Genomic DNA, 223608 nt, shown 5'->3' on the forward strand with positions numbered 1-223608 from the left:
GGCCTACATGACCCAGCTCGCCGCCCCCAAACCGACCGACGTGACGCTGGAGATCGGCACCGGTTCGGGCTTCCAGTCGTCGCTGCTCAGCCGCATCGTCCGCGACGCCTACACCATCGAGATCATCCAGCCGATCGGCGAGGCGGTCGGCAAGATCTGGGCGCCGCTGGGCTACGACAACGTCCATGGCCGGGTCGGCGACGGCTATTTCGGCTGGCCCGAAGTGACCGAGGGCTTCGACACCATCATGCTGACCTGCGTGGCTCAGTACGCCCCGCCCGAGCTGTTCCGTCAGCTCAAGCCCGGCGGCAAGCTGATCATCCCGATCGGCCAGCCCTTCCGCCGCGGCCAGGTCCTCTATGTGTACACCAAGGACGCCGACGGCCGGGTCCACAGCCGCCGCGACGTGGGAGTCTTCTTCATCCCCATGACCGGGGCGATGCAGACGCAGGCGCGGCCGGCCGCCTGATGAATCCAAATCCGGGCTGATGCGTTGAACGGGCTCGGACAGCATTTTGAGGACGCCCAGATGGCCGAGGCCGCCCGCTACGTCGCCCACACGGATTCGGGACACTGCCACATTCTCGAGGCCACGAGCTTCGAGGACGCCGCCCTGACCTTCGCAGAAAGCCATGCGCCTTGGGCCGAGGACGACGCCTTGCGCGTCATCGTCCAATCCGAGGAGGGCGGACCCGAACATTGCTTCGTGGTCCATCTGCACGGCGAGACGGTCGAGGCCTGCGCTTAGGAGTCTGTCATTTCGCCCGTCCCCTCGAAAGCGGGGATGAGCGGGGGGATTTTGCACTCCAAGGCGACCGCGCCTCGACCGAGCTGATCCATCCTCTAAGAATATAATCCTTAGACCTCAGCGGACTTCTCCGGTCTCTTGCGATCGGATCTCAGGACTTGGACTCCTTGGACTCGGCGCCCCGAGACTCCAATCAGGCCGCCTCCGCCCGCACCTCGGCCAAGGCATCCAGCGCCTGAACCAGATCGGCGATCAGGTCGTCCTCGTGCTCCAGCCCGACCGACAGCCGCACCAGCCCCTCGGTGATCCCGGCCACGACGCGGGCTTCGGGCGTCATGGCGGCGTGGGTCATGGTCGCGGGATGGGCGATCAGGCTTTCGACCCCGCCCAGCGACTCGGCCAGGGTAAAGGTCTCCAGGGTCTCCACCAGCTGGCGCACGGCGTCCACGCCGCCCTCCAGCTCGAAGCTCAGCATGGCGCCCGGCCCCTGTTGCTGGCGCGCCGCCAGAGCATGCCCGGGGTGCGACTTCAGCCCCGGATAGTGGACCGCCTTCACCGCCGGGTGGGCGTCCAGCAGCTCGGCGACCTTGCCCGCCGTGGCCTGCTGGCGCTCGATCCGTGCAAAGAGGGTCCGCACCCCGCGCAGGGTCAGATAGGCGTCGAACGGCGAGCCGGTCACGCCCAGACAGTTGGCCCACCAGGCCAGCTCCGCGTGATCACTCGGGTCCGCTGCGATCACCGCTCCGCCGACCACGTCGGAGTGGCCGTTGATGTACTTCGTCGTCGAATGGACCACGATGTCGGCGCCCAGCTCGATCGGCCGCTGCAGGGCCGGCGACAGGAAGGTGTTGTCCGCCACCACCTTGGCCCCGACCGCATGGGCGCGGGTGCAGATATCGGCCACGTCCACGACGCGCAGCAGGGGGTTCGACGGCGTCTCGACCAGGACCAGTTTCGGCTTAAGGGCCAGGGCCTTCTCCAGCGCGACCGGATCGCCCTGGTCCACCCACAGCACCTCGAAATGCCCCTTCTTCGCTCGGGCGCACAGCAACCGGTGCGTCCCGCCGTAACAGTCGTGCGGCGCAATCAGCAGGTCGCCGGGCTCCAGCAGGCTCAGCGGCAGATCGACCGCCGCCATCCCCGTCGCCGTGACCACACAGCCGGCGCCGCCTTCCAGCTCCGCCAGGGTCTCGGCCAGCACGTCCCGCGTCGGATTGCCCGAGCGGCTGTAGTCGTACTTCCGCTTCTGCTCGAAGCCCGCGAACGAATAGTTCGAGGACAGATAGAGCGGGGGCATGACCGCGCCGTGGGCCGTATCCTGATCGACGCCGGAGCGGGCGCAGGTGGTGCGGACGTCATGGGGGCGCTTGGTCATCAGTCGATATCCTTCAGGGCGGTGCGGAGGATGGCGGCGACCACCTCGTCCTCCTTCAGAAAGGCGTCGTGGCCATACAGCGACGGGGCCTCGACCAGCCGGAACAGGGCGGGCAGGCGGGCGGCCAGCTCGCGAATGTCGTCGATCGGCACCAGCCGGTCCGAAATGAAGCCCACGAGCGTCGTTGGCGTCCTGATGGCTTCGGGCGTCACGCTGTGCCGGTCGATCGAGTCCGACAGCGACAGCCACCGCGACGGGGTCGTGTGGGTCCGGTAGGCCTTGCCCCGCGCCGTCAGGTATTCGCAGACGGGATAGGTCTGACCCGCCGACGTCGGGGCCTCCGTCTCGAACCGTTCGGCGAACTCTTCGGCCGTGCGATAGGTGGTCATGGCCAGTTCGCGGGCCAGGGCGACGCCGTCCTCGGGCCGTCCGGCCTCCTCGGCCAGCTTCAGGATCCGCCGCTGGATGCCGCGCCAGGCGGTCGCCTGCGGATGCGCCCGATGGGCGGCGGAGACCACGATCAGCTGCTCGACCCGCTCGGGAAAGAGTTCGGCGAAGGCCAGGGCGATCATCCCGCCGTAGGAACAGCCGACGAAGGCCGCGACCGTCGGATCGCCAATCTCGTCGAGGATCAACCCCAGCAGCCGGGCCTGATCCCGGCTGGTGATGGTGACGGACTGGGCGCCGTCCTCCGCCTCGGGAGCGTAGTCGAAGGCGAGAACCTGGAAGCGGCTGAGGTCTATCGGACCCCGGATCGACACCGCGCCCGACCACCAGCCTAGGCCGTTGGTTTCGGTCCGGTGCACGAACCGCCCGGCGGAGATGCCCCCGGCCACGACAACCAAAGGCGCCCCGGCCTTGCCGTGCAGGCGTCCGACGACCTGCCGCTGGCCCAGTCGCTCCCCCGAGGCAAGCCGGAAGTCCGCCGGAATGTCGACTACGACGTCCACCGCCTTGACGTCGCGACCGATCCGCGCCGGACGCGCGGAGGGGCGACAGAGGGGTTCCGCTGAAAGGGTTTGAGTGTCGAAAGCCATGGTGTCGTCTGCATCGTCCCGCCCAGCAAGGCTCCGGATGCGATGACAGATCGTGGAGACGTCGCCTCGTCGACGCTCCACTCATCTCTCGCGGACCCTTCGAAAAGGACCCTCGCAGGAGTTGGCACCGTTCGGCTGGAAACCGATGGTTGCCCCGACGTCAAAGGGCCTATCCCTCGGTCGGTCTTGATGAGTGACTTTACGTTGCGGCTGCGAAGAGCGCCGGTCAAGAGAAAAAATCTACCCCTCGATTCCCCGGCGCGGCGAGCGAAGTGGCCAAAACGCCTCGCCTCCGACGCTGCGCGCAAAAAAGATGCGCAAAGCGGGTTGACGCCGACGGATCGCGCCGACACCCTGAGATCAACGATTTTTCCTTGGGGTCAACCTGTGTCCCGTCTCGGCTGCATCGCCGTTCCGACCTCGACCGCCGCTCTCGCGGGCCGGTCTATGACGCTCGCCACCCTCATTTCGACCACCACCGGTATGACCACCACCGGCCCCTCGCGGGCGGGAACAGGTTAGCGCGGCGGTCGAAAGACAACCAACCCAACCCGAACCCGCCCGGCCCCAGGCCAGGCGGGTTTTTCATTGCTCAGAATCCATCCCACTCCCCGAACGGACCGCCCCGATGCCCTACTCCAACGCCCGTCTCGCCGTCGTCGAGAAACCGGCCGCCGAACCCAGTCCCGCCGCCGAGGTGGTGGTGCTCAAGTTCGGTTCGTCCATTCTCCAGGACCAGTCCTGCGCCCCCGCCGTCGCGTCCGAGGTCTACGGCCACGTCCGTGCGGGGCGGAAGGTGATCGCCGTGGTCTCCGCGCTGGGCGGTCACACCGACCGACTTCTGGCCGACGCCCGCGCGCTCGGGCTCGACCACGAGAACGACCTCCTCCCGGGCTATGTGGCCCTGGGCGAGGAGAAGGCGGCGGCGCTCGTGGCCATCGCTTGCGACCGGATCGGGCTGGACGCGGCGGCATTGTCCGTACGCGAACTGGGCATCGTCGCCGACGGTCCGTCGGAGCACGCCCACCCGGTCTCGCTCCGGAGCGACGCCTTGTGGAAGGCGCTGTCCGAGCATCAGGTCGTCGTCGTTCCGGGCTTCGGCGCTGTGTCGGCGAACGGCAAGGTGGTCCTGCTGGGCCGGGGCGGATCGGACCTGACGGCGGTCTTCCTCGCCGCCGAGATGGGCCAGAAGCGGGTGCGGCTGGTCAAGGACGTCGACGGTCTCTACGACCGCGATCCGGCCTCGGCCTCGGGCAAGCCGCTGCGTTATCGCCGAGCCAGCTGGGACGACGCGCGGCGACACGGCGGCGCCTTGGTCCAGCACGACGCCATCGACATGGCGCATGAGCGGTCCGTCGAGATCGAGGTGGCCGCGCTGGGGCGCGCCGACTGCACGGTTGTGGGCGACCACTCGGCCCCTCCCGGACCCTCCGTGCCCGACGCTCCGCTGAGAGTGGCCATCGCCGGCTGCGGCGTGGTCGGCGGCGGCCTGCTTCAGAGGTTGCAGAAGGACAGCCGGTTCGAAGTCGTCGGCGTTCTGGTTCGCGACCCTGCCAAGGCTCGCGACGTCGAGGCCCCTGCCGAACTGTTCACCGCCGACCGCGAGGCGCTGCTGGATCTGCAGCCCGACATCTTGCTGGAAGCCCTGTCGGAGGGCGGCGCCGGTCACGACCTGATCAAGGCGGCTCTGGAGCGGGGCATCGACGTCGCCAGCGCCAACAAGCAGGCGATCAGCCGCGATCCGGCAGGCCTGGCCGACGCCGCTCGCGCCCATGGCTCGCAGCTGGCCTATTCGGCGGCGGTGGGTGGCGGCGCGCCCATGATCGAGACCCTGCGCGCGGCCAAGGCGGCCGGGCCGGTGAAGGGGTTCGAGGCGGTGCTGAATGGCACGGTCAACTTCATGCTCACGCGGCTCCAGGCCGGCGCCGACTTCGCCGACGCCCTGGCCGACGCACGGGTCGCTGGTTTTGCCGAGGAGGATCCGTCGTCGGATCTGGAGGGCCGGGATTCGGCTGCCAAGGTCCGTCTGCTGGCCTTCGAGGCCTTCGGCCGGACGCCGGCCGAGGCGGACGTGCCGTGCGCCGTTCTGTCGGAGGCCTTCAAGCCGGCCGGGCCGGTGCGTCAGATCGGGGCCTGCGCCCGCGATGGCGAGGGGCTTAAAGCATCGGTTTCGCTTGACGTCGGGCTGGATGACCCGTTCTTCCAGAGCCTGAACGGGGAGCGGAACGGCTTGAAAGTCTATGGCGAGGATGGGCGGGTGTGGTCCTGCAAGGGGCGCGGCGCCGGGCGTTGGCCGACGACAGAGAGCGTGCTGGCGGACCTGGCCGACATCGTGCGCGCCCGCCACGCGTCGCTAGGACACCACTGACCCTTGGCCGTCTTCACGCCTGTCACCGACGACGAGGCCCAAGGCTTCCTGGCGGACTATCCGCTGGGGGCCTTCGGGTCGCTGCACCCCATCGCCGAGGGGGTGGAGAACACCAACTACCGGCTGGAGACGGAAGGTGCGCGGCACGTCCTGACCCTGTTCGAGGCGCGGACGGATGCGGCCTCGTTGCCGTTCTGCCTGGGGCTGACAGAGCATCTGGCGGCGGGCGGTTTTCCGGCGCCGCGTCCGGTGCGACGAGCGGACGGTGGATGGGTCGGGACGCTGAACGGAAGGCCGGCGGCGGTGATCGAATGGCTGCCGGGGGGCTGGCTTCGCAACCCGTCTTCGCCCGAGGTCGAGGCGGCCGGGGCCATGCTGGCGCGGCTGCATCTGGAAGCTGAGGGTTTCGCGGCTGAACGGGCCAACCCGGTCGGCCCTGTCGTCTGGCGGGCGCTGGCGGACCGGTCGGCGACGGCGGCCAAGGGCGAGGACCGGGAGATCCTGGAGGGGGTCGAGGCGACCTTAAATTGGCTCGGAAATCCGTGGGCGGACGATCTGCCGCGCGGGCCGATCCATGCGGACTATTTCCCGGACAACGTCCTGTTTGAGAACCGGAAAGTATCCGGCGTGATCGACTTCTACTTCGGTTGCTCTGACCTCCTCGCCTACGATCTGGCCATTGCGCTGAGCGCCTGGGGGTTCGACGGGACGGGCGTTCCGATTCCGGGGGCGGTCGAGGCGTTTCGGCGAGGGTATGAGGCGGTGCGGCCGCTGTCGGCGGCGGAAGCGAAGACCCTGCCCAGGTTGGGCGAGGCGGCGGCGATCCGCTTCACCCTGACCCGTCTGCACGACCGGATCTTCCACGATCCGAACAAGCTGGTGACGCCCAAAGATCCCGGCGCCTTCTTCCGCCGCGCGGCCTGGTGGCGCGAGGCCGCCTGACCTACACGTCCAGCCATTCAAGGCCTCCGGGCAGGGCGGCGTGGGCGTAGTCCACCTGAAGCACGCGGCGGCGAGAGGGTTTGGTCGCCGGCTTCGAGGCGTGGACGATAGGTGTCGAATAGACCCAGATGTCGCCGCGATCGGCGAGGCAGACGGCCGAGGGCGTCTGTTCGGCGACGATCTTCACATCGGCTTCCGAGAGACGGCCCATGCGGTGCGAACCAGGCAGGACCAGAAGCGGCGCATTGTCCTCGTCCACCGCGTCGAGGTGGAGGCGCAGCGTGATCATCCCCTGCAGCACCTCGAACGGCGGGGCGACGTGCTGGAGGCCGCCCTTGATCGACCAGGGACCGAAGCCGTCCACTTCATGGCGCGCCTTGACCGCGATGGTCCGGTCCTGATGCCAGCCGAGACCCCAGTTGTTCTCCGATCCCTTGTCGAACAGGATGGCGCGGACTGGGAAGGCCGGATGGCCCGCCGCCTCGGTCGCGAGGCGAGCCGGAACGCTAGTCCCGGACAGCAGGGCGCCGAGCGCCGCGTCGCCCGCCAGACGGATGCCGGCCTGATCGGTGCGGACGCCGGAAAGGGCGGCTTCGAAGGCCTCGACCTGATCCTGCGACAGGGCGGCGCGGACGCGGACGGCGCCGCGCGTGGCCAGGTCTTCGGGGTTCATGGCTGTGCTCAACGATCAGGCGCCGAAGCCGCGCACGGCGGCGAGGGCAGCGTCGGCCGTGGCGTCGATGATCTCGAACCGCTCGGGCTTATCACCGAGGTCGCGGATGACTTTCGGAGGTTCTGGGTCGAAGCCGACGACGGGGGCGACGTCCCTGCCGAACTTGGCGGGATGGGCGGTGGAGAGGGCGATCACGGGCCCGCGCGATCGGTCCACGCCGCGCGCGGCCGAGAGGGCGACGGCGGTATGCGGGCAGACGACCTGGCCCCAGGTCGCATGGGCGTGGGCGATCTGGTCGCGCGTCGTGGGTTCGTCCACCGAGACGGCCGAGACCTGGGCGCGGATGGCGTTGAGCAGATCGGCGGGCAGGGTCACGGTCTCTTCGCGGGCGAAGGTCTCGAACACGCCGCGGGTCAGGTCGGCGTCGCGGCCCGAAGCCTCGAAGACGAGGCGTTCGAAGTTCGAGGGGGCCTGGACATCCATGCTGACGCTGGCGGTCTCGACAGCCGCGCGGCGGGCGTAGACACCGTCGTTGATGGCGCGGGCGAGGGCGTCGTTCTGGTTCACGGCTGCGACGAAACCCGCGACCGGCAGGCCCATCTTCTGGGCGGCGACGCCGGCGAAGGCGTCGCCGAAATTGCCGGTCGGGACGATGAAGACCGGAGCGCGGGTCTCGCCCATGGTTGCAAGCTGGGAGACGGCCGAGACGTAGTAGGGGATCTGACCGGCGAGGCGGGCCCAGTTGATCGAGTTGACGCTGGAGAACCGGCTGCCGGCGGCGCGGAGGCTTTCGTCGGACAGAAGGCCCTTCACCAGACGCTGGCAGTCGTCGAAGTCGCCCCGCACGGCGAGGTTCAGGACGTTGGGTGCCTCCACCGTGGTCATCTGGCGGCGCTGGACCGGGGAGACGCGTTCGTGGGGGTGGAGGACGATCAGGCGGACGCGGTCGGTGTTGGCGAAGGCCGCGACGGCGGCGGCGCCGGTGTCGCCGCTGGTGGCCGTGACCAGGGTCAGCCGCTCGCCCGAGGCCTGAAGCGCCTCAGACGACAGGGCGGCGGCCAACTGCATCGCCAGGTCCTTGAAGGCGGCGGTGGGGCCGTGGGACAGCTCCAGCATGTAGAGGTCGTCTTCGAGCTTTCGCAGCGGGGTGACCTCGGCGGGGCCGAAGCCCGAGGTCAGGCGACCAAGGGCGCGGTCGAGGGCGCCGTCGGGCAGGGCGGCGCCGAGGAAAGGGCCCATGGCGGCCGTGGCCATGTCCGCGTAGGCGCGGCCGGGCGCCCAGGCGTCGGGCGACAGACGGGGCCAGGCCGTCGGCATATACAGGCCGCCGTCGGGCGCCATGCCGCGCAGCAAGGCCTCGGCGAAGTCGGCGTCGGGCGAGCGGCCGCGGGTCGAGATGTAGCGATCAGGGGAGGAGGTCATCGTCTTTCTGGTTAGCCAGCGGAGCCGTGGGCGTCATCTGTTTTCAGGGTGGAACGCGGCGTTCGGATAGTCTGACGAGTTCGAATAGTCCGCCTCCTTCCGGCGGCTGGATCAGGACGGACATCTTAACCCTGTCGGTGGGACTGTCGGGTGTCGAGACGAGCGTTTCTGTGGGGAGTGTGTCTTTTCTTCGCGGGGTGCGCAGCGTCACGGTTGTTGCTATCGGACGGGGGTGACCGAGCCGACGCCATCGAACCGCCTGACCCACCTCCAGTCGCTGGAGGCTGAGGCGATCCATATCCTGCGCGAGGTGGCGGCCGAGATCGAGCGGCCCGTGATGCTGTACTCGATCGGCAAGGATTCGGCCGTGATGCTGCATCTGGCGCGGAAGGCCTTCTATCCCGGACCGATTCCGTTCCCGCTGATGCATGTCGATACGACGTGGAAGTTTCGGGACATGTACGCCCTGCGCGATCAGGTGGCGGCGGCGGGCGACGTCGATCTGAAGATCTGGATCAACGAGGACGCGCGGTCGCGGGGCATCAATCCGTTCGATCATGGCTCGCTGCACACCGACCTCTGGAAGACCGAGGGGCTGAAGCAGGCGCTGGATCATCACGGGTTTCAGGCGGCGTTCGGCGGCGCCCGGCGCGACGAGGAGAAGTCGCGGGCCAAGGAGCGGATTTTCTCCTTCCGCTCGGCCGGGCATCGTTGGGATCCCAAGAACCAGAGGCCCGAGCTCTGGCGGCTCTACAATACGCGGATCGGGGCGGGGGAGAGCATCCGCATCTTCCCGATCTCGAACTGGACCGAGCTGGATGTGTGGCAATACATCGAGCAGGAAGCGATCCCCGTCGTGCCGCTGTATTTCGCCGCCGAACGGCCGGTGGTGGAGCGGGACGGGGCGCTGATCCTGGTCGACGACGAGCGGATGCGGCTAAACCCCGGGGAGACCCCGACGGTGCGGTCGGTCCGGTTCAGGACGCTTGGCTGCTATCCGCTGACCGGCGCGGTGGAGAGCGAGGCGGCGTCGGTCGTCGACATCATCGCCGAGATGAAGGCCTCCACCACCTCCGAGCGTCAGGGGCGGGTCATCGATCACGACCAGGCCGCCTCGATGGAGAAGAAGAAGGCGGAGGGGTATTTCTGATGAAATCCCTGTTGCGCTTCATCACCTGCGGGTCCGTGGACGACGGTAAGTCGACCCTGATCGGGCGGCTGCTCTACGACACCAAGACGATCCTCGACGACCAGATGTCGGCGCTGGAGGCCGACTCCCTGAAAGTGGGGACGCAGGGGGCGAACATCGACTTCGCCCTGCTGGTCGACGGGCTGGCGGCCGAGCGGGAGCAGGGGATCACCATAGACGTGGCCTACCGATTCTTCGCGACCGAGCGGCGGAAATTCATCGTCGCCGACACGCCGGGGCACGAGCAGTACACCCGCAACATGGTCACCGGGGCTTCGACCGCCGACGCGGCAGTGATCCTGATCGATGCCCGCAAGGGCGTGCTGGTCCAGACGCGGCGGCACTCGTACCTGTGCGCCCTGCTGGGCATCCGGAAGGTGGTGCTGGCGGTCAACAAGATGGATCTGGTCGGGTGGGATCCCGCCCTGTTCGCCGAGATCGTGGAGGACTATTGCGCCTTCGCCGACAGCATCGGACTGGACGATGTCACGCCCATCGCCCTGTCGGGGCTGACGGGAGAGGGGGTGGTCGCGGCCGCGCCGGTGTTCGATCAGCCGACGCTGCTGGAGTGGCTGGAAGGGGTCGAGGTCGGGGACGATGCGGCGGCCCAGCCGTTCCGGATGCCGGTGCAGTGGGTCAATCGTCCGAACCCGGAGTTTCGGGGCTATGCGGGTTTGATCGCTGCCGGGACGGTGCTGGCCGGCGATCGGGTGCGGGTGCTTCCGGCGGGCCGGGAGAGCCGGATCGCGCGGATCGTGGCCATGCCTGCGGATCTCGCCGAGGCGGCGGCCGGGCAGTCGGTCACCCTGACGCTGGAAGACGAGGTCGATATCTCGCGCGGCGACGTCATCGTGGCGGCGGACAGCCCGGTCGAGGTCGCAGACCAGTTCGAGACCACGGTGGTCTGGATGGACGAGGACGCCCTGTCGCCCGGCCGCTCCTACCTGCTCAAGGTCGGGGCGCGCACGGCGACGGCCCAGGTCACGGCGATCAAGCACCGGGTCAACGTCAACACGCTTGAGAAGCTGGCGGCCAAGCGGCTGGAGCTCAACGACATCGCGGTCTGCAACCTGTCGCTGGATCGGCCGATCGCCTTCGAGCCGTACGAAGCGAACCGCGATCTGGGCGGCTTCATCCTGATCGACCGGATATCAAACCGGACGGTGGGGGCGGGGATGATTCGCTTCGCCCTGCGCCGCGCGGACAACATCCACTGGCAGGCCATCGACGTGGACCGCGACGCCCGGGCGGCGATGAAGGGACAGAAGGGGGCGGTCGTCTGGCTGACCGGACTGTCCGGGGCGGGCAAGTCCACCATCGCCAACCTGGTGGACAAGCGGCTGCACGCCCTGGGGCGGCACACCTATCTGCTGGACGGGGACAACGTCCGTCACGGGCTGAACCGGGATCTGGGCTTCACCGAGGAGGACCGGGTCGAGAACATCCGCCGGGTCGCCGAGGTGGCGCGGCTGATGGCCGATGCGGGCCTGATCGTCATCACCGCCTTCATCTCTCCGTTCCGGGCCGAGCGGCGGATGGCGCGGGAGCTGATGGGCCCGGGAGAGTTCCTAGAGGTCTTCGTCGATGCGCCGCTGGCGGTCGCGGAGGCGAGGGACGTGAAAGGGCTGTACGCCAAGGCGCGGGCGGGGGGACTGAAGAATTTCACCGGCATCGACAGCCCATACGAGGCGCCCGAAGCCGCCGAAATCGTCATCGACACCACGGCCGTCAGCGCGGTGGAGGCCGCGGAAGCGATCGTGAAGCGGGTGCTGGAAGGCTGACTTTCGGGCCTCTTGAGGGTATTGGGTCGCCGACGATGACCTATCCCGCCCACAGACTGTCCGTCGCGCCCATGATGGACTGGACCGACCGGCATTGCCGGGCGTTCCACCGCGCCCTGTCAGCGAAGGCCCTGCTCTATACCGAAATGGTCACGGCGCCGGCGGTCATCCATGGGGATCGCGAGCGGCTGCTGGGGTTCGATGCGGTCGAGCATCCAGTGGCGCTGCAACTGGGCGGGTCCGATCCGGCGCAACTGGCGCAGGCGGCCCGGATCGGGGCGGCCATGGGGTATGACGAGGTCAATCTGAACGTCGGATGCCCGTCGGATCGGGTGCAGTCGGGGCGGTTCGGCGCCTGTCTGATGCGAGAGCCCGAGCTGGTGGGGGACTGTATGGCCGCGATCCGCGAGGCGGTGGACGTGCCCGCCACGGTCAAGTGCCGGATCGGGGTGGACGATCAGGATCCGACCGAAAGCCTGTTCGCGACGGTGGACGCCTCGGCGGCCGTGGGGGTCAAGACCTTCATCATCCATGCGCGCAAGGCCTGGCTGAAGGGCCTGTCGCCCAAGGAGAACCGGGACGTACCGCCGCTGGACTACGCCCTGGTGCGGCGGCTGAAGCGGGAGCGGCCGCATCTGACGGTCTGCATCAACGGCGGCATCGCCTCGCTGGACGAGGCGGAGGCGCATCTGGACACCGCCGATGGGGTGCAACTGGACGGGGTCATGCTGGGCCGGGCCGCCTATCACGAGCCGGCCCTGCTGGGGCAGGTCGACCGGCGGCTGTTCGGGGCGGGGGCGCCCGATGTGGAGCCGTTCGAGGCCATCGAGCGGTACAGGCCTTATCTGGCCGCGCGGCTGGAGGAGGGGACAAGTCTGCACGCCATGACCCGGCACATGCTGGGCCTGATGCATGGACGGCCGGGGGCGCGCGCGTTCCGCCGCATCCTGACGGTCGAGGCGATCAAGCCGGGCGCGGGTCTGGACGTGGTGGACCGGGCCATGGACGCCGTACGCGAGGCCGGGGCGCGGCGGGAAGCCGCTTGACCCGGTTGACGATCCTTTAAGCATAACCGGGACAAGCCTGCGGGCATGACCCGCATCACACTGATCGCCCTGACACTTCTGGCCTGCACGGCGGGCGTCGCAGAGGCGCAGAGCCGGCATCCCCGATCCCCCATCACCGCCGCCCTGAACGCCGGAACGACCGGGGTGGGCGCCGAGGTGCAGCTGAATCTCGGGCCGGTTTTTGCCGTTCGTGGCGGGATCGATACGCTGGGCTACGATTTCGATCAGTCCTACAGCGACGTGGATTATTCGGGGAGGTTCGACTTCGACACGGTGTCGGGGTTCGTCGATCTGCATCCGTTCCTGAATGGGTTCCTCATCTCCGGCGGGGTGTATGTGGGGGACCGGACAATCAATCTCAACGGACAGCCGACGGCGCCGGTGGAGATCGGCGGGGCGACGTTCACGCCCCAGCAAGTCGGGACGCTGAGCGGGCGGGTCAAGCTGTCGGACACGGCGCCCTTCGTGGGCATCGGCTATGACGACAGCTTCTATCGCGAGGGTCGCTGGGGCTTTCGAGGCATCGTCGGTGTGGCCTGGAGCCAGCAGCCGGAAGTCGGCCTGTCGTCGTCGGGCGGGAGCCTGTCGAACGATCCGGCCTTTCGGGCGCGGCTGGAGCAGGAGGCGCGCGACATCCAGGAAGACGCCGAGGACAAGGCCTTCTTCCCTGTGGTGCAGCTGGGTCTGACGGCGCGCTTCTAATCCCGCGCGGGCGGGTCTAGACCGCCGTCGTGGCTTCCATTCCCCTGAACGAACTGGCCCTGCTGGCCGCCGCGATCCTGGCGGCGGGACTGGCGGGCGGACTGATCGCCGGCCTGTTCGGTGTCGGCGGCGGGACCGTTCTGGTGCCCGCCCTCTTCTATGCCTTCTCGGTGCTGGGGCTGGGCGGGGAGAGCAATCTGCATGTGGCCATCGGCACCTCTCTTCTGACCATCGTCGCGACGTCGTGGCGGTCGCTGGGGGCGCACCGAGCGCACGGGGCGGTGGACGAGGAGATCCTGAAGACCTGGACGCCGTGGGTCGCGGGCGGAGCTCTGATCGGGGCGGCGATCGCGGGCTTCACCTCCATGGAGGGGCTAGCGGTGGTCTATGGCGTCTGCCTGATCCTGGTCGCGGCGCAGCTGGGGCTACTGCCCGAGCATGTGACCCTGAGGCGGGAGATGCCGACAGGCTGGTGGCGGCGCGGGGTCGGCGGGCTGGTCGGGCTGTTGTCCGCCATGATGGGGATCGGCGGCGGGAGCCTTGGCGGGATGGTCATGACCCTGTGTGGGCGGCCGATCCATCAGGCCGTGGCGACGGCGTCGGGGTTCGGCCTGGCCATCGGATCTGCTGCGACCCTCGGCTTCGTGGTATTCGGGTTCGGGGCGGAAGGACGGCCGCCGCTGAGCCTGGGCTACGTCAACGTCCCGGCGGCGGTAGCCATGGGTGTGCTGACCACCCTGGTGGCGCCGTACGGCGCGCGGCTGGCGCATCGGCTGGACAAGAGGGTCCTGCGCCGGGTGTTCGCCGTCTACATGCTGGCGACGGCTATCTCCGTGATGTTGAAGGCGTTTTAGTCGCGATTTGCAGTCGGCCGCAAAACGGTGAGTTCGTGGCGATTTCGGCTAGGCAGAGACTGCAGAAACCGGCGAGTTCGGTGACGGATGATATGCAATCCCAGCCAAAACCGTGCTGAAACTCTGCAGAGACTGCAATCAGGGACGCAGCGTGAGCCCGGTCGGGCGGGCCTCGAACGCCGACAGCCGGCCCAGATAGCTCATGCCCAGGAGGGAGTGGGGGAGGCCTTTCTCGACGACCAGGGCGCGGACCTTGTCGACGCGGGCGCCGGAGACGGCGACGTGGTCCAGTTCGACGGCGGCGGCTTTGGCGGGGCCGGAGGCGGTCTCGACGGTCTGGGTGAAGTCGGCGGGCGTCAGGCGAAGGCCGAGGCGCAGCGCGTCCTGACGGGTCAGGGCGACAACCGACGCGCCGGTGTCGACCAGGACGCGGATGGCGCGGCCGTCGATATCGGCCTCGGCCCAATAGTGGCCGTCGGCGGAGCGGGCGATCTGGGCGGGCTGGCCCGGGGCGGTGGGGCTGGCCGGCTGGATGTGATGCGCAGGCGCCTCCGCGGCCGCCGCCGTGCGCGGTTCCTGGTGCGTCAGCCACCAGGCGACGCTCAGCGAGGACAGGGTCGCGATGCCCATGACGATCGCGGACTGAAGATCTAGACGCAACTCGGGACACCTTCGGGACCGACCGCTTCTGCGGCTGTCATCACAGTGCACGACCGGTGTTGGGATGCGGTGAAGCGACGTGGCTGACGAAGGGTTAAGAGCTAGAGACCCAGTTTGGCGGGGTCGATGTTCGCTTCTCGCGACGGAAGTTCGGTCATGATCTCAGCGCGTTGTTCGTCGGTAAGGCGGGACCAGCCGCCGATCTCCTGAAGCGTCCGGTAGCAGCCCAGGCAGAGCCCTGAGGGCCCGTCGACAATGCAGACCTGCACACACGGGGTGGCGATGGAGCGTGGCGGCGGCGCTACAGCGGACGACATGATTGCGAAAACTACTCCGAAAACGGACTAAAAAGCTTGCGTCTCAAACTGAGTGTGACACATTGAAGACGACGCGAAACGACTGAGAGGGTGAAAACCCCTGGGAGCACGACGCGTCTCTTTTCATCGTTCAGCGAAAGGAGACGCCAAGATGAACGACAAGGAGAAGAACCTCCAGCACGCCATGATGTCCTTCGCCATTTGGGGCGGGATGCTGGTGGGCCATCGACAGCCTCGCCAGAGCGAGCGGGTGGTCAGCCACCCATCGAACTTCGTACCCTTCCGATACGGGAAGAAGGACTAGAACGCAGAAAGCCCCGGTCGCAGGACCGGGGCTTTTGTTTTGGGTGAAGTCGCGTCCCTCTCCCGCAAGGGGAGAGGGCCTTTTGTTTGTCACCCCTCGCGGGCCGGGGTCTGCATGGACCGGGTGGCGGGGACGCCGACGGTCGGGGTGCGGGTGGCGCCGGCGGCCTGGCCGGGCTTCATGAACTTCACCAGGACGCGCTGGCCGATCAGGAGCGGCGCGTCCCCGGCGGCGACGACCACTTCCACGACGCGTTCGTCGGAGCGTTGCGACGGATCGTCCGAGGCCAGTTTGCGGGCGCCGAAGACGGCGGCGCGGCGCAGGACCGTGCCAACGTAGACCTTGGACGGATCGCCCTCGGGGGTGATCTCGACCGCCTGACCGGTGGTGACGTTGGGGATGTCGGATTCAACGATCTCGGCGCGGGCGATACGGGGGGCGTTGGGCTCCAGGTCGAACATGTTGGACACGTTCAGGGTCGAGGCGCCGGCGCCCGGGTTGGCGTAGCGGCGGACGATGCGGCCGTCGGCCGGCGAGCGGATCACCGTCAGTTCGACATTGTAGGCGGCCTGGTCGCGCCGGGCGCGGGCGGTCTGGACCGCGGCCTGCTGCGAGCCGAGGCGGGCCTGGGCCTGGGCGATGGCGTCGCGGGCCTGATCGAGACGCTGGGCGGCCACGAAGTTGGTGGAGACCAGGCGCTCCAGGCGGTCGTACTCGCGCTGGGCCGTGCGGATGTCGACCTGGATCAGGTTGAGCTGGCTCTGGGCGGCGGCGAGATCGGCGGAGGCGGTCTGGAGCGACAGGCGGGCCTCGTCGTCCTCCTGACGGGCCAGGATCTGGCCGGCCGTGACCTGATCGCCTTCCTGCACCAGGACTTCGCGCACGACGCCGCCGCGACGGGCCGCGATCTGGATGATGCCGCCCTCGATGTCGACCTTGCCGTTGGCGATCGCGGCGTAGGGGCTGACCTCGCGCGTCGCCTCGGCCTTCTCGGCCTCGGCTTCCTTGGAGGCGTTGGCGCCCTGGACCATGGTGAAGCCCACCACGAGGACGATGATCAGCACGATGCCGATCCAGAGCCATTTGTTCTTCAGGAAGGCGGGCATGGAGAAGGTCCTCGGGACGAAGTCTTAGTGGTGGGACGCGAGGGTCGCGTCGGGATTGGGCGTGTGGCGCTCGTCGGAGACGATGACGCCGTCCTCGATCTTGATGACCCGGTCGGCCCAGGCCTCCAGGCGCGGGTCGTGGGTGACGCAGATGACGGCGGCGCCGTGTTCGGTGGCGGCGCGGCGGAGCAGGCGGATGACCACCTGGCCGTTCTCGCCGTCCAGCGCCGAGGTCGGTTCATCGGCGAACAGGATCTTCGGGTCCTTGGCCAGGGCGCGGGCGATGGCGACGCGCTGCTTCTCGCCGCCCGACAGGATGGCGGGGCGCTGATGCAGGCGGTGGGCCAGGCCCACCTCGGTCAGGGCTTCCGTGGCGCGCTTCTTCGCACGATCCGGGGACAGACCCTGGAATTTCAGCACGATCTCTACCTGCTGCAGGGCGGTCAGGGCGGGGAAGAGGTTGAAGCCCTGGAAGATGAAGCCGCAGTGGTCGAGGCGGAATTTGTCGATCCGGCCGAGGGACAGCTTCCACAGGTCGTCGACGTCGAGCGCATCGACCCGACCTTCCTCGGGGCGCAAGAGGCCCGACAGGGCCGCGATCAGAGTGGACTTTCCGGACCCGGACGGTCCCATGACCATGGTCAGATCGCCGTGGCGGGCGTCGAAGTCGACGCCCTTCAGCACTTCGACGAAGGATTTGCCGGACTTGAAGCGTTTGACCAGTCCTTTGGCCTCGATGGCGAAGTCCCCGTGCTTGCCGTGGACCTTTGTGTGCGTCGGGGCGCCGTGCGGGGTGAAGTCGATCATCGCAGCAGGTCCGCTGGCTGGCTGTTCTTGAGGATGCCGAGCGACAGGGCGCCTGAGACCATGGCGATCACGATCAGGCCGCCGCCGACGACGAGCAGCAGGACAGGAGGCAGGGCGATGATGACCGCGCCCATCATGGCAAGCGCCTGAAGCCCCATGGTCAGGAGGATGGCGGCGACCACGCCGACGCAGCCGACCCAGAAGCTGAGCTCCATGACGATGCGGTTCAGCGAACCCATGCCGACGCCGAGGGCGCGCAGGGAGGCGAACTCCTTGATGTTGGCCATGATGGCGCCGCGCAGGGTCTGCCAGGTGATGGCGACGCCGATGATGGTGCCCAGCACCACGCAGCCGCCAATGATGATGACCAGGATGCCTTCCTCGAACATGGCGCCGGCGTTGGCGTCGGCGAGCTCCTGACGGGTCCAGGCCTTCCACTGGCCGTCGCCTTGGGTGTTGAGCTCGGCGGCGACGCGCTGGGCCTGAGACGGGTCGCGCAGCTTGACCATCAGGGGACCGACGCGCGGGCCGGTATCGGCCTGGCCCACCATGCGAAGCGTATCGCGCGACATGATGACGGTGGCCTGCATCATGTTGGGATAGCCGCGGGTGATCCCGACGACCGTCACGGTCTGGCCGTTGTAGAGCGCCTTTTCGCCGAGCTTGACGCCGAGCTTGCCGACGGCCGTCTCGTCGATGGCGACGGTGTAGGGCTGGCGAAGGGCGTCGACGAGTTCGCGGGAATAGTCAGTCGGGATGGTGACGGAGCCTGGCGTGGTGTCGATGATCGAGGCCTGGACGAACTGCTGGCGCGGGGCGCCCATCTTCGCCCGGTCCGCCTGGGACATGGTCGGATCGACGTTCTTGATCGACTGGAAGGAGCCGCCGGCGCCGTCCAGTGGCTGGACCTCGACCACCTCGGGGTTATTGTAGACTTGGGGGATGAAGCGCCGCGGCACGCCCGATGGGCCGCCGATCAGCGACTTGGCGCCCGGCTGCATGACGATGATGTCGGCGCTCGAGCGTTCGATCGTGGCGGTGAAGCCCTTGCCGATGCCGATGAAAACGCCGGTCATCGACAGGACGAGCAGGCCGGACAGGGCCAGAGCCATGACGGCGGCCATGTAGCGGCGCCACTCGAAGAGCAGCGTGGAAAGCGCGAGCGACATTGTCTCAGAAACACCCCTGACTTGCACCGTTATGTGACGCGCGGTCGGGTTCTCTCCAAGTTAAATCGGGGTAAGGGGACATGCCTCGTTATGGCCACGCTTGCCGCGTCGTCGGCGGGAGGCCTAGCTATCGTGCAAATGCGCCGGGTCGCCGGCCCCCTCCAGGAAGACGCCATGAATCATCGCTCGCTCGTCGCCGCCGTCTCGATGTCGGTCCTCGCCTTCGCGGCCTATCCGGCCAAGGCCGAGGAGGGGATGTGGACGTTCGACAACTTCCCCATCGCGCGGGCCAATTCGACGCTGGGGACGCATATCGACCAGGCGTGGCTGGATCGTGTGCGGCTGTCGTCGGTGAAGTTCGGCGGCTGTTCGGCCGGGATGGTGTCAGGCGAGGGCCTGGTCATGACGAACAACCACTGCGTGGCCACCTGCGTGGCCAACCTGTCGACCCAGGCCGTGAACTACGCCGAGACCGGGTTCACGCCGCGCGCCCGCGAGGACGAACTGAAATGCCCGGGCGGCACGGCCGAGGTGCTGACCGACATCAGTGATGTGACCGAGCGGGTGCGGGCGGCGGGCGCGGGCCTGACGGGGCAGGCCTTCAACCGGGCGCGCGACGCCGAGATCGGCCGGATCGAGCAGGAGGCGTGCGGTGACGCGACCGACAAGCGGTGTCAGGTCGTGACCCTGTATCGCGGCGGCCAGTTCAAGCTCTACACTTACAAGAAATACACCGACGTCCGTCTGGCCTTCGCGCCGGAGGATCGGGCCGCGACGTTCGGCGGGGATCTGGACAACTTCAGCTTCCCCCGGTTCGCCATCGATGCCGCCTTCATCCGGCTGTACGAGAATGACGCCCCAGCACGGACCCCAACCCACTTCCGCTGGAACGCCGACCGGCCGGTGGAAGGGACGCCCGTCTTCGTGACCGGCAGCCCGGGCGCGACGCAGCGTCTGCTGACCCAGGACCAGCTGTTCACGGTGCGCGACGTGGTCCTGCCGATGGATCAGTTGATCGCCTCGGAACTGCGCGGGCGGCTGATCCGGTTCTCGGAAGAGAGCGAGGAGAACGCCTTCATCGCCATGGATCCGATCGTGGGTCTGGAGAACACCTACAAGCGGGGTCTGGGCCGGATGCGCGCCCTGACGGATCCGGCCTTCATGGCGACGCGGGCCGAGGGTGAAGCGGACTTCCGGCGCCGCGTTGCGGCCGACGCCGCGATCGCCCAAACCGCCGCCGATCCGTGGGGCGCGCTGACGGCGGTCCAGCCGATCGCGCGCGAGCTCTATCCCGCCTACGCCCTGCTGGAAGGCGGGACGGGGATCGGAACGACGCCGGTGGCGGGCGGATCGCAGCTGTTCCTGTGGGCGCGGACGCTCGTTCGCGGGGCGCAGGAGCGGGCCAAGCCCTCGGCCGAGCGCTTGCCGGAGTTCGGCGATGCGCGCCTGTCGGCCGTGCAGTCCGGCCTGTTCGCCGAGCGTCCGACCTATCCGGCGCTGGAGCAGGTGCGGATGGAGTGGTGGCTGTCCAAGACGCGCGAATGGCTGACGGCGGACGATGGCCGGGTCCGGACGCTCCTGGGTCGCGAAAGTCCGGAAGCCCTGTCGGCGCGACTGGTCGAGGGGACGAAGCTGGCCGATCCGGCCGTGCGGCGCGCTCTGTGGGAAGGCGGTCTGGCGGCGATCGAGGCGTCGGGCGATCCGATGATCAAATATCTCCTGTCGATCCAGGAGCCGACCCGGGCGGTGCGCGAGGACTGGGAGACGCGGGTGCAGGCCCCGACCGATCAGGCCGCCGAACGCCTGGCGGCCGCACGGTTCGCGGCCTATGGCGACACGGTCTATCCGGATGCGACGGGCACGCTGCGTCTGACCTACGGCAAGATCGAGGGTTCGGACGTGCCGGGTCAGCGCTGGGGTCCGTTCACGACCTTCGGCGGGCTGTGGGACCGGGCGACGGGGGCCGCGCCCTTCGACGTGGCGCCGAAGCTTCTGGCCGCGCGCGACGAGATCGACCCGGACACGGTGCTGAACATGACCCTGTCGTCGGACACCATCGGCGGCTCGTCGGGCTCGCCCGTGGTCAACGCCGAGGGCGAGATGCTGGGAGCCAATTTCGACTCCACCGTCCTGACCCAGCGCAACGCCTACGGCTATGACCGCAACACCAACCGCAGCGTGATCGTGACGACGGGCGCGGTGACCGTGGCCCTGCGCGACGTCTACGACATGGGCCGGCTGGTGGAGGAGCTGGGGGTCCGCTGAGGCCCTTAACGCCGGTCCTCGTCAGGCAGGTCGAGCGAGTGATCCTCGCCTGCTGGCGCCGGATCGGCGTGGATGATCCTCGGCGCACGCGGGGCCGGCTTCGGCTGAGCGGGCGTCGGGGCCGCGTCGGGCTCGGCCAGCGACTTGCGAGCGGTGTCGAAATACTGCCATCCGGTCCAGACGGTGGCGATGGCGGCGAACCAGATCAGGCTGTCGGCGAAGAGCTGGAAATACGGCAGGTAGTCGAAGTCGAGGCCGAAGCCGTCCCAGTTGCGGGCGAACAGCTGGCAGCCCAGGGCGACCAGCTGGACGGTCGTCTTCCACTTGGCCAAGAGGGTGACTTCCAGCGTCACGCGACCGGCGATGGTCTCGCGCAGGGCCGAGACCGCGAACTCGCGGAACAGGATCAGGCCGCAGGGAATGGCGATCTGGGGCACCGAGCCACTCGTCAGAACGCCCAGGATAGCGCCGGTGACAAGAACCTTGTCGGCGATGGGATCGAGGATGGCGCCCCAGCGGGTCTCGGCATGCCAGCGGCGAGCCAGATAGCCGTCCACCCAGTCCGTCGAGGCGGCGACCACGAAGATGTAGAAGGCCGCGCGGTAGAGGCCGAACTGATCCTCGGGGCTCAGATAGGCCGACAGGATCGGCACCCCGCCGGTCGCCCCCGCCAGGATCAGGAACATCACCACACCGGCGACCAGACGCAGGCCGGTCAGGATGTTTGGGATCGGGTTGGCGTGGTGGGTGGGGGACATGGCGATTCCGTTGGCGAGCTGGCGAGACCACCATAGGCGGTCATCAGCGAACGCGCGCCTAGCTTAGCGGTTCAAACCGCGGCGCGCCTGTCAACTTGCGCAGGATGCCCTCGGCGATGCCGAAATGCAGTCCGACCAGCTCCAGGGTCCCGGCGGCTTCGCGCTCGGCGATCCAGGGGAAGGTGCGCAGGTTGCGGATCGAGAGGCGGACGACCGCCTCTTCGGACGCCTGCTCGACCTCGTTGGCGGGGACGGTTTCGGCGACGTGGCGGACGACGGGAGTGCCTTGGGCGATCCAGGGGGAGACGAAGTCCTGAACGCTTTCAGGTGCGCCGTTGCGCATGGCCGCGACGCCGCCGCAATGGGCGTGGCCCATGACAACGATGCGGCTGACCTTCAGCACCTTGACGCCGAACTCCAGCGCGGCAGAGACGCCGTGGAGCTGGCCGTCCGGCTCGTAGGGCGGGACCAGGTTGGCGACGTTACGGACCACGAACAGCTGGCCGGGGGCCGCGTCGAAGATCAGCGCCGGGTCCGCGCGGCTGTCGGAACAGGCCACGATCAGCGTGTGGGGCGTCTGGCCTGCGGCCAGGGCCTCATACTCGGCGCGGGCTTCTGGCCAGTGATCGGCGCGGAAACGGCGATAGCCGGAGATCAGGGGGTCATTGGACTCGTCGGTCATGCCTGCTGAATGCCCCAACCAGGCCGCGCCGCCAAGTCGGTCGGCGCGATGTGATCAGGGCGCGAACTGCGGATGGCGGGCGACGAAGACCTCGAAATTGTCGGGAGCGTCGGCGGACAGGGCCTTGGCGCGGGCGAGGTCCTCGGATCCGGCGGCGTCGCCCAGCGCGATGCGGGCCAGGCCTCGGCCATAAAGGGAGGCGATCAGGTTGGGGCGGTCGGCAAGCGCTAGATCGTAGGCGGACTTGGCCTCGGCGTAGCGCTCCATCTGCAGGAGGACCATGGCGCGGCTGTCGATGAAGCCGGCCTCGGCGGCGCCCGCGATGGCGGCGTCGCAATCGGCCAGGGCGCGGTCGAGGTCGAAGGCGGCGAGCGCCTGGCCCCAGCACACGTTGTTGAGCAGGATGGGGTCGCCGCGAGCTTCGGCGCGCAGCCGGTCGAAGTCGGCCCGGGCGCCGGTCACGTCTCCGGCCGCGGCTCGGGCGCGACCGCGCAGGGCCAGGACGTCGACGTTGTCGGGGGCGACGGCGATGGCCGCGTCGAGGGCGGGCAGGCCGGCGGCCGGATCGCCCTCCAGCCGGGCCAGACGCATTCCGGCGTCCAAGGCCAGATAGTCGGTCGCCGACTTCTCCAGGCGTTCGGCGATCAGGGCGCGGACTTCGTCGCGGCGATCCAGACGCAGGAGGATGCGCAGTTCCCGACTCGGACCCGCAGGGAGGTCCGGGGCGGCGGTCTTCAGGGCGCGGAAATCGACGAGGGCGCGGTCGAGGCGGCCGATCTGGTAGTAGGCCGCGCCTCGGCCCCAGAGCCCGGTGACATTGCCGGGATCGAGGCGAAGGACGACCGAATAGCTGACGACGGCCTCGGCTGGGCGCCCGTCGGCGAGCTGGACCGCGCCCTGGCCCAGGACGGCGTCGATGTCGGCGGGGTCGAGGTCGGCGGCGTGGTCGTAGTCTTCCTGAGCGCCGGCGAAGTCGTTGTTGTCGAGGCGGGCCTCCCCACGGGCAAGGCGGGCCTTGGCGTTGTCCGGCTCCAGTTCGACGGCGGCGTCGAGCAGGGCCAGACCGCCCTCCATGTCCCGAGCCTCGGTCAGGCGTTTGGCGCGCTCGATCAGGTCGTCGAGGTCGCTGTCGGCCGCGTCCAGGCGGCTGCGATCGGCGTCGGTGGCGACATAGGAAGCGGGCGCGCGGATGCGGACGACCGTGCCCGAGAGGTTCTCGTTGCGGGTTCGGGCGGCGGCCATGTCGGCGGCGGAAACTTCGTCGGTCAGGCTGGTCGTGGTGACGACGATGTCGGCGACGCCGTCGACGATCCGCGCCGTCCGCTCCAGCCGGTAGCCGCCCGCCTCGACGGTCTGGTCCGGGCCCTCGATGCGGAAACCCTCGCCGCCGTGGGGCAGGATGATCCGCGACCGGGTGCGTGAGCGGGCCGGATAGGTGTTGGTGTAAGGCGCGTCCTTCCAGGCGGCGAACAGGTCGGTGCGTTCGGCCTGGGTCGGCATGCCGAGCGCCGTGTCGGACAGGGAGAGGACCCGCCCGCCCGATCCCGAAACCCAGGCCATGCGGGTCGTGCCGGTCATCAGGAGGTGGAAGGTCTGGTCCCCCTCGTCATAACGAGTGTCGACGGAGCCGACCTTGATCTGCTCGTTGTCCTTGAAGGCCGAGAGGAGGAGGGTCTGAAGCTGAGCCGCCGGGATGTTGGCGACCTGCTGGCGGAAGGCGGTGGCGGCGTCGCCGGTGTAGGCGATGTCCATGTCCAGCCGGCCTTCGGCGTCCAGGCCGGACGAGGCGTCGAAGGTGACGAGGATGTCGGTGACGGCGGTCTCGGCCGGGGGCACGATGATCTCTTCGAGGTCGGAGCCGGCCCGGACAGGCAGGGCCCAGCCGAAGGTCGGCGGCTGGATCGTCGACAGGTCCCGATCGTCGACGCGGGTCCCGTCCAGCCAGTAGATCCGGCCGCCTACCGTGGCGCGGACGATGATGTGGTCGAACCAGGCCATCAGCGGCAGGCGCTCGTCCAGACCGTCGGACAGGCGGGTGCTGACCAGGGCCGGGACGGCTTCGATACCCAGGTTGTGGAGGAGGGCGATCAGGAGGGCGGTCTTGCCCTTGCAGTCGCCGTAGCGGGCGCGCCAAACGTCGTCGGCCGAGGCGGGGACATAGCCGCCCTCGCCCATCGACAGGGCGACGTAGCGGATCTGTTCCTGGACCAGGCGCAGGGCGGCGGCGGCCTGACCGGCCTGGGTCGGGTTCTCGGCGCGGATGCGGGCGATCTCGGCGTGGAGGGGGGAGTTCTCTTCCAGCACCTCGGCGCGAGCGTAGAGGGGAACCATCATGTCCGCCGCCTGGGCCCAGTCGCGGAAATCCGTGAACTGGACCGTGCGGTTGAAGTAGTAGCGGCGGGGCAGGTTGTCGGGCAGGCGCGAGGGCTGGAGGTCGCGCTCCTCGATTTCCAGCACCCACTGGTCGCCGACACGGCGGGGCGTGGCGGAGGCCCAGTCGCCGATGCCGCGGTAGCGCATGGCGAGGCTGGAGGGCCAGGTGGTGCGGGCGCGGTAGTGGTCGATGACGACCCCGACGTTCAACCCATCCAGGAGCTCGCGGTGCGGGGAGAGGACGCCGCCGTCGTCGTGGATGGTGAAGGCGGTCTCCAGAATGTCGCCGACGCGCAGGTCGCGGGGCTGGAGGGTGGCGGTCAGGACGCCGTCCAGCATGGAGGATTCGAGATTGTTCTCGCGGCGCAGGAGCTGGAACTCCTGACCGTCGAGGGCGTCGATGACCTGATCGCCGCGCAGGATGCGGACGGAGTGGACCTGGACCGACTGGCTGGGCGGGGCCCAGGAGGCGCTGATGGTGCTGAGGGAGCCCAGGCCCTGGGTCGTCTGGATGCGTGTGCGGCGGAGCGTATAGGTGTCCACGCCCTCGGCTGTGAAGCGGGTCTGCTCGTCCTGGGTCAGGATGCGGATCGGGGCGCCGTCGGGCGTCGAAGGGGTCGCGGAATCGGCCAGCGGCTGGACCCACGACGGGGTCGGGGCGCGTTCGACGTCCTGGGCGATCGACGGATTTCCGACGAGCAACACGATGGCCGCCAACGCCCAGACACACACGCGCACCATGCAGATCCCCTGTTTCCCGTCAGGGTTTAGCATGGAAAGCCCGCCGGGCCAGCCGTGGCGGGCCGGTTGCGACGGTGCGGGCCGGCATCAGGCCTTGCGGAAGAAGCCGTGGATGCGTTCGGCCAGGGCGCGATTGATGCCCTCGACCTTTTCCAGATCGACGACGGCGGCGCGGCCCACGCCCTTGGCCGAGCCGAAGGCGTGGAGGAGGGCCTTCTTGCGGCCGGGACCCACGCCCTCGATCTCGTCGAGCGGGTTCTTCTTGATGTCCATCGAGCGGCGCGTGCGGTGGGCGCCGTTGGCGAAGCGGTGGGCCTCGTCGCGCAGTCGCTGGATGTAGTAGAGGGCCGGCGACTTCAGCGGCAGCATGAAGGGCGGCTTGCCGGGAACGAAGAACCGTTCGAGGCCGGCGTCGCGGTCCGGACCCTTGGCCACGCCGACGGCCAGGATGTCGTCGAGACCGAGATCGGCCAGCACGGCCTGGACCTCGGCGAGCTGCCCGGCGCCGCCGTCGATGAGGAGGAGGTCGGGGCGGACGACGTCCTCGGCGCCCTCCTCCTCGTCCTTCACCAGGCGGGAAAAGCGACGGCGCATGACCTCGCGCATCATGCCGTAGTCGTCGCCGGGGGTCAGGTCCGTGCCCCGGATGTTAAACTTGCGGTATTGAGACTTCTGGAATCCCTCGGGACCCGCGACGACCATGCCGCCGACAGCGTTCGTCCCCTGGATGTGAGCGTTGTCGTAGATTTCGATCCGCTCGGGGCGGCTGTCGAGACCAAAGGCCTCGCAGACCTCGTCGAGGATTTTGCCCTGCGCCGACCCCTCGGCCATTTTGCGGCCCAGCGCCTCTCGGGCGTTGGTCAGGGCGTGGTCGACGAGGGATTTCTTGTCGCCGCGCATCGGGCGTTCGATGGAGACGACGCGGCGGCCGTCCGCCTCCTTGGCCTTCATGGAGAAGGCTTCTTCCAGCAGTTCCTTCTCGAACGGGACGATGTTGGAGAGGATCAGGCGGGCGACCGGCTTGTCCTCGTAGAACTGGCCGAGGAAGGCGGACAGGATTTCGGCGTCGGTGTCGGACTTGTCCACGCGCGGGAAATAGGCGCGGCCGCCCCAGTTCTGGCCGCCACGATAGAAGAAGACCTGGACGCAGGCCTGACCGCCCTCCGAGAACAGGGCGAAGACGTCCGCTTCGGCCACGCTGTCGGCGCTGACGGAGTTCTCCATGGCGATGGCGGACAGCGCCCGGATGCGGTCGCGCACGCGGGCGGCCTGTTCAAAGTCCATGGCCTCGGCGGCGGCGGTCATCTCCTGCGATAGACGGCCGATAACGGCGCGCGACTTGCCGCGCAGGAACAGCGAGGCCTCCTCGACGAGGTCGCCGTAGTCCTCGAGGCTGATAAGGCCGGTGCAGGGCGCGGAGCAGCGCTTGATCTGGTGCAGCATGCATGGGCGTGTGCGGGTCTCGTACACGCTGTCCGAACAGGACCGCAGGAGAAAGGCCTTCTGCAGGGTGTTCAGGGTGCGGTTGACCGCCCAGGTCGAGGCGAAGGGACCGAAATATTCGCCGTCGGTAGTGTGGGAGCCTCGGTGTTTCCGGACCTGGGGGGCGCGATGATCCTTTCGAATCATCAGTTCGGCGAAGGACTTGTCGTCGCGCAGGACGACGTTGAAGCGGGGCTTCAGCTTCTTGATGAAGTTGGATTCGAGAAGGAGGGCCTCAGTCTCCGACGCGGTGACCACCAGCTCCATCGAGCGGGTCAGCGAGACCATCAGGCCGATGCGCTGGGTGTGGAAGCGGCCTTGGGCGTACTGGAGGATGCGTTTCTTGATCGACTTGGCCTTGCCGACATAGAGGCAGGTCCCGTCCTCGCCGTACATGCGATAGACGCCTGGCTTGTCGGGCGCGCGGCGCGCCTCGTCGCGGATCAGGTCGGCGGCGACGAGCGGCTTCGAATCAGGGGCGGGCGTCTCCACGGTCATCGGGGGGAATATAGGCGTCCGGCGGCGATCTGTCAGAGCGGCTTGATCGGTTCCGGAGAATGACGGAGGTTCGCCGCGACCGGCGGGGCGCGCCGGGAACGAGGGACTACATCATGCGTCGCATCGTCATGGTTCTCGCAGCGGGAGGCCTGCTGGCCGCCTGTGGGCAGGAGGCGCAGCCGGTCGGGCCGGACGGCGCGCCGGCCCAGACACTCGACTACATCGACGCCGTGCCGATCGATAAGGACGCGCCCCCGCCGGTGGTTCAGCCGCAGACTGCTGACAAAAAGGAGGAGCCGGAGCAGGCGCGGGAAGAGGAGAGGGCGGAAGAGACCGCGGCGCCTGCGGCGGCGACCGTCGGTCCGGCGGCGCAGGCAACGCCCACTCCGCCTCGACCGGCCGCTCCAGCGAACGACGCCGCCGCGGCGACGCGCCGGGCGAACGAGGCCGTCGCGCCCCGGTCGGAGACCGAGGTCCCCTACAGCCCGAACTAGGCGTCCAGCTTTCCCTTCGCCTGATCAGCAGCGAAGACGACGTCCTTGTCCGGCTTGGACGACTTGCCGTCGGGTCGGTCGAGGCGCTGGAGGATGTGGCGGATGATGTTGAGGCGGGCGGTCTTCTTGTCGTCTGTGGCGACGATGGTCCAGGGGGCGTCCCTGGTGTGGGTCTCGGCCAGCATGCGGTCTCGGGCCTCGGTGTAGGCGTCCCAGCGGGCCTGGGCCTCGGCGTCAAGTGACGAGACCTTGAAGCGCTTCAGCGGGTCGGTCATCCGGTCGGCCAGGCGTTTGGCCTGTTCCTGCTTGGAGATGTCGAGCCAGAATTTGATCAGGATGATGCCGGAAGCGGTCAGCATCTTCTCGAAGCGCGGGGCGTCGTCGAGGAACTGTTCGTGCTGTTCCGGGGTGCAGAAGCCCATGACCGGCTCGACGCCCGCGCGGTTGTACCAGGAGCGGTTGAACAGGACGAGCTCGCCCGCCGCGGGCAGGTGGGGGGCGTAGCGCTGGAAATACCACTGGCTGGTTTCGCGCTCGGTCGGCTTGGGCAGGGCGACGACGCGGGTCTGGCGCGGAGAGGCGTATTCGGTGATCCGCTTCAGCGCGCCGTCCTTGCCGGCGGTGTCGCGGCCCTCGAAGACGACGAGGACCTTCAGTCCCTTCTCGATCGCCCAGGCCTGGGTGGCGACCAGTTCGATCTGGAGCGCCTCAAGCTCGGTGTCGTAGTCGTCCTTCTTGCCCATGGGTCTCGTCTCCGTGTCCGACCACGTTGCGATTTATTCACTGGCGCGTCGAGGGACCATGAATAGGCTCGCGCCATGATCATGACCCGCCGACAGATGATGGCCGCCGCGACGGCCGCCGCCCTGACCACCGCCACCGCCGCAAAGGCGCGGGACGACAACGGTCTGGACGCCGCCCTCCAGACCGCGTTCGACGGCGGGCAGACGCCGGCGCTCGGCGGCATGGTGGTGGGGCCGGACGGCGCGAGCTGGATGGGCGCGAAGGGCGTCAGACATACGGGCGGCGCTGCCGTCGGACCCGACGACCTGTGGCATCTTGGATCGAACACCAAGGCGATGACGGCGGCGGTCTATGGTCGGCTGGTGGACAAGGGGCAGGCGTCCTGGAGCGCGACGCTCGGCGAGGCCCTGCCCGACACGGCGATGGACCCGGTCTGGAAAGTCGTGCCCGTCAAGCAGATCATGGCCCATCGCGCGGGCTTGGCCGACGCCACCGCGCTCGGACAGGCCTGGCTGATGACGGCGCGCGCCGATCCGGCATCCCTGCCAGAGCAAAGGCGAGCGCTGACGGCGACGATGCTGGCCTCGCCACCGGCTGGCGCGCCCGGCGCCTTCGGCTACGCCAACAGCAACTATATCCTGATCGGCGCCATCATCGAGCGGATCACCGGAGGGTCCTGGGAGGACGCCATGCGGGCGGAACTGTTCGAACCGCTAGGCATCACGACCGGAGGCTTCGGCGCGCCGCAGGGAGACCAGCCATGGGGGCACGGCGCCGGCGAGGGCGTCGATCCCAGCGGTCCCGTGACCGACAATCCGCCGGCGCTCGGCCCGGCCGGGACGGTCCACATGAGCTTGTCCGACTATGGACGCTTCCTGCGGGTCTTCCTGAGCGACGGCGCCGGCTGGCTGAAGCCCGAGACGCTGGCCGTGCTGATGACGCCGGTCGGCGAGGGCGCGCCGCCTTACGCAGGGGGCTGGATCGTTCCGCCGGGCCAGCCGTGGGCGCAAGGACCCTGCCTGACGCACGATGGGTCGAACACGATGTGGTACGCGTCGACCTGGATCGCACCGGGGATCGGCAAGGCTTTCGTGGCCGTCTCGAACGACGCGCAGCGCGGGAGGTCGGCGTGCCAGGCTCTGATCCCGGGCCTCATTCAGGCGATCTGACGCAAGCCGCTGGTGGATCGACTTCGGTCCGGTCATGTTGATCGGACATGAAGCGCGATTTCGCCGATTTCTGGAACCTGATGTGGGAGCTGGCGCTGGGGGTCTGCGCGGCCTTCGCCCTGCTCAACGTCTTCGCCCCGCCGCAGGACCTGCCGTGGAAGCCGCTGGACCTGAACCATCCGGTCGGTCAGGCGACGGAGGCCAAGGTCGCGGACTTCGAAGTTCCCTTCGCCGCGCCGCCGGAACAGGTCCGAGGGGCGACCGACGCCTGTCTCCAGACGCTGAGGGACGCCGGGGTCCAGGTGCGGCGGGCCGATGACCGGGATGACGGCGGATTCTGCCAGGTTCGAGGCGCGGTCACGATCACCGGTGGGGCTGTGACGCCGCTGAAACCCGGCGGTCTGACCATGCAGTGCCCATTGGCCGTGCGCTATGTGATCTGGGATCGGCAGGTGCTGCAGCCGGCCGCGCAGTCGATCTATGGCTCCAGAGCTGTCGCGGTGAACAACTTCGGGACCTATTCATGCCGCCGCATCTATGGCTCCACCGACGTTCAGGACCGGCCCAGCGAGCATGCGCGGGCCAATGCGCTGGACGTCGCCTCGGTGACGCTGGCGGACGGCCGGACAGTGTCGGTTCTGAACGACTGGAGCGGACAAGGTCCCAACGGAACAGAGGGTTCCGGCTTCCTGAGGCGCCTCCGTGACGGGGCCTGCCGGGTGTTTTCGACGGTCCTGACGCCCGACTACAATGAGGCGCATAAGGATCATCTTCACCTCGATGGAGCCCCTCGGGGGCTGTGTGTGACCGCGCCTCGTCCATAGGGATCGCCCGGCGCACGAATCGTTTCCTGTTGACCGGGCTTTGCGGGTGGGGGAAAACACCTGCGCAATCCGGATTTCGCGTGGGGTCCAAACCTGCGTTCAGCTCCTTCTATGAACGAGCCTATCCAGATGGATTGTCGGGCCCCTCTGAAAGGGCGTCCGCCTGGAAAAGCGCGTTTATGGAGACGCAACAATGGCGACCGGTACGGTCAAGTGGTTCAACCCCACGAAAGGCTTCGGCTTCATCCAGCCGGAAAGCGGCGGCGCCGATGTGTTCGTTCACATCACCGCCGTTCAGAAGGCTGGCCTGACGGGCCTCGATGAAAACGCCAAGGTGTCGTACGAGCTGGAATCCCAGCGCGGCAAGACCTCGGCTGTCGACCTGAAGCTTCTCTGATCCAGCACGGATCAGGATCGCTGAAGTGATCTAGGCGGGCGCGGTTCCTTCGGGAGCCGCGCCCGTTTTGCTTTTGGAGCGATTGCTCCATTGGGCCAGGACGATGGCGGCGAGGACCAGGACGCCGCCGAGGGCCTGAACCGGGGCCAGGGTCTCGCCGAAGATCAGCCAGCCAAGGGCGGCGGCGACGATCGGCTGGATCAGGATGGTGACGGCGGTGATGGAGGCAGGCAGCTTGCCGAGCGCCCAGGCCACGCCCCCCTGACCGGCCACATGCATGACGCCCATGCCGACACAGGCGGCCCATCCTGCGGCGGTGGCGGGGATCATGTTTTCCCCCAGCAGCAGGGCGGCCGCGCCCATGACGGGGACGCCCGCGACCGTGGCCCAGAAGGTAATGCGCAGGGCGCCGGCGGTGGTCCGGGCCTGTTTCACCGTCAGGAAATAGCCCGAGTACCAAAGGGCGACCGAGACCGAGAAGATGTCGCCCAGCACCGGGTTGGTCCCCTGACCGGGCGCGGCGCCGGCCGCCATGGCGAAGGCCCCGCCCATGGCGAGCGCAAGCGCGACGATGAAGAGACGGGCGGGCCGCTCCTTGAACACGAACCAGCCGACCAGGGTGACGACGACCGGAGTGAGGTTGCAGAGGACCGTGGCGTTGGCGACCGAGGTCATGACGATGCCGTAGTGCCAGAAGCTGAGATCCATCGCGAAGAAGAGGCCGGCGAGGAGCATCCATTTCGACGGGCGGCCGAAGCCTTCGCCGCCGGGGCGGCCGATGAGGATCAGCAGGAGGGGGAGGGCGAAGAGCAGTCGCCAGAACCCCGCCGCCGCCGGGCCGGTTTCGGTCAGGCGCACGAGAATGGGCGCGAGGCCCAGGATGCTGGCGGAGACCAGCACCACGATCAGGGGGATCAGGCGGGAGGGGGCGGCGGCAGGCATGACGTCGCATACAGCTTACCCTCCGCCAGAGGGAGAGGGCTTGAGCGCCCGTGAGCATCGCGAGCGGACTTGCGCGAAAGGGTGAGGGCCGTGCCTCACCGTGAAAATCCGCCGCTCACCCTCTCGCGTGGCCGATCGCTGCGCTCGTGGACGCTCAACCCGTCTCCCAATGAGAGAGGGAAGTCAGATCAGAAGCCCAGTTCCTCCCTCAACTCCTGCGCCGTCACCCCAGCCTCGCGCAGGGCCGCCAAGGTCACCGACCCGTCGCGCTTCGCATACCGTTTCCCATCCGGTCCCAGCAGCAGCCGGTGGTGGCGATACACCGGCGTCGGCAAACCCAGGAGGGCCTGCAGCACACGCTGGATCGAGGTGGTCTGAATCAGGTCCTCGCCCCGGATGATGTGGGTCACGTCTTGCAGGGCGTCATCGACGACAGAGGCGATGACGTAGCCGGCGCCGATGTCCTTGCGGCCCAGGACCATGTCGCCGAGCCGTTCGGGCGTCGCTGTCTTCATCCCATGATCGGCGGCCTCCTCGATCCAGGTCAGATGCTCGAACCCGCCGAGGCGGTCGCGGGCGGCCGCGAGGGACAGACGCCAGGCGAAGGGCTGGCCCGAGGCGAGCTTTTCGGCCTCTTCGTCGGGGGCGAGAGGGCCGCCGGCGAAAGCGTGGGCGTCGGCGGGATCGTCGGCGTGCGGGGCCATGCCGGCCAGCGCCATCAGTTCCTTGCGCGTCCGGAAGCAGCGGTAGAGGACGCCCATCTCGCGCAGGCGATCCAGAGCCGCATCGTAGTCGGCGCGATGTTCGGACTGGCGGCGGACCGGCTGTTCCCACTGGAGGCCCAGCCATCTGAGGTCGTCGAGGAGGGCCTCTTCATAGGCCGGACGACAGCGGGTGAAGTCGGTGTCCTCGATGCGGAGAAGGAAGCGACCGCTCGCCGCCTGCGAGGCCGTGAAGGCCGTCAGGGCGGAAAAGGCGTGGCCGCGATGCAGGAGGCCCGTCGGCGAAGGCGCGAAGCGGGTGACGAAGGTCAAAGCCGACGGATCGCCCCGGCCTGTTCGGCGCGCGCCACCCCCGCCCGGAGCGCCTCTACAGGTATGCCGTCGAACTGGGCCAGCAGATCCTCCAGGGCGAAACGCTGCTGATCGAACATCCAGTGCATGGCGATCGCCACCGGTCCGTGGAAGACGGGCGCCGCGACGGCGGTGCGCTGATACAGGGTGAGGGGTTTGCGCGCCGGCAGTTCGTAGGACGCCGGGCGGGGCGTGAGGGCGTGCTGCATCTGGGCCAGCTCGCTGACCAGGGCCGGATGTTTGCTCAAGACGGCGAGGCGGCGTCCCAGATCCTCGAGGTGATCGGCGAGGGCCCTGCCTCCGTCCTTTTCGGCGGGCGGAAAATAGGTGCGGAACGCCGGGTCCGTCATCGCCGCCCGTTCCAGGAGGGTGAAGAGGATGCGGCCGTAGAGGGGCGTGACCGAGAAGCTGATGTGGAGCGAGGCCGACGATCGGTCTCCGTCGGCGAGGGCGTCGTGATACCAGCCGCGCGGCAGGTAGAGGAGGTCGCCGGGCTTCATCCGGATTTCCTGCATCAGGGCGCCGCGCCGGGCCTCGAAGGCCGCGCGAGGATCGCCGGGCGGCATGGTGACCGGCGTGTCCTCCTGGTTCGCATAGAGACGCCAGGTCTTCTCACCCTCCATATGGATCGCGAAGACGTCGTGGGCGTCATAGTGGCTGGCGAAGGCCTGAACCCCGCCGAAGGAGCAGTAGGCGTTGGCGCCGACAGAGGCCGCGAAGGTGCGGCCCAGCATCTCTGTCACCGCCGACAGGGCAGATGTGCGCCACTGAACGTCATTGCCGACCAGGCTGGCGCCGGCGGACAGAAGGACTTCGACCCGAGCCGGCTGGGGGCGGTGCGAGGGGCCAGACTGGGTCTGAACCGTTGAACAATACTGATCCTCAGGGATCGGCTCACTGTTCATCACCAGTTTGAGGTTCTGGCTGGTCCAGCTGGAGGTCTGGTTCAGAAGGACGTTGAAGCCGGCCCAGTCGATGAGGGCGCGGCTGGCGTTGCCCGCGGCCGGCAGGTGCAGGGGTTTGCGCCCCAGGTGCTCGCTCATGAAGCGATCGACCGGGAAGGGGTGAAGCAGCTCGGCGAACGTCGGCATGGCGAAACGCTAGAATTGGCCTTGGGCCTTGTCCACCGTCGAGACCGCTTTCGAGGCCGGTGCGGATGCGCGGCTTTCGGCCGTCGTAGGCGCCGGGGAGAGGTGATCGTCGTGGCGAGATCGTCCACACTGGCGACGACCCGCCTTCGATCGACTGGACCCGGATGCCCCTCACGCCTGAAGAATTGATCGTCGCGCGCGAGCAACTGGTGCGGCTCGATCCGGCGCTGGCGCGAGCCCATGCCCAGACGCCGTTGTTCGAGTGGCGACGGGGAGATCACGGGTTCCTGGGGCTGTTCCGGATGATCGTGGATCAGCAGGTGTCGATGGCCTCGGCTGCCTCGGTCTGGGCGCGGTTGCAGGCGGGGCTGGGGGAGATCACGCCGGAGAGCCTGCTGGCGCACGACTTGGAGAGCCTGAGGGGGATGGGTTTGTCGCGGCAGAAGGCGACCTATGGTCAGGGGATCGCCCGGGCCCAGCTGGACGGGACGGTCGATCTGGAACACCTGTCGACGCTGGACGACGAGGCCGCGATCGCGGCCCTGGTGTCACTGAAGGGCGTGGGGTCGTGGACGGCCGAGGCCTACCTCCTGATCTGCGACGGGCGGACGGATGTCTTCCCGGGCGGAGATATCGCGCTGCAGGAAGCGATCAAGTGGGCGGATCGGCTGGAGCACAGGCCGGACACCAAGGCGGCCTATGCGCGCGCAGAGATATGGCGGCCGCACCGGGGCGCCGCCGCGCATCTGCTGTGGGCCTGGTACCTTGGGGTGAAGGCCGGTGAGATCGTGCTAGACCCCCCTTCGACGTAGCCCCCGCGACGCGCGGGAGGTAACAGGATGTCTTCGTGACCGGCCTTGTGCATCCCGACCTGATCAGCCCCGCCCTGACGCACCCGGAGACGGTGCTGGGCGCGCTCGACTTCGCGGGCGTGGCGGTGTTCGCCGCGACCGGGGCGCTGGCCGCCGCGCGGGAAAAGCACGACCTCGTCACCTTCGCCTTCTTCGCGGCCATCACGGGCGTGGGCGGGGGGACTCTGCGGGATCTGTTGATCGGGGCGCCGGTCTTCTGGGTGCAGGACTGGCGATACATCGCGGTCTGTCTCGGCGGGGCGCTGGCGGTCTGGCTGGTGGGCGCCGGCGAGTGGCGGTTCCGGGCCTTGCTCTGGCTCGATGCCATCGGGCTGGGAGCCTATGGCGTGCTCGGCGCGGCCAAGGCCGAGGCGTTCGGGGTGCCGCCGCTGATCTGCATCGTGATGGGCGCGCTGACGGCCTGTTTCGGCGGGATCGTGCGGGACATCCTGGCGGGGCAGCCGTCGATCCTGCTGCGGCGCGAGATCACCATCTCGGCGGCCCTGCTGGCGGCGACCCTCTATGTGGTGGCGCGTCAGTTGGGACTGGACCACTGGCCGGCGGCCTTGATCGCCGCGCCGATCGGATTCGCGCTCAGGGCCGGCGCCCTGGCCTGGGGTTGGAGCCTGCCGGCCTTCCCCGGCGGGTTCATCCGCAAGGGCTCGTCATGAAAGCTCCGCATCACCGTCGTGGCGATGCGGACGAATCGGGCGTAGGCTCCTCTCACTAGAGAGAAGGAGAGACGTCTTCAGTCCGATTTCCTCGATTTTCGGCGTGAGCGGGAGGATCTGATGCAGGTCCTTCACAAGCCGCCGTCCGGCTATCCGGCCCTAGTGCTGAACGCCGATTTCCGCCCGCTGTCCTATTACCCGCTGTCGCTCTGGCCGTGGGAGGAGGCGGTGAAGGCGGTCTATCAGGACCGCGTGGACGTCGTGTCGGTGTACGACAAGGTGGTCCGCAGCCCGTCGCTTGAGATGCAGATTCCCAGCGTCATCGCGCTGAAGTCCTATGTCGACCAGAACCGCAGCCCGGCCTTCACCCGGTTCAACGTCTTCCTGCGCGACGGCTTCACCTGCCAGTACTGCGGTGATACGGCCGAGCTGACGTTCGACCATGTGATCCCGCGCAGCCGGGGCGGGCGGACGACCTGGGAGAATATCGTCGCGGCCTGTTCGCCCTGTAACCTGAGGAAGGGCGGGCGGACGCCGCAGCAGGCGCACATGCCCATCCGCCGGGCGCCGCACCGGCCGAACGCCTTCCAGCTTCAGGACGCCGGACGCCGGTTCCCGCCGCACTATCTGCACCAGAGCTGGTTGGACTACCTCTACTGGGACATCGAGCTGGAGCCTTAGGCTGTCTCGCTTCCGCCGCGCGCACCGGTTAGAGGACGCGGCCCGATCCGGAACGGCCGCGTGTTCGCGACGTTGACGGCTCGCCCCTCACACCAGGTCGTCCATGAAAATCCGCGTCCGCGCCGAGCTCGTCTATCGTTTCGATCCGCCGACGGATGCGATCTACAAGATTCAGGTCGCGCATTGGCCGGGTCAGGACATCCTGCAAGAGCGGCTGACGGTCACTCCGCCGCAGGAACTGCATGAGGACGAGGACACGGAGTTCGGAGCCCGGACGCTGCGCGCGCGGCTGTCGGGCGAGGTCGCCGTGACCTATGAGGCGGTGGTGGACAACGGCAAGCTGATGGGCCTTCCGCCGGGGGTGACGCAGCATGACTGGAACGACTTGCCCGCGGAGGTTCTGACCTATCTGTGGCCCAGCCGCTACTGCCCGTCGGATCAGTTCGGCCGTTTCGTGGAGCGACAGTTCGGCGAGACGACCGGTGGTGAGCGGGTCCTGGCGATCCTGGGATGGATCAAGGAGAACATCGATTACGAGCGGGGCGTGTCGGACTCGGAGACCACGGCGGCGCGGACCTTCATAGATCGGGCCGGGGTGTGTCGCGACTTCACCCACATGGGCATCACCCTGTGCCGGGCCTCCGGCATTCCGGCGCGTGCGGTCAGCGCCTATGCGCACCAGCTGACGCCGCCGGATTTCCACGCCATCTTCGAGGTTTGGCTGTCGAACGGCTGGTGGCTGGTCGACCCGACCGGACTGGCGCCGATCGAAGGGCTGGTTCGGATCGCCTGCGGGCGCGACGCGGCGGACATCGCCTTTCTGTCCACGCAGGGGTCCTGCGCGATGGTGCGTCAGTCGATCACGGCGGTGGCCGCCTAGTCGCCTACTGCGTGGAGGCGCGGTCGGTGCGGCGGCGCCCCTGGTAGGTTTCGATGAAGTCGAGGCGCCGCAGGACCTTGTTCTGCGGATCGATGACAACGTGGGCCCCTGTGGGGACGCGGATCGAACCACGGCCGCCGGTCATGGGAAGCGTATGGACGCGGCCGTCGACCGAGATCTCGACCGGCATGGGAAAGTCCGCGCCGTCGCCGGTGGTCCACGACACGTCGAGCGTCTCGCCGTCGCGCGTCTCGTTCAGGACCGGCAGAGCGGCCTGGTAGAGGTAGCCGCGGAAGAACCAGCCGTAGTCCTTGCCGGTGACCGCGTTGACGATGCGTAGGAAATCCGGGGTCGAGCGATAGATCGGCTCGAAATTGCCCGGGCGCGGGTCGGGGCGGCCGTAGACCAGGGTGGTGACCGACCGGAAGAAGGCCTCGTCGCCGATCAGCATCCGCAGGGAATGGGCGATCAGCGAACCCTTTGAATAGATGTCGTTGCCCGGCCCGACCTCGCCGTCATAGACCTCGGCTTCGGTCTTGAGCTCACCAGAGACCACGGGGAAGCGGTTCATCAGGCCCTGCTGCTGCTCGGCCAGTTCGGTCTGCATGTAGCGGTCGCCGTGCAGCCAGGCGCCGTAGAGGGGCTGCATATAGGAGCCCAGACCCTCGTGCAGCCACATGTCGTCGGCATTCGCATTGGTCATCTGGTTGCCGAACCACTCGTGGGCCAGCTCGTGCTGCAGCAGCCAGTCGTAGCCTTTGCCGTCCAGCCGATAGCTGTTGCCGTAGGCGTTGATGGTCTGGTGCTCCATGCCCAGGTGCGGCGTCTCCACCACGCCCATCTTCTCGTCGGAGAAGGGGAAGGGACCGACGGTGGCTTCGTAGAAGTCCATCTGCAGCGGGAACTCTGCGAACAGGGCTGCGGCTTTCGCCGGATCGTCCGAGGTCAGATGCCAGAAGGACATGGGGAAGGTGTTGCCGAAGCGGCTGCGATATTCCGTCTTCAGCTCGGTGTAGGGACCGATGTTGAGGGCGACCGCATAGGTGTTTGGCTGGGCCGCCGACCAGTTCCAAGTGGTCCAGCCATCGCCGTGATCCTGGGTTCCGAGGAAACGACCGTTGGACGGAGCGGAGAGGCCAGTCGGAACGGTGATGTGCAGATCGACGCGGCCGGGCTCGGCCAGGGGGCTGTCGATACAGGGCCAGAACAGATCGCAACCCTCGCCCTGCACGGCCGTGGCGATCCACGGTTCGCCGCCGGGCGCCGTGGACCAAACGAAGCCGCCGTTCCACGGGGCGCGCGGGGCGACGCGGGGATGGCCGGAATAGGCGATGGTCAGGGTGGCGGACCGGCCCGCTGTCAGGGGACGCGCGAGGGGCACGGTCATCCGGCCCTCGGGATTGGTCCAGTCGGAGACGGCCTGACCGTCCACGGTGACGGCCGAGACGTCGAAGACGGTGTCCAGCTCGACCACCAGGGCGGCGACGGGCGCGGTGGCGGTCAAGGTCAGCGCGGCCGTGGCGTCGATGGCCTTGTCGTCGGGCCTGACCTTGATCGCCAGGTCGACGAGGTCGATGCGCACCGCCTCCTGTTCCGGCGTGCGCGGCTGATCCGTCATCAGGGTGAAGGCGGTCGACTCGCGCGGGGTGGCGTCCTGGGCGAGGGCGGGACTGGCCAGAAGAGCGGCGACGGCGAGGGCGGTCAGGGTCGTGCGCATGACGGGCCTCAGCTGGCGGACCGGGCGGTGCGTTCGGCGGCGGCGCGCTCGCGTTCGGCCTGGTTGTAGGCCTGCAGGTCGTCGATGACGTCGAGCTGGCGCAGCAGTTTGTTCTGCGGATCGATCAACACGGTCGCGCCGGCCGGCACGGTGAGGGTCGTGCGGCCGTCCGGCATCGGCACGGTCTGGGACCGGCCGTCGATCTCGATCTCGACCGGCATGGGGAAGTCGCCGCCGTCGCCGGTGGTCCAGGTCAGGGTCAACCGGTCGCCCGAACGGGTCTGGGCGAGCACCGGCAGGGCCGCCTGATAGAGGTAGGCGTTGAAGAACCAGTCATAGTTCCGGCCGGTCACCGAGTTGACGATTGCGTTCATCTCGCGCGTCGAGGACGTCTGCGGCACGAAGTTGCCGGGGCGGGGGTCGGGACGGCCGTACACCAACCGGCGGATGACTTCGTAGAAGTCGTCGTCGCCGATCGTCATCCTGAGGGTATGGGCGATCAGCGAGCCCTTGGAATAGATGTCGCCGCCGGGACCTTCGGAGCCGCCGTAGACCTGATTGACCGTGCGATCGTGCCGCGAAACCACCGGGAAGCGGTTCACCAACCCCTCGCGCTGATGCTGGAGTTCGGACTGCATGTAGCGTTCGCCGTGCAGGTAGCGGGCGAACAGGGGCTGCATGTAGCTGCCCAGGCCTTCGTGCAGCCACATGTCGTCGGCGTTGTGGTTGGTCAGCTGGTTGGCGAACCATTCATGGCTGAACTCGTGCTGCAGCAGGGTGTCGTAGCCGCGCGCCTCGACCTTGTACGCGTTGCCATAGGCGTTGATCGTCTGGTGCTCCATGCCGAGGTAGGGGGTCTCGACCACGCCCATTTTCGAGTCGCCGAACGGATAGGGGCCGATGGTCGCTTCGAAGAAGTCGAGCATCGGCGCGAACTCGGCGAACAGACGGGCGACCTTGGCCGGGTCGTCGGAGCGCAGATGCCAGTAGTGCATCGGGATCGTGTTGCCGAACCGGCTGGCGTAGGAGGCCGTGACCTCCTCGTAAGGGCCGACGTTGATCATCCCGGCGTAGATATTCGGATGAACGATCGACCAGTTCCAGGTCTTGGTCCCATCGGCGTTCTCGGTCATGCCCTTGAAGACGCCCGGTCCCGGGGCCGAGACATTGCCGGGCGTGGTGACGTGCATGTCCAGCTGGCCGGGCTCGGCATGGGAGTTGTCAATGCAGGGCCAGACCAGGTCGCAGCCGTTGAGCTGGACCGCCGATCCGACCCACGGCTCGCCGGTCGGGGCGGTGGCCCAGACGAAGCCGCCGTTCCATGGCGCGCGGGGGGCGACGCGGGGCGCGCCGGCGTAGGCGATGGTCAGGGTCGGGGTGGCGCCGGCGGCGAGGCCGGCCGGAACCTCGACGGTCAGGCGGCCCTCGGGATTGGACCAGCGGTCGGCGGGGACGACGGCGCCGTCCAGCCGGATCTCGGAGATGGTGAAGAGGGTGTCGAGCTCGACCGCCAGCCGCTGGATCGGGGCCGTGACCGTGAAGTCGAGGATGGCGACGCCCTCGATCGACTTCGTTTCCGGCAGGACCTTGATCGACAGATCGGCCTTGTCGAAGCTCAGCGCCTCCTGCTCCGGCGTGCGGGGGTTGTCGGTCTCGAGCGTGAAGGCGGTCGGCTGTCGGGCCCCGGCCGCGTGAGGCTGGGCGTCCTGAGCCACCGCGGGCGCAGTTGCCAGGAGGGCGAGGACGGATGCGGCGCAGGCGAACTTGATCATGACCGAGGCCCCGATGAGACAGCGGCGCCAACCTATCGAACCGGCGTCCCGGGGCAACGGCAAAGAAAAAGGCCGGTGTCGCCACCGGCCTTGTTCAAATATCTTTCGGACGCCTCAGGCCGCGGCTTGTTCGGCCAGCTTGGCCTTCACCTGACGCTTGATGCGCTGGGCGGTCGGCGACAGGTTCTCGTCGTTGGCCTTGATGATAAACGGGTCCAGGCCGCCCTTGAAGTCGAGCGTACGCAACGCGGCGTTCGAGATCCGCAGCGAGTACGACTGTCCCAGGGCTTCCGAAGCCAGCTTGACCTTCTTCAGCGACGGCAGGAAGCGGCGCTTGGTCTTGATGTTCGAGTGGCTGACCGAGTGGCCGACCATCGGGCCGACACCGGTGAGTTCGCAACGACGCGACATCGTCTGATCCTTGAGGTGGCGCCGTCCCGAACCGTGGAAGGGCGCATGAAACAAATGCGCGCGGGGGAGGTCCCCGCGCGAGAGGGGGCCGTATAGAGGAAGCGATCCCGCGCCGTCAAGGGATTGGGCTCTGAATAGACTCAAGGAACCGTTCCCGCGCCTCCATGCGTTCATGCGTCGTTCAATCGCCGCGTTTCAATGCTCAAGCTCACCGGACTGACCCGGGGATGAGATCCATGATGACCTTGCCTGCCGTTCTGATGCGCGCCGTCGCCATCACCGCACCCGCCCTGGCCGGAGCGATACTGCTGGCCGCGCCCGCCTCCTCGACCCAGGCTCAGGCCTCGGCGAGCGAGGTCCTGCCGGGCTACTGGGAATACACCACCAGCGCCGTAGGCATTCGGTCGACCGAGACCAAATGCGTGCGCCCCTCGGAGATCAATCGCTTCTTCGGCGGCCTGTCCACGCGCCGCTGGCGCTGCACCTATCCGACGCGCGTCGTCGGCGGCGGGACCGCGCGGTTCGAAGGGACCTGCACCGACCCTCGCGGCCGCCATGTCAACGTGCGCCTGGGCGGGTCCTACCAGCAGGAGAGCTTCCGCTTCACCGGCGGGGCCCAGCTGGCGCGAGGCACGCCGTATCTGCCGGCTTCGATCACCGCGCGTCGCGTGGCGGCGGTCTGCCCGGCCGGGGCGGAGTATTTCTGACGCTCCCGGCGCCGACCAGAGAAAGAAAAAGGCCCCGGAGCGATCCGGGGCCTTTTCCATATCGGCGACGTCGCCGTGATTATGCGGCTTCGGCTTCTTCTTCCGCATCGGCGGCTTCGGCGGCGGCGATGACGGCCTTCTTGGCGCTCAGCGATTTGGAGAGCAGCTGGACGGCGGCGTCCTTGTCGATGCGGTTGGCGGCGGCGACTTCGCGAGCCATGCGGTCCAGAGCCGATTCGTAGAGCTGACGCTCCGAGTAGGACTGTTCCGGCTGGGAGTCGGCGCGGTGCAGGTCGCGGACCACCTCGGCGATCGACACGAGGTCGCCCGAGTTGATCTTGGCTTCGTATTCCTGAGCGCGACGCGACCACATGGTGCGCTTGATGCGGGCGCGGCCCTTCAGCGTGGTGAGGGCCTTGGTCACGACGTCGTCGGCGGCCAGCGAGCGCAGGCCGGCCGTCTTGGCCTTCTTGGTCGGGACGCGCAGGGTCATCTTCTCGTGGTCGAAGGTCACGACATAGACTTCCAGCGACATGCCGGCGACTTCCTGGGTCTCGACCGCGGCGACCTTGCCGACGCCGTGGGCAGGATAGACGACCGCGTCGCCAACCTTGAATTCCAGACCGCTCTTGTTCGTCATGTCATTCCTTTCCCGGACGCAGGAGAAGGGCATCGAAGGCGCGAAGGACAATTGCTTCCGAACCGGCGACGGGGGTCGCCGATGGGAATGATGCAGTCGTCAGTCGTGGAAACGGATCACCCAACCTCTGGCCGACCCCGTCTTCATGGACGAGGTTCTGTCGCAAACGCGGGCGGCGCGTAGGAAACGCATACCGCCCGACCCAATGTGAAGGAACATATCACAAAACGAGGCAATTTCAAAACGTCGCGTGCGTCGGCTGCCAGACCGTCGCTATTCCTGACCCGGAGCTTGGGCGAAAAGTTAGGGCGGCCTCAGGATCCCTTGCCCGGCTTGGGCGAGAAATATTTCTCGAACTTGCCGGTCTCTCGTTCGAACTGTTCCTTGTCCGCGGGCGGCGTGCCCTTGACCGTGATGTTCGGCCAGACCTTGGCGTACTCGGCGTTGACCTGAAGCCACTTGCCGTCGGGCTCGTCCTCGGTGTCCGGGACGATGGCGTCGACGGGGCATTCGGGCTCACACACGCCACAGTCGATGCACTCGTCCGGGGCGATGACGAGGAAATTCTCGCCTTCGTAGAAGCAGTCCACCGGGCAGACCTCGACGCAGTCCATGAACTTACATTTCACGCAGGCGTCGGTGACGATGTAGGTCATGAGCGGGCGGGCTGACGTTCGGTGCGGCGAGAGAGGCCCGGCAGATGACCCCGAGAAGGTCCGGTGTCAACCGGAGGGGAAGAGCAAAGGTCGGGGTTGTCTCCAAGGCCACAGCCGCTATTTGCATCAGTGTCGATTGCAGTTATGCGGTCGCCATCCCCCAGAACGGAGCGCCTCCCCATGCTGAACCGCCGCCTTCTCGCCCGCACCGCCGTCGCCGGAGCCCTGGTGCTCAGCCTCGTCGGCGGCGTCGTCACCGCCCAGACCGCCGCGACCCGCAACCCCGCCGAGGTCCAGGCGGGGACTTACAAGCTGGATCCCGCGCATGGGAAGATCACTTGGTCGGTCGAACACCTGGGCTTCTCGACCTACTACGGCCAGTTCATAAACGTGGCCGCCGACCTGACCCTCGACCCGGCCAACCCCTCGGCCTCGACCCTGACGGCGACCGTGCCGCTGACCGACGTGGCGCCAAACAACGATGCGCTGAAGGCACACCTGCAGACGCCGGACTTCTTCGACACGGCCAGGTTCCCGACCGCAGCCTTCGTCGCCACCTCGATCGTCATCGACGAGGACGACGCCTCGGAGGCCGAGGTCACGGGCAATCTGACCCTGCACGGCGTCACCAAGCCGGTCGTGCTGGACGTCGAGTTCAACCAGGCCGGTCCCTCGATGGGCGGGGTCTACAAGGTCGGCTTCGACGGCGAGACCATCATCAAGCGCTCGGAGTTCGGCATCAACTTCGGCCTGCCGGCCATTGGCGACGAGGTGGAGCTCCACATCGAAGGCGAGTTCATCAAACAACCCTGAAGGGGCCTACCGCTCGACGCACGGCATCTCGCCGCTTTAGGCGGGTTCGTCGTCAGTGAGTGAGGAATAGAGGGCGCGGGCCTCCGGCGGAGGTCCGCGTCGTTCGCCCAAGGCCTCGACGCGGACGGCGGTGACCCGGCCGTTGATCGCGAAGGTCAGGTCGTCGCCGGGGTGGACGCAGCGACTGGGCTTGTCGAGCCGGGTCTGTTTTCCGTGATGGGTCAGCCTGACGGCGCCCTTCTCGACCAAGTCGGCGGCCAGACCGCGCGTCTTCACGAACCGCGCGCGCCACAGCCAGATATCGACGCGAATGCTGTCTTCGCTCATTGGGGAACGAACCGAACTGCGGTGTTTGCCGACCAGGCGCAACGAGAGCGATTGCCGTCATTGCCGAGGCGGCAGACGGCAAAAAATCCACGGCCGCGAACGCAATCACTGCCGAAAGACAGGCCGACCCAGCGAAGACCGCAATCCCGGAGCGAACGGCCGGGGCTCAAGGCGCCGTCTTCTTCCGCCTGGGCCGCTTGCGGCGGGCGGGCTGAGCCGGGGCGGTCAGTTCGGCGAGCCTGGCGAAGGGCGAGTCGGGGCGGGCGAGCACCGGCTTGCCTTCGCGGTCGGGCATCTGGGCGCGGACGGTCTTGAGAGCGGTCCAGATGACCTTGGCGTCGCCGGCACTCCAGCCGAGGGATTTCAGGGCGTCATCGGAGAGGTTTCCCTTGTTCTCGCGACGGAGGTCGGAGGCCCGTTCGAGATCCTCGACGGGGACAGCCCAGCGACCGGCTGCGCGCACGCCGAAGGCGGTCAGGGACCGCGTCGACGGGGCGGGGATGGGCAGGAGGGTCAGGCCCTCAGCCTTCGCGCGGAACGGATCGGCGGCCGCAAAAGCCTGGGACAGGACGCGGCCGCGTGATTTCAAGGCGCCTGGAAGCCAGACGGAGTGCTGGCCCACGCGGATGGCGAAGGTCCTGATCGTACGCCGCTCGACCTGGCTGAGGGCGGCCAGGTCGCGTTCGACGTCCCGTCGGTCGATGAGGCCGCCGGCCTCCAGCAGACGGAAGGCGATTCCGCGCGGGAGGCCTTTCAAAGCGCCGGATTCGACGGCCTGTTTCAGGCGGCGCAGATCGCGCAGGGCCCGACCGGCTTCCGCCGCAAGCCAGGCCTCGATGCGGCGCTGGGCCCGATCGCGGGCCGCCTGGGGTCCGAGGTCGCCGATCAGGCGGACGCGAGGGCTGAAGGGGTCGGTGTTCGTGATCTTCGCGGCCAGGGCGCCGGACCACAGGACGTCTCCCTCGGGCGTGACCGAGAAGGCGTCGTCGGCATCGGCGGCCAGTTTGCCGAGGCGGCGCGCGATCTCGGGACCTACGGCGCGGAGGGCGGCGGTCTTGAGGGTGCGGTCGGCCAGCGCCGAGCCCCCAGCGGCGGGGGCGAAACGGACGCCTTCGAGGCGCCCCACGGCCTCGCCGTCCACGGTGACGATCCCGTCGTCGGCGACCTCCGCCATCGTGCCCTCCCGGTCGTGCAGGGAGCGCATCAGGGCGGTGGTCTTCCTGTCCACGAAGCGGGCCGTGAGGCGTTCGTGCAGGACGTCGCTGAGCCGGTCCTCCAGGGCGCGAGTGCGGTCGCGCCAGCCCTTGTTTCCCTCCAGCCAGTCGGGCCGGTTGGCGATGTAGGACAGGGTTCGGACGCCCGCGAGCCGGGCCGAGAGCTGGTCGATCTGGCCGTCGTCGCGGTCAACCTCGGCGAAGCGGGGGGCGAACCAGTCGTCAGTCAGGCGGCCGCGCTTGCCGGTCAGGGCGTGGAAGACGTCGCGCGACAGGCGGACATGCTCCTCCAGCGTCGTCTTCTGGAAGTCGGGCAGCTGGCAGGCTTCCCACAGCCGCATGATGGTGCCGCGCGAGCGGCCGATGCGCTTGATTTCGTCGTCCTGCATGGCGCGACGCAGCAGGGTCTCGTCCAGGGCCTGACCGGTCAGTTTCAGGCCGGGCACGTTCGGCGTCTGGACCAGCGATCGCAGAAGGTCGGGCAGGGTGTCGAAGTCGAGCCGGGCGTTGCGCCACTCGATGGCCTGGATGGGGTCGAAGCGGTGTTCGACGACCTGGGAGACCAGATCCTCATCCAGCTCCTCGGCCTCGCCCGTGACCCCGAATGTGCCGTCGCGGATGTGGCGGCCGGCGCGGCCGGCGATCTGGGCGATCTCGTGGGCGTGGAGCCAGCGGGTGCGGTGGCCGTCGAACTTTCGCATACCGGCGAAGGCGACATGGTCCACATCCATGTTCAGACCCATGCCGATGGCGTCGGTGGCCACCAGAAAGTCGACCTCGCCGGACTGGAACAGGGCGACCTGGGCGTTGCGGGTGCGGGGGCTGAGCGAGCCCATGACGACGGCGGCGCCGCCGCGTTGACGCCGGATCAGCTCGGCGATGGCGTAGACCTGATCGGTCGAGAAGGCGACGATGGCGCTGCGCCGGGGCAGGCGGGTCAGCTTCTTGGATCCCGCATAGGTCAGGTTGGACAGTCGCTCGCGGGTGATGATCTCCAGGTTGGGGATCAGGCGGCGCATCAACGGGGCCATGGTCGCGGCGCCCAGGAACATGGTTTCGAACCGGCCGCGCGCGTGCAGAAGGCGCGAGGTGAAGACGTGGCCGCGTTCGGGATCGGCGGCCAGCTGGATTTCGTCGATGGCGAGGAACTCGACCTCGCGCTCCAGCGGCATGGCCTCGACGGTGCAGACCCAATAGTGGGGTCGGGGCGGGATGATTTTCTCTTCGCCGGTGATCAGGGCGACGGCGTTGGCGCCCCGCAGCTTGACGATCCGCTCGTAGATCTCGCGCGCCAGAAGCCGCAGCGGCAGGCCGATCATGCCCGAGGCGTGGCCCAGCATCCGCTCGACCGCGAGGTGGGTCTTGCCGGTGTTGGTCGGCCCCAGCACCGCGACGACGCGGGACGGGGCGAGGCCGGTGGGGCGGTCGCTCATGGTCTTGATAAGGTGGCGGTTCGACGACGGTTCCTCAAGTCGTCCTGGAAGGACGCGTGGTTCCCGGTCGCCTTGAAGATGCCGCCCAGAAGGCAGGGAATGACGTGGACCCTCACGCCGGTGCGGCCGACCAGCTCCGGCAGGTCGCGCTCGGCGAGGCAGGCGTTCAGGCTGGAGAGATCGAAGATGAAGCCGAGGGTCTGGATCATTCCGGGCCTCGTGTATCGCGACGCTTAACGAGAGGCCTGATCGGCTGGAACAGGGGCGAAACGAATCATGACCGAATCAGCGACTCCGTGCGATTCGGGATTTGTTCACCCCAAGATATTGTATCTTAAGACGGATTAACCACAAACGCGAACGGGTCTTCGCCGCGGATCGGAAACGGCCGTCTTTACGGCGGGGCGGGCGACCCGCTAGGGACAGGCCGCGTGGCCCCGTAGCTCAGCCGGATAGAGCAAGGCTTTCCTAAAGCAGAGGTCGGGGGTTCGAGTCCCTCCGGGGTCGCCAACGCCGGGTGAGCACCAGCAGGTCGTGTGCCGGTCCGCCGTCTCAGCCGGCGTGTCGGCCTTCGGCGAATTCCTCGATCATCCGCGCGCAGAAGGCGGGAAGATCGTCAGGCTTGCGCGACGTCACCAAGCCTTGGTCGACGACCACCTCTTCGTCCACCCAGTCCGCGCCGGCGTTGCGGAGGTCGGCCTCAAGCGACGGCCAGGAGGTCATGCGGCGGCCTTTGACGGCCTCGGCATTGATCAGCGTCCACGGCCCATGGCAGATCGCGGCGACCGGCTTGTTGCGGTCGGTGAAGCCGCGAATGAAGGCGATGGCCTGGTCTTCCAAGCGGAGAGCATCCGGATTGATCACGCCGCCCGGCAGGACCAGTCCGTCGTAGTCGTCGGCCGAGACGTCTCCCAAGACCTTGTCTACCGCTGTCTTGTCGGCCTTGTCGTGATGTTTGAACCCCTGGATTTCCCCGGCCTTCGGGGAGACGATCTCGACGGCGGCTCCGGCGGCCCTGAGAGCCTCGACGGGCTGCGTCAGTTCGACCTGTTCGAAACCGTCCGTGGCGAGGACAGCGATGGTCTTTCCGGCAAGGGCGGCGGCGTTCATGGGGGAGCTCCTGATCAGTGTCAGGGCTCAACCCGGCTGTGGGCGGACCGTTCCTTCGCTGCCGGAACCACCGACGCCTCGGGCTCACTCCGGACGGCGCGTCACCGCCACTTCGACCCCTCGCCATGCACGCCGATGCTCTCCCACTCGGGAGGCGCGGCCTTGTGCACATATTGCTCGGACACCAGCCAGCCCTTGAACGGTCGCAGGACCAACAGACACGCCCCCGCGATCAGGGGGAAGGTGACGGCGAAATGGACCCAGATCGGCGGGTGGACCGTGAACTCGAAGGCCATGAAGGCCATCATGCCGAGGATGCCGATCGCCGACATGGCGAAGAAGGCGGGGCCGTCGGCGGGTTCGGCGAAACCGTAATCCAGGCCGCAGGCGGGGCAGGACGGGCGGATCGTCAAATAGCCCATCAGCAACGGCCCCTGACCGCAGCGCGGGCAACGGCAACGCAGGCCGGTCGAGAGGGTCGACAGACGGGGATAGACGGGCTCTTCGGGGGTGGTCATGGGCGCTCCTGACATCGCTCAAGTCGGCGCTTTGATGCGGCGCCGCAAGGGGGCCTTCGGTCACACCCCATTAACCGCGTCTAAAGGGCGTTCGCGCGAGGGTGCGAGCGACTATGGCAGGCCCGCGCACCACGACCGCGATCGGACGGACCACGGCGACGCTCGGCGTCGTCGGGACGATCGCGCTCGCCCCCATCGCGGTGACCGTCGTGCCCGCGTTCGCCCAGGAAGCGGCCAACGCAGCGCTGGATCCCATCACGATCCGGATCGGGGCCAATGACGGCTTCACCCGGGTGGAGTTCGCCGGCGTCGTCGGGTCGCGGGCGCGGGTCCGCAAGGACGGCCAGACGGTCATCGTGCGCATCGGCTCGACCGCGGCCCCCGACGTCAGCCGGCTGAAGAACGATCCGCCGCCGGGCGTCGACAAGGTCGAGACCCGCGCGACGCTGGACGCCACCGAACTGGTCATCACCCTGAAGGCGGGCGCCGACGCCCGCACGGGCTCGGCCGACGGGGCAGTCTGGCTGAACCTCTATCCGGCCGGGCAAGTCCCCGCGGCGCCTGCCGGGGCGGCCGTCCCCGCCGACGGCAGGGTTCCGGTGGTGGCGACCAAGAGCGCCGACCAGGTCAGCCTGGCCTTCAGCTGGGGCGCGCCCGTGGGGGCCGCGGTCTTCCGGCGGGGCGACGCGGTCTGGGTGGTGTTCGATACCGCCGCCCGCATGGACATGTCCAAGGCCCGGGACCTGGGCCCCGCCGGCGAGGCGCGCTGGGCCTTGGGGCCCGACTACACCGCCGTCCGCATTCCGGCGCCCGAAGGGCTGCCGATCTCGGCGGCGGGCGAGGGGGCGACCTGGACGATCAAGATCGGCGGACCGACCACGGCGCCCGCCAGCGTGGAGATCAATCGCGACGACACTGCCGACGCCGCCCTGGTGGCGCGCATGGCCGGGGCGACCAAGGCCGTCTGGCTGACCGATCCGATGGTCGGCGACCGCTTCGCCGCCGTCACGGCCCTGGCGCCCGGCAAGGGGTTCGCCGACACCCGCCGGACGGTCGACCTGACCCTGTTGCCGACGGCCCAGGGGCTGGCGATCGAGACGCCGACCGACGATCTTCAGATCAAGGCCGAGGGCGATCTCGTCACCGTGACGCGGCCGGGCGGCCTGACGCTGTCGCCGCCGTCGATGGCGCTGGAGGCCGCCGCTCCGCCCGAGGCCCATGCGCCTCGCAAGGCCGAGTTCCCGGCCCTGATCCTGACGGAGTGGGCCGAGGTCGGCGAGGACGGGTTCAACGCCCGCTACCGCAAGCTGCAGGACGCCGCCGCGCTCGAGACCATAGCGGCCTCCGACAATCCGCGCGCGCCGATCGAGGATCGGCTGGCTCTGACCCGTTTCCTGGTCGGGTCAGGCCTGGGGTTCGAAGCCGTGGGCGTGGTCAACGCCATGTTCGCCCAGACTCCATCGCTTCAAGGCGAGCCCGAGCTGCGCGGCCTGCGCGGCGCGGCGCGGGCCTCCATCGGCCGTCTGGAAGAGGCGACGCTGGACTTTTCCTCCGGCGCCCTGGCCGGAGATCCCTCGACCAAGGTCTGGCAGGGCTGGCTGGCCGCCGAGCAGGGCGACTGGGCGGGCGCCCGTCAGGCGTTCGCCGGCGGGGCCGCCGCCATCGACGACTTCCCGCCGGTCTGGCGCGCCCGGTTCGGGGCGGCCCACGCCATGGCGGCGCTTGAGACCGGCGATCTGAACGCGGCCAAGACGCTCCTGGCCTACAGTTTCTCGCAGAACGCGCCAGCCGCCGACCAGCTGACCGCCCGCCTTGTCCAGGCGCGGGTGTTCGAACAGGAGGGCGCGACCGATCGGGCGCTGGCCGTCTATCGCGCCATCGGACGGGCGCCGCTGGACGGGATCGCCACCCCCGCCAAGCTCGGCGTGGTCCGCATCGAACTAGCCAAGGGCGCGATGACGCCGACGGCGGCGGCCGCGCAGTTGGAACAGCTGAAGTGGCGCTGGCGCGGCGACGCGACCGAACTGGCGGTGATCCGCATGCTGGGCGGCCTCTATCTGTCGCAGGGCCGTTACCGCGAGGCGCTGGATACGCTGCGCGGGGCGGGCAAACGTCTGGGCGATCTTCCGGGGGCGGTCGAGCTGCAGACCGACCTGTCGAACGCCTTCCGGGCACTGTTCCTGGACGGCGCGGCCGACGGGCTGCAGCCTGTGCAGGCCTTGGCCCTGTTCTATGATTTTCGCGACCTGACGCCGGTAGGGGCGGACGGGGACGAGATGGTGCGGCGTCTGGCCCGTCGTCTGGTCGATGTCGACCTGCTGGATCAGGCCGCCGAGTTGCTCAAATACCAGGTCGACAACCGGTTGGACGGGGTGGCCAAGGCCCAGGTGGCGACGACCCTTGCGACCGTGCTGCTGATGGACCGCCAACCCGAAGCCGCGCTGCAGGCCCTGTGGTCGTCCCGTACGACGCTTCTGCCCGCAGCCCTGAACTCGGAGCGCCGCGCACTTGAGGCGCGGGCGCTGATGGATCTGGGCCGGTTCGACCACGCTCTGGAGACGCTGGACGGGGACCGCAGCCCGGAGGCGCAACAGGTGCGCGCCGACATCTTCTGGAAACAGGAGAACTGGGCGGGGGCGGCGGCGCTGTACGAAGCGCGGCTGGGCGACCGGTTCAAGGATACCGCGAGGGCCCTGACGCCGGACGAGGAGAGCCGGGTGATCCGGGCGGGCGTGGGCTATTCGCTGGCGCGCGACGCCGGGGCCCTGGGCCGGCTGTCGCGGAACTATGCGCCGTTCGAGGAACGGGCCAAGTCGGGCGCCGCGATGCGGATCGCGCTGGACGGCCTGAACGGCATGGATGGGGGCGCCCAGAGCTTCGCCGGCCTGACCGCCGGGGCGGACACTTTCGCCGGCTGGGTCAATCAGATGAAGACCGAGCTCAGACAAGAAACGGGCGGGAATCGCGCTGCCGCGACGCCCGCCCGTCCTCAAGCTCCAGTCGCCGCGGCTCCCGCAGCGGGCTAGAAACCCTAAGGTCTTACTTGTTGACCGCGTCCTTGAGCGGCTTCGACACGCGGAAGCGCACGGCCTTGGAGGCGGCGATCTTGATGGTCGCGCCCGTGGCCGGGTTGCGGCCTTCGCGAGCGGCGCGGGCGGCGGTGTCGAAAACACCCAGGTTGGAGATGCGGACATCGCCGCCGCCGGTCAGCGAGGCGTGGATGTTCTTGACGATGGCTTCCAGCACGCGGCCGGCGTCGGCCTGCGAAACGCCCGCGTCCTTGGCGACGGCGGCGATGAGTTCAGCTTGGGTGGTCATTATGGGTACGTTTCCCGAAAAGCTCGCCCGTGATTCCGGGCGACGACGGAGGGATCAACACGCCTTTTGGCCGACTTGGCAAGCGCCAATGGCTCGCAAAGCCTTTGAGGGTGGGGATTCACCCTGCCCCGGAGGCCTGTCGGAAGCTCTCGACGAGGCTTCCCGCGACCAGTCTCCAGCCGTCCACGAGCACGAAGAAGATCAGTTTGAACGGCAGGGAAATCACCACCGGCGGCAGCATCATCATGCCCATGGACATGAGTACCGAGGCGACCACCAGATCGATCACAAGAAACGGAACGAAAAGGAGAAATCCTATTTCAAAGGCTTTCTTCAGCTCGGAGATCATGAAGCTGGGAACGATGACCCGCAGGGGCAGGTCGGCCGCCGCCGTCGGGGTCTCCAGACGGCTCAGTCGGGTGAACAGGGCGAGGTCACCCTGGTCCACCTGGGCGAGCATGAAAGTCTTCACAGGTTCCGAGGCCAGATCGAAGGCCTGGGGCAGCTCCATCTGCTGATCCATCAGGGGGCGGATGCCCGAATCATAGGCGTCCTGCCATGTCGGAGCCATGACGATGGCGCTCAGGAACAGGGCCAGGGACACCAGAACGGCGTTTGGAGGCGACTGCTGCATGCCGAGCGCCGTGCGCAGGAGCGAGAGCACCACGATGATGCGCACGAAGCTGGTGGTCATGATGACGATCGACGGGGCCAGCGACAGGACGGTCATGAGACCGACGAGCTGAACGACCCGCTCGGTCAGGCCCGCACCGGTGCCGAGATCGACGTTGATCGCCGCGCCCGCGCCGCCGGCGGCCGCCGCGTCCTGGGCGAAGGCGGCGAGCGGCCACATCAGGCAGAGCAGGGTGGTGATGGCCGAAAGCTTGAGCGCGTTGAGAAGCTCGGCCTTCGTCGGCGTGACGAAGATGCGTTCTCTCCCTCCCCCTCGGGGGAGGGTGGTCGCGGAGCGACCGGGTGGGGGCTGCAAGGCTGAATGGCGGCCGTCGCGGGTTGGCTTGCCTTGCCGCCCCCACGCGGCTTCGCTGCGCTCAGCCACCCTCCCCCGAGGGGGAGGGAGAAGGTTCAGCCCGCTCATTGCACGGGTCCGCGGGGCTCGATCAGCTCCCGGCCTTCCCCCAGCAGGATCAGCCGTTCCTCATCGTCGATCTGGACCAGGACCAGACGGCGGGCGGGGTCCAGGACCAGGGTCTCCACCACCTTCAGCCGGCGCTCGCCGCGCTCGGCGTTGAGTTTGGCCATCAGCTGGGGCGCGTAGCGACGCGCGGCCCAGGCGGCGAGGCCGATGAGGCCGAGGGTGAAGGCGAGCCCGAAGATGGCGCGCGCGAGATCGAGGAAATTCATACGGACAGGGCCCCGGCAGACGGGAGGGACCTTTAACCAACGTGGTTAACGCCTCGTTTAGATAAGGGCTCGTTAACCATGCAGGCGGCATTTTCTGCCGATGCGATCGTAATCGGTTGAGGCTCTCGAGCCGATGCCGTGAATCAGGTCGCCGCAGACATCAACGAGGACGATCCCGATGGGCGTCGCCGACATTCCGCTTCTGAGCCAGATCAAGGGCCGGCTGACCTGGCTCGACGAGCGCCAGCGGCTGGTCGCCCAGAACGTGGCGAACGCCGACACGCCGGGCTATGTCGGGCGCGATCTGAAGGCGCCGGCCGACTTCGCGGCCGCCATGAACAACGGCGGCGGCCTGCGGATGGTGCAGACTTCGGCCGGCCACATGCCGATCGGCGGACCGAACGGGGCTCCGGCGGCGCGCTTCACCTCGGAGAAGTCACCCGATTCCGAGACCACCCTCGACGGCAACGCGGTGGTGGTCGAGGAGCAGATGCTGAAGATGGCCGAGAGCCGCATGGCCTACGACGCCGCCATCGGCCTCTACACCAAGTCGATGGCCATGATCACGCTCGCGGCCAAGGTTCCGGGCCGATGAACCGTAAGGGAAGCGCCCGATGACCGACCCCATCCACGGCCGCAACGGCGGGCCGCGCAATTCGGCCATGGCCGTCGCCGCCTCCGCCCTGACCGCGCAGCAGTCCCGCATGCGGATCATTGCCGAGAACATCGCCAACGCCGAATCGACGGCCCCGACCGCCGGGGGGCAGCCCTATCGCCGCCAGATTCCGGTCTTCGAGGCCCGCGGCATCGACGGCGCGACCGGCGTGTCACTGGCCGAGGTGCGGCCGGACCAGAGCGACTTCCGCCGCGAATACGATCCTTCGCACCCGGCGGCCGATGCCGACGGCTACGTGCTGAGACCCAATGTCGACACCCTGATCGAGGCCATGGACATGCGCGAGGCGCAGCGGGCCTACGAAGCCAATCTGAACGTCATCGAGACGGCGCGGGCGATGGACGCCCGCACGCTCGATATCCTGAAGCGATAGGGCCTGATCCATGTCGATGAATCCCTTGATGGCGGCTCGCGCCTACGCCCAGGCGCAGGGAAGCGGCGGGGCTTCGGCCGGCGCGGCGGCGGCCGGCGGGACCGAGTTCTCGCAGATGCTGACCAACGTCATGGGCGACATGACGCAGCAGACCCGAACCGCCGAGACCAACATGACCCAGGCGATCCAGGGTCAGGGTTCGATGATCGACGTGGTCACCTCGATCTCCAGCGCCGAGGCCTCCCTGCAAACCGTCATCGCGGTGCGGGACCAGGTGATCTCGGCGTATCAGGAGATCATGCGGATGCCGATCTAGGGCTTGGGGCTTAGGGCATGCCCGTGGTGACACCGGCCACTGACTTCGCTTCCTAAAGCCGAAGCCCTGAGTCCTAAGCCCTCATCGGGGCTGCACGTCGAACGCGACCGTCAGACGTTCGCCACCGCCGGTGAAGGGTTCGGTGCCATGCCACATCCATGAGGGGAACAGGGCGACACGGCCGGGGCGGGGCTCAATCCAGTGTTCGGGCGGCAGGTCGAAATCCACCCCGAGGCGACAGGCCCCGAACCTCAGCCAGCCCGCCTTCGGTTGATCGGGCGAGGGCTCGGGCGTCTCGACATAGAGCGCAGAGGAGACCCAGCCTCTCGGATGAATATGGTCGCTGTGGCGGCCCCCGGCGCTCAGGCGCACCGACCAGGCGCCGATGATCTCATGGCCCGATCCGGCGCGGCGGCTCATCGGGTCGTCCCGGCCCGCCATTGCGGCGATGAAGGTCCGGATCGGGGCGTCAAGGGCCTCGAACACCGCGTCCACGGCCGGATCGCCGGCGAAGCGCGGATCCAGCGCGGCCTGAACGCCCGAGCGGATCGACTGGCCGAGCGGCTGGGCCTGGAAGGGATGCAGGGCGCGCAGCGCGGTCGCGGTCTGTTCCAGCCAGGCGGTCCGGTCGGCGCCGTCGGGCGTGGCGAGGTCGAACGGGGCGGTCAGTCGCCCGTAGTCTTCGGCGGACAGGGCGCGCGGGTCGCCGACCACCCGCCAGGCGGCGTAGCGCAGGGCCAGGGCGTACTGGTCGTCCGGCGCCGCCGCCAGAAGGGCGTCGAGGCCCGGCAAGGCCTCGCCGGATCGCCCGCAGGCCATCAGGGCCGCGAGCCGGGCGGTTCGCGCTTCGGGATCGCCGGGGGCCGCTTCTGCGGCGGCCTCGGCCAGCTTCAGGGACAGGACGGGATCGAAGCCGGCCGCGGCGGTCGAGGCGGCGAGATCGAGGAAGGCGGGGTGAGGGACGGCCAGCCAGGGCTCCAGCCCCCGCCAGGCCTCCTCGTCGCCCAGAATGTCCCGCGTGATGCGAGCGCGCAGGACCGCCAGCTGCGGCGTCGGGGCGGCCTTCAGCCGAGCTTCCAGCGGGGCGAGAGCCGCCATTGCGTCGCCGGTGGTCATCCATATGAGCTGGGCCTTGTCGCGCAGCGCATCGGCATAGTCGGGGCGGCGCGCCAGGGCCTGGTCCAGCGCCTCCCCGGCCTCCGTCAGGCGGCTGAGGGACATGAGGGCGCGGGCCAGGACCAGCCAGGTCTCGGGCGCGTCGCCGCCCTTGGCGAAGGCCCGTCGCACGGCGTTCAACGCCGCCGGCGCGTCGCCCATATCGCCCAGGGCCGCCGCCAGGTTGTGCTCGGCCACCGCGCTGGCGGGGCGGGCCGCCACCGCCTGCTCGAGGGCCCGAAGGCGCGCCGAGGCCTCGACGCCGTGAGGCGACACGACGGGTCTCAGCGCTCGCGCCGCGCCCGGACGGAGCGCGAGCCCCCGACGCTGAGCAGATAGCTGCCGACCGCCCCCTGGCGGATGCGCACGGAGACGCCCGGTCCAACGCGGGCGGTGACCCGCTCCTGGTCGATCTGGCGCCAGGTCGATCCATCGGCGAGGACGAAGGTCCATTGGCCCCGCCCGTCCTGGCGTCCGCTGGTCAGGGTGGTCTCGATCGCCTCGACCGGGTCGTCCTGCCGCAGCCGGCCGAACAGATTGGCGTTGTCCAGATCCAGGCCGAACAAGCGGGTGCGAGTCTCGCGCGCCTGGACCCGGTCGATGACCGTCACCTCGCCCTGTTGCTCGGCGGTGTCGAAGGCGGCGGCCGCTGCGTCGAAGCAGGCCAGCCGCGCCTCTGTCGCCACGACCGAGCGGCACGCCAGCAGGCCTTCGAGAAGGGCGGGGCGCGGCGGATTCGCCTGCTGCGCCGTGACCGCCGTCGGTGCAGACGCGAGGGCGGCGCTAGACAGCATCAGAAATACGTATTTCTCAATCATGAGCGGAACATCCAAGAAGAACGGCGCATGCTTCTTACGCTGTATTTCGCCGGTTTCGGCAATGGGGAGGGGGCGTGGTGTGAATGTGACATGCTTTCACGAAAGCGTCGCGTTTTGGCCATCGTTTATTGACCGGTCGCTGGCCTGCGGTAACGCTTCCGACAAGCTCCGAATTCTGCGTTCGCGCGGGGTCGGGGCGGGCGGGCCGCTCAAGGGCTCGACCTCAAAATAAAGCTCATGGAGAAGCCCCTTTGATCGACACCCAATATCGTCGCCGACTTCTCGGCACCTCGATGTTCGCCGGCGCGGCCCTGGTCGCCGCCGCCTCCCTGATGGCCGCGCCCGCCATGGCGCAGTCGCAGGACGACGACCAGGATTCGGTTGACGATATCGTCGTCACCGGTTCGCGCATCGTCCGTCAGGACTACGTCGCCAACTCGCCGATCGTCACGGTCAGCCAGGAAGACTTCCAGGCCACGGGTTCGGTCAACATCGACACCCTGATCAACGACCTGCCGCAGTTCACGCCCGCCGCGAACGCCTCGTCGAACAACCCCTCGGCCGGTGGTCAGGCCAACGTGCAGCTGCGCGGTCTGGGCACGGGCCGCACCCTGGTGCTGCTGAACGGCCGTCGCGTGATCCCGTCGAACGCCTCGTCGGTCGTCGACCTCAACATCCTGCCGACCGCCCTGATCTCGTCGATCGAAACGATCACGGGCGGCGCCTCGTCCACCTACGGCTCGGACGCCGTCGCCGGCGTGCTGAACTTCCTCCTGAACAACGACTTCGAGGGAGTCTCGCTGGACGTCCAGTACGGCGAATCGGACCGTAACGACGCCGGCACCGACTCGGTCAGCCTGACCGTCGGCGGCGACATCGCCGACGGCCGCGGTCACGCCATGCTGTCGCTGGCCTATTCGAACCGCGAACTTCTGTACAACGCCGACCGCGACTTCGCCTCGATCTCGGGCTTCTCGGGCACCTCGCCCCTGGGTTCGACCGTGTTCGAAGGCACCAACCTGCCCTCGAACGCCGTCGTCGCCAGCCTCATCCCGGGCGCGATCAACACCAACACCTTCGGCTTCAACAACAACGGCACGCTGTTCGCCTACCAGGGCGCGCGTGACTTCGTTTCGCCGGGCGGCATCGACTACGAAGGCTTCCGCACTGCGGGCCCGCTGCAGCAGACCGACTTCACCTACAACACCGGCCCGCTGAACTACATGATCCTGCCGCAAACGCGTTACAACGCGTACGGTCAGGCCAGCTACGAGATCAACCCGGCCGCCGAGGTTTACACCGAGTTCTTGTTCTCGCAGTACGAAACCGCCAACGTCCTGGCCGCCACCCCGGCCGCCACGGGCACGGGCTTCCGCGTTCCGACGACCAACCCGTTCATCACGGCCGAACTCCGCGCCGTCCTGAACAGCCGTCCGAACCCGACCGCCAACTTCCAGCTGAACAAGCGCTTCAACGCGCTGGGCCCGCGCCAGGGCTCGGAAGCCTACTCGGTCTACCAGATCACCACGGGCATCCGCGGCGACCTGGAAGGCACCCGTGACTGGACCTACGACGCCTACCTGTCTTACGGCCGCGTCGACAACGTCACGACCCAGTCGGGCAACGTCTCGCGTTCGGCCGTTCAGCGCCTGCTGGACGCATCGGACGGCGGCGCCAGCCTCTGCGCCGGCGGCTTCAACCCGTTCGGTGAATCGGCCCTGAGCGCGGCTTGCGCCAGCTACATCGGCCGCCTGTCCAAGAACACGACGGTCACCGACCAGCGCGTCTTCGAAATCAACCTGCAGGGCGGTCTCTTCGACCTGCCGGCCGGTGAAGTTCGCGTCGCCCTCGGCGGAAGCTTCCGCGAACAGGACTACCGCTTCATCGCGGACTCGGGCCTGTCCGCCATGGCCCTGCTGCCCACCGCTTCGGGCGCCCTGACCAACCAGTTCGACAACGCCGGCTTCAATGCGGGTCAGTCGCTGTTCGGTTCGGACCAGGTCTATGAAGGCTACGCCGAAATCCTGATCCCGCTGCTGTCCGACCTGCCGTTCATCCGCAGCCTGGAAACCAATCTCGGTTACCGTCTGTCGTCGTACGACACCGTCGGAAACGTCGAATCCTACAAGGCTGACCTGAACTGGGAAATCTTCGAAGGTCTGCGCGCTCGCGGCGGCATCCAGCGCGCCGTCCGCGCGCCGTCGATCGGTGAACTGTTCGGTCCGCAGAACGTCAACTTCCCGTCGATCGGCGTGCCGGTTTCGACGGCCGGCGTTCGTCAGCTGTCGGGTGACCCCTGCGACATCCGCGGCGCCTATCGCGCTCCGGGCGCCGCCGGCGCCGCTGCTGTCCGCACCCTCTGCATCGCGCAGGGCGTGCCGGTCCAGATCGTCGACACCTACACCAACCCGAACCAGCAGACCCAGGGCCTGACCGGCGGCAACCCGAACCTGTTCGAGGAAACCGCTGACTCGTTCACCTACGGCATCGTGTGGCAGTCGCCGTTCTCCAGCCCCTGGCTGTCGAACCTTTCCGGCTCGCTCGATTACTACAAGATCGAGATCGAAGACGTTGTCGGCACCGTGTCGGTGACCGAACAGCTGCGTCGTTGCTTCAACTTCGACGGCGTTTCGAACACCAGCTACTCGCCGACGAACACCTACTGCCAGCTGTTCCAGCGCGACCCGGGCACCGGCCAGCTGAACAACACGTTCGAAACCAACGCCAACCTGGGCACGCTGCGCACCTCGGGCGTGGACTTCCAGATCGACTGGCGCGCCGCGCTCGTCGACCTGGGCGCACCCGACTGGGGCCAACTGGCTCTGAACGTCACGGGCACCTGGCTCGAGAACTGGGAACGTCAGGACCTGCCGGGTTCGGACTTCACCAACCGTACGGGCACCATCTCGAACTCGTTCGGCCTGACCCTGCCGGAGTGGAAATTCCTGACCTCGGTCAACTGGAACTCCGGTCCGCTTGGTCTGGGTCTGCGCTGGCGCTACCAGGGCGAAGTTGAGAACTTCAACAACCGCGCCCAGGTCATCGACGCCATCGACTACTTCGACCTGAACGCCTCGTGGTCGGTCAACGACGCGGTCTCGCTGCGCGCCGGTGTGAACAACGTCACCGACGAACTGGCCCCGGTTTACGCCCCGGCCATCGCCTCGAACACCGACCCGTCCACGTACGATCTGCTGGGCCGTCGTTACTACGTCGGTCTGACCGCCCGCTTCTAAGGCGCGTCAAACGGCTGAAAGTTGGGGGGCGGCCGAGCGATCGGCCGCCCCTTTCCTTTGCGCGAATACCTGGGAAGGCCTCGAATCTTCCGAAGGCTGGCGTCGCTCAGGCGAGAAGGGCCAGAAGGGCGAAACTGGCCAGCCAGTGCTCGCCCATGTAGTCGCCGGTGACATGGGGCATGGAGGCGTCGAGGTGATCCCCGGCCGCCTTCAGGACGACGGGGCGACGCGGGTCGGACGCGGGTAGTGCCGAGGCGATCCCGCGCCAGCACCAGGCGCGCGACAGGTTCAGACCGTCGAGATGGGCGATCTTGCCGTCCGAGCGATCGCTGACCTTGGCGGGGAGGAACAGGGTCGCGGGCTCGCGTTGCGCGAGGCGTGGAAGATGGAGATCGAACCAGGATCCGAAGTCTTGATCCTGCATCACGCGACGCATCAGTTCGCTCATCATCAGGGTCGGGGAGAGGAACTCGTCCTGCGACGGCTCCCAGGCCTGATTGTCCCGGTCGTTCGCGTACCAGCGCAAGGCGGTGGATCGACATAGGTCGGCCAGCGCGTCGTCGCCGGCGACCTCGGCGTAGTCGAGCGCAAGCCGCAGGGCGAAGGCGGTGTTGTAGTGGGTTCCCACACGAACCGGATAGGTCGAGATCGGCAGGAAATCCTTGAACCGCTGGGCGAAGGCGACGGCGAGAGGACGCAGCGTCTCGGCCCAGCCCCTGCCGCGCAGGTCGGCGTGTTGCTCCAGCTCGGCCTGCAGCTTCAGAAGCCAGCCCCAACCGTAGGGGCGCTCGAAACCTCGGGCGTAAGGGCGGTCCAGATAGGCGACCTCGACGGCCACGTTCTCCGGCGTGAACAGGCGGTCCGCCAGATCGGCGATAAGGTGCGCCTCGGGCGCATCTGGATAAAGGCGGCGCAGGGTGAACAGGGTCCACCAGCCGTGGACGCAGGAATGCCAGTCGAAACTGCCGAAGAAGATCGGGTGGAGCGCGCGAGGGCCCTGCGCATCCTGCGGCCCGTTCAGGACATGGTCCAGCTTGTGCGGATACTCGCGGGTGACGTGACCCAGCGCCGCCTGGGCGAAACGGGCGGCGGTCTGGGCGTCGAGGGCATGAGGCATGTCAGAACCGGAAGGCGAGGGCATACATCAGGGCGATGTTGACCAATAGCAGGATCAAGGCGGTCGGGGCCTGGGCCCGGATGACGCCGTTGAAGGCGGCGTTGCGGTCGGGCAACTCCAGCAGGTTCGCCGGCACGACGTTGAAGTTGGCGGCCATCGGCGTCAGCAGGGTGCCGCAGAAGCCGGCCAGCATGCCGATGGCGCAGACGATGGCGGTGTCGCCGCCGAACTGACCCACCACGAAGGGCAGGCCGATGGCGGCGGTCATGACCGGGAAGGCGGCGAAGGCGTTGCCCATGACCACGGTGAACAGCGCCATGCCCAGGCAGTAGGCGATGACGGCGACCAGCGGCGAACTCATCGGCACGGTCTGGGTGACGACCTCTCCGACCACGCCGCCGACGTTGGAGGCGAGGAAGATGGCCCCGAGCGCGGCCAGCATCTGGGGCAGCAGGACGGCCCAGCCGATGGAATCGATCAGGCGGCGGCCCTCGTGCAGGGGCGCGGTCGCGGGCGGGCGCAGCCAGGCCACGGCCGCGACCAGGGCGATCACGCAGCCAAGCGCCAGGGCGATCAGGGTGGTCTGGGTCGAGGACAGCAGGGCCGCGCCCCACTCGGTATGTTTGGCGGCCAGGGTCCCGCCGACGGCGACGACGGGCACGATCAGGGCGGGCAGGAACAGGACGTTGCCGCGCCGGGCGGCGCTGTCGCGGCGCTGTTCGGGCGTGGTGGTGTCGGGCTTGCCGACCCCGAGCTTCGACAGGCCGCCCAGCGCGACGAGGGCGACGACGAGCAGGCCGTTGCCGAGACCGCCGAGATAAGAACCGAACAGCATGGATCCGGCCAGCAGCCCCCAGAACAGGGTGCTGCGGATGCGGGTCGGATGGGCAGCGTCGCGCAAAGTCAGGATAGCGAAGGCGGCGAACATCAGTCCGACGAGGACGTAGACCTGTTCCAGGGTGATCATCGGCCGGTCTCCGCCTCGGTGGCGGGTTCGGCCGTCATTTGGCGCACCTCGCGGTCGAACATCAGAAGGCGCGCGCCGTGGATGAGGAAGGCGGCGATGGCGGTGGGGATGGCCCAGACCGACAGCTGCAACGGCTCGACGATGATGCCGGCCTGTTCGAGGAAGCCGACCATCAGGATGATGGAACCGATGGCGATGAAGATGTCCTCGCCGAAGAACAGCCCGATGTTGTCGGTGGCGGCCGACATGCCCCGGATGCGGTGACGCGCCCGCTCGGGCAGGGCGCCGCCGGCCTCGATCTCAGCCGCGCCTTCAGCCATGGGAGCGACGAGGGGGCGGACCATCTGGGGGTGGCCGCCCAGCGAGGTCAGGCCCAGCGCAGAGGTGATCTGGCGAAGAAACAGATAGGCGAGGAGGAGGCGGCCGGCCGATGCGGCGCGGACCTTGCCGATCAGCATACGGGCGCGATCCTGAAGCCCGGCGCGTTCGAGCAGGCCGATGACGGGGAGGATCAGCCAGACGACGTGGAAATAACGGTTGTCGTTGAAGGCGTCGCCGAAGGCCGCGAGGGTGGCGACGGCGGCCTGCCACAGGGCAGGCAGGCTGGCGCCCGGAACGACGGCGGCGCAGACGCCGGTGACCAGGGCGGCGGCCAGGATGACCAGTAGCGGATTGATCCGCGCGACGAAGCCCGCGACCACGACCAGGATACCGAGCAGTACGAGCATCGACTTTTTCCTCCCTCTCCCGGTGGGAGAGGGCTTGAGCCTCGCAGAGCGAAGCGATGCGTCAAGGCGAAAGGGTGACGGTCGTGCGTTGACGGTGAGGTGCGACCCTCACCCTTTCGCGCAAGTCCGATCGCTGCGCTCTCGGGTGCTCAAGCCCTCTCCCAATGGGAGAGGGTTACTGGTTGCCGAACCCGCCGCCGCCGGGCGTCTGGATCACGAAGATGTCGCCGGGGCCCATTTGGGTCTCGGCAGTCGAGCCGAGGGACTCGACCTCTCCGTCTGCTCGCTCGATGCGGTTGGAGCCGACCTCGCCGGGTTCGCCTCCGGCCGCGCCGAAGGGCGGGACGCGGCGGTGGCCGGAGAGGATGGCCGCCGTCATGGGTTCTAGGAAGCGGACACGCCGCGTCGCCCCGTCGCCACCCCGGGCCGACCCCGCGCCGCCGGAGCCGCGACGGATGGAGAACTCTTCCAGCAGGACGGGGAAGCGGGTCTCCAGCACCTCGGGGTCGGTCAGGCGGCTGTTGGTCATGTGGCTCTGGACGGCGCTGGCGCCCGGGGCGTTCGGCCCCGCGCCCGCGCCGCCGGCGATGGTCTCGTAGTACTGGCGGGTCGCGTCGCCGAAGGTGAAGTTGTTCATCGTGCCCTGGCTGGCGGCCAGCACGCCGAGCGCGCCGTAGAGGGTGTCGACGACCGCCTGGCTGGTCTCGACGTTTCCGGCGACAACGGCGGCCGGATAGCGGGGGTTCAGCATCGACCCCTCCGGCACGATGAGGGTAATGGGCTTCATGCAGCCCTCGTTCAGCGGGATGGCGTCGTCCACCAGGGTGCGGAAGACGTAGAGGGTGGCCGCCCGCGTGATCGACAAGGGCGCGTTGAAGTTGGTGGGGCGCTGGTCGCTGGTGCCGGTGAAGTCGACGACGGCGGTGCGGGCGGCCGGGTCCACGTCGATGCGGACGCGGATGACGGCGCCGTCGTCCATCTCATAGGCGAACTGGCCGGGCTTCAGGGCGGCGATGGCGCGGCGGACGGCTTCCTCGGCGTTGGACTGGACGTGGGCCATGTAGGCGTCGACCACGGGGCGGCCGAACTCGGCGACCATGCGGTTCAGTTCGTCGGCGCCGCGCTGGCACGACGCGACCTGGGCCTTCAGGTCGGCCATGTTCTGATCGACGTTGCGCGACGGCCAGGCGCCCGAGGCGAAGAGGGCGCGGGTTTCGGCGTCGCGCAGGCGTCCTGCCTCGACCAGCAGGAAGTCGTCGATCAGCACCCCCTCCTGTTCGACCGTGGTCGAGGAGGCGGGCATGGAGCCGGGCGTGATGCCGCCGACGTCGGCATGGTGACCGCGCGCGGCGACGAAGAAGGCGGGCGTCGCCTCGGCGTCGAGAAAGACCGGCATGATGACGGTGATGTCGGGCAGGTGGGTGCCGCCGTTGTACGGGGCGTTGAGCATCACGACATCGCCGGGACGCAGCGGCTTTGCAGACTCGGGGCCCCGCGAGGCGAGGACGACGCGGATGCTCTCGCCCATGGAGCCGAGGTGGACCGGGATGTGGGGGGCGTTGGCGATCAAGGCGCCGGTCGCGTCAAAGATGGCGCAGGAGAAGTCGAGCCGCTCCTTGATGTTCACCGAATAGGCGGTGGCGCGCAGGGCCTCTCCCATCTGTTCGGCGCAGGCCATGAAGCGGCTGTTGAAGACTTCCAGTAGGATCGGGTCGGCGTGGGTTCCGATGGGCGCGCGGCCAGGCAGAGGCGTGGTGCGTTCGAGGATCAGGTTGGCGCGGGCGTCGACGCGGGCGGTCCAGCCGGGCTCGACCACGGTCGTGCCGGTGGATTCGAGGATGAGGGCGGGACCGGGGATGCGGGCCTCGGCGGGCAGGGCGTCGCGGTGGTGGACGGGGGTGGCGCGGTCGGCGCCGGCGAGGCGGACGGGGACGCCAACCTCTTCTCCCTCCCCCTCGGGGGAGGGTGGCCGAAGCGAAGCGGAGGTCGGGTAGGGACGGCCAGGCAAGGCCCCAGCGTCTGTCGCCACGTCGCCTTGTCCTCCCCACCCGGTCGCTGCGCGACCACCTCCTCGGATCGCATGCGATCCTTCGTCGACCCCCGAGGGGGAGGGAGAAGACACGGCTTCCACCTCCAGCGTGTCCACCACCAGCGCCTTGTCTTCGGCGAAGAAGCCGAAGCGCTGGCGGTGGAGGGTCTCGAAGGCTGAGGCCATGTCGGCGGCGGGGCCGAAGGGTACGGTCAGGGGCGTGTCGCTGCCGGCGAACTTGATCTCGGCGCGGGCCTCGGTGCCGATGGAGTGGGCGGGCAGGTCCTGGGCCAGGAGGTCGGCGCGGGCCTCGGCCTCGAGGGCGGCGACGCGGTCGGCGAAGGCGGCGTCCGATGCGGGCGCCAACGATGCGGCGACGGTCGTCTGGCGGATGGTGCGGATGGAGGCCAGGCCCATGCCGTAGGCGGACAGAACCCCCGCGAACGGGTGCAGCATCACTGTCGTCATGCCGAGCGCATCGGCGACGAGACAGGCGTGCTGGCCGCCTGCGCCGCCGAAACAGTTCAGGACATAGCCGGTCAGGTCGTGGCCGCGCTGGATGGAGATCGACTTGATCGCCTCAGCCATGTTCTGGACGGCGATGGCGACGAAGCCCTCGGCGAGGTCGAGCGGATCGGTCGGGCGGCCGGTGGCGGCCGTGACCTCGGCGGCGAGGGCGTCAAACTTCTGCGCCACGGCGGCGTGGTCCAGCGGCTGGTCGCCGTTCGGGCCGAAGACGGCGGGGAAGAACTCGGGTCGCAGCTTGCCGAGGAGGACATTGCAGTCGGTGACCGTCGGCGGGCCGCCGCGTCGGTAGGCGGCGGGGCCGGGAACGGCGCCGGCGCTCTCCGGGCCCACCCGAAGACGCGAGCCGTCGAAGCGGCAGATGGAACCGCCGCCAGCCGCCACCGTGTGGATCGACAGCATGGGCGCGCGCAGGCGGACCCCCGCGACCACGGCGTCGGAGGTGCGCTCGAACGCGCCGGAATACTGGGCGACGTCGGTCGAGGTGCCGCCCATGTCGAAGCCGATGACGCGGTCGAAGCCGGCGGCCTCGGCCGTCGCGGCCATGCCGACCACGCCGCCTGCTGGACCCGACAGGATGGCGTCCTTGCCCCGGAAGGCCGAGGGGCTGGCCAAGCCGCCCGACGACTGCATGAACATCAGGGGGGTGTCTGGGCCGAGCGCGCGACCGACGCGGGCGACATAGGCGTCCAGCACCGGCGACAGATAGGCGTCGGCCACGGTGGTGTCGCCGCGCCCGATCAGCTTGATCAGGGCGCCGACCTCATGGCTGACCGAGATCTGGGTGAACCCGATCTCGCGGGCGATCGCGGCGAGGCGGCTTTCGTGGTCGGTGAAGCGCCAGCCGTGGACGAGGACGATGGCCAGCGCCCGGTAGCCGTCGGCGAAGGCGGTGAGGAGGTCGGCGCGGGCGCAGGCCTCGTCCAGCGGGCGGTCTATCGCTCCGTCGGCGCGGACGCGCTCGTCGATCTCGACGACGCGGTCGTTCAGCGGCTCGGGCACGACGACGTGGCGGGCAAAGATGTCGGGGCGAGCCTGCCAGCCGATCTTCAGAGCGTCGCCGAAGCCGCGGGTGATGGCCAGGACCGTGGGCTCGCCCTTGCGTTCGAGCAGGGCATTGGTCGCGACCGTCGTGCCCATGCGGATGTCGGCGACGAGGCCGGCGGGCAGGGGACCGGGCGCGGCGTTGAGTATGCGGCGCACCCCCTCCACGGCGGCGTCCTCGTACTGGTCCGGGTTGTCGGACAGCAGCTTGGCGGTCGTCAGGGCGCCGTCGGGGGCGCGGGCGACGATGTCGGTGAAGGTGCCGCCCCGGTCGATCCAGAACCGCCAGCCGTCGCTCGAGATCGTGTCGTTCGCCATCCCCGATCCATCGCGGATCGGGGCGGCGGCGGCAAGGCTTCACACCCCGAGACGCTTCCGGTCGGCCTCTAGGAAGGCGACGATGTCGGGGATGGTGGTGCGCGGGTTGCGGGTGTGGGGATAGGCATGGGCGGTGCGGGGCTTCCGGTCGAACCAGATCTGGTCGACGACTTCCGGCGGACGGGTCGCGGCCAGCCAGTCGATGGTGTCGGCGCCCTCGTGGTCGTTGCGCAGGATGGGGGCCAGGACCTTGCGGAACTTGGGCAAGCTGGTCTTCACGCCCGCCGTGTCGGCCCATCCGGGGTGGACGGCGTAGGTCTTGATCCCGTCGGCGGCCCAGGCGGCGCGCCAGTGCTCGGCCAGGGCCAACTGGGCGCGCTTGTGGGCGGCGTAGGCGGCGAAGCCGTTGAAATGCTCCTCGGGGATGTTGAGCATCTTCTTGTTGAGGCCGAGATTGTAGAGGCCGCCCGAAACGACGTTGATCACCGCCGCGCCGGGCTTCAGTTCGCCCGCCTTGTGCAGGTCCTCGGTCAGGATCCAGTGGCCCAGAAGGTTGGTGGCGTAGGAGGTCTCCAGCCCCTCGGGCGTCGGCTGGAACGACCGCATCAGAAGGCCGACGTTGTTGACCAGGACGTCGAACGTCACGGCCGCGATCTCGGGCCGTTTGGACAGGCCGGCGACAGCGGCCATGGAGGACAGGTCGCAGGTGACGGGCACGATCTTGCCGGGCCCCTTGGCCTCGCGGACCAGGTCGCCGAGGGCGCTCACATTGCGGCCGATGGCGTAGACGGCGGCGCCCTTGGCAGTGGCGCGCAGGGCCGTGGCCTTGCCGAGGCCGCCCGTAGCGCCCGTAACCAGCCAGTTCTGGCCCGCGTAGTTCGCCCTGACCGGCTTGAACGGCAGGCCGCGCGCGACATAGCCGAGGCGCGTGAACGACGGCGCGAAGCGGGCGTAGAAATTCACCGACTTCATCAGCGCCTGCCAGAAGGGGGGCTCGGCCATGGAGGTCTCCGGGCGACCGGTCGTCGCTTGCGTAAACACACTAATCGTTCGGTGGCGCTTGGCAAGCGGCTTGCGTTTCTGGACTTATAAGGTCAGCGTTGAGGGATTGAGACGCGGCGACAGCGTCGGGAGGCGCAATGACCAGACCCATTCGGGTGATCCAGTGGGCGACCGGCTCGATGGGCAAGGCCTGTCTGAGAGCCGTGCTGGACGACGATCGGTTCCAGTTGGCCGGGCTGTTCGTCTACGGCGCCGGAAAGGCCGGGCGGGACGCCGGGGACATCGCACGGAGGCCCGAGACAGGGGTGATCGCAACCCGGTCGATCAAGGAGATCCTGGCGCTGGATGCCGATGTGGTCGTGCATGCGCCGATGCTCTCGGCGCCCTACACGGCCCACGACGCCGACGTGAAACGGCTGCTGGAGAGCGGCAAGAACGTGATCAGCATCAACAACTATTTCGAGCCCGGCGCCCTGGGTCGCGCCTATGCCGAAGGGTTGGCCGAAGGCGCGCGCAAGGGCGGGGCGACCCTGGCAGGAACCGGCATCAATCCGGGCTGGGTGGCCGAGCGGATGGCGGCCAATGCCGTCGCCCTGTGCTTGTCGCATCGCAACATCGCAAGCCGCGAGATCATTGACTGCACTACGATTCCGAACCCGGACTACGTGTTCGGCGCGCTCGGTTTCGGATCGGCGCCCGGAGCGATCGATCTAAAGAACGGGCCGCTGGCGGAGACCTTCACGGCCATGTTCTCGCAGAGCGTGGAGGGGCTGGCGATCCGCCTCGGCCTGACGCTGGACCGGTTCGAGCCGGACCACGCGGTCACCCTGGCGGAACGCGATCTGACCATCGCCGCGGGTGGGATCGCCCGGGGCACGGTCTCGGCCACGACATGGCGGGTGCACGGACTGATCGACGGCGAGAGGCGCATCACCCATGAGGTCAACTGGATCATGGACCCGACCCAGACGCCCTTCGCGGGAAAGCCGCACTGGGAGATCGAGGTCGACGGGTCGCCTGGGGTCCGTATCGCCATGGACCTGGTCGACACTGCGCCCGAGGGCGTGCGGACCAAGCCTGAGCAGCTCGCCGTGGCCGCCATGGTGCGCGAGGCCATCCCCCGCATTGTCGCCGCCTCGCCCGGCCTCATGCGGCTCTGAAACCCTCAAGCCGACTTGCCTGCTAACGCAAGTCATGTAACTTTCGTTTCAAGACTGACAAACCAGTCACGGAGGAATTCGATGGCCGACTGCGATCCTGAAATTCAGGCCCTGCTCGACAAGAAGGCGATCGAAGAGGTCCTTCTGAAGTTCCTGCGCGGCTGCGACCGGAATGATCCGGACCTGGTCGAGCGCGCCTACTGGCCCGACGGCTGGGAGGATCACGGCGGCACCTTCGACGGTCCGGCTTCGGAATGGGTCGCGGTGGTCAAGGAGAGGCTGCCGAAGGCCGGGCTGATGAATCACATGGCGATGAACATGGTCATCGATCTGACCGGACCGACCACGGCGGTCGCCGAATGCTATATCCTGACCGCCTCGCGGCTGACGGTAAAAGGGCAGGAGTTCGACACCCGCACCCTGGCCCGTTGCGTCGACCACATGGAAAAGCGCGGCGACGAGTGGCGCATCAAGCGGCGCACCATGTGCTGGGAGTGGAACGAGGAGCACGAGCTATCCGAAACCTGGGCGCGCGGGGCGATCACAAAGGATCCGTCCCTGCTGCGGCGCGGCGGCAAGAAGCCGAACGACATCCTCTATACCCCCGCCGCCTGAGGACCCGACATGGACGTTCAGGGTTCAGTCGCCATCGTGACCGGCGCCAATCGCGGCATCGGCGAAGGCTTCGTCCATGTGCTGATCGAGGAGGGGGCGGCCAAGGTCTATGCCGGCGCGCGCGACCCGGCCTCGGCCCGGCATCTGGTCGATCAGTATCCGGGCAAGGTGATCGTGGTAGCCCTCGACGTCACCAAGCCGGAGACGATCACGGCCGCCGCGGCCGCCTGTCCCGATGTATCGGTGGTGGTGAACAACGCCGGGGCCTTCCACAACAGGCTCCTGATCGGAGCCGACGACATCTCCGCCGCGCGCGACGAGATGGAGGTCAACTATTTCGGCCCGCTGCAAATGGCGCGCGCCTTCGCGCCGATCCTGAAGGCCAACGGCGGAGGAGCGATCCTGAACGTCCTGTCGGTCGGGGGCATCGTCGCCGTGCCGAACATGGGCGGGTACAGCCCGTCGAAGTTCGCCATGCGGGCGGCCGGGACCTGCATCCGCGCCGAGCTGGCCGGGCAGGGGACCAGCGTTACCTCGCTGATCGTCGGTTCGGTCGACACGCGTATGGCGGACCATGTGAAGGGCGCGAAGGAGCAGCCCGCAGACATCGCCCGGGCGGCGATGAAGGGGATCACGCGCGGCGTCGACGAGATCGACACCGACCGGTTCGCGGTCGAGAGCCGAGCCGCCCTGGCCCGCGATCCCAAGGGGATGGAGCGAGGCATGGCCAAGATGCTGCACGCCAAAGAACTGTCGACCGGCCGCTAGCCGCCGCGACGAGGGGGAGACCAGACCATGCCGCCCATCACCGAAATCATGACGATCCTCGGGATCAATTTCGCGCTCTGCGTCGCGTCCTTCGTCATTCTGTGGGGGATCGGCGTGGCCATTCGGGACGTGACCTTCGTCGATGCCTGGTGGGCGCTGGGTCTCGCCTTCATGGGCGTGACGACCTTCTTCATGGCCGACGGCTCGGATCAGAGGATGAAGCTGATCCTCGTTCTGGTCTGTGTGTGGGGTCTGCGCCTCGGCGGCTACATGCTGTGGCGCTGGCGCGATCATGGGCCAGACCGCCGCTACGTGAAGATGCTGGAACGGGCCCAGGAGAAGGGCATGAGCTATCCCAAGGCGGCCTGGGTCATGGTGTTCCAGCTGCAGTCGCCGATCCTGTTCATCTGCAGCCTGCCCGTGCAGCTGGGTCAGATGTCATCGACGCCTGTGGCCGTGGGTCTGATTGGCTGGATCGGGGCCGGTCTGACCGTTTTCGGCATCATCTTCGAGAGCCTCGGTGACTGGCAGATGGTGCGCTTCAAGAAGACGCCGGGAACGGGGGGCACGGTCATGGACAAGGGGCTGTGGCGCTACACCCAGCACCCCAACTATTTCGGCGACCTGTGCGTCTGGTTCGGGTTGTGGCTGATCGCGGCGGAGACTGGCCTGCTGGGGGCAGTGTCCATCGTGGGCCCGCTGCTGCTGATCGTGATGTTCCTGAAATACAGCGGCGGCGTCTCGTACGAGAAACGATTGAAGCACACTCGTCCGGGATATGAAGCCTACATGGCCCGGACGAGCCTGATGATTCCCTGGCCGCCCAAGCGGGCCGCCGCACCGGAGACGAAGTCCGCCGCATGATCAGACCCGCCCGGCCGCGCATCATGTCCACCCCCGGGGTCGCCATGCCGGCGCCCCAGGCGGTCGGAACCCTGTTGAACGTCCATGCGCAGAGGGATCCGGATCGTCCGGCGCTCACGTTCGAGGGGGTCACCCTGACGCGGCGCGAGCTGGCGGAGCGGGTCAACCGGCGGGCGCGAACCCTGGCCAAGGCAGGCGTGGTGGAAGGCGATTTCGTCGCCATCGCCCTGCCCAACTGTCCGGCGTTTCTGGAGCTGGCCTTCGCGGTCTGGGCGCTCGGCGCGACCCCGGCGCCCCTGTCGCACAAGCTGCCGGCGCTGGAGCTGGCGGGCATTCTGGAGCTGCTGCAGCCCCGGCTGATCGTCATCGAGGACGCGGATCGGGCGGGTGCTGTGAAGCGGCTGTCGGAGACGGAGACCTACGACGCCTCGGCCGATCCCTCGCCCCTGCCGGCGATCGTGTCGAAGCATCTGAAGGCCATCGCCAGCGGCGGCTCGACCGGGCGGCCCAAGGTCATCGTCGACATGGCGCCGGCCATGGCCGATCCCGATGTCCTGCTGCTTGGCATGATCCCGGAAGACGTGCTGCTGAACCCCGGGCCGCTCTATCATGCCGCGCCGTTCGGCATGACCTGTTTCGCCATGGGGTGGGGTCTGCACATCGTCCTGATGCCGCGCTTCGACGCCGAGGAGACGCTGAGGCTGATCAATCGATACAAGGTCAGCTGGCTGTTCCAGGTGCCGACGATGATGCACCGCATCTGGTCTCTGCCCGACGAGGTGAAGGCCAGATACGACGTGTCGTCGCTGGACGCCGTCATGCATATCGCCGCCGCCTGCCCGCCCTGGCTGAAGCGGAAATGGATCGAGTGGGTGGGGCCGGAGACGGTCTGGGAAATCTACACGGGAACCGAGGCCCTGGGCGCCACCGGCATTCGCGGGGTGGAGTGGCTGGAGCATCCGGGGTCGGTGGGCAAGGTCCTGCCCGGTTACGAGATGAAGGTGCTGGATGAGGCGGGGGAGCCGTGTGCGCCCGGCGTGGTCGGCGAGATCTATTTCATGCCGCTGCGGGGGCAGGGGACGACCTACAGATACCTGGGGGCCGAGCCGCGGGCGAACGGGACGTTCGAGACCTTGGGCGACATGGGCTATGTCGACGAGGACGGCTGGCTGTATCTGGCCGACCGGCGGGTGGACATGATCGTGTCGGGCGGCGCCAACGTCTATCCGGCCGAGGTCGAGGCGGCGATCGACAGCTTCCCCGGCGTCCAGTGCAGCGTGGTGGTGGGCCTGCCCGATCCGGACTTCGGCCAGAGGGTTCACGCCATCGTCGAGACGGCGGACGGGCGGCTGGATCAGGCGGGGCTGGTCGCCTGGCTGGCCGAGCGGATAGCCCCCTACAAACGGCCGCGTTCGATCGAGGTCACGATTGAACGGCTGCGCGACGATGCCGGCAAGGTCAGGCGGAGCGCGCTGCGGGCCGAGCGGATGCAGGGCGTCTAGAGGCGCGATCTGGACTCGCAGGGCGCCGAGTCCAGAGAGTCCAACTCTGAAGACGAGCTCGCAACTGGCGAACGAAAGTTGCTGATTTAATTCCTAAGCCTGCCGCTTGCGCCTCAAGCGGCCGCCGGGTCCTTCATCTGGAAATAGTCGCGCCAGGCGACGATCTTGCCGTCCCGAAACTCGATGATGCCCATGTAGGGATGGGAGACTTCGACGCCGTCGGCGTTGACGTAGTCCTCGATCCCCTCGGTCAGGACCTTGTCGCCGTTCTCGGCCCAGTTCACGAGCGTCCACTTCGTCGCCGAATGGTTGGCCCAGTATCGGGTGATGAACTTGTCGACCCAGTCCTTGCCGATCAGGGGCCGGGTGCCGACGTGGTAGTGGTATTCGACGTCGTCGGCGAAGAAGTCGAGGAAGGCGGGCGTGTCGCGAGCCTCCGACACCGCCATCAGCGCCCGCAGACGCTCGATCGGACTGGTCACGCCGAGGCTTTCTGCGCGTCCGGCTTGGCGGGCGCGTGGACCTGGGAGGTGTCGTAGTAGTCGCGCATCCGGTAGATCAGGCCGTCGCGGACCTGGAAGACCTGGACGAAGGGATTGTCCATCTTCACGCCCGTCGCGCGGTCGACCAGGACCTCCATGCCCTCGACGAACAGAACCTCGCCGTTCTCGGCGGAATGGGTGACGCGCCACTCCTGCTGGTCGAAGCCGGCTTCGTAGTTGGAGAGGAATTTCCGCATCTTGTCCTTGCCGACGGCCGGACGTTTGGTGGGGTGCCAGTGGTACTCGATGTCGTCGGCGAGGGTGGCGATGAAGCCTTCAACATCGCGCTTCTTCCAGGCGGCCATCATGGCCTCCACGACCTGCATGTTCTGACCCACGGCGTCTCTCCCTGTCGTTCTTTGATTGAACGCTAGGACCATAAGTCTGCTTATGCAAGCGCCCCAACGACGCTTTCACATTCGAACTGATCCTCAGCCGGCCGACTTGATCCGGCCAGCCTTCATCAGCACGTTCTCGAGGCTCAGGCGGCCCTTGCACGCGCTGCAGCAGACCTGAGCGTTCAAGGGTTCGCCGCAGACGTGCTTGATGTGGACGGGCGGTCCGGCCCGGTCCTTCAGGTGGGTGTCGGCCCAGGTCATCATGGTCAGGGCGTGGGGATAGAGGTCCCGCCCCTTGGTCGTCAGCCGATATTGGTAGCGGGGCGGCGTCATCTCGTAGAGCCGGCGCTCGAAGATGCCCGACATCTCCAGCGTCCGCAGACGGTCGGTCAGGATGTTGGAGGCGATGCCCAGAACGCCCTGGATCTCGTCGAACTTGTGCAGGCCAAAATACTGGACGGAGACCACAAGCGCGGTCCAGCGATCGCCCAGCAGATCGACCAGTTCGATGGTCGGGGCCTCGTCGTTCGGCTGGCGGCGGCGGTGCATACGCTGGACCGGGAGCTTCTCCATCCCCTGACCGGGGCCGGGCGTGAAGGAGCAGGTGTGCAGCGTCAGGGGCTCGCCGCAGCCGCCGCAGCGCAACTCAGGCAGCATGGCCTTGCCGCAGTCGGCGTGGGTGAAGACGGTCGGGGCCCGGCCGCCGGTCACGCCCCAGCGCACGCCCCAGCCCCACATCAGCATCATGGAATCGAAGAGGCCCAGACCGCGCGGCGTCAGGTGATAGGCCATGCGCGCGCCCTCGTCCCTTTGGGGCTTCTTGACCAGGATGCCGTGGCGCTCCAGCGCCGCCAGACGGCTGGACAGGGTCGACCGGGCGCCCCCCAGACGGGCGTGGAATTCCTCGAACCGGGTGGCCCCCAGGAAGGCCTCCTGCACCACAAGCAGGCTCCAGCGGTCGCCGAGCGCGTTCAGGGCGCGGTTGACCGAGCTCTTTGGAACCAGACGGATTTTCGGCGCGACGCGGGACATGACCCCTCTTAGGCGACGCCGTTAGGTCTTATCAAGCAACCGTCAATTTCTGGCGTCGGACCACCAGTCCGGCGGCCTCGCGGTCGAAGGTTTCGGACGTGACCCCTTGATCGCGGAGGCCCGTTTTCTGGATCTTGTTGGTCGGGGTCTTGGGAAGGGAGGCCTCGACCCGGACATAGCGCGGCACCATGAAATGAGTCATGCGCGGGATCAGCCATTCGACCAGTTCGCGCGGGTCGATTTCGGCGCCCTCGATCGGGGCGACGGCCACCATGACCTCCTGTTCGCCGCCCGGCAGGTCGACCCCATAGGCGGCGCATTCGCGGACGGACGGGTGGGCCGTGACCTCGATCTCGATCTCCAGCGAGGACATGTTCTCGCCGCGCCGGCGGATGGCGTCCTTCTTGCGATCGACGAAGAAGAAACAGCCCTCCGCATCGCGCCACATCAGGTCGCCGGTGTGGAACCAGCCGTTGCGCCAAGCCCTGGCCGTCGCCTCCGGATCGCCGAGATAGCCCGAGAACAGGGTCCAGGGATTGTCGGAGCGGATCACCAGTTCGCCCGGCTGGCCATGCGGGACTTCGTTGTCGTGGTCATCGACGATGCGGCACTCCATGCCGACGCGGACGCGGCCGCACGAGCGCATGACGGGGTCGTTGATCGCGCTGATCAGGGGGCCGGAAACCTCGGTCATGTTGAAGCCGGACAGGTAGTCGAACCCGAACCGTTTCCCCAGCGCGGCGGTGTCCTCGTTGATCGGCGACAGGGTGACCATGCGCAGGGGATTGTCGGCGTCGTCGGGTCTGGGCGGCTCCTTCATCAGGAAAGAGGTCAGGGCGCCAATCAGGCCGGAGCAGACCGTGGATCCGGTCTCGCGCACCGTGTCCCAGAAGCGGCGGGTGTCGAAGGCCTCGAACAGGGCGACCGAGCCGCCGCAAGCCACCGCCGCCGTGATCGCCGAGATGCCGCCGACATGGAACATCGGCAGGTTCACCAGCATCCGGTCGGACTGGGCCATGTAGCCGTAGGTGACCTTGGCCGTGGTCCACTCCTGCACATAGGAGGTGACGACGGCCTTGGACGGACCGGTCGTGCCGGAGGTGAAGATGATCACCGGCGGGTCGTGCGGATGCTGGGGTGAGATGGTGCAGGCGGCGGGATCGCCGTCGAGGGCTGAGGCCTGTTCGATCTCGACCGGCAGGTCCAGAGGGCCGGAGGGGCCGGTCAGGATCAGTCGCTCGACCGCGCCCAGCGACAGGCCTTCCAGACGTGGGGCGAGATCGGGGTGGACGATCATCGTCTTCGCGCTGGTCTTGCCGATGGCGTGTTCGAGAAGGCGGCCGCGGAAGCTTGTGTTGATAGGGGCGAGCGCCGCGCCCGCGTAGTTGGCGCCGAACCAGGCGCGGACCAGGGCCGGACCGTTGGGGGCCCAGGCCGCGACGATGTCACCGCCTGTCACCCCCCGCGCCTGAAGGGCGGCGGCGGTCGACAGGGCGCGGCTGCGGGTCTCGGCCCAGGTCCAGGTCTCGCCGGTCTCGAAGCGGATGAAGACCGTGTCGGGCGTCTCGGCCGCCCAGCGGTCGATCAGCCGGGGGATGACGCACTGTTCGGCGGTCGGCGGGGTCGGGTCGAACCAGGGGAGGCTGAGGCGGGGGTCGCTCACCGGGCGGGCTCCTGCCAGGCGCGGGCCTCCTCGACGCTGTCGCGGAAGGGCTTCAGGGCGCGACCCAGCATCAGGGCGGCGACGGCGACGGTGACGCCGCTGACGATGGCGAGAGACAGGCCGATGCTGGCGTCTCCGCCCAGCCACTGGTCGCTGATCGCTGCGACGACGGTGGGGCCGAGGCCGAGCGAGATCAGGTTGCCGATCAAGAAATAGATGGCCGTGATCTGGGCGCGCAGCTGGTTCGGAGCGACGGCCTGAAGCGCGGTGGCCGGCAGGCTGTTCATGACCCCGGCGAAGAAGCTGAAGCCCGCCAGCGCGGCGATGGCCAGTTCTTTCGACGGCATCAGCGGCATGGCGACGGCGAAGGGGATGCTGGCGACGAGGGACAGGATGGCGACGCGGACGGGGGCGTCGGTGCGGCCCTTGTTGGCGAACCAGTCGGTGATCCAGCCACCGACGAGTACGCCTGGCGTGGCGGCCAGCAGAAGCACCAGTCCGTAGGCGAAGCCGACGTCGGCCGGGGTCATCGCATGCTGGCGGATCAGCACCGCCGGCGCCCAGGCCAAGTACGAGATGCCTGCCATGCCGAAGATCGAGAAGGCGAAGATCAGCATGTAGAAGGTCGACCGGCGCGACCACATGTATTTCAGCACGCCCGACTGGGCGTCCGCCTTGGTCACGCCGTGACGGGGCGGCTCGCGCACGATCAGGAACAGGGCGGCGATCAGAAGACCCGGCGCGCCGACCAGGACGAAGGTCTGTTGCCAGGGCGCCAGCTCGCCGACGAAGGGCAGGTCCAAAGCGCCGGCCTGGGCGATCGCATCGATCACGGCGCCGCCGATCATCAGGGCCAGACCGGCGCCGAGGTAGGGCGCCATGGAGTAGACGGCCAGAGCCCGCGCCCGCTGACGGGGCGGGAAGTAGTCGGAGATCATCGAATAGGCGGCGGGCGACAGGGCGGCCTCACCGACGCCGACGCCGATGCGGGCGGCGAACAGGGCCCAGAAGCTGTTGGCCAGACCGCAGGCCACGGTCATCACGCTCCAGACCACGATGCCCCAGAAGATGATCCAGCGGCGGCTGCCCCGGTCCGCCAGCCGCGCCAGGGGCACGCCCATGACGGTGTAGAAGAGGGAGAAGGCGATCCCGGCCAGGAGGCTGAACTGGGTGTCGGTGATGGTCAGGTCGGCCCGGATCGGCTGGACCAGGAGGGTCAGGATCTGGCGGTCGATGAAACTGGAGGTATAGGCCACCATCAGGGCGGCGACGGCGAACCACGCCCATCCCGACCGGGGCCAGACACGAGGCGTCGAAGGGGTCGAAACGCCCGCCAGTCCGTCATGCGCGCTCATGCCGCGATCCTGTTCAATCTCAAGATGAAAGTCACTCTCGCAGGTGCGAGATGGTCGGCAAGGATGCCGGGCTCGCGGCTGGTTCGGCAACGAACTGCACGGCGTCGAATTCCGACTGATCGCTGGTCACTCACTCTCAACTCCCTGTTCCGGAACGTTTTAGTGTCCGAAATGCCGCCGGCTCTCTGGCCGGTCGACCGCGAAACGCCCCAAGCTGTGCCGGAACGTGTCGCCGAACTCACACTGAAGCACACAAGATGGTCTGATTACAAAAGCTATTTGACAGTCTCAATTCGCCAGTTACAAATCGGAGCCAGAAGCACCTCGGCTAACGGGGGCTCAAGGGAGGATAGGGCGTGAATATCAGAGGCACAGTCAGCGTATCCGCATTGCTCATCGCCGCGACGCTTTCGGCGTCCCCGGCCTTCGCCCAGACCGCTCCCTTGGAGCAGGAGGCGACGCGCGTCGATGAGATCATCGTCACCGCGACCCGTCGCGAACAACGACTGATCGAGGCGCCGGTGGCCGTCACCGCCGTCGGCGGCGAACAGCTGGAAAACTCCGGCGTCACCGACATCCGCGAGCTAACCAGCCTGGCCCCTAGCGTCCAGTTCCAGACGCCGGGCGGCGGCGCCGACTCCTCGATCCGCATCCGCGGCGTGGGCACGACCTCGACCAATCCCGGTCTGGAATCCTCCGTCGGCGTGATCATCGACGGCGTCATCCGGGCCCGCACCGGCGTCGCCTTGTCCGAGCTCGGCGATCTGCAGAGCATCGAGGTCCTGCGCGGTCCGCAGGGCACCCTGTTCGGTCGCAACACCTCCTCGGGCATCATCAACGTGATGACGAAACAGCCGAGCTTCGACGGCTTTAGCGGCAACATCACCGGCACCTACGGCAACTACGACGACCGCCGTCTGTCGGGCGCGATCAACATCCCGCTGGTGGACGACGAACTGGCTCTGCGGATCGAAGGGTCCTACGAACTGCGCGACGGCTTCTACAAGGACGCCAATTCCGACCAGAGACTGGACAATCTCGACCGTCAGTTCGTGCGGGCCAAACTGCTGTGGCGCCCGACGGAGAATGTCAGCTGGACCTTCTCGGCCGACTACACCAACCGTAACGAAAACTGCTGCGTTGCCGTCCTGGCCATCGCCGGACCGACCTACAATCTGGTCAATCAGCTGGCGGCGGCTCGCGGCGGCATCGGTTACACCTCGACCAATCCGTTCGATCGTCAGGCCTCCAAGAACAACGTCCGGCGGAACCAGGAAGACATCGAAGACGGCGGCGTCTCGGCTTCGGGCCAGTGGGACATGGGTTGGGCGACGCTGAACTCGGTCACCGCCTTCCGCAGCTGGGAAGCCTATCGCTCGCAGGACTTCGACCACTCGGGCGCCGATCTGGGCTTCTTCGCTCCGAACGGCCTGCACCAGAAGTTCGACGTCTTCACCCAGGAGCTCCGGCTGCAGGGTGACGCGGGCAATCTGGACTGGCTGGTCGGGCTCTTTTATTCAGACGAGACGGTCCTGAACGACAGCGCCTATCGGATCGGCGCCGACTATCCGCTGATCTACGGCGGCGCGGCGACCTTCCAGGCCTCGACCCTGGCGGCCTTCCGTCCCGGCGACGGCGCGCGCGGCATCGGCGAGCAGAGCGGACAGGACTTCTCCCTGTTCACCCACAACGTCTTCCACGTCACCGACGCGCTGAGCATCACCGCCGGGCTGCGCTACACGCAGAACGACAAGGAGATCGATTTCCGGGGCGAGAACTTCAACCCGGCCTGTGACAGCGCGGTCCGCACCAGCGACGCCGCCGGCATCACGCGCTTCTGCGCGCCCTTCTGGGATACCCGTCTGAATCCATCGGGCGATTCGGACTCGCGTACGGAAAAGGCCACGACCGGCACGGCGAACATCGCCTATCGGATCAGCCCGGAACTCAACACCTACCTGTCCTACTCGCGGGGCTACAAGTCGGGGGGCTACAACTTCGACCGTGCCGGTTTCACCACGCCGGCCACGCCGAACGCCGCCGATCTGGCCTTCGTCGAGGAGACGGTCGACGCCTATGAGTTCGGCTTGAAGGGCGAGTTCTTCGACCGGAGCCTGCGGGCCAACTTTGCGGCCTTCTACCAGACGTTCGAGGGCTTCCAGCTGATCGAGTTCACGGGCGTCAGCTTCGTGGTCCGTTCGCTGGCCGAGGTCGTCACCAAGGGCGCCGAGCTGGAGATCACCTGGGAGCCGACCGACGGCCTGACCCTGACCAACGGCCTCAGCTACACCGACGCCTACTATCCGGTGAACGTGGGCAACCGTCAGTACTCAGGTCTGGAGCTGGAGCAGTCGCCCGACTGGGTCAACGTCTCCTCGATCACCTATGAGTTCCCGATCGGCGGCAGCCTGACCGGCGTGGCCTACGCGGACGCCCGCTACTCGTCCGAGTTCTTCACCGGCGGCTTCGATCCGAACCGGATCCAGCCGTCTTTCACCACCGCCAACGTGCGCTTCTCGCTTCGCGACGCGAACGAGGCCTGGCAACTGGATCTCTACGCACGCAACGTGTTCGACCAGGACTACTATCGCCGCGTGATCCCCGCGACCTTCCAGACGGGATCCTACTCGGCCTTCCTCGGCGATCCCCGCACCTACGGGGTCACCCTGCGGCGCAACTTCTGAGCCGCATTCCTTCCGGGTTTTCCTGACCTGAGACGACTGGCCCCGCTGTGTGAGCAGCGGGGCCTATTTTTGTCTCCTCCCCATCGAAGATGGGGAGGTGGATGCGAACTCTTCGCGAGCAGACGGAGGGGGTCTTGGCGCGCGCAGAAAGAACCCCTCCGTATCTCCGCTTCGCTTCGAGCCACCTCCCCACTGCGTGCGGAGGAGACGCGGGCAGGTTCCTAGAACCCCATCTGTTTCGCCGCCAGATCGCGCAGGATCTCCTCCGACCCGCCGCCGATGACGAAGATCCGGGCCTCGCGGTAGATGCGTTCGACGCGGTTGCCGCCGGTGTAGGCGCGGCCGCCGAGGACCTGGAGGCTCTCGCGGGCGCAATGCTCCAGCGTCGTCGTCGCCTGCACCTTCAGAAGCGCGAGGTCCGCGACCGGCAGTTCGCCACGCGAGAAGCGCCAGACCAGGATGTCGAGCATGGCGTAGGCGACCTTCAGCCGTTGGACCATGTCCACGATCTTGTGGCGCATGACCTGGTGGTCGATCAGCCGCTTGCCGAAGGTCTGGCGCTCGCGGGCGAAGGCGATGGCCTCGGCGACGCAGGTGCGGGTCATGGCCAGGGTCGCGGCGATGCCGGAGAAGCGCTCGATGTTGAACTGGCTGGCGAGGCCGGCGAAGCCCCGGTTCTCGACACCGACGAGGTTGGTCACGGGGACCTCGACGTTGTCGAATTTCAGCCAGCCGTTGTTCTTGTTGTACCACTGCAGGCCGGGCAGGGGCCCGCGTGTCACACCCGGCCGGTCCGTCTCGATCAGCAGCATCGACAGTCCGCCCATTCCAGGGCCGCCGGTCCGCACCGCCGTCAGCAGAAAGTCAGCCTTCATCGCGCCCGAGATCAGGGTCTTGCCGCCGTTGACGACGAAGACGTCGCCTTTCCGTTCAGCGGTGGTGGTGAAGCCGGACACGTCCGACCCGCCGCCGGGTTCGGTCACGGCGAAGGCGATCTTCTTGTCCCCCGCCAGCACCGGTCGGGCGACGCGATCCAGCATCTCGGGCGTCCCGCCCGAGATGATCGGCGGCAGGGCGATCCAGGGCGTGGCGAGGTCGGCGAACACGACGCCGGATCCGAGGCGGAAGAACTCTTCGGCGAAGATAATGCGATGCCACAGGTCGATGGTCTCGCCCGTGCCGCCCAGATCCTCGCGGAAGCCCATGCCGCTGACGCCCTCGCGCGCGGCGTCCTTGTAGAGGCTGTCGGGGAAGTCGGAAGCTGCGTCCCACTCGTCCAGATGCGGAGCGATATAGCCCTCGACGAACCCCCGCAGCTTGGCCCGCCAGGCGTCATGCTCGGGCGTCAGAAAGGGGCTGGGCGGGCGCAGTCCGTCGAAATCGAGCGCGGGCGCGGTGTGATCGGCCATGGTCGTCTTCCTGTCGCGCCAGTGCATCCGGCGTCGCTTTCACTTTCATACTAATCCCCTCTCGCCATCCGCCGCAAGAATGGTATTCTAACGCAACCCACTGGGCGACGGCCCTGCGGATCAAGGAGCGTGCGATGGGACTGGAACAGACGGGCAAGGCCCGCACGGCCTTCAAGGGCGACGTGGCGCAGGCGCCGTTCAAGGCGACCCTGACCGAGCGCGAGCACCCCTATATGCAGGGCGCGTGGACGCCGCAGCACGAAGAACACACCGCCGACGACATGGTCGTCATCGGCACGATCCCGACCGACATTGATGGCGTCTATGTCCGCAACACCGAGAACCCGGTGCATCAGCCACTGGGCCGCTATCACCCGTTCGACGGCGACGGCATGCTGCACGCCATCAGCTTCAAGGACGGCAAGGCCAGCTACCGCAACCGCTTCGTCCGCACCAAGGGCTTCCAGGCCGAACAGGAAGCGGGCCGCGCCCTGTGGGCCGGTCTGGCCGAACATCCGTCCCTGTCGGAAGAGCCCGGCTGGGGCGCGCACGGCGGCTTGAAGGATTCGTCGTCGACCGACGTCATCATCCATGCCGGGGCGATCCTCTCGACCTTCTACCAGTGCGGCGAGGCCTATCGGATCGATCCATACACGCTGGAGCCGATGGGGACGGACGGCTGGTGCCCGCCCGAGGGCATCTCGGCCCACCCCAAGGTCGATCCGAAGACGGGCGAGCTGCTGTTCTTCAACTATTCCAAGACCGCGCCCTACATGCACTACGGCGTCGTCGGGGCGGACAATAAGCTGAAGCACCTGACGCCGGTGCCCCTGCCGGGACCGCGCCTGCCGCACGACATGGCCTTCACGACGAACTGGTCGATCCTGAACGACTTCCCTCTGTTCTGGGAGCAGGATCTGCTGCCCAAGGGCTTTCACGTCGCTCGATTCCACGCCGACATGAAGTCCCGCTTCGGCTTGATCCCGCGCTTCGGCGGCCAAGACGACGTGCGCTGGTTCGAGAGCAATGCGACCTATGTTCTGCACTTCCTGAACGCCTGGGAAGACGGCGACAGCATCGTTCTGGACGGCTATTTCCAGGACAATCCGGTGCCCAAGACCAGCCCGGACGCCTGGCCGCAGTACGAGCGGATCATGACCTTCCTCGACCAGAACATGCTGGAGCCCAAGCTGCACCGCTGGCGCTTCAACCTAACGACGGGCGAGACGACGGAACAGCGGCTGGACGACCGGGTGCTGGAGTTCGGCATCATCAACAACCAGTTCGCGGGGGTGAAATACCGCTACGCCTATTCGGCGGTCTCCAAGCCCGGCTGGTTCCTGTTCACCGGTCTGGTCAAGCATGACATGGACACGCTCGAGAGCTGGGCCATCGACTTCGGGCCGGAGCGGTACGGGTCGGAACCCGGCTTCGCGCCGCGCGTGGGGGCGACGGAGGAGGACGACGGCTATCTGATCACCTATGTCACCGACATGATCGAGGACCGGTCCGAATGCGTCATCTATGATGCGAGGAAGCTGGCCGATGGGCCGGTGGCGCGGATCATCCTGCCCGGCCGGATCTCCAGCGGCACCCACGCGACCTGGGAGCAGGGCGAGACCATCCGGGCCTCCAAGGCCGCCAACGCAGCGTAAGGATATCCTGACATGACCTATATACTGGGCGGCTGGCAGTCGGACTTCGCGCGCAACTACGCCCGCGAAGGGCTGGAGATCGGCGACGGCTTTGCGGAGGCCGTCAACGGCGCGCTCCACGAGACCGGACTGGAGCCCGAGGACATCGACGTGGGTCACGTCGGCAACTTCGTCGGCGACCTCTTCACCGGTCAGGGGATGCTCGGCGGCTTCTTCGCCATGACCGACGAGCGGTTCACCGGCATGCCGGCCTCGCGCCACGAGGCGGCCTGCGCCTCGGGCAGCCTGGCGGTGCTCGCCGCCGCCGCCGACATCGAGTCCGGGCGATACGGGACCGCCATGGTCCTGGGTCTGGAGATGATGCGGAACGTGCCGGGCGTGACGGCGGCCGAGCATCTGGGCGCCGCCGCCTGGGCCGGGCACGAGTATCTGGACGCCACCTATCCTTGGCCGCGCGCCTTCTCGGACCTGACCGAGGAGTACGACCGTCGCTACGGCATCGACGAGCGTCACCTGCGCCGTATCGCCCAGATCAATTTCGACAATGCCAAACGCAATCCGAACGCCCAGACGCGGAACTACAGCTTCTCCAACGCAAGCTTCACCGACGATGACGAGGCCAATCCGGTCATCGAGGGACGCGTTCGCAAGACCGATTGTGGCCAGGTCACGGACGGCGCCGCCGCCATCATCCTGGCCTCGCCGGAACGGGCGGCGGACTATGCGAGGAAGCGCGGCATCCCGCTGGAAAGCATCCCCCGCATTAAGGGCTGGGGCCACCGCTGCGCCCCCATCGACTATGGGCGGAAGATCAGGGCCAGCGAGGGCCAGACCTATGTCTTCCCGCAGGTGAAGCGCGCCATCGACGACGCTCGCGCCCGCGCCGGCATCGACCTGTCGGGCGTTGACGCGGTGGAGACCCACGACTGTTTCTCGATGACCGAATACATGGCCATCGACCACCTTGGCCTGACCGCGCCGGGCGAGAGCTGGAAGGCCGTCGAGGCGGGCGACATCGAGCTGGGCGGGAAGCTGCCGATCAACGCGTCGGGCGGGCTGATCGGTTGTGGTCACCCGGTGGGGGCGACCGGCGTGCGGATGGCGCTGGATGCCTTCAAGCAGACTACGGGCACGGCCGGCGACTATCAGGTCGAGGGAGCGAAGACGGTTCAGACGCTGAACATCGGCGGATCGACCACGACGACGGTCAGTCTGGTCGTCGGGGTCTAACGCGGCGCCCGGATCGCCACCCCGACCGATCCCTGAGCCACCACCACGCCCGCATCCGTGACGACCTCGACCGTCACCACGGCCTTGCGGTCGTCGCGCCAGGTCAGGATTCCGGTGGCGTCCAGCCGAGTGGCGGATCCCGGCGCGGCGTTCAGGAAGCGCATCGTCAGATCGGTGGTGGCGAGGGTCTGACCGGGCTTCAGGATCGTCATCACCGCCGAGGCGCCGGCCATGTCGACGACGGCGGCCGTGACCCCGCCGTGGACGATGCCCATGAGGTTCAGGTGGCCAGCATCCACGTCCAGGGTGAAGCGCACGAAGCCTTCGCGCGCCTCGACCGGCCGGGCCCGCAGCCGTTTCAGAAAGCCCCCAACCTCGAGCCCCGCATCCATCCAGCGCCGGACCAGCTCCAGCCCGTCGACGGTGGGATCGAGCTGGAACCGGACCGGTTCGCTCACGCCGCCCCGCGCAGGGCCGGGCGTTCTGCCGTCCTGTTCGCGAACCGCTCGACGGCGGCGAGATACTCCCGCTCCAGCTGGCCCACGACATCGGCGATCAGCTCCACGGCCTTGACCGCCTCGATGCCCTGACCGGCGGCCCAGATGTCGCGCCAGCGCTTGTTGTCGCCGCCCGAGGCGTAGTTGCGCTCGGCCGGTCCGCCCAGATTGTCCGGGTCCTGACCGGCGGCCCGCAGGGAGGGTTTCAGCCAGGACGCGTCGGTGCCCGTGACCGAGGCGGACACCACGAGATCGTCCGGACCTGAGTCGATGACCATCTGCTTGTAGGCTGGCTGGGCCATGCTCTCGGTCGTGGCGAGGAAGCGGGTGCCCATGTAGACGAAATCGGCCCCGGCCGCGACCGCGCCCGCGATCCCGGCGCCGTCCCCCACGCCCCCGCCGACTGCGATATAGCCGTCGAAGAACTCGCGCACCGCCGAGATGAAGGCGAAAGGCGACAGGTGGCCGGTGTGACCGCCGGCGCCGGCGCTGACGCAGGCCAGACCGTCGACGCCCGCTTCGGCCGCCTTCCGCGCCAGCTTCATAGACACGACGTCGGCGAAGACGAGGCCGCCATAGGATTTTACCGTCTCCATTACCGGCTTCGGCGAGCCCAAGGCCGTGATCACGACCGGCGGCTTGTATTCGGCCACCAGACGCAGGTCCTCAGGCAGGCGGGCGTTGGTGGAATGGGTGATCAGATTGGCGATCCACGGCGCGTCGCCGGGTTTCAGCGCATCGGTGATCTGGCCCATCCAGGCGTCGAGATCCTCCACCGTGCGGCAGTTGGTGGTCGGAAACGCCCCGCCGATCCCGGCCTTGCAGGCGGCGATGACCATTTCCGGTCCCGAGATCAGGAACATGGGCGCCGCGAAGACGGGCAGGCGAAGCGTGTCGAAGGCGGCGGTCATGCGGGTACGGTCTCGTTGAAGGCGGCGCGCAGGTCGCGTTTCAGCACCTTGCCCACCGGATTGCGGGGCAGGGCGTCCAGCGTCTCCAGCCGTTCGATCTGCTTGTAGACGGCGACCTGACGATCCGTCGTCAGGAAGCGGTTGATCTCTTCCATGGTCGCGGTCTGGCCGGGTCGCCAGACGACGAAGGCGGCAAGGCGTTCGCCGAGATTGGGGTCCGGCGCCCCGACCACGGCGGCCTCGGCGACGGCCGGATGGGCGACCAGGTGGTTCTCGATTTCCTCGGACGAGATGTTCATCCCGCCCCGGATGACGATGTCCTTCAGCCGGCCGACGAACTTCAGATACTGTAGCCGGTCGCCGGCCAGTTCGAACAGGTCGCCGGTGCGGAACCAGCCGTCCTTGTCGAAGGCCCGGGCGTTGATCTCCGGCGCGCGCCAGTAGCCCGAGAAGATGGTCGCGCCCTTGACCCTGAGTTCGCCGGGCTTGCCGGCCTCGGTGATGGTGTCTTCCGTCTCCGGATCGACGATCCGGGTGAAGATCCGGTCATGGAGCATGCAGTTCCACTTGAACCCGTCGCCCAGACGCGGGAACAGCGTCGCGCGCTCGGCCGGGTCGGGAATGTCCTTCAGGGCGCTGGGGAAGGACGCGCCTTCGTTGGAGCCGAAATAGTTCACGATCTGCACGCCGTGCTTCTCGTGGAAGGTCCGCACCATCCATTCCGACAGGGGCGCCGAGCCCGAACCGATCGACTTCAAGCGCTTGAAATCGATGCCTTCCAGCAGGGCCTCGTTCTGCAAAAGCAGGTTCAGGACGGCGGGCGGGGCGACGGTGTAGTCGATCTTCTCCTCGCGGATCTGCTTCAGCAGGATCGGCAGATCGAACGGCTGGTGCTGGATCAGGACCCCGCCGAGCAACAGCCAGCCGACAAAGGCGGTGGAGATGCCCGCCATGTTGACCATCGGAAAGGGGTTCAGCAGGCGCGCGCCCGGCTCCAGGTCCGCCGCGTCGATGACGCCGGCGCCCATGATGATCCATTCGTTATGGCTGCGCGACACGCCCTTGGGCTGGGCCTCGGTGCCCGAGGTCCAGCAGATGGTGACGATGTCATCGGCGGTGACGCGGGCGTCCTGCGCCGCCTTCTGGGCCGTGCGATGCTGTTTGCCTGTAACGCCATCCATGAGGGGTTCGAGATCGAGCGCGCCGGCCGGGCAGGTCTCGCCCAGCACGAAGACGGTCTTCAGCGTGGGGCAACGGCCCTTCAGCGCGACGATCATCTCGCCATGCTGCTGTTTCCCGATCCTGTCGGCCGTGATCGCGGCCACGGCGTCGGTCTTGTCGATGATGTAGGCCAGCTCGTTCTCGCGGTACTGGACCGGCGCCGGGCTGGCGATGACGCCCAGACGCACGCAGGCCAGATAGGCGATGGTCAGTTCGGCGATATTGGGCAGCTGGATGACGACGACCTGATCCTTCCGGACGCCGTGGGCCACAAGCACGGCGGCCAGACGATCGACGGCGTGGGCAGTCTCGCGCCAGGTCAGGCGGTCGGGCTGGCCGCCGACGACATCGGCCGCGTTCAGCGGATCGACCAGGGCCTCCGTGTCGGGATGGGCCGCCACATGTTTGCGGAACAGGTCGTCGAGCGTGGTGTCGCCCCACCAGCCCTTCGACTTCATCTCCTTGATGCGGTCCCTAGGGATCACGATCATCGGGCCAGCTCCAGCGGTCGGGATTGAATTGAACGACAGAGGGCGCGGACGTCGTCGCGCACCACCTTGCCGACGGGGTTGCGGGGCAGGTCGGGGAGGATGTGCAATCTCTTCGGCGTCCGCACCGGGCCGATCCGGTCCCGGACGAAGGCGATGAGAACGGCCGGGTCGGCGTCAGGCGAAGCGGCCACCGCCGCCTCCAGCCGCTCGCCCCAGACCTCGTCGGGCTCGGCGAAGGCGCAGGCCTCGCGCACCAGGGGATGCAGGTTCAGCGCCGCCTCCACCTCGCCGGGATAGACGTTGTAGCCGCCCGTGATGATCAGGTCCTTGGACCGGCCGATCAGATAGAGCAGGCCGTCGTCGCCGATCCGGCCGATGTCCCCGGTCTTCAGCCAGCCTTCGTGCCGCGACACCGCTGTCAGCTCGGGCGCGTCCAGATAGTGCGTCCGCGTCAGGTCGCCGCCGACCACGATCTCTCCCTCGCCACGCGCGACGAGGACGCCGTCGGCGGTCAGCAGCCGAACCGGAGTATGGGCGAACGGGCGGCCCACCCCGGCGCGCTTGTCGGGATCGGTCATGTCGGCGGGCGACAGGCCGGCGATGGTCATGGGGGCCTCGGTCTGGCCATACAGGGTCGAGACGACGGGGCCGAAGCGGTGGATGGCCTGGGCGATCCGATCCGGCGACATGGGCGCGGCGGAATAGGTCAGGTGGCGCAAGCGCGGGAAGTCCTCGGGGCCGAATGCGGCCTCGCCCATCAGGAGAGCGATCAGGGTCGGGGGCATGAAGACGGTGGAGACGCGGGTCTTCAGCTCCCGGAGGATGGCCGCGCGGTCGGGCTCGGGCAGGAGGGCATGGGCGCCGCCCGCCGCCAGCACCGGCAGGACATAGTGAGACGAGCCGTGGGTCAGGGGCGCGACGGCGAGGTTCACGTCTTCGGCGGTGAAGCCGTAGAATTCGGACAGCGAGCGCAGGGCCGACCGGCCGCTGGCCTGGCGCTGGACCACCCCCTTGGGTACGCCGGTCGAGCCGCCGGTGAACTTCAGGGCGAAGGGGGCGTCCGGATCGTCCGTGATCGGAGGGGGGGGCGCGGAGCCGATGCCGTCGAGCCAGGCCTCCAGAGGCAGGGGACGGGGCGACACCCCCGCAGCCTCGGTCGAGGCCGCGTCGATCAGGGTCAGGGCCGGGCCCGCGCGGCGTTGGAAATCGCTGTTGAGGCGGGCGCCGTTCCGGGGGTTCAGCGGCATCCACACCGCCCCCGCGCGCAGGATGGCGAGATAGGCCACGACGTGCCGCCAACTGTTTCGCGCGCACAGTCCGACTCGGTCGCCGGGACCGACGCCGCGCGCCGCGAGGTCTCCGGCCGCGCGCTCGACGAGGGCGATGAGTTCGCCGTGGCTCAGGGTCGTCTCACCGTCGAACAGGGCGGGGCGGGCGGCCTTGGTCGTCTGGCCTTCGTAGAGGGCGTGGATCGGGTTCATGCGGCCCGCTCCAGCACGGTGACCACGGTCGCCGCCTCCTCGACGCCGAGGAAGCCGCCGCCGTTCTCGGCCACGGCGATGCGGGCGTTCTCGACCTGCCGGCCGCCAGCCTCGCCGCGCAGCTGGGTGATCAGTTCGTAGATCTGAGCGATGCCGGTGGCGCCGACAGGGTGGCCCTTGGACACCAGTCCGCCCGACGGATTGACCGGGGTCCGGCCGCCGAGCGCGAAGTCTCCGGCGCGAAGCCGGGCGCCGACCGTGCCCGGTCCGGCGAGGCCGAGGTTCTCGATCTGCTGAACTTCCGCGTAGCTGGTGGCGTCGTGGACCTCGGCGACATCGACGGCGTCCGGGCCGAGGCCGGCCTCTTCGAAGGCCTTGGTCGCGGCGCGTTTGCCGATGTGGTTCTCGAGGTCGTTCGCCGCCCGATCGCTTGCGCTGACGAGGGCGCAACCGCGCACGCGGACAGCGCGCGACGCTCCACCCAGCCGCGCCAGACCCCGGTCCGAGACCACCACGGCCGCTGCGGCGCCGTCGCTGACGGGGGCGCACATGGCGCGGGTGAAGGGGAAGACGACGGGCTTGTCGGCCAGAACCTGATCGACCGTCATGGGCGTCCGGTACTGGGCGCGGTCGTTGGCGGCGCCGGCGGTGTGGTTCTTGGCGGCGACGCGGGCGAAGTCCTCCTGCGTCGTGCCGTGGCGGGCCATGTGGGCGCGGGCCTGGGCGGCGTAGAGGTCCATGAACAGGCTGCGATCCGGGCCGGGGGCTTCGCCGCCCATCGCCCGGATGTAGGCCACGACGCCCTCCCGGTCATGGATGTCGGTCCCCCCTGCGAAGGCGGCGGCGACGCGGTCGGGACGGTCGGGCCAGACCATCTTCTCGACCCCTACGATCAGGGCGACGTCGCCCGCGCCGGCCTTGACCCAGTGGATGGCTGAAAGCAGGGCGGTCGAGCCGGAGGCGCAGGCGTTCTCGACATTGGTCACGGGGATGCCGGTCAGGCCGAGGGGGCGCAGGGCGATCTGGCCGCGCACCGTATTCTGCCCCTCCAGCATCGGCTGGCGGGTGTTGGAGAACCAGGCGGCTTCGATGTCGTCGATAGTGGCCCCAGCGTTGGACAGGGCGGCCGTCACGGCCTCGGCGGTCAGCGACTTGACGGTGTCGTCGAGGCGCTTGCCGAAACGGGTCATGGAGATCCCGGCGATGAAGACCTCGCCGCTCACGCCGCCGGTCTGCGTCGCTGCACGATGCGGAAGCGGGACGCCACAAAGGCCAGGTCCGCCAGACAGGCGTTGCCTGCGGGGTTCAGTCCCGTGACGTGATAGTCGCTGTAGGCGGCGGCGAAGTTGATCCACATCGCGCCGGTGAGATTGATCGACAGATTGGCCCCGGCGGCCTCATAGGCGGGCGTCGCGCGGTCGATGAACGCCTCGTCGGTCGAATAGAGGTAGGATGAGATGGAGCCCCTGGTCCGGGCCAGATCGGTTGCCTCGATCACCGCCTCGCGAGGGTCCTTCTTCACCAGGAACAGGACCGGGCCAAAGCGTTCCTCCGCATACAGATCCATCTGCTGGCCCTCGTCCACGGCGATGACCAGAGGCGTCATCGTGCGGGCGTCCGGGAACTGTGGATGGGCGTAGGGGGCGGGGTCGCGGAGCGTCCGCACGCCGGGCCGGTCGGCGACGGCGGCTTGCGCCTCGGCCACGACCTTCAGCGACACCTCGCCCTGGATCGCGCCCATGATGCCCGAGGCCATGGCCGGGTCGTCGGCGATGGCGTCGATCTGGTCGACGATGGCGGCGGACAGGGGGGCGAACAAGTCGGGCGCGATGTAGATGACCTGAGGGCTGGTGCACATCTGGGCCGAGAACAGGCTGGACGAGCGGGCCACGGCGCGGCCGACCGCGTCGAGGTCGGCGACGCTCTCGACGACGACGGTGTTCACGCCCGCCGTCTCGGTGAACAGCAGCTTGCCGGTCACCGTCCGCTCCAGATGGCCGCCGTAGCGGGGGCTGCCGGTGAAATCGACGATCTGGACGCGCGGGTCGTCGACCAGATCCTGGGCGACCGGTTCGGCGAGCGTATCGACGGCCAGGCTCACGAGGTTCGGGTCGAAGCCGAACTCGGTCAGGACGGCGCGGCTTGTCTGGACCACGAGGGCCATGGGCAGGACGGCGATGGGGTGCGGCTTGACCACGACCGGGTTGCCGGTCGCGAGCGAGGCGAACATCGCCGGATAGGCGTTCCAGGTCGGGAAGGAGGCGCAGCAGATGACCAGACCGACCCCGCGCGGGACCAGCACATAGGTCTTCTCCAGCGCGACCGCTTCGCCGCCGAACTGGCGATGATAGGTCGCCGACGGCGCCACGTCCCGCATGGCCTTGGCGGCGTAGGCGAGCGCCTCGACCCCGCGATCCAACGCGTTGGGGCCGGAGCCTGAGAAGGCCTGGGTATAGCTCTGACCCGCGACGTGCATGACGGCGTGGGCCATCTCGAAATTGCGGGCGTAGAGACGGGCGGCGATCTCCAGGCAGATCGCTATGCGCAGTTCGAAATCCGCCTCGCGCCAGTCACCCATGGCCGCGACGGCCGCGCCGATCAGGGCGTCCGGATCGCTCTTCGGATAGCGGATGTTTAGCGGCTGTTGCGTGAAGGGCGAGACCTCCTCGCCGACCTCGCCGACGACGCCGGGCTGACCGAGGTCGAAGGTCGTGCCGAGCCGCGCCTCGAACGCCGCCTTGCCGGCGCCCGGCTTGTCGGGGCCGTGGATCTTGGTCGAGGGACTGTCGCTGTAAGGGCTCCAGCTCTTGCGCGTCTGCACCGCGTCGATGGCGGCCATCAGTGTCTCCGCGTGGCGCGCGAACAACGCGCGGCGGCGTTCGTCGAGCGTTGTCGCCGACCCGTCCATCAGCCCAAACGCTCCACGATCATGGCCGAACCGACACCCTGCGCGCCGTGCGCCACGACGAGACCGTAGCGGCCTTCGCAGGCGTCCAGCGCATCGAGCAGGGACGACAGCAGGATGGCGCCCGTCGCCCCCATCGGATGACCCTTGGCCATGTGGCCGCCGCCGACATTGACCTTGTCGGGGTCGACGTTCCGCTCACGCATGAATTTGACGATGGTGACGGCGAAGGCCTCCATGAACTCGATCCGGTCCATGTCGTCCAGGGTCAGGTTCGCCTTCGTCAGCGCCCGGTCCATGGCGGTGAAGCCAGCCGTCAGCGACGCCGCCGGATCGCCCCCGGCCTCGGCATAGGCGACGATCTTCGCCCGCGCGCCAGTCGCTTCTCCCGTGACGATGGCGAGGCCGGCGCCGTCGCACATGGGCGGGGCGTGCGCGACGGTGTGCCGATGGTCGATGACCCGGCCTTCCAGCGCCGCGGCGTACTGTTGGCCCAAGGCTCCGAAGGCGGCCGGCATGGCGGCCAGGCTCTCGGCGGTGGTCGAGGCGCGGGCCGGCTCTTCCTTGTCGAGACCGTTCATGGCGATGCGCGACTTCACCAGCGGCGTGCCCTCGGCCGCCGCCGTCTTCTGCTGGGAAATCAGGGCGGCGGCGTCCATCTCCTCGCGCGACACCCCGATGTCCTCGGCCAGACGGTCGGCGGCGACGACGACGGGGATGTACCGGGTGCGCGGCGGGAAGCTGGCGTCCTCGTAGTAGTCGGCCTTGTCGCCCATGAAAGGGACCCGCGACATCATCTCGACGCCGCCGGCCAGAACTGTCTTCGCCCCGCCCGCCTCGACCATCTGGGCCGCCTGCCCGATCGCGGTCAGGCCCGAGACGCAGTAGTTGTTGAGCGAGAAGGCATAGGCGTCGTCGGGCAGTCCGGCGTGCATCTTGGACACCAGGGCGACGTTGGCGCCTTGCGCCCCCACCTGTCCGACGGCGCCCAGGATCAGGGCGTCGACCTTCCGCGCGGCGCCGCCGTTGCGGTCGTCCAGGGCGTCGATCAGGCCGCCGACAAGCTCATGCGGCTTCAGCGAGGCCAGGCCGCCGTCGGGGCGGGCCTTGGCGCGCGGCGTGCGGACGGCGTCGAGGATGTAGGCGGTCATGTCGGTCTCCCCCGAAGCGTTCGATCAGGCCGCGATCTGGTCGCCGGGCGCCCAGGTGCCGTGGAAGCCGGCGGGCACGCGGGCGGGCAGGGGGATGCGGGCGATCGGTCCCTTGTCGAAGTCCTGGGCGTTCAGGACCTGGACCTCCGACGTCCCGTCCGGCGCCGTGGCGAAGACGATGACATAGCCGTCGTCCTCGGACGTCGCGCCAATGCGGGGGGCGAAGGCGGGCTCCGAGCCGCCGACGCCGTCGGCGAATTTGTACTCCTGAGCCTGACCCGTGCCGAGGTCGTATTTCAGCAGGCCGTCGAACCGCTGCAGTTCCTCCGGCGCTATCGAGACGTGGTAGGACCACTTCGATTTGGCGCCCGTGTAGTCGAGGTTGATGACCGGGAACTCGCCGATGCGGTCGTCGAGCTGGCGCTTCCTCACCTCGCCGGTGACCATGTTCATCCGCCATTCGACCGGCACGGCGTTCAGCGCCAGCACGTTCACCATCGAGGCATAGGGGCCGTATTCCGGGTTCGGAGGAAAGCCGTTCGGCGTCATCATACAGGCGGTCATGACCACCTCGTCGCCGTCCTCCCAGGCATTGGCGACGTGGTAGATGTAGCATGTCTCGGTCTCGAACCATCTGATCTGGTCGCCCGTGCCGTATTTCGGCGCGACGCCGAAGCGGGCCGGCTGATCGGCGACCTTGATCTGCCACATGTGATTGCGCAGCCCGCCCTCGGTGAAGACTACCGGCAGGTCGTGCAGGATGACGTAGTTTTCGGTCAGCCCCATGTCGTGCGGCAGGCGCGGTCCGGGAAGGTCGACGCGCTGGAAGTTGGTCAGGACGTTGTTCCGATCGACGACGCCATAGGTCATCCACGGCTCGGTCAGGGAATAGTCGAAGAAGCAGAACTCGCCCGTGCGCGGATCGACCTTGCCGTGGGCCGAGACGTGGCGGGGCAGGGCGCCGCCGAAGGTCTCGTTGCCGAGGGTTTCGAGCGTGCGCGCACCGACGCGCACCGGTTTGCCGGAGATGTACCACAGGGCCATCAGCGAGCCGTTGTGGAAGACCAGATCGGTGTTGGCCGTGTCCTTGTAGACCAGCTCGCCGCGCTTCGAATCCGGACGCGATTTCGAGGAGGGCCGCAGCACCCCGCCCGCGCCGATGTCGAGGCCGGCCTTCTCGGCGCGATAGTCGTCGGTCCCGACGTAGCGGTTGCGGTACTCTACCTTGCCGTTCTCGAAAAAGACGGCGTGGATCATGCCGTCGCCGTCGAACCAGTGGTGCATCCCCTCGGGCGCCTCATGCGGGTTCGGGCCGTTGCGGACGAAGCTGCCGTGCAGGTCCTTGGGAATTTCTCCGATGACGGGCAGTTCCAGCGCCGTCGTCTCGACGGCCACGGGTTCGTACAGACCCTGAACATAGGGGTTCAGGGTGTTGAGGCCGGTCAGTTCGCCGGTCGAGATCCTGCGGGCTACGGCGGCGTCGTCGGCCATGGCTCAAGCTCCATCCATCCAGAAACACAAGTTACGCGGCGTGGTTTCTTAACGCAAGTCAGGTCTCACGCCTTGGGAGGAGAAGCGGCCAGGAACTCTTCGAACGCGGTGTTGCCGTCATAGGGTCGGGTCCAGTTTTCGGCCGACATCAGGGTCTCTCGGACCGCGTCGAACGCTGCCAGCGGGATGTCCGTGTCGCGCCCGAAGTCGAGGCCGGGTCCTTCGACGCGGTAGGCGGGGCGGACCTTTCCGGCCCCGGCCACGATGGTCTCTCCGTTCAGCAGACAGCTCTCGCTGACAAGCCAGCTGACCACCGGGGCCACGAGTTCGGCGGGCATGGCGGCGGCCGTGGCGTCGTCCACGTATTTCTCCGTCATTCCGGTCAGGGCGTACGGGGCGACGGCGTTGGCGTGGACCCCTTTCGAGACGCCCTCCAGGGCGATGACCCGCATCAGGCCGATCACCGCCGCCTTGGACGCCGAATAGGCCGCCATCCCGTGGACGCCGTGCAGACCGGCCGCCGAGGTCGTCATGACGATCCGTCCCGACCCCTGTTCGCGCATGTGCCGATAGAGGGGCAAGGTCGCCGTCAGCGTCCCGAAGAAGTTAATGTCGAACACGCCGCGCACCTGTTCGACGCTCTGTTTGTGCAGGCTCATCGCCTCGGGCACGCCGGCGTTGTTGATCAGGCCGTCGATGCGGCCGAACGCCTCCAGCGACGCCGCCAGCAGCCGGTCGCCGGCCCCCTCCTGTTCGACGGCGAGGGCGCAGGCCACGGCCTTTCCGCCAGCGTCGCGAATCCGCTGCGCCACCGCATCGGCCGAGGCCGGCTGACCCTCGGCCTTCGGCCGGGTGTTCACCACCACGCTCGCGCCCCGCGTCGCCAGATCGAGCGCATAGGCCAGGCCCAGGCCACGCCCCGCCCCCGTGACGACGACAACACGGTTTTCCAACGATCGGTCGGCCATCGACTTCCTCCACGCTACACTTGCGTAAAAGGACTTGCAAATATGGTCTGTTGGCGCAAGCCTCTCCGGCAGAGCTTCCGGCAAACAGGAGGCCAACCCAGGGAAGGGGACTGCATCATGAAGACCATCATCGGGAAGACCGCGTCCGCCGCCGTGCTGATCCTGGCCGCCGGTCTCGCATCGCCCAGCTTCGCCCAGTCGGCGTCTCAGGACGACGCCGCCTCGCTGGACGACGTCATCGTCACCGCCCAGCGCCGCGAGCAGTCGCTGCAGGATGTGCCGATCGCCATCACCGCCTTCAACGCCGAGACGCTGGAGCGGACGGCGGCGACGGGCATTCAGGACGTGGCGGCCAAGGCGCCGGGCGTGACCCTGACCCAATTCAACATCGGCGAGCCGCAGCTCTATATCCGCGGTGTCGGCACCACGTCCGACTCGGCCGCCAGCGACCCGTCTATCGGCGTGTCGATCGACGAGGTTTCCATCGGTCGTGCGGGCGGCAGTTCTCTGGCCTTCCTCGACATCGAGCGCGTGGAGGTTCTCCGCGGACCTCAAGGCACCCTGTATGGCCGCAACGCCTCGGGCGGCGCGCTGAACATCTATACGAACAAGCCGAAGTTCGAAGACACGACCATGGCGCTGCTGCGCTACGGCAGCTTCAACGAATGGGGCGGCGAGGCGGTGATCAACCGCATGATGGGCGAGACCTCGGCTGCCCGTCTGGCCGTGCGCGTCAACTCCAACGACGGTTATGCCGAGAACGTGCCTTCGGGCCGCGGACTTGAGGGCGGCCGCCAGTATGGCGCTCGTCTGTCGCTGTCGAGCCAGAACGGCGCCTGGAGCCTGCTGGGCCAGGTCGACGTCTCGCGCGACCGCATGGACGGCCACGCCCGTATCCCCGTGACCGCCGCCGGCACCGCGCCAGCCTTCGTCACCCTGATCAACAGCCTGCGCACCGGGCTGGACGTGCGCCAGAGCTATTCTTCGCCGGACAACTATCAGGACCGCGACAACTGGGGCGCGCTGGTGCGGGTCGGCTATGAAGCCGAGGCCTTCGACGTCGTGTCGCTGACCTCTTATCGCGACAACGAGTACGGCTGGCGCGACAACCTGGGCGGCCTGCCCTTCCCGAACTTCCCGCTGATGGTCGACGACCGCGCGACCGAGGACGCCAGCCAGTTCAGCCAGGAATTCCGCCTGGTCTCGAAACCGGACTCGCCCGTCAGCTGGGTCGCCGGCCTCTACTACTTCAGCGAGGACGTGGACCGGTCGGAACGCTTCATCGTCCAGGCGGCCCTGCCGATCGCACCCCCGTCGTTCGGCGGCGACACCACCTTCAACCAGACCGCCCAGAACACCAGCTACGCCGCCTTCGGCCAAGCGACGATTCCGTTCGCCAGCATCTGGGAACTGACGCTCGGCGCTCGCTGGACGCACGACGAACGCGACATCCATCAGGTCGCCCTGGACAACGAGAACGGCGCCAATCCGCCCGTCGGCATTCCGCTGGGACCGACGGGCCAACCCTACAATGTCCGCGCCAACGCCGAGTTCGAGGAGCCGACCTGGAAGATCGCCCTGGCGGTCGAGCCGTTCGACAACGTGCGCCTCTATGCCTCCTACGACCGCGGCTACAAGGCGGGCTCCTTCGCCTCGGGCGCTCAAACCGCCGCGCAGGCGGGGACGCCGCTCCGTTCGGAACTGCTCGACAACTACGAGCTGGGCCTGAAGTCGACGATCATGGACGGCCGGCTGCGCTTCAACGCCGCCGCCTTCAAGCTCGAGTACGACGACCTGCAGGTCTATGAGCTGCTGGGCCTGAACCTGGTCACGTCCAACGCCCAGGCCGAGGTCAACGGCTATGAGATCGAGAGCGCCTTCGCCGTCTCGAACACCATCACCATCGGCGGCTCCTATACGTCGCTGGACGCCAAATACACGTCGAACGCCGTCTCGGGCGCGTCGGTCCTGCCCTACAACGGCCTGACCCTGCCGCGTTCGCCGGACAGCCAGTACACCCTCTACGCCGACGGCGAGTGGGACATGTGGGGCGGCGCCCTGGCGGCCCGCGTCGACTATCAGTGGACGGACGACATCTTCTTCGACCCGTCGAACAACCCGGAGGTCCGCTCGCCGGCGCACAGCCTGGTCAGCGCCTACGCCTCGTGGGAAGCCGCCAACGGGGTGAAGATCGCCGTCTACGGCAAGAACCTGGGCGACACCGAATACCAGCAACACATCATCAAGAACGTGGGCGTGGGCTTCAGCGTCTTCGGCCCGCCGCGCAGCTACGGCATCGCCGTCAGCCGCAGCTTCTGATCGGATCAGGCGGCGCTGGTTTCGACCGGCGTCGCCGCCTCCACCTCCCAGCGGATCGCGCGCGGATCGATCTTCTTGCCCGTCGCCAGATCGCAGACCACCGCCGAGATCGGCTCATTGGTGTCGGTCTCGACCAGCCGCAGCGGCGACCCGTCCGGGCACAGCCAGCGTTCCGACCACCCGTGCATGGCCATGATCATCGGATAGAGGTCGCGGCCGGCCTCGGTCAGCCGGTATTCGAACCGTGGCGGCGCCTTCTGGTAGAGGCGCTTCTCCAGAACTCCCTGCAGCACCATCGTCTTCAGCCGATCGGCCAGGATGTTGGTCGCCACGCCCAGCGCCTCATGGATCTCGTCGAAGCGGCGCAGGCGGAAGAAGGCGGCCGCCAGGACGGCCCAGCTCCAGTAGTCGCCCATGATGTCGGTCGAGCGGTCGATGATGGCGCGGTCGGTCTCGATCGGCTGGGTCCGGCGCCGGCGCGAGGTCGGGGGCGCGATGGGGGTCAGACCCTCGCCCGCCTCCCAGCGCACATGGTGCATCTCGATCGGCCGTCCGCCCTCGTGGTCGAAGACGGCGGGCTCGATCTTCGCGCCCGTCTCCCGGTCGTAGAAGGCCATGGCGTAGCGTTCCTGGAGCGGCGAGCGCGCCCATTTCCGCTCCCACTGGCCCTGCATGACCGCAACCCCGAACATGTCGAGCCCCATCTCGGTCAGCCGGTATTCCAGCCGCGTCGCCGACCCCTTCGCCTCGCGCTGTTCCAGCAGCCCCGCCGCCGTCAGCCGGTTCAGCCGGTCGGTCAGGACGCTGCGGGGCATGCCCAGTCGGTCGCGCCACTGCGAGAACCGGCGTGCGCCATAAAAGGCCTCGCGCAGGATCAACTGGGTCCAGGCGTCGCCGGTCACGGCGAAGGCGCGGGCCACAGGATTGCCCATGATCAGGTCGCGGGTGGAGGGAAGCGTCACGCGGAATCGTCTTTGTGCTGGCCCCGATCTGCGCCGGGTCGAGTCGATCCTAACACCAGAAATCGCCCGGCGTCCCGCAGGCGATAAATCTCGATTTGCAAGTGACTGTGGCGGGTCTAGGGTCGCGGTCATGAGCACCCCGCTTTCCGACATCGACCTGACCGCCGCCCCCTGTCGTCCGGTCCGGTTCGGAGAGGTGGGGGTGGAGATCGAACGCCGCCCCGACGGCGTGCTGATCGTGTCCGGCAAGGCGCCGCTGAAGCCCTACGATCCCAACCTCGCCGCCGCCTTCTGGCGTCATGCCAACGCGACGCCGGACAGGCTCTGGCTGGCTCGTCGCGAGGGGCCGGAACGGCGGTGGACGCGGTTGACCTATGGCGAGGGGCGGGCGCGGGTCGCCTCGGTCGCGGCCTGGCTGATGGATCGCGGCGTGACGGCGGACCGGCCGATCCTGATCCTGTCGGAGAACTCGCTGAACCACGCGGTCCTGATCTTCGCCGGGATGGTGGCGGGCGTGCCGGTCACCTCGGTCAGCACCAACTATTCGCTGATCTCGACAGACTTCGAGCGATTGAAACATGTCGTCGATCTGGTGAAGCCCGGCCTGATCTTCGCCGAACAGGGCGCGCCCTACGCCGCCGCCATCGCCGCCGTCGGGCCCGAGGACGCCGTTGTCCTGACCGCCGCGCCCGGCGTCCCCGGCGCCGTGGACTGGGCCGAGGCCGTGGGCTTCCCGGCCCCCGACCTCTCCGCCCATGTCGCGGCTCTCGATCCGACCAGACCCGCCCGCTACCTCCTGACCTCCGGCTCGACGGGGCGGCCCAAGGCGGTGATCCACACCATGGCCATGGCGACCGGCAATACCCATTCGGGGTTCCAGGCCATGGGCGACGCCTTCGCCTGGGATCGTCAGGCGCTGGACTGGTTGCCCTGGAGCCATATCGCCGGGTCGTCCCTGATGACCAACATCACCTGCCTGGGCGGCGCCCTCTACATCGACGACGGGCGGCCGATGCCGGGTCGGTTCGAGGAGACGATCCGGAACCTGAAGGAGATCCCGCTCCGCTACTACGGCACCATGCCAAACGGCTATGCCATGCTGGCCGATGCGCTGGAGGCCGACGACGACTTCGCCCGGCGTTTCTTCACCGAACTGCGCGCCATGCTGTTCGGCGGGGCGGGCCTGCCGCAGGCCCTGCACGACCGGCTGCAGCGGATCGCCGTTGGCGCGACGGGCCAGAGGTTCGTCTTCGTCTCCGGCTACGGCTCGACCGAAACGGGCTCGGCGATCAGCTACACCTGGTGGGAGGACACCCGTGTCGGCATCGGCCTGCCGGTGTCCGGCGCCTCGTTCAAACTGACGCCCTGCGACGGAGTGTACGAAGTGCGGGTCAAGGCGCCGTCCGTCACCCCCGGCTATTTCGCCGACTCGGCCCAGACCGCCGCCGCCTTCGACGAGGAAGGCTATCTGCGGATGGAGGACCTCGCCGACTTCCACGACCGCGACCGGCCCGAGGGCGGGATGGTCTTCGCGGGGCGAAGGGCCGAACAGTTCAAGCTGCTGAACGGGACCTTCGTCACGGCGGGGCGGTTGCGGGACAGCCTGCTGGGTCGGCTGGCCGGGGTGGTGCGCGAGGTCGTCATCTGCGGCGACGGCGAGGCGGAGGTCGCCGCCCTCGCCTAGGCCGACGTCGAGGGCGTCCGCCGCCTGACCGGCGCGACCGATCCCGACCATCCGGCGATCCGCGACGCCGTCGCCGGGGCGCTCGCCGCCCACAACCGCGACAACCTCGGCCAGTCCAGCCGCGTAGCAAGGCTGATGTTCCTCGCAGATGCGCCGGACCCGGAGGCGCACGAGGTCTCCGACAAGGGCTCGATCAACCGCCGCATGGTGCTGAAACGGCGGGCGGACAAGGTGGCGCGGCTGTTTGCGGGGGAGGGGATCGGGCCGGCCTAGCCCAACTCCGGCCCGCCCGTCGGGTCTCTCGGATCCAGCGGCAACCCCATCTCCTGACGCCGCTTCAGCAGCCGCAGCCACCCGTGCATGGCCTCACAGTCGAGCCCGTGCATCATCAGCCGGAACCCCGCCTGCAGCGTCGACAGGGTCACCAGCGGGTGGCCGTTCTTGACGAAATGCATGTGGTAGTCGGTCCCGAGGATCCGCCCGATATAGATTCCCACGATCTCGTCCAACTGCAGCGAATGGCTGGCCCGCATGAAGTCCGAACGCGGCAGCATCAGCGCATAGAGAGGCGTGTAGAACTCCACCGCCGTCTGGATGTCGATCCTGTTCAGCGGACCGGTCGGGAAGGCTTCGAAGTCCGGATCGATGTCGGTCAGCATCGAGAAATCGACCCGCTCCGGCGGCGTGATCTCCATTCCCGCCTGGCGCAGGGCCAGGTTCAGCTCGATGATGAAGTTGAAGATGTTCAGGTCGTGCTGGAGGAAGACATTATCCTCCAGCGACTTCAGCGTCAGGGGCCTCAGGGGCACGGTCTTCACCAGGGCCGGATCCACCCCGGCATTGGCCTTGATGAAGCCGATCAATTCGGTCCCGATGTGGAAGTGACGCAGGATCAGGGTATTGCACTCCGGGCTGCCGAACGTCCGCAGGCCCCAGTGGATGGACTTGTGCAAGAGGCCGTTCAGGTTCGGGTGGCGCGGCGAGATGGCCCGGAGCACCTTCACGACGCAGAAGAACAGGAAGACCACCGGGCGCGACACAGGGAACAGCCAGCGCCGCGACCACGACCGCGCGCCGAGCAGAAGGGCCCGCTTGGCCTGCGGATCGATCGGCAGGGAGTGGTCGAGATAGAGCGCCAGCCAGGGATCGGGATCGGCGGAATCATACAGACCCGCGTCGAACGGGTCCGGTTTCGCCGTCGTCGCGCCGTCCGACAGGCTCAAGCCGCGATCTCCTCGATCTGCAGGGCATAGAGGCGGGCGGTGACCTTGGCGGTCATCACGATGCGTCCGGCCACGGCGGTGTCCGGAAGGACCATCCGCAGCATCTCCTCGAACTCCTGCATGTGCTCGGCGTCGTTCTCGCCATGATAGAGCAGGAACCGCGCCGCCTCGTCTGGCAGGTTCAGCCGCTCCTTGACCAGCCGTCCCCAGGGCGCGGCCTTGATCGAGCCCAGTCCCTCGATGATGAACATGGCGCCCAGCAGGCCGAACGGATCGGGCTTCGACGCCTCATGGAACATCCATGCCGAGAGGGCCTCGGACCCGACGTTCTTGGGCGCCGAGCGGATCACCTCGACCTCGCCGCCGGAGCATACGAAATCGGCCTCCAGCAGGCGGAAGTCGCGGTGCTCGGTCACGGCATGCCGCATCAAGGTGGAGCGCAGTTCGAGGTGGTCCTCGCCGACGTTCGACGCCGCGCGGCTCATCCACAACGCCCCGTCCTTCACCTGCTGGCGCAGGTTGATGAGGAACGCGTGGTAATCCCCGATCTCGAACCGGCCGCGCGTCAGCTTGCGGATCAGGGGCGTGGCTTCCAGCCGCTGTTCGAAGTCGGCGAAGACCACCGCGAGCTTTCGCAGGGTGTCGGCGACCTGATCGTCCACGCGTCCACCATCCGCCATCACACCACCTCGCACATCATGAACCCGACCATCGCCCGTCCGCTCTCGGGCACGATCAGCAGAACCTTCTCGCCCCGCTTCGCCCGTCCCGACCGCATGAACGCGTCCAGCATGACCCAGATCGAGGCCGCGCCGATGTTGCCCACGGTCGGCAGGTTCGAGAACCACTTTTCCTCGGGGATCATGGCGGCGGTGCTCTTCAGGATCGACACGATCTCTTCCCGCAGCGAGCGGGCCGAATAGTGACAGAGCAGGTGGTCGACCTGATCCGGCACGATCCGCCCCTGATCGACCTTCTCCAGCCAGACCCCGATCCACGCGCGGATGACGATCTTCAGCAGCTCGAAGTCCTGCACCAGGGCGATCGAGCCGGATGCATGGGCCGCCACCGGCCCGGCATGGCTCCATGCTGACTTCATGTCCGACCGGTCGGCGAAGGTGGAGCCCGCCCACATGCAGGGATCGAACCGCCCCGCCAGCGAGGTCAGGTCGATCCATTCAACCTTCAGCGACAGGCCGTCAGGCTTGGGCTTCGGCTCCACCACCACCGCGCCCGCCCCGTCCGAGAGGGTGAAGCGCAGGAAGTCCGCCTCGACCCGCGCCCGGCCCTTGGCGTCGACCAGCGACGTGCCCTCGTAAAACTCGGGCCGAAACCAACGGGAGGAGAATTCCCCTGCGGCCGCCGCCGCGATATCCGCCTCTCCGGCCCGGACCTGCAGCCAGGCGCCCTTGGCCGCCATCAGGGCGGAAGCGCAGACCGACTGATAGCTGGCGATTTCGATCGGGGGCGCGCCGAGTTCGGCGTGAACGGCGCTGGCATGGCCGGGGACGATGAAGTCGCCCTGGGTCGTCGCCGTGGACAGGAACCCCAGGTCGACGACCGACAGGCCCGCATCCTCCAGCGCCGCCAGCGCCGCCGCGGCCGTCATCGAGGCGTTGGAGTGCAGCGGCTGTCCCTCTGGCGTCAGCGCATAGTGCCGCGTCTCCACCCCGTTCCAGCGCAGGGCGCGGCGACCGACCGCCGATGAGCGCCCTGCGATCCGGCCGATGTGGTCCTCCATCGCCTCCACCCCGATGGGCGGGCCGGGCAGGAAGCTGCCAATGCCGGTGATATAGACGTCGCGCAGCATACTCGGGGACATGACCTGTCAATGCGCACGTTTGCCCCGCGGGCCGCAAGCGGACGATCCCTGACGATGCCGTGTGGAACGGCCCCCGCGCACCGAACGCTATCAGCGTCATCCCACAGGAGACGACCATGCTGAAGGACAAGGACTCCGCCGCCATCGTCGGCGTCAAGGATTTGAGCCGAGCCAGGGCCTTCTACGGCGACACGCTCGGCTTGGAGGAGACGCCCGACTTCGGCGATCAGGTCGCGATGTACAAGACGGGCCAGACGGTGCTGTGCGTCTATCCGACTGAATTCGCCGGCACCAACAAGGCCAACGCCGTGGTCTGGGGCGTCGGCGACGAGCTGGAGGCCATCGTCGCCGATCTGGCCCAGAAGGGCGTGACGTTCGAGCACTACGACATGCCGGACACGACCTATGCGGACGGCGTCCACACCTCGGGCGACTTCAGGATGGTCTGGTTCAAGGACCCGGACGGCAACATCCTGCACCTGAACTCGGGCGATTAGCCCTCCAGCGAGACCATCGCGCCCTGTTCGACGGGGCGATGGCGGATCTTGCTGCGCGAGAGCCAGCGTTTGATCCGGCTCTGCATCGGATCGTCGATCACCGCGTGGAAGGCGAAGGCGAAGCCGATCGCCGCCAGCACCCCCGCGCACCAGATCCCCCACTGCACCCCCGTCGACAGGGCGTATTTCGCGATCAGGACGTTGGCCACGCCGAACCAGGCGATCCGCACCACCTCATTGGTGATGAACATCGAGAAAGACACGACACTGGCCCGTTCGATAAGCTTCGAGGGGTTCACCACCGGAATGGCGCCCGCCGCGATGATGATCAGACTTATGAAGGTCAGGCTGATCAGGGCGTTCTTGTCGAACCACTGCACGACGGCCAGGCCCACAGCCGCCGAAATCCCCACGATCCGGGCCAGACGCGGCGCAACGAAGACCTTCTCCGAGAACACCGCCAGCCCCATGCCCAGGATGAACAGCGGCAGGGCCCGCAGGAAGCCGAACTTCATCGGCATCTGGTAGACCGGATAGCCGAGGAAGGCGTAGGCCGCCTCGTTGGCCGCCAGATACAGCAGGATCACCCCCGCCATCGCGCCCCACAGCCCCATGCCTTGCAGCACACGCAGGATATAGGGGAACAGGACGTAGCAACCGATCAGGGCGGAGATCGACCAGCTCGGCGCGTTCCAGCCCAGGCCGCCATGGATGCCGAACGCCTGCGTCAGCGTCAGCTGGGCGCCCAGTTGGTCCCAGGCGAACCATTCCGGATTGCGTGGGGCCACGCCGAAAGCGGCGCTCAGCAGCACCAGCGAGACCAAGGCCAGTCCCATGATCAGATGCGCCGGATAGACGCGCAGGAACCGCTTGATGAAGAAGTCGCCCGGCGACATCGCCCCGCGACCCACCGCCCCGCCGTAGACCCGCATCAGCACGTAGCCGCTGTCGATCAGGAAGAAGTTGGTCAGCAGAAAGCCGCCGCGTTCGAACACTGGATGCAGGCTCTCGGCCAGCGGGATCGGGCCCGCCGCCTGGAAGTGGTGGAGGACGATCATCGTGGCCACAATGAAACGCAGGGCGTCGAGCCAGCCGCCGCGTGCAATCGGCGGTGTTTCGTTTCGGGTCGAAATTGCGGTCCAGGCCATCGGAAAACTTCCTTCTGAGGCGAATTTCGCAAGGACCGGGCCGCTTTGTCCGTGACCGAACATCGGTCTAATCTGCGGGGATTCAGGGGGACTGGATGACCGACGAAGATCCGCGCGAAGGGCGCATCCGGCTGGGCCGGCGCCGCGAAAAGGCGACAGAAAGTCTCGACGCCATCGAGATGGCCGAAAGCGCCATGGAGACGGCCGAACCGACGATGGGCCCGCCCGACCCGGCCGTTCTTCTGGTCGAGGAACAGCGCCGTCTGATCAAGGCCCAGGTCTCCAACGAACGGATGGGCTTCGTCCTGCGCGTCATGACCGCGATGGTCGGGCTGGGCTTCGTCATCGGCCTAGCGATGATGGTCTGGACCGCCGCCCACTCGCGCGCGGTGGTTGTGGACCCCTTCGACAGCCCCCTGGAACTGACCCGGCGCGGGCACACGGGTCAGGTCATCGCCCGCAGCGTGCAGGACGTGGTCACGACCATCGGCGCCGACGCCCGGAACTCGGCCGAGAACCGGGCCGTCGCCCTGAACTGGACGCGGGACGTGGCGGTGGTCGTGCCCTCGACGGGCGTCTCGGTGGGCGAGATCGACAAGCTGCTGCGCGGCTGGTTCGGAAAGGAGACCCATATCGGCGGCGCCGTCACCGTCAGCCCCGAGGGAGAGGTCTCCCTGACCATTCGCGCCGACGGGGTGCGCGGGCGAACCTTCACGGGCCCGGAATCCGAAATGCCGCAGCTCATCACAGAGGCCGCGGAATACATCTACGGCCGGTTCGAGCCGCAGCTGTTCGCCAGCTATCTGCTGCAGACCCGACGCTACGAAGACGCCGAGCGGTTCATTCCGGCCGCCTACGCCGGGCATCCCGGCTCGCGCGGCGCCCTGGCCTATGACTGGGGGCTGCTGCTGGCGACGCTGGGCCGGCCCGAGGAGGCGATCGAGAAGCTCAGGCTGTCGATCCAGGCCGAACCCCACGATCCGCGCGCCTGGGACATGCTGGTCGCCACCCTGTTCGACACCGAGGGGGAGGAGGCCGCCTTCCGCGCGGGACGCCAGATGATCGCGCTCAAGGATGCTGAAGGCGTCCCCATGGAGAGCTTCTCCTATCTGCTGCTGGTCCAGGACTGGACACGCAACGCAGAAGCCACCACCCGAGACATCGCCGACAACGACGGCGAAGGGGTCCTGGGCGCCCAGGAGGTCAGTCTGGCCGATTCCGAGGGGCGGCGGCATGACTTCGCCGGCGCGCTTCGCCATCTCGCAGCTGCGTCGCCGGACGCCCCCATGACCCTGGCCGCGCGGTCCATGGTCGAGACCTATCGCGCCCTGGCCGCCGGTGATGTCTCTGCCGCCCGCACCGCCGCCGAGGCGCTGGATGCGATCTGGTCGGCGGACGACGACGTGGCCTTCACCTTCTATGAGGGGCCTTGTTTCCTGGGCCTGGCCGAGGGGCTGGCGGGGCGATACCGCGAAGCCGAGGCCGCCTTCGTGCGCGGCGAACGCTACGTCGCCTGCGCCGCCTTCCGGGCCGACGTGCTGGAGGCGCGCGGCCTGCACGCCGAAGCGGATCGCCAGTACGGCATCGCCATCCGCCTCGCGCCCTCGCTGCCCTTCGCCTACGAGCGCCGGGGTCTGGCGCTGCTGGCGCGCGGCGACACGGCCCGGGCGCTGACCCGCTTCCAGGACGCCCACGTGCGCGGCCCCCGCTGGGCCGACCCTCTGAAGGGTTGGGGCGATGCGCTCGCCGCCCAGGGCCGCTGGGCCGAGGCGGCGGCGAAATACGCCGAGGCCGAACCCTTCGCGCCGAAATGGCGCGAACTGCATCTGGCGCATGCGGCGGCGCTGGATCGGCTGGGGCGGCGACGGGAAGCGGAGGCGCAAAGGGAGAAGGCGGCGCGCTAGGTCTGACCCGCCCTCTGCGCCACATAGGCCTTGATCTGGTCGGCGTCGGGGGCCAGCGAGGCCACGGTGATCTCGGCCAACTTGGCGTGCAGCAGCCTCTCCGCATCCGTCAGTGTCGCCATCATCGCGGCATTGACCGCGCGTTCGATCAGGCAGTTCGGATCGTCGTCGGATAGGCCAATGGCGAAGATCTTCGGCCTGCCCAGCGCCAGGTGGATGTCCAGCAGGGTGATGCGGTCGAGCGGCGTCGTCAGACTCCAGCCGCCGCCATGCCCCTTCTCGGAGGCCACATAGCCGGCCGCCTTCAGCCCGGCCATCGTCCGGCGCACCACCACCGGGTTGGTCCCGAGCATGACGGAAATCGTGTCCGAGGTCATCGGGCCCTCGTGCCGGTCCATATGGACCAGGACGTGCAGCATGCGGGACAAGCGGCTGTCGATGGGCATGCCGTGGAGCCTAAACCAGAAGTGTCACGAAACAAAACGAGTTGCGAGACTGCTTCGATGACCTTATCACGTAACTCTAAGAGATGCGTGAGGAGTGTTGATGGACTACGATGTGGTCGTTGTCGGCGGCAGTTTTGCGGGCCTGTCCGCCGCCTTGCAGTTGGCGAGAGCCCGACGCCCGGTGCTGTTGATCGATGCGGGACAGCCGAGGAACCGCTTCGCCGAGGCGTCGCACGGATTCCTTGGCCAGGACGGGGCTTCCCCGGCTGCCATCATGCGCGACGGGCTGCGCCAGCTCTCGGCCTATCCGACCGTCGATTTCGTTCACGGCAAGGCGACGCAGGCGACGGCTGAAGGCCAGGGATTCAAGATCGTCTTCGAAGGGACATGCGAGGCCCTCACACGGCGGCTGATCCTCGCGACCGGCGTTACTGACGAGCTGCCGTTGCGATCGATGATCTCGCGCTGGGGCGTCAGCGTCCTGCACTGTCCATACTGCCACGGCTACGAGGTGCGCGACCGACCGATTGCGGTGATCGCCAACCAGCCGATGGCGGCGCACCAGGGCATCCTGCTGCCCGATTGGGGGCCCACGACCTATTTCACCCAAGGCCTCTTCGAGCCGACGGCGGAGGAGACGGCCCATTTGACGGCGCGGGGGGTCCGGATCGAGCGGACGCCCGTGGTCGAACTGCTCGGCGAGGGGCAGACGACGCGGGCGTTGAAACTGGCCGATGGAAGGGAGGTGGAGGCCCAGGCTGTCTTCACCGCGCCGAAGACCCGGGTGACCAGCGCGCTGGCGGAACAACTGGGCTGCGCCTTCGTCGACGGTGTGACAGGCCCGCATATCCAGGTCGATCCGATGCAGCAGACGACGGTGACGAATGTCTTCGCCGCGGGCGATGCCGCCCAACCCATGCATAACGCCACCCTGTCCTCGACCGCGGGGGTGTTGGCGGGGATCGCGGCGCATCGCTCCCTGATCATGGAGGCCGTCTCGTAACCCCCCGTTAACCACGCTCCCGGCATTTTCTGCCCAGTAGTTTCAAGGGCTGATCAATGAGCGGCGCGGAAGTTCTGGATGTGGGCCGCGACGCCCTGTGGCTGACGATCCAGCTGTGCGCCCCCGTGCTCATCGTCGGTCTCGTCGTCGGCGTCGGCATCGGCCTGTTTCAGGCCCTGACGCAGATCCAGGAACAGACCTTGGTCTACGCCCCCAAGATCATCGCCATCTTCATCTCCCTGCTGCTCTTCCTGCCGCTGATGGGCGGGCTTCTCGGCGCCTTCATGCGGACCATCGCGGCGCGCATCTCGGGCATGTAGGCGGGCAGTGGAGCCCTACGCCACCGCCGATCAGGTCTGGGCCGGCGGGCTGATCTTCGCCCGCATCGGCGCCATCCTCCTGACCCTGCCCGGGATCGGCGAAACCTATGTGCCGCCGCGGATCCGGCTGTCGCTGGCCCTTGTGGTCACCCTGGCGCTCTGGCCCGTGATCGGCGGGACCCTGCCGGCCCTGCCCGACAGCCTGGGCGCCATGGTCGGCTGGATCCTGCGCGAGGTGATCACCGGTCTGATGATCGGCGCCATCCTGCGCGCGTTCACCTCCGCCCTGTCCACAGCCGGTGAGATCGTGTCTCTGCAGACGACGCTCAGCTTCGCCCAGACCACCAACCCGCTTCAGGCCCAGCCCGGCACGACCATCGCCGCCTTCCTGATGCTGCTGGGCACGGTGCTCGTCTTCGCCACCAACACCCACCACCTCTTCATCGCCGGACTGGTGGGATCCTACGAACTGATCGCACCGGCGCGGCCCCTGGTCGCCGCCGACTTCACCGAGCTTGCGATCCGGACGATCGCCGACAGCTTCATGCTGGGCATCCAGCTGTCAGCGCCGGTGATCGTCTTCGCCCTGATCTTCAACCTGGCCTCGGGACTGGTCGGACGGGTCATGCCCGCCTTCCAGATCTTCTTCGCCGCCGCCCCGCTCAGCGTCATCTTGGGCCTGTCGGTCTTCGCCCTTTCGCTCGGCGTTCTGGGAACGGTCTTCATCGACCGCTACCGGACCCTGGCCAACCTGTTCGTCTCCGGAGGCGCGGGTGGCTGAGGAGAACGATCCAGAGTCCAAGACAGAAGAGGCGTCTCCTCACAAGCTCGAGGAGGCGCGAAAGAAGGGCGACGTCGCGAAGTCCGCCGACGTCGCCCCGGCGCTCAGTCTCATGGGCGCGACCGCCGTCATCGTCATGGGCGGAAGCTATTTCGCCACCACGATCGGCGAGGCGCTCCTGCCCTTCATCGCTGCCCCGCACGAGATGATCGGCGGGCTGGAAGCGGGCGCCGGGGTCGAGATCGGCATGAACGCCATCTGGGCCGTCGCGCCCTTTCTGGGCGCCGTCATGCTGGCCACAGTCATCGGCGGGGTCGGCGGCAACGTCTTCCAGTCGGGGTTCCTGTTCTCCGCCGAGAAGATGAAGCCCAAATGGGACAAGGTCAGCCCCATGGCGGGCTTCAAGCGCATCTTCGGCCCCGACGGCCTGATGCAGTTCGCGCAGACCTTCGCCAAGCTGATCGCCGTCTCGGTCATCTGCTGGATGGTGCTGAAGCCCCATGCCCGCGAGTTCGAGAACATGGCGGCCATGTCGCCCCTGACCATCCTGCCCCTGGCGCGGGACCTGATGATCGCCCTGATGAGTTCGGTCCTGGTCTTCCTCGGCCTCGGCGCCGGGGCCGATTTCGTCTGGCAAAAGATGCGCTTCGCCAAACGCCAGCGGATGACCAAGGAAGAGGTCAAGGAGGAGTTCAAGAACTCCGAGGGCGACCCGCACGTCAAGGCCAAGCTGAAGCAGATCCGCATGCAGAAGAGCCGTCAGCGGATGATGGCCAACGTCCCCAAGGCCACCGTGATCGTGACCAACCCGACCCACTACTCGGTCGCGCTTCGCTACGAGCCGGACCAGGGCGACGCCGCCCCGATTTGCGTCGCTAAGGGCGTCGACGCCATCGCCCTGCGCATCCGCGAGGTCGCGCGCGAACACGACGTTCCGATCGTGGAGAACGTGCCGCTCGCCCGCGCCCTCTACGCCGCCGTGGACATCGACGAGACCATCCCGCGCGAGCATTTCGAAGCCGCCGCCAAGGTCATCGGCTTCGTCATGCAGAAGCGGAAACGCCGATAGGCTGTATGATCAGCCCACTGATTCGCGGGGCCGCCTTGCCATGACCGTCTCCAGCGCGCCGTCGGCGCCGAAGTTCGACATCACCCTCGTCCTGATGGCGGTCGGTTTCACCGTGGCCGTGGCGGCGCTAGCCTGGCCCGCCTTCCAGGCAGGCCCCCTGACAACGCCGCACATGATCCTGCTGATCACGATCGCGGCCGTGTCTCTGATGGGACTGTTCGCCTTCAACCGGATCGACACCCGCAGCTCGGACCGGCCCGCCGGCGACGTTGCGGTGGAGATGCTGGACGCCATGGCCGAGCCGGCCGCCTTGGTCTTCGCCTCGGGCGCCGTGCTCGCCTACAACGGCGCCTGGGCCTCCCAGAACGGGGCGACGGTGAACCTGCCCAAGGGCAAGTCGGCCCAGGCCCTCTACATGGCCTTCGCCCAGGCGAGGCAGGGACATCAGGGTCGCGCCATTGTCATGATCGGCGAGCGGGAGATCGAGGTTCTGATCGGTCTGGCGGGGCAGGGGCGCTACCTCGTCCGCGAGGCGCCCGAAGCGACTCTCAGCCACACCCCGACGGCCGTGGCGGCTCCCACCTATTCGGCCTCGGCCGGCGACGCTCGCGCCATGGCCGCCGGCGCTCCATTCGGCTCGGCCGTAATCGGCGGGGACGACATCTTCGCCGGTCGCGCGGAGGAGGCGAACCCGGCGCTCGCCACCCTGACCGGCCCGGCTTCCGCCCGCGACGCCGCCTTTGGCCATCTGTTCGATCCGGCTGGGGTGATAGAGGCCCGCGCGCGCATGGCGGCCGGCTCCACCGGCCCCATCGAGCTGGTCGCCCGCGCCCATCCCGACAAGATGCTGCACCTCTACGTCGCACCGGAAGGCGACAAGCGCCGCGTCTGGCTGTTCGATGTCTCGGCCCAGAAGTCGATGGAGCTGCAACTCTCGCAGGCCCAGAAGATGCAGGCCGTGGGCCAGCTGGCCGGCGGCGTGGCCCACGACTTCAATAACCTTTTGACCGCCATCCAACTTCAGCTGTCGGAACTGCTGGAGCGTCACCCGGTCGGCGATCCCTCCTACGACGGCCTGAACCAGATCCGCCAGACGGGCATCCGCGCCGCCGATCTGGTGCGGAAACTGCTGGCCTTCTCGAGGAAGTCCACCGTCCGTCGCGAGCGTCTCGACCTCGGCGAACTGGTCGGGGAGTTCGCGGTCCTGCTGCGCCGCCTGCTGCGCGAGGACGTGCGGCTGGAGACCGACTACGGCCGCGACCTGCCGGTGGTCCTGGCCGACAAGTCCCAGCTGGAGACGGCGGTGATGAACCTAGCCGTCAACGCCCGCGACGCCATGCGCGGCGTGGTCGAGCCCGGCGCCGGCGTCGTCACCATCACCACGCGTCGCCTGACGCAGGATCAGGCCCGCGCCATGGGCTGGTTGGAAGCGCCCGCCGACGACAGCGCCTTGATCGAGGTGTCCGACACCGGCCCCGGGGTCCCGCCGGAACTGCTGGACAAGATCTTCGAGCCTTTCTTCACCACCAAGGCGGTCAACGAGGGCACCGGAATGGGGCTGGCCACCGTCTACGGCATCGTCCAGCAGGCCGGCGGCCATATAGGCGTGACCAATGTCGATGGGGCCGGGGCCGCCTTCCGCATCTTCCTGCCCGCCGCCTCGGAACAGGAACTGGTTGAGGCCGGTCCGGTGGAGGCCAAGGCCAAGGCCGCGCCTCGCGACCTTTCGGGCAACGGCCGCATCCTGTTCGTCGAGGACGAGGCGGCCGTGCGCGGCATCGCGGCCCGCCTGCTGCGACAGCGCGGCTATGAGGTGATCGAGGCCGCCGACGGCGAGGAGGCCTTGGTCCTGGCCGAGGAGTGGGCCGGCCAGATCGACATGCTGATCTCGGACGTCATAATGCCGGGCCTCGACGGTCCGTCCCTGCTCAAGAAGGCCCGCCCCTACCTCGGCGACGCCCCGGTCATGTTCATCTCCGGCTATGCCGAGAGCGACTTCTCCGACCTGCTCCAGGACGAGGCGGGCGTCTCCTTCCTGCCCAAGCCGCTGGACATCAAGACCCTGGCCGAGCGGGTGAAGCAGGAGCTTCGGCCCTCTTGAACGCAAGGTAACTTGCCACCCGGCCCGGCTTGCTCCCCTATGCGCGCCGTCGTTGTTCGGGAGTTCCCATGTTCGTTCGTCGCCTGCTGACCGCCACCGCCTTCGCCGCCCTGATGACGGGCGCCGCCCAGGCCCAGGACTACACCGTCAGCTTCGACAACGCCGTCCACCACGAAGCCCGCATCAGCGTCACCTATCGCGATGTCGGAACGGCTCCGGTCCGGTTCCAGATGTCGCGGTCGTCGCCAGGACGCTATGCGATCCACGAGTTCGCCAAGAACGTCTATTCGGTCTCGGCCGTCGACGGTCAGGGGCGCGCTCTCACCATCGACCGCACCGATCCCTACGGCTGGACCGTGCCGGGCCACGACGGCGTGGTGACCCTCAGCTACACCCTGTTCGGCGACCGGTCGGACGGCACCTATTCCCAGATCGACGCGACCCACGCCCACCTGAACATGCCCGCGACCCTGGCCTGGGCGACGGGCTTCGACGACCGCCCGGTCAAGGTGACCTTCAAGCCCTTCTCGCCCGACTGGACCATCGCCACCCAGCTCCCGCCCCTGGCCGAACCCGACACCTTCGCCGCGCCCAATCTGCAATACCTGATGGATAGCCCGACCGAGCTCAGCGACCACATGGTGCGCGAGTGGACGGTCGACGATCACGGGGAGGCGCGGACCCTTCGCATCGCCGCCCACCACCCCGGCACGGCCGAGGAGATGGACCGGTTCGCCGCCATGGCGCGCCGCGTCGTCGACGCACAGATCGCCGTCTTCGGCGACGTCCCCGACTACGATTTCGGGACCTATACCTTCATCGCCGACTACATGCCTTACGTGAACGGCGACGGGATGGAGCACCGCAACTCCACCATCATCAATGACAGCCGCTCCTTCGCCCAGGCCGAGTTCGACCAGATCGGCACCCTCAGCCACGAATTCTTCCACTCGTGGAATGTGGAGCGCATCCGCCCGGCGGAGCTGGAGCCGTTCGACTTCACCCGCGCCAATCCGACCCCCAATCTGTGGTTCGCGGAAGGCTTCACGAACTACTATGGACCCCTGGCCATCCGCCGCGCGGGCGTGGCCAATGTCGACGCCTTCCTCGGCGAGATGGGCGCCCAGCTCAGCGGTGTTCAGAACGCCACGGGTCGCCGCTTCGGCTCGCCCCAGGAAATGAGTTTGCGGGCGCCGTTCGTCGATGCGGCCACGGCTATCGACCCGACCAACCCGAACATCTTCGTCTCCTACTATCCCTATGGCGCGGTCATCGCCTTCGGCCTGGACCTCACGATCCGCCAGCGCTTCCCCGGCAAGACGCTAGACGATCTGATGCGTCAGATGTGGCGGACCCACGGGGTGACCGAGAAGCCCTACACCACCGCCGACATCCAGACCGCCCTGGCCCAGGTGACGGGCGACGCCGCCTTCGCCGCCGAGGTCTTCGACCGCCAGATTCGCGGCAGCGAACTGCCCGACTTCGCGCCGCTTCTGGCCCAGGCCGGCATCGTCATTCGGCCGGCCAACCCGGACAGGGCCTGGGCCGGCGCCGTGCGGTTCGCACAGACGGGTCCATTGGCCATCCCGTTCGCCCTCCCGCCGGGCACGCCGCTGTACGAGGCGGGGCTGGACCGGGGTGATGTGATCCTGGCGCTGGGCGACATGACCCTGGCCGCGGCCGCCGACTGGACCGCCGCCCTCGCCGCAGCCAAGCCGGGCGACGAGGTCCGGATCCGCTTCCTGCAGCGCGGTGTGGAGCGATCCGCCACATTGCGCTTCGCCGCCGATCCGGCCTTCAATCTCATGCGCGTCGAGGCGGGCGGCGGCTCTGTCACCCCCGAACAGCTGGCCTTCCGTCAGGCCTGGCTCGGAGCGCCAACAGAATAAGAATTTGTTCTTTTCTCGCCTTTGCGAGCGACAGGTGCACGCCCCACCTCTGTCATCCGCGAGGGGCAGCCACCAGTTCACCCGTTTCGTCCGTTTCGTCACCCTGTTTTTGTCCGGACAATCCGAACGAGCCCGGTGTCTCCCTCGCGTCCCGAAAGTTTCGCCATGCTCGACCGTCGCAGTCTCCTCGTCTCCGCCGCCGGCGCGGGCCTCCTCGCCGCCTTGCCGATCCGCGCTGCGGCCCAATCACAGCAGGACGCCGCGCTGGACGCCTATCTGACCGAGCGGTTCTACGACAACGTCGAGCGTAACCCGACCTTCGCCACCAGCCTCGGCATCGACAAGGACGAGCGCTCGCACTTGGCGGGACGTCTCGGCGACCTCAGCCTGGAGGCCGAGGCGGCTGACAAAGCGCGCGACATCGCCCACTGGGAACGGCTCAAGGCCTGGTCGAGCGACGGCTTGTCCGACGGCATGAAGGTGACCCTCGCTGTCTCGCAGTTCCAGGCCGAGACCGCGGCCCTGCGCGCCGCCCTGCCATTCGCCGGTTCGCCCTATATCGTGGCGCAGAACGGCGGCGCCTATTTCAGCGTGCCCGACTTCATGACCAATCAGCACCGGCTGGAGACCACGGCCGACGCCGAAGCCTTCCTGTCGCGACTGAAGGCGTTCGCCATTCAGCTCGATCAGGAGAACGACCGGCTCCGGGCGGACGAGGCGGCGGGCATCACTCTGCCGGCCGTGATCATGGACAAGACCCTGACGCAGCTGAAGACCCTGCGCGACACCCCAGCCGCCGAGATGGCCATGGTCCAGGCCTTGGTCCGCAAGACGGGCGAGACGTCGATCGCCGGCGACTGGGGCGCTCGCGCCGCCGCCATCGTCGACTCAGAGATCAAGCCCGCTCTGCGACGCCAGATCGCCGCCTTCGAGGCCCAGCGCCCGACCGCCTCCGACGACGTCGGCGTCTGGCGCCTGCCGCAGGGCGAGACCCTCTACAACCTCGGCATCCGGAGCTACACGACGACCACCTACACCGGCGCCGAGATCCACGAGATCGGCTTGGGCCAGGTCGCCTCGATCCAGGCCGAGATCGACACCATCCTGAGGAGCCTCGGCCACACGGAGGGCACGGTCGGCGAGCGGGTCAACGCGCTCGGCCAGGATCCACAACACCTCTGGCCCAACGACGACGAAGGCAAGGTCGCCCTGATCGCCTCGCTGAACGAGATGGTGGCCGAAATCACCCCGCGCCTGCCGGAAGTCTTCTCGACCCTGCCCCAGGCGCCCGTCGAGATCCGCCGCGTGCCGGTGTCGATTCAGATCGGGGCGCCGGGCGGCTACTATCAGGCGGCGTCGCTGGATGGCTCGCGGCCGGGCGCTTACTACATCAACCTGCGCGACACCGCGAACCGGCCGAAATGGTCGCTGAAGACCCTGACCTATCACGAAGCGGTGCCGGGCCACCACTTCCAGATCTCTGTCGCGCGCGAGGCGGGGACCCTGCCCATATACCGCCGCGCCTCGGGCTTCTCGGCCTACAACGAGGGCTGGGCTCTGTATTCGGAGCGCGTCGCCGCCGACGATCTCAACATGTATCAAGGCGATCCGCTGGGTCGGATCGGCTACCTGCAGGCCTATCTGTTCCGCGCCGTTCGTCTGGTGGTCGACACCGGGCTGCACGACAAGCGCTGGAGCCGCCAGCAGGCCATCGACTACATGATCGCCGAGGCCGCGACCCCCGCCAACTCGGCCCAGTCGGAGGTCGACCGCTATATCGTCTGGCCGGGCCAGGCCTGCTCCTACAAGCTTGGCCAGACTGTCATCGAGGGCCTGCGTCAGGAAGCGGAGGCCAAACCCGGCTTCGACATCAAGGCCTTCCACGATCGGATGCTGCTGAACGGCTCGGTGCCGCTGGCGGTGCTCCAGTCCATCATGCGCGCCTGACCGATCCTTCACTTGCCCGCACGGGATCGGCGGGCTTAGCGTCTTCGCCTGTCCATGGAGCCCGCCATGATCGACCGCCGCCGCCTGCTCGCCTCCGCCGCCGCGGGGGCGGGGTTCGCCGCCCTGCCGCCTGTCGCCTTCGCCCGGGCGGATGAGGACGCCCGGCTGGATGCGATCTTGAGCCGTCAGTTTGAGGAAGACCTGAACGGGTCGCCGACCAGCGCGACCTCGCTGGGGCTCGATGTCGGGACGCGGGCGGGACAGCGGGCGCAACTGGACGACCGGTCGCTGGCCGCCGCTCGGCATGAGGCGGTCAGGGCGCGGGAGCGGCTGGAGGAGCTGCGGACCATCGACCCGTCGGCCCTCTCGGTCGAAGGGCGGGCGAGCTATGACGTGCTTTCCTTCCAGAAGGAGGTGGCGGCCGAGGCGGCGGCCTTCGGCTGGCATACGGCCGACAGCTGGCGGCGGACCCCCTACGTCGTCAGCCAGATCAACGGCTCCTACATCGACATCCCGAGCTTCCTCGACACCACCCATCCGGTGAAGACCCGCGAGGACGCCGACGCCTTCATCGAGCGGCTGAAGGCTTTCCCGGCCTCGCTGGACGGAGACACGGAGCGGAGCCATGCCCACTCCGGCATGGGGATGGTCGCGCCCGACTTCATCCTGGACAAGGCCATCGCCCAGCTGGCGGCCCTGCGCGACCAGCCCGGCGCCGATCAGGCCATGGTCCGCAGCCTGGCTCACAAGATGGGCGAGGCGGGGATCGAGGGGGATCACGTCGAGCAGGCGGCGATCCTGCTGGACGGGCCGGTAAAGGCGGCGCTGGAGCGGCAGATCGTGGAGCTAAGGCGGCAACGGGTCGACGCGGTCCATGACGCGGGGATCGGCGGGCGGCCCGACGGTCCGGCCTATTACGCCCTGAACCTGAAGGCTTATACGACCACCGCCTCAACGGCGGCGGAGATCCATGAGCTGGGTCTGGAGCAGGTCGCCGACATTCAGGCCCAGGCCGACGTCCTTCTGAAGAGCGAGGGCTATACCCAAGGCTCGGTCGCCGAGCGGATGGCGGCGCTTAGGACCGAGGCGCGCTTCCTATGGCCCAATACGGATGCGGGCCGGGCCGATCTGCTGACCTATGTGAACGCCGAGATGGACCGGGTCCGGGCCCGGACGCCGGAAATCTTCGCGCGCGTGCCGACCTCGGCGTTCCTGGTTCAGCGGGTGCCTGCGGCGATCGAGGCGGGGGCGCCGGGCGGATATGCCCAGGGCGGCAGCCTCGATGGGTCGCGGCCTGGGATCTACTTCATCAACCTGAAGGACACCGCCGATTGGCCGCGCTGGACGCTGAAGACCCTGACCTATCACGAGGCCGCGCCGGGGCACCTGTTCGAGGGAGCGCTGGCGCTGCAGTCGGCGAAGCTGCCGCTGTATCGCAAGACGGTCGGCTTCTCGGCCTATGGCGAAGGGTGGGGGCTGTACGCCGAGCGGCTGGCCGATGAACTCGGCCTCTACGAGGGCGATCCGTTCGGGCGGATCGGCTATCTGGAGAGCTTCCTGTTCCGCGCCTGTCGCCTGGTGGTCGACACCGGACTGCACTCCAAGGGGTGGAGCCGTGAACAGGCGATCCGCTACATGACCGAGAACGTCGGCGATCCGAACGAGCCGGAGATCGATCGCTACTGCTCCGCGCCGGGTCAGGCCTGTTCTTACAAGATGGGCGAGATCGCGATCACGGGTCTGAGGGAGGAGTTGAAACGCGCGTCGAACTTCGACCTGAAGCGGTTCCATTCGGCGGTGCTGGACGGCGGGCGGATGCCGTTGACGGTGCTGGAACAGCGGGTGCGAGCGGCCTTCGCCTGAAGTCAGGGACGCTGTCGCTCGACACGCCCCCGGTCCGCTGTCCGATCAGTCTGAGGACCGGCGCCGTCTGGAGCCTCGGCGTTTCGTCAGGTTGGTCATGACGCGAGTTGGGGTGACGAAACGTGACGAAAGGCGCCGAAACGGACGAACGAGATTCAGGTTATCAAAAACCCATGGAGGAGATGGGCGGGCAGGACACAAGGCGCAAGAGGGCGGAAGGAAATAATTCCTTTGCAAGCCTTTCTAGACCGTCTGGCCTGCCGCTCGTCTGAGGCTGTTGTGGATGTCCGTCGCCGCGACGGCGGCTTCGGCTGTGGCCACGGCGATCTGGTTAAGGCCGCGCACGACGTCGCCGGCGGCGTAGAGGCCCGGGACGCTTGTTCTTTGGTGCAGGTCGACTTCGAGACGTCCGTCTTCGGCGAGCCGGCAATCCATGGCGGCGGCGAGTTCGGCGTTGGCCGAAGTTCCGAGTGCGGAATAGACGAGGTCGAAGGCGCTGTACGCGCCGTTCCAGCACAGGGCGGTGACGCGGTCGCCTTCCAGCCGCACGCGTTCGATCGGTGTCTCGACCAGTTCGATGCCGAGGCGATCCAGAGCCTCCCGTTCGGTCAGAGCGTCCGATGGACCGATATGGATAAGAGTAACGCGCTCGGAGTAGGTGCGCAGGAAGGCGGCTTCGCGTACGCCCATATCGCTGTCCCCGATCACAGCGACCACCTTGTCGGTGGCTTCGTAGCCGTCGCAGATCGGACAGATGCGAACGATGGCGCGTTCGATGGCGCGTTCAACGCCGGGCAGGTCAGGGTGGTGGTCGACGACGCCCGTGGCCAGAAGGACTCTGTCGGCGCGGATGGTGCGACCGTTCAGATCGGCGACGAAAGATGACCCGTCGCGCCGGAGGCCTTCCACCCGGCCGGCCTCGATGACGGCGCCATATTCCAGGGTTTGATCGCGCATCCGATCGAGGATGGCGTCGCCGGTGATGCCCGCGGGAAAGCCCGGCATGTTGTGGCTGAGCGGGATCCATCCGGCGCGTGGGAAGCCGCCGTCGGCGACCAGGACTGACCGACGAAACCGGCCCAGATAGGTGGCGGCGGTCAGGCCGGCGGGGCCGGCGCCGATGACCAGGACATCGACTTCGTCCGTCATTCGCTGACCCAGGCGGCGGGCCAATATTCGCTCGGCACGCCCCAGCATTCCGACATGGCCGAGGAGGATTTCAGTTCGAACGCGCGACCCGTCCAGGTCCAGCTGTCGGCCATGCCGCAGTCGCCCAGACCCCGACCCTTGTTGAAGGCGTCGATGACGCGGGTCGCCGGGTCGTAGGCGGCGTTGACCAGAAGGTCGTGAGGCTCGGCGTCGCCGGCGCTGGGGAACAAGACCCGGCGCGGGTCCGCGCCCTGGGGCGTCGTCAGAAAGTAGGCGTTGGAGAAGTTGTAGGCGCCGGCGCCGCAGGGGACGCTCCACAGGACGGTGTTGGCGTCGAGCCGGGCGGAGGAGATCACCGCCTGAAGGTCCGGGTTGAAGGCCGTTTCGGCGCGGCACTGGACCACAGCCGGCAAGGCCTCGACGGCGGCGGGCAGGGTCTGGCCCTCCTGATCGCCGTAGGGACCCTGAGCGACGGCGGGGGCGGGGACGATATGAGGCGCGGGCGGGGCGACGGGGACGACGGAGGCGGGGCGGCTGCCCTTGCGGATCAGGGCGGTGTCGGTTTCAAGACGACCCTGATGCTCGTCGATCCACAACAGGGAAGCGGCGGCGCCGGTCAGAGAGATGGGGACGGTCTCGGAGCCGGCGTTCAGCGTCATGGCGGTCCCTTGGGCCATCGCATCGACGAGGGCGCGAGCGCGGTCGGGCGCGACGGTGGCGACGGGCGGAGCCTCGTGCCCGGTCTCGGCGCGGGCTTCGAAGGCGGCGTGATCGACCTGGGCCGTTACGGAACCGCCGAAGGCGCCGTCGTCCGGCCAGAAGCCGAAATCGACGGACGGTGCGGCGTCCGGGCCGGCGGCCATGGTGATGCGGACCCAGCCTGTCCCCTCCGACGCCGGTCCAAAGGCGTAGCAGGTTCCGATATTGTCGCAGGAGACCAGCCAGTCGCGGAATCGCGTCTGATCCGCGAGACTGTCGCGCGTGTCGGCGGCCGCGCGAACGGCGCCGGGGGCTCTGGCCTCAGCCTGCTGTCCCTGGCCGCAGGAGGCCAGCAAGGCGGCGACCGCCGTCAGCGCGATAAGACGCATCGTCATCAAGCCCCCCTTCAAGACCGCATCAGGCCTTGCGCAGCTCCGACGGCTTGTGGGCGGCTCGGGCGCCGGTCTTGCCGCTCTCGACCAGATATTCGGGGTTATCCTTCGACGCCGCAACCTTATGCGTCTTGATCGTGGTCGGTTTTGTCAGTTTGCGGACCACCTTGCCTGTCGTGGTCCCTTGGGAGTGGTCCCACTTAACCTTGTCGCCAGCCTTGAAGGTCTTCTCGGTCATGTCGTCTGATCCTGTGTCTTTCCTTCCATGTCAGCGAGCACGGCCCGCATCAGTTCCTTGTCGATCAGCGGGGGCGCCTCGCAAAAGGCGAGGATCCAGCGTTGAATCAGTGTCTCAGTCTCTGCATCCATCCCGTTGCGCCCCTTTCGAAATGGCTGCCCTTCCGCCCCACAGAACCAGCGCGGTCCCTCGGGGTTCAGCTTGGCCAGAGGCGGCTTTTTTGGGGCAGGGTTAATGTGGGCGGCCCAGCCCTTTGCCTCCGGCGTCCCGCCTCGCTATACCGCCGCCACCTCCCGCATTCGCAACACACAGGACGCAAGCCGCATGGCCAAGATCAAGGTCGCCAATCCCATCGTCGATATCGACGGCGACGAAATGACCCGCATCATCTGGCAATGGATCAAGGACAAGCTGGTCTTCCCCTTCGTGGACGTCGAACTGGACTACTACGACCTGGGCATGGAGCACCGTGACGCCACCGACGACCAGGTGACGATCGACGCCGCCCACGCCATCCAGAAGCACGGCGTCGGCGTGAAATGCGCCACCATCACCCCCGATGAGGCGCGCGTCGCCGAGTTCGGCCTGAAAAAGATGTGGAAGTCGCCGAACGGCACGATCCGCAACATCCTGGGCGGGGTGGTCTTCCGCGAGCCGATCATCTGCCAGAACGTGCCGCGCCTGGTTCCGGGCTGGACCCAGCCGATCGTCGTCGGCCGTCACGCCTTCGGCGACCAGTACAAGGCCACCGACTTCCTGATGCCGGGCAAGGGCACGCTTTCGATCAAGTTCGTCGGCGACGACGGTCAGGTGATCGAGCATGAGGTGTTCAAGTCGCCGGGCGCCGGTGTCGCCATGGGCATGTACAATCTGGATGACTCGATCCGCGACTTCGCCCACGCCTCGTTCAGCTATGGCCTCAACCGCAACTATCCGGTCTATCTGTCGACCAAGAACACGATCCTGAAAGCCTATGACGGCCGCTTCAAGGACATCTTCCAGGAAGTGTTCGACGCTGAATACGCCGACAAGTTCAAGGCCGCCGGCCTGACCTATGAGCACCGCCTGATCGACGACATGGTCGCCGCGGCGATCAAGTGGTCGGGCGGCTTCGTCTGGGCGTGCAAGAACTACGACGGCGACGTGCAGTCCGATGTCGTCGCCCAGGGCTTCGGCTCGCTGGGCCTGATGACCTCGGTCCTGATGACGCCGGACGGCAAGATCATGGAAACGGAAGCCGCGCACGGCACCGTGACCCGCCACTATCGCCAGCACCAGAAGGGCGAGGCCACCTCGACCAACTCGATCGCCTCGATCTTCGCCTGGACAGCCGGCTTCAAGCACCGCGCCAAGCTGGACGGCAACGCCGAACTGCTCGAGTTCGCAGAGACGATGGAAAAGGTCGTCATCGAGACCGTCGAAGCCGGTTTCATGACCAAGGACTTGGCCCTGCTGGTCGGCGACCAGCAGTCGTGGCTGACGACCGAAGGCTTCCTCGACAAGGTCGCCGAGAACCTGAAGACGGCCCTGCCGAACGTCGGTTAGACCTGAGCACGGTTCTGATTATTTCGACCCCGCCGGAGCTTCTCCGGCGGGGTTTCGTTTGAGCCGCGGGCTTCGACGTGCATTGATGGGCTTCGCGTCGGAGGAGGGGAGACCACCGGTGAAGAATCTATTCGGCAATCTGGTGCTCGCCGCCGTCGTCCTGACGGCGATCAGCTTCTTCGCGGCGCCGGCCGTGGCCTTCTTCGGCATCCGCTCGGCGGCTCAGTCGGACGATGTCGCGGGGCTGCAGCGGCTAGTGGATTTCGACGCTGTGCGCGCGTCGCTAAGGCCGCAGTTGTCGGGGCGGCCCGAGGCGATGACGCCGCCGCCGTCGATCCTAAGCGACCCCATTGGCGCCTTCCGGCGTCAGTTCGAGGAGGTGGCGGCGCCGCAGGGGCCGAATCCCGACGCCTATCTCACGCCCGACGCCATCGACGGCCTGACACGGGCCGAGGGCCGCTACGCCTCGGTGCGGACGGCCCAGCCGGGGACGGACGAGGCTCCGGCGCCCTGGCCCAAGCCCTACTACTGGGGGATCAATCGCGCGCGGATGGCGATCACGGACGAAGGCGGGTCGGACACGGTCTTCACCTTCGAGCGGCGCGGTCCGTTTGAGTGGAAGCTGGTCCACATCGGCCTGCCCGACGGATCGACGCCGCAGGTTCCGGCCCGCACCGCGCCCGCCGCCCAACCGGAGACGAAACGATGAAGGGTCTGATCAAGGGCGTCGTGATCCTCGGCGTCGTCGCGTTCCTGATCGCCTATTTCGGCACGCCGATCCTGACGGTGAACAACCTGGTCGCGGCGGCCAAGGCCGGGGATGAGGCTGGGCTGGAGCGGATGGTCGACTTCCCTGCCTTCCGCGACAGCGTGAAGGACGAACTGACAGCGCGGCTGATGGCCGAGGCCAACGCCGATCCCGATGTCCGTTCGAGCGGCTTGGGCGGGCTGGGCATGATGCTGGCGCCCATGCTGGTCTCGGGCGCGGTGGATGCTCTGGTCACCGCTCCGACGATCGCGGCGATGGTGCGGACGGCCGATACGCCCGATCCCGAAGACGTCGCCACGGCCCGCACGCCGGAGCCGGAGAGCGAGGACAAGGACATCCGCCAGAGCTACGGCTATCGCGACCTGAACACCTTCGTTCTGGGCCTGACCGATCCGGACCGACCGGACGAGACGCTGAAACTGCTGCTGAAGCGGCAGGGGGTGTTCGGCTGGAAGCTGTCGGGGATAGACCTGCCGGAGAAGGCCGCCTAGCGGGCGGCCTGGGCGGCGATCCAGGCGTCCATGCGGCGGTCCAGCAGGTCGAGCGGCAACGGGCCGTCAACGAGCAGGGCGTCGTGGAAGTCGCGGACGTTGAACCGCTCTCCCAACGCCTGTTCGGCGCGGGTGCGGATGGCGCGCAGGCGGATTTCGCCGATCTTGTAGGCCAGGGCCTGACCCGGCCAGCCGATATAGCGCTGCAGCTCGGTCTCGATGTTGTGCGGCGACAGGGCGGAGTTGTCGGTGAAACAGGCGCGGGCCTGTTCGATGGTCCAGCCCATCCAGTGCATGCCGGTGTCGGCGACCAGACGACAGGCGCGCCACATCTCGTAGGACAGACGCCCGAACCGCTCTTCCGGCGTGCGGTAGAAGCCCATCTCCTCGCCGAGGAACTCCGAATACAGGCCCCAGCCCTCGGTGAAGGCGGTGACGCCGGCGTTGCGACGGAAGGCGGGACCGGCGGCGGCCTCCTGCTGCAGGGCGATCTGGATGTGGTGGCCGGGGACCGCTTCGTGCAGCGTCAGGGCGGGCAGTTCGTAGAGCGGCCGCTGATCCAGCTTGCCGGTGTTGACGATATAGCCGCCGGGCACACCCTCCTCGAGCGAGCCGCCGTTGTAACGGCCGGTGGTGTAGTTGTCCTCGATGTCCAGCGGCACGGGGCGGACGTTGTAGGTCAGGCGCGGCAGGGTGCGGAACAGGGCCGGAAGGCCGCCGTCGGCGCGTTTGGCCATCTCCGAGGCCTTCTCCAGCATGTCCTCGCGCGAGGTGGCGTAGAACTGCGGATCGGTGCGCAGGTGGTTCAGGAAGCCGGCGAAGTCGCCGGTCCAGCCGGAGGCGCGCATCTCCGTGTCCATGCGGGCGCGGATGCGGGCGACCTCGTCCAGGCCGATCTGGTGGATCTGGTCGGGGGTCAGGTCGGTGGTGGTGTAGCGGCGCGCCTCGAAGGCGTAAAACTCGCGACCGCCGGGGCGTGAGCCGATGCCCACCTCGTCCGGGGCGGCGGGCAGATATTCGTTCTGGGTGAACTCGACCCAGGCGCGACGACGCGGGACGATCTGTTCGGCGACGATGGCGGCGGCGCGGGCGCGAAGATCGGCCTGATCCGCTGCCGATATGGTCGCTGGCAGGCTGGCGAACGGACGCAGAAGCGGGTCGGTCTCGGGCGTGAAGGCCGCCTCGTTGCGGAAGATGGCGAGGGCGCTTTCGACCACGGATTTCGGTTGGACGAAGCCGGTCTCCAGCCCGCGCCGGGCGTCGGCGAGGCCTTCGTCATACCAGGTGTGGAGGAGGCCGAGACGGGCCAGCCAGGCGTCGGCGTCGGCGCGGCTGGTGATCCGGGTTCCGGCGGCAAGGAAGCCCGCGCTCTGGCCCGGTCCGCCCTCGGAGTTGAAGGCCAGGCGGCCGCCGTCCAGGCCGATGGACTCGATCGAGCGATCGACGATGATGGCCAGGAAATCGCGGTTCAGGGCGTCGTTCGACGACAGGGTCGAGGCGTCGATGGCGGCGAGGCGACGCTTGAACTCGTGCAGGGGGGCGAGGCGAGCGAGTTCGGCGGCGCGGGAGGGATCGGAGAGACGGGACTTGGCGGACTGGTCGCCCTCCCGGGCCGCCTGCTCAGGGCTGAGGCTGAGTTGCCAGGCGTCGTAGTCGGCGATGATGGAGGCCAGCGCCGGGTTCTCGGCGGTCGTGCTGGTTGAAGCGGGCGGCGTCTGGGCGGCGGCTGTCATGGCCGCGGAGGAGAGAAGAACGCCCGCGACTGCGGTAATGACGAAGCGATTCATGAATGACCCCCGAACTGAGGGCGGCATGGGGAGGGAAGAGGGGGGCGAGGTCAATGCCTCCCTTCTCCCCTTGCGGGAGACGGCGGCAGCCGAAGGGTGGCTATGCTCACGGGCGCCACCGGCGTGACCCCTCACCCGATCGCGCAAGCAAGACGGCGACGCCGCCGTGCGCGAGCTCCCTCTCCCGCAGGGGGAGAGGGGCTTGAACTAGCCCGCCAGAGCCGCGCGCACCGCCGCCAGACCGTCTTCGGCCTTGGACCCGTCCGGCGCGCCGCCTTGCGCGAAATCAGCCTTGCCGCCGGCGCCCTGGCCGCCCATGGCGAGGACGGCAGCGCGGGCGAGGTCGGCCGAGTTGACGCGGTCGGCGACGTCACTGGTCGCAGCGACTGTGACCGCCGCCTTGCCGTCGGAAAGACCGATCAGGGCGACGACGCCCGAGCCGACCTGTTTACGGAAGTCCTCGGCGACGCCGCGCAAGCCCTTGCCGTCGACGCCGTCGAGGATGCGGGCGATCAGCTTGACGCCGTTGATCTCTTCCGGCGCGGCGGACGCGCCTGAGCCGGCGCCTAGGGCCAGCTGTTTCTTCAGGTCGGCGACCTGTTTCTCCAGCGCCTTGCGCTCGGCCGAGAGGGCCTCGACGCGGGCGGGGACGTCCAGGGGCTGGACCTTGAAGGACTGGGCCAGCGTCTTCGCCACGCCGGCCTGGGCCAGCAGGTACTGGCGCGCGGCCTCGCCGGTGACGCCCTCGACGCGGCGGATGCCCGAGGCGATGCCGGTCTCGGCCGTGATCTTGAACAGGGCGATATCGCCGGTGCGGGCGACGTGGGTGCCGCCGCACAGTTCGACGGAGTAGGGGCCGTTGTTGTCGCCGGTCAGGGCGCGGCCGAGGGTGACCACGCGGACCTCGTCGCCGTATTTCTCGCCGAACAGGGCGACGGCGCCGCCGTCGATGGCGTCCTGGGGCGTCATCAGCTGGGTCGTGACCGGGACGTTCTGTCGGATGATCGCGTTCACCTCGGTCTCGATGGCGGCGAGCTGTTCCTCGGTGACGGGTGCATTGTGACTGAAGTCGAAACGCATGCGTTCGGCATCGACCAGCTGACCCTTCTGAGCCACGTGGGGACCCAGAACATTCTTCAGCGCCGCGTGCACCAGGTGGGCGGCGGAGTGGTTGGCGCGGGTGGTCAGGCGTTGTTCGGCGCCGGCGCGCAGTTGGGCGCGGGCGCCAATGGTCAGGGTTCCGGACTCGATCTCGATCTTGTGGGCGTAGAGGTCGCCGCCGGCGTGTTTCTGGACGTCGAGGATGACGCCGAAGCCTTGCTGGCCGGAGGCGTCGGTCCATTCGACCTCGCCGCGATCGCCGGTCTGGCCGCCGCCTTCGCCATAGAAGGGGGTCTGGTCGAAGAGGACCTCAGCCGTCTGGCCCGGTTCGAGAGCGTCGATGGATTCACCGCCGCGCACGATGGCCAGGACCTCGCCCGAGCCCTCGATGGCGTCATAGCCGGTGAAGACGGTCGGGCCGAGGCGGTCGCGCAGGGACAGCCATTCGCCGGCCGAGGCCGTCTGGCCAGAGCCCTTCCAGTTCGCCTTGCCGCGCTCGCGCTGCTGGGCCATCGCGGCCTCATAGGCGTCGTTGTCGACGGTCAAGCCGCGACGACGGGCCTCGTCCTGCGTCAGGTCGAGGGGGAAGCCGTAGGTGTCGGACAGGGTGAAGGCGGTCTGGCCCGAGATGACTCCGCCTGCCGACAGGCCCGCCGTCGCCTCGTCCAGCAGGGCCATGCCGCGGCCGAGCGTGGTGCGGAAGCGGATCTCCTCCTGCTTCATCGTGTCTTCGATCGAGGCCTGGGCGCGCACCAGCTCCGGGAAGGCCTCGCCCATCTGGTCGACCAAGGTCGGGACCAGACGGTGCATCAGGGGATCGGCGGCGCCGAGCAGGTGGGCGTGGCGCATGGCGCGACGCATGATGCGGCGAAGCACATAGCCGCGACCCTCGTTAGAGGGGGTCACGCCGTCGGCGATCAGGAAGGAAGACGAACGCAGGTGGTCGGCGATGACGCGGTGGCTGGCGGCTTGCGCGCCCTCCGCCTTGGTCGAGGTGGCGTCCTCGGAAGCGGCGATCAGGGTCTGGAACAGGTCGGTGTCGAAGACCGAGTTCTTGCCCTGGAGCACGCTCGTCATCCGCTCCAGGCCCATGCCGGTATCGACCGAGGGTTTGGGCAGTTTGCGAACGATCTCGTCGTTCTCTTTCTCGAACTGCATGAAGACGTTGTTCCAGATCTCCACGTAGCGGTCGCCGTCCTCGTCAGGCGAGCCGGGAGGGCCGCCGGGGACGTGGTCGCCGTAATCCCAGAAGATTTCGGTGCAGGGACCGCAGGGGCCGCTGTCGCCCATAGCCCAGAAGTTGTCCGAGCCGGCGATGCGGATGATCTTGTCGTCCGAGAAGCCGGTGACCCTCTTCCAGATCGCGGCGGCCTCATCGTCGTCGATGTAGACGGTGACCAGCAGGCGCTTCGGATCGAGGCCGTAGTCCTTGGTGACCAGGGTCCACGCGCGGTCGATCGCGTGTTCCTTGAAATAGTCGCCGAAGGAGAAATTCCCCAGCATCTCGAAGAAGGTGAGGTGGCGGGCCGTGTAGCCGACGTTGTCCAGGTCGTTGTGCTTGCCGCCGGCGCGAACGCATTTCTGCGAGGACGTCGCGCGCGGGTAGGGCGGCGTGGCCGCGCCGGTGAAATAGTCCTTGAACGGCACCATGCCCGCGTTGACGAACATCAGCGTCGGGTCGTTCTGCGGCACCAGCGGGGCCGAGTGGACCTTGGTGTGACCGTCGGCCGCGAAGTAATCGAGGAAGGTCGAGCGGATCTGTTTCAGGCTGGCCATGGTCGGTCGTCTTGATGCGTCGAAGGGCGGGGAACCGGCGTCATATAGGGTTTCGGCGCGCGCCGCATCACCCGTCCGTGATCGGCGGTGTCAGTCGGCGTCGTCGCCTGGCTCGTCGATGGCGTCGTCCTCGTCCGACAGAAGGGCGTCGAGGGCTTCGATGATGGCGTCGATCTGTTCGGCGCTGGCGGCGACGCGGAGCACGGACCCGTCCGATCCGCCGATCTCGAGCAGGTAACCGTCGTCGCCTTCGGCCAGGTTGAACTGGGTCAGGGTCGGGATGCTGTCGGCCATGCGGGTCTCCTTGCGCGGATCAACCGCCGGCGGGGGGAAAGGTTCGCGGTTTTGCGCGTCGGCGTGACGCGGGGCAAGACGGTGTCCAAGGCGTAAGATGGCGCATGTCCACGCTGGAAGTCTGGTTCGATGGCGACTGCCCGCTTTGCCGGAGCGAGATCGCCCTGTTGCGGCGACTGGATCGGCGGGGCGCCATCGTCTTCACGGATGTAGCGACGGGGCAGGGCGGCTGTCCGATCGATCGCGCCGACCTGCTGGCCCGGTTCCATGCGTGCGAGGATGGACGGATGGTTTCGGGCGCCGAGGCTTTCGCGGCGATGTGGCGTGCGATCCCGATGCTGGCGCCCTTCGGCCGGCTGGCGCGGAACCCGCGGGTTCTGGCCGGGCTGGAGCGGCTGTATGTCGCCTTCCTGCGGGTGCGGCCGTGGATCCAGCGGCGGGTGCGGAGGCGCTCGCGGTCCAGATGAAAAATGCCCGCCCGGACGAAGCCGGGCGGGCGGCTCTCCCCGGCCCGAGCCCCGCGGGGGTCGGCGGCGGGTCGCGGGACCAGCCGGGGAGAGTGTTCGGTGTCCGGACTGGAAACACAGTCCGCAGAGTCCGTAGAGTCCGGATCAGCCCTCGAGGTCCTGACCTTCGTCGGGCTCGGGCGTGCCCAGGAGCTCGTCGGCGATCTTGTTGGTCGAGGCGCGAACGGCCTTTTCGATCGCGTCGGCCATGTCGGGGTTGGCCTTGAGGAAGTTGCGGACGTTCTCGCGGCCCTGACCAATGCGGGTCGAGTCGTAGGAGAACCAGCTGCCCGACTTCTCGATCACCCCGGCCTTGACGCCCAGGTCGATGATCTCGCCCAGCTTGGAGATGCCCTCGCCGTACATGATGTCGAAGATGACCTCGCGGAACGGCGGGGCGACCTTGTTCTTGACGACCTTGACGCGGGTGGTGTTGCCGGTGACCTCGTCCCGATCCTTGATCGCGCCGGTGCGGCGGATGTCGAGGCGGACCGAAGCATAGAACTTCAGCGCATTGCCGCCCGTCGTCGTCTCGGGCGAGCCGTACATCACGCCGATCTTGTGACGGATCTGGTTGATGAACAGGACGATACAGTTGGTCTTCGAGATCGAGCCGGTCAGCTTGCGCAGGGCCTGGGACATCAGGCGAGCCTGAAGGCCCGGCAGGCTGTCGCCCATCTCGCCCTCGATCTCCGCGCGCGGCGTCAGGGCGGCGACCGAATCGACCACCACGATGTCCACGGCGCCCGAACGCACCAGGGTGTCGACGATCTCCAGCGCCTGTTCGCCATGATCCGGCTGGGACACCAGCAAATCATCCAGGTTCACGCCCAGCTTCTGAGCGTAGGTCGGGTCCAGCGCGTGCTCGGCATCGACGAAGGCGGCTACGCCCCCGGCCTTCTGGATTTCGGCCACGGTGTGCAGGGCCAGTGTCGTCTTGCCCGAGGATTCAGGACCGAACACCTCGATCACCCGACCGCGCGGCAGGCCGCCGATCCCCAGCGCCATGTCCAGGCCCAGCGAGCCGGTGGACACCGAGGGGATCACGTCGGCGACCCCGCCCTTGCCCAGTTTCATGACCGAGCCCTTGCCGAAGGCGCGATCGATCTGTGCGATCGCCGCCTCCAGAGCGCGCTGCTTGTCGCCGTCTTCCTTGCCGACCAATTTCAATGCCGCCTGCGATGCCACCTTACCACTCTCCCTTGCCATGATTCCCAATGATGCTTCGGGGGAGAGGCCCGCCTTCGGTCCGATGACCGTGACCCGCTCCCTGTGAGCCAGACTATGTGCACGGTTTGTTCCGGTTGCCAATATGTTCTTTTTGGAACGCCTCGGAGACGCGGCCCGGCTACGTCCGATTTTGACGTGAGCGGTGAGCGATCAGGCCATCGAGGTTTGTAGCAACGCCTTAACGCCCGTCAGAACCGACCGACCAGCCTTGCCTCCAAGGCGGCCCGCCGTGCGCGCAAATCCAGGCCTCTGATCTGATCGGCGAGGACCGCGCTGGGCGGCTCTGGGGTGACGACAACCTCGAAGGGAGCGCTTGACGAGCCATCGTCAAAGCAAGTCGCCTATTCCTTCAGGTGAGCGTCCAGCAGGGTGTACCAGGTGCTGGTCAGGCGCTGGAATTCGGCGGGGCACTGTTCGGCGCGGGCCTCGGTCAGCCATTCCTCTTCGAGGAGGTTGGCGTACTTGTCGGTGTCGGAGCCGTACACCAGGCAGGTCAGGGTATAGTAGCGCTGCTGGCTGAGGGAGTGTTCGTCCTCGAAATCGCTCTCCTCGACCTCGGCGGCTTCCGACGGGTCGGTGTAGAAGCTGAGGGCGCCGGAGATGGCGGATTCCTCGCCGTCGTCGCCGTCGATCAACCACCATGCGGCCAGGCTGTCGGCGGCGTCCTCCTCGCGGCCCGTGAAGGGGATTTCGAGCACGTCGATCAGGGCGTGGCCGACCTCGTGGAAGACAGTGAAGAGGAATGAGCCGTTGACGGCGTCCTCGATCTCTTCCTCGGTGTCGTAGAAGTTGGCGAAATTCTCGCGCTCGCCCTCGAACATCTCGATACAGACCTGAATCTCGTGGTCTTCGGGGACGTAGTAGGCATTGTTCTCGCCGCACTGGGCGAAGCGCATGCCGATGTCGCGCGGCAGGTTCAGGCTCTCGTTCAGTACGTCAGCGATGTCTTCGAGCCAGCGTTCCTCGCTGAGCTGGGCGGCGAGCTCGGTGTATTCGTCGTCCTCCAGCGCGGCCGGCAGGACCTTGAAGTCGCCGCGGTCCCCGCCGGAGGAACGGGCGGCCGAGTTGGTGTGCGCCGTGGTCGTCGTGTCCTCGCAGGCGGCCAGGGACAGGGTCCCGAGCGCAACGAGCAAGGAGCGGCGCAGCAGCGCCCCGAACGATTTGGACATGACGGTCCCCCTGAACGCCCGCTGTCTAGCGGAGGCCTGGGTCGTCGCCAACGCGCGGGCAGGGCGCCGTCAGGCCGCGTCAGTGTGCCGTTGGGTCGCGCACGGCGATCAGGGACTTGGTCAGACCGGCGACGACCTCGTCGTGATGCGCCGCGTCCGGATAGAGGAAGCGGAACTGGGCCTTGTCCAGCAGGCGGGCGTGCTGGACGTCGCGCATGGCCGCGCCCATGTCGAGCGCCTTCTGCGAGAAGCCGTGGCGGCGTTTGAGCAGAGACCGGGCGCGACTCTGTTCCGAGCGCCAATGGAAGAAGGGGGCCGAAAAGTGGGGCTCAACCGGGAACCAGAAATAGGGGGTCTGGACGTAGTAGCGCGGGGCCAGACGGCGGCATTCGGCGGCGAAGGCCTCCATGCGCGTCCAGTCGCCGACATGCTCGATGACCGAGTTGGAGTGGACCAGGTCGAAGCTATGGTCGGCGTACTGCGGCAGCGCGCAGGCGTCCCCGTCGACGATGGTGAACAGGGCCGGGTCGGCGACCTCGTCGATGCCGCCCGGATTGACGAGGGTGATGCGGACCTTGGAGGCGCGCAGAAATTGGGAATCGAACAAGGTCCAGTAGTTCGCCTCGCCGCCCAGATCGATGATGTTCACCGATCCCTTCTCGGCGTGGATCCGGGTGATGAGATCGACGATCCGCTTGGCGCGGGCGCGGCGAAAGCGCGACACCAGCGAGTTGGGATCGGTGTTGTCCTGGAGGGCGTGGATCAGGTTCATGCGACCTTGATACAGGCCGGGTTTTGCCGTCCGGCTAAGGGGCAGGGTTAGCGGGCGGGTAACCTAACTGGGTCCGGTCGCCGTGTGCGGCGACTCGGGCTCGGCGAAGCGGGCCGTGAGCGACAGGCCGCAGGCGAGGATCAGGCAGGCGGCCGCCGCGGCGGCGAGCGCGCCCTTGGCCTTGGGCGCAAGGGGGGTGAGGAACAGCAGGACCAGCACCGTCATCAGGGCCAGGACGCCGGGCAGGTCCATGCCGACACCGAGGAAGACCTGATGCGACAGGTTCAGGATCCAGGCGCCCCCTACGACCGTGGCCACGACGGCCGGGATCAGAGCGCGCGCGCTCTCCAGCCGGGCGCCGACGAGGGCGCAGGCCGCCGCCGCAACGGCCGCCAGAAGGCCCGGCCAAATCAGGATCAGGGCGGCTTCGGGCGCCGCGCCCTGGGCCGCGCAGCCGAGGACGAAGATCAGGGCGATGAGGCCCAGCCAGCCGCCCCAGACGGTCTTCGGCGCGCTCTGGGACCAGACCGACAGGGCGAAGGCGACGCCACCGGCGCCCAGGACCACAGGTTCAAACCCGCCCAGGATCAGGCTGACGGCGACGGCCGCGACGACGACGCCGGACAGGAGTTTCGGCCCCAGGGCTTTGCGTCCGGCCAGGAGAGCGAGGGCGACGGCGGACATGGCGAAACCGGTTCCGGCCTCCATCCACGGCAGGCGGCGCAGAAGCGTGTAGTAGGCGTCGGCGGACTCGGCTCGCGCCGTCAGGGGCCCTGCGAGGACGCGGACGCCGTGGGCGACGACGATGCCCATGGCGAGGACCCACAGGCCCGACAGCATGCCGCGTCCGACGTCGGCGGCGGTCAAGCGGGTTGCGTGGCGCGCACCCCAGGCCGCGAAGGCTCCCAGCGCGGCGGTGATGGCCAGAAGGGTCCAGCCGAGGTCCGGCGAATGGACGATGGTGAACAGGCCCAGATAGTCGCCGTAGACGACGTTTCGGCCCGCGACCGGCAGGGCGTCGGCGCGCAGCAGGGCGTCGGTCGCCTCCAGCGCCTGCGAGCCGATGTGCTGGACCGAACCCTGGTCGAGGTTGTCAGGCGTGGAGCTCGGGGCGTGGTACTGGGACGGACGGCCGATGAAGGCGAAATTGACTCCGCCGATGCCCCGGTTCTTGGGGATGGTGAAGTCGGTGCCGTTGGGCATGTTCTCGTAGACGAAGATCGACAGGGAACTTGAGGAGGCTCCGCCGTCGGCTTTGCGCGCGGCGCGGCTGAACAGGTTGATGGTCTCGGCATTGCCGCGTCCGGTCTCGAACATGAAGGCGCGGCCGCCACCGCCTCGCGCCTCCAGATTAACCACGGCGCCCACGCGGTCGCGCAAGGGATGTTCGGAGAAGAAGATGCGGGCGCCGTCGAGGTTCAGTTCCTCGGCGTCGGTCAGGAGGACGACGAGGCTGCGGTTGGTCGGGCCGCGCGCCTTGATCGCGCGCACGGCTTCCAGAACGGACGCCACGCCCGCGCCGTCATCGGCCGCGCCGGGCGAGCTCCAGGCGCTGTCGTAGTGGGCCATCATCAGGACGGCGGCGGCGTTCGGGTCGCGGCCGGGCAGGACGCCGACGATGTTGACCGCCTGATTGCCCGTCGCCGCCGGATCGCCGCCCCAGCGGGTCAGGCGGGTGATCGCCTCGGGCGACATCGCCCCGGCCTGAAGCGTGGGGTTGAGGCCCAGCTGGGCCATGCGACCGAAGAGATATTGCTGCACGCGGGCATGGTCGGCCGATCCGACGGCGTGGGGACGGGCGCCGATGGCGCGGACGTCCGACATGGCGCGGGCGGCGGAGAAGTCAACGGCTGGGCTTCCGGTCCCCTTGGGCGCGGGGACCTGAAGCGCCCAGACGCCGATCAGGAGGGCGACGGCCAGCGATCCGAGAAACAGAGCCCAACGCATCGACATCCCCTCCGACGTTCGCCCGACCATAGGGTCGCAAGCGGGGCCGTGTCGACCGGGATCAGGCGGCGCGGCTGAGGGCCGAGGGAGCTTTCACGAACAGGCCCTTGCGACCGCCGACGGGGCGGAAGGCCACGGTGTCGCCGTCGATCCGCTCGTCGGCGCCCAGGATCAGGACGCCGTCGTCGACCAGACGCTTTTCCAGGCCGTCGATGACCTGGCCGCGCTTGGCCGGGTCCATCTCAGAGAGGACGTTGCGGCACAGGATGACGTCGAACTGGACGGCGTCGGCCGGGGCGTCCAGCAGGTTGTGGCGAGCGAAGCGGACGGCGGACTTCAGCTCGGGTTTGGCGACCCAGGCGTCCTCAGCCGGATCGAACCAGTTCAGCATGGCCTGAGCCGAGAGGCCGCGCTGGATCTCGAAAGCTGTGTAGGAGCCGGCGCGCCCGCGATCGACTGCGCGCTGGGACAGGTCGGTGGCGACGATGTCGACATTGGCCCGTGTCTCCAGGGCGCGCATGGCCAGGGAATAGGGTTCCTGACCGTGGGAGCAGCCGGCGGACCAGATGCGCACCAGACCGTCGGGTCGGGCGCGGCCGATGGCGGGCAGGAGCTCGTTGGCGAAGGTGTCGAAGATGGCGCGGTCGCGGCGGAACCAGGTCTCGGGATTCAGCAGGGCTTCGATGACCGACCAGCCCAGGCTCGCGACCGGCTTGGCCCAGAGGCTGGCCAGCATGTCGTCGACACTGTCGAAGCCCTCGCGCCGGGCCACGGGCGCCAGCCGGTGCTCGGCCAGATGAATGCGATCGCGCCCCAGGCGGAAGCCGGCGCGCGAGACCATCAGGGCCTGCAGACGTTCGAAATCGTCCTGGATCATGATCGAGCTACGGAGCGGGTCATGGCTGGCTTCAGACCGCTCCGACTTCGCTGAATTTGGAATGCAGGATTTCGGAGTCGAACGGCTTCATGACGTAGTCGTCGGCGCCGGCGGACAGGGCCTCGGCGATCCGGTCGGGCGCCGTCTCGATGGTGCAGAACAGCACCTTGGGCTTGTCGCCGCCGGGGGTTGCCCGCAGGCGGCGCAGGAAGGTCAGGCCGTCCATGACCGGCATGTTCCAGTCCAGCAGGACCACGTCGGGCATCAGGCCCGTGCAGTAGGACAGGGCTTCCACGCCGTCGGCGGCCTCGTCGACCTCGAAGCCCAGACCTTCCACGATACGGCGTGCGACCTTCCGGATGATCCGGCTGTCGTCGACGATGAGGCAGGTGCGGACGTCCAACGCGAAGTTCTCCCAGCGGCCGGAATCACCCGCCGCTTCAACCGCCAATATCGCTTCCGGGCGGTTAACGAGGCGTTGGGATTCGGGATTAAGACGGCATGCGCACGGTCATCGACACCCGGCCCTCGACAGCCTCGACGGCCAGGGATCCGCCGTGCTGATCGGCCGTCAGCCACAGCCAGTAGGGCTGGATCCACTGGCCCGCGAGGCCTTCGCTCAGGCGCCGGCCGGAAAGGCCGGTCGCGGCCTCGGCCTTCAGCCGGGCGCGGGCGCCCTCGGCGATTCCGTCGATGACGATCTGTGCGCCCTCATGCCGCACGGCGACCGTGGCGGCCCCGCCCATCGGCAGGGCGCCGACGATCAGATAGGCGAGATTGACCAGAGCGCGGGCCTGGGGCTTGCCGAAGTCTCCCGCGTCGAGCTTCCAGCCGAGCGTCGCGCGGCCTCCGGCCACGACGTTGTCGACGAGCTCGGTCAGTTCGGCGCCGGTGAATCGTTCGGCCGTGGTGGCGGCTCCGAAGGCGACGCGGCAGAACTGGACCAGGGCGACCATCTTCTTGGCGCTGTCGGCGATCAGGCTCATGGCGTCGTCGCGCATGTCCTGGGCCGTGGGATCGTTCAGCAGGTCCAGGCCCGAAATGATCGCACCCGAGGGACTGATGAAGTCGTGGCACAGCTTGGCGGCGATCAGACTGGCCAGTTCCTGGCCGTCCACGGGCAGTTCTGACGGGGCGGAGACGGCGGCGTCGGTCATGCGGGGCTCGGGCTCTGCGCGGTTCGAAAGTCGGCGGCACCCTCGCGTGATTTGCCGGATCGCGAAACCGCGCCGGATAGTCTATCCCCCGGCATTCTTGCTTCGGCGTGATCTCGTCCGAAAACCGCCCACACTTTTCGGGATCACGCCCCAATGACCGACCGACTTTCCGCCGACCTCGCCTCGGGCGTGCTCCACGACCATCTCGCCGACATCGCCGAAGAGGCGGCGCGCGTGATCCTGCCTTACTGGCGCGCGGGAGGAGAGGTGTTCGCCAAAGCCGACGACAGCCCGGTCACCCTGGCCGACCGCGAGGCCGAGGCCCTGATCCTGTCGCGCCTCGCCGCCCTCTATCCCGAGGTTCAGGCCGTGGCCGAGGAACAATCGGAGGTCGAGGGCAAGCCCGAGAGCGCGGCAGACCGCTTCTGGTTGATCGACCCCCTCGATGGCACCAAGGGCTTCGTCCAGGGCAAGGAGAGCTTCACCGTCAACATCGCCCTGATCGAGGGCGACCGTCCGACCGTGGGCGTGGTCTCGGCGCCGGCGACCTCGGTGACCTGGCGGACGGGGCCGGAAGGCGGGGCCCAGATGCGGCGCTATGGCGACGCCTGGCGGACGATCCAGGTTCGGAACCGGCCGAACGAAGGCTTCGCCCTGTTGAGCCACAGCGTCACCGACGAGGAAGCCGCGCGTCTGGCGGCCCGCCACGGCTGCACGAAATGGCAGGGCACGGACTCGTCGCTGAAATTCTGCCTGATCGCCGAGGGGCGGTTCGACGCCTATCCGCGCACCGGCCCGACCATGGAGTGGGATACGGCGGCAGGGCAGGCCGTGCTGGAGGCTGCTGGCGGACGGGTGTTGAATGCCGAAGGACAGCCTCTGACCTACGGCAAGCCCGACTTCCTCAACGGCGCCTTCGTGGCGATGGGCGGCTAGGCCCGGACGGGCAGGCCCATCATGAGGGCCTTGGCGCGATCCGCCAGCATAGGAACGCCGTGATCGCGGGCGGCCTCGGCGGCTTCGGCGAGGACAAAGGCGGCCTGACCGGCGTCGGAGCCCATCAGGTCGGCGCGGGCGATCATCAGGCGGGCCATGGCGATCTGGTCGACGGCCCAGTCCAGGGCGGACGGCGCGCCTTCGCGCTCGGCCAGACGGCGACGGACGCGGGTTTCGATCCGGGTCAGGTCGGTCAGGTCGCCCTGGGCGGCGGCCGTCTCGATCTCACGCGCGACCAGCAGGTCCAAGGCCAGGGCCCCGAGGATCGTGCCCTGGCCGGTGGTGAGGGCGACCGACTGGCGGATCGGCTCGATGGGCGCGGTCGCGTCGATGGAGCGGGCGATCTGGATGGCGACCCAGTCCAGCGGGCTGTGATCCATGAAGAACTGGTCGGCGGCGGCGTCGAACATGGCGTGGCCGGTCTGCATGGCCGCTTCGTCGCCCGCCATGGCCGCCAGCGCCGCGAGGCCGGCGCCGCAGAGGGCCAGCGCCCGGGCGCGGGTCATGGGGCGGGTGTCCGGCGACGACGCTTCCACGAGGGCGGTCAAGTCGCGTCCGGCCTGGTCCAGCAGGCGGGCGTCGCGCTGGATGATGCCGCCTTCCAGCGCCAGGGCGGCCGAGTCCAGACGAAGGTCATCGGCCTCCAGCGGATTGTGTTTCGTCAAGGCGTGCAGGGCCGCGTCCATCAGGGCGGCGGCGTCCTGGCGGTCCGACAGCTTCTCCGAGATTCTCGCCTGACGCGCCCGGATGCGCGCGTGGACGCCGGCGCAGGAGGCCAGCGTCGGCAGGCGTTTGGCGTTGACCTCACGGGCCAGTTCGGCGGCCTGTGTGACGGCGTCGCGGTCGCCGTAGAGGTCGAACTTCACGATCAGGGCCTGGGCGCCGGCCAGGAGGGCGCGGGCGCGGTCGTCGTCGGACTTCGCGGCCTTCAGGGCGTCCTCGGCGGTCGTCAGGGCGCGGGCGATGCTTTCGGGATGGCCGCTGCGACGCGCATGCTCGCGCCACAGGATGGAGGCTCGGCGCCAGGTCTGGGACGGCTGGGAGCAGGAGACCCGGCCGCCGTCGGTCGTCAGCGTCCTGGCCTCGCGCGCCAGGAGGTCGACGCCGATCAGCTCCAGCCAGCCGAGGTCGTCGCTCTCGCGCGCCTGAACGAACAGTCGCCTCAGATCCTTGCCGAACTCGAACATCGCCACGTCAAATCTCCGCGCGTCCCGCATCGGGACCGTCTCAAGCCTTCGGTCCCTTGTCTAGCAAACCCGACGCCGCCGGCTGGTTCCGCCGTTGCAGCCGAGGGGTCGGGCGCCTAACTGGTCTCGACCGCAACACCAGGTGTTCCACATGACGAAGCTTTTCGACCCCATCGATCTCGGAGCGATCCATCTGAAGAACCGGATCGCCATGGCTCCTTTGACGCGAAGCAGGGCCATCGAAGGGGAAGTTCCCAATCCGCTGGCGGTCGAATACTACGCCCAGCGCGCCTCGACCGGCCTGATCATCTCCGAGGCCACGCAGATCAGTCGCTCGGGTCAGGGCTATCCGAACACCCCCGGCATCTTCACCGCTGAACAGGTCGCCGGCTGGAAGCCGATCACCGACGCGGTCCACGCCAAGGGCGGCAAGATGGTCGCCCAGCTGTGGCACGTGGGCCGGGTGTCGCTGTCCGACTATCAGCCGGACGGACTGCCGGGCTTCGCGCCGTCCGCCATCGCCATCGCGAGCGGTCAGGGCATGCGCCCGGACTTCTCGATGACCGACTTCGAGACCCCGCGGGCCCTTACGGTCGAGCAGATCGAGGCGATCGTCGGCGACTATGTCCACGCGGCGAAGAACGCGATCGAGGCGGGGTTTGACGGCGTCGAGATCCATGCCGCCAACGGCTATCTGATCGACCAATTCCTGAAGGACGGCGCGAACAAGCGCGAGGACCAGTACGGCGGCTCGGTCGAGAACCGCGCGCGTTTCATGCTGGAAGTGACGACCGCCGTGGTGGACGCGATCGGGGCGGACCGCACCGGCATTCGCCTGTCGCCGTCGAACGGAGCGAACGGGACGCTCGACAGCGATCCGGCCTCCATCTTCCTGTATGCCGCCGCCGCCCTTAAGCCGTTCGGCTTGGCCTATCTGCACCTGATCGAGGGCGAAGAAGGTACGCCCATGTCGATCAAGAACGGCGCCCCGCAGCTGGCCAAACAGATGCGCGAGGCCTTCGGCGGGCCGGTGATGCTGAACGGCGGCCTGACGCGCGAACTGGCCGAAAAGGCGCTCGCCGAGGGCCGCGCCGATCTGGTCAGCTCCGGCGTGCCGGTCCTCTCAAATCCGGACCTGGTCGAGCGCTGGAAAAAGAACGCGCCGCTCAACGCACCCGACAAGGCGACCTTCTACGGCGGCGGCGCCAAGGGCTACACCGACTACCCGTTCCTGGAAACGGCCGAAGCCTGACTTGACGCGACAGCCGGTTCGGCGTGTTCAGACGCCGGACCGGACCGTCCGCGTTCAGGAGCCGAAACGGGCGTTCTCGGGGACGTCTTCGAGCCGGCAGAAGTTCCACAGGTCGTCTTCGGCCGTATCGACGTCGTCGCCAAGGCGGGCCTGACGCTTGATGACGTCCGTGCCGAGCACCTCATAGGTGACATTGTAGGCGCCCGCGTCACCGCCGCGCTCGGTGCGGCAGCGCTGTTCTTCCTTCCAGCTGTTCGGCCCGGTCTGGAGAAACTGGCCCGGTTCGCACCCGCCGAAGTCGATGGTGAAGCTGGTCGGGGTCAGCCAGGCCAGATCGCCCTCGCCCGGCCAGACCTGATCGCATTCCTTCTCGCCACGGACGTAGTAGCCGAGCGTCATCGGGATGGGCGGGGGCTCTGTCTCGCCGGCGGCCAGGGTCACTCCGGCGGGTTCAGCGTCTTCGGCGTCCGCGTCGTCGGCCGTGGAGGCGAGTAGATCCTCCAGGGCGCGGTCGCCGCTCGATGCCTGCGATCGCGTGGGCGCGGAAGGGCGCGCGCGCGTCGCCTGCGGTCGTTCTGCGGCGGTCAGGGGCGGCTGGGCGTTCGGCCGTGTCGACAGAGTGGACTCCGCCGGCGCGCCATTCAGCGCCCGGGTTGCGGCGGAACCGCTGGTCTGGGCCAGCGTGGCCCCCGCCGCCAGCAGGAGGCTGCCCGTCAGGGCCGTTCCGAGAATCTTCGCACGCAGGGTCATGTCGTCTTTCCAGCAGGCCGGGACGACAAAACGATGGCGGAGGCGTGAGGTTCAGCCCCGTTCCTTCGTCTTGGTGAAGGCGACCTTCGGGAAGCGCTCCATGACGTAGCCGGTCTCCCAGCTGGACTTGGCCAGGAAGACCGGGGCCTGGTCGATGTCGCGGGCCATCTGGCCGCGGTATTTGGACATGAAGTCCTCGACGTCGGCCTTCTCACCGTCGATCCAGCGCGCCTCGGCATAGGGGCTGTGTTCGAAGATGACTTCGAGGCCGTATTCTTCGCCCAGACGGTCGGCCATGACCTCGAACTGAAGCTGGCCCACGGCGCCGACGATGAAGTCCGCCCCGATTTCCGGGCGGAACAGCTGGGTGACGCCTTCCTCGGCCAGGCCGTCCAGCGCCTTCTTCAGGTGCTTGGCCTTGAGCGGATCCTTGACCCGTACGCGCTGGAGGATTTCGGGAGCGAAGTTCGGCAGGCCGGCGAAGCGGATCATCCCGCTTTCCGAGAGGCTGTCGCCGACGCGCAGGACGCCGTGGTTCGGGATGCCGATAACGTCGCCGGCGAAGGCGTCGTCCGCCAGTTCGCGGTCCGAGGCGAAGAACATGATGGGGGCGTTCACCGACAGCTGCTTGCCGGTGTTCTGGACCTTCAGCTTCATGCCGCGCTTGAAGCTGCCGGACGCCATACGGAACATGGCGATGCGGTCGCGGTGGTTGGGGTCCATGTTGGCCTGGACCTTGAAGACGAAGCCGGTGACCTCGTTGGACCCCGGCTGGACCGTCAGTTCGACGGGAGCGGGGGCGTTGCGGGTCTCGGGCGGAGCCTCCTTGCGCGCCGGCATGACCTTGGGCGGAGGGGCCCATTCGCCGATGGCGGCCAGCAGTTCGTCGATGCCGAAGTGGCGGAGCGCCGAACCCCACAGAACCGGCGTCATGTGGCCTTCGAGGAAGGACTGGCGGTCGAAGGTCGGATAGCCCGCCTCGACCAGTTCCTGAGCGTCGATCATCGCCTGATGCTCGCCCTCTTCGAAATATTCGGCGGCCTCCGACAGCGGGAGGGCGGCGGGATGGGCGACCTCGTCCTTCGAACCGGCCGGCTTCTTGGCGTAGGGCTGGAAGCGGCCGGTCCCCATCTCGACCATGCCGCGCAGACGGTTGCCGCTTTCGGCCGGCCACCAGATGGGGGCGGGGTCGAGCTGAAGCCGTGACGCGATCTCGTCCAGCAGGGCCATCGGGTCCTGGGCTTCGCGGTCCAGCTTGTTGATGAAGGTGATGATCGGGATGTCGCGCAGGCGGCAGACCTCGAACAGCTTCAGCGTCTGCGGCTCGATACCCTTGGCGGCGTCCAGCACCATGATGGCGCAGTCGGCGGCAGTGAGGGTGCGATAGGTGTCTTCCGAGAAGTCCTCGTGGCCCGGCGTATCGAGCAGGTTGAACATCTTGCCGTCGTGCTCGAACGTCATGACCGAGGCGGAGACGGAAATGCCGCGCTCCTTCTCAATCTTCATCCAGTCGGACTGGGTGCGCCGGTTCTCGCCGCGCGCCCGCACCGCGCCGGCCGCCCGGATGGCCCCGCCGGACAGCAGGATATGCTCCGTCAGCGTCGTCTTGCCGGCGTCGGGGTGGGCGATGATGGCGAAGGTCCGGCGGCGACCGGCCTCCTGTTCGAGGGTGAGTTTCGACATGCGGCGGGGGAGGTAGCGCGCGGGGCCGCCAAAGTCACGCGAGGCGGGCGCCAAGCCGTTCTCGAAGGACTGTCGAGAAAGGCCGCAAAATCCCCTCGCCAAACAGGGTCTTTAGAGTCATGCTCCCGTTGTGAGACGTTCCGGACGTGAGCCGGGGCGCCGCAGGGAAGAAGGAAACGGCCATGGCTCTGCTGGATTCGGCCCACCACATTTCAAGCGTTCGCGCGCCGTCGAAACGGTTCACGGAACGCGAGTTTCATCCCGCCGTCTGCCTGCTGACCGGCTTCGGCGTGATCTTCGGCGCCGCCGGCCTGGTGCACTTGGTCTTCAACGTCCTGATGTAACGGGCGCCGCGACGGCGAGGATCACCCGCCGCCGCCTGCGTCTTCTCCGGGCGCTTCTTCGGGCGGAGCCTCGCCGGCGGCCTCGACCGACAAGCCGGCGTCGGCGCGCGCCTGGGCTAGGAGCACCCGCGCCTGGGTCCGCGTCGCATTGGCGTGAGGGCTGTTCGCCACCGGGCTCAGCATCCGCACTGCTTCCAGATCGCGATCTCGCGCCATCAGCGCGCGGGCGTAGCGCATTCGCACATCGAAGGACTGGGGCGCCAGTTCGTTGGCGACCTGAAGCGTCGTCAGGTCGTTGGGCGAGGGATAGCCCTCGGCGTTCACGCGCGACCGGTCCAGGGCGACATAGGTCTGGAAATCCAGAGGGTCGAGATCGAGCGAACGCGCCAGATAGCCGCGCGCCTGACGGACCTGGGCGGGAGCCGCCTCGCCGTTCGACATGGACTGGTCCAGCAGGATCTCGCCCGCCAGCCTCAGCGCCCGGGCGTCGGTCGATCCATCCGAGAGCAGGGGCGCCAGGGTGGCGACGGCGGCGTCGTCGTCGCCCGACAGCCGCTGCGCGCGCGCCCTGACCTTGAGGCTGGCGGGATCGGTCGGATTGACGGCGGCGCCGGCCAGGGCGTCGCGGATCAGATCGGCGCGTTCTTCGGCGTATTCGGCGCGCGCTTCAGCGGTCCGAGCCTCGTAGGCGGCGTCGGTTTCGCCGTCGAGCCGGGTCGGGGTGATCTCGCGCTCGGTCGGATCCATGCGGTCCAGCCGCAGGTCGAGCCAGGCCAGACGGCCTTCGTCCGGCGTCATCGCCGTGACGGCGACCGCCGGGTTCGGCACATCGATCTGGGGCGTCAGATAGATCATCGTCCCCAAGACATAGCTGCGGATCTCGGCCTGAAGCTGCTCGGCCGTCATGCCCACCGTGCCGGGCAGGGCATCGACCGGATCGGCGCCCTCGGAGACCGCATTCAGATAGACGCCCAGCTTGCGACGCCGCTCGGGGTCGCTGAGGAAATAGTGGGCCATGGCCCAGGACAGGGCGTAGTAGTCCGCACCCCGGTAGCGCCCCCGGGAGTCGATGCGCCAGCGCAGCACGTCAGAAAGCGGCGGCCAGGTGTAGTAGGAGCCGTTCAGCGACCGCATGCGGCCTTCATTAATGCGACCGATCTGGAACCGGCCGTTCCGGATCTGGACGGTGGCGTAGTATTCGGCGAACCCCTCCACGAACCAGGCGGGATAGGCGTTCGACGCCATCTGGAACATGAAGTGGTGACCGTACTCGTGGAAGATCACGTCGTCCGCCATCGCGCTTTCGGTGTTGGCGACCGCATGAATGCGGCCCCCCGTCGGCGAATAGAAACCGCCGATGGTCGGGCTGATGCCCGGCGAGGCGCGGCGCATGTCGTCCTGACCGCCGGCCAGGAAGATCTCCAGCTTGGGGATCTCGTGGTCGATGCGGATCGGATAGTAGACGCGCAGCAGGGCGTCGAACCGCTCCACCTTCTGGGCGTAGCTGGTGATCGCCCCGCGCGAGGTGTCGCCGTAGATGATGAAGTGATCGGTCTCGGCCCGCAGCCATTCGGCATGAGCCGACCCCGCGCCGAGCATAAGCGCCGCGACGGCGCAGACCGTCCGCATCAGTGAAGACCGTTTCATATCGACCCCGCAAACAACCACCCGCCGAGAGGATGGGCGAAAGGAAGAGGCGGTGTAAAGCGCTGCCGTCGAAGTGCACGGAGACGCGACGATCTCTCGCGATCGGACGACCGGTGGTTGACTTGCCGCCTGTATGGCGTCTCGTGGTTTTCTGGCTTCGAAGGGAAACGGATGCTGCTCGCCGCCATGATCGCCCTCGCCCTGTCGGGGCAGGACGCGCCGCCCCCGCCCGCGCAGAACGAAGGTTCGGTCCAGCTGCCGACGGTTGAGGTGCAGGGCGCTCTTGCGGGTATGAACCTTGAGACCCGGATCGACGACTTCGTCGGGTCTGTCGCCGCGCCCATCTCCGAATACGGCTACGGCCCGGCGCGCTGGCATCGGGATGTCTGCGTCGGCGCGATCAACTTCCAGCCGGCGGCCGCCCGGGCCATCGTCGATCGGGTGTCGTCAGTGGCCGTCGATCTGGGCCTGAGGTCCGAGGACCCCGGCTGCGATCCGCAGGTGCTGATCGTAGCCACCAACGACGGGCCGGGCACGGCGACGGGGCTGGTCGAGCGCAGACGGCGGTTCTTCGTCCTGGGCGGCGAGGGCATGGACCTGGGTCGGGCGGCGCTGGCACGGTTCCAGTCGAACGACCACCCGGTGCGGTGGTGGCATGTCAGCCTGCCAGTGGACGCCGACACAGGCGGCCGCATCGTCCGTCTGCCCGGCGACAGCGATGGGGCGATCAATCCGATCGATCCGTTTTCGGCTGTCATCATAGTCGACAAGTTCATCGCCTCGCGCATCTACAGCGAGCGCAGGGACAATCTGATCCGGGCGGTGATCATCGTGGATACGACGCGTCTAGGTGAGGCGACCTTCGCCCAACTGGCGGACTACGTCGCCATGATCGCCATGGCCCAGATCGACCCCGAGGTGGACGTTCGCGGCCACGACAGCGTGTTGAATCTGTTCCGGAACCCGGCCGGCGTGCAGGGGCTGACCGACTGGGACATGGCCTATCTCAAGGGTCTGTACAAAGCCCGGCTCGACACGGTCTCGACAGTCAGCCGGATGGGCGCGGTCGAAGCCGAGATGGAGGCCATCGAGCGCCGCCGGCAGGCGGAATAGGCTTGGAGGCTCAGGCGGCCAGGCGGCCCCAGACGGCGCGGTCGGCGGCGACAGCGTCCAGCTTGCCCTTGCGGCCGCGCATCGAGAGCTGGTCCAGTACGGCGGCGGGCAGGGCGCAGAACTGGGGTTCGACCAGGGCCGGGTCGCAGTCGGTCTCGGGCGCGGCGAACAAGGCGGCGTTCACTTCAGGGCTGCGGTCGTGGATCAACCAGGCCAGACGGCGCGCGCGCTCGGGATCGTTCCGGTGCAGCATCGGGTCCTCGGCGAACAGCTCGCAGCCCAGCTCCATCAGATAGTCGAAGCCGAGCTTCTCGAACCGGCGCGCATCCGCCGACGTGACCGGAGAGGCCTCGTTCAGGTCGAAGACGACGTCGTTCATGAGAAACAGCATACGGGGCACTCGCCTGACGCCGACGCTTCTCGCCGACGTCGTGACCCTAGGCCAAGGGGTTTTCGGTTCCGTTCCCGAACGTCGTTAAGGATTTGCGACCGGGTGCAAGGGACCGCAGCAAGTCCTTAATCGGCGACCTTCTCGACGATGAAATGCCGCCCCTGACGATCCTCGACCTCCACGACCCAGAGGTCGGGATCGTAGTTCCGCTGACGCTCGATGTAGGCGTCGAGTTCGCCCTCCGTCCCGGTCGCGGGCTGGATCCAGAGACGCTCGCCGTCGGGGCCGAAGGCTTCGCTGTAGACCCGCGCCGTGCGGTCTGACGTGTTGTAGGCCTTCACGATCACGGTCCCGGCGCGCGCGTCTCCCTTGCGCACGACCGTCGCATTGGCCCCTTCGATCTGGGCGCGGCGGATCAGGGCGCCCACCCACAGGTCTGAGTTCAGAAGCAAATCGGTAACCTTGCCTGGAAACGGGACCGGAACGACACGGCGCTACGGTGGCCGCATGACCCTAGGCCTTTTCGCCCGCACCGCCAGAGTTGTCGCCGCCGCCGTCATGATCGCGGCGACGCCCATGGCCGCCTTCGCCGACGGGACGGGGACCTATTATGACCGGACCTTCGTCCTGGCCGCGCATCAGAAATGCAACCTGTTCCGCGCGCCGGTCGCCGGGGCCTTGTCAGCCGCCGCCTTGCAGTCGCGGGGCGCAGCCCTGCGCGCCGGGACGCCCGAGACGACGCTTCAGGCCACGGCCGCCCGGGCTCAGGCCCGCGCGCGCCAGATCTCCTGCGCCAATCCCGAGCTGGCGGTGGTGCGCGACCGGGTCTCCGACGCCTTCGCCGGCTGGCAGCGAATCCCGCGCATGGATTTCAACGGCGACCGTTCGAAATGGACCGCCGACCGTGTGCGCCGTGAGGCCGCGACCTGGCGTCTGGTCCAGACGTCGGTGACCGGAGCCTCGCCCGTGCGCTTCGGCCTGAGCGCCACTGCGCCGGGAACGGGCAATGTGTTCGGCGGCGAGATGCTGACCGCCGTCGTCTCCTTCGTCGGTCGCCCGCGTCCCTATGCGGCGCGGATCGTCATGCGCGACCCGGCCCTGGCCGCCCGTCCGTGGATGACCCCCTCCGGCCGCGCCGTCCTGCCGCCCGAGACCGGGCGCCAGACGGTCTGGTCGGCCGGAACCGCGCCCGCGCCGGCCAGCCTTCTGGCCACCGGCCGGACCCAGGGCGAGACCTGGACCTTCCCCACGACGGGCGGCGACCGCCTGTCGCGCCTCGACCCGCGCGAGCCCTTCCTGATCGAATTTCTGTTCCGCGACGGCAGCGTGGCGACGGCGACCTTCGAGGCGGGCGACTTCGCGGCCGGGCGGGCGTTCGTCGCCATGGGGACTGTCTGACAGGGCGTCAGCTCTACCGACGGCCCTGCGTCCCTTTCCTTTCGCTGGACTTGCGTCCGCCAACCACAATCGGTCAGTGATCTTATGCGCCGCGTCGGCGCAGATGCTGTGGGGCGATCGATTTGGCTGCCAACTATATCGTCGTGCGGCGGAGCCCTCATTGGCCGACCTTCGACCTGGCGGACAGCCGGCCATTCTGTGAAGCCAATGGCCTGCCGGCAGGCCTGATCGTCGATTTCGCTCGACGCTGGGACGCCGTCAGTCGGCTCGACTTTCTGTCCTTCCGGCAGGCGATGAAGACAATCGCCCATCAGACGCTTGTCGCGACGGGGGCGAAGATCATCGACGCCCGGGACTTGGACGCGCAAGCGCTTGCCGATGACGATGCGCTGATCCCCATCGATGACGACGACTGGCTGCATCCCGATGTCTTCGAACGGACGCGTGAAGCGCAAGCCGCCGCTTCGGATGCCGAGGGTTGCCTCTGGGGATCGATCTTCGTCGGAAAGCTGTTCGGCGACACACCGAAACAGGGTAGGCTGACACCGTTCGTCTATCGACGCGAACTCGACGACATCGCCTACACCAACAACTATATGGTAACGGGTCATGCGTGGAAGACCCGGGGCGCGGCGGTGGTGTTCGACCACGGCCATGCGGAAGACGCCCTGCGCGACGGGCGATTGCCTCTCGCTCGATCGGACACCTATTCAAGCGCGGCGAACAAGCATCTGTGCGCGACCACCTGCGTATTCTACAACACCCGCACGCCGGGCTTCGTCGAAAGTCTGCCTGAGGCCATCTCCCGGACCATCGAAGCGGCGCAGGCGGCGGAACTGACGCCTGAAACAGGCTGGACGGCGCCGATGATCGGACAACTGTCCGACGTCATGAGACAGTGTCTGCCCTAGGGGATGCGAATCCGGAGCTCGGCCATGGTCAGCCTCCTGCGTTGAAGGGGATCACCTCCGCGCCGCCCTCGGGCAGGACCGGCCGTGCCGCAACCGCCACCGGCATCCGCACCGTCACGGCCGTACCTTCACCCAGCGTCGAGTCCAGGCTCATCCTGCCGCCGTGCAGTTCGGCAAGGGCCCGCACCAGGGACAGGCCCAGACCCGTGCCCTGGACCTTCTGCTCAACCGCGCCCGCCTGTTCGAACGGGCGGCCCAGACGCTTCAGGTCGCGGGCGGCGATGCCAACGCCGGTGTCGGACACGACCAGTTCCAGATACGGGCCGATGACCTCCAGCGTCAGGGTCACCGATCCGCCTGCAGGCGTGAATTTGATGGCGTTGGACAACAGGTTCAGCGTGATCTGCTTCAGCGCCCGCTTGTCGGCGTCGACGCTCAGCGGCTGGTCCGGAACCAGACTGTTCAGGAAGACGCCCTTGTCGCTGGCCGCCACGCGGACGAGCGCGACGGCGGCGGACACCCCCTCGCGGGCGTCGAACACCTCGCGCGACAGCTCATAGCGTTCGGCCTCGATCTTGGACACGTCCAGCACGTCGTTGATCAGGTCCAGCAGGTGGCCGCCCGCCTGATGGATGCTGTCGGCGTAGTCGGCGTATTTCTGGGGCAGGGGGCCGAAGATGCGCTGGCGCATGATGTCGGAGAAGCCGAGCACGGCGTTCAGCGGCGTGCGCAGTTCGTGGCTCATATTGGCGAGGAAGCGAGTCTTGCCGCTGTCGCGGGCCTCGGCCTCGGCGCGGGCGGCTTCGAGGCCGATCTCGGTGGCGAACTGGCGAGTGGCGTCGAAGGCCTGAGCGATGACGCGCGGGGTCCCGTCTCCGTCGTCCATGCGGCGGACGATGAGATTGACGCGGCGGTCCAGCGCCACGCGAGGGGCGAACTGGACCTGCCCCTCATGGCCCGCCAGAGCCCGGTCGATGGCTGCGAGGATGGCGGGGCGATCCGGCGCATGGACGGCGGCGATCAGGCCGGACTGGAACAGGGCGTCCGGCTCCAGCGCCGGCGGGGGCGCGCCATAGGCGGCCAGCACCCGTCCCGAAGGCTCCATCACCAGGGTCAGGCCCGGCGTCGCGGCGAGGATCGTCTCGACACGATGGGCCATGGCCTCGGCTGCGACCAGCCTGTTCTCGCGCAGCCGCCAGGCCAGTCGGACGGCCAGCAAGGCCGCCCCGGTGGCCAGGACGACCGACACCGAGGCCGGGATGGGCTGGCTGGGCGGGGGGCCGATCAACAGGGCCGAGACCTGTCCGCCCAGGGCGGCAATGCCCGATCCGACCGCGCCGGCCTGGGCCAGACGCACGCCGTGGCGGGGCCCGCCCAACGCCAGGGCGGCGACGAAGGGCATGACGACGGCGCCGACCAGAGGCCCCGCCAGCCCGCCTGACAGCATGGCCGCCGCCAGCGCGGCCAGGGTCCAGCCGACCAGCAGCAACGACCGCTCGCCTGTCCCGTCGCGCCGTAGCAGGACCAGACCGGCCGCTCCGGGCAGGACCATGGCCGCCACGCCGAAGATCGAGGAGGCGCTGAGGCCGCCCAAGGTCGCCCCTGCGATCGCCGACAGGGCGGTCGCCACGGCCCAGGCGGCGTGCCACGCCGTGAGGGCGGACAGACCTTCGGCCATCGTCGCGCGCGAGGGCGGCGGTGAGGCGTCCGGGGCAGGATCGACGTCAGGGTTCAAACAGGTGTCCGCGGCCAGGGCGACGGGTCCGGGAAGGTGACGCGCCGACCGGCGAGACTAGCCTCGCGCATGAGTCGTCTAAAGCCCGCTCCCGCGTGAGGCGACTCCCGGCCGTGGAGCGGCGGCGTGCGTCTGGGGATGGTCGGAGCGGTTGTCGTTAACCGGCGCGCGGCCTATCTGGCGGGCCATGAGCGACCCGGCCGACACCATCGACGCCACCCTGGACGAACTGGCCGACGATTTCGACGTGCTGGAGGACTGGGAACAGCGGATCGCCTACGTCATCGACCTAGGCAAGGACCTGGCGCCCCTGCCGGACGCCGATCGGATCGAGGCGAACAAGGTGCCCGGCTGTGCGGCCCAGGTCTGGCTGGCCTCGGACCGCGACGGGGATCGGCTGACGTTCCGAGCCGACAGCGACAGCGCCATCTCCAAGGGCAATGTGGCCTTGTTGCTGAAACTCTACTCGGGTCGCCCGGCGGCGCAAATCCTCGCCTTCGACGCCCGCGCTGCCCTGGATCGCCTCGGTCTGCCCCAGGCCCTGACGCGTCAGCGGGCCAACGGTCTGAACGCCATGGTGGGCCGGATCCGGCAGGAGGCGATGGCGGCGGGTTGAGGGTCACGAAGACCCGGTTTCGGGCGTCTCGAGTGGCTTTTCCGACGGTTCCGCATCAGCCGATCCCATAGTGGGCCGCCAGCATCCGTAACCCTGCCTTGAGGACAGTCTTGCCTTCGCGTCGCGCCGCGCCGGTGTGGCGCTCGGCAAGCTGAAGACTGGTCTCGCGCAGACAGACCTGTTCCAGCAGGGGGCGGTGACGCGGGTCGACGGCGGCCAGGGCGCGGGCGACGCGCCGGCCGGCCGCGAGGCTGCGGTCGCCGGGCTCCATTCGGGCCGATGAGCCGCCGCCGGTGCGGGGAAGGGCGTCCCAGCGCATCGTCAGCGAAGGACCGGCGCGGGCGATTTCCGCATCCGACCGCAGACGTTCGCCCGCCGCGAGTTCGGCGGGGCTCAGAAATGGACGGCCCTCGGCGTCCTTGCGACGCGCGAGCCAGGCCAGGGGGCTCTCGCCGAGATTGGCGCGGCGCAGGGTCACGAGGCCGTCGGCGTCCATGACGGCGCGTTCGCCCTCGATGCGACCGGGCGCGCCGGGCGTCGGAGACGGGGCCTCAGCGACGCGGGGCCGCTCGATCCAGCCGCCGCCCGGGCGAGCCTTCAAACCGGGATCGGCGACCAGGGCCAGAAACTCCGCCTCGCTGAGCCTCATCGTCGTCCGCGTGCGCCGGTCGCCGCCGACGCGCAAGGGATAGGTCCCGTCCGCCGCCGCGACATCGATCCATCCAGCCCGCGCGAGCAGGCCCCGCGCGCGCGCCACGGGCCCGCTCATGCGACCTCCGGCAGGTCGGTTGCGGGCGGCGTCTCGCACAGGGTGCGTATGGTGGCGGTCAGTTCATCCAGCAAGGCGTCCAGATGCGGTTCATCGCGCGCCTCCTCGATGCGGGCGCAGGCGGTCGCGATGGTCTGGCGATTGAAGCCGAAGGCGTGGCCGACCCGCTCCAGCGACCATCCCAGGGCGACGTAGCCGAGGTAGAGAGAGACGCGCCGCACGCGCACCGCCGGCTTCGACAGTCGGCCCTTGTGCTTGAGGGTCTCCATCGGCGTGCCGAGCCGCATGGCGGTGACCTGCATGACCAGATCGGCCCGGTCTCGATCCTCGGACGGCACGATGATGCGGTAGGGTGTCTTCAAGGCGTTCCTCCCATGCCAAGACGCGGACCCGCCAGGATAGGTCGGCAGGAAGGCATGCTAGGAATATGGTCCTGCTAGACGTCAGAATCGGTCATATCCCCAGTTGTGGCGGGGCCGTGCGGTTTCTAACCAGGGCGAGTCCGGCGGGATTGCATGAAACCCGTCGAAAAATTCGAATCGTTGACTCGCGCGCACTCGACGCGATTCGCAAATCACCCCAGATTCGCCTTCATGGGGTGGCGTTAATACTTCTTAAGGGTTCGGGAGGTTAACTCCGGAACAAGGTTACCCGGTCGTTTGCGGCGGGTCATATGGTCTAGCTTTTGCCTGGAGGGGCATGAATGCGCGTTCTGCTTATCGAAGACGATCACGCGACGGCGCAGAGCATCGAGCTGATGCTGAAGTCGGAAGGCTTCAACGTCTACACGACCGACCTGGGTGAAGAGGGCATCGATCTGGGCAAGATCTATGACTACGACCTCATTCTTCTGGACCTGAACCTGCCGGACATGAGCGGCCTGGAAGTCCTGCGCCAGCTGCGCGTCGGCAAGGTCAACACGCCGGTCATGATCCTGTCGGGCTCGACCGAGATCGAGACCAAGGTCAAGACCTTCGGCGGCGGCGCCGACGACTACATGACCAAGCCCTTCCACAAGGACGAACTGATCGCGCGCACCCACGCCGTGGTCCGTCGCTCCAAGGGTCACGCCCAGGCCATCATCCACACCGGCGAGATCGCGGTGAACCTGGACGGCAAGACGGTCGAGGTGAACGGTCACCGCGTCCACCTGACGGGGAAGGAATACCAGATGCTGGAGCTGCTCTCGCTCCGCAAGGGCACGACCCTGACCAAGGAAATGTTCCTGAACCATTTGTACGGCGGCATGGACGAGCCCGAGCTGAAGATCATCGACGTCTTCATCTGCAAGCTGCGCAAGAAGCTGGCCACGGCCGCCGGCGGCAAACACTACATCGAAACCGTCTGGGGCCGCGGCTACGTCCTGCGCGACCCGTCGGAAGGCGCGCAGACCGTCGCCGCCGCCTAAGCCTTCAGGGAAGAAACGACCAGAAGATCAACGCCCGCCGGGACAACCCGGCGGGCGTTTTCGTTGGCGCGCAGGATGGTCAGAAGCGGACGCGCGGAAGGTCAGCCATGGGTGGAAAGCGGACGTTGATCGCGTATCAATGACGAGAACCCCGAGGCTGAGACCATATGATGCGGCACCTCATTCAGCAGCCAAAGAGTGTAGCTGCCGACAGTATTTGGACGGCAGTCATGATCTGGAAGCTTGCCGCCATCCCGATGGTCCTTCTCGCGGTGGCATCCACCTTCTACGCGACGAACAAGCTTGAGCCCTTCATGCTGTTCGGCGGCTTCTACATCGCCAGCGGCTTTTTGGGTGCGGCGTGTTGCTGGCTTAAATCCGTTCCCGGTTGGCTGATCTACTGGTTTAGGACCCGGAGCCAATGATCGCGACGGAAGGTCCGCATTGGGTCGTAAGCGGACCTTTGCTCCAGATCCAAAGCAGAAACGCCTGCCGGGGAGGGCCGGCGGGCGTTTGGTCATCGGACGGTGTGAGGGGATCACGCCGCCAGAAGACATCCGTTCAGGTGCTGGGTCATGACCACGCTGCGCAGCAGTGAGATGGCGTAGTCGCAGTCGGCTTCACAGCTCGAGATGGCCAGGTCGATCTGGAGCTTGAGGCTGGGAAGGACCGTGGGGGAGGCCAGGGACCAGGCTTCGAACGAGCGGAACGGCACCGGGCGGCGGGCGACGATCTGGACGTTCTCGTGCCGGGGGTCGCCCTCGATCCGGGCCAGGGCTTCGTCGATGGCCTCGCCGTCGCCTTCCAGCACCTGGAAATAGCGCGCGCCCGAGACGGCGATGGCTCCGGTCAGGCCCGCCTCGCGGTTGCGCCGCTGCGCCCCGCCGAGAATGGCCAGCAGACCGCTCAGGGCTTCGTTCGCCGTTGCGGCCTCACTGCGGAAGGCCAGTTGTTGAAGGTCCTGGGTCATGCCGGCTCCATGCGAAAATCGCACGAGCAGCGATGCGCCGGCATGCTTGGCGACACCTTAATGAGGCCGTCCGACACGCGGGTGTTGAGACAAAAGTTATAGGGTTCGCGCCACGCGCGCACAGGCGGCCGGGTGTGCCGTCGCTCGCCAGTCACCGATATGGCGACGAAAAATCCGAGATCAAGAATTGCCAGCGGGCGACTTGTGCGCAGACTGCGGGGCCTTCGAACGGCACGGGAGGCGGCGATGAATACCGATCCGACATACGGCACGGTGGCGGCCGGGGGCGTGCCCCACACCCTCTATCACGGCACCCGCGCGGACCTGGGCGTCGGCGACCTGCTGCAGCCGGGATTTCAGTCGAACTACGGCGAGGGGCTGAAACTGTCGTGGATCTATTTCTCCGGCACGCTGGAGGCGGCGACCTGGGGCGCGGAACTGGCGCGCGGCGAGGGGTGTCAGCGCATCTTCATCGTCGAGCCGACCGGTGAGATCGAGGACGATCCCAACCTGACCAACGCCAAATTTCCCGGCAATCCGACCCTGTCCTATCGCTCGCGCGCGCCGCTGCGGATCGTCGGCGAGGTGACCGAATGGCAAGGGCATCCGCCGGAGCAGGTGCAGGCGATGAAGGACAATGTCGCCCGGCTGCTGGCCGAGGGCGCGCCGATCTACGACTAGACGCCCTCGCGGATGGCGTCGGAAACGGCCTGGAACATCGGGTTGGCGCGAGCCTGGGCGTTGAACAGCAGCGGGCTGTCCTTGCCGTCGTCGCGGGCGTCGCGCCTCAGCCAGCTGTCGGTGTCGCGCATCCCCCAGACGGTGAAGGCGAACCGTTGGGCGGGCGGCAGGTCCATGAAGGCTTCGGTCAGTTCGGCGACGCGGGCGGTCTGCTGTTCGATCTTCTGGCGCTGGGAGCGGGTGTCGATCCGGCCCTCTGAGCGCAGGGAGGCGTCGAGCTCCGAGACATGGATCGGCAGGCCGAACTGAGCGGCCTCGCGGAAGAAGGCGGCGGTCTGGCCGGCGGGGATTTCGATGTCGAGGTGGGACTGGGTGCCGATGCCCCCGATGGGAACGCCCGCCTTCAGCATCCGCTCGACGAGCCGGAGGAAGGTCGCCCCCTTGGTCGGCAGGTTCTCGAGATTGTAGTCGTTGAGGAACAGGACCGCGTCCGGATCGGCCAGCTTCGCCTGTTCGAAAGCGCGAGCGATATAGCCGTCCTGGCCGAGGGCTTCCGACCACAGACAGGTGCGCAGGCCGGCGCCATTCTCGGCCACCGCCTCGTTGACGACGTCCCAGCCGGTGGCGCGGCCACGGTATCTCTGGGCGACGGTCTGGATGTAGCGGTCGTATTCGGTCCGGAACCGCTCGCCGCTGAGGGAGCGGAAATAGGCGCTGTCCTGCGAGTACCAGATCAGGGTCGTGCCAAAGAGACGCAGGCCGTGGGTGGTGCAGAAGTCGGCGATCCGGTCGGGCGCGTCCCAGCGGTACTCGCCGGTCTCCGACAGGATGTACTCCATCTTCATCTCCCACTCGGGCGTCAGCTGGGAGCAGTGGGTCAGGCACAGATCGACCCAGGCCGGGTCCTGGAACTGGCCGGTCATGGCGCAGGTCCCGATGGGGAAGGGGGCGATCGACTTCAGCGGGGTCGCCGCGATGGCCGGGGCGGCGGCGGTGTTTCCGCAGGCCGCGAGCGCGAGCGACGAGGCGAGGACGGTGCGGCGATCGATCATGCCGCGCGCCGGATCAGGCGCTGCGACGACGCAGACCCATCTCGTCGAACGCCGCCGTCTCGCGCTTGCCGGCGGCGATCAGGGCGTTCAGGCGGGTGGTTTCGGCGACGTGTTCGAACTTCTTCAGCTCGGAATAGGCGTCGGTCAGGGCGTCGCGGGCGCCGGTTTCCTCGGCGTCGAGGACGGTCAGGTCGCTTTCGGCCGCGCCCTTGCGAGCCTTCCAGCCGTTCATATAGGCCTGAAGCAGAAGCCCGGCCTCGGCGTCGGCGCGGGCGCGCTCGCGCTCGACCTCGACCTCGGCGTCCAGAACCGCCAGACGCATTTCGGCCGAAGCCCTGCGCGACGAAATCTCAGCCAGGCGCTTCTGCAGCGTCTCGACCTCGTAGTTGGAGATGCGGATCAGCGAATGGGCCCAGGCGGTCATGCGGCTATACTCCAACGGGTAGGGGTCACTGAGCGACCATGCCCTGGTTCAGAATTGCCTCCAGGCGGGTAAAGGAATCGGAAAGACGCGTGGCGTCGTCCTTGTCCTGGCCCAGGAAGGCTTCCAGTTGCGGGTTCAGGGCGATCGCCCGGTCGGTGATTGGATCGGCGCCCGCGCGATAGGCGCCGATCTTGATCAGCTCTTCCATTGAGGCGTAGGCGGAGAGGCACTGGCGGGCGCGCTTGTTCAGCTCGCGCTCGGGCGGGGTCTGGCAGCCCGGCATGGTCCGGCTGACGGATTTCAGGACGTCGATGGCGGGGAAGCGGCCGCGCTCGGCGATCTTGCGGTCCATGACGATGTGGCCGTCCAGAATACCGCGTACGGCGTCGGCGATGGGCTCGTCATGGTCGCCGCCGTCCACCAGCACGGTGAACAGGGCGGTGATGGGCCCGGCCGTCGTGCCGTCGGCCCGCACCGGGCCGGGCCCGGCGCGCTCCAGAAGCTTCGGCAGCTCGGTGAAGACGGTGGGGGTGTATCCCTTGGTCGTCGGGGGTTCGCCGGCGGCCAGGCCGATCTCGCGCTGGGCCATGGCGAAGCGGGTGACCGAGTCCATCAGGCACAGGACTTCCAGGTCCTGGTCGCGGAAATATTCGGCGATGGCCAGGGTCATGTAGGCGGACTGACGCCGCTTCAGGGCCGGCTCGTCGGAGGTGGCGACCACGACGACGGCCCGGCGCAGGCCTTCTTCGCCCAGGGTTTCCTCGATGAACTCGCGGACCTCCCGGCCCCGTTCGCCGATCAGGCCGACCACGACGACGTCGCAGGTCGCCTGTTTGGCCAGCATGGACAGCAGCACCGACTTGCCGACGCCCGAGCCGGCGAAGATGCCCAGACGCTGGCCCCGGCAGGTGGTGGTGAAGACGTCCATCGAGCGGACGCCGAGATCCAGCCGTTCTCCGACGCGGCCGCGCGAATGGGCGGGGGGCGGCGAGGCGCGCAGCGTATAGGGGGCAGGCCCCTGCGGCAGGGGACCTTTGCCGTCGATGGGATTGCCGAAGGCGTCGATGATCCGGCCGAGCCAGGCGGTCGTCGGGCGTACGCTGGCCTGTTCGCCGATGATGTGGATGTCGGCGCCGGGGGCCACGCCTTCGACCGGGCCGAAGGGCATCAGCAGCGCCTTGGAATCCCGGAAGCCGACGACCTCGGCGGGCAGGGGAATCTGCCCTCGACGACCGATCTCGGCCCGGGCGCCGACGGCGAGGCGTGACAGGCCGCCACGGGCCTCGATCAGCAGGCCGCTGACGCCCGCCACCTTGCCGGTGACGACCAACGGATCGATCGCTTCGACGGCGGCGACGAGGTTGCGCAAACGAGGGACCTGAGGGCGGAAACGGAGACGTTAACCTCTGGTCCAACGTGGTTAACGCGGGATGAAGCCGGGCCTAGTTGGCTGTGGGAACCGGGGCGGCCTCTTCCTTGCCGGTCGTCAGGATGGCGCCGACCGAGGCGGCGACGATGCAGCCGATGGCCAGCCACTGCTGGCCGGTCAGCAGCTCGTGCAGGAAGAGCATCCCGGCCACGGCGCCGATGGCGGGCTCGCCGCTGAGGAGGACGCCGAAGGTGCGCTTGGGCATGCCGCGCATGGCGACCATGTCCAGCGAATAGGGCAGGGCGCTGGAACAGATAGCCACGACCACGGCCAGGATAAGGACGGACGGGGCGAACAGGCCGGCTCCGGCGGCCCCGACGCCGAAGGGCAGGATGACAAGGGCCGCCACGCTCATCCCCATGGCGACCGAAGGCCCTGACGGGATGTGCGACAGCCGCTTGCCGAACACGATGTAAAGGGCCCAGCAGACCGCCGCGACCAAGGCGAAGCCGACGCCGACGGGATCCAGAGATCCGGCGCCGCCGCTCAGCGGCAAGAGCAGCAACAGACCCACGGCCGCGCATCCGATCCAGACGAAATGGATCAACCGCCGCGCATGGATCAGGGCCAGGGTCAGGGGCCCGGTGAACTCGATGGCCAGGGCCAGACCCAGCGGAACGGTCCGCAGCGACATGTAGAAGCTCAGGTTCATCAGCCCGAGCACCAGACCAAAGGCGAGCACCCGCTTGATGTCTTCACGCCCCAGCCGCAGCCGCCAGGGCCGGAAGACGGCCAGAAGCATCAGGGCGGCGAGACCCACCCGAAGGGCGGCGGTCCCTTCGGCGCCGACCATGGGAAACATCTGCTTGGCGAACGAGGTGCCGAAGGCGAGCGACAGCATGGCGCCAAGAAGCGCCGCATAGGGCGCGGCGGACGCGAGGCGCGGGGAGTTTAGGGTTTGGCGGAGGGCGATCATCGACATGCCGCAACGATAGACGGAACGCGATTGCGCTTCCCGGCGATTTCAGGCTCCAGTGCACCTGAAATCGTCTTTCAAGGCTTCGATATGACGGAATTCGCCACCCTTGATGCCTTCGACCATAAGCTTCTCGACCGCGTCCGCCGCAACAACCTCGAACCTGCGCGGGTCACGGCCGAGGCGGTCGGCCTGTCGGAGTCCGCCGTGCTGCGCCGGCTCCGTCGTCTGCGCGCCGAAAGGGTCATCGTCGCCGATGTCGCCGTGGTCGATCCGGCCAGGGTGGAGCCGCGCATCGTCCTGCATGTGCTGGTCGAAATGAACACTCAGGACCGAAAGGTCATGACGGCGTTTCAAGCCGCTATGTGCGCCAGCCCCGAGGTGCAGGGCTGCTGGGATGTCACCGGAGAGACCGACTATCTGCTGACCGTCGCGGTGCGCTCGATGGCGGAATACGAGACTTTTGGCATCCGCGAACTGGTCCCTGAGCGCGGCGTGCGCGCCTTCAAGAGCATGATCGTGATCCGCGAGGTCGTGGGCGTCGATCCCGCGCGGGCGATGATCCGTCTTTAGGCCTCGATCATGTCGTGGACCTTTGCGGCCAGGTCGCCCATGACGAAGGGCTTGGTCAGCACCTCCATGCCAGGGGCGAGAAGGCCATTGCCGACCGCCGCGTTCTCCGCGTAGCCGGTGATGAACAGCACCTTCAGGTCTGGCCGGGACAGGCGCGCCGCGTCCGCCACCTGGCGCCCGTTCATTCCGCCCGGCAGGCCCACGTCCGAGATCAACAGGTCGATGCGCCGATCCGTACGCAGGATTTCAAGCCCCGACGGCCCGTCCGGCGCCTCGATCACCGTGTAGCCGGCGTCGCCCAGAACCTCGGCGACCAGCATCCGCACGGTCTCCTCGTCGTCGATGATCAGGACGGTCTCTCCGTGTCCACCCTCGGCGACCGGGGTCATCCCGGCCATCTCGTCGCCATCGACGTCGCCCTGATAGCGGGGCAGGTACAGGCACATGGTCGTGCCCTTGCCCATCTCCGAATAGATCCGCACCTGACCGCCTGATTGCCGCACGAAGCCATGGATCATCGACAGGCCCAGCCCCGTCCCCTGGCCCAGCGGCTTGGTGGTGAAGAAGGGGTCGAAGGCCTGGGCCTGGACCTCGGGCGGCATGCCCGTGCCCGTGTCGGTGACGCAGAGCGAGACATACTGACCCGGCGGCAGGTCGCGGGCCTTGGCCGCGCGGTCGTCCAGCCATTTGTTGCAGGTCTCGATCGTCAACCGTCCGCCGCCGGGGGCCATGGCGTCGCGGGCGTTGATACAGAGGTTGAGGAGGGCGTTCTCCAGCTGTGACTGGTCGATGCGGGTCGCCCACAGGCCGCCCGCGCCGACGACCTCCAGTTCGATGTCCGGCCCGATGCTGCGCCGGATCAAGTCGTCCATGCCGGTGATCAGGCGGTTGACGTCGGTTGGCTTGGGATCCAGCGTCTGGCGGCGCGAGAAGGCCAGCAGCCGCTGTGTCAGAGAGGCGGCGCGCTGGGCGGACCCTTGCGCGGCGTCGATGTAACGCTCCATGCCGTTGAGGCGGCCTTCCGAGAGGCGCTTGCCGAGCAGTTCGAGCGAACCGGAGATGCCGGCCAGCAGGTTGTTGAAGTCGTGTGCAATGCCCCCGGTCAGCTGCCCCACCGCCTCCATCTTCTGCGACTGTCGCAGGGCCTCGTGGGCGCGGGTCAGCTCTTCGGTCCGCTCCGCCACCCGATCCTCCAGGGTGGCGTTCAGGGTGTGCAGTTCGATCTCGGCCCGCTTCTTCTCCGTCAGATCCTTGAACAGGACGGCGACCTGTTTGTCCGACACCGCCCCTACGCGGAAGGCGGCGAGTTCCAACCAGCGCCCGGTCTGCTCCAGCTCCTTTTCAAAGCGGATCGATTGCCCTGTTTCGAGAACGCCCTTGTAGAGTGACAGCCAGCTGTCGGCCTCATCGCCGACGATCTCGCGCAGGCGCTTGCCGACGATGTCGGGAATGCCGGTATTGGCGCTATAGGCGGGGTTGGCCTCGACGTGGATGTAGTCGCTCAGCGGACCGTCCGGACCGTCGATGAACTCGATGACGCAGAAGCCCTCGTCGATGCTCTCGAACAGGGTGCGATAGCGCTTTTCGCTTTCGAGCCGTTCGGCCTCGGCATGAACGCGTTCGATATGGGCCCAGGACCGGGTCACCACCTCACGGATGATCGCCAGCTCCTCATCGGTCCAGACATGCGGCGCGCTGTGATGAACGGCCATCAGTCCGACCAGCCTCCGCTCCTTGACCAGGGGCATGCAGACCGTGGCCGCGATGCCGATGCTCTGGAAGGTCGCCGCCTCCTCCGGCGCAAGTTCTTTGAGATTGTCGGCGACGATCAGCGGGCGGCCTGCGCCCAGCTCCTCGACGGCCAATCGACCGAAGTCGGCCAGCTGGTACCGGCCGACGATGCTGGTCGCCCCCGGCGCCGTCCAATCCCCCCGGATGGTGAAGCCGTCTTCATCGGGGTCCATGTCGGCATAGGCCACCACGGACGCGCCCAGATGCTCTCCGGTCAGACGCGTGATGATGGCCAGGATTTCCTCGGCGTCGATCGTCACCTGGGCGGCGGTCGTGAGTTCGTCGAGGAAGCGCAGTCGCCGCTCGCTGGCTTCGAGCGAAGCGGTGACCCGCGCTCTCTCGCTGGCGGTCCGAACGCGCTCGGCGACCTCCCGCACAAGAGCCACGTCCTCGTCAGACCATTCGCGCGGCGTGGCGTTGTTGACGAACAACAGGGCGACGACCTTGCCCTGCTCGATCAGCGGCATGTTGATGAGTGAGGTCGCGCGAATATCGGCCAGGGCGGCGCCGCCGTCCGCGACCCTCGGATCGTTGGCGGCGTCGGCGAAGATGACCGTCTCGCCTCTTGCGAGGTCCTCGATGTAGTTTCCGAAGTCCCGGAAGTGGATAACGCCCGCGATGCTCTGGACGCCTGGGGCGTTGTAATCGCGTGCGATGGTGACGGTCTCCGCCTCGGTGTCCATCACGCCGTAACCGACGCGACTGACGCCGAGGGTCTCCGCCAGGATGCGCGATGACGCATGGGCGATCTCGGCCGGATCGGTCAGATCACGGATCGCGTCATTGAGGTCGATCAGCGCCTTCTGGCGGGCCTCCGTCAGCTTGCGCTCGGTGATGTCGGTGAACAGGATGGCGACGCGATGCTGTTCGGGGTCGCCGATGCGCAAGGCTTCGACATCATACCATCGGCCGAAGATGTCGGCCGGGTTCTGGAATCGGGCGGTCTCGCCGGTCAGGGCGACGTGGCCATAAAGTTCGAACCAGTGCCGCTCCAGCCCCGGCGCGATCTCCGACACCCATTTTCCGTTGGCGTCGCGAAGGCCGGTCATGTCCTCGAACGCAGGATTGCCCTCGACGATTCTGTAGTCGACCGGCCGCATGTCGGCGTCGAACTTCATCTGTATGATGCAGAAGCCGGTGCCTGTGGCGTTGAAGAGAGCCTCGTAACGCGTCTCGGTTTCGGCCAGGGCGGCGTCGGTCTCCCGGCGATCCGTGATGTCGAACGTTACGCCCGGGAACCGTCGCGCCCCGTCGGCGTCGGTCACGATGCGTCCTTCGGCGGCGACCCAGCGAACCCTCCCGTCCGACTGGATCAGCCGATATTCCGACCGGAAAGGCGTCAGGGTGCGAACCGTCGTCTGAACCTCCTCGGCGACGCGGTCGGCGTCTTGAGGGTGAATGGACCGGAAGAAGTCCGCGATCGGCGCTCCAACCCTCGCCATGGCCGGATCGACGCCGTACATCTCAGCGAACCGGGCATCAGCGACGACGCGATCGGCGGCGATGTCCCAATCCCAGGTGCCGACGCCGCGGCCGGCGGACAAGGCCAGCTCAAGCCGTTCATTGGTGTCGGACCTCTGACGGTCGGCTTCCACGCGCGCGGTGGTCTCGATGACAGTGGCGATCACCCCACCGGGCCGGCCGCTCTCGTCGGGCACTGGCCAGTAGTCGAGATCCATCCAGACCTGCTCTGGCTCGCCGCTGCGGTTCAGTGTCAGTTCCTGGTCCTTGTAGGCCAGCGTGCCGCCCGCCAGACCGACCTTCATGACGTGGTCGTTGAACGCGGCGACCTCCGGCCAGCCGTCGAGAACATTGGAGCCCAACAGCTGCGGGTGACGACCGCCAGCGAAGATCGAATAGGCGTCGTTGTAGATCATCACCCCATGCTCTCCCCACAGAAGGACAATGGGCACCGGCGAGGCGATCAGAAGCGACACCGTCGTCCGCAGGGACTGGGGCCAGGCCTCGATGGCGCCGAGAGGCGTAGAGGCCCAGTCGTGGGACTGAACCCGCTTCGCCATCTCCCCATGGCCGCCAGGAAAGGACTGAGTGATGGCGGCTTTTGCAGACAACGATCGTCCCCCGTAGGCGTCCGTTGGGTCGCCGCGAACTCTCGTGAACGCGGTAAAGCTTGAATGGGTCCACGCCAGACGCTTGCCTGTGGGAGCGGCGGCCCTATGTCTTTCAGAGGCCCTGCGATCGGGTCCGAATCCGACTTAACGGACTATCCCGACTCTCGTCGGAGCCGCACGACCAGACTTAACGGACTATCCCGACTCTCATTTCAACGCGACCAGCCGGAGCTCCCCATGTCCGACACCGCCCCCAATGCCCGCGCCACCCAGGGCCGAGGCAAGATCTACCACTCGATCGTCGACACCATCGGCGACACCCCGCTGGTCGGCTTGCCGCGCCTGTCGGAAGATTACGCGCCAAAGGCCCGGGTGCTGGCCAAGCTGGAGTTCTTCAACCCCATCGCCTCGGTGAAGGACCGGATCGGGGTGGCGATGATCGAGGCGCTGGAAGCGGCTGGGAAGATTTCGTCGGGCTCCGTCCTGATCGAACCGACGTCGGGCAACACGGGCATCGCCCTGGCCTTCGTGGCGGCGGCCAAGGGGTATCGCCTGATCCTGGTCATGCCGGAATCGATGTCGATCGAGCGCAGGAAGATGCTGGCCCTGCTGGGCGCCGAGCTGGTCCTCACACCGGCCGAGAAAGGCATGAAGGGCGCCATCGCCATGGCCGCGGAACTGCTCGAGCGCACGCCGGGCGCCGTCAGCCCGTCGCAGTTCGAAAATCCGGCCAACCCCGCCATCCACCGCTCCACTACGGCCGAGGAAATCTGGAACGATACGGCTGGTGCGGTGGACATCGTCGTCGCCGGCGTCGGCACGGGCGGCACCATCACTGGCGTCGGTCAGGCGCTGAAGGCCAGAAAGGCATCGGTGCGCATGGTGGCGGTCGAGCCGACGGCGTCGCCCGTCCTGTCGGGTGGCGAACCGGGCCCGCACAAGATCCAGGGCATCGGCGCGGGCTTCATCCCCGCGATCGTCGACCGATCTGTCATCGACGGCGTCGAACAGGTCTCCAACGAGGACAGCTTCGAAATGGCCCGCAAGGTCGCCAGGGTCGAAGGCATTCCGGTCGGCATTTCCTCCGGCGCCGCCCTGACCGCCGCCTTCCGTCTGGCCGCGCTGGACGAGAACGCGGGCAAGACCATCGTGGTCATCATCCCGTCCTTCGCCGAGCGCTATCTGTCGACCGCGCTGTTCGAGGGTCTGTAGGCCGTCACCGCCGGTTAACCGGCCTTGGCCTAATCTGCCTCCGTCATGTCCGATCCGGCGCCCGTTTCCCCGCAAGAGGCCCCGCAGCCCGCGTTCCGCGCGCGCCACGCGCTGCTGAAGCGACTGGCCGACGTGGTGTCGCTGCCTGGCAGCCGGGTCAACGCCTTCGAACGCGCGGTGACCGGCGACCTGCTGGTCGAGATGCTACGGCTGGCCGCACCGCGGGAGCGCCAGCGCGTCGCCCAGCGACTGGCTCCTCTCGCGGAGCTGCCCAACAGCCTGGCGCGAATGCTGCTGCGGGACGAGCCGCCGATCGCCGGCCTGTTGCTGGAGCAGTGCGCGTCCCTGAGCGACGCCGACCTGGTCGCCTGCGCCCGCGACACGGGGCCGGAGCACCGCTTCCTGATGGCCAGCCGGCGCGGTCTGACGGAGGTCGTGACGGAGACCCTGATCGGCTTTGGAGAGCAGGGGGTCATCGAAGCCCTGTTGCGCAACACCTCGGCCCGCCTGTCTCAGAGCGGCGTCGAAGCGATCGTGGCGCTGAGCCGTTCGATGCCGGTCCTGTGCGGCCACTTGCTCCGACGCCCCGAACTGAGGCCGTCGGGCGCCTATGTGATGTTCTGGTGGGCGCCGGCGGAGGATCGCAAGACGGTGCTTCAGCGCTTCGCCGTGTCCCGCGAGGTCATGCAGGAGGTGGTCGAGGACGTCTTCGCCATGGCCGCAGAGGAGGGCTGGCAGGATCCGGTCTCGCGCAAGGCCCTGCAGTTCATCGAGCGCCGCCAGCGCAACCGCGCCGCCATCGACAAGAGCCCCTACGACAGTCTGGAGCACGCCGTGACCGTCGCCGCGCGCGACGGCCTGAGCCGCGAGGTGGCCGCCGAAATCGCCTACCTTGCAGGCATCAAACCTCTGACCGGCGCCAAGATCATGGGCGACATCGGCGGCGAGCCCCTGGCCATCCTGTGCAAGGCGACCGGGATGTCGCGGATCGATCTCCAGAATCTGTGGCGTTCCGTTAGACGTCCGGAGACCACGGCGGACGGTCGGGTTCACCCGGACTGGGACCGCGTTCAGGTCACCTATGAGATGCTGGCCGTCGATCGCGCCCAGACGGTGTTGCGTTACTGGAATTGGTCCTTGTCCTCGGCTCTTTCGCCGGATCTGATCAAGGCCATCCGTAACGGGGACGATCAGTCGCTGGATGATTATTCGACACCTGAGCGCGCCGCGATGATGGCCCTGGCGGAGAACTTCGGCCGTTGATTCATTCGCGGTTACCACTCTGACTATAGTGCGTCGGACTGCTCGACGACATTATTGCGAACCTTGTCTGGCGCCGCATTGCTTTCGCCGCCGAACATCCGTATTTGCCGGAATCTCAATCGCCACTGTGCGGCAAGATTAAGCAAGGACAAGCTCGTGGACGCTGCAAGACTGGACGACCGCTCCGAACTTCTGGAAATGACCGCCGACATCGTTTCGGCCTATGTGGGCAACAACAGCGTTTCGGCCAACGATCTGCCGTCGCTGATCGCCAACATCCATGCCGCCCTGTCGCAGGTTTCGACCGGCGTCGTCGAAGTCGAACCCGAGGTCAAGGAACCGGCCGTGCCGATCCGCAAGTCGATCAGCCCCGATTTCCTCATCTGCCTGGAAGACGGACGCAAGTTCAAGTCGCTGAAGCGGCATCTGCGCACCAAGTACGACATGAGCCCGGAAGAATATCGCGCCAAGTGGAACCTGCCCAAGGACTACCCGATGGTCGCCCCGAACTACGCCAAGGCCCGCTCGGATCTGGCCAAGCAGATGGGCCTGGGGCAGGGCGGCCGTAAGCCGGCCCGCGCGACGCGCGCCAAGAAGTAGTCTTCGGCTTCTCGAAGATCGGATGCCCGCTTCCGCAAGGAGGCGGGCGTTCTGCCGTCAGGCCGCCGCCGAACTCCGGCGCATACGCCAGAAGCGCAGGGTCCGCAGCGCCGCGTCACGCTGCAGTTCGGCATAGAGTTTGGCGTAGCTGCCGGCCTTGCCCATGGCGTTCTCCTCTCCGCCGATGATGACCACGGCGAAGGTCAGGAAAAGGGAGCGGTCGAGGTCGGCGGCCTTACAGATGACCGCCAAGGCGTCGAGCTCCTTCTTCTCCACGATCTGGCTGGCGGTATGGAAGTCTACATCGGCCAGTTGAGCGAGGGCGATCAGGAAGGAGGTCCGGCTGCCTGAGCGCAGGAAGCGGGCCAGCATGGTCGGGGTCAGCTGATTGGCGGCGCGGAGCTCGTCAACATAGGCCAGGCATTCCGAATAGTCGGCGGGCAGAGCGCCGTCCTCGGTGGCGACGCGGGCGCGACCGGCGGCGAGTGCGCTTTCCAGAAGGGCCGGGTCCATGGCGGCGTTCTGTTCAAGAATCTGCTGGCGCAGCCGGGCCTCGACGACGAAATACATGTCGTTCAGGAGGTCCGCGGGCAAGCCCTTGCGCTGGACCGTCGCGTCGTGGAGCGCCGGGTTGACCTTGGCGCGTTCGACGGCGGTTTCGGTCGCGGCGCGCGACAGTCGGGCGCCGTCGTTACGCAGAAGCGTCCCCAGGGTCTCGTCGTCGCCGCGCTCGACGATGACATCGGAGACGGCCTCGGACACAGTCGCGCGTTCGGACACGGCGCGCAGATGAGCCTGGCCCTTGGAGCGGACCACGCCCAGAAGATCGTCGTCGGTCAGGATCGTGGAGGCGCGCAGCACGGCGTCGGCGACGGCCGCCTCGTCGTTAGCCAATCGGCGGATCAGACCCCTTGGCGCATCCGGCGACAGAGCGAACCGTGCCGAAAGCTCGGCGCGGACGGCGGTCTCCATCTCGGCGGTCAGGTCGGTCAGGACGGAATCGTAGAGGGCGTCCTCGGCGGCGCTGCGCTGAACCGTGCCGAAGAAATGCTCGGTCAGTTCCCGCAGCAGGGCGCGGCGTTTCTCGCTGGACGGTTCCTGGGCGAGGACGATCAGGTCCGGCAGGCGCGAGCCGGTCTCGATCGGTGCTAAGGCGGCGTCGCTCATGGCAGGCTCGGGTCTTCGTTGGCGACCACGCGCCGACGGCCGCGCGCGTCCCTCGCCGGAACCTCGTCGTCTGCGGGCTGCTGCTGGGCGGCCAGATCAACGGAGACGCTGTCGAAATAGACGGGCTCGGGAAGGGTCGTGGGGTCCGGGCGATGTCCGGCGTCGCGGTGCACCGAATAATAGCGGGCGCCGGGCTGGCCAGACTGCACAGGGGCTTGGTTGGGGGCTCCCTGGGTCGGAGCAGAGAGAGCGGCTTGTTGCTGGGCCTGGGCTCCGGTCTGACCCTGCTGCACCTGGAAGATGAGGGCGTCGCGGCGAGGGGCGTTGGGGTCCCCAGGATCGGCGGCCACGGGTTGCGAGGCCTGGGGCTGAACCGTCGGGGCCTGGACGGACTGCGGGACGCTGAAGACTGGCGCGTCGCGGCGTGGGGCCATGGGATCGACGGCGGCGCCGGTGACCGGCGGAGGCGCGGCGGGCGCTGGCGCGACGAGCGCCGCTGGCGGGGAATAGACGGGGGCCGGCGCGGCCACTTCGGTCGTCGCATAGGCAATGGGATCGGGGGACCCAGGGGCATAGGACGGGGCGACGCGCGGGCCGATCCACGCGCTGGCCGGGGTCAGGCCACGCGACACCGCGATGGCGGAGACCGGGGCCTGCATGGCGGGACGGTTGTAGCCTTGCGACGGAGCCATGCGGCGCGGGATCATGCCGTTGCGGACGCGGGCCTGAGCGGCGACGACATCGGCAGGGGTGGTGTCAGCCGGGCGGTTGGCCCAGGTCAGGTAGCGGCCTGCGGCGGGGGCTGCCCCGGTCGTATTCTGGGCGGTCGCTCCCGTGGCCAGTAGGCATGCGCCCGCTGTCGCCGTCAGCAAGGTCAGGATGCGAGGGGCGCGGTGCGGCAAAGGCGGGCTCCCGTTCGGAGAGGAACGTACGGCACAGCCTAGAGCGCTGCGGCTTAACCCCACGCTAACAGACGTAAAGGCCTAGGCACGATCCCGCAGCAGGCGGCGCTCGATCAGGCGAGTGGTTGCGTTAAGCGCCAGACCAAGGGCTGCGAGACAGGCGAGGGCGGCCAGAAGATCGGCCGTGCGCAGACGATTGCCGGCCTCCAGAAGACGCCAGGCCAGACCCTGCGCCGCGCCGGAGCCGGAGACGAACTCCGCCACCACCGCGCCGACCACCGCCTGACCAGCCGCGACCCGCAGGCCTTCCAGGGCGAAGGGCAGGGCGGAGGGGAGACGCAGACGCCAGAGGCGTTGCAGGGGTGTCGCGGCGTGGAGGTCAAATAACCGTTCCAGATCCGGGTCGGCGGACTTCAGCCCCGTCAGGACGCCCGAGAAAATCGGGAAGAAGGCGATGGCGGCGGCGAGGGCCGTCACCGCCCGATCGGCGTGGTCGAGGCCGAACCAGATGAGGACCAGAGGCGCGATGGCGACCACGGGGGTGACCTGAAGCGTTACGGCCAGGGGGGCCACGGCGCGTTCGGCCGGGCGGCTGAGCGACACGCTGACGGCCAAGCCGCCGCCGACGAGGGTCGCGACGATCAGGGCCTTCAGGGCCATCCAGAAGGTCTGGAGCGCCGAACCGGCGAGTACCGGGCCGTTGTCGAGCAGGGCGCGAACGACGTCGGAGGGCGGGGGCAGGAAGTAGACCGGGACGTCCAGCAGTAGGACCGAGATCTCCCAGATCGCCAGCAGGGCGGCGGTCAGAGCGAGGGCGGGGAGGGCGTCGAAGAGGCGTTTCATTCTGAGCGCCCCATGGAAAGGTCGAGCGCATCGGCCACGGTCTCGACGGCCTCGCGGTAGGCGGGGGCGCGGCGCCAGTCGACCGGACGGGGCAGGGGGCCGGGCATGGGGATGTCGGCGACGGTGCGGCCGTCGGCGGCGGACAGGACGGCGACGCGGCCTGCGAGATAGGCGGCCTCCTCAACGTCGTGGGTGACGAACACCACGGCCATCGGGCGGGCAATCCAAAGCGTGTGCAGGTCCTCGATCAGGCGTCGGCGGGTAATGGAATCGAGGGCGGCGAAGGGCTCGTCCAGCAGAAGGAGGTCGGGCTGGATCGACAGGGCGCGGGCCAGCGAGACGCGCATCGCCATGCCGCCGGAGAGCTGGCGAGGGCGGGCGGTGGTGCGATCGCCGAGGCCTACGGCGGCGAGGGCTTCATCGGCGCGGCGGCGGGCTTCGACGGCGGGGACGCCGGACAGTTCGAGAGGCAGGGCGACGTTGGTGCGGGCGTCGGCCCAGTGCATCAGGGTGGGGCTCTGGAAGACGAAGCCGGTGCGGCCAGTCGGACGGACGACAGTTCCGGAGGCGGGCTGTTCCAGACCGGCGAGCAGGCGCAGAGCAGTGGACTTGCCGGCGCCGGAAGCGCCGACGACCGCGACGATCTCGCCGGGTGCGATGCTCAGGTCGAGCGGGCCGAGGGCGGGGCGGCCGGAGTAGGCGACCGTGACGCCGGAAAGGCCGGCGACCGCCCCGTCGGCTTCAGCCACGGCCGGGCAGGAAGTCGTCGGTGAAGGCGCTGCGCCAGCGCAGGTCGGTGGGGTAGACGCCAGCTTGCGAGGTCACCTCGAAGAAGGCCTGCCACCGGTCGGCGGTCATGGCGCCGAGGCCGTAGAGGGCGGCGTCGCCGGAATCCACGATGCCGTTCTCGCTGAGCTTGGTGCGAGCCTGATCGAGGATGTCCTGGGTCATCTCCGGATTGGCCTGCCGGATCAGGGCGTCCGCGGCAGCCGGGTCGCCCCGGATGTAGTCGCGCCAACCCTCGGCGGAGGCGGCGATGAAGCTGCGCAGGGCGGCCGAGTTGTCGCGTGCGAACCCGTCCGGCGACAGGACCATGGTGGCGTAGGACGGGTAGCCTTCGTCCGCGAGGAGGAAGACGCGCGGCTCGAAGCCGGCCTCCTTCTCGATCGTGTAGGGCTCGGAGGTCAGGTAGCCCTGTTGAACCGCGCGGTCGTCGGCGAGGAAGGGCGCGGGGTTGAAGTTGTATTTGCGGACCTGATCGTCGGTGAAGCCGTATTTGGCCTTAAGCCAGACCCAGAACGCCGTGATAGAGGCGTCGGCCAGCAGGAAGGGGCGGCCGGCGAGATCGGCGATGCCGGTTAGGTCGGGATCGGGGTGGGCGATCAGGACCTGGGGGTCCTTCTGGAAGAAGGCGGCTACGGCTTTCACCGGGGCGCCTTCGGCGACGAGATTCAGGGGGATGAAGCTGTTGGAGCCCATACCCAGTTCGACCGCGCCGGAGGCCAGAAGCTGGGGCACGTTCACGCCGGGGCCGCCTTGCATGATCTGGACGTTCAGGCCGCGTCGTTCGTAGGCGCCCGAGGCGAGGGCCTGGTAGAAGCCGCCGTGCTCGGCCTGGGCGCGCCAGTCGGTGGCGAAGCGGATGCGGACGCGGCCCTGGTCGTCGACGGGCGCTTCGGCGTTGTCGCAGGAGGCCAAACCCATGGCGGTCACGGCGACCCCGCCCGCGAGAACGAGCCGGCGGTTGACGACGGATTGGGTCGAGCGGCGCTGCATCGCCGCAAACTAGGGCGGCTGGCGACGCAAGGGAAGTGAAGCTGGGCCGGAGCCCCGGACCGGTCGAACTCACCGACTCCAAAAATGGAGTCGGGATATTCCGTTAAGTCGGGTTCGAGCCGGCGATGTCAAAGACCCGGCTGTATAACTGGCATAGACCTGCGCCAGATTCGGTCGCGAGGCGACGAAGTCGGCGCCGGAATTGAGCGAGGGGACGACAAGCTCCGGCGAACCGAAACTCCTCGTCCCCTCGCCAAGTCCGGGTTGGGACTTGGCCATTGAGGTTCAGGGCCTTGGCGTCAGCACCTGCGGGCGAACCCGGAGGCGGTCGGCTGTATCCTGGCGGCTCCTGTCCGATGCCGGTCCGTCGAGGATTGCGTCCCCGCCGTCGTTCATCGATCCCGATCCGGTTCCCTATCCCCGCGCCGAAGCGCAAATGGTCTGGGGCCTTGATCCTGCCCGGTCTTTCCGCCGTCGCCCGAAAGCGCCTTTGGACCCCTTGGTCAGAGAGCCGGACCGACCCGCTTGAAGTTCCGGCTCTCACCGGATTTCCGCGCCGCCGTGTCCCTCGGCCTGTTGACGTTCGCTCCGAATGCGTTAGACGGCAAGCGCCTGAAATCGCGGGGGTGTGCAGCATCCGGCGAACGCTGGTGGACAACCCTGTTAACTTCTGTGGACGGACGAGATTCGCTGTGGCGGATCAGCGATTTGGATTGTCCACAGATTCCCGTTTCTTCGCCGCGTTCAGGTGATCCACGAAGGCCTTGAGACCCGTAGAGGGCGCGCGCTGCTTTGGATAGTAGAGACACAGGCCCTCGAACGGCGGTGTCCAGTCGGCGAGCACCTGCGTCAGGCGGCCGTCGGCGAGATGCGACGCGGCGGACCAGGCGGTGACCCAGGCCAGACCGGCGCCGGCGAGCGCGGCCTGCAGAGTCAATTGATCGCCGCCCAGCGTCAGTCGGCCCTGCGGTTCAATACGTTGAACCTTGCCGTGGCGTTCGAACTCCCAGCGCATGGGCAGGCCCGACGGGAAACGGGCGCGGATGCAGTCATGCGCGTGGAGATCGGCAGGGGTCTCAGGCGCGCCGCGCTTCTGGATATAGCAGGGACTTGCGACCACGATCATGGCCTCGTCCTGGCCCAGGGAGACCGCGACCATGTCCTGGGGTACGCACTCGGCCAGGCGGACGCCGGCGTCGAAACCCTCGGCGACGATGTCGACGATGCGACCCTCGACGACGGCCTCGACGCGCATGTCGGGATAGGCCTCGGTGAAGGAGACGATCGTCGGCATCAATCGCTCGAACCCGCCTTCGGAGCCATTGAGGCGCAGGCATCCGGTCGGGGTGGCGCGGAAGCGGTTGACCGTCTCGACCGCCGCCTCGATTTCGGCCAGGGCGGGCGCGACGCGAGCCAGGAAGTCGCGGCCCGCGTCGGTCAGGGAGACGCTGCGGGTCGTGCGGTTGAACAGGCGGATGCCTAGACGGCGCTCCAGCCCCGCCACGGCGTGGCTGAGCGCCGAGGGAGAGGTCGAGACCTCCGCGGCCGCCGCGCGGAAATTGCGACGGGCGGCGACGGCGGCCAAGGCCCTGAGCTCGCTGAGCGTTGGCTCGCTCATTGTTCGGATTTTCTCATCGTCTCATGTCGGACTGGGCGGCTTATCTCAGCAATGTGGGCGCCGATATAGCGCTCTCCAAGACAAGGAGAGTTCAAATGACCAAGACAGTCCTGATCACCGGCTGTTCCTCCGGCTTCGGTCTCGCCGCAGTGGGGCTTTTCGCCGATGAAGGCTGGAACGTGGTGGCGACTGTCCGCCGCCTGGAAGACGGAGCGCCGTTCGCGGGCCGAGACAATGTGCTGGTCGCCCGGCTGGACGTGCAGGATCCGGCGACCATCGAGGCCGCGATCCAGGCAGGCATCGACCGCTTCGGTGGGATCGACGCCCTGATCAACAATGCCGGCTTCGGCTTGTTCGGCGTGTTCGAGGGGACGTCGCCGGAGAAGGTGCGCGAGCAGTTCGACGTGAACGTGTTCGGCCTGATGGAGACGACGCGAGCGATCCTGCCGCATTTCCGGGCGAACCGGTCGGGGGTGGTGGTCAACATCACATCGGGGGCGGGCGTCTTCGGCCTGCCGATGAGCTCGCTCTACAACGCCTCGAAGTTCGCGGTGGAGGGATTCTCGGAAGCGCTCTCCTATGAGCTGGAGCCGCTGGGCGTCCGGGTCAAGCTGGTCGAGCCGGGCGGGGTTCTGGCGACGAAGTTCGGTCAGAGGGTCGGTGCGGAGGCGGCCCAGACGACGGCCCCGGAAGACTATGCACCCATCATCGCGGCGGGCGAGACCCTGTTCGAGGGCTTGCGCGCCGTCCGCAGAGGCGCGACGCCGGCCGATGTGGCGCGGGTCATGCTCGAGGCTTGCATGGACCGCACCGACCGCCTTCGCTGGGTGGCGACGGACGATATCAAGCCCCTGGTCGCCCTGCGTCGGGAGGCGGGCGAGGACGTCTACTGGGCGGAGATGCGAAAGGCCTTCGCCCTGAAGGGCTAGCCGGCGAGGGCCTCGCGCTTCTCCTCCAGTTCCAGCCATTCCATCTCGGCGGCTTCGAGCTTTTCCTGGGCGGCTTCGAGGGCCTTCATGGTGGAGGCGAAGCCGGAGGGGTCGCGGGAGTAGAAGTTGACGTCATCGAGCCGCTTCTGGTGGGCGGCGATGTCTCCAGGCAGGGCGGCGATCAGGGCGTCCAGTTCCTTCAACCGGTGCTGGTCCTTAAAGGACAGCTTGCCCTTGGCGGCCGGCGGGGGCGGCGACGGCGGAGCGACGACGGCGGGCTTGGACGGGGTGGGCGCAGCCTCTTTCGGTTTCAGGAAGCCGGGGTTCTGGCCGATGAAGTCGGTCCAGCCGCCGGGGGTCTCGACGATGTCGCCGCGCCCGTTCATGCCGATGGTCGAGGTGGCCAGCCGGTCGACGAAATCGCGGTCGTGGGAGACCAGGATCAGGGTGCCGTCATACTGCTCCAGCAGCTCTTCGAGCTTGTCGAGCGTGTCCATGTCGAGGTCGTTCGTCGGTTCGTCGAGGACCAGCATGTTGGCGGGCTTGGCCAGGGCGAGGGCCAACAGCAGGCGGTTGCGCTCCCCGCCCGACAGGGTCGAGATCGGCTGGCGCAGCTGGGCCTCGGTGAACAGGAAGTCCTTGGCGTAGGCGGCGACGTGTTTCGAATGGCCGCGCACGATGATGGAGTCGCCGCCGCCGGGCGTCAGGGCGTCCCACAGGGTCATGTCCGAGCGCAGGCCCTCGCGCGACTGATCGAGGTAGACGGTCTCCAGCGCTGCGCCGAGTTTGACGGTTCCGGTCGTGGGTTCGAGCTCGCCCAGCATCATCTTGACCAGGGTGGTCTTGCCGGCGCCATTCGGGCCGACGATGGCCAGGCGGTCGCCGCGGAGGATGCGGCTGGTGAAAGGCTTGATCACCATGCGGTCGCCGAAGGATTTGCTGATCCCCTTCAGGTCGGCGACCAGCTTGCCGGACGTGCCGCCGGAATCGACGCCGAGCTGCATCTCGCGCGGTCGGTCGCGGGCGGCGTCCGCGCGTTCGGCGCGAAGCGCCTCAAGGGAACGGGCGCGGCCCTCGTTCCGGCTACGACGGGCGGTGATGGAGGAATAGAAGGTCGCGGTCTCGCGCTCGATGGTCTTGGTCAGCTTCTGGAAGGCGATCGCCTCCTCTTCCATCGTCTTGGCGGCCCATTCGTCGAAGGCGTCGAAGCCCTTGTTCAGGGTGCGGACGCGGCGACCCTCGAGCCAGTGGCAGGACTGGGTCACGCGGTTCAGGAAAGCGCGGTCGTGGGAGACGATCAGGGCGGCGCATCGGGCGCTGATGATCTCGTTCTCGAGAAGCTCGATCGCCAGGATGTCCATATGGTTGGTCGGCTCGTCGAGCAGGAGCAGGTCGGGCTCCTCGGCGAAGGCCTTGGCCAGGGCGGCGCGGCGGATCTCGCCCCCCGAGAGGCCCTGGGTGGACTTGGCGGCGTCCATGCCGAAGGTCTGGAGCCAGGCCTCGGCGGTCCAGTGTTCGGCGCCGTTGGAGGTGGCGTAGTCCAGCAGGGTGTCGCCAGCGATCAGCGGCTCCTGCGGCACATAGGCGAACTTGACCGCGCCGTTGATGGTGCGGGCGCCGCTGTCGGGCTCGATCAGGCCCATGACGACCTTCATCAGGGTCGACTTGCCGGCGCCGTTGCGACCGACGAGGCAGGAGCGGGTGCGGGGCTCGATGGCCAGGTCGACGCCATCGAACAGCGGGCGCTGGCCGTCCTGGAGGCGGACGTCCTTGAGGGCGACGAGAGGGGGGCGAGGAGCCATGGGTGCTTTCGGGCGCGGGGAGGCGTATGGGAGGGCGTGGATGTAGAGCGTACGACCCCCGAACCCAAGCCCTTCTGGCAGACGAAGCGGCTGGATCAGATGACCCGCGAGGAGTGGGAGAGCCTGTGCGACGGGTGCGGGCTGTGCTGCCTGATCAGGTTCGAGGACGAGGATACGGGCGAGGTGTTCCCGACGCGGGTCCACTGCAAGCTCTTCGACGGGCAGCTGTGCGCCTGCACCGACTATGCGAATCGGAAGGAGCATGTGCCGGACTGCATCAAGCTGACGCCCTGGAACATCCAGGCGCTGGCATGGATGCCGAAGTCCTGCGGTTATCGGCGCATCCACGAAGGGCGGGGCCTGGCGGACTGGCATCCACTGGTGTCCGGCGATCCGGAGACGGTGCATACGGCGGGGGTGTCGATCCGCGGACAGACGATCTCGGAAGAAGACTTGGCCTTGCCCGAAGATGCGATCGACCACGATGCGTCCGACTGGATCGAGGAGCGGGGCGTAACGCCGGCGAACGACCCAGCGCGCTAACTAAAACTTTGGACCTCAACGGCATTCTCCGCGTCAGGACGGAGATCCGCACATGACCGCGTCGAACGCGATTGTGAAAGATACGGCAGAGGGAGGAGATCAGGCGGCGTTCGACCGGCTGGTCAAACTCGCCTGTACGATCTTCGACACCCCGATCATCATGCTGTCGGTGCTGGACGGAGAGCGGGCGATTTTTCGCTCCAATGTGCCGATCACAATGGGATGGATGCCGCGCGAGAAAAGCGTCTCGCATGTTGTAGCCGCCCTGGGACAGAACGGCGTGCTGGTCATCGAAGACGCCACTGCCGTCGCGCCCTTCAACGAACATCCGCTTGTCACGGGGCCAGACGGCATTCGGTTCTATGCCGGGGCGGCGGTCTCGACTGCGGACGGCCGTGTCGTCGGGGCCTTCTCGGTGCTGGATGTCAAGCCACGTGCGAGACCCAGCGACAGCATGCTCGACAAGCTGACGCTGATGGCCGGGATGGCAGGCGACATCCTGGATCAGTCGGCGGCGACGCGGGTCATCGCCGAGCAGCTGGGCGTGCTCAGCATGGCCGAACAGATGTCAGGCGTCGGTCACTGGCGGCTGGAGCTGGCGACGAACAAGGTCGCCTGGTCGGACGAGGTCTATCGAATCCATGGCGTGCGCCGCGACACGTTCGATCCCGGCTACGACGACGCCGTGGAATTCTACCATCCTGAGGACCGGGCCGAGGTGCGAGGCTGCATCCAGCGGACCATCGAGACGGGCGCGCCCTACGAGTTCCGGCTGAGGATCATCCGGGGCGACGGCGAAGCGCGGATCGTGGTGTCGCGCGGCATGGCCGAGACCGACGCCGACGGGCATGTTTCAGCCCTGTACGGCGTGTTCCAGGACGTCACGGAGGCGGAGACGGCGCGGCGGCGGATCGTCGACAGCGAGGCGCGCTACCGGATGCTGGCCGACGGGGCCACGGACATCATCATCACCTATGGGGTCGACGGGATCGTCACCTACGTCTCGCCTTCGATCGAGGCGTCGAGCGGCAAGACCCCGGGCGAGGTGATCGGGCGGCCGGTCACGGACATGATCCTGCCCGAAGACGTGCCTCAACTGGCCGAGAGCTTCCGCGCGCTGGTGAAGCTTCCGATCGGACAGTCATCCCGAGGCGTCCGCTATCGCGGCGTGCACCGCGACGGATCGGTGCGCTGGTTCGAGACGCGGACCAGCGTGATCCGCAACGCCGAAGGGCAGGCGGTCGGCTTCCACGATGTCGTGCGAGACATCACGGAAACGAAGCGGCTGGAGGCCGAACTCATTGCGGCGCGCGATGTGGCGGAGGCTGCCGCGCGTGTGAAGTCCGAGTTCCTGGCCAACATGTCCCACGAGCTGAGGACGCCGCTGACGGCCGTGATCGGCTTCTCGGGCCTGCTGCAGGAGAGCGTCGATCTGCCCGAAACGGAGCGGCGCTATGCCGATCGGATCGCGACGGCGAGCGAAGCTTTGCTCAGCGTCATCAACGATATTCTGGACTACTCCAAGCTGGAGGCGGAGGCGGTCGGTCTGGACGAAGCGGCGTTCGATCCCGAGGCGATGGCCAAGGGCGCGGCAGCGATCGTGGAGACCCAGTGCTTGGCCAAGGGCATCGGGCTTGCGGTGGCGGTCTCCGATGATCTGCCCAGGGCCTTGCTCGGAGACGAGGGGCGGCTGCGTCAGGTGACGCTGAACTTCCTGTCCAATGCCGTGAAATTCACGGTGTCGGGGAACATCCGGATGGAGGTGGGCCGGGTCGGCGACCGGATGAGGGTCGCGGTGAGCGACAGCGGCATCGGCGTCGCCCCCGAGAAGATCGACGGTCTGTTCGAGCGGTTCACCCAGGCGGACGCGTCGACGACGCGGGTCTATGGCGGGACGGGGCTGGGTCTGGCGATCTCTCGGCGGCTGATAGAACTGATGGGCGGAGACATCGGGGCGGCCAGCCGCCCGGGCGAAGGTTCGACCTTCTGGTTCGAAGTTCCTCTGAGAGAGGCCGAACATGCCGAGGCGGCCGAGGCGGACGACGTGGTCGGGCTGGCGCCGGGAACGCGCATCCTGCTGGCCGACGACGCGCCCGCGAACCGGGAGCTGGTGCGGATCGTCCTGGCGGGATGGGGCGTCGAGCTGAGAGCCGTGTGCGAAGGGGCCGAGGCGGTGCAGGCGGCGGCGACCGAGGACTTCGACCTGATCCTGATGGACGTGCACATGCCGGTGATGGACGGGATGGATGCGACGCGGGCGATCCGTGCGCTGGAAGGGCCGAGGGCAGGCGTGCCGATCCTGGCCCTGACGGCCAATGTCCAGCCCGAGCAGATCGCGGCCTGCGCGGAGGCGGGGATGGACGGTCATGTCGGCAAGCCGATCCAGATCGGCGAACTGATCGCTGCCATCGCGGGCGCCCTGAAATCCGTCAAAGACGGGCGGGCTGCAAGGGCCGCATAGTTGTCGAAGGTTCGGCCAAAGCCATCAACGGCTTGCCGAATTCGACCTTTTGAATCAATGGTCGGCTTTATTTAGAGCCCTTATCCGCGCCTTGTGACGCTGATCCCATATAGTTTGGGCATGAGGGGAAATGGGGACGAGACGGGGCCGACCCGGCGGTCGCCGCTCCCGACTCACACCGCGAGAGCCGATGCCGAACCGGGCCGATGAGCCTGGCGTCGGAGCGATTCGGTCATCCAATCAAAGGAGAGCGACATGCCCGCCATGCCCGAACGGGACGGCTTCGCCTATCATGCCCGGACGCCGGGAGACCCCGCGCGGCGCTGTGCGGCGGTGACGCCGGACGATAGCGCCGACCTGACGACCTATGCCAAGGGGCTCTACGTGGGACAGGCGGGGGACGTTCGCCTGATCCCCACCGGCGGCGGCGACAGCGAGGCGGTGACGTTCAAGGCGCATCCGATCGGTTATCTGCCGGTTCAGGCACGCCGGATTTTGTCGACGGGCACCACGGCCGCCTATCTGCTGGCCCTGTTCGATTGATGCCCGTCCTGAGCCATGTGAGCCTTGCGCCGCCGGGGCTGATCGCATCGGTTCCGTGGACCCCGGCGGTGCTCGGCGGCTCGGTGGTCGGTTGGTGGGACGCGCTTGACGCCGCCACGTTCACGCTGAACGGCGAGAATGTGGCGGCCTGGGCGAATAAGGGGGCGGCCGGTGGCGCAGCAGTGCAAACCACGGGCGCGAACCAGCCCGCCTACAGCGCGTCTGCACGAAACGGGCGGCCTGGCGTCGTCGCCGGATCCGGCGGCAAGAAGCTGAGCTTCACCACCGTCGTCCCGGGCCTGCCCACGGGAAACGCCGCCTCGACGCTGGCGGTGGTGGGCGTGGATACGAGCGGTGGAGGCAATGCCTACCTTTTCGGCTATGGAACCGCCGCGACGGGCCAGATGAGAACGCTGGTCACCGCGCCACCCAATGTCGTACTCGCGCATTTCGGAGCGGCGAACGACACGTCTTCGGTTCTGTCGTGGACCCATCTCGATCGTATCGTGGTCGCGGACGTCGGGGCGGGCGTCAACCCTACGTCGAACTTGGTCGTCGATGGGGGAGGGCCCCAGAGCAAGACCATCACGACGTTGAACACGACGACGGCGGGAGGTTTCATCTTCGCCCGTCCCAGCGGTTCGGGCGGCGAATGGCTGGGGGTCGTGCAGGAGATCCTAGTCTTCAACCGCGTGCTGACGACGACAGAGCGCCGCAAGCTGGAGGGCTATCTGGCGTGGCGCTGGAGCGTGGTCGCCAACCTGCCGTCCGGTCATCCCTACAAGTCGAGCGCGCCCTATGTCTGAGTGGATTTTCGAGAGCCTCGAGAGAGCACAGGCAGCGGCGGATGCGTGTGCCACCGCGCTGCCGGACGATGTCCTGCTGATGGGCGGCGCTGCGCCGATGCAGGTCACGGAGTGCTGGGCCGAACCCCTTGCGATCGGAGATGGGCGCTGGATGTTCCTGGCGATGCCGGGCCAGGCCACGCCAGCCGACGCGATCGAGGTCGCGGACGATTTGGGGAGAGCCCTTCGATCCTCGGCAAACCCAGATTGACGAATTGAGATCGACCTAACCTGTGATTGCGTCGGTGTCTGACCCCCCGCGCGGCGCCGCCGGAGGCTCTTCGAGACACCGATCGCTGCCCGCCGTACCCGGCCGCCGGACGGGCGGACGACCCTTGCCGGCCGACAGGCCGGCGATTTCCCTGGAGTCCGATATGGAATTTTGGCCCATGCGGCGACGGGCGCGCCGAGCCGATGCGCTGCCCGAAACCAAGTCCAGTCGCGCGGGGCCGCTGATCGCCCTGACTGGTTCGGGACGGGCCCGCTGGACGCCGCGCGACTACGCCAGTTTGGCGATCGAGGGGTTCGGCAAAAACGCCGTGGCCTATCGCTGCGTGCGGATGATCGCCGAGGCCGCCGCATCGGCGCCGCTGATCGTGTTCGTCGAGCAGATGCGAGACGACGAGCATCCGGCTGCGCGACTGCTGAGAAAGCCGAACCCGGAACAGTCGGGGTCGGAGTGGTTGGAGGGCCTCTACGGCGCCTTGCAGACGTCGGGCAACGCCTATGTCGAGGCGGTCGGCGAAGAGACGCCGGGCGAGTTGTGGAGCCTGAGACCGGATCGGGTGCGGATCGTGCCGGGGGCGGCTGGCTGGCCCGAGGCGTATGAATATGCGGTCGGCGGACGGTCGGTGCGCATCGCGCGGGAGGCGGACGGCTGGATGCCGGTGATGCAGCTGAAGTTGTTTCATCCTACGGACGATCACTATGGGTTCTCGCCTCTGGAGGCGGCCGCCTTCGCGATCGATGTGCACAACAGTTCCGGGGCATGGAACAAGGCGCTGCTGGATAATGCGGCCCGGCCGTCCGGGGCGCTGGTCTATTCGTCGAAGGATGGGGAGCGGCTGAGCGACGCACAGTTCGCGGTGCTGAAGGCGGAACTGGGCGAGGCGCACCAGGGGGCGGCGAACGCCGGGCGGCCGCTGGTGCTGGAGGGCGGGCTGGATTGGAAGCCGATGTCGATGACGCCGGCGGACATGGACTTCATCGCCGGCAAGCACGCAGCGGCGCGGGAAATCGCCCTGGCGTTCGGGGTTCCGCCCCAGCTGCTGGGCATTCCGGGGGACGCGACCTACGCCAACTACCGCGAGGCCAATGCGGCTTTCTGGCGGGGAACGGTGATCCCGTTGGCGCGAAAGACGGCGGGCGCCCTGACCGGATGGCTGGGCGGGCGGTTCGAGGGCATTCGGGTCGAGCCTGATCTCGACGCCGTTCCGGCGCTGCAGCCCGAGCGAGACGCGCTGTGGGCGAGACTGTCGGCGGCGAACTTCCTGACCGACGAGGAGCGGCGGCGGATGGCAGGGGTCGGCGCGTGATGGATGATGTGAAGAAGACGGCGACGGCGCTGGGGGTGGCGCTTCTGCTCCAAACTGTCGGCGGTCTGGTCTGGGCCGGCGGCGCGGCGGCGCGGATCGCGACGCTGGAGGAACGGGTCGGCGAGCAGAGACTGGTGGCCGAACGGCTGGCGCGGTTGGAGGAGCAGGGCGTGGCGACGCGGGCGGCGTTGGCCCGGGTCGAGAACCGTCTGGAGGAGATGCGATGAGGGGCGAGGGTCAAGAGCCGAGGGTCGAGGAAGGCAGTGGGGTGGAGGTTTCGACCCTCGACCCTCGGCCATCGACCCTATCCATCCACGGCTATGCCTCACTTTGGGGCGTGGCGGACCTGAACGGCGATGTGCTCTCCAGGGGCGCGTTCGCCGACAGTCTGAAGCAAAGGGGGGCGAGCGGCGTGCGAATGCTGCACCAGCATGAGAGCCGCGCTGTCGTCGGGGTCTGGGACGAGATCGTCGAGGACGACCAGGGCCTGTTCGTGCGCGGCCGGATCGCCGACTGGTCTGCGGAGGCGCGCTATGCCCAAGCGCTGAGCCGAGCGGGGGCGCTGGACGGCCTTTCGATCGGCTTTCGCGCCGCGAAGGCGAGGCGGGAAGGGCGGCTGAGGGTGCTGAGCGGCGTGGAACTCTGGGAGGTGTCGTTGGTGACATTCCCGATGTTGCCGGGGGCGCGGTTCAGAACGACCTGATCAAGACCTGACAAAGACTTCCCGGTCGCCCATCGCGGCGCCGGAGGGCGGAGGAGTGCGGCCTCCGGCCCGCTCCATTTTCAACTGGAGACATGATGAAAGAGACCAAACAGGCTTCCGCCTCGCCGGAAGCGCGCGCCGCCATGCACGAGATGATGGCGGCGTTCGAGGCGTTCAAAGGGGCCAACGACGCCCGGCTGAGCGAGATCGAGAAGAAGGCCTCGGCTGACACGTTGCTGGAGGAGAAGGTGGCGCGCATCGACCAGGCGGTCGGCGCGGCCCAAGCCCGGCTGGATCGGGCCATGTCGGAGGCGCGCCGTCCGATCATAGGCGGTGAGCCCACCATCGCGGCATCGGCGCCCGAGGCCAAGGCGGCGTTTGAAGGTTACGTGCGGACCGGACGCGAGCTGGGGCTGGAGATCAAGGCCGGGCTGTCGTCGGCGTCGAGTTCGGGCGGCTATGTCGTGCCGCCGGAGACCGAGCGGGCCATCGAGCGACGCCTGATGGCGACCAGTCCGATGCGCGAGATCGCCACGGTCCGGACGGTGGCGTCGGGTGTCTTCAGGAAACCCGTATCGACGGCGGGCATCGCTTCTGGCTGGGTGGCCGAGACGGCCGCGCGTCCGGAGACGGATCCGGCGACCCTGGCCCTGCTGGAGTTTCCGGCGGCCGATCTCTACGCCAATCCGGCGGCGACGCAGACCCTGCTGGACGACGCCCTGGTCGATCTGGACGAGTGGCTGGCGAGCGAGGTCGAGGATGCTTTCGCCGCGCAGGAGACGACGGCCTTCGTCACCGGCGACGGCGTCAATAAGCCCAAGGGCTTCCTCGGCTATTCGATCGTGGCGGATGCGAGCCATGCCTGGGGCGACATCGGCTACGTGTCGTCGGGAGCGGCGGGCGCGTTCGCGGCGTCCAGCCCGGCCGACAAGCTCATCGATTTGATCTATGCGCCCAAGGCCCAGTTCCGGCCGAACGGACGGTTCGTAATGAACCGAAAGACGGTCTCGGCCGTACGCAAGTTCAAGGATTCGGACGGCAACTACATCTGGACGCCGGCGACGCGGCCGGGCGAGACGGCAAGCCTGCTGGGCTATCCGGTGACCGAGATCGAGACGATGCCGGACATCGCCGCGAACAGTCACGCCATCGCGTTCGGCGACTTCCAGCGGGGCTATCTGATCGTAGATCGCGCGGGCGTGCGGGTGCTGAGGGACCCGTATTCGGCCAAGCCCTATGTGCTGTTCTACACGACCAAGCGGGTGGGCGGCGGCATCCAGAATTTCGACGCCATCAAGGTGATGAAGTTCAGCGCGAGCTGACGACGATGGGTTTCCCGCGTATCGGCGCGGGAAACCCTCGGACGGCGCCGCGCCTGAAGCGCCCCGTCCGAACATCTGGGCGCCCGCGATGTCGGCCGGGGCAGCCGATCGCTGTCGCTTGCTTCAGCGCCGCGACGCACGGCGCTACCGACTGACGTCATGGGCCTGGCGGCGAATGCAGGACCGCTGCCCATGTGGTCGCGCTCCTCCGGAGCCTGCGCACCCGAGAAGTCCATGTTCGAGAGGCTCGCCTCGTCTCCAGCGACCTCGTCCATGGTTGTTCCGCGAGAGGCCTGAGGCGGCGGGAGGGCGCGTGCCGGCGTGATCTGCGGGGCGGCGCCGAAGGCGGCGGCGATCAAAAACGCGAGCATCCGACAATCGCCTTCGACGGACGATTGGACCTCAAACGATGGAGAATTTGAAATGACCGCACCCGTGAGCCTCACGGAGGCGAAGCTGTTCCTGCGCGTTGAACACGAGGCGGAGGACGCGCTGATCCAGACGCTGATCGACGCCGCCAAGGCGCGGGTCGAGGGAGAGGCGGGCCTGAGCCTGACCTCGACGTCGCCCGCGCCGCTGCGGTTGGCGGTGCTCATGCTGGCGCTGCGTGCCTATGAGCGAGGCGAGGTCGAGATGCCGATCCGGCCGATCGAGGCTTGGATCGCACCGTATCGGGTGGTGCGCCTGTGAGGATGCTCGCTGAACTGCTCGAGCCCGTCGAGGCGGAGACTCCCTATGGCGGGCGGGTCGTCAGCTACGAGTCTTTGGGGATCGTGTGGTTAAGGATCGACGCACAGCGACGGCGTGAGCGCACCGAGGCCGGGATCACGTCGGCAGTCGATGTGACGACGGCCGAAACGCGGGCCGATCCCCGCCTGAGCGAGGGCCGAATGGTCCGGTTCGGCGGCGGAGACTGGGTGATCGCGAGCTTGAACGGCGATCCGGATCGGCCCGGACGCATCTTTCTGAATATCGAGAGGACGCGATGAGCGGACATGACACGGCGCTCCAGAAGGCGCTGATCGCGCATCTGCGAGCGGACACGGCGCTGCAGGCGCTGCTGGGCGATCCGGCGCGGATTTGGGACCAGGCCCCGCGGGGGGCGGGCTATCCGCATCTCCTGATCGGGCGGTCGGAGACCAAACCGGTCGAGGCGGACGGATGCGGGGTCGAGCATGCGCTGACCCTCCGCTGTTCTTCCCGGTTCGAGGGGACGCAAGAGGCCAAGGCGATCTGCGCGGCCGTACGGACAGCGGTTCACGAGGCGGTGCTGGAGGCGGACGGGGTCCGCACCGTGTCGCTGCGGGCGACCTACACCGACGTGTTCCGCTCCAGCGATCACAGACGGGTCTGGGGCGTGATCCGCGTCCGGGCCGTCACCGAAGACTTCTGAGGGGAGACAGGACATGGCCGCACAGCGCGGGAAGGACATTCTGCTGAAGATCGAGAGTGGGCCCGGCGTGTTCACGACGGTCGCCGGCCTGAGGGCGCGAACGATCTCGCTGAACGCGAAGACGGTCGAAGCGACGGACGCCGACAGCGCCGGGCGCTGGCGGGAGTTGCTGGGCGGGGCGGGGGTGAAGTCGGCGGCGGTGTCAGGTCAGGGCATCTTTCGCGACGCGGCGTCGGACGCCGTGATCCGCGAGGCCTTTTTCGACCAGGCGCTGAAGACCTGGCGATTGATCGTGCCTGACTTCGGGGTGCTGGAAGGTCCTTTCCTGGTCTCGGCTCTGGAGTACGCCGGCGACCACGAAGGCGAGGCGACGTTCGCGATCAGCCTGGCCAGCGGAGGCGCGGTGGCGTTCAGCGCAGTATGACCGGCGCCAACGGCGTCCGTGGCGAGGCCGTGATCGTGCTGGCCGGGGCGGAACGGAGGTTGTGTCTGACTCTGGGCGCGCTGGCGGAGATCGAAACGGCTCTGGGCGTGTCCGGCGTCGATGCCTTGGCTGAGCGGATGCGGGCCTTATCGGCGCAAGACCTGATGGCGGTGCTGGCGGCGCTGCTGCGGGGCGGAGGCGAGCCAGCGCTGGCGGGCGGACTGACCGAAGCGGCGATCAACCCGATCGAAGCCGCCGACGCGGTGGCCATCGCGTTCAGGGCTGCCGGTGGGTGAGGCGACGCCTTGGGCGGCGATGCTCCGGCTGGGCGCGTCCTTGGGCCTGACGCCGAACGCGTTCTGGCGGCTGTCCTTGTCGGAATGGCGGATGCTGACGGAAGTCACACCGGCAGGCGTGCCTTTGGCGCGCGGTGAGTTCGAGCACTTGATGGCGACATGGCCGGATGGAGAGATGCGATGAGCGATGATTATCGGCCGGACGCGCTGGATGCAGTGCCCGCACGGGCTGCCGAAGCGGCGGCGGCGATGGAGGCGCTGAGGGATCCGGCGGAACGCGCGGCGGCCTCCATCGAGGAGGCGTTCGGGCGGGCGGGAGCCAGTCTGACACGCTCATTGGCTCGGGCTGCAGCGGACGGCGAAGTCAGCCTAGCCGAGCTGGCGCGGGCTGTCCTGGGCGCAGTCGGTGCGGGGCTGGGCGGATCGGGCGGCGGTCTGGGAGCGGCGATCGCGCAGGCGGTCGCCGGCGTCGTCGGTTTCGGAGGCGCGCGCGCCGACGGCGGCGCCGTCCTGGGCGGCGGGGCTTATCTGGTCGGAGAACGGGGGCCGGAGATGTTTCGACCGCATGGCTCCGGCGTGATCGAGAGCGCGGGAGGCCCCGGCGTGACCGTGAATGTCACCGTCGACGGCGGGGCGCCGGCGCTGCTGAGGTCCGAGGCGCAGATCGCCCAGTTGCTGGCCCGGGCCGCCGCGCTGGGGGCGCGACGGCTGTAGGTCGAATGGCTTATTCGCCCTTGGGATTGGCGCCGAAGCGGTTGTCGCCACGCTGGCTTTCGGAGATGCCGATCCAGAGAAGGAAACCGAGTTGCAGCAGGCAGATGATGCCCAGGATGCCGAGCGAAGGGCCGATCAGGGCCATGATGGCCGCCGGGTCCTCGTTTTCGATGGCGGTGTAGTTGGTCATGAGGGCCGCCCCGACGGACACGAATATCGCGACCAGAGCGACCATCCCCGCGACAAATGGGATGGCGGCGAGCCAGCCTGTCTGACCCATGTCGTGCAGGCGCTTCACCGTGATGGCGAGATTGGGCCAGATCAACGCGAGCGACACTAGAGGGCCCAGAAACGGAATCCAGCCCGCGACGACGCCGATGCCAAGGCAGATCAGCCAGCCAATCCAGAAGTGCGACCGGCGCATCCGGCCCTGGAAAGAAAAAAGAGCGGTCTTGAAGTCGAAACCGTCGACGGGGACGCCGGGGGTCGGCGACGGTGCGGGGGGAGCGGGGGCCGCGGCCAGCAGCATGATGTTTGTGGCCTCTCCGGCGACTGGCACGAAATCGACGCGCAGGCCCGCCGAGACAGCGGCGGGCGGAGACACCGCTTCGCGGCCAAAGGTATAGCGGATGCCGTCGTCGCCGGAGATGAGACCGGCGCCGGAGGCGTCGTCGAAGCTGAGAATCTGACCGCGCATTGAGACTGGGGCTCCCCGTGTCGACGACCAGGGAGCGGCCGCCTTCGGCGCGAGACTGGACGAGCGGTGCTCGCCCGACAAGTGAAACAGGAGTGACGGCATGGCCTTTCACGAGGTGCGCCTGCCTGCGCGGCTGGCGTTCGGATCGACGGGCGGGGTGGAGCGACGTACCGATGTCGTCACCCTCGCATCCGGATATGAGCGGCGATCAACGCCTTGGGCGATGGGGCGCAGGCGCTATCTGATCGGGTCAAACCTGAGATCGCTCGCTGATATGGCGGAACTGACCGCATTTTTTGAGGCGCGGCGTGGGCGGCTATATGGGTTCCGTTTCAAGGACTTCGCCGATTTCGCGTCCTGCGAACCGGGCGGGACGCCCACGGCTGCGGATCAGATTCTCGGTGTCGGCGGCGGGGGACGGACCACATTTCCACTGACGAAGGCCTATGGCGATCTCAAGCGGCCGATTCGAAAGCCCGTCGAGGGGTCGGTGTCCGTGGCCATCGGGGGCGTGGAACTGGCCGCCGAAGCTTACTCGGTTGATGTGACGATGGGACTGGTGGTTCTGGATTCGGCGCCAGGCGCCGGCGTGACCGTGACGGCCGGCTTTCAGTTCGACACACCGGTCCGGTTCGACGCGGACCGACTGGAGGTGACCCTGGAAACCTTCGGCGCGGGCCGGATGGCGGCGATCCCGCTGATCGAGGTCCGGGTCTGAGATGCGTGACATTCCAGAGGAAATGGCCGCCCGCATCGAGAGCGGGGCGGCGATGCTCAGCCACGTGTGGATCGTGGACCGTGAGGAGGGCGACCCGCTCGGCTTCACCGATCACGATCGGGACCTGAGCATCGACGGCGTCTCGTGCCGGGCTGCGAGCGGGTGGACGCAGGGCGTGGCTGACGCGGCCGAGGGACTGGCCCCGGGAAGTCTGGCGATCACCGGGGTGCTGGATGACGAGCGGATCGTCGAGACCGATATGACGGCAGGCTTGTGGGACGAGGCGAAGGTCTCCCTATGGCGTGTGGACTGGGAGCGGCCTGACCTGAAGGTCCTTCTGTACCGCGGGACGCTGAGCCGGATTCGCCGCGAGGGTAATAGCTTCACCGCCGAGATCGAAGGGCCGCTAGCGGCGCTGGAGCGGATCGTTGGGCGGACGTTCGGGCGTAGCTGCGACGCGGTGCTGGGCGATGCGCGCTGCGGCGTGGATCCGGCCGGGCGCAGTTGCGACAAGCGTTGGGAGACCTGTGTCGGGACCTTTCTGAACGGTATAAACTTCCAGGGATTTCCGGACATCCCGGGAGATGACTTCCTGACCGCCTATCCGGCGACAGGGGGCCTGCATGATGGCGGGAGCCGCCGGTGAGCGCGGTCGTGGTCGCGGCGCGCGCCTGGCTGGGTACGCCCTACCAGCATCAGGCCAGTGTGAAAGGCCAAGGCGCGGATTGTCTTGGCCTGGTGCGCGGGGTCTGGCGAGAGACGGTGGGTGGCGAGCCGGAGCAGACGCCGGCCTATCAGCCTGACTGGGCCGAGGTGGGTGGTGACGAAGCCCTGCTCGAGGCTGCGCAGCGGTGGCTGATCGAGAAGCCGGTCGCGGAAATGGCGCCCGGCGACGTGCTTCTGTTTCGGATGGTCCAGGGGGCTCCGGTGAAACACTGCGCGATCCTGAGCGACGTGGGCGGTCCGGAGACGAGGATGATCCACGCCTACTGGGGCCGGGCGGTGGTCGAGAGCTGGATGGGACCCTGGTGGCAACGGCGGCTGGCGGCGGTCTTCGCCTGGCCGGCGCCAGGCTTGGCTGAGGAGGGGAATTGATGGCGCAGGTGGTTCTGGGCGGTGTCGGGGGCTTGATCGGCGGCGGTGCGGGTCGCGCCGTCGGCGCGGCTCTGGGCGGCTTGGCGGATCGGGGTCTGATCGACGCTCTGTCGCCGGCGCGGCAACGAGGCCCTCGCCTCGAGACCTTGAAGGTCCAGTCGACGGCGGAAGGTGCGCCGATGTCCTGCGTGTTCGGCCGGGCGCGCCTGGCCGGGCAAATGATCTGGGCGGCGCGATTCCTGGAGCGGCGCAACGAAAGCGGAGGCGGCAAGGGCGGCCCACGCAGCGTGGACTATGCCTATTCCCTGAGCTTCGCGGTCGCCCTCTGCGAGGGGCCGATCGACGGGATCGGTCGCATCTGGGCCGACGGGCGGCTGATGGACCAGACGGGTGTGGCGATGCGCGTCTATCGCGGCACGGCGGATCAGACGCCTGACCCCCTGATCGAGGCCGTGGAAGGGGCAGCTCCAGCCTATCGTGGGACGGCCTATGTCGTCCTCGAGGATCTGCCGCTTGATGCGTTCGGGGATCGGGCGCCGCAGCTGAGTTTCGAGGTGTTCCGCCGGCCGCCTGGCCATGGGCTGGAGGAGATGCTGGAGGGCGTCTGTCTCATTCCGGGCGCGGGCGAGTTCGTGCTGGCGACAGAGCCAGTGATGCGCCGCGACGGTCTCACGAGGACGACGGTCGAGAATGGACGTCTAGGCAATGGTCGGACCGATCTGACCGTCTCGCTGGATCAACTCGAAGCGCATTGTCCGAACCTGAAACGGGTCAGTCTGGTGGTCGGCTGGTTCGGCGATGACTTGCGAGCCGGCCATTGTCACGTGAAGCCTGGCGTCGAACGACAGGACAAGTTGACCGAGCCACTCGTGTGGTCCGTCGCGGGCCTCTCTCGGGACGACGCCCATTTGATCTCAGAGGTCGATGGACGCCCCGCTTATGGGGGCACGCCCTCCGACGACAGCGTGAGACAGGCCGTGGCGGCCTTGAGGGCACGGGGCTGGGCCGTAACTCTCTATCCCTTCGTGTTCATGGACATCGCGGCCGACAACGACCTGCCCGATCCGTATGGCGGTGAGCGGCAGGCGGCCTATCCGTGGCGCGGGCGCATCAAGGGTGAGGACGGGCCGGATGCGACGGAGGAAGTCGCGGCGATGTTCGGAGGCGCGGAGGAATGGGGGCTGCGTCGGCTGGCGCTGCACTATGCGGCGCTGGCGGTCGAGACAGGCTGCGACGGGTTGCTGATCGGGTCCGAGATGCGGGGACTGACCTGGACCAGGGACGAGGCCGGCGGCTATCCGGCGGTCGATCAGTATCAGACGCTGGCTGCAGAGTGCCGCTTGGTCGTCGGTCCGGACGTGGCCCTGTCCTACGCGGCGGACTGGTCGGAATACGCGAACCATCGGCCCGGCGATGGGGCAGGCGATGTGGTCTTCCATCTGGATCCGCTGTGGGCGCACGAGGCGATCACCTATGTCGGGATCGACTGGTACCCGCCCTTGGGCGATTGGCGAGGCGGCGAAGGCGGGATCGACGCCGCCCTTTTCGCCGGGCCTGACGATCCTGCCTATCTGGTCGCTCAGATCGCCGGCGGCGAGTGCTTCGATTGGTACTATGCGAGTGACGCGGATCGGGAGACGCAGACGCGCACGCCGATCATCGACACCGCGCATGGAGAGGATTGGATCTTTCGAGCCAAGGACCTGAAGGCATGGTGGTCCAGCGCGCACCACAATCGACGGGGCGGGGTTCGCGACACGGCGCCGACCGCGTGGATCCCCGAGATGAAGCCGATGCGGCTCACCGAGTTCGGCTGCGCGGCGGTGGATCGGGGCGGCAATGCACCGAACCTGTTCCCGGATCCCAAGTCGTCCGAGAGCCACCTGCCGCCATTTTCAACCGGCAGCCGTGACGATCGGATGCAAAGACGAGCGCTGGAAGCGGTGCTGGGCCATTTCGCCGAGCCCGCCAACAATCCCGTATCGACGGTCTACGGTCTGCCGATGATCACTGGCGCTGATGTCTGGTGCTGGGATGCTAGGCCTTATCCGGCCTTTCCCGCACTCAAAACGGTCTGGGCCGATGCCGGAGCCTGGCGCACAGGTCATTGGCTAAACGGGCGAGTCGGCGGCGGAACCAGGCGCATGCTCGCCGCCATTCTGAGGCGCGGAGGACTGAGCGAAGCCGACTTCCTGGTCGCCGAGCCATCGGGTGCGGTGGAAGGCTATGTCATCGATCGGCCGATGCGTACGCGTGACGCATTGGAACCGTTGTTGCAGGTCTTTGGCATGACGGCGGCGGAACGCGGCGGGATCGTGAATCTTCTCGGCGCGGAGGCCGAAGCGCACTCCCTGGCGATAGACGCGCTCGCGGTCAGGAATGACGGACCTGGCCTGACGCAGACGCGCACGCTGTCCGAAGGGTTGAGCGCCGTGAGGGTCCGCCATATCGACGAGGGTGCGGACTATCAGACCGGCGCCGTGGTGGTCCGCAGCCAAACCATTGGGAATGGAGGCAGCCTCGACTTCGACCTGCCTGCGGTTTGCGGCGGGGACTTAGCGAAGGCTCTAGGGGCGCGGCTTCTGAGCGGCGAAGGCGCGGCTCGGCTGAGCGTGGCCCTGGGACCGCTGGCGACTCTTTCGTTCGAGCCGGGAGACGCAGTGGTGGTCGAGGGCCAACCGGGCGCGTGGCGCGTCGAGCGGTTGAGCGTGGACGAGCATCCGACGGCCTGGCTGGCTCCCCGGGTCGGCCCGATGTTTGTGTCCGAATCCGTGGTGTGGCGTCTGGGAGACTCCGTCGAGAGGCCCGGGACCCCGTTTGTAGAAATCCTTGATCTGCCGCCGCTTCCCGGCACGGAAAGCGACGACCGTCCGATCGCTGCAGCGGCGGTCGAGCCATGGCGTTCGATGAGCATTCATATCGGCGAGACAAGCGACACTTTGACCCTGCGCGGTGTGGTCGCCGTTCCGGCGACGGTGGGAGAGTTGACGGCTCCTTTGCCGCCCGGGGTCCTGCATCGATGGGACGAAAGCAACTCCGTCCTGGTTCGGCTGGAGGGGCGTGTTCCGACATCGGCGAACGAGATGGCCGTACTGAGCGGTGCGAACCTGGCGGCGGTGCGGACGACGCTCGGATGGGAGATTCTGCAGTATCGGCATGCCGACCTGATCGGTGACGCGCTATGGCGATTGAGCGGACTTCTTAGGGGCCAGCAGGGAACCGAGACCGAAATGGCTCCGGGAGCGGCGACGGGGGCATTCGTCGTGCTGCTCGATGCCCGAATGGGTCGGTTCAAGACGGGGGTGCAGGAGCGCGGTCTGGAGCGAACGGTCAGGGTCGGTCCCGAAGGCCTGGCCCCGGGCGGATCCGGCTTCGCTCGGAAGACCTGGACCCCGCGAGGTTTGCATGGTCGTCCCTGGAGCCCGACGGGCTTGCACGCATCCTCCAAGGAGGGGGGCGTGGGCGTCAGCTGGACGCCACGGGTACGGGTCGGCGGCGACGTCTGGGACATGGAGCCCGTCGCGGTCGATCCGTCGCGCTTCCGCGTCCGCGTGACCGATGGCGGGGTCGAGCGCAGGGTGTTCGAAGTGGAGGATGCCACGCTTCTCTACAGCGCTGACGATATGGCGGTCGACTTTCCGTCGGGCATGCACGCTGCCGAGATCCATGTGGCGCAGTTCGGGGCGGCCTTTGGCTGGGGCGTGGAAGCCTCGACGCGGTTGATCGCCTGAAAAACATTGCGCCGCACACCGCATGCCTTAACTGACGGAACGCAGGCCGGTCGCGTGTGTGCGCCGGATTCGAAGGAGCAGCGACGGCGTGGCGGGTGATCCCTACAAGGAACTGGGCGTATCCAGGGGAGCGAGCGCCGCCGACATCAAGGCCGCGTTCCGCAAGCTGGCCAAGGAACTGCACCCCGACAAGAATCGGGGCGACACCGCGACCGAAGAGCGGTTCAAGCGGGTGTCGGCAGCCTTCGACCTCCTGAACGATCCCGACAAGAAGTCGAAATACGACAGCGGCCAGATCGACGCGGACGGCCAGCCTCAGTATCGCGGCTTCGGCGGCCAATCGGCTGGCGCCGCGGGCATGGGAACAGGCGGCTTTGGCGGCTTCGGTGCAGGCGGGCCGGGGGGACCAGGCGGACGTGCGGCCTTCGAGGATCTGGATCTCGATGACATCTTCGGCCGGTTCGGCGGCGGCGGGAGGGGACGCGCGGCGGGCTTCGGGCGAGGCCAGGATGTCCGCGCCACGCTTGAAATCAGCCTCGAGGACTCCATCGGCGGAGCGACCCGGCGCATCCAGTTTTCCGACGGACGGACGCTGGACGTCGCCATTCCCAAGGGGGCGACCAACGGCCAGACCATCCGCCTGCGCGGGCAGGGAACGGCGGGGCGAACCGAGCCGGGCGACGCCCTGATCGAACTGCGGATCGCACCGCATCCCGTGTTCAAGGTCGACGGCGCGGACCTGACCATGGACTTGGCCATCTCCATTCCCGATGCGATCCTGGGCGGCAAGGTCGAGTGCCCGACGCCGGACGGCACGGTGTCCGTGACCGTGCCCAAGGGGTCGAACTCCGGCCAGACGCTTCGTCTCAAAGGGCGGGGTGCGTTCGCCGGGGGCGCGCGGGGCGACCTGAAGGCGCGCCTGATCCTGACGCTGCCCGACACGATCGATCCGATCCTGGAGCGCGTCGCCGAAGACTGGCGCGCGAACCGCCCCTACAAGCCGGGCAAGGGCTGATGGTCGCCAGGCCGAACGTGAAACCGGTCCGGCCCTGGTTCGCGGCGGGGCCGACGGCCAAGCGGCCTGGGTGGTCGTCGCAGGCCTTGCCGCACGACCTGCTGGGGCGCGGCATCCGCGCTCCTGAGGTCGTCGAGCGTTTTGCGTACGGGCTTCGTTTGACCAAGGACGTTCTCCAGGTCCCCGGCGACTGGGTGCTGACCTATCTGCCGGGATCCGACACAGGCGCGGTCGAGGCGGCGCTGTGGAACATGCTGGGTGAACGGCCCGTGCAGGTCATGGCGTTCGAGAATTTCGGCAAGCAATGGGCCATCGACGCCAAGGATCACCTGAAGCTCGACGATCTGGACATTCTGGAAGCCCCGTGGGGTCGGTTCCCGGACGTGTCGAAGGTCGATCCGAAGAAGGACCTTGTCTTCCCGTGGAATGGCACAACTTCCGGCGTGAAGACGCCGGGCGTGGACTGGATCGCGGAGGATCGCGAGGGGATCGTGATCTGCGATGCGACCTCGGCGGCCTTCGCCATGCCGATGGATTTCGCCAAGCTCGATGTCGTGACCTTCTCCTTTCAGAAGGCGCTGGGCGGAGAGGCCGGCATAGGGGTGGCGGCGTTGTCGCCGCGCGCGGTGGCCCGGCTGGACGGTTACGAGCCGCCCCGCGCCGTGCCCAAGGTCCTGCGTCTGCGCGACGCCAAGGGATTTGACCGGGCCTTGGCCACAGGGTCGATGATCAACACCTTCTCGCTGTGGACGCTGGAAGACTGGATCGACGCCCTCGAGTGGGCGAAGGGCGCGGGCGGGCTGGACGAACTGATCCGACGCACGAATGCGAATGCGGCGGCGCTGGATGAATGGGTGCTGCGGACGGCCTGGGTCGATTACCTGGCCGAGGATCAGGCGATCCGATCGACGACCTCGGTTTGCCTCAAGATCGTCGATCCGCGTGTCACGGCATTGGACGACAGCGAACGCCAGGCCTTCGTGAAGCGGATGAAGGCGCTGCTTGAGGCCGAAGGCGCGGCGTTCGACGTGGAGAGCCATCGCAATGCGCCCGCGGGTCTGCGTGTCTGGTGCGGCTGCACCGTCGAAACCGACGACATCGTCGCCGGTGCGCCGTGGCTGGACTGGGCGTTCCAGACCGCCGCCGGCGAACTTCGGCCCTAAATCGTCTCGCTCAGGACGACATCACGCGATTCCCCCGCTATAGGCTGCGCCCGCATTCTAGCGGAGACGTGCCTTGGCGAACGTAGCGGTGGTCGGAGCCCAGTGGGGCGACGAGGGCAAGGGCAAGATCGTGGACTGGCTGTCCAACCGCGCCGACATCATCGTGCGGTTCCAAGGCGGCCACAACGCCGGCCATACGCTGGTCGTGGACGGCAAAGTCTACAAGCTGGCCCTGCTCCCTTCGGGCGTGGTGCAGGGGAAGCCCTCGATCATCGGCAATGGGGTCGTCGTCGATCCCTGGCACCTGATCGGCGAAATCGAGAAGATCGAGGCCCAGGGCGTCGCCATCAATCCCGACATTCTAACGATCGCCGACAACGCCTGCCTGATCCTGCCGATCCATCCGGCGCTGGACGTGGCGCGAGAAGCCGCCGCGAGCGCCCCGGGCGCCAAGATCGGTACGACGGGACGCGGCATCGGCCCGGCCTATGAGGACAAGGTCGGGCGTCGCGCCATCCGCGTCTGCGACCTCGCCAACGCCGACGACCTGAAGGTCAAGATCGAGCGACTGCGTTCGCACCACGATCCGCTGCGCGCCGGCCTGGGCATGGACCCGATCGATCCGGAAGCGCTGCTGGCGCAGCTGCTGGAGATCGCGCCGAAGATTCTGCCCTATGTGAAGCCGGCTTGGCGCGTGCTGGATCAGGCTCAGAAGGCGGGCAAACGCGTGCTGTTCGAGGGTGCGCAGGGGGCCTTTCTTGACGTCGATCACGGCACCTACCCCTATGTGACCTCGTCCAACACCGTGGCCGGACAGGCGGCGGCGGGATCGGGCATCGGCCCGCGCGGCGTGGGCTATGTGCTGGGGATCGTGAAGGCCTACACCACGCGGGTCGGCGAGGGGCCGTTCGCTTGCGAGCTCAACGACACGGTCGGCCAGCATCTGGCGACCGTGGGTCGCGAGGTCGGGGTCAACACTGGCCGGGCGCGTCGGTGCGGCTGGTTCGACGCCGTGCTGGTGCGGCAATCCGTGGCGATCAACGGCATCGACGGCATCGCCCTGACCAAGCTGGACGTGCTTGACGGGCTGGAGACGCTGAAGATCTGCATCGGCTATCGCGTCAACGGCGAGGTGCTGGACTATCTCCCTTCCAGCCTGATGGATCAGGCGGCGGCGGAGCCGGTGTTCGAGGAACTGCCGGGCTGGACAGAGAGCACGGCCGGCAGCCGCAGTTTCAAGGACATCAACGCCAATGCCATCAAATACGTACGGCGCATCGAGGAACTGATCGGCGCTCCCGTGGCCCTGTTGTCCACCAGCCCCGAACGGGACGACACCATCCTGATGCGAGATCCTTTCCAAGGCTAAGAAAGCCGTTCCGGCTCAACGGGACCTTAACCGGAGCCCGGTTAGGGATAATGCTCGTCTCGCCGGAGTACCCGCTTGTTCGCAGCCGACGCCAAGACCCTGAACCGCATCCAGCCGGTCGTGCGACGCGTCCTGATCGCCGACCCGAACATGGCGTCTGCGCGGCTGCTGTTGGACATCATGAAGAGCCTAGGCGCGCGCGAGGTCGTGACCGAGTCCGACGAAAGCCGAGTATTGGACCATGCGCGCGAGATGGAGCCGGGTCTGATCTTCACCGAGAGATCGGGCGCGCGACTGGACGGCGAGCGGTTGGCCAGGAACATCCGCCGCTCGAACCTGGCGTGCCGCCGCGCCCCCATCATCATGATGACTGCCGATGCGACCGCGTCCTCGATCAAGGGCGCGCGCGATGCGGGCATCCACGAGTTCCTGAGAAAACCCTTCACGTCGGCCGACCTGTTCCGGCGGGTCGAGAACGTGGCGCTGAAGCCGCGCGACTGGATCGAGGCCGTCGGCTACGTCGGTCCCGATCGCCGCCGGTTCAACTCGGGCGAATACGCCGGTCCGCAGAAGCGTAAGGCGGACAAGCCCTCGACGCCGGCGGCCGCCGCTCTGGCCGTCAAGGATCAGGCGCTGCGAATCCTGGCGGCCTCCCTCGCCCAGTTCGACAACGATCCGATGCAGGCCGTCCGGGCGGTCAAGCAGCAGGCGGAAACCCTGAAGGCGCTCGCCATCAAGACGTCCGACGCCCGGCTGGCGGTGGCCGCCGCTGGCCTGGAAGGGGTCATGTCGCTGGGCGCCCCGACCAAGGCGACCTTGGCGGGTCCGATCGGCGCTATTCTGGCTCTGGCCGAGCCGGGCGCGGAACTGACTCGAGCCGGCTGACGATTGCGACTACCGACTAGCAGAACAGGCGCGCGGTGTGCCGCGCGCCTGTCTTCGCATGACCGCACTAGATCCGTCGATTATGCGTCGACGAGGTTCCGCTCCTCGGCGGCCGCGCGCATGGCCTTCTGCAGCTTCTCGAACGCGCGAACCTCGATCTGCCGCACACGCTCGCGCGACACGCCGTATTGGCCGGCCAGCTCTTCCAGAGTCACCGGATCGTCCTTCAGGCGACGCTCGGTCAGGATGTGCTTCTCACGGTCCGTCAGCTCGCCCATGGCCTCTTCCAGCAGGCTCATGCGGATCGACTTCTCTTCGTCGTCGGCCAGCTGGGTCTCCTGCGAGACGGCATTGTCGTCCGACAGCCAGTCCTGCCACTCCGACTCGCCATCCACGCGCAGGGGCGCGTTCAGAGAGGCGTCGCCGCCGAGACGGCGGTTCATGTTGGTGACCTCTTCCTCCGACACGCCCAGCTTTGTGGCGATGGCCGAGAGATGTTCCGGATGCAGGTCGCCTTCCTCGAAGGCCGAGATCTGGCTTTTGGCCTTGCGCAGGTTGAAGAACAGCTTCTTCTGCGCCGCCGTGGTGCCCATCTTCACGAGGGACCAGCTGCGCAGGATATATTCCTGGATCGAGGCGCGGATCCACCACATGGCGTAGGTCGCCAGGCGGAAGCCCTTGTCCGGGTCGAACTTCTTCACGGCCTGCATCAGGCCGACGTTGCCTTCCGAGATCACCTCGCCGATCGGCAGGCCGTAGCCGCGATAACCCATGGCGATCTTGGCCACGAGGCGAAGGTGGGACGTCACGAGACGGTGCGCGCTCTCGGAGTCCTGATGCTCGGTCCAACGCTTGGCGAGCATGAACTCTTCGTCCTTGCTCAGCATCGGGAATTTGCGGATTTCGGTCAGGTATCGCGACAGTCCCTGTTCAGGCGACATCACCGCGAGTGATTTCATGGCAGTCATTTGGTCCCTCCGAACCTAGATCAGAGCAGGCTCTGCGGCTCCGGCCACCGAATGTGCGCCGGGGTCCTCACCCCTCAACCGGACAAGTAGCTATGGGTTGCCGTCTTTGTCAGAGGCGGATCGTCACACCGAAGCGTGACCGTGTCCCAGGCGCCACTTGCGCCGATGAAGGGCTGTATAGCGGATAGTCAGTCCTTAATCAAGACTTACATGTCCGCTTGGCGTGATTAACCCGGACGCGACCGGCTCCAGGCTCGACCATGAGGTTGAAACGGCCACCGTCGAGCTCAGATCCCGAGAATGTCGCGGTATCTCGGATGCACCGCCTCGGCATGTTCCGGGTGCTTCTGCAAATAGGCCGAGAAGAACGGACAGACCGGCAGGATCAGCAGACCGCGTTCCTTGGCGTCCGCCAGGACGTGCTTGGCGAGACGGCTGGCAATGCCCTGACCCTCCAGCGCCTCGGGCACCAAGGTCTCGGTGATCATCAGATTGGGTTCGGACAGGTTGTAGGTGACCACGGCCACCTGATCGCCGACCGGCAGCTCGTAGCGGTGCAGTTCGGTGTTGTCGCGGATCGTGGCGTCGGTCATGGCGGGGGCTCTCAGAGGGCGGCGAGGAGGGTCTCGAGCGTCTGCATATCAGGTGGGAGCGCCGTCTCGAACCGCAACGCGTCGCCGGTCACCGGATGGACGAAGCCCAGCACCGCCGCATGCAGGGCCTGCCTCGTCAGCCCCGCCTCCGCGATCGAGGCCTTCACCGCGCCAGCGGGACTGCCCGAGCCATAGACGGCGTCCCCGAGGATCGGGGACCCCTTCGACGCCAGATGCACTCGGATCTGGTGCGTCCGCCCCGTATGCAGGGTGCAGGCGACCCGTGCGGCGAGCGGCGCGGTGCCGGCCTTGGCAGGCACGCCGTAGCGAGCCTGCACTATATAGTCGGTGACGGCGTTGCGACCTCCCGCCTTCAGCACCGCCATCTTCTTCCGGTCCGATGACGAGCGCCCGATCTGAGTCTCGATCCGGCCACGCTCGGGCGAGGGGGCGCCGCGCGTCAGGGCGATATAGGTCCGCTCGATGTCGTGCGCCGCGAACAGTTTCGACAGGCCCGCATGCGCCCGGTCGGACTTGGCCGCGACCATGACCCCCGAGGTGTCCTTGTCCAGCCGGTGCACGATCCCCGGCCGCGCTACTCCGCCAATCCCCGACAGCGATGCGCCGCAATGATACAGCAGGGCGTTGACCAGCGTTCCGTCCGCCGTCCCCGGCGCCGGGTGCGCCGCCATGCCTGGCGGCTTTTCGATGACGATCAGGTCAGCGTCCTCGAACAGCACCGTCAGCGGTATCGCCTGGGGCAGGGGCGTCGCCGAGGCCACCGGCGGCAAGGCGATGGCATAGGTCCCGACCGCCGCCTTGGAGGAGCCGTTGGTCAGCACCGCCCCGTCCCGGCTCACCGCGCCCTCGGCGATCAGGGTCTGGATCCGCGCCCGCGACAGGTCGGGAACGACATCGGCCAGCGCCTTGTCCAGGCGCTGGCCGGCGACCGTCACCTGGACGGTCAGAAGCTCGCCGTCGGACGCGTCGTCCGGATCGGCGTCGTCGTGGATGTCGTTCAGGACGCGGCCTTCATCTCGCGGCCGTAGACCGGATCGAGGTCGCCCTTGGCGTAGCGCTTGGCCATCTGAGCCGTCGACATGGGCCTGATGTTCGAGGCCATGCCCTCGCAGCCGAACTCCTGGAAGCGCTGGATGCAGACCTTGCGCATCGCCTCCTTGGCCGGCTTCAGATAGGCGCGCGGGTCGAACTCGCCGGGCTTTTCGGCCAGCACCTTCCGGATGGCGCCGGTGATCGCCATGCGGTTGTCGGTGTCGATGTTGATCTTGCGCACGCCGTGCTTGATCCCGCGCTGGATCTCCTCGACCGGCACGCCCCAGGTCTGGGGCATTTCGCCGCCGTACTGGTTGATGATGTCCTGCAGGTCCTGCGGCACCGAGGACGAGCCGTGCATGACCAGATGGGTGTCCGGCAAGCGGCGGTGGATTTCCTCGATCACGTTCATGGCCAGGACGTCGCCGTCGGGCTTGCGCGTGAATTTGTAGGCGCCGTGCGAGGTGCCCATGGCGATGGCGAGCGCGTCCACCTTGGTGCGGCTGACGAAATCCACCGCCTGATCCGGATCGGTCAGCAGTTGCGAGTGATCCAGCTTGCCCTCGAAGCCGTGACCGTCCTCGGCCTCGCCCATGCCGGTCTCCAGCGAGCCCAGCACGCCCAGCTCGCCCTCGACCGAAACGCCGCAGCTGTGGGCCATCTCGACCACCCGGCGGGTGACGTCGACGTTGTAGTCGTAGTCGGCGGGCGTCTTGCCGTCTTCCATCAGCGATCCGTCCATCATCACCGAGGTGAAGCCATACTGGATGGCGGTGGCGCAGGTCGCCGGGCCGTTGCCGTGGTCTTGGTGCATGCAGACCGGGATGTGCGGATAGAGTTCGGTCAGGGCGTCTATCAGGCGCGCCAGAACGATGTCGTTGGCGTAGCTGCGGGCGCCGCGGCTGGCCTGGATGATGACCGGCGCGTTGACGGCCTCGGCCGCCTCCATGATCGCCAGACCCTGTTCCATGTTGTTGATGTTGTAGGCCGGCAGGCCGTAGTCGTTCTCGGCGGCGTGGTCGAGAAGCTGTCGCAGCGTGATGCGCGCCATGAGAGGAAACTCCTGAGATCTTGTTTTTTGCCGGTGTAGCCGCCGGCCGGCCTCAAGTCACGCAGTGTTACAGCCAATCAGGCGCGCAGCGCCTCGACGCCGGGCAGGGCCTTGCCCTCCATCCATTCCAGGAAGGCGCCGCCCGCGGTGGAGACGAAGGTCATGTCGTCCACGACCCCTGCGTGGTTCAGGGCCGAGACGGTGTCGCCGCCGCCGCCGACCGCGATCAGGGTTCCAGCCTTGGCCAGGGCCGCCGCATGCTGGGCGACTGCGACCGTAGCTGCGTCGAAAGGCTGCACCTCGAACACGCCGAGCGGCCCGTTCCAGATCAGGGTCTTGGACGCCGTGATGGCCTCGACCAGCCGCGCCACCGTGGCCGGACCGGCGTCCAGGATCTTGTCGTCGGCGGACAAGCTATCGCCGGCCGTAACAGGGCGGCTCTGTGCGCCCGGCTTGACCTCCGTCGCCACGACGAAATCGACGGGCAGCAGGAGCTCGCAGCCCTTCACCTTCGCCTCGTTCATGATCTCGCGGGCGGTGTCGGCCATGTCGCGTTCGGCCAGCGAGCCGCCGATGTCGACGCCTTGCGCGAACAGGAAGGTGTTGGCCATGCCGCCGCCGATGGCGAGGCGATCGAGCTTGCCGACGAGGTTCTTGAGCAGGTCGAGCTTGGTCGAGACCTTGGCCCCGCCGACGATGCCGATGACGGGCGTCTTCGGATTGCCGAGCGCCGCGTCCAGGGCCTCCAGCTCGCGCCGCATCGATTCACCGGCATAGGCGGGCAGGTGATGCGCCACGCCCTCGGTCGAGGCGTGGGCCCGGTGGGCGGCCGAGAAGGCGTCGTTGACGTAGAGGTCCGCCAGTTCCGCCAGGCTGGTCGCGAACTCGGCGTCGTTGGCTTCCTCGGCCGCGTGGAAGCGGACGTTTTCCAGCAGGACCACGCCGCCCGCGTCCAGATCGGCGATGGCCGCATGGGCCGGGCCGCCGACGCAATCCTCGGCGAACCGCACCGGCGCGCCCAGCAGTTCGGACAGGGGCTGGACCAGGGGCTTCAGGCTCATCGACGGCACGACCTGACCCTTGGGCCGGTCGAAGTGGGCGAGAAGGGCGACCTTGGCCCCCGCCTGGCGCAGTTTTTCGATCGTCGGCAGGGCGACCCGCAGCCGGGTGTCGTCGGTGACCTTGCCGCCCTCCATCGGCACGTTGAAGTCCACGCGGACCAGTGCGGTCTTGCCGGCGAGAGAACCGGCGTCGTCGAGGGTGCGGAAGGTCATTGTGGGATTAGTTGTCCGTTGGAGATCGTGAAATGTGTCAGTCGGCTCTTATCAGCCCATCGAAGCTCGACGCGAGCCGGATCGAAACTCTTGATCCAGTCGATATCCGCAAGTTTCTCGGCTTGGTCTTCGTTGATCTCTATTATTTTTGAGCCGCACCATCGGTCGTCGGCGAAGTAGACCGCAAGAGCGAAGCGCCCGGCTAGCCAGTCGTCGGCCAAGGCGATCCCTTGTGAGGCGATCACGGCTGGATCATCGGTCGGCGGCAGGGTCCAATCTGGAAAGTGGGTGTCCCAGAGACGGAGCTCGACTGTCAGTTCTTCGTCCCAAGTGTGGAGGACTACGGGCTCGATTTCACGATCGCCGAATTGGTCTACAGTCAGAACCAGATATCCCGGCTCCCACCACATCCACTTACCTTGATGCTCGTCAGCCCAAGGCTTGATGGCGGCATAGATGTCTGCAGACCACGCGCTGACCGGCTGGTCAGGCGTGGCCGCATACGGAATCCCGATGGTCTCGGGATCAGGCACTTTTACAGGAACTTCGCCATCACCAGCGCGGTGTCGCTCATCCGCGTCGCGAAGCCCCACTCGTTGTCGTACCAGCTCAGCACGCGGGCCAGCTTGCCGTCGACGACCTGGGTCTGGGGCAAGGCGGCGGTCGATGAGGCGGCTATGTGGTTCAGGTCGTGCGAGACCAGAGGGTCGTTGGTCGTGAACAGCACCCCCTTCATCGGACCGTCGGCGGCGGCCTGCAGGGCGGCGTTGATCTCTTCGACCGTGACCTCGCGGCCGGCCACCACCTTCAGATCGACGACCGAGACGTTCGGCGTGGGGACCCGGATCGACGATCCGTCCAGCTTGCCCTTCAGTTCCGGCAGAACCAGGCCCAAGGCCTTTGCAGCGCCGGTCGAGGTCGGGATCATCGACAGGGCGGCGGCCCTGGCGCGGTACAGGTCCTTGTGCATCGTATCCAGCGTCGGCTGGTCGCCGGTGTAGGAATGGATGGTGGTCATATAGCCGCGCTCGATGCCGAATAGGTCGTTCAGCACCTTGGCCACGGGAGCCAGGGCGTTGGTGGTGCACGAGCCGTTGGAGACGACGATGTCGTCGGCCGTCAGGGTCTCGTGGTTGACCTTGTAGACGATGGTCTTGTCGGCGTTGTCGCCGGGCGCCGAGATCAGGACGCGCTTGGCGCCGGCCTTCAGGTGGGCCTCGGCCTTGTCACGGGCGGTGAAGATGCCGGTGCACTCGAACGCGATGTCCACGTTCAGGTCCTTGTGCGGCAGGTTGGCCGGGTCGCGCTCGGCGGTGACCTTGATCTTGCCCAGACCCACGTCGATCCAGTCGTCGCCATGCTCAACCGTGCCGGGGAAGCGGCCGTGGACTGAGTCGTATTTCAGCAGGTGGGCGTTGGTGGCCACCGGGCCCAGGTCGTTGATCGCCACGACCTCGATGTCGCGACGGCCATGCTCGACGATCGAACGGAGGACGAGGCGGCCGATGCGGCCAAAGCCGTTGATGGCGACGCGAACGGTCATGGGCAGGTCTCCTGAAGCGGTGTTTCTCGTTGGGCGCTTCAATGGGACCGCCCGCGCCAGGGATCAACCCCGGACCCGTAACAAGGCGTGATGAACTGTAACGCTCAGGTCGCCAGAGGCATCCACAGCCGCGCTTCCAGCCCGCCTTCGGTCCGGTTGGCCAGGGTCGCATCCCCGCCCGCCGCCCGCGCCGCCTGACGCGCGACTGCGAGGCCCAGCCCCGCACCCCCGGTCTGACGATTGCGGGACCGTTCGCCGCGCTGGAAGGGCTCGAACACTGTCTCCAGCTCGTCCTCGGGCAGGCCGGGGCCGTCGTCGGCGATGGTCAGGACGGCGCTGTTGTCCGACCGCACCATCTCGACCGAGGCGGCGTCGCCGTACTTCAGCGCATTGTCGATCAGGTTGGCCACGGCCCGCCTCAGCGCCGCCGGGTCCCCCTCGACGATCAGTCCCGGATCGCCGGAGAAGGTCACGGCCGCCCCGGTCTCCGCGAACCCCGCCGCGCAGTCGGCGGCAAGCTGCGACAGGTCCAGCCGCTCGCGCCGTTCCGCCTGGACCTCGCCGCGCACGAAGGCCATGGCCTGGCCGATCAACCCGTCCATCTCTTCGACATCGGCCGCCATTTTGTCGCGCAGGGCCGCCGGGACCTGTTCGGCCCGGAACCGGAGCCGAGTCAGCGGTGTCCTCAGATCATGGGCGATGGCGGCGATGGTCTGGGTCCGCTGGCGCATATGGCCCCGGATCGAGGCCTGCATGTCGTTGAACGCCCCGATGGCGGTCCGCACCTCCGACGGCCCCGACGGGACCAGCGGCGGCGCGTCTGGATCGGCCCCCAACCGCTCGGCGGCCGCGGCGAACTGGCGGATCGGCCGGGTCAGTCTGCGCGCCATCAACCAGACCAGCGGCGCCAGGATCAGGGCGGTGATGCCCAGGGCGATGAGCAGCCGCATCTGCCACGGATCGATCAGGCCGCGCGGCGGCTCCACCGTCGCCCAGCGCCCGTCGTCGAGCCGCACCGCCGCCGAGAAGGGCGCGAAGGTCAGCCGGTCGGCTGTTACCGTGAACCGCGTCTGTCGGTCGCCCGAGGTGATGACCCGGACGCTGTCGGTCTCGGGCGGCGCGGAGCCGCCCGGCGCGGGCGCTCGCTGGGCCAGCAGCGCCCCAACCTGATCCATGATGGCCGCGCGGTCCGCGTCCGACGCCTCGCCGACGGTCCGGCGGGAGAAGACGACGCTGCGGTCGGTCTGGGCGATCACGGCGGGACCGGCCGCTCCAGGCCTCTCGGGCGGTCCCTCTCTGTTGAGGGCGAAGCCCGCCGGCCCCCGTTCCGGCAACCACACCCGCACGTCCTGCGGCCGGCGCCCCATACGCTGGGACAGGCCGCCCGCGATGGCGCGCTCGATCGGTCCCGGCGGCCGATCCTGCTGGGGCGGTTCGTTCGACAGTCGGCGCTTCAGCGCTCGACCGTCCGCCGTCTGCGCGGACCTGCCATACAGGGCGTCGGCGGCGGCGGCAATGCTGAAACCCGCCGGGCGCGGCGGCGGCGCCGTCAGGACGACGGCGAAGACCACGAGCTGTGACGCGACGACCGCGAACACGGCCAGGAGGGCGACCTGCACCAGCACCGACATGGAGCCGAGGGGAGAAAAGGCGCGGCGGCTCACGACCTCGCGCCCGCCCGATCGGCGCGCCGCACCCGGGCGTCGAAGCGATAGCCCTCGCCCCGCACGGTGGTGATCAGTTCGCGGCCCGAGCCGTCGTCGAGCTTCTTCCTCAACCGGCTGATCTGCACGTCCATGGCCCGATCGAACACATCGGTTTCCGACCCCCGCGCGGCTTCCAACAGCTGGTCGCGGGTCAGGACCCGGCCCGGCCGTTCGGCGAAGGCGCGCAGCAGGCCGAACTCGCCGGCGGACAGGGACACCACCTCTCCGCCCGGCTGCGACAGCTCGCGCCGCACCAGGTCCAGCCGCCAGCCGTCGAACATCAGGGCCGCGCCCGACGGCGCTTCCTCTTCGCGCGGACGACGCAGCACCGCCCGGATGCGCGCCAGCAGCTCCCTCGGATTGCACGGTTTGGCCAGATAGTCGTCGGCGCCCAGCTCAAGCCCGACGATCCGGTCTGTATCCTCGCCCATGGCTGACAGCATGACGACCGGCGGCGTCCCCGACAGGCGGCGCACGACCGACAGCCCGTCCTCGCCCGGCATCATCAGGTCCAGCACGATCAGGTCCGTAGGCCCTTCGGCCAGCGCCCGGTCCATCTCGGCCGCCGATGCCGCGCCGCGCGCCACATAGCCGTGCTGGCCCAGATAGTCGCACAGGACTTCGCGGATGCCGGGGTCGTCGTCGACGACGAGGATGCGAGGGGAGGGATCGCTCATGGCCGCCTACATGCCTTCTGAACCCGGCGGCGTCATTTCACCGCTGAAACAATTGATCCGGCGCCTGAAATACCCCTGCAAGCGGGTGATGGTCCAAGGACCGCATCAGAAATCGAGAGGAAGCCTCTTCATGTCCATCATCGCCGCCGCCCTGCTGGCCGCCCTGACCGGCGCCCCGGCCCAGGATGAGGCCCCCCGCGTCGAGACGCGCTCCGAAATCCGCATCGTCACCGCGGACGGCGAGGGCCCCGGCCGGCTCGACGCGGACGGCGACGGCGTGGTCACGCGCGAAGAGTTCGCCGCCCCCATGGGGACCGCCTTCGACCGCCTGGACGCCAACCACGACGGCCGCCTTTCGACCGAGGAACTGGCCGCCGGCCCGGGGCCGGGCGGTCCCGGTCGCAGCGTCATGATAACGGGCGGACCCGGCGGTCCGGGCGGTCCCGGCGGCCCGGGCGCGCACGATGTGCGCATCATCACCCGCGACGGCCCCGGCGGCCCCGGCATGCCGATGGGTTTCCATGGCGGTGGTCCGCGCGGCCCGGTCCAGATCTTCACCACCCGCATCGACCGCAACGGCGAGGGCGCCTCCGACGGCCCGCGCGAGCGGCAGGTCTTCGTGCGCCGCTTCGGGGGCCCGGAGGGCGACGGCCAGATGGACACGAACGGCGACGGCAAGGTCTCCGAGGACGAATTCCTGGCCCCGATGCGAGAGGCGTTCGGCCGAATGGACGCCGACCACGACGGTTTCCTGGACGAGGGCGAGGGCCATCGCGCGCCGCCGCCTCCGCCGCCTCCCGCCCGCTGAGAGACGCTTTCGTGACTTGAGGCGCGGCGGGACGCCGGTCTAGGCTGGTCGGGATGGTTCTCCCCGCCCGCCGCGCGTTCCTTTCGATAATCGCCGGCGCCGTCCTCCTTACGGGGACGGCGTTCGCGTCTGCGCCGGCCGTCGCCCAGACGGTTCAGGCCGCCGCGCCCGCGCCGTCCCGCGACCGGGCCCGGATGAACGCCCGGGTGTTCGACACGGTCTGGAGCCTGGTCCGCCGCCAGTATTACGACCCCGCGCTGCATGGGCTCGACTGGAACGCCGCCCGTCAAACCTATCGCCCCCAGGCCTTGGCCGCCCTCGACGACCGCGCGCTCTACCGCACTCTCAGCACCATGCTGGATCAGCTGGACGACGAACATGCCGGCGCCATCTCCCCGGCCATGGCGCGTCGCCAGGACGAGCTGCGCACCCGCCGCGCCGTCATGGGCGTCTCCCTGGCCCGTCAGGACGGCGACGTCTGGCGCATCGAGTCCGTCCGCTCAGGCTCTCCCGCCGAGGAAGCGGGCCTGCAGCCGGGCTGGCTTTTGCAGACCGTGGACGGCCAGTCCTGGGGCGTCGACTTCGATGTCCGCGAAGGTCACCCGATCCAGCTCGACCTGACCGACGAGGCCGGCTCCGCCCACAGGGTCATGGTCACCCCACGCCTCATGGATCCCATCCCGGCCTTCAGCGCCGACCGCTCGCGCCCCGGCGTCTTGGTGCTCCGGGTCGAAGCCTTCGAATCCGGCCTCGGCCGCTGGCTGGGCCAGAGCCTCGCCGACCTGCCGCCCGAAACCGACGTGATCCTCGATCTGCGCGGCAATCCCGGCGGCCTGTTGATGGAGGCGGACGCGGCCTTGTCGTGCTTCCTGCCCGGCGACCGGCAATGGGCCACGCGGGTCTCGCGCAACGGCCGCCCGGCCGCACTGACGATCCTGGCCGGTTGCGGAGCGCTGGGCGGGCCTGTCACCAACGACGTGGCCCTGCTGGTCGACGGCTCCAGCCGCAGCGCCGCCGAACTGACCCCTGCCGCCCTGCAGGAAGCGGGTCGCGCGCTTGTGATCGGCGAGCACACCGCCGGCGCCGTCCTGATCTCTCAGGACACCCCCCTGCCGGACGGCGGTCGCATCACCCTGAGCCGCGCCGACTATCTGACGGCCGGCGGCGTGCGGCTCGAAAAGCGCGGGGTGGAGCCGGACATCGTCGTCACCCGGACGGCCGAGGATCGCCGCGCGGGCCGTGACCCGGCGCTGGACGCCGCCATCGCCGTCCTGGCTCTGGATCCGGAGGCACAGCGCGCGGCGGCCCGAGGGTCTGCGTTCTAACCTTCCTTTTCCCTTGCGGGACAAGGGAAGTTATCCGCGAACCACCCGCACCTTGCCGGCCGCTTCGGCCGCCCGCTCCCGCGCCTGATCCGTCGTCTCGCCGCGCGCCAGGGCCACGCCCATACGACGCCGCTCGAACGCCTCGGGCTTTCCGAACAGCCGGAGGTCCGCCGTCGGCACGCTCAGCGCATCGGCTACGCCGTCGAACGCGACGCCTTCCGCTTCCATCCCGCCATAAATCACCGCGCTGGCTCCGACCTCGCGCTGGCTCACATCGACCGGCAGGCCCAGGATCGCCCGCGCATGCAGCGCGAACTCGCTCAGCGTCTGGGTCGCCAGGGTCACCAGTCCCGTGTCATGCGGACGGGGCGACACCTCCGAGAACCAGACCGCGTCGCCCTTCACGAACAGCTCGACGCCGAACACGCCCAGGCCCCCCAGCGCCTCCGTCACCTTGCCCGCGATCTCCTGCGACCGCGCCAGCGCCGCCGCAGTCATCGCCTGCGGCTGCCAGCTCTCGACATAGTCGCCCTTGACCTGACGGTGGCCGATCGGCGCGCAGAAGTCGGTGACCACCGCCCCGTCCCGCATCGACCTCACGGTCAGCAGGGTGATCTCGAAATCGAAGTCGATCCGCCCCTCGACGATGACCCGCGCCGTCTCGACCCGCGCCCCGGACTGGGCGTAGGCCCAGGCGTTGGCCGCGTCCTCCAGTGCGTCGATGAAGGACTGCCCCTTGCCCGAGGACGACATGACCGGCTTCACGAAGACCGGCAGGCCGATCTCGTGCGCCGCCGCCGCCAGTTCTTGCGCCGATCCGGCGAAGGCATAGGGGCTGGTCGGCAGGCCCAGCTCCTCGGCCGCCAGCCGCCGGATGCCCTCGCGGTTCATGGTCAGCTGGGTCGCGCGCGCGGTCGGGATGACCCGCGCCATTCCCGCCGCCTCGATATCGGCCAGCACCTCGGTGGCGATGGCCTCAATCTCCGGCACGATGATGTGCGGCGCCTCGGCCATGATCACGCCGTTCAGAACCTGCGGGTCCGTCATCGGGATGACGTGCGACCGGTGCGCGACCTGCATGGCCGGCGCGTTAGGATAGCGGTCCACGACCACCACCTCGCACCCCAGCCGCTGCAGCTCGATCGCCACCTCCTTGCCCAGTTCGCCTCCGCCCAGAAGCATGACGCGGACAGCGGTCGCGGAGAGAGGGGTGCCGAGTTTCATCGTGTCGTCCTTACGCCGCCGGTTCGGCGGCTTCCTCTTCCTTGGGCGCCCAGTTGCCGGCCGCCTTGGCGGCCGTCAGGGCGTCGATCAGAGCTTGGGGCGCGCCCGCCGCCCGCAGCTCATCCGCCGTCAGATAGACCGTCCCTGCACAGGCCTGGACGACGTGCGCATAGTCCGCGTCGATCGCCACGCCGCCGTGTTCCGCATCGGCCCAGATTTTGAATCCCTGCCCCAATTCATCGGCAGGCTTCGGCTTCCAGACCTCCAGGCAGCCGCGACCTTCGGCGTCGCCGGGGGGCTCGTCCGCGATCATCTTGCGCTCGTACAGCGCTTCCAGCTGGGCCGAGCGGACATTGTAGACGTAGTCCGCAGGCATCCCCTGCTCAGCCGCGTCCTGCACCAGGCCCAGGCCGGGCAGCAGGGCTGGCCAGTTGACGCGCGCGCCCGTCGACAGATCATAGGTAATGGCCGTCTGCGACGTCGACGGAGAGGCGCCGCCACAATAGGTATCGAGGTGCTCGCGCAGCGTCACGTAAGCCGGGCCGATCATTGGCCGCGTGATCCAGCGCGACCAGCCGCCGCCCTGGCCGGCTTCATTGCCCATGCGGGCGCACTCGGCCGCATCGGCGGACGCTGCGGCATCCAGTCGATCCAGCTCGGCGTTGATGCGAACAATGGCGGGGCTGTCTCCGGCCAGGCGTGGCAGGGCCTCGACCTCCTCGGACAGTTTCGGCTTTTCAATCAGGGCGACGGCTGCCGCGGCGGGCGCGGCCGCCGCCTTCGTGTCCGCAGCCGGCTTGCAGGCCGCCAGCCCCAGCATAAGGGCCGCGATGGCCACGCTCGTGATCGTCTTCATGGTCAGCCGCCCCTCAGTGTGCCGGTTCGATCAGATCCCAGCCGTTGCCGTACAGATCTTCAAAGACCACCACTCTGCCATAGGATTCGTGCCGTGGCGTCTCCCGGAACCTGACCCCCGCCGCCAGCCATGCGGCATGGTCGCGCATCAGGTCGTCTGTCTCCAGGAAGAGCCAGACCCGACCGCCCGCCTGATCGCCCAGCCGGGCCCTTTGCGCGTCCGTGGTAGCGCGGGCCAGCAGAATGGAGGTCTCGCCGCCTTTCGGCGTGACCCGCACCCACCGCTTGCCGCCGCCCATGTCTGTGTCCTCGCTCAGGTCGAACCCCAGCACGCCGACATAGAAGGCGATGGCCTCGTCATAGTCGCGGACCAGCAGGCTGACCGCGCTTAATCGCATCAGAGCCGGGCCTTGGCCGCCGCCACGATTGCATCGGCGGTGATGCCGAACTCGCGGTACAGCACGTCCGCCGGGGCCGAGGCGCCGAAGCCGGTCATGCCGATGAAGGCGCCGTCCTCGCCGATGAACCGCTCCCAGCCCTGTTTGATCGCGGCCTCGCAGGCGACGCGCACCGTGCCCCGGCCGATGACCTGGGCCTGATAGGCGGCGTCCTGCTGTTCGAACAGTTCGAAGCAGGGGACCGAGACGACCCGCGTCGGCGTGCCTTCGCCTTCCAGCGTCTCGGCCGCCTTCAGCGCCAGCGGCATTTCGGTGCCGGTGGCGAACAGGGTGACTTTGGCCTCGCCGTTGGCGGCGCGCAGCTCGTAGGCGCCCCTGGCCGACAGGTTCTCGTCCGAGGCCGTCACCCGCACCGCCGCCGTCTTCTGACGCGACAGGGCCATGGCCGACGGCGTCGCCTTGTGCTGCAGGGCCAGTTGCCAGCATTCGAAGGCCTCGACCGTATCGGCCGGCCGGAAAACCAGCAGGTTCGGGATCGCCCGCAGCGAGGCGAGATGCTCGACCGGCTGGTGCGTCGGGCCGTCCTCGCCCAGGCCGATGGAGTCGTGGGTCAGGACGTGGATCACGCGAATGCCCATCAGGGCCGCCATGCGGATGGCGTTGCGGCTATAGTCCGAGAACACCATGAAGGTGCCGCCGTAGGGGATGATGCCGCCGTGCAGCGCCATCCCGGTCATGGCCGCCGCCATGCCGAACTCGCGGATGCCCCAGTTGACGTAGCGCCCCTCATAGGTCGGAGCGTCGAAGATCGGCGTGCCCTTGACGAAGGTATTGTTCGATCCGGTCAAGTCCGCCGAGCCGCCCACCATCTCCGGCACGGCGCCGAACAGGGTCTCCAGCGCGGCGCCCGAAGCCTGACGCGTCGCCTGCGCCGGCTTGTCGACCACCAGCTGGGCGATCCCGGCGTTCAGGGCGTCGAAGGCGCCTTCCGGCAGGTCGCCCTTCATGGCGCGGGTGAAGTCGGCGGCCTGGGACGAGGCGGCCAGACGGGCCTCCCACGCCTTGCGGTCCTTGGACCCGCGCTTGCCGACCTTCTTCCAGGCTTTGTCGATGGCCTCGGGGATCACGAACGGCTCGTGGTTCCAGGCCAGGCCCAGACGCGTCGCGGCAATCTCGGCGGCGCCCAGGGCCGCGCCGTGGGTCTTGTGGCTGCCTTCCATCGTCGCCGCGCCGCGACCGATCTTCGTCTTGCAGGCGATCAGGGTCGGCTTGTCCTGACGGGTCGCCCACTGCAGGGCCGACTTGATCGCCTTCATGTCATGGCCGTCGACGGCCTTCACAGCCCAGCCCGAGGCCTTGAAGCGCGCCTTCTGATCGACCGCGTCCGACAGGCTGACCTTGCCGTCGATGGTGATCTCGTTGTCGTCCCACAGGACCGTCAGCTTGTTCAGCTTGTAGCGGCCGGCCAGGGCGATCGCCTCCTGCGACACGCCCTCCATCAGGCAGCCGTCGCCCGCGATGACCCAGGTCCGGTGGTCGACCAGGTCGTCACCATACTTGGCGGCCAGATGCCGCTCGGCCATGGCGAAGCCGATGGAGTTGGCCAGGCCCTGACCCAGCGGACCCGTCGTCGTCTCCACGCCCGGCATGTGGCCGTACTCGGGGTGGCCCGCCGTCTTGGACCCCCACTGGCGGAAGTTCGAAAGCTGCTCCGCCGTCGCGGCCTTGTAGCCCGTCAGGTGCAGCAGGGCGTAGATCAGCATCGAGCCGTGGCCCGCCGACAGGATGAAGCGGTCGCGGTCGGCCCAGTCAGGACGGCTCGCGTCGAACTTCAGAAATTTGGAGAACAGCACCGTCGCCACGTCCGCCATGCCCATCGGCATCCCGGGGTGGCCGCTGGCGGCCTTCTCCACCCCGTCCATCGCCAGGACGCGGATGGCGTCCGCCATCATCTTCGGGGTCGCTTTTTCGGGTGCGCCAGAGGGTGTGTCTGAAGGCTTGGCCACGGGCGGACCTTTCGTTGGGAGACGGAAAAGGGAGGCGCGCCGCTTTACCCCGGCGTCACGGCGGGTTCTATACGAAATCTGGAGGAAACGATGGCCGACGCCACGACAGCCGCGCGCGACAGGATCGACCGGGCCCTGGCCTTGCTGGAACGCAAGGTGCTGGACCTGAAGGCGCGCCCGGCCAGCGCTCCGGGGATCGCCGACGACGACCTGTTCGCCATTCCCACGCCGGCGACTCCTGACCAGCAGCGTCGCATCGCCGAACTGGAAGCCGCCGGTCGCGAAGCCTCGGCCGCCCTCGCCGCCGCCGCCATGGCCGTGCGCGATATTCTCAGCCGGGATGACGACTGATGGCGACGGTCACGGTCGAGATCAACGGACGCCCCTACGCCGTGGGCTGCGCCGACGGCCAGGAGGAAAGGGTTCGCATCCTCGCCAAACAGTTCGACGTCCATGTGCGTCAGGTCGCCGGCGACGTCGGCCACGTCGGCGACATCCGCCTCTTCCTCATGGCCGCCCTCGTCCTCGCCGACGAACTCCACGAGGTTCGAATGGGCGCAGGGACGGCCGCCCCCGCCGCGACCGCCGCCGCCCCGACCTCCGACACCGGCGTCGCCGAGGCCCTCAACGCCGTCGCCGCCCGCATCGAGAAGATCGCGCAGTCTCTTTAGGGTGGCCATTGTTCCGCCCCCGGTGAAGGACTATCTTGATCGACGGCGGGTCATGCTGTGGCTCTCGTCGAAGGCAACATATCCTCGCGGCCTTAATTCACTCGAAGGGATCTGCCCCTGTCCGACCTCGTGGGGTTGGGTATGCGGAGCCCACCTGGCTACCCAGGCTCGAGAGGATTCAAACCGTCCTTCACGGCTCTTACGGCGCCGCCACCCCACTTTCTTTGTGCGCTACCGTTCGCCGCATGGCGGCTCACTGCTTGAGCGCGGATTCGCTTGCGCGCTAATATTCGTGTGGTCGCCGCGCGATTGGCGGCCCGTCTGGTTCGGGAGATCGGCATGGTCGTCAAACGCGGCTGGTTTGGACCCAAGCGGTTCGGTTGGGGCGCGTCGCCCGCCAGCTGGCAGGGCTGGGCCGCGACCGGCGTCTTCATTCTGGCCATGCTCCTGACCGGCAACCTGTTGCGGGACGTAGCCTGGGTCTGGGCCCTGATGCTGGCCGAGGTTGCGATCTTCCTGGCCGTGGTCATCCTGACCTTCGACAAGAACGCCCGGACGCACGTCTGACCCTCCCGGACAAGGCCACCCTTCGCGCCGAAGCCCGCGTCGCCCGCCGCAAGCTGGCGACGCTGGAACCGCTCGCCGCCGAGCGCGCCGCCGCCCACGCCGAACAACTGCCCGCCGCCCGCTTCGTCGCCGTCTATCGGGCCATGGGTTCAGAGCTCGACCCCGAACCCCTGGCCCGCATCCTGATCGCCGCCGGGGCCTCGGTCTGCCTTCCGGTGGTCCATGAGCGCGACGCCCCGATGATCTTCCGCCGCTGGTCGCCCGGCGAACCGCTGGAGCTGGACGCCGCCGGCTGTCCCGCGCCCCTGCCGCTGGCCGAGACCGTCGATCCCGACCTGATCGTGACCCCGCTCCTCGCCTTCGACGACCACGGCGGTCGGCTGGGGCAGGGGGGCGGCTTCTACGACCGCACCTTCGCCGCGCGCCCCGAGGCCATGCGCATCGGCTTCGCCTTTTCCGGCCAGCGCGTCGATCGCCTGCCGATGGACCGGCACGATGTCGCCTTGCATGGCGTTCTGACCGAGACGGGCTATACCGCCGCCCGAAAGGTCTAACTCCCCATGCGTCTTGCCTTCTTCGGCGATGTGATCGGCAAGTCCGGTCGCGACGGTATCAGCGACCATCTGCCCGGCCTGAAGCGGGTGCTCAAACTCGATTTCGTGGTCGTGAATGCGGAGAACGCCGCCGGCGGTTTCGGCATCACCGAGAACACGGCGAAAGAGCTGTTCATGGCCGGCGCCGACTGCCTGACGCTGGGCAACCACTCGTGGGACCAGCGCGAGGCCCTGACCTATATCGTGCGCGAACCGCGCCTGATCCGCCCGGCCAACTATCCCCGGCTGATGGACGCACCCGGGGCCGGCGCCAATCTGTTCGAGACCCATTCGGGCCGTACCGTCCTCGTCATGAACGTGCTGGGCCGCGTCCACATGGACCCCCAGGACGACCCCTTCGGCGCCGTGGATCGCGAGCTCAACGCCGCCCCGCTGGGCCACGTCGCCGACGCCGTCATCGTCGACATGCACGCCGAGGCCACTTCCGAAAAGATGGCCATGGGCCATTTCTGCGACGGCCGCGCCTCCCTCGTCGTCGGCACCCATACCCACGTCCCGACCGCCGACTGCCAGATCCTGCCCGGCGGCACGGCCTACCAGACCGACGCCGGCGGCTGCTGCGACTATGACTCGGTCATCGGCAACGAGAAGGAAGAGCCCCTGCGCCGCTTCACGACCCGCGTCTCGGGCGGCCGCTACAACCCGGCCTCGGGTCCGGCCACCGTCTGCGGCGTCTATGTCGAGACCGACGACAAGACCGGCCTCGCCCTTCGCGTCGAACCCATCCGCGTCGGCGGCCGCCTCAGCCAGCACATCCCGCAAGTCTGAAGCGGCGCTGTTGACATCAAACGCCACGGCCCGCTCTCCTTCTCCTCCCTGATCGAGGCGGCGAAGGCCGACAACGCCTGGGGCGACGCCACCATCAAGACCCTGCTGGGCCGCCTGATGCGAAAGGGCCCCGTCCGCTCCGAACGCGACGACGGCCATCAACGGTATCACGCCGTCCCCAACCGGCCCGACTATCTTGCCGGAGAGGTGGACCCTCTGGTCGCCCGCCTCTTCCACGGCAGCCGCGACTCCCTCAAGGCCTTCCTCGAAGAGGCCTGAGCCTCAGGAGGTGGGCCGCCACGCCCGCATCTCGGCGATCTCGCGCGTCTGGGCAGCGATGACGGCCTGGGCCATCCGTCGCACCTCGGGATCCCGGCTCTCGCGCAGGGCGACCTCGGCCATCGCCACCGCGCCCTGATGGTGGGCGATCATCTTGGCGATATAGGCCTGATCCACCGTCTCGCCGGACGCCGCCGCCATCAGCCGGTGCATCTCGGCCTCCGATGCCGCGAAGGCCCGGTTCCCCGCGCCCGGATCGGCCGGCGCTCGATGCGCCGAATGATCCTCCGGCCTCGACACCGTCCCCTCGACCACGGTCGCCGCCTGGTTCTTGGTCGAGGCCTCCCGCATCGCCTGCTCCACGGGATCTCCGCCGCCGTCGCAGGCGGCGAGCAACAGGGGCAGGGCGGTCAGCAGGATGAGGCGGCGGACGGTCATGAAATCAGATCTTTCAGCGGCTGATCGGACGATCCAAGCCTTTTCCGCGCTCGACGCACCGTCGCACAATGTCGCGGTCTTGGCATGATCTCGAATTAGTTCATTCAGGCCGCTTGCGCTGTCGCCATCCGCCCATTTCGCGGGCGGATATTCAAAACTGTGTACCAGCCTCGCCGGCGACGACTTCGAACGAACTCGTCGAATTGGTCAGCGGGCCTCTAGGATGGCGTTGATGTCCCTCCAGGCGATCCGGACTCGGCGGACTGTGTTTTCGAGTCCGGGTCACGGCCTTCGTCAGGCGTCCTGAAGCCGCGGGCTCCCCGCCTCGACCACCATCGACTTGCGGGTCGTCAGCGTCCCTCGGCGATCCTGGACCTGATCCAGCACCTTGAAGTCCGTCTTCCACCGCTCAGGCGTCACTTCGCAGACCAGATATCCGCGCTGGGCGTTGTGGAATTTCAGCTGCGGGTTCGTCTCCTGGATCCGGATCGTATCGGCCCGCTGGTCGACCCCGTCGCCACCCGAACTGATCGAGGTGCCGACGAACTCCGCCGCGATCGGCTCGCCTTCGGGATTGCGGCCGTCGATGTACAGCTCCCCGGCATAGTTCTGGTGCTCGTCCCCGGTCAGGACCACGACGTTGTCGATCCGCCGCTGCTTGATGTGGTTCAGCACCCGCGCGCGCGGCACGCGGTATCCGGCCCAGCTGTCGGGGTTCACGCCGTAGTCGTCGCCCGTGTTCCGATCCAGGTCCATCACCATGATCTGCTGCGCCAGCGTCTGCCATCTGGCGTTCGACCGATTCAGCCCGTCGAACAGCCAGGCCTCCTGCGCCTGGCCCAGGACCTCGGCCTCCCGCCTGTCCAGATCGGAACAGCCCGCGTTCCACTGGTCGTTACAGGGTTGGTCCGAGCGATACTGGCGCGTGTCCAAGAGATGCATGTCCAGCAGGTCGCCATAGGTCGCCTTGCGGTACAGCTGCATCTGCGAGCCGCGCGGGAAGGCGGACCGGCGCAGCGGCATATGCTCGTAGAACGCCTGCATCGCCGCCGCCCGCCGCAGCAGGAAGACCTCGGCGGGCGAGCCCTCCTGATCGATGTCCGACACCCAGTTGTTGTCGACCTCATGGTCGTCCCAGACGCAGAACCAGGCCGCCGACTGGCGCGCCGACTGCAGGTCGGCATCCATCGTGTACTGGGCGTACCGACGGCGATAGTCGTCCAACGAATAGACCTCGCCCCCGTCGTGGACGCGCAGGTTCTCCTGCGTCGAGGTTCCGCCATAGATGCGGTTGCCGCGTCCCTCGTAGATGTAGTCCCCGTAGAAGAAGACGAAATCCAGGTCCTCGCCGGCCATCTTGCGGTGGGCGGTGTAGTAGCCGCTCTCGAACGCCTGGCAGCCCGCCACCCCGAACTTCACCTGGGCCAGGGCAGCGCCCGCGACCGGCGCCGTCTTGGCCCGACCCACGCCGGATCGTTCCGAGCCCACGCGGAAGCGATAGAAATACGGCCGCCCGGCCTCCAGCCCTTCGACCTCGACATGCACGGAGTGCCCCAGCTCCGGCCGCGCGATGGCCTCGCCCGACCGCACGATCGTTCCGAAGCCGGCGTCGGCGGCCACCTCCCACTGCACCGCCATCGCCTGACGCGGCATGCCGTAGCCGGGCTCCATCGGGCGGGGCGCCAGCCGGGTCCAGATGACGAAGCCGTCAGGCAGGGGATCGCCCGCCGCCACGCCCAGCTGGAACGGGTTCACGTCGAACGCGGCCTGCGCCAGCGCCTCCCGCGACAGGCTCACGACCGCCGAACCGGCCCCCAGACCGGTCAGAAGCAAGCGGCGCGACAGGAACAGGGACATGGGCGACCTCCGGCTGATCCCCCTGGATACGCCGCCTCTGTGACAGGACGCGAGGGTCGGCGTCAGAAATAAGAGGGTTGTAAGGTCAAGGTCGGCGGAGTCATGTTACGCGACGGCAGCGGGGGGCTGTCTCAACAGGGCGGGGATCAGGAACTCAATCGGTTTCGCGGCATCGGCCGGTGCTTCATCCGGACGGGTGACGACGGCGAAAAACCTAGCGCCTCAGACTTCACCGACGCCACGCCGCCTCCGCCGACATCGATCTTAAAAACCAGAGGAAATCAGCTCAATGCGCACCGTACTTCTCACGACCGCGATCGCCGCCGCCATGATGGCCGTGGCCGCCACTTCCGCCGCCGCTCAAGATCCGTCCGCCGCCGCCTCCTCTGGCGGCATGCGCGCCCGCGCCGGCTTCACCCCGGATCCGATCCGCGTGAATATCTATTCGGGCGGCTCGATCGACGCCTCGCGCCTCGGCGGCGCCTGCACCGGCATGATCGCCAGCGCGCCGGACTATGAGTTCACCTACACCGCCGGCTCGTTCCCGCTCAGCTTCGGCGTCGTTTCCAGCGGCGACACCAGCCTGGTCATCAATGGCCCGGACGGCCGCTGGTACTGCAACGACGACGCCGAAGGCCTGAACCCCATCCTGACCTGGGGCCGTCCGCCGAGCGGTTCCTACGACATCTGGGTGGGCGCCGTCGGTTCGGCCGCCTCGGCCACCCTGCTGATCTCTGAGTCGAACTGACCTTCGCTCAAAGCCATAGGATCGACCGGGCTGTCCTCAAGGCGGCCCGGTTTCGTTTCAGCCCTCGAGCCAGGCCGGCATCCAGCTTTCGTGCATCTCGCGCAGATGGGCCATCGGGATGCTGAACAGGTTCGTCGAGGCGAAGGCGTCGCCCCTGGCGTGCCCCACGACCGAGGCGTGCAGCCCCGCTTCGCGCGCCGCCGTGAGCACCTCGTCCGGGTTCGGCACGGCCACCAGATAGCGGGCCTGATCCTCGGCGAAGAGCAGGACATGGGCGTGTGTCGCGCTCGATGCATCCAGCACCACGCCGCAATCCGACGCCAGCGCCATGTCCGCCGCGGCCCCGATCAGGCCGCCGTCCGAAAGGTCATGCACACAGGTCAGGCGACCCGCCTCGATCTCGCCGCGCACGAAGTCGCCGGTCTTGCGCTCCAGCGCCAGATCGACCGGCGGCGGCGCCCCGTCCTCGCGGCCCACGACCTCACGCAGATAGATCGACGCGCCCAGTTCCCCGTGCGTCTCGCCGATCAGGATCAGGCTGTCGCCATCTTCCATGGTCGAGAAGCCGGTCACCACGTCGTAGTTCTTCAACAGGCCCACGGCGCCCACGGTCGGGGTCGGCGGAATGGCGACGCCATTGGTCTCATTGTAGAGGCTGACGTTCCCGCTCACGACCGGGAAGTCCAGCGCACCGCACGCCTCGGCCATGCCGTCGATGGCGCGGACGATCTGGCCCATGATCTCGGGCCGCTGCGGATTGCCGAAGTTCAGGTTGTCGGTGATGGCGATAGGCAGCGACCCGACGGCCGTCAGGTTGCGCCAGGCCTCGGCCACGGCCTGCTTGCCGCCCTCGTAGGGGTCGTTCTGGACATAGCGCGGCGTGCAGTCCGAGGTGACGGCCAGACCCTTGTCCGTCCCGTGCACCCTCACCACGCCCGCGTCTGCGCCGGTGGCCGAATCCTGCAGGGTGTCGGCCATGACGTGACGGTCGTACTGTTCCCAGATCCAGCGCTTGGACGCCATGTCGGGGCAGGTCAGCACCTTCAGCACCGCGTCTTCCCAGACGGTCGGCGCCGGAACCTCGCCCGGGTTCAGGCGCGGATGCAGCTCGGGCTGCACCCACGGACGATCATACAGCGGCGCATCGTCGAACAGCGGGGCCAGCGGCACGTCGCAGACGACCTCGCCATGGTGGTTCAGGATCAGACGGCCGGTCTCGGTGGTCTTGCCGATGACCGCGGCGTCCAGACCCCATTTCTCGAAGATGCGATAACCGTCGGCCTCGCGGCCCGGCTTCAGCACAGCCAGCATCCGCTCCTGCGATTCCGATAGCATCATCTCGTAGGCGGACATGCCGATTTCCCGCTGGGGAACGTCGTCCATGTTGAGTTCGATGCCCACGCCGCCCTTGCCGGCCATCTCGACCGACGACGACGTCAGGCCCGCCGCCCCCATGTCCTGGATCGCCGCCACGGCGCCGGATGCCATCAGCTCCAGCGTCGCCTCGATCAGCAGCTTCTCGGCGAACGGATCGCCGACCTGGACCGTGGGGCGTTTCGATTCCGATTCGTCGTCGAACTCGGTCGAGGACATGGTCGCCCCGTGGATGCCGTCGCGGCCGGTCTTGGATCCGAAATAGACCACCGACATGCCCGCGCCCGGCGCCGCCGAATAGAAGATGGCGTCCGACTTCGCCAGGCCCACGCACATGGCGTTGACCAGGATGTTGCCGTTGTAGCCGGCGTGGAAGTTGGTCTCGCCCGCCACCGTCGGCACGCCGACGCAGTTGCCGTAACCGCCGATGCCCGAGACCACGCCCTTCACCAGACGCTTCGTCTTCTCATGGCCCACGTCGCCGAATCGCAGGGCGTTCAGCAGGGCCACCGGGCGCGCGCCCATGGTGAAGACGTCCCGCATGATGCCGCCCACGCCCGTCGCCGCGCCCTGATAGGGTTCGATGAAGCTGGGGTGATTGTGGCTCTCCATCTTGAAGATGCAGGCGTCGCCGTCGTCGATATCGATCACGCCGGCGTTCTCGCCCGGCCCGCAGATGACGCGCGGCCCCTTGGTCGGGAACTTGCCCAGGTGGATCTTGGAGGACTTGTAGGAGCAGTGCTCGGACCACATCACCGAGAAGACGCCCAGCTCCAGCTGGTTCGGCTCGCGTCCCAGCCGGTCGAGGACGACCTGATACTCGGCGGGATTCAGGCCGTATTCGGCGGCCAGTTCGGCCATGGTCTTTTCGGGAGCGCTCATGGCCGCGCCTCATAGCGGTGATCGGTTCGACTGTCAGCCCGCCCCGACCCTCAGACCGCTGGAACGGTTAGGCTTGCTGATCGCTGTTCTGAGGCAACGCTTCACAGGAGCCCCACGATGACCGATCTCCCCATCGATCCAGCCGCCACGCCCGAAGACGCCGACACCCCGGAAATTGCGGCCGACGACGCCGGCGCCTCCGGTTTGGCGGAACGCATCGGCCGCCACGCCGAGAACCACCTCGAAACAGCCGAGGTCATCGAGGACGAGGAAGAGGAGGGCGTGGACGGCGAGGGGGTCTGACCCCCTCTAGCGCCTGGGCCTCAGCCCGAAGGTGATCGTCAGGGCGCCGCCCAGCACCACGAGCGAAGCAGCCAGCGCGCCGAAGGCCAGCACGGCATTGCCCTTCTCCTGCTCGGCGACGAAGACGCCCAACAGGCCCCAGGCGATCGGCAGCGGATACGCCAGCACGCGCGTCCGCCACGTGACCAGCAGACCCATGCCCGCCGCCGCGACCACGGCGATCAGCGCCCAGCCCGTCGGCGGCAGGGCGGCGGGCAGGTCGCCATTGCCAGTGGCTACCGTCAGCAGGTTCACCGGCGCCGCCACTGTCAGCCAGCCCGCGAGAGCCGCCAGCGGCCACACCGTCATCCAGCGATCCCTGTCCTTGTTGGAGAGGTCGCGGATCGCATCCGCCTTCCTCAGCAAGGGGATCAGCAGCACGATCAGCGATCCGAAGATCAGCACGATGGTTGCGACTTCCAGATCCCAGGCCGCGGCCAGGATCCACCAGCCGATGCCCAGCAGGGCCAGCACCGACGGCCACCCGAACGCCTTCAGGATTTCCGTCTCATGCGTCCTCGGCAACAGCTGCCGGATCGCGTAGACGATCAGTCCCAGATAGATCGGTCCCCAGATCGCGAAGGCCCAACCGACGACCTTCAGGGTCGCATCGCTGTCGGCGGAGAACTCGGCCGGGGACTGGCCCAGGTTCACCAGTTGCTGCAGCTGGCCGATGACGACCGCGAAAATCATGCAGGCGAAGACGGCGAGGCGGCGCGTCGAACGCATGCCGTCCGGGTTTCCGACGGCCTGACCGCCATTCAGTGAGGTTGTCATGACGACATTACGCGTACGGCCGCGCTTGGTTCATCGGAACCGGCTGGCGTCCCGCCCGCTACCTGTCCGACGCAAGCCCAAGGAGCCGTTCATGACCGACCCGACCAAGACCCCGGAAGAAACGCCCCACTTCGAAACCGATGAGGTCGACGCCAACCTGGCCATCGAACAGGGTCTGGGCGTCGGCGCTCGCGAACTGGCCGCTCAGCGCGATCCGGGCGGCGTCGTCACCGAGGACGTCGAGCCCGGCGAGGAGGAAGATGACGTCGATGGCGTCATCGAACGCGACACCTCGGTTCTGGGATCGCCTGACGCGACCTGATGCGGAAGGGCGCCGGGTGGCCGACAGCCATCCCGCCCGGCGGCGCATCCGCGTGACAATGGCCCCAGCCCCGATCAGGGGGCCGTCGCCCATGGTGACGCGCGGGAGGACGACGGCTGGCCGCCGATCAGACGTCCTTGCCGATCGCGCCGCCCGTGCCGCTCGAGCGGAAGGTCGGCGGCCAGCGTCTTTCGCGTTTCGGAGCGCAGACTTACGCCGCCGCGTAGATCGACCGGAACAGGGTGGCGCCGTCCGCCGAGCCCAACTCGGCCTCGAAGGCGCGGTCCGGGTGGGGCATCATCCCCAGCACATTGCCGCGCGCGTTCTGGATGCCGGCGATGTTGGCGATCGAGCCGTTCGGATTGTCGACATAGCGAAACACCACCTGGCCCTCGCCCTCGATCCGCTTCAGTGTTTCCTCGTCGGCGAAATAGTTTCCGTCGCCGTTGCCTTGGGTCATGACGACCTCGCGCTGGCCCTGATAGCCGGCGGTGAACCGGGTCTGGCCGTTCGTCACTTCCAGCGAGATCGGCTTGCAGACGTACTTCAGGCCTGAGTTCCGCAGCAGGGCGCCCGGCAGCATGCCGGCCTCGCAGAGGACCTGGAACCCGTTGCAGATGCCGACCACGGTCACGCCGTCGTCCGCCGCCTTCTTGACCGCCTGCATGACCGGCGATTGCGCCGCCATGGCTCCGCAGCGCAGGTAGTCGCCGTAGGAAAACCCGCCCGGCAGCACGATCAGATCGAGGCCCGAGGGCAGCGCGGTCTCCTGATGCCAGACCATCTCGACGCGCTCGTTGGTCGATCGTTCGATGGCGACCTTGCAGTCCCGATCACAATTGGACCCGGGGAAGACGATGACGGCTGCGCTCATGGGCGGGGCGTCTAGCAGGGTTCGGATCGAATGTCAGGCGGCTGCGTCCAGGCTCAGCCCTTGTTCTCGTAAGTCGCCGTGATCGATGCCTTCGCCAGGGTGTGGAAATGCAGATTGAAGCCGTATTTCGCCCCGGAGTCCTCAGGCGTCACGTCCAGCTTCTCGGTATCGACCGCAAAGACGGTGAAGATGTAGCGGTGCGGACCGTGTCCCGGCGGCGGGGCGGCCCCGCCGAAGCCTGGCGCGCCGTAGTCCGTCCGCCCCTCGACCGCACCGGAGGGCACGGGACCGCCGGCCGGGATCTCGCTGACATCGGCCGGAATATTTGCCACCGTCCAGTGCCAGAAGCCCGATCCTGTCGGCGCGTCCGGATCATAGACGGTGATGGCGAAGGATTTCGTCCCCGCAGGCGCACCCGACCAAGCGAGGTCTGGCGAGGTGTTGCCCTTATCCTGCACTTGGGCGTCGGGCAGGACCTCGCCGTCTTTGAAGTCGTTGGAAGTCAGGGTGAAGGTCATTGGTCGCTCCTCTGGAACTCGCGAAACGCTCGGAGACTAGGGTTGCTCCGCCAAGGCGGCGCGAACTTCAGCCGCCACCGCATCCATCTGGTCTCGGGGCGCATGCACGGACTCGTCCAGCCGCAGCATCTCCCCGGCGTAGCGCGGAATCAGGTGGAAATGAACGTGAAACACGGTCTGTCCCGCTTCAGCCCCATTGTTCTGACGCACATTGAAGCCCACGGGGTCAAAGGCGCGCCGTTCGGCGGCCATCAGCCGCTGCAGCGTCGTCATCACCGCCGTCAGCCGTTCGGGCGGGACCTCCGCCAGTGTCCGGCACTCGCATTTGGGGATGACCAGCACATGCCCCCGCGACGCCTGGCTTAGGGGAACGATGACGAGGACGTCGTCGGTCTCGAGAATTCTCGAACTCGGCAGTTCGCCTCTGATGATCCGCGCGAACGGGTTTGCCGGATCATAAACGCCGTCCAGCCCCCACAAAGGCTGCATTTGGCCGGGCGCAACGGCGGGCCCTCCAGCGCTAGTCAGCGCCATCGCCAGAAGGGCGACAGCGCTTCCCATCAGGCGACTTCGACCCGGTAGCTCTCGATGACCGTATTGGCCAGCAGGGTCTCGCACATCTTCTTGGCTTCACCCGCCGGGTCCTCGCCGTCGAAGTCGAACTCGATCAGCTTGCCGACGCGGGCGTCCGACACGCCCCAGCCCAGACCCTTCAGCGCGCCTTCGACGGCCTTGCCCTGAACGTCCAGCACGCCGGGCTTCAGGAACACATGCACCTTCACCTTGGCCATCAGTGCAGTCCCCCCTGAATCACGGTCGGCATGTCCTTCATGATGCCGAGGCGTTTGGCGACCTCGGTATAGCTTTCGATCACGTCGCCCAGGTCGCGGCGGAAGCGGTCCTTGTCCAGCTTCTCGCCGGTGTTGGTATCCCACAGGCGGCACGAATCGGGGCTGATCTCGTCGGCCAGGATCACGCGGGCGAAGTCGTTCTCCCACACCCGGCCGAACTCGATCTTGAAGTCCACCAGGGTGATGCCGACCGCGCCGAACATGCCCGACAGATAGTCGTTCACGCGCAGCGTCATGGCCAGGATGTCGTCGATCTCCTGGGTCGAGGCCCAGTTGAAGGCGGTGATGTGCTCCTCGGTGACCATCGGGTCGTTGAGCTCATCC

216 protein-coding genes, 1 tRNA gene, 1 pseudogene and 1 riboswitch (2 of these 219 cut by a window edge) are annotated in these 223608 nt (G+C 67.9%); of the genes and pseudogenes, 102 read left to right on the forward strand and 116 right to left on the reverse strand.

Annotated features, from left to right (window positions below):
• Both O5O43_RS01540 and O5O43_RS01545 read left to right on the forward strand, forming a co-directional pair.
• A protein-coding gene (locus O5O43_RS01540) for a protein-L-isoaspartate O-methyltransferase (RefSeq protein WP_271085173.1) crosses the window boundary here: on the forward strand, window positions 1-469 show its 3' portion. 518 nt of this gene lie to the left of the window's left edge; only the last 469 of its 987 coding nucleotides appear in the window; the start codon falls outside the window, past its left edge; the stop codon is at window positions 467-469.
• A 60-nt stretch (window positions 470-529) separates the two neighbouring features.
• Window positions 530-748, forward strand: a complete 219-nt coding sequence (locus tag O5O43_RS01545; RefSeq protein WP_271085174.1) for a DUF5961 family protein — start codon at window positions 530-532, stop codon at window positions 746-748.
• A 193-nt stretch (window positions 749-941) separates the two neighbouring features.
• Here the strand turns inward: O5O43_RS01545 and metB are convergent, their stop codons facing one another.
• Complete coding sequence (gene metB, locus O5O43_RS01550; protein WP_271085175.1) at window positions 942-2123, reverse strand: cystathionine gamma-synthase; 1182 nt, start codon at window positions 2121-2123, stop codon at window positions 942-944.
• Entirely contained in the window at window positions 2123-3160 is a 1038-nt protein-coding gene (locus O5O43_RS01555; RefSeq protein WP_271085176.1) for a homoserine O-succinyltransferase, read from the reverse strand. Before O5O43_RS01555 ends, metB begins: the two co-directional genes overlap by 1 nt.
• Window positions 3161-3238: 78 nt before the next feature.
• Window positions 3239-3356: riboswitch (SAM riboswitch) on the reverse strand.
• A 432-nt stretch (window positions 3357-3788) separates the two neighbouring features.
• Here O5O43_RS01555 and O5O43_RS01560 point away from each other — a divergent pair.
• Window positions 3789-5528: a Gfo/Idh/MocA family oxidoreductase gene (locus O5O43_RS01560; RefSeq protein WP_271085177.1), complete on the forward strand. Its 1740-nt coding sequence runs from the start codon at window positions 3789-3791 to the stop codon at window positions 5526-5528.
• Window positions 5529-5531: 3 nt separating this feature from the next.
• Complete coding sequence (gene thrB, locus O5O43_RS01565; protein ID WP_271085178.1) at window positions 5532-6470, forward strand: homoserine kinase; 939 nt, start codon at window positions 5532-5534, stop codon at window positions 6468-6470.
• Between the two features lies 1 nt (window position 6471).
• Here the strand turns inward: thrB and O5O43_RS01570 are convergent, their stop codons facing one another.
• Window positions 6472-7143, reverse strand: coding sequence for a phytanoyl-CoA dioxygenase family protein (locus tag O5O43_RS01570; RefSeq protein ID WP_271085179.1), 672 nt, complete (start codon window positions 7141-7143; stop codon window positions 6472-6474).
• 15 nt (window positions 7144-7158) lie between these two features.
• Complete coding sequence (gene thrC / locus O5O43_RS01575; RefSeq protein WP_271085180.1) at window positions 7159-8565, reverse strand: threonine synthase; 1407 nt, start codon at window positions 8563-8565, stop codon at window positions 7159-7161.
• Between the two features lie 232 nt (window positions 8566-8797).
• On the opposite strand from thrC, the gene cysD reads away from it, so the two are divergent.
• From cysD to O5O43_RS01600, 5 genes are read left to right on the forward strand one after another with little or no spacing between them, the layout of a single operon-like run.
• Window positions 8798-9715, forward strand: a complete 918-nt coding sequence (gene cysD / locus O5O43_RS01580; RefSeq protein ID WP_271085181.1) for a sulfate adenylyltransferase subunit CysD — start codon at window positions 8798-8800, stop codon at window positions 9713-9715.
• Window positions 9715-11535 (forward strand): sulfate adenylyltransferase subunit CysN, encoded by a 1821-nt coding sequence (gene cysN, locus O5O43_RS01585; protein WP_348637148.1) that lies wholly within the window; start codon window positions 9715-9717, stop codon window positions 11533-11535. The genes cysD and cysN overlap by 1 nt, the downstream gene beginning before the upstream one ends.
• Window positions 11536-11570: 35 nt before the next feature.
• Window positions 11571-12581 carry a tRNA dihydrouridine(20/20a) synthase DusA gene (gene dusA / locus O5O43_RS01590; protein WP_271085182.1) on the forward strand — a complete coding sequence of 337 codons (1011 nt, stop codon included), beginning with the start codon at window positions 11571-11573 and terminating at the stop codon, window positions 12579-12581.
• A gap of 45 nt (window positions 12582-12626) precedes the next feature.
• Complete coding sequence (locus O5O43_RS01595) at window positions 12627-13304, forward strand: hypothetical protein (RefSeq protein WP_271085183.1); 678 nt, start codon at window positions 12627-12629, stop codon at window positions 13302-13304.
• Window positions 13305-13333: 29 nt separating this feature from the next.
• Window positions 13334-14158: a sulfite exporter TauE/SafE family protein gene (locus O5O43_RS01600; protein WP_271085184.1), complete on the forward strand. Its 825-nt coding sequence runs from the start codon at window positions 13334-13336 to the stop codon at window positions 14156-14158.
• 138 nt (window positions 14159-14296) lie between these two features.
• Here the strand turns inward: O5O43_RS01600 and O5O43_RS01605 are convergent, their stop codons facing one another.
• Window positions 14297-14818: a TIGR02281 family clan AA aspartic protease gene (locus O5O43_RS01605; protein ID WP_271085185.1), complete on the reverse strand. Its 522-nt coding sequence runs from the start codon at window positions 14816-14818 to the stop codon at window positions 14297-14299.
• Between the two features lie 101 nt (window positions 14819-14919).
• Entirely contained in the window at window positions 14920-15135 is a 216-nt protein-coding gene (locus O5O43_RS01610) for a DUF1289 domain-containing protein (protein ID WP_271085186.1), read from the reverse strand.
• Between the two features lie 151 nt (window positions 15136-15286).
• On the opposite strand from O5O43_RS01610, the gene O5O43_RS01615 reads away from it, so the two are divergent.
• Entirely contained in the window at window positions 15287-15439 is a 153-nt protein-coding gene (locus tag O5O43_RS01615) for a hypothetical protein (protein WP_271085187.1), read from the forward strand.
• A gap of 89 nt (window positions 15440-15528) precedes the next feature.
• On the opposite strand, the gene O5O43_RS01620 is transcribed toward O5O43_RS01615, so the two are convergent.
• Genes O5O43_RS01620 through O5O43_RS01630 form a run of 3 tightly spaced genes read right to left on the reverse strand, consistent with a single transcriptional unit; the run spans window position 15529 to window position 18521 of the window.
• Window positions 15529-16545 carry an efflux RND transporter periplasmic adaptor subunit gene (locus O5O43_RS01620; RefSeq protein WP_271085188.1) on the reverse strand — a complete coding sequence of 339 codons (1017 nt, stop codon included), beginning with the start codon at window positions 16543-16545 and terminating at the stop codon, window positions 15529-15531.
• A 24-nt stretch (window positions 16546-16569) separates the two neighbouring features.
• Window positions 16570-17352, reverse strand: a complete 783-nt coding sequence (locus O5O43_RS01625) for an ABC transporter ATP-binding protein (protein ID WP_271085189.1) — start codon at window positions 17350-17352, stop codon at window positions 16570-16572.
• A complete protein-coding gene (locus tag O5O43_RS01630; RefSeq protein WP_271085190.1) occupies window positions 17349-18521 on the reverse strand; it encodes an ABC transporter permease in 1173 nt (390 codons plus the stop codon). The genes O5O43_RS01625 and O5O43_RS01630 overlap by 4 nt, the downstream gene beginning before the upstream one ends.
• Before the next feature lie 255 nt (window positions 18522-18776).
• Between O5O43_RS01630 and O5O43_RS01635 the strand changes: the two genes are divergently transcribed.
• Window positions 18777-20786 (forward strand): S46 family peptidase, encoded by a 2010-nt coding sequence (locus tag O5O43_RS01635; protein WP_348637154.1) that lies wholly within the window; start codon window positions 18777-18779, stop codon window positions 20784-20786.
• 137 nt (window positions 20787-20923) lie between these two features.
• On the opposite strand, the pseudogene pgsA reads toward O5O43_RS01635, so the two are convergent.
• The 4 genes and pseudogenes from pgsA to uvrC form a co-directional block, all read right to left on the reverse strand.
• Window positions 20924-21544: pseudogene (gene pgsA / locus O5O43_RS01640) on the reverse strand (CDP-diacylglycerol--glycerol-3-phosphate 3-phosphatidyltransferase); the annotation flags it as partial.
• 58 nt (window positions 21545-21602) lie between these two features.
• Window positions 21603-22226: a carbonic anhydrase gene (locus O5O43_RS01645; protein WP_271085191.1), complete on the reverse strand. Its 624-nt coding sequence runs from the start codon at window positions 22224-22226 to the stop codon at window positions 21603-21605.
• Window positions 22227-22280: 54 nt separating this feature from the next.
• Window positions 22281-25340: a DUF3857 domain-containing protein gene (locus O5O43_RS01650; RefSeq protein WP_271085192.1), complete on the reverse strand. Its 3060-nt coding sequence runs from the start codon at window positions 25338-25340 to the stop codon at window positions 22281-22283.
• A gap of 87 nt (window positions 25341-25427) precedes the next feature.
• Window positions 25428-27320: an excinuclease ABC subunit UvrC gene (uvrC, locus tag O5O43_RS01655; protein ID WP_271085193.1), complete on the reverse strand. Its 1893-nt coding sequence runs from the start codon at window positions 27318-27320 to the stop codon at window positions 25428-25430.
• Between the two features lie 113 nt (window positions 27321-27433).
• Between uvrC and O5O43_RS01660 the strand changes: the two genes are divergently transcribed.
• Entirely contained in the window at window positions 27434-27814 is a 381-nt protein-coding gene (locus tag O5O43_RS01660) for a hypothetical protein (RefSeq protein WP_271085194.1), read from the forward strand.
• On the opposite strand, the gene ppk2 is transcribed toward O5O43_RS01660, so the two are convergent.
• Window positions 27811-28557 (reverse strand): polyphosphate kinase 2, encoded by a 747-nt coding sequence (gene ppk2 / locus O5O43_RS01665; RefSeq protein ID WP_271085195.1) that lies wholly within the window; start codon window positions 28555-28557, stop codon window positions 27811-27813. The genes O5O43_RS01660 and ppk2 overlap by 4 nt on opposite strands.
• A gap of 75 nt (window positions 28558-28632) precedes the next feature.
• Between ppk2 and O5O43_RS01670 the strand changes: the two genes are divergently transcribed.
• From O5O43_RS01670 to O5O43_RS01680, 3 genes are all read left to right on the forward strand, one after another.
• The gene (locus tag O5O43_RS01670; protein WP_271085196.1) at window positions 28633-29727 is read left to right on the forward strand and encodes a serine hydrolase domain-containing protein; all 1095 of its coding nucleotides are present in this window, start codon (window positions 28633-28635) and stop codon (window positions 29725-29727) included.
• Window positions 29728-29774: 47 nt separating this feature from the next.
• Window positions 29775-30551, forward strand: a complete 777-nt coding sequence (locus O5O43_RS01675) for an extensin family protein (protein ID WP_271085197.1) — start codon at window positions 29775-29777, stop codon at window positions 30549-30551.
• A gap of 193 nt (window positions 30552-30744) precedes the next feature.
• Window positions 30745-30948, forward strand: coding sequence for a cold-shock protein (locus O5O43_RS01680; protein WP_077356590.1), 204 nt, complete (start codon window positions 30745-30747; stop codon window positions 30946-30948).
• A 30-nt stretch (window positions 30949-30978) separates the two neighbouring features.
• On the opposite strand, the gene O5O43_RS01685 is transcribed toward O5O43_RS01680, so the two are convergent.
• The 3 genes from O5O43_RS01685 to O5O43_RS01695 form a co-directional block, all read right to left on the reverse strand.
• Window positions 30979-31890 (reverse strand): DMT family transporter, encoded by a 912-nt coding sequence (locus O5O43_RS01685; RefSeq protein WP_271085198.1) that lies wholly within the window; start codon window positions 31888-31890, stop codon window positions 30979-30981.
• 188 nt (window positions 31891-32078) lie between these two features.
• Window positions 32079-32924: a tRNA glutamyl-Q(34) synthetase GluQRS gene (gene gluQRS, locus O5O43_RS01690; protein ID WP_271085199.1), complete on the reverse strand. Its 846-nt coding sequence runs from the start codon at window positions 32922-32924 to the stop codon at window positions 32079-32081.
• Complete coding sequence (locus tag O5O43_RS01695; RefSeq protein ID WP_271085200.1) at window positions 32921-34054, reverse strand: cupin domain-containing protein; 1134 nt, start codon at window positions 34052-34054, stop codon at window positions 32921-32923. Before O5O43_RS01695 ends, gluQRS begins: the two co-directional genes overlap by 4 nt.
• Window positions 34055-34218: 164 nt before the next feature.
• Between O5O43_RS01695 and O5O43_RS01700 the strand changes: the two genes are divergently transcribed.
• The 4 genes from O5O43_RS01700 to O5O43_RS01715 all read left to right on the forward strand — a co-directional run bounded on the left by O5O43_RS01700 (window position 34219) and on the right by O5O43_RS01715 (window position 37137).
• A complete protein-coding gene (locus O5O43_RS01700; protein WP_271085201.1) occupies window positions 34219-34866 on the forward strand; it encodes a DNA-3-methyladenine glycosylase 2 family protein in 648 nt (215 codons plus the stop codon).
• A 62-nt stretch (window positions 34867-34928) separates the two neighbouring features.
• Window positions 34929-35576: a trimeric intracellular cation channel family protein gene (locus O5O43_RS01705; RefSeq protein ID WP_271086360.1), complete on the forward strand. Its 648-nt coding sequence runs from the start codon at window positions 34929-34931 to the stop codon at window positions 35574-35576.
• A 120-nt stretch (window positions 35577-35696) separates the two neighbouring features.
• The gene (locus O5O43_RS01710) at window positions 35697-36257 is read left to right on the forward strand and encodes an HNH endonuclease (protein WP_271085202.1); all 561 of its coding nucleotides are present in this window, start codon (window positions 35697-35699) and stop codon (window positions 36255-36257) included.
• A 103-nt stretch (window positions 36258-36360) separates the two neighbouring features.
• Window positions 36361-37137 carry a transglutaminase family protein gene (locus O5O43_RS01715; RefSeq protein WP_271085203.1) on the forward strand — a complete coding sequence of 259 codons (777 nt, stop codon included), beginning with the start codon at window positions 36361-36363 and terminating at the stop codon, window positions 37135-37137.
• Window positions 37138-37141: 4 nt separating this feature from the next.
• Here O5O43_RS01715 and O5O43_RS01720 read toward each other — a convergent pair whose 3' ends face one another.
• From O5O43_RS01720 to rpmB, 3 genes are all read right to left on the reverse strand, one after another.
• A complete protein-coding gene (locus tag O5O43_RS01720) occupies window positions 37142-38854 on the reverse strand; it encodes a M1 family metallopeptidase (RefSeq protein ID WP_271085204.1) in 1713 nt (570 codons plus the stop codon).
• Between the two features lie 8 nt (window positions 38855-38862).
• Window positions 38863-40626 carry a M1 family metallopeptidase gene (locus O5O43_RS01725; protein ID WP_271085205.1) on the reverse strand — a complete coding sequence of 588 codons (1764 nt, stop codon included), beginning with the start codon at window positions 40624-40626 and terminating at the stop codon, window positions 38863-38865.
• Between the two features lie 114 nt (window positions 40627-40740).
• A complete protein-coding gene (gene rpmB, locus O5O43_RS01730) occupies window positions 40741-41037 on the reverse strand; it encodes a 50S ribosomal protein L28 (protein ID WP_271085206.1) in 297 nt (98 codons plus the stop codon).
• A 236-nt stretch (window positions 41038-41273) separates the two neighbouring features.
• On the opposite strand from rpmB, the gene O5O43_RS01735 reads away from it, so the two are divergent.
• Entirely contained in the window at window positions 41274-41744 is a 471-nt protein-coding gene (locus O5O43_RS01735; RefSeq protein WP_271085207.1) for a DUF3617 family protein, read from the forward strand.
• Window positions 41745-41823: 79 nt separating this feature from the next.
• Here O5O43_RS01735 and O5O43_RS01740 read toward each other — a convergent pair whose 3' ends face one another.
• Together O5O43_RS01740 and fdxA are read right to left on the reverse strand one after the other, a co-directional pair.
• Window positions 41824-42384 carry a CarD family transcriptional regulator gene (locus O5O43_RS01740; protein WP_271085208.1) on the reverse strand — a complete coding sequence of 187 codons (561 nt, stop codon included), beginning with the start codon at window positions 42382-42384 and terminating at the stop codon, window positions 41824-41826.
• Window positions 42385-42698: 314 nt separating this feature from the next.
• Window positions 42699-43040 carry a ferredoxin FdxA gene (gene fdxA, locus O5O43_RS01745; RefSeq protein WP_271085209.1) on the reverse strand — a complete coding sequence of 114 codons (342 nt, stop codon included), beginning with the start codon at window positions 43038-43040 and terminating at the stop codon, window positions 42699-42701.
• Between the two features lie 180 nt (window positions 43041-43220).
• Between fdxA and O5O43_RS01750 the strand changes: the two genes are divergently transcribed.
• Window positions 43221-43853, forward strand: coding sequence for a YceI family protein (locus tag O5O43_RS01750; protein WP_271085210.1), 633 nt, complete (start codon window positions 43221-43223; stop codon window positions 43851-43853).
• Window positions 43854-43889: 36 nt separating this feature from the next.
• On the opposite strand, the gene O5O43_RS01755 is transcribed toward O5O43_RS01750, so the two are convergent.
• The 3 genes from O5O43_RS01755 to O5O43_RS01765 all read right to left on the reverse strand — a co-directional run bounded on the left by O5O43_RS01755 (window position 43890) and on the right by O5O43_RS01765 (window position 47036).
• Window positions 43890-44180: an RNA-binding S4 domain-containing protein gene (locus O5O43_RS01755; protein ID WP_271085211.1), complete on the reverse strand. Its 291-nt coding sequence runs from the start codon at window positions 44178-44180 to the stop codon at window positions 43890-43892.
• A 166-nt stretch (window positions 44181-44346) separates the two neighbouring features.
• The gene (locus O5O43_RS01760) at window positions 44347-46827 is read right to left on the reverse strand and encodes a helicase-related protein (protein WP_271085212.1); all 2481 of its coding nucleotides are present in this window, start codon (window positions 46825-46827) and stop codon (window positions 44347-44349) included.
• The gene (locus tag O5O43_RS01765) at window positions 46824-47036 is read right to left on the reverse strand and encodes a hypothetical protein (protein ID WP_271085213.1); all 213 of its coding nucleotides are present in this window, start codon (window positions 47034-47036) and stop codon (window positions 46824-46826) included. The genes O5O43_RS01760 and O5O43_RS01765 overlap by 4 nt, the downstream gene beginning before the upstream one ends.
• A gap of 224 nt (window positions 47037-47260) precedes the next feature.
• Between O5O43_RS01765 and O5O43_RS01770 the strand changes: the two genes are divergently transcribed.
• A tRNA-Arg gene (locus O5O43_RS01770) sits at window positions 47261-47337 on the forward strand.
• 42 nt (window positions 47338-47379) lie between these two features.
• Here O5O43_RS01770 and O5O43_RS01775 read toward each other — a convergent pair.
• Window positions 47380-47937 carry a type 1 glutamine amidotransferase domain-containing protein gene (locus tag O5O43_RS01775; protein ID WP_271085214.1) on the reverse strand — a complete coding sequence of 186 codons (558 nt, stop codon included), beginning with the start codon at window positions 47935-47937 and terminating at the stop codon, window positions 47380-47382.
• A 101-nt stretch (window positions 47938-48038) separates the two neighbouring features.
• Window positions 48039-48455, reverse strand: a complete 417-nt coding sequence (locus tag O5O43_RS01780; RefSeq protein ID WP_271085215.1) for a DUF983 domain-containing protein — start codon at window positions 48453-48455, stop codon at window positions 48039-48041.
• 113 nt (window positions 48456-48568) lie between these two features.
• Between O5O43_RS01780 and O5O43_RS01785 the strand changes: the two genes are divergently transcribed.
• Window positions 48569-51481, forward strand: a complete 2913-nt coding sequence (locus O5O43_RS01785) for a hypothetical protein (RefSeq protein WP_271085216.1) — start codon at window positions 48569-48571, stop codon at window positions 51479-51481.
• 13 nt (window positions 51482-51494) lie between these two features.
• Here the strand turns inward: O5O43_RS01785 and O5O43_RS01790 are convergent, their stop codons facing one another.
• From O5O43_RS01790 to O5O43_RS01800, 3 genes are all read right to left on the reverse strand, one after another.
• Entirely contained in the window at window positions 51495-51773 is a 279-nt protein-coding gene (locus O5O43_RS01790) for an HU family DNA-binding protein (RefSeq protein WP_271085217.1), read from the reverse strand.
• A 118-nt stretch (window positions 51774-51891) separates the two neighbouring features.
• Window positions 51892-52761, reverse strand: a complete 870-nt coding sequence (gene fliP / locus O5O43_RS01795; protein WP_271085218.1) for a flagellar type III secretion system pore protein FliP — start codon at window positions 52759-52761, stop codon at window positions 51892-51894.
• A 104-nt stretch (window positions 52762-52865) separates the two neighbouring features.
• Window positions 52866-53135, reverse strand: coding sequence for a flagellar biosynthetic protein FliO (locus O5O43_RS01800; protein ID WP_271085219.1), 270 nt, complete (start codon window positions 53133-53135; stop codon window positions 52866-52868).
• 178 nt (window positions 53136-53313) lie between these two features.
• Here O5O43_RS01800 and O5O43_RS01805 point away from each other — a divergent pair, with 178 nt between their 5' ends.
• The 3 genes from O5O43_RS01805 to fliE are packed head-to-tail and all read left to right on the forward strand — an operon-like array spanning window position 53314 to window position 54500.
• Window positions 53314-53730, forward strand: a complete 417-nt coding sequence (locus tag O5O43_RS01805) for a flagellar biosynthesis protein FlgB (RefSeq protein WP_271085220.1) — start codon at window positions 53314-53316, stop codon at window positions 53728-53730.
• A gap of 19 nt (window positions 53731-53749) precedes the next feature.
• Window positions 53750-54184, forward strand: coding sequence for a flagellar basal body rod protein FlgC (gene flgC, locus O5O43_RS01810; protein ID WP_271085221.1), 435 nt, complete (start codon window positions 53750-53752; stop codon window positions 54182-54184).
• Window positions 54185-54200: 16 nt separating this feature from the next.
• The gene (fliE, locus tag O5O43_RS01815; protein ID WP_271086361.1) at window positions 54201-54500 is read left to right on the forward strand and encodes a flagellar hook-basal body complex protein FliE; all 300 of its coding nucleotides are present in this window, start codon (window positions 54201-54203) and stop codon (window positions 54498-54500) included.
• An 81-nt stretch (window positions 54501-54581) separates the two neighbouring features.
• On the opposite strand, the gene O5O43_RS01820 is transcribed toward fliE, so the two are convergent.
• Both O5O43_RS01820 and O5O43_RS01825 read right to left on the reverse strand, forming a co-directional pair.
• A complete protein-coding gene (locus O5O43_RS01820) occupies window positions 54582-55931 on the reverse strand; it encodes a putative 2OG-Fe(II) oxygenase (protein ID WP_271085222.1) in 1350 nt (449 codons plus the stop codon).
• A gap of 8 nt (window positions 55932-55939) precedes the next feature.
• Window positions 55940-56473, reverse strand: a complete 534-nt coding sequence (locus tag O5O43_RS01825; protein ID WP_271085223.1) for a hypothetical protein — start codon at window positions 56471-56473, stop codon at window positions 55940-55942.
• A 251-nt stretch (window positions 56474-56724) separates the two neighbouring features.
• Here O5O43_RS01825 and O5O43_RS01830 point away from each other — a divergent pair, with 251 nt between their 5' ends.
• A complete protein-coding gene (locus O5O43_RS01830) occupies window positions 56725-59709 on the forward strand; it encodes a TonB-dependent receptor (RefSeq protein WP_271085224.1) in 2985 nt (994 codons plus the stop codon).
• Window positions 59710-59815: 106 nt separating this feature from the next.
• Here O5O43_RS01830 and O5O43_RS01835 read toward each other — a convergent pair whose 3' ends face one another.
• The 5 genes from O5O43_RS01835 to O5O43_RS01855 form a co-directional block, all read right to left on the reverse strand.
• Entirely contained in the window at window positions 59816-60826 is a 1011-nt protein-coding gene (locus O5O43_RS01835; RefSeq protein WP_271085225.1) for a DUF2891 domain-containing protein, read from the reverse strand.
• A 1-nt stretch (window position 60827) separates the two neighbouring features.
• A complete protein-coding gene (locus O5O43_RS01840; RefSeq protein ID WP_271085226.1) occupies window positions 60828-61793 on the reverse strand; it encodes a DUF979 domain-containing protein in 966 nt (321 codons plus the stop codon).
• The gene (locus O5O43_RS01845) at window positions 61790-62521 is read right to left on the reverse strand and encodes a DUF969 domain-containing protein (RefSeq protein ID WP_271085227.1); all 732 of its coding nucleotides are present in this window, start codon (window positions 62519-62521) and stop codon (window positions 61790-61792) included. Before O5O43_RS01845 ends, O5O43_RS01840 begins: the two co-directional genes overlap by 4 nt.
• Window positions 62522-62696: 175 nt before the next feature.
• Window positions 62697-66437 carry a hydantoinase B/oxoprolinase family protein gene (locus O5O43_RS01850; RefSeq protein WP_271085228.1) on the reverse strand — a complete coding sequence of 1247 codons (3741 nt, stop codon included), beginning with the start codon at window positions 66435-66437 and terminating at the stop codon, window positions 62697-62699.
• A gap of 39 nt (window positions 66438-66476) precedes the next feature.
• A complete protein-coding gene (locus tag O5O43_RS01855; RefSeq protein ID WP_271085229.1) occupies window positions 66477-67439 on the reverse strand; it encodes an SDR family NAD(P)-dependent oxidoreductase in 963 nt (320 codons plus the stop codon).
• A 137-nt stretch (window positions 67440-67576) separates the two neighbouring features.
• On the opposite strand from O5O43_RS01855, the gene O5O43_RS01860 reads away from it, so the two are divergent.
• The 5 genes from O5O43_RS01860 to O5O43_RS01880 all read left to right on the forward strand — a co-directional run bounded on the left by O5O43_RS01860 (window position 67577) and on the right by O5O43_RS01880 (window position 72348).
• Entirely contained in the window at window positions 67577-68599 is a 1023-nt protein-coding gene (locus O5O43_RS01860) for a hypothetical protein (RefSeq protein ID WP_271085230.1), read from the forward strand.
• A gap of 81 nt (window positions 68600-68680) precedes the next feature.
• A complete protein-coding gene (locus O5O43_RS01865; protein ID WP_271085231.1) occupies window positions 68681-69214 on the forward strand; it encodes a nuclear transport factor 2 family protein in 534 nt (177 codons plus the stop codon).
• Between the two features lie 9 nt (window positions 69215-69223).
• Window positions 69224-69982 carry an SDR family oxidoreductase gene (locus tag O5O43_RS01870; RefSeq protein WP_271085233.1) on the forward strand — a complete coding sequence of 253 codons (759 nt, stop codon included), beginning with the start codon at window positions 69224-69226 and terminating at the stop codon, window positions 69980-69982.
• A gap of 27 nt (window positions 69983-70009) precedes the next feature.
• Entirely contained in the window at window positions 70010-70846 is an 837-nt protein-coding gene (locus O5O43_RS01875) for a DUF1295 domain-containing protein (RefSeq protein ID WP_271085234.1), read from the forward strand.
• Window positions 70843-72348: an AMP-binding protein gene (locus O5O43_RS01880; protein WP_271085235.1), complete on the forward strand. Its 1506-nt coding sequence runs from the start codon at window positions 70843-70845 to the stop codon at window positions 72346-72348. Before O5O43_RS01875 ends, O5O43_RS01880 begins: the two co-directional genes overlap by 4 nt.
• A 113-nt stretch (window positions 72349-72461) precedes the next feature.
• Here the strand turns inward: O5O43_RS01880 and O5O43_RS01885 are convergent, their stop codons facing one another.
• The 5 genes from O5O43_RS01885 to O5O43_RS01905 form a co-directional block, all read right to left on the reverse strand.
• Window positions 72462-72830, reverse strand: coding sequence for a nuclear transport factor 2 family protein (locus O5O43_RS01885; protein ID WP_271085236.1), 369 nt, complete (start codon window positions 72828-72830; stop codon window positions 72462-72464).
• Window positions 72827-73228 (reverse strand): nuclear transport factor 2 family protein, encoded by a 402-nt coding sequence (locus O5O43_RS01890; protein WP_271085237.1) that lies wholly within the window; start codon window positions 73226-73228, stop codon window positions 72827-72829. The genes O5O43_RS01885 and O5O43_RS01890 overlap by 4 nt, the downstream gene beginning before the upstream one ends.
• Before the next feature lie 93 nt (window positions 73229-73321).
• Entirely contained in the window at window positions 73322-74260 is a 939-nt protein-coding gene (locus O5O43_RS01895; protein ID WP_271085238.1) for a helix-turn-helix domain-containing protein, read from the reverse strand.
• A gap of 31 nt (window positions 74261-74291) precedes the next feature.
• Complete coding sequence (locus O5O43_RS01900) at window positions 74292-75923, reverse strand: AMP-binding protein (RefSeq protein ID WP_271085239.1); 1632 nt, start codon at window positions 75921-75923, stop codon at window positions 74292-74294.
• Window positions 75920-77278: an MFS transporter gene (locus tag O5O43_RS01905; RefSeq protein WP_271085240.1), complete on the reverse strand. Its 1359-nt coding sequence runs from the start codon at window positions 77276-77278 to the stop codon at window positions 75920-75922. Before O5O43_RS01905 ends, O5O43_RS01900 begins: the two co-directional genes overlap by 4 nt.
• 356 nt (window positions 77279-77634) lie before the next feature.
• Between O5O43_RS01905 and O5O43_RS01910 the strand changes: the two genes are divergently transcribed.
• Window positions 77635-79962 (forward strand): TonB-dependent receptor, encoded by a 2328-nt coding sequence (locus O5O43_RS01910; protein WP_271085241.1) that lies wholly within the window; start codon window positions 77635-77637, stop codon window positions 79960-79962.
• Between the two features lie 221 nt (window positions 79963-80183).
• Here the strand turns inward: O5O43_RS01910 and O5O43_RS01915 are convergent, their stop codons facing one another.
• Window positions 80184-81371, reverse strand: coding sequence for an acyl-CoA dehydrogenase family protein (locus O5O43_RS01915; RefSeq protein WP_271085242.1), 1188 nt, complete (start codon window positions 81369-81371; stop codon window positions 80184-80186).
• A gap of 134 nt (window positions 81372-81505) precedes the next feature.
• Here O5O43_RS01915 and O5O43_RS01920 point away from each other — a divergent pair, with 134 nt between their 5' ends.
• A complete protein-coding gene (locus O5O43_RS01920; RefSeq protein ID WP_271085243.1) occupies window positions 81506-83026 on the forward strand; it encodes a carotenoid oxygenase family protein in 1521 nt (506 codons plus the stop codon).
• A 12-nt stretch (window positions 83027-83038) separates the two neighbouring features.
• Window positions 83039-84256: an acetyl-CoA acetyltransferase gene (locus tag O5O43_RS01925; RefSeq protein WP_271085244.1), complete on the forward strand. Its 1218-nt coding sequence runs from the start codon at window positions 83039-83041 to the stop codon at window positions 84254-84256.
• Here the strand turns inward: O5O43_RS01925 and O5O43_RS01930 are convergent.
• The 9 genes from O5O43_RS01930 to O5O43_RS01970 form a co-directional block, all read right to left on the reverse strand.
• On the reverse strand, window positions 84253-84714 hold the full coding sequence (locus O5O43_RS01930; protein WP_271085245.1) for a PaaI family thioesterase: 462 nt from the start codon (window positions 84712-84714) through the stop codon (window positions 84253-84255). The two genes, O5O43_RS01925 and O5O43_RS01930, sit on opposite strands and share 4 nt — an antisense overlap.
• Entirely contained in the window at window positions 84711-85664 is a 954-nt protein-coding gene (locus tag O5O43_RS01935; RefSeq protein ID WP_271085246.1) for a nitronate monooxygenase, read from the reverse strand. The genes O5O43_RS01930 and O5O43_RS01935 overlap by 4 nt, the downstream gene beginning before the upstream one ends.
• A complete protein-coding gene (locus O5O43_RS01940) occupies window positions 85661-87376 on the reverse strand; it encodes a class I adenylate-forming enzyme family protein (protein ID WP_271085247.1) in 1716 nt (571 codons plus the stop codon). Before O5O43_RS01940 ends, O5O43_RS01935 begins: the two co-directional genes overlap by 4 nt.
• A complete protein-coding gene (locus tag O5O43_RS01945; protein ID WP_271085248.1) occupies window positions 87373-88857 on the reverse strand; it encodes an AMP-binding protein in 1485 nt (494 codons plus the stop codon). The genes O5O43_RS01940 and O5O43_RS01945 overlap by 4 nt, the downstream gene beginning before the upstream one ends.
• Window positions 88854-90080: a thiolase family protein gene (locus tag O5O43_RS01950; protein ID WP_271085249.1), complete on the reverse strand. Its 1227-nt coding sequence runs from the start codon at window positions 90078-90080 to the stop codon at window positions 88854-88856. Before O5O43_RS01950 ends, O5O43_RS01945 begins: the two co-directional genes overlap by 4 nt.
• Entirely contained in the window at window positions 90077-91696 is a 1620-nt protein-coding gene (locus tag O5O43_RS01955; protein ID WP_271085250.1) for an aldehyde dehydrogenase family protein, read from the reverse strand. Before O5O43_RS01955 ends, O5O43_RS01950 begins: the two co-directional genes overlap by 4 nt.
• A 68-nt stretch (window positions 91697-91764) precedes the next feature.
• Window positions 91765-92913, reverse strand: a complete 1149-nt coding sequence (locus tag O5O43_RS01960) for an acetyl-CoA C-acyltransferase (RefSeq protein WP_271085251.1) — start codon at window positions 92911-92913, stop codon at window positions 91765-91767.
• A gap of 24 nt (window positions 92914-92937) precedes the next feature.
• On the reverse strand, window positions 92938-94404 hold the full coding sequence (locus tag O5O43_RS01965; RefSeq protein WP_271085252.1) for a carotenoid oxygenase family protein: 1467 nt from the start codon (window positions 94402-94404) through the stop codon (window positions 92938-92940).
• Window positions 94405-94469: 65 nt separating this feature from the next.
• On the reverse strand, window positions 94470-95372 hold the full coding sequence (locus O5O43_RS01970; RefSeq protein ID WP_271085253.1) for an SDR family NAD(P)-dependent oxidoreductase: 903 nt from the start codon (window positions 95370-95372) through the stop codon (window positions 94470-94472).
• Window positions 95373-95489: 117 nt separating this feature from the next.
• On the opposite strand from O5O43_RS01970, the gene O5O43_RS01975 reads away from it, so the two are divergent.
• Entirely contained in the window at window positions 95490-97691 is a 2202-nt protein-coding gene (locus tag O5O43_RS01975; protein ID WP_271085254.1) for a TonB-dependent receptor, read from the forward strand.
• 5 nt (window positions 97692-97696) lie between these two features.
• On the opposite strand, the gene O5O43_RS01980 is transcribed toward O5O43_RS01975, so the two are convergent.
• Window positions 97697-98653, reverse strand: a complete 957-nt coding sequence (locus tag O5O43_RS01980) for a helix-turn-helix domain-containing protein (RefSeq protein ID WP_271085255.1) — start codon at window positions 98651-98653, stop codon at window positions 97697-97699.
• 130 nt (window positions 98654-98783) lie between these two features.
• Here O5O43_RS01980 and O5O43_RS01985 point away from each other — a divergent pair, with 130 nt between their 5' ends.
• Together O5O43_RS01985 and O5O43_RS01990 are read left to right on the forward strand one after the other, a co-directional pair.
• Window positions 98784-100337, forward strand: coding sequence for an AMP-binding protein (locus tag O5O43_RS01985; protein WP_271085256.1), 1554 nt, complete (start codon window positions 98784-98786; stop codon window positions 100335-100337).
• A gap of 135 nt (window positions 100338-100472) precedes the next feature.
• Window positions 100473-100610 (forward strand): hypothetical protein, encoded by a 138-nt coding sequence (locus tag O5O43_RS01990; protein ID WP_271085257.1) that lies wholly within the window; start codon window positions 100473-100475, stop codon window positions 100608-100610.
• On the opposite strand, the gene O5O43_RS01995 is transcribed toward O5O43_RS01990, so the two are convergent.
• The 3 genes from O5O43_RS01995 to O5O43_RS02005 are packed head-to-tail and all read right to left on the reverse strand — an operon-like array spanning window position 100607 to window position 103382.
• Window positions 100607-101560 (reverse strand): hypothetical protein, encoded by a 954-nt coding sequence (locus O5O43_RS01995; protein ID WP_271085258.1) that lies wholly within the window; start codon window positions 101558-101560, stop codon window positions 100607-100609. The genes O5O43_RS01990 and O5O43_RS01995 overlap by 4 nt on opposite strands.
• Window positions 101557-102240 carry an iron-containing redox enzyme family protein gene (locus O5O43_RS02000; protein WP_271085259.1) on the reverse strand — a complete coding sequence of 228 codons (684 nt, stop codon included), beginning with the start codon at window positions 102238-102240 and terminating at the stop codon, window positions 101557-101559. The genes O5O43_RS01995 and O5O43_RS02000 overlap by 4 nt, the downstream gene beginning before the upstream one ends.
• A complete protein-coding gene (locus O5O43_RS02005) occupies window positions 102240-103382 on the reverse strand; it encodes a beta-ketoacyl-ACP synthase III (protein ID WP_271085260.1) in 1143 nt (380 codons plus the stop codon). The genes O5O43_RS02000 and O5O43_RS02005 overlap by 1 nt, the downstream gene beginning before the upstream one ends.
• A gap of 116 nt (window positions 103383-103498) precedes the next feature.
• Here O5O43_RS02005 and O5O43_RS02010 point away from each other — a divergent pair, with 116 nt between their 5' ends.
• Window positions 103499-103879: a VOC family protein gene (locus tag O5O43_RS02010; protein WP_271085261.1), complete on the forward strand. Its 381-nt coding sequence runs from the start codon at window positions 103499-103501 to the stop codon at window positions 103877-103879.
• Here O5O43_RS02010 and O5O43_RS02015 read toward each other — a convergent pair.
• Window positions 103876-105027 carry an acyltransferase gene (locus tag O5O43_RS02015; RefSeq protein WP_271085262.1) on the reverse strand — a complete coding sequence of 384 codons (1152 nt, stop codon included), beginning with the start codon at window positions 105025-105027 and terminating at the stop codon, window positions 103876-103878. The two genes, O5O43_RS02010 and O5O43_RS02015, sit on opposite strands and share 4 nt — an antisense overlap.
• 95 nt (window positions 105028-105122) lie before the next feature.
• Here O5O43_RS02015 and O5O43_RS02020 point away from each other — a divergent pair, with 95 nt between their 5' ends.
• Window positions 105123-106931 carry a hypothetical protein gene (locus O5O43_RS02020; protein WP_271085263.1) on the forward strand — a complete coding sequence of 603 codons (1809 nt, stop codon included), beginning with the start codon at window positions 105123-105125 and terminating at the stop codon, window positions 106929-106931.
• On the opposite strand, the gene O5O43_RS02025 is transcribed toward O5O43_RS02020, so the two are convergent.
• A complete protein-coding gene (locus O5O43_RS02025) occupies window positions 106928-107377 on the reverse strand; it encodes an Rrf2 family transcriptional regulator (protein WP_271085264.1) in 450 nt (149 codons plus the stop codon). The two genes, O5O43_RS02020 and O5O43_RS02025, sit on opposite strands and share 4 nt — an antisense overlap.
• A gap of 100 nt (window positions 107378-107477) precedes the next feature.
• Between O5O43_RS02025 and O5O43_RS02030 the strand changes: the two genes are divergently transcribed.
• The 8 genes from O5O43_RS02030 (at window position 107478) to O5O43_RS02065 (ending at window position 118350) form a co-directional block, all read left to right on the forward strand.
• A complete protein-coding gene (locus O5O43_RS02030; RefSeq protein WP_271085265.1) occupies window positions 107478-108380 on the forward strand; it encodes an NAD(P)/FAD-dependent oxidoreductase in 903 nt (300 codons plus the stop codon).
• Window positions 108381-108436: 56 nt separating this feature from the next.
• Complete coding sequence (gene fliQ, locus O5O43_RS02035; protein WP_271085266.1) at window positions 108437-108700, forward strand: flagellar biosynthesis protein FliQ; 264 nt, start codon at window positions 108437-108439, stop codon at window positions 108698-108700.
• Between the two features lie 7 nt (window positions 108701-108707).
• Window positions 108708-109481 carry a flagellar biosynthetic protein FliR gene (gene fliR, locus O5O43_RS02040; RefSeq protein WP_271085267.1) on the forward strand — a complete coding sequence of 258 codons (774 nt, stop codon included), beginning with the start codon at window positions 108708-108710 and terminating at the stop codon, window positions 109479-109481.
• On the forward strand, window positions 109474-110550 hold the full coding sequence (gene flhB, locus O5O43_RS02045; protein ID WP_271085268.1) for a flagellar biosynthesis protein FlhB: 1077 nt from the start codon (window positions 109474-109476) through the stop codon (window positions 110548-110550). Before fliR ends, flhB begins: the two co-directional genes overlap by 8 nt.
• A gap of 40 nt (window positions 110551-110590) precedes the next feature.
• Window positions 110591-112651 carry an ATP-binding protein gene (locus O5O43_RS02050; protein WP_271085269.1) on the forward strand — a complete coding sequence of 687 codons (2061 nt, stop codon included), beginning with the start codon at window positions 110591-110593 and terminating at the stop codon, window positions 112649-112651.
• 68 nt (window positions 112652-112719) lie between these two features.
• A complete protein-coding gene (locus O5O43_RS02055; RefSeq protein ID WP_271085270.1) occupies window positions 112720-114540 on the forward strand; it encodes a PDZ domain-containing protein in 1821 nt (606 codons plus the stop codon).
• 165 nt (window positions 114541-114705) lie between these two features.
• Window positions 114706-116487, forward strand: coding sequence for a DUF885 domain-containing protein (locus O5O43_RS02060; protein ID WP_271085271.1), 1782 nt, complete (start codon window positions 114706-114708; stop codon window positions 116485-116487).
• A gap of 66 nt (window positions 116488-116553) precedes the next feature.
• The gene (locus O5O43_RS02065; RefSeq protein WP_271085272.1) at window positions 116554-118350 is read left to right on the forward strand and encodes a DUF885 family protein; all 1797 of its coding nucleotides are present in this window, start codon (window positions 116554-116556) and stop codon (window positions 118348-118350) included.
• Window positions 118351-118593: 243 nt separating this feature from the next.
• On the opposite strand, the gene O5O43_RS02070 is transcribed toward O5O43_RS02065, so the two are convergent.
• The 3 genes from O5O43_RS02070 to O5O43_RS02080 are packed head-to-tail and all read right to left on the reverse strand — an operon-like array spanning window position 118594 to window position 120828.
• Complete coding sequence (locus O5O43_RS02070; RefSeq protein ID WP_271085273.1) at window positions 118594-119499, reverse strand: NAD(P)/FAD-dependent oxidoreductase; 906 nt, start codon at window positions 119497-119499, stop codon at window positions 118594-118596.
• Window positions 119496-120593 (reverse strand): DUF1176 domain-containing protein, encoded by a 1098-nt coding sequence (locus O5O43_RS02075; protein ID WP_271085274.1) that lies wholly within the window; start codon window positions 120591-120593, stop codon window positions 119496-119498. The genes O5O43_RS02070 and O5O43_RS02075 overlap by 4 nt, the downstream gene beginning before the upstream one ends.
• Before the next feature lie 22 nt (window positions 120594-120615).
• Entirely contained in the window at window positions 120616-120828 is a 213-nt protein-coding gene (locus O5O43_RS02080) for a DUF2945 domain-containing protein (protein WP_271085275.1), read from the reverse strand.
• A gap of 324 nt (window positions 120829-121152) precedes the next feature.
• Between O5O43_RS02080 and O5O43_RS02085 the strand changes: the two genes are divergently transcribed.
• The 3 genes from O5O43_RS02085 to O5O43_RS02095 all read left to right on the forward strand — a co-directional run bounded on the left by O5O43_RS02085 (window position 121153) and on the right by O5O43_RS02095 (window position 123633).
• Complete coding sequence (locus O5O43_RS02085) at window positions 121153-122373, forward strand: NADP-dependent isocitrate dehydrogenase (RefSeq protein WP_271085276.1); 1221 nt, start codon at window positions 121153-121155, stop codon at window positions 122371-122373.
• 118 nt (window positions 122374-122491) lie between these two features.
• Complete coding sequence (locus O5O43_RS02090; protein ID WP_271085277.1) at window positions 122492-123082, forward strand: DUF2939 domain-containing protein; 591 nt, start codon at window positions 122492-122494, stop codon at window positions 123080-123082.
• Window positions 123079-123633 (forward strand): DUF2939 domain-containing protein, encoded by a 555-nt coding sequence (locus tag O5O43_RS02095; protein WP_271085278.1) that lies wholly within the window; start codon window positions 123079-123081, stop codon window positions 123631-123633. The genes O5O43_RS02090 and O5O43_RS02095 overlap by 4 nt, the downstream gene beginning before the upstream one ends.
• On the opposite strand, the gene O5O43_RS02100 is transcribed toward O5O43_RS02095, so the two are convergent.
• The 3 genes from O5O43_RS02100 to O5O43_RS02110 form a co-directional block, all read right to left on the reverse strand.
• On the reverse strand, window positions 123630-125420 hold the full coding sequence (locus tag O5O43_RS02100) for a DUF885 family protein (RefSeq protein ID WP_271085279.1): 1791 nt from the start codon (window positions 125418-125420) through the stop codon (window positions 123630-123632). The two genes, O5O43_RS02095 and O5O43_RS02100, sit on opposite strands and share 4 nt — an antisense overlap.
• Window positions 125421-125627: 207 nt before the next feature.
• Window positions 125628-128297: an alanine--tRNA ligase gene (gene alaS, locus O5O43_RS02105; RefSeq protein ID WP_271085280.1), complete on the reverse strand. Its 2670-nt coding sequence runs from the start codon at window positions 128295-128297 to the stop codon at window positions 125628-125630.
• Window positions 128298-128387: 90 nt separating this feature from the next.
• Window positions 128388-128591 carry a hypothetical protein gene (locus O5O43_RS02110; protein WP_271085281.1) on the reverse strand — a complete coding sequence of 68 codons (204 nt, stop codon included), beginning with the start codon at window positions 128589-128591 and terminating at the stop codon, window positions 128388-128390.
• A 104-nt stretch (window positions 128592-128695) separates the two neighbouring features.
• Here O5O43_RS02110 and O5O43_RS02115 point away from each other — a divergent pair, with 104 nt between their 5' ends.
• A complete protein-coding gene (locus O5O43_RS02115) occupies window positions 128696-129058 on the forward strand; it encodes a DUF393 domain-containing protein (RefSeq protein WP_271085282.1) in 363 nt (120 codons plus the stop codon).
• Between the two features lie 144 nt (window positions 129059-129202).
• Here the strand turns inward: O5O43_RS02115 and recA are convergent, their stop codons facing one another.
• The 7 genes from recA to O5O43_RS02150 form a co-directional block, all read right to left on the reverse strand.
• The gene (gene recA / locus O5O43_RS02120; RefSeq protein WP_271085283.1) at window positions 129203-130285 is read right to left on the reverse strand and encodes a recombinase RecA; all 1083 of its coding nucleotides are present in this window, start codon (window positions 130283-130285) and stop codon (window positions 129203-129205) included.
• 383 nt (window positions 130286-130668) lie between these two features.
• A complete protein-coding gene (locus tag O5O43_RS02125) occupies window positions 130669-131496 on the reverse strand; it encodes a DUF4344 domain-containing metallopeptidase (protein ID WP_271085284.1) in 828 nt (275 codons plus the stop codon).
• A 79-nt stretch (window positions 131497-131575) separates the two neighbouring features.
• Window positions 131576-132268: a methyltransferase domain-containing protein gene (locus O5O43_RS02130; RefSeq protein ID WP_271085285.1), complete on the reverse strand. Its 693-nt coding sequence runs from the start codon at window positions 132266-132268 to the stop codon at window positions 131576-131578.
• Between the two features lie 63 nt (window positions 132269-132331).
• Complete coding sequence (locus tag O5O43_RS02135; RefSeq protein WP_271085286.1) at window positions 132332-134215, reverse strand: M20/M25/M40 family metallo-hydrolase; 1884 nt, start codon at window positions 134213-134215, stop codon at window positions 132332-132334.
• Window positions 134216-134276: 61 nt separating this feature from the next.
• Entirely contained in the window at window positions 134277-135092 is an 816-nt protein-coding gene (locus O5O43_RS02140; protein WP_271085287.1) for a protein-glutamate O-methyltransferase CheR, read from the reverse strand.
• A 31-nt stretch (window positions 135093-135123) separates the two neighbouring features.
• Window positions 135124-135495 carry a response regulator gene (locus O5O43_RS02145; RefSeq protein WP_271086362.1) on the reverse strand — a complete coding sequence of 124 codons (372 nt, stop codon included), beginning with the start codon at window positions 135493-135495 and terminating at the stop codon, window positions 135124-135126.
• 88 nt (window positions 135496-135583) lie between these two features.
• Window positions 135584-136249, reverse strand: a complete 666-nt coding sequence (locus O5O43_RS02150) for a histidine phosphotransferase family protein (RefSeq protein ID WP_271085288.1) — start codon at window positions 136247-136249, stop codon at window positions 135584-135586.
• 153 nt (window positions 136250-136402) lie between these two features.
• Between O5O43_RS02150 and cysQ the strand changes: the two genes are divergently transcribed.
• Window positions 136403-137185 (forward strand): 3'(2'),5'-bisphosphate nucleotidase CysQ, encoded by a 783-nt coding sequence (gene cysQ, locus O5O43_RS02155; protein WP_271085289.1) that lies wholly within the window; start codon window positions 136403-136405, stop codon window positions 137183-137185.
• On the opposite strand, the gene O5O43_RS02160 is transcribed toward cysQ, so the two are convergent.
• Window positions 137182-138432: a hypothetical protein gene (locus tag O5O43_RS02160; RefSeq protein WP_271086363.1), complete on the reverse strand. Its 1251-nt coding sequence runs from the start codon at window positions 138430-138432 to the stop codon at window positions 137182-137184. The two genes, cysQ and O5O43_RS02160, sit on opposite strands and share 4 nt — an antisense overlap.
• 151 nt (window positions 138433-138583) lie before the next feature.
• Between O5O43_RS02160 and O5O43_RS02165 the strand changes: the two genes are divergently transcribed.
• Window positions 138584-139684: an alkene reductase gene (locus O5O43_RS02165; RefSeq protein WP_271085290.1), complete on the forward strand. Its 1101-nt coding sequence runs from the start codon at window positions 138584-138586 to the stop codon at window positions 139682-139684.
• Between the two features lie 54 nt (window positions 139685-139738).
• Here O5O43_RS02165 and O5O43_RS02170 read toward each other — a convergent pair whose 3' ends face one another.
• On the reverse strand, window positions 139739-140434 hold the full coding sequence (locus O5O43_RS02170; RefSeq protein ID WP_271085291.1) for a hypothetical protein: 696 nt from the start codon (window positions 140432-140434) through the stop codon (window positions 139739-139741).
• A 51-nt stretch (window positions 140435-140485) separates the two neighbouring features.
• The gene (locus tag O5O43_RS02175; protein ID WP_271085292.1) at window positions 140486-142117 is read right to left on the reverse strand and encodes a peptide chain release factor 3; all 1632 of its coding nucleotides are present in this window, start codon (window positions 142115-142117) and stop codon (window positions 140486-140488) included.
• Window positions 142118-142299: 182 nt separating this feature from the next.
• Here O5O43_RS02175 and O5O43_RS02180 point away from each other — a divergent pair, with 182 nt between their 5' ends.
• The gene (locus O5O43_RS02180; protein ID WP_271085293.1) at window positions 142300-142461 is read left to right on the forward strand and encodes a hypothetical protein; all 162 of its coding nucleotides are present in this window, start codon (window positions 142300-142302) and stop codon (window positions 142459-142461) included.
• A 21-nt stretch (window positions 142462-142482) separates the two neighbouring features.
• Here the strand turns inward: O5O43_RS02180 and O5O43_RS02185 are convergent, their stop codons facing one another.
• Window positions 142483-144108, reverse strand: a complete 1626-nt coding sequence (locus O5O43_RS02185; RefSeq protein WP_271085294.1) for a DUF1570 domain-containing protein — start codon at window positions 144106-144108, stop codon at window positions 142483-142485.
• Between the two features lie 171 nt (window positions 144109-144279).
• On the opposite strand from O5O43_RS02185, the gene O5O43_RS02190 reads away from it, so the two are divergent.
• On the forward strand, window positions 144280-145221 hold the full coding sequence (locus O5O43_RS02190) for a hypothetical protein (protein WP_271085295.1): 942 nt from the start codon (window positions 144280-144282) through the stop codon (window positions 145219-145221).
• A gap of 10 nt (window positions 145222-145231) precedes the next feature.
• Here the strand turns inward: O5O43_RS02190 and O5O43_RS02195 are convergent, their stop codons facing one another.
• Together O5O43_RS02195 and O5O43_RS02200 are read right to left on the reverse strand one after the other, a co-directional pair.
• Window positions 145232-145612: a hypothetical protein gene (locus O5O43_RS02195; protein ID WP_271085296.1), complete on the reverse strand. Its 381-nt coding sequence runs from the start codon at window positions 145610-145612 to the stop codon at window positions 145232-145234.
• A gap of 125 nt (window positions 145613-145737) precedes the next feature.
• Entirely contained in the window at window positions 145738-146064 is a 327-nt protein-coding gene (locus tag O5O43_RS02200) for a DUF1491 family protein (protein WP_271085297.1), read from the reverse strand.
• A 55-nt stretch (window positions 146065-146119) separates the two neighbouring features.
• Here O5O43_RS02200 and O5O43_RS02205 point away from each other — a divergent pair, with 55 nt between their 5' ends.
• Complete coding sequence (locus O5O43_RS02205) at window positions 146120-147010, forward strand: hypothetical protein (protein ID WP_271085298.1); 891 nt, start codon at window positions 146120-146122, stop codon at window positions 147008-147010.
• 122 nt (window positions 147011-147132) lie between these two features.
• Complete coding sequence (locus tag O5O43_RS02210; protein WP_271085299.1) at window positions 147133-147921, forward strand: hypothetical protein; 789 nt, start codon at window positions 147133-147135, stop codon at window positions 147919-147921.
• A 28-nt stretch (window positions 147922-147949) separates the two neighbouring features.
• On the opposite strand, the gene O5O43_RS02215 is transcribed toward O5O43_RS02210, so the two are convergent.
• Window positions 147950-149599, reverse strand: coding sequence for a HAMP domain-containing sensor histidine kinase (locus tag O5O43_RS02215; RefSeq protein WP_271085300.1), 1650 nt, complete (start codon window positions 149597-149599; stop codon window positions 147950-147952).
• A 244-nt stretch (window positions 149600-149843) separates the two neighbouring features.
• Between O5O43_RS02215 and O5O43_RS02220 the strand changes: the two genes are divergently transcribed.
• On the forward strand, window positions 149844-150272 hold the full coding sequence (locus O5O43_RS02220; RefSeq protein WP_271085301.1) for a SufE family protein: 429 nt from the start codon (window positions 149844-149846) through the stop codon (window positions 150270-150272).
• A 55-nt stretch (window positions 150273-150327) separates the two neighbouring features.
• Here the strand turns inward: O5O43_RS02220 and O5O43_RS02225 are convergent, their stop codons facing one another.
• Together O5O43_RS02225 and O5O43_RS02230 are read right to left on the reverse strand one after the other, a co-directional pair.
• Complete coding sequence (locus O5O43_RS02225) at window positions 150328-151041, reverse strand: DUF6456 domain-containing protein (protein ID WP_271085302.1); 714 nt, start codon at window positions 151039-151041, stop codon at window positions 150328-150330.
• Window positions 151038-151403, reverse strand: a complete 366-nt coding sequence (locus tag O5O43_RS02230) for a chromosomal replication initiator DnaA (protein WP_271085303.1) — start codon at window positions 151401-151403, stop codon at window positions 151038-151040. The genes O5O43_RS02225 and O5O43_RS02230 overlap by 4 nt, the downstream gene beginning before the upstream one ends.
• Before the next feature lie 341 nt (window positions 151404-151744).
• Here O5O43_RS02230 and O5O43_RS02235 point away from each other — a divergent pair, with 341 nt between their 5' ends.
• Both O5O43_RS02235 and O5O43_RS02240 read left to right on the forward strand, forming a co-directional pair.
• A complete protein-coding gene (locus tag O5O43_RS02235) occupies window positions 151745-152449 on the forward strand; it encodes a response regulator transcription factor CtrA (RefSeq protein WP_271085304.1) in 705 nt (234 codons plus the stop codon).
• A 230-nt stretch (window positions 152450-152679) separates the two neighbouring features.
• Window positions 152680-152874 (forward strand): hypothetical protein, encoded by a 195-nt coding sequence (locus O5O43_RS02240; RefSeq protein WP_271085305.1) that lies wholly within the window; start codon window positions 152680-152682, stop codon window positions 152872-152874.
• Window positions 152875-152987: 113 nt separating this feature from the next.
• On the opposite strand, the gene O5O43_RS02245 is transcribed toward O5O43_RS02240, so the two are convergent.
• Entirely contained in the window at window positions 152988-153419 is a 432-nt protein-coding gene (locus O5O43_RS02245) for a BLUF domain-containing protein (RefSeq protein ID WP_271085306.1), read from the reverse strand.
• Between the two features lie 246 nt (window positions 153420-153665).
• Here O5O43_RS02245 and arr point away from each other — a divergent pair, with 246 nt between their 5' ends.
• Window positions 153666-154100 carry an NAD(+)--rifampin ADP-ribosyltransferase gene (arr, locus tag O5O43_RS02250; protein WP_271085307.1) on the forward strand — a complete coding sequence of 145 codons (435 nt, stop codon included), beginning with the start codon at window positions 153666-153668 and terminating at the stop codon, window positions 154098-154100.
• Here the strand turns inward: arr and O5O43_RS02255 are convergent.
• The 4 genes from O5O43_RS02255 to O5O43_RS02270 form a co-directional block, all read right to left on the reverse strand.
• Window positions 154097-155152, reverse strand: coding sequence for an endo-1,4-beta-xylanase (locus O5O43_RS02255; RefSeq protein WP_271085308.1), 1056 nt, complete (start codon window positions 155150-155152; stop codon window positions 154097-154099). The genes arr and O5O43_RS02255 overlap by 4 nt on opposite strands.
• Before the next feature lie 13 nt (window positions 155153-155165).
• Window positions 155166-155576, reverse strand: coding sequence for a flagellar FliJ family protein (locus O5O43_RS02260; protein WP_271085309.1), 411 nt, complete (start codon window positions 155574-155576; stop codon window positions 155166-155168).
• 25 nt (window positions 155577-155601) lie between these two features.
• Entirely contained in the window at window positions 155602-156945 is a 1344-nt protein-coding gene (gene fliI, locus O5O43_RS02265) for a flagellar protein export ATPase FliI (protein ID WP_271085310.1), read from the reverse strand.
• Between the two features lie 73 nt (window positions 156946-157018).
• Complete coding sequence (locus tag O5O43_RS02270; RefSeq protein ID WP_271085311.1) at window positions 157019-157927, reverse strand: DMT family transporter; 909 nt, start codon at window positions 157925-157927, stop codon at window positions 157019-157021.
• On the opposite strand from O5O43_RS02270, the gene O5O43_RS02275 reads away from it, so the two are divergent.
• Window positions 157904-158494, forward strand: a complete 591-nt coding sequence (locus O5O43_RS02275; RefSeq protein ID WP_271085312.1) for an Lrp/AsnC ligand binding domain-containing protein — start codon at window positions 157904-157906, stop codon at window positions 158492-158494. The genes O5O43_RS02270 and O5O43_RS02275 overlap by 24 nt on opposite strands.
• On the opposite strand, the gene O5O43_RS15960 is transcribed toward O5O43_RS02275, so the two are convergent.
• Window positions 158491-162306: a GAF domain-containing protein gene (locus tag O5O43_RS15960; protein WP_348637149.1), complete on the reverse strand. Its 3816-nt coding sequence runs from the start codon at window positions 162304-162306 to the stop codon at window positions 158491-158493. The genes O5O43_RS02275 and O5O43_RS15960 overlap by 4 nt on opposite strands.
• A gap of 288 nt (window positions 162307-162594) precedes the next feature.
• Between O5O43_RS15960 and cysK the strand changes: the two genes are divergently transcribed.
• The 3 genes from cysK (at window position 162595) to O5O43_RS02300 (ending at window position 165432) form a co-directional block, all read left to right on the forward strand.
• Window positions 162595-163569: a cysteine synthase A gene (cysK, locus tag O5O43_RS02290; RefSeq protein WP_271085313.1), complete on the forward strand. Its 975-nt coding sequence runs from the start codon at window positions 162595-162597 to the stop codon at window positions 163567-163569.
• A gap of 45 nt (window positions 163570-163614) precedes the next feature.
• The gene (locus O5O43_RS02295; RefSeq protein WP_271085314.1) at window positions 163615-164832 is read left to right on the forward strand and encodes a DUF2336 domain-containing protein; all 1218 of its coding nucleotides are present in this window, start codon (window positions 163615-163617) and stop codon (window positions 164830-164832) included.
• 171 nt (window positions 164833-165003) lie between these two features.
• Entirely contained in the window at window positions 165004-165432 is a 429-nt protein-coding gene (locus O5O43_RS02300; protein ID WP_271086365.1) for a MucR family transcriptional regulator, read from the forward strand.
• Window positions 165433-165489: 57 nt separating this feature from the next.
• On the opposite strand, the gene O5O43_RS02305 is transcribed toward O5O43_RS02300, so the two are convergent.
• From O5O43_RS02305 to O5O43_RS02330, 6 genes are all read right to left on the reverse strand, one after another.
• A complete protein-coding gene (locus tag O5O43_RS02305) occupies window positions 165490-166599 on the reverse strand; it encodes a DUF2336 domain-containing protein (protein WP_271085315.1) in 1110 nt (369 codons plus the stop codon).
• Window positions 166596-167501 (reverse strand): hypothetical protein, encoded by a 906-nt coding sequence (locus O5O43_RS02310; protein WP_271085316.1) that lies wholly within the window; start codon window positions 167499-167501, stop codon window positions 166596-166598. Before O5O43_RS02310 ends, O5O43_RS02305 begins: the two co-directional genes overlap by 4 nt.
• A gap of 81 nt (window positions 167502-167582) precedes the next feature.
• Window positions 167583-168344, reverse strand: coding sequence for an ABC transporter permease subunit (locus O5O43_RS02315; RefSeq protein WP_271085317.1), 762 nt, complete (start codon window positions 168342-168344; stop codon window positions 167583-167585).
• The gene (locus O5O43_RS02320; protein ID WP_271085318.1) at window positions 168341-169093 is read right to left on the reverse strand and encodes an ABC transporter ATP-binding protein; all 753 of its coding nucleotides are present in this window, start codon (window positions 169091-169093) and stop codon (window positions 168341-168343) included. Before O5O43_RS02320 ends, O5O43_RS02315 begins: the two co-directional genes overlap by 4 nt.
• Window positions 169086-170120 (reverse strand): ABC transporter substrate-binding protein, encoded by a 1035-nt coding sequence (locus O5O43_RS02325; protein ID WP_271085319.1) that lies wholly within the window; start codon window positions 170118-170120, stop codon window positions 169086-169088. Before O5O43_RS02325 ends, O5O43_RS02320 begins: the two co-directional genes overlap by 8 nt.
• 700 nt (window positions 170121-170820) lie before the next feature.
• Complete coding sequence (locus O5O43_RS02330) at window positions 170821-171738, reverse strand: LysR family transcriptional regulator (protein WP_271085320.1); 918 nt, start codon at window positions 171736-171738, stop codon at window positions 170821-170823.
• Between the two features lie 95 nt (window positions 171739-171833).
• Here O5O43_RS02330 and O5O43_RS02335 point away from each other — a divergent pair, with 95 nt between their 5' ends.
• Window positions 171834-172667: an SDR family oxidoreductase gene (locus tag O5O43_RS02335; protein ID WP_271085321.1), complete on the forward strand. Its 834-nt coding sequence runs from the start codon at window positions 171834-171836 to the stop codon at window positions 172665-172667.
• Here the strand turns inward: O5O43_RS02335 and O5O43_RS02340 are convergent.
• Window positions 172664-174469: an ABC-F family ATP-binding cassette domain-containing protein gene (locus O5O43_RS02340; protein WP_271085322.1), complete on the reverse strand. Its 1806-nt coding sequence runs from the start codon at window positions 174467-174469 to the stop codon at window positions 172664-172666. The genes O5O43_RS02335 and O5O43_RS02340 overlap by 4 nt on opposite strands.
• A 36-nt stretch (window positions 174470-174505) precedes the next feature.
• On the opposite strand from O5O43_RS02340, the gene O5O43_RS02345 reads away from it, so the two are divergent.
• The 16 genes from O5O43_RS02345 to O5O43_RS02420 all read left to right on the forward strand — a co-directional run bounded on the left by O5O43_RS02345 (window position 174506) and on the right by O5O43_RS02420 (window position 185248).
• Window positions 174506-175012 (forward strand): YcgN family cysteine cluster protein, encoded by a 507-nt coding sequence (locus O5O43_RS02345; protein WP_271085323.1) that lies wholly within the window; start codon window positions 174506-174508, stop codon window positions 175010-175012.
• A gap of 52 nt (window positions 175013-175064) precedes the next feature.
• Window positions 175065-177473: a PAS domain-containing protein gene (locus O5O43_RS02350; protein WP_271085324.1), complete on the forward strand. Its 2409-nt coding sequence runs from the start codon at window positions 175065-175067 to the stop codon at window positions 177471-177473.
• A 255-nt stretch (window positions 177474-177728) separates the two neighbouring features.
• Window positions 177729-178016 carry a hypothetical protein gene (locus O5O43_RS02355; protein WP_271085325.1) on the forward strand — a complete coding sequence of 96 codons (288 nt, stop codon included), beginning with the start codon at window positions 177729-177731 and terminating at the stop codon, window positions 178014-178016.
• Window positions 178016-178822, forward strand: a complete 807-nt coding sequence (locus O5O43_RS02360; RefSeq protein ID WP_271085326.1) for a hypothetical protein — start codon at window positions 178016-178018, stop codon at window positions 178820-178822. The genes O5O43_RS02355 and O5O43_RS02360 overlap by 1 nt, the downstream gene beginning before the upstream one ends.
• Window positions 178815-179072, forward strand: a complete 258-nt coding sequence (locus O5O43_RS02365) for a hypothetical protein (protein WP_271085327.1) — start codon at window positions 178815-178817, stop codon at window positions 179070-179072. Before O5O43_RS02360 ends, O5O43_RS02365 begins: the two co-directional genes overlap by 8 nt.
• Before the next feature lie 163 nt (window positions 179073-179235).
• A complete protein-coding gene (locus O5O43_RS02370) occupies window positions 179236-180396 on the forward strand; it encodes a phage portal protein (RefSeq protein WP_271085328.1) in 1161 nt (386 codons plus the stop codon).
• Window positions 180396-180623 (forward strand): hypothetical protein, encoded by a 228-nt coding sequence (locus tag O5O43_RS02375; protein WP_271085329.1) that lies wholly within the window; start codon window positions 180396-180398, stop codon window positions 180621-180623. Before O5O43_RS02370 ends, O5O43_RS02375 begins: the two co-directional genes overlap by 1 nt.
• A 41-nt stretch (window positions 180624-180664) precedes the next feature.
• Entirely contained in the window at window positions 180665-181099 is a 435-nt protein-coding gene (locus tag O5O43_RS02380; RefSeq protein WP_271085330.1) for an HK97 family phage prohead protease, read from the forward strand.
• Window positions 181100-181194: 95 nt separating this feature from the next.
• Window positions 181195-182421 carry a phage major capsid protein gene (locus O5O43_RS02385; protein ID WP_271085331.1) on the forward strand — a complete coding sequence of 409 codons (1227 nt, stop codon included), beginning with the start codon at window positions 181195-181197 and terminating at the stop codon, window positions 182419-182421.
• A 423-nt stretch (window positions 182422-182844) separates the two neighbouring features.
• On the forward strand, window positions 182845-183111 hold the full coding sequence (locus O5O43_RS02390) for a head-tail connector protein (RefSeq protein ID WP_271085332.1): 267 nt from the start codon (window positions 182845-182847) through the stop codon (window positions 183109-183111).
• A gap of 2 nt (window positions 183112-183113) precedes the next feature.
• Window positions 183114-183410 (forward strand): head-tail adaptor protein, encoded by a 297-nt coding sequence (locus O5O43_RS02395; RefSeq protein ID WP_271085333.1) that lies wholly within the window; start codon window positions 183114-183116, stop codon window positions 183408-183410.
• Window positions 183407-183814, forward strand: coding sequence for a DUF3168 domain-containing protein (locus tag O5O43_RS02400; protein ID WP_271085334.1), 408 nt, complete (start codon window positions 183407-183409; stop codon window positions 183812-183814). The genes O5O43_RS02395 and O5O43_RS02400 overlap by 4 nt, the downstream gene beginning before the upstream one ends.
• Window positions 183815-183827: 13 nt before the next feature.
• On the forward strand, window positions 183828-184238 hold the full coding sequence (locus O5O43_RS02405) for a phage major tail protein, TP901-1 family (RefSeq protein ID WP_271085335.1): 411 nt from the start codon (window positions 183828-183830) through the stop codon (window positions 184236-184238).
• Window positions 184235-184534: a GTA-gp10 family protein gene (locus O5O43_RS02410; protein ID WP_271085336.1), complete on the forward strand. Its 300-nt coding sequence runs from the start codon at window positions 184235-184237 to the stop codon at window positions 184532-184534. Before O5O43_RS02405 ends, O5O43_RS02410 begins: the two co-directional genes overlap by 4 nt.
• A gap of 19 nt (window positions 184535-184553) precedes the next feature.
• Window positions 184554-184718: a phage tail assembly chaperone gene (locus O5O43_RS02415; protein WP_271085337.1), complete on the forward strand. Its 165-nt coding sequence runs from the start codon at window positions 184554-184556 to the stop codon at window positions 184716-184718.
• On the forward strand, window positions 184715-185248 hold the full coding sequence (locus O5O43_RS02420; protein ID WP_271085338.1) for a phage tail tape measure protein: 534 nt from the start codon (window positions 184715-184717) through the stop codon (window positions 185246-185248). Before O5O43_RS02415 ends, O5O43_RS02420 begins: the two co-directional genes overlap by 4 nt.
• Window positions 185249-185258: 10 nt before the next feature.
• Here the strand turns inward: O5O43_RS02420 and O5O43_RS02425 are convergent, their stop codons facing one another.
• On the reverse strand, window positions 185259-185945 hold the full coding sequence (locus O5O43_RS02425; RefSeq protein ID WP_271085339.1) for a DUF805 domain-containing protein: 687 nt from the start codon (window positions 185943-185945) through the stop codon (window positions 185259-185261).
• 100 nt (window positions 185946-186045) lie between these two features.
• Here O5O43_RS02425 and O5O43_RS02430 point away from each other — a divergent pair, with 100 nt between their 5' ends.
• From O5O43_RS02430 to O5O43_RS02465, 8 genes are all read left to right on the forward strand, one after another.
• Window positions 186046-186663, forward strand: coding sequence for a DUF2460 domain-containing protein (locus O5O43_RS02430; RefSeq protein ID WP_271085340.1), 618 nt, complete (start codon window positions 186046-186048; stop codon window positions 186661-186663).
• A gap of 1 nt (window position 186664) precedes the next feature.
• Window positions 186665-187309, forward strand: coding sequence for a DUF2163 domain-containing protein (locus tag O5O43_RS02435; protein ID WP_271085341.1), 645 nt, complete (start codon window positions 186665-186667; stop codon window positions 187307-187309).
• Window positions 187306-187758, forward strand: coding sequence for an NlpC/P60 family protein (locus O5O43_RS02440; protein ID WP_271085342.1), 453 nt, complete (start codon window positions 187306-187308; stop codon window positions 187756-187758). Before O5O43_RS02435 ends, O5O43_RS02440 begins: the two co-directional genes overlap by 4 nt.
• Window positions 187758-191489, forward strand: a complete 3732-nt coding sequence (locus O5O43_RS02445) for a glycoside hydrolase/phage tail family protein (protein ID WP_271085343.1) — start codon at window positions 187758-187760, stop codon at window positions 191487-191489. Before O5O43_RS02440 ends, O5O43_RS02445 begins: the two co-directional genes overlap by 1 nt.
• 88 nt (window positions 191490-191577) lie before the next feature.
• Window positions 191578-192504, forward strand: a complete 927-nt coding sequence (locus O5O43_RS02450) for a DnaJ C-terminal domain-containing protein (RefSeq protein ID WP_271085344.1) — start codon at window positions 191578-191580, stop codon at window positions 192502-192504.
• Window positions 192504-193667 carry a phosphoserine transaminase gene (locus O5O43_RS02455; protein WP_271085345.1) on the forward strand — a complete coding sequence of 388 codons (1164 nt, stop codon included), beginning with the start codon at window positions 192504-192506 and terminating at the stop codon, window positions 193665-193667. The genes O5O43_RS02450 and O5O43_RS02455 overlap by 1 nt, the downstream gene beginning before the upstream one ends.
• A 73-nt stretch (window positions 193668-193740) precedes the next feature.
• Window positions 193741-195036, forward strand: coding sequence for an adenylosuccinate synthase (locus O5O43_RS02460; protein ID WP_271085346.1), 1296 nt, complete (start codon window positions 193741-193743; stop codon window positions 195034-195036).
• Window positions 195037-195111: 75 nt separating this feature from the next.
• Entirely contained in the window at window positions 195112-195921 is an 810-nt protein-coding gene (locus O5O43_RS02465; RefSeq protein ID WP_271085347.1) for a response regulator, read from the forward strand.
• A gap of 80 nt (window positions 195922-196001) precedes the next feature.
• Here the strand turns inward: O5O43_RS02465 and rpoH are convergent, their stop codons facing one another.
• The 9 genes from rpoH to O5O43_RS02510 all read right to left on the reverse strand — a co-directional run bounded on the left by rpoH (window position 196002) and on the right by O5O43_RS02510 (window position 204786).
• Entirely contained in the window at window positions 196002-196889 is an 888-nt protein-coding gene (rpoH, locus tag O5O43_RS02470) for an RNA polymerase sigma factor RpoH (protein WP_271085348.1), read from the reverse strand.
• A 287-nt stretch (window positions 196890-197176) separates the two neighbouring features.
• Entirely contained in the window at window positions 197177-197482 is a 306-nt protein-coding gene (locus O5O43_RS02475; RefSeq protein ID WP_271085349.1) for a GNAT family N-acetyltransferase, read from the reverse strand.
• Between the two features lie 11 nt (window positions 197483-197493).
• Complete coding sequence (locus tag O5O43_RS02480) at window positions 197494-198438, reverse strand: RluA family pseudouridine synthase (RefSeq protein WP_271085350.1); 945 nt, start codon at window positions 198436-198438, stop codon at window positions 197494-197496.
• A gap of 62 nt (window positions 198439-198500) precedes the next feature.
• Window positions 198501-199586, reverse strand: coding sequence for a class II fructose-bisphosphate aldolase (gene fba / locus O5O43_RS02485; RefSeq protein WP_271085351.1), 1086 nt, complete (start codon window positions 199584-199586; stop codon window positions 198501-198503).
• A gap of 77 nt (window positions 199587-199663) precedes the next feature.
• Window positions 199664-200860: a phosphoglycerate kinase gene (locus tag O5O43_RS02490; RefSeq protein WP_271085352.1), complete on the reverse strand. Its 1197-nt coding sequence runs from the start codon at window positions 200858-200860 to the stop codon at window positions 199664-199666.
• Window positions 200857-201393, reverse strand: coding sequence for a hypothetical protein (locus O5O43_RS02495; protein WP_271085353.1), 537 nt, complete (start codon window positions 201391-201393; stop codon window positions 200857-200859). Before O5O43_RS02495 ends, O5O43_RS02490 begins: the two co-directional genes overlap by 4 nt.
• A gap of 2 nt (window positions 201394-201395) precedes the next feature.
• A complete protein-coding gene (gap, locus tag O5O43_RS02500; protein WP_271085354.1) occupies window positions 201396-202403 on the reverse strand; it encodes a type I glyceraldehyde-3-phosphate dehydrogenase in 1008 nt (335 codons plus the stop codon).
• Between the two features lie 104 nt (window positions 202404-202507).
• Complete coding sequence (locus tag O5O43_RS02505; RefSeq protein ID WP_271085355.1) at window positions 202508-204067, reverse strand: ATP-binding protein; 1560 nt, start codon at window positions 204065-204067, stop codon at window positions 202508-202510.
• The gene (locus tag O5O43_RS02510; protein WP_271085356.1) at window positions 204064-204786 is read right to left on the reverse strand and encodes a response regulator; all 723 of its coding nucleotides are present in this window, start codon (window positions 204784-204786) and stop codon (window positions 204064-204066) included. The genes O5O43_RS02505 and O5O43_RS02510 overlap by 4 nt, the downstream gene beginning before the upstream one ends.
• Window positions 204787-204916: 130 nt before the next feature.
• On the opposite strand from O5O43_RS02510, the gene O5O43_RS02515 reads away from it, so the two are divergent.
• On the forward strand, window positions 204917-205594 hold the full coding sequence (locus O5O43_RS02515) for an EF-hand domain-containing protein (protein WP_271085357.1): 678 nt from the start codon (window positions 204917-204919) through the stop codon (window positions 205592-205594).
• A gap of 53 nt (window positions 205595-205647) precedes the next feature.
• Window positions 205648-206919, forward strand: coding sequence for a S41 family peptidase (locus O5O43_RS02520; protein WP_271085358.1), 1272 nt, complete (start codon window positions 205648-205650; stop codon window positions 206917-206919).
• A gap of 30 nt (window positions 206920-206949) precedes the next feature.
• Here O5O43_RS02520 and purT read toward each other — a convergent pair whose 3' ends face one another.
• Genes purT through tkt form a run of 4 tightly spaced genes read right to left on the reverse strand, consistent with a single transcriptional unit; the run spans window position 206950 to window position 211345 of the window.
• Window positions 206950-208143: a formate-dependent phosphoribosylglycinamide formyltransferase gene (gene purT / locus O5O43_RS02525; protein WP_271085359.1), complete on the reverse strand. Its 1194-nt coding sequence runs from the start codon at window positions 208141-208143 to the stop codon at window positions 206950-206952.
• 10 nt (window positions 208144-208153) lie between these two features.
• On the reverse strand, window positions 208154-208999 hold the full coding sequence (locus O5O43_RS02530; protein ID WP_271085360.1) for a hypothetical protein: 846 nt from the start codon (window positions 208997-208999) through the stop codon (window positions 208154-208156).
• A 13-nt stretch (window positions 209000-209012) separates the two neighbouring features.
• Window positions 209013-209396, reverse strand: a complete 384-nt coding sequence (locus O5O43_RS02535) for a VOC family protein (RefSeq protein WP_271085361.1) — start codon at window positions 209394-209396, stop codon at window positions 209013-209015.
• On the reverse strand, window positions 209396-211345 hold the full coding sequence (gene tkt / locus O5O43_RS02540) for a transketolase (protein ID WP_271086366.1): 1950 nt from the start codon (window positions 211343-211345) through the stop codon (window positions 209396-209398). The genes O5O43_RS02535 and tkt overlap by 1 nt, the downstream gene beginning before the upstream one ends.
• Window positions 211346-211492: 147 nt before the next feature.
• Here tkt and O5O43_RS02545 point away from each other — a divergent pair, with 147 nt between their 5' ends.
• From O5O43_RS02545 to O5O43_RS02570, 6 genes are all read left to right on the forward strand, one after another.
• Window positions 211493-211753, forward strand: coding sequence for a hypothetical protein (locus tag O5O43_RS02545; protein WP_271085362.1), 261 nt, complete (start codon window positions 211493-211495; stop codon window positions 211751-211753).
• On the forward strand, window positions 211753-212073 hold the full coding sequence (zapA, locus tag O5O43_RS02550; protein WP_271085363.1) for a cell division protein ZapA: 321 nt from the start codon (window positions 211753-211755) through the stop codon (window positions 212071-212073). The genes O5O43_RS02545 and zapA overlap by 1 nt, the downstream gene beginning before the upstream one ends.
• Before the next feature lie 339 nt (window positions 212074-212412).
• The gene (locus O5O43_RS02555; protein ID WP_271086454.1) at window positions 212413-212640 is read left to right on the forward strand and encodes a hypothetical protein; all 228 of its coding nucleotides are present in this window, start codon (window positions 212413-212415) and stop codon (window positions 212638-212640) included.
• A complete protein-coding gene (locus tag O5O43_RS02560) occupies window positions 212637-213194 on the forward strand; it encodes a 5-formyltetrahydrofolate cyclo-ligase (protein WP_271086367.1) in 558 nt (185 codons plus the stop codon). The genes O5O43_RS02555 and O5O43_RS02560 overlap by 4 nt, the downstream gene beginning before the upstream one ends.
• 6 nt (window positions 213195-213200) lie before the next feature.
• A complete protein-coding gene (locus O5O43_RS02565; RefSeq protein ID WP_271085364.1) occupies window positions 213201-214022 on the forward strand; it encodes a TIGR00282 family metallophosphoesterase in 822 nt (273 codons plus the stop codon).
• 15 nt (window positions 214023-214037) lie between these two features.
• Window positions 214038-214301 carry a BlaI/MecI/CopY family transcriptional regulator gene (locus O5O43_RS02570; protein WP_271086368.1) on the forward strand — a complete coding sequence of 88 codons (264 nt, stop codon included), beginning with the start codon at window positions 214038-214040 and terminating at the stop codon, window positions 214299-214301.
• Window positions 214302-214304: 3 nt separating this feature from the next.
• Here O5O43_RS02570 and O5O43_RS02575 read toward each other — a convergent pair whose 3' ends face one another.
• Window positions 214305-214739, reverse strand: coding sequence for a DUF305 domain-containing protein (locus O5O43_RS02575; protein ID WP_271085365.1), 435 nt, complete (start codon window positions 214737-214739; stop codon window positions 214305-214307).
• A 294-nt stretch (window positions 214740-215033) separates the two neighbouring features.
• A complete protein-coding gene (locus O5O43_RS02580; RefSeq protein WP_271085366.1) occupies window positions 215034-216596 on the reverse strand; it encodes an alkaline phosphatase D family protein in 1563 nt (520 codons plus the stop codon).
• 289 nt (window positions 216597-216885) lie between these two features.
• Between O5O43_RS02580 and O5O43_RS02585 the strand changes: the two genes are divergently transcribed.
• Window positions 216886-217344, forward strand: coding sequence for a peptidase S1 (locus O5O43_RS02585; RefSeq protein WP_271085367.1), 459 nt, complete (start codon window positions 216886-216888; stop codon window positions 217342-217344).
• A gap of 57 nt (window positions 217345-217401) precedes the next feature.
• Here the strand turns inward: O5O43_RS02585 and purL are convergent, their stop codons facing one another.
• The gene (gene purL / locus O5O43_RS02590) at window positions 217402-219600 is read right to left on the reverse strand and encodes a phosphoribosylformylglycinamidine synthase subunit PurL (protein ID WP_271085368.1); all 2199 of its coding nucleotides are present in this window, start codon (window positions 219598-219600) and stop codon (window positions 217402-217404) included.
• A 117-nt stretch (window positions 219601-219717) separates the two neighbouring features.
• On the opposite strand from purL, the gene O5O43_RS02595 reads away from it, so the two are divergent.
• A complete protein-coding gene (locus tag O5O43_RS02595; protein ID WP_271085369.1) occupies window positions 219718-219903 on the forward strand; it encodes a hypothetical protein in 186 nt (61 codons plus the stop codon).
• Window positions 219904-219909: 6 nt separating this feature from the next.
• On the opposite strand, the gene O5O43_RS02600 is transcribed toward O5O43_RS02595, so the two are convergent.
• Window positions 219910-220719: a hypothetical protein gene (locus O5O43_RS02600; protein ID WP_271085370.1), complete on the reverse strand. Its 810-nt coding sequence runs from the start codon at window positions 220717-220719 to the stop codon at window positions 219910-219912.
• Window positions 220720-220810: 91 nt separating this feature from the next.
• Here O5O43_RS02600 and O5O43_RS02605 point away from each other — a divergent pair, with 91 nt between their 5' ends.
• The gene (locus tag O5O43_RS02605; RefSeq protein WP_271085371.1) at window positions 220811-221041 is read left to right on the forward strand and encodes a hypothetical protein; all 231 of its coding nucleotides are present in this window, start codon (window positions 220811-220813) and stop codon (window positions 221039-221041) included.
• A 211-nt stretch (window positions 221042-221252) separates the two neighbouring features.
• Here O5O43_RS02605 and purQ read toward each other — a convergent pair whose 3' ends face one another.
• The 5 genes in view from purQ to purC are tightly spaced (at most 53 nt apart) and all read right to left on the reverse strand, a layout consistent with a single transcriptional unit that may run on beyond the window.
• The gene (purQ, locus tag O5O43_RS02610; RefSeq protein WP_271085372.1) at window positions 221253-221915 is read right to left on the reverse strand and encodes a phosphoribosylformylglycinamidine synthase subunit PurQ; all 663 of its coding nucleotides are present in this window, start codon (window positions 221913-221915) and stop codon (window positions 221253-221255) included.
• Between the two features lie 53 nt (window positions 221916-221968).
• Window positions 221969-222433, reverse strand: coding sequence for a YbhB/YbcL family Raf kinase inhibitor-like protein (locus tag O5O43_RS02615; protein ID WP_271085373.1), 465 nt, complete (start codon window positions 222431-222433; stop codon window positions 221969-221971).
• Window positions 222434-222469: 36 nt separating this feature from the next.
• Window positions 222470-222994: an HIT family protein gene (locus O5O43_RS02620; RefSeq protein WP_271085374.1), complete on the reverse strand. Its 525-nt coding sequence runs from the start codon at window positions 222992-222994 to the stop codon at window positions 222470-222472.
• A complete protein-coding gene (gene purS, locus O5O43_RS02625) occupies window positions 222994-223224 on the reverse strand; it encodes a phosphoribosylformylglycinamidine synthase subunit PurS (RefSeq protein WP_271085375.1) in 231 nt (76 codons plus the stop codon). The genes O5O43_RS02620 and purS overlap by 1 nt, the downstream gene beginning before the upstream one ends.
• A protein-coding gene (purC, locus tag O5O43_RS02630; RefSeq protein ID WP_271086369.1) for a phosphoribosylaminoimidazolesuccinocarboxamide synthase crosses the window boundary here: on the reverse strand, window positions 223224-223608 show its 3' portion. Its footprint extends 374 nt past the window's final position; only the last 385 of its 759 coding nucleotides appear in the window; its start codon lies off the right edge, out of view; the stop codon is at window positions 223224-223226. The genes purS and purC overlap by 1 nt, the downstream gene beginning before the upstream one ends.

Source organism: Brevundimonas sp. NIBR11, from assembly GCF_027912535.1.
Lineage (GTDB): Bacteria > Pseudomonadota > Alphaproteobacteria > Caulobacterales > Caulobacteraceae > Brevundimonas.

Excerpts from the sequence above, each read along its gene's own strand:
- O5O43_RS02015 (WP_271085262.1), bottom strand. The coding sequence starts at position 105,027 with ATGGCCTGGACCGCAATTTCGACCCGAAACGAAACACCGCCGATTGCA.
- purL (WP_271085368.1), bottom strand. The coding sequence starts at position 219,600 with ATGAGCGCTCCCGAAAAGACCATGGCCGAACTGGCCGCCGAATACGGC.
- tkt (WP_271086366.1), bottom strand. The coding sequence starts at position 211,345 with ATGGCGGACGCCATCCGCGTCCTGGCGATGGACGGGGTGGAGAAGGCC.
- O5O43_RS01840 (WP_271085226.1), bottom strand. The coding sequence starts at position 61,793 with ATGATCACCCTGGAACAGGTCTACGTCCTCGTCGGACTGATGTTCGCC.
- O5O43_RS02355 (WP_271085325.1), top strand. The coding sequence starts at position 177,729 with ATGCCCGCCATGCCCGAACGGGACGGCTTCGCCTATCATGCCCGGACG.
- O5O43_RS01935 (WP_271085246.1), bottom strand. The coding sequence starts at position 85,664 with ATGACCGCCGCCTTCGACACGCTTCGCCTGCCCGTCTTCGCGGCGCCC.
- O5O43_RS02545 (WP_271085362.1), top strand. The coding sequence starts at position 211,493 with ATGGCCGACGCCACGACAGCCGCGCGCGACAGGATCGACCGGGCCCTG.
- O5O43_RS02430 (WP_271085340.1), top strand. The coding sequence starts at position 186,046 with ATGGCCTTTCACGAGGTGCGCCTGCCTGCGCGGCTGGCGTTCGGATCG.
- O5O43_RS01870 (WP_271085233.1), top strand. The coding sequence starts at position 69,224 with ATGGACGTTCAGGGTTCAGTCGCCATCGTGACCGGCGCCAATCGCGGC.
- O5O43_RS01700 (WP_271085201.1), top strand. The coding sequence starts at position 34,219 with ATGCCCCTCACGCCTGAAGAATTGATCGTCGCGCGCGAGCAACTGGTG.
- O5O43_RS02065 (WP_271085272.1), top strand. The coding sequence starts at position 116,554 with ATGATCGACCGCCGCCGCCTGCTCGCCTCCGCCGCCGCGGGGGCGGGG.
- O5O43_RS02000 (WP_271085259.1), bottom strand. The coding sequence starts at position 102,240 with ATGGCGGATGGTGGACGCGTGGACGATCAGGTCGCCGACACCCTGCGA.
- O5O43_RS01970 (WP_271085253.1), bottom strand. The coding sequence starts at position 95,372 with ATGGCCGACCGATCGTTGGAAAACCGTGTTGTCGTCGTCACGGGGGCG.
- O5O43_RS02595 (WP_271085369.1), top strand. The coding sequence starts at position 219,718 with ATGACCGATCTCCCCATCGATCCAGCCGCCACGCCCGAAGACGCCGAC.
- O5O43_RS01710 (WP_271085202.1), top strand. The coding sequence starts at position 35,697 with ATGCAGGTCCTTCACAAGCCGCCGTCCGGCTATCCGGCCCTAGTGCTG.
- O5O43_RS02335 (WP_271085321.1), top strand. The coding sequence starts at position 171,834 with ATGACCAAGACAGTCCTGATCACCGGCTGTTCCTCCGGCTTCGGTCTC.
- O5O43_RS01855 (WP_271085229.1), bottom strand. The coding sequence starts at position 67,439 with ATGGCCGAGCCCCCCTTCTGGCAGGCGCTGATGAAGTCGGTGAATTTC.
- O5O43_RS02445 (WP_271085343.1), top strand. The coding sequence starts at position 187,758 with ATGGCGCAGGTGGTTCTGGGCGGTGTCGGGGGCTTGATCGGCGGCGGT.
- O5O43_RS02235 (WP_271085304.1), top strand. The coding sequence starts at position 151,745 with ATGCGCGTTCTGCTTATCGAAGACGATCACGCGACGGCGCAGAGCATC.
- O5O43_RS01925 (WP_271085244.1), top strand. The coding sequence starts at position 83,039 with ATGACCTATATACTGGGCGGCTGGCAGTCGGACTTCGCGCGCAACTAC.
- O5O43_RS02085 (WP_271085276.1), top strand. The coding sequence starts at position 121,153 with ATGGCCAAGATCAAGGTCGCCAATCCCATCGTCGATATCGACGGCGAC.
- O5O43_RS01720 (WP_271085204.1), bottom strand. The coding sequence starts at position 38,854 with ATGCGCACGACCCTGACCGCCCTCGCCGTCGCCGCTCTTCTGGCCAGT.
- O5O43_RS02580 (WP_271085366.1), bottom strand. The coding sequence starts at position 216,596 with ATGTCCCTGTTCCTGTCGCGCCGCTTGCTTCTGACCGGTCTGGGGGCC.
- O5O43_RS02195 (WP_271085296.1), bottom strand. The coding sequence starts at position 145,612 with ATGCTGTTTCTCATGAACGACGTCGTCTTCGACCTGAACGAGGCCTCT.
- O5O43_RS01740 (WP_271085208.1), bottom strand. The coding sequence starts at position 42,384 with ATGACGAACAAGAGCGGTCTGGAATTCAAGGTTGGCGACGCGGTCGTC.
- O5O43_RS02170 (WP_271085291.1), bottom strand. The coding sequence starts at position 140,434 with ATGACCCTGCGTGCGAAGATTCTCGGAACGGCCCTGACGGGCAGCCTC.
- O5O43_RS02260 (WP_271085309.1), bottom strand. The coding sequence starts at position 155,576 with ATGACCGCCTGGGCCCATTCGCTGATCCGCATCTCCAACTACGAGGTC.
- O5O43_RS01775 (WP_271085214.1), bottom strand. The coding sequence starts at position 47,937 with ATGAACGCCGCCGCCCTTGCCGGAAAGACCATCGCTGTCCTCGCCACG.
- O5O43_RS01905 (WP_271085240.1), bottom strand. The coding sequence starts at position 77,278 with ATGAGCGCGCATGACGGACTGGCGGGCGTTTCGACCCCTTCGACGCCT.
- O5O43_RS01675 (WP_271085197.1), top strand. The coding sequence starts at position 29,775 with ATGAAGCGCGATTTCGCCGATTTCTGGAACCTGATGTGGGAGCTGGCG.
- O5O43_RS01595 (WP_271085183.1), top strand. The coding sequence starts at position 12,627 with ATGACCCGCATCACACTGATCGCCCTGACACTTCTGGCCTGCACGGCG.
- O5O43_RS02080 (WP_271085275.1), bottom strand. The coding sequence starts at position 120,828 with ATGACCGAGAAGACCTTCAAGGCTGGCGACAAGGTTAAGTGGGACCAC.
- O5O43_RS01825 (WP_271085223.1), bottom strand. The coding sequence starts at position 56,473 with ATGATTGAGAAATACGTATTTCTGATGCTGTCTAGCGCCGCCCTCGCG.
- O5O43_RS02005 (WP_271085260.1), bottom strand. The coding sequence starts at position 103,382 with ATGTCCCCGAGTATGCTGCGCGACGTCTATATCACCGGCATTGGCAGC.
- O5O43_RS02490 (WP_271085352.1), bottom strand. The coding sequence starts at position 200,860 with ATGACCTTCCGCACCCTCGACGACGCCGGTTCTCTCGCCGGCAAGACC.
- O5O43_RS02075 (WP_271085274.1), bottom strand. The coding sequence starts at position 120,593 with ATGACGATGCGTCTTATCGCGCTGACGGCGGTCGCCGCCTTGCTGGCC.
- O5O43_RS02205 (WP_271085298.1), top strand. The coding sequence starts at position 146,120 with ATGACCCTAGGCCTTTTCGCCCGCACCGCCAGAGTTGTCGCCGCCGCC.
- O5O43_RS02435 (WP_271085341.1), top strand. The coding sequence starts at position 186,665 with ATGCGTGACATTCCAGAGGAAATGGCCGCCCGCATCGAGAGCGGGGCG.
- O5O43_RS02060 (WP_271085271.1), top strand. The coding sequence starts at position 114,706 with ATGCTCGACCGTCGCAGTCTCCTCGTCTCCGCCGCCGGCGCGGGCCTC.
- dusA (WP_271085182.1), top strand. The coding sequence starts at position 11,571 with ATGACCTATCCCGCCCACAGACTGTCCGTCGCGCCCATGATGGACTGG.
- O5O43_RS02305 (WP_271085315.1), bottom strand. The coding sequence starts at position 166,599 with ATGAGCGACGCCGCCTTAGCACCGATCGAGACCGGCTCGCGCCTGCCG.
- O5O43_RS02055 (WP_271085270.1), top strand. The coding sequence starts at position 112,720 with ATGTTCGTTCGTCGCCTGCTGACCGCCACCGCCTTCGCCGCCCTGATG.
- purT (WP_271085359.1), bottom strand. The coding sequence starts at position 208,143 with ATGAAACTCGGCACCCCTCTCTCCGCGACCGCTGTCCGCGTCATGCTT.
- O5O43_RS01650 (WP_271085192.1), bottom strand. The coding sequence starts at position 25,340 with ATGGTGCGCGTGTGTGTCTGGGCGTTGGCGGCCATCGTGTTGCTCGTC.
- O5O43_RS02410 (WP_271085336.1), top strand. The coding sequence starts at position 184,235 with ATGACCGGCGCCAACGGCGTCCGTGGCGAGGCCGTGATCGTGCTGGCC.
- O5O43_RS01560 (WP_271085177.1), top strand. The coding sequence starts at position 3,789 with ATGCCCTACTCCAACGCCCGTCTCGCCGTCGTCGAGAAACCGGCCGCC.
- flgC (WP_271085221.1), top strand. The coding sequence starts at position 53,750 with ATGACCGACCCCATCCACGGCCGCAACGGCGGGCCGCGCAATTCGGCC.
- O5O43_RS01670 (WP_271085196.1), top strand. The coding sequence starts at position 28,633 with ATGATCATGACCCGCCGACAGATGATGGCCGCCGCGACGGCCGCCGCC.
- O5O43_RS01715 (WP_271085203.1), top strand. The coding sequence starts at position 36,361 with ATGAAAATCCGCGTCCGCGCCGAGCTCGTCTATCGTTTCGATCCGCCG.
- fdxA (WP_271085209.1), bottom strand. The coding sequence starts at position 43,040 with ATGACCTACATCGTCACCGACGCCTGCGTGAAATGTAAGTTCATGGAC.
- O5O43_RS01790 (WP_271085217.1), bottom strand. The coding sequence starts at position 51,773 with ATGACCACCCAAGCTGAACTCATCGCCGCCGTCGCCAAGGACGCGGGC.
- O5O43_RS01735 (WP_271085207.1), top strand. The coding sequence starts at position 41,274 with ATGATGACCTTGCCTGCCGTTCTGATGCGCGCCGTCGCCATCACCGCA.
- O5O43_RS02100 (WP_271085279.1), bottom strand. The coding sequence starts at position 125,420 with ATGAATCGCTTCGTCATTACCGCAGTCGCGGGCGTTCTTCTCTCCTCC.
- O5O43_RS02385 (WP_271085331.1), top strand. The coding sequence starts at position 181,195 with ATGAAAGAGACCAAACAGGCTTCCGCCTCGCCGGAAGCGCGCGCCGCC.
- O5O43_RS01845 (WP_271085227.1), bottom strand. The coding sequence starts at position 62,521 with ATGCTCGTACTGCTCGGTATCCTGGTCGTGGTCGCGGGCTTCGTCGCG.
- O5O43_RS01750 (WP_271085210.1), top strand. The coding sequence starts at position 43,221 with ATGCTGAACCGCCGCCTTCTCGCCCGCACCGCCGTCGCCGGAGCCCTG.
- O5O43_RS01660 (WP_271085194.1), top strand. The coding sequence starts at position 27,434 with ATGCGTCGCATCGTCATGGTTCTCGCAGCGGGAGGCCTGCTGGCCGCC.
- O5O43_RS02175 (WP_271085292.1), bottom strand. The coding sequence starts at position 142,117 with ATGTCGAAACTCACCCTCGAACAGGAGGCCGGTCGCCGCCGGACCTTC.
- O5O43_RS01850 (WP_271085228.1), bottom strand. The coding sequence starts at position 66,437 with ATGGCGAACGACACGATCTCGAGCGACGGCTGGCGGTTCTGGATCGAC.
- O5O43_RS02375 (WP_271085329.1), top strand. The coding sequence starts at position 180,396 with ATGGATGATGTGAAGAAGACGGCGACGGCGCTGGGGGTGGCGCTTCTG.
- O5O43_RS02140 (WP_271085287.1), bottom strand. The coding sequence starts at position 135,092 with ATGATCCAGGACGATTTCGAACGTCTGCAGGCCCTGATGGTCTCGCGC.
- O5O43_RS01875 (WP_271085234.1), top strand. The coding sequence starts at position 70,010 with ATGCCGCCCATCACCGAAATCATGACGATCCTCGGGATCAATTTCGCG.
- fba (WP_271085351.1), bottom strand. The coding sequence starts at position 199,586 with ATGGCGCGCATCACGCTGCGACAGCTTCTCGACCACGCCGCCGAGAAC.
- O5O43_RS01620 (WP_271085188.1), bottom strand. The coding sequence starts at position 16,545 with ATGCCCGCCTTCCTGAAGAACAAATGGCTCTGGATCGGCATCGTGCTG.
- O5O43_RS02160 (WP_271086363.1), bottom strand. The coding sequence starts at position 138,432 with ATGTTCGAGTTCGGCAAGGATCTGAGGCGACTGTTCGTTCAGGCGCGC.
- O5O43_RS01915 (WP_271085242.1), bottom strand. The coding sequence starts at position 81,371 with ATGGCCGATCACACCGCGCCCGCGCTCGATTTCGACGGACTGCGCCCG.
- O5O43_RS01800 (WP_271085219.1), bottom strand. The coding sequence starts at position 53,135 with ATGAATTTCCTCGATCTCGCGCGCGCCATCTTCGGGCTCGCCTTCACC.
- O5O43_RS01955 (WP_271085250.1), bottom strand. The coding sequence starts at position 91,696 with ATGGCCGCCATCGACGCGGTGCAGACGCGCAAGAGCTGGAGCCCTTAC.
- arr (WP_271085307.1), top strand. The coding sequence starts at position 153,666 with ATGAATACCGATCCGACATACGGCACGGTGGCGGCCGGGGGCGTGCCC.
- O5O43_RS01860 (WP_271085230.1), top strand. The coding sequence starts at position 67,577 with ATGACCAGACCCATTCGGGTGATCCAGTGGGCGACCGGCTCGATGGGC.
- cysN (WP_348637148.1), top strand. The coding sequence starts at position 9,715 with ATGAAATCCCTGTTGCGCTTCATCACCTGCGGGTCCGTGGACGACGGT.
- O5O43_RS02110 (WP_271085281.1), bottom strand. The coding sequence starts at position 128,591 with ATGGCCGACAGCATCCCGACCCTGACCCAGTTCAACCTGGCCGAAGGC.
- O5O43_RS02565 (WP_271085364.1), top strand. The coding sequence starts at position 213,201 with ATGCGTCTTGCCTTCTTCGGCGATGTGATCGGCAAGTCCGGTCGCGAC.
- O5O43_RS01635 (WP_348637154.1), top strand. The coding sequence starts at position 18,777 with ATGTGGACGTTCGACAACTTCCCCATCGCGCGGGCCAATTCGACGCTG.
- rpmB (WP_271085206.1), bottom strand. The coding sequence starts at position 41,037 with ATGTCGCGTCGTTGCGAACTCACCGGTGTCGGCCCGATGGTCGGCCAC.
- O5O43_RS02240 (WP_271085305.1), top strand. The coding sequence starts at position 152,680 with ATGATCTGGAAGCTTGCCGCCATCCCGATGGTCCTTCTCGCGGTGGCA.
- O5O43_RS02010 (WP_271085261.1), top strand. The coding sequence starts at position 103,499 with ATGCTGAAGGACAAGGACTCCGCCGCCATCGTCGGCGTCAAGGATTTG.
- O5O43_RS01630 (WP_271085190.1), bottom strand. The coding sequence starts at position 18,521 with ATGTCGCTCGCGCTTTCCACGCTGCTCTTCGAGTGGCGCCGCTACATG.
- O5O43_RS02150 (WP_271085288.1), bottom strand. The coding sequence starts at position 136,249 with ATGACCGACGCCGCCGTCTCCGCCCCGTCAGAACTGCCCGTGGACGGC.
- O5O43_RS02555 (WP_271086454.1), top strand. The coding sequence starts at position 212,413 with ATGGTCGTCAAACGCGGCTGGTTTGGACCCAAGCGGTTCGGTTGGGGC.
- O5O43_RS02400 (WP_271085334.1), top strand. The coding sequence starts at position 183,407 with ATGAGCGGACATGACACGGCGCTCCAGAAGGCGCTGATCGCGCATCTG.
- O5O43_RS01895 (WP_271085238.1), bottom strand. The coding sequence starts at position 74,260 with ATGTCCCGCGTCGCGCCGAAAATCCGTCTGGTTCCAAAGAGCTCGGTC.
- O5O43_RS02510 (WP_271085356.1), bottom strand. The coding sequence starts at position 204,786 with ATGAGCGATCCCTCCCCTCGCATCCTCGTCGTCGACGACGACCCCGGC.
- fliE (WP_271086361.1), top strand. The coding sequence starts at position 54,201 with ATGAATCCCTTGATGGCGGCTCGCGCCTACGCCCAGGCGCAGGGAAGC.
- O5O43_RS02190 (WP_271085295.1), top strand. The coding sequence starts at position 144,280 with ATGCTGCTCGCCGCCATGATCGCCCTCGCCCTGTCGGGGCAGGACGCG.
- fliQ (WP_271085266.1), top strand. The coding sequence starts at position 108,437 with ATGAGCGGCGCGGAAGTTCTGGATGTGGGCCGCGACGCCCTGTGGCTG.
- thrC (WP_271085180.1), bottom strand. The coding sequence starts at position 8,565 with ATGACCTCCTCCCCTGATCGCTACATCTCGACCCGCGGCCGCTCGCCC.
- cysK (WP_271085313.1), top strand. The coding sequence starts at position 162,595 with ATGTCCGACACCGCCCCCAATGCCCGCGCCACCCAGGGCCGAGGCAAG.
- O5O43_RS02415 (WP_271085337.1), top strand. The coding sequence starts at position 184,554 with ATGCTCCGGCTGGGCGCGTCCTTGGGCCTGACGCCGAACGCGTTCTGG.
- O5O43_RS01965 (WP_271085252.1), bottom strand. The coding sequence starts at position 94,404 with ATGGCCGACGACGCCGCCGTAGCCCGCAGGATCTCGACCGGCGAACTG.
- O5O43_RS02425 (WP_271085339.1), bottom strand. The coding sequence starts at position 185,945 with ATGCGCGGTCAGATTCTCAGCTTCGACGACGCCTCCGGCGCCGGTCTC.
- O5O43_RS02165 (WP_271085290.1), top strand. The coding sequence starts at position 138,584 with ATGACGAAGCTTTTCGACCCCATCGATCTCGGAGCGATCCATCTGAAG.
- O5O43_RS01785 (WP_271085216.1), top strand. The coding sequence starts at position 48,569 with ATGGCAGGCCCGCGCACCACGACCGCGATCGGACGGACCACGGCGACG.
- O5O43_RS02420 (WP_271085338.1), top strand. The coding sequence starts at position 184,715 with ATGAGCGATGATTATCGGCCGGACGCGCTGGATGCAGTGCCCGCACGG.
- rpoH (WP_271085348.1), bottom strand. The coding sequence starts at position 196,889 with ATGACTGCCATGAAATCACTCGCGGTGATGTCGCCTGAACAGGGACTG.
- cysQ (WP_271085289.1), top strand. The coding sequence starts at position 136,403 with ATGACCGACCGACTTTCCGCCGACCTCGCCTCGGGCGTGCTCCACGAC.
- O5O43_RS02365 (WP_271085327.1), top strand. The coding sequence starts at position 178,815 with ATGTCTGAGTGGATTTTCGAGAGCCTCGAGAGAGCACAGGCAGCGGCG.
- O5O43_RS02340 (WP_271085322.1), bottom strand. The coding sequence starts at position 174,469 with ATGGCTCCTCGCCCCCCTCTCGTCGCCCTCAAGGACGTCCGCCTCCAG.
- O5O43_RS01765 (WP_271085213.1), bottom strand. The coding sequence starts at position 47,036 with ATGATCCAGACCCTCGGCTTCATCTTCGATCTCTCCAGCCTGAACGCC.
- O5O43_RS01960 (WP_271085251.1), bottom strand. The coding sequence starts at position 92,913 with ATGACCGCCTACATCCTCGACGCCGTCCGCACGCCGCGCGCCAAGGCC.
- O5O43_RS02515 (WP_271085357.1), top strand. The coding sequence starts at position 204,917 with ATGTCCATCATCGCCGCCGCCCTGCTGGCCGCCCTGACCGGCGCCCCG.
- O5O43_RS01945 (WP_271085248.1), bottom strand. The coding sequence starts at position 88,857 with ATGAACCCGATCCACGCCCTCTACGAAGGCCAGACGACCAAGGCCGCC.
- O5O43_RS01940 (WP_271085247.1), bottom strand. The coding sequence starts at position 87,376 with ATGATCGTGATCCCTAGGGACCGCATCAAGGAGATGAAGTCGAAGGGC.
- O5O43_RS01645 (WP_271085191.1), bottom strand. The coding sequence starts at position 22,226 with ATGACCGACGAGTCCAATGACCCCCTGATCTCCGGCTATCGCCGTTTC.
- O5O43_RS02095 (WP_271085278.1), top strand. The coding sequence starts at position 123,079 with ATGAAGGGTCTGATCAAGGGCGTCGTGATCCTCGGCGTCGTCGCGTTC.
- O5O43_RS02575 (WP_271085365.1), bottom strand. The coding sequence starts at position 214,739 with ATGACCGTCCGCCGCCTCATCCTGCTGACCGCCCTGCCCCTGTTGCTC.
- O5O43_RS01555 (WP_271085176.1), bottom strand. The coding sequence starts at position 3,160 with ATGGCTTTCGACACTCAAACCCTTTCAGCGGAACCCCTCTGTCGCCCC.
- O5O43_RS01680 (WP_077356590.1), top strand. The coding sequence starts at position 30,745 with ATGGCGACCGGTACGGTCAAGTGGTTCAACCCCACGAAAGGCTTCGGC.
- O5O43_RS02455 (WP_271085345.1), top strand. The coding sequence starts at position 192,504 with ATGGTCGCCAGGCCGAACGTGAAACCGGTCCGGCCCTGGTTCGCGGCG.
- O5O43_RS02225 (WP_271085302.1), bottom strand. The coding sequence starts at position 151,041 with ATGAGCGGGCCCGTGGCGCGCGCGCGGGGCCTGCTCGCGCGGGCTGGA.
- O5O43_RS01695 (WP_271085200.1), bottom strand. The coding sequence starts at position 34,054 with ATGCCGACGTTCGCCGAGCTGCTTCACCCCTTCCCGGTCGATCGCTTC.
- O5O43_RS02255 (WP_271085308.1), bottom strand. The coding sequence starts at position 155,152 with ATGATCGATCGCCGCACCGTCCTCGCCTCGTCGCTCGCGCTCGCGGCC.
- O5O43_RS01880 (WP_271085235.1), top strand. The coding sequence starts at position 70,843 with ATGATCAGACCCGCCCGGCCGCGCATCATGTCCACCCCCGGGGTCGCC.
- O5O43_RS02295 (WP_271085314.1), top strand. The coding sequence starts at position 163,615 with ATGTCCGATCCGGCGCCCGTTTCCCCGCAAGAGGCCCCGCAGCCCGCG.
- O5O43_RS02615 (WP_271085373.1), bottom strand. The coding sequence starts at position 222,433 with ATGACCTTCACCCTGACTTCCAACGACTTCAAAGACGGCGAGGTCCTG.
- metB (WP_271085175.1), bottom strand. The coding sequence starts at position 2,123 with ATGACCAAGCGCCCCCATGACGTCCGCACCACCTGCGCCCGCTCCGGC.
- O5O43_RS02370 (WP_271085328.1), top strand. The coding sequence starts at position 179,236 with ATGGAATTTTGGCCCATGCGGCGACGGGCGCGCCGAGCCGATGCGCTG.
- O5O43_RS02405 (WP_271085335.1), top strand. The coding sequence starts at position 183,828 with ATGGCCGCACAGCGCGGGAAGGACATTCTGCTGAAGATCGAGAGTGGG.
- O5O43_RS01570 (WP_271085179.1), bottom strand. The coding sequence starts at position 7,143 with ATGAACCCCGAAGACCTGGCCACGCGCGGCGCCGTCCGCGTCCGCGCC.
- O5O43_RS02125 (WP_271085284.1), bottom strand. The coding sequence starts at position 131,496 with ATGTCCAAATCGTTCGGGGCGCTGCTGCGCCGCTCCTTGCTCGTTGCG.
- O5O43_RS02390 (WP_271085332.1), top strand. The coding sequence starts at position 182,845 with ATGACCGCACCCGTGAGCCTCACGGAGGCGAAGCTGTTCCTGCGCGTT.
- O5O43_RS02130 (WP_271085285.1), bottom strand. The coding sequence starts at position 132,268 with ATGAACCTGATCCACGCCCTCCAGGACAACACCGATCCCAACTCGCTG.
- O5O43_RS02530 (WP_271085360.1), bottom strand. The coding sequence starts at position 208,999 with ATGAAGACGATCACGAGCGTGGCCATCGCGGCCCTTATGCTGGGGCTG.
- O5O43_RS02600 (WP_271085370.1), bottom strand. The coding sequence starts at position 220,719 with ATGACAACCTCACTGAATGGCGGTCAGGCCGTCGGAAACCCGGACGGC.
- O5O43_RS02135 (WP_271085286.1), bottom strand. The coding sequence starts at position 134,215 with ATGCGTTGGGCTCTGTTTCTCGGATCGCTGGCCGTCGCCCTCCTGATC.
- O5O43_RS02025 (WP_271085264.1), bottom strand. The coding sequence starts at position 107,377 with ATGCCCATCGACAGCCGCTTGTCCCGCATGCTGCACGTCCTGGTCCAT.
- O5O43_RS02020 (WP_271085263.1), top strand. The coding sequence starts at position 105,123 with ATGACCGACGAAGATCCGCGCGAAGGGCGCATCCGGCTGGGCCGGCGC.
- O5O43_RS01755 (WP_271085211.1), bottom strand. The coding sequence starts at position 44,180 with ATGAGCGAAGACAGCATTCGCGTCGATATCTGGCTGTGGCGCGCGCGG.
- O5O43_RS01920 (WP_271085243.1), top strand. The coding sequence starts at position 81,506 with ATGGGACTGGAACAGACGGGCAAGGCCCGCACGGCCTTCAAGGGCGAC.
- O5O43_RS02215 (WP_271085300.1), bottom strand. The coding sequence starts at position 149,599 with ATGGCCGAAGGTCTGTCCGCCCTCACGGCGTGGCACGCCGCCTGGGCC.
- O5O43_RS01835 (WP_271085225.1), bottom strand. The coding sequence starts at position 60,826 with ATGCCTCATGCCCTCGACGCCCAGACCGCCGCCCGTTTCGCCCAGGCG.
- alaS (WP_271085280.1), bottom strand. The coding sequence starts at position 128,297 with ATGGCCAGCCTGAAACAGATCCGCTCGACCTTCCTCGATTACTTCGCG.
- O5O43_RS15960 (WP_348637149.1), bottom strand. The coding sequence starts at position 162,306 with ATGGCGAAGCGGGTTCAGTCCCACGACTGGGCCTCTACGCCTCTCGGC.
- O5O43_RS02185 (WP_271085294.1), bottom strand. The coding sequence starts at position 144,108 with ATGAAACGGTCTTCACTGATGCGGACGGTCTGCGCCGTCGCGGCGCTT.
- ppk2 (WP_271085195.1), bottom strand. The coding sequence starts at position 28,557 with ATGGGCAAGAAGGACGACTACGACACCGAGCTTGAGGCGCTCCAGATC.
- purS (WP_271085375.1), bottom strand. The coding sequence starts at position 223,224 with ATGGCCAAGGTGAAGGTGCATGTGTTCCTGAAGCCCGGCGTGCTGGAC.
- O5O43_RS02050 (WP_271085269.1), top strand. The coding sequence starts at position 110,591 with ATGACCGTCTCCAGCGCGCCGTCGGCGCCGAAGTTCGACATCACCCTC.
- O5O43_RS01865 (WP_271085231.1), top strand. The coding sequence starts at position 68,681 with ATGGCCGACTGCGATCCTGAAATTCAGGCCCTGCTCGACAAGAAGGCG.
- O5O43_RS02315 (WP_271085317.1), bottom strand. The coding sequence starts at position 168,344 with ATGAAACGCCTCTTCGACGCCCTCCCCGCCCTCGCTCTGACCGCCGCC.
- O5O43_RS01985 (WP_271085256.1), top strand. The coding sequence starts at position 98,784 with ATGAGCACCCCGCTTTCCGACATCGACCTGACCGCCGCCCCCTGTCGT.
- O5O43_RS01780 (WP_271085215.1), bottom strand. The coding sequence starts at position 48,455 with ATGACCACCCCCGAAGAGCCCGTCTATCCCCGTCTGTCGACCCTCTCG.
- O5O43_RS02070 (WP_271085273.1), bottom strand. The coding sequence starts at position 119,499 with ATGACGGACGAAGTCGATGTCCTGGTCATCGGCGCCGGCCCCGCCGGC.
- O5O43_RS02535 (WP_271085361.1), bottom strand. The coding sequence starts at position 209,396 with ATGCGATTAAGCGCGGTCAGCCTGCTGGTCCGCGACTATGACGAGGCC.
- O5O43_RS02270 (WP_271085311.1), bottom strand. The coding sequence starts at position 157,927 with ATGTCGATGATCGCCCTCCGCCAAACCCTAAACTCCCCGCGCCTCGCG.
- O5O43_RS01685 (WP_271085198.1), bottom strand. The coding sequence starts at position 31,890 with ATGCCTGCCGCCGCCCCCTCCCGCCTGATCCCCCTGATCGTGGTGCTG.
- O5O43_RS01760 (WP_271085212.1), bottom strand. The coding sequence starts at position 46,827 with ATGAGCGACCGCCCCACCGGCCTCGCCCCGTCCCGCGTCGTCGCGGTG.
- O5O43_RS01545 (WP_271085174.1), top strand. The coding sequence starts at position 530 with ATGGCCGAGGCCGCCCGCTACGTCGCCCACACGGATTCGGGACACTGC.
- zapA (WP_271085363.1), top strand. The coding sequence starts at position 211,753 with ATGGCGACGGTCACGGTCGAGATCAACGGACGCCCCTACGCCGTGGGC.
- uvrC (WP_271085193.1), bottom strand. The coding sequence starts at position 27,320 with ATGACCGTGGAGACGCCCGCCCCTGATTCGAAGCCGCTCGTCGCCGCC.
- O5O43_RS02325 (WP_271085319.1), bottom strand. The coding sequence starts at position 170,120 with ATGCAGCGCCGCTCGACCCAATCCGTCGTCAACCGCCGGCTCGTTCTC.
- O5O43_RS02585 (WP_271085367.1), top strand. The coding sequence starts at position 216,886 with ATGCGCACCGTACTTCTCACGACCGCGATCGCCGCCGCCATGATGGCC.
- O5O43_RS02350 (WP_271085324.1), top strand. The coding sequence starts at position 175,065 with ATGACCGCGTCGAACGCGATTGTGAAAGATACGGCAGAGGGAGGAGAT.
- gap (WP_271085354.1), bottom strand. The coding sequence starts at position 202,403 with ATGACCGTTCGCGTCGCCATCAACGGCTTTGGCCGCATCGGCCGCCTC.
- O5O43_RS01725 (WP_271085205.1), bottom strand. The coding sequence starts at position 40,626 with ATGATCAAGTTCGCCTGCGCCGCATCCGTCCTCGCCCTCCTGGCAACT.
- O5O43_RS01805 (WP_271085220.1), top strand. The coding sequence starts at position 53,314 with ATGGGCGTCGCCGACATTCCGCTTCTGAGCCAGATCAAGGGCCGGCTG.
- O5O43_RS01975 (WP_271085254.1), top strand. The coding sequence starts at position 95,490 with ATGAAGACCATCATCGGGAAGACCGCGTCCGCCGCCGTGCTGATCCTG.
- purQ (WP_271085372.1), bottom strand. The coding sequence starts at position 221,915 with ATGAGCGCAGCCGTCATCGTCTTCCCCGGGTCCAATTGTGATCGGGAC.
- O5O43_RS02220 (WP_271085301.1), top strand. The coding sequence starts at position 149,844 with ATGAGCGACCCGGCCGACACCATCGACGCCACCCTGGACGAACTGGCC.
- O5O43_RS02395 (WP_271085333.1), top strand. The coding sequence starts at position 183,114 with ATGCTCGCTGAACTGCTCGAGCCCGTCGAGGCGGAGACTCCCTATGGC.
- O5O43_RS01990 (WP_271085257.1), top strand. The coding sequence starts at position 100,473 with ATGTTCCTCGCAGATGCGCCGGACCCGGAGGCGCACGAGGTCTCCGAC.
- O5O43_RS02245 (WP_271085306.1), bottom strand. The coding sequence starts at position 153,419 with ATGACCCAGGACCTTCAACAACTGGCCTTCCGCAGTGAGGCCGCAACG.
- O5O43_RS02030 (WP_271085265.1), top strand. The coding sequence starts at position 107,478 with ATGGACTACGATGTGGTCGTTGTCGGCGGCAGTTTTGCGGGCCTGTCC.
- O5O43_RS01625 (WP_271085189.1), bottom strand. The coding sequence starts at position 17,352 with ATGATCGACTTCACCCCGCACGGCGCCCCGACGCACACAAAGGTCCAC.
- O5O43_RS02115 (WP_271085282.1), top strand. The coding sequence starts at position 128,696 with ATGTCCACGCTGGAAGTCTGGTTCGATGGCGACTGCCCGCTTTGCCGG.
- O5O43_RS01610 (WP_271085186.1), bottom strand. The coding sequence starts at position 15,135 with ATGTCGTCCGCTGTAGCGCCGCCGCCACGCTCCATCGCCACCCCGTGT.
- O5O43_RS02520 (WP_271085358.1), top strand. The coding sequence starts at position 205,648 with ATGGTTCTCCCCGCCCGCCGCGCGTTCCTTTCGATAATCGCCGGCGCC.
- O5O43_RS02620 (WP_271085374.1), bottom strand. The coding sequence starts at position 222,994 with ATGGGAAGCGCTGTCGCCCTTCTGGCGATGGCGCTGACTAGCGCTGGA.
- O5O43_RS02605 (WP_271085371.1), top strand. The coding sequence starts at position 220,811 with ATGACCGACCCGACCAAGACCCCGGAAGAAACGCCCCACTTCGAAACC.
- O5O43_RS02360 (WP_271085326.1), top strand. The coding sequence starts at position 178,016 with ATGCCCGTCCTGAGCCATGTGAGCCTTGCGCCGCCGGGGCTGATCGCA.
- O5O43_RS02475 (WP_271085349.1), bottom strand. The coding sequence starts at position 197,482 with ATGACCGACGCCACGATCCGCGACAACACCGAACTGCACCGCTACGAG.
- O5O43_RS02180 (WP_271085293.1), top strand. The coding sequence starts at position 142,300 with ATGGCTCTGCTGGATTCGGCCCACCACATTTCAAGCGTTCGCGCGCCG.
- O5O43_RS01615 (WP_271085187.1), top strand. The coding sequence starts at position 15,287 with ATGAACGACAAGGAGAAGAACCTCCAGCACGCCATGATGTCCTTCGCC.
- O5O43_RS02330 (WP_271085320.1), bottom strand. The coding sequence starts at position 171,738 with ATGAGCGAGCCAACGCTCAGCGAGCTCAGGGCCTTGGCCGCCGTCGCC.